This window comes from Pseudomonas sp. PvP009, from assembly GCF_017832995.1.
In the GTDB taxonomy this organism is placed as follows: Bacteria; Pseudomonadota; Gammaproteobacteria; order Pseudomonadales; family Pseudomonadaceae; genus Aquipseudomonas; species Aquipseudomonas syringae.
This window is the reverse complement of record NZ_JAFIBG010000001.1, coordinates 2,857,154-3,087,839: the sequence shown is the minus strand read 5'-3', so window position 1 is coordinate 3,087,839 and position 230,686 is coordinate 2,857,154. Positions and strand designations below refer to the sequence as shown.

General features: G+C 59.2%; 200 protein-coding genes, 2 tRNA genes and 2 pseudogenes (2 of these 204 cut by a window edge). 98 read left to right on the top strand and 106 right to left on the bottom strand.

Annotated features, from left to right (window positions below; translation table 11 throughout):
• The 5 genes in view from JOE29_RS13125 to JOE29_RS13105 are tightly spaced (at most 16 nt apart) and all read right to left on the bottom strand, a layout consistent with a single transcriptional unit that may run on beyond the window.
• Positions 1-860 carry the 5' portion of an FAD/NAD(P)-binding oxidoreductase gene (locus tag JOE29_RS13125; protein ID WP_210079586.1) on the bottom strand. The gene continues 532 nt to the left of window position 1, outside the view, so 860 of the gene's 1,392 nt are visible here — the first part of the coding sequence; its start codon is at positions 858-860; its stop codon lies beyond the left edge, outside the window.
• Complete coding sequence (locus JOE29_RS13120) at positions 857-1,147, bottom strand: (2Fe-2S)-binding protein (protein WP_017278380.1); 291 nt, start codon at positions 1,145-1,147, stop codon at positions 857-859. Before JOE29_RS13120 ends, JOE29_RS13125 begins: the two co-directional genes overlap by 4 nt.
• A gap of 16 nt (positions 1,148-1,163) precedes the next feature.
• Positions 1,164-1,958 (bottom strand): ABC transporter permease, encoded by a 795-nt coding sequence (locus JOE29_RS13115; protein WP_003348289.1) that lies wholly within the window; start codon positions 1,956-1,958, stop codon positions 1,164-1,166.
• Between the two features lie 3 nt (positions 1,959-1,961).
• Positions 1,962-2,834, bottom strand: a complete 873-nt coding sequence (locus tag JOE29_RS13110; protein WP_003317898.1) for an ABC transporter permease — start codon at positions 2,832-2,834, stop codon at positions 1,962-1,964.
• Positions 2,831-3,859, bottom strand: coding sequence for an ABC transporter ATP-binding protein (locus tag JOE29_RS13105; protein WP_210079585.1), 1,029 nt, complete (start codon positions 3,857-3,859; stop codon positions 2,831-2,833). The genes JOE29_RS13110 and JOE29_RS13105 overlap by 4 nt, the downstream gene beginning before the upstream one ends.
• A 241-nt stretch (positions 3,860-4,100) precedes the next feature.
• Between JOE29_RS13105 and JOE29_RS13100 the strand changes: the two genes are divergently transcribed.
• Complete coding sequence (locus JOE29_RS13100; RefSeq protein WP_024961343.1) at positions 4,101-4,940, top strand: IclR family transcriptional regulator; 840 nt, start codon at positions 4,101-4,103, stop codon at positions 4,938-4,940.
• 45 nt (positions 4,941-4,985) lie between these two features.
• Here the strand turns inward: JOE29_RS13100 and JOE29_RS13095 are convergent, their stop codons facing one another.
• The 6 genes from JOE29_RS13095 to JOE29_RS13070 all read right to left on the bottom strand — a co-directional run bounded on the left by JOE29_RS13095 (position 4,986) and on the right by JOE29_RS13070 (position 9,183).
• Positions 4,986-5,948 (bottom strand): class I SAM-dependent methyltransferase, encoded by a 963-nt coding sequence (locus JOE29_RS13095; protein WP_074953594.1) that lies wholly within the window; start codon positions 5,946-5,948, stop codon positions 4,986-4,988.
• 65 nt (positions 5,949-6,013) lie between these two features.
• A complete protein-coding gene (locus JOE29_RS13090) occupies positions 6,014-6,718 on the bottom strand; it encodes a YoaK family protein (RefSeq protein ID WP_058445037.1) in 705 nt (234 codons plus the stop codon).
• Between the two features lie 50 nt (positions 6,719-6,768).
• Positions 6,769-6,996, bottom strand: a complete 228-nt coding sequence (locus JOE29_RS13085; protein WP_003317903.1) for a hypothetical protein — start codon at positions 6,994-6,996, stop codon at positions 6,769-6,771.
• 129 nt (positions 6,997-7,125) lie between these two features.
• Positions 7,126-7,467 carry an FKBP-type peptidyl-prolyl cis-trans isomerase gene (locus JOE29_RS13080; RefSeq protein WP_032661426.1) on the bottom strand — a complete coding sequence of 114 codons (342 nt, stop codon included), beginning with the start codon at positions 7,465-7,467 and terminating at the stop codon, positions 7,126-7,128.
• 153 nt (positions 7,468-7,620) lie between these two features.
• A complete protein-coding gene (locus tag JOE29_RS13075) occupies positions 7,621-7,902 on the bottom strand; it encodes a hypothetical protein (RefSeq protein ID WP_003424123.1) in 282 nt (93 codons plus the stop codon).
• Between the two features lie 351 nt (positions 7,903-8,253).
• Positions 8,254-9,183 (bottom strand): FRG domain-containing protein, encoded by a 930-nt coding sequence (locus tag JOE29_RS13070; protein WP_103364622.1) that lies wholly within the window; start codon positions 9,181-9,183, stop codon positions 8,254-8,256.
• 365 nt (positions 9,184-9,548) lie between these two features.
• Here JOE29_RS13070 and JOE29_RS13065 point away from each other — a divergent pair, with 365 nt between their 5' ends.
• Positions 9,549-10,316, top strand: a complete 768-nt coding sequence (locus JOE29_RS13065) for a hypothetical protein (RefSeq protein WP_210079584.1) — start codon at positions 9,549-9,551, stop codon at positions 10,314-10,316.
• A 320-nt stretch (positions 10,317-10,636) separates the two neighbouring features.
• Positions 10,637-11,467: a metal-binding protein gene (locus JOE29_RS13060; protein ID WP_245226701.1), complete on the top strand. Its 831-nt coding sequence runs from the start codon at positions 10,637-10,639 to the stop codon at positions 11,465-11,467.
• A gap of 131 nt (positions 11,468-11,598) precedes the next feature.
• Here the strand turns inward: JOE29_RS13060 and JOE29_RS13055 are convergent.
• Together JOE29_RS13055 and JOE29_RS13050 are read right to left on the bottom strand one after the other, a co-directional pair.
• Positions 11,599-11,787, bottom strand: a pseudogene (locus JOE29_RS13055) (FKBP-type peptidyl-prolyl cis-trans isomerase); the annotation flags it as partial.
• Between the two features lie 154 nt (positions 11,788-11,941).
• Positions 11,942-12,223 carry a hypothetical protein gene (locus tag JOE29_RS13050; protein ID WP_003424123.1) on the bottom strand — a complete coding sequence of 94 codons (282 nt, stop codon included), beginning with the start codon at positions 12,221-12,223 and terminating at the stop codon, positions 11,942-11,944.
• 647 nt (positions 12,224-12,870) lie between these two features.
• On the opposite strand from JOE29_RS13050, the gene JOE29_RS13045 reads away from it, so the two are divergent.
• Positions 12,871-14,439, top strand: coding sequence for a TerC family protein (locus JOE29_RS13045; protein WP_210079583.1), 1,569 nt, complete (start codon positions 12,871-12,873; stop codon positions 14,437-14,439).
• 70 nt (positions 14,440-14,509) lie between these two features.
• Here JOE29_RS13045 and JOE29_RS13040 read toward each other — a convergent pair whose 3' ends face one another.
• From JOE29_RS13040 to JOE29_RS13015, 7 genes and pseudogenes are all read right to left on the bottom strand, one after another.
• Positions 14,510-15,085: an N-acetyltransferase gene (locus JOE29_RS13040; protein WP_003367325.1), complete on the bottom strand. Its 576-nt coding sequence runs from the start codon at positions 15,083-15,085 to the stop codon at positions 14,510-14,512.
• 56 nt (positions 15,086-15,141) lie between these two features.
• Positions 15,142-15,261, bottom strand: a pseudogene (locus JOE29_RS25475) (permease); the annotation flags it as partial.
• A 287-nt stretch (positions 15,262-15,548) separates the two neighbouring features.
• Positions 15,549-16,565, bottom strand: coding sequence for a hypothetical protein (locus tag JOE29_RS13035; RefSeq protein ID WP_057407027.1), 1,017 nt, complete (start codon positions 16,563-16,565; stop codon positions 15,549-15,551).
• A gap of 121 nt (positions 16,566-16,686) precedes the next feature.
• Positions 16,687-17,565 (bottom strand): putative phage abortive infection protein, encoded by an 879-nt coding sequence (locus JOE29_RS13030; RefSeq protein WP_210079582.1) that lies wholly within the window; start codon positions 17,563-17,565, stop codon positions 16,687-16,689.
• Positions 17,566-17,864: 299 nt separating this feature from the next.
• Positions 17,865-18,323: a metallophosphoesterase family protein gene (locus JOE29_RS13025; RefSeq protein WP_103364624.1), complete on the bottom strand. Its 459-nt coding sequence runs from the start codon at positions 18,321-18,323 to the stop codon at positions 17,865-17,867.
• A gap of 78 nt (positions 18,324-18,401) precedes the next feature.
• Positions 18,402-18,983, bottom strand: a complete 582-nt coding sequence (locus JOE29_RS13020; protein ID WP_103364625.1) for an ATP phosphoribosyltransferase regulatory subunit — start codon at positions 18,981-18,983, stop codon at positions 18,402-18,404.
• A gap of 289 nt (positions 18,984-19,272) precedes the next feature.
• A complete protein-coding gene (locus JOE29_RS13015; protein WP_003409996.1) occupies positions 19,273-19,776 on the bottom strand; it encodes a GNAT family N-acetyltransferase in 504 nt (167 codons plus the stop codon).
• A 139-nt stretch (positions 19,777-19,915) separates the two neighbouring features.
• Here JOE29_RS13015 and JOE29_RS13010 point away from each other — a divergent pair, with 139 nt between their 5' ends.
• From JOE29_RS13010 to JOE29_RS13000, 3 genes are all read left to right on the top strand, one after another.
• Entirely contained in the window at positions 19,916-21,142 is a 1,227-nt protein-coding gene (locus tag JOE29_RS13010) for a DUF2314 domain-containing protein (RefSeq protein WP_210079581.1), read from the top strand.
• An 82-nt stretch (positions 21,143-21,224) separates the two neighbouring features.
• Complete coding sequence (locus tag JOE29_RS13005) at positions 21,225-22,064, top strand: TauD/TfdA family dioxygenase (protein WP_004417939.1); 840 nt, start codon at positions 21,225-21,227, stop codon at positions 22,062-22,064.
• Between the two features lie 92 nt (positions 22,065-22,156).
• On the top strand, positions 22,157-22,408 hold the full coding sequence (locus JOE29_RS13000; RefSeq protein ID WP_003318372.1) for a hypothetical protein: 252 nt from the start codon (positions 22,157-22,159) through the stop codon (positions 22,406-22,408).
• A gap of 7 nt (positions 22,409-22,415) precedes the next feature.
• On the opposite strand, the gene JOE29_RS12995 is transcribed toward JOE29_RS13000, so the two are convergent.
• A complete protein-coding gene (locus JOE29_RS12995; RefSeq protein ID WP_003318374.1) occupies positions 22,416-22,922 on the bottom strand; it encodes a GAF domain-containing protein in 507 nt (168 codons plus the stop codon).
• A 223-nt stretch (positions 22,923-23,145) separates the two neighbouring features.
• Here JOE29_RS12995 and JOE29_RS12990 point away from each other — a divergent pair, with 223 nt between their 5' ends.
• Entirely contained in the window at positions 23,146-25,047 is a 1,902-nt protein-coding gene (locus JOE29_RS12990) for a methyl-accepting chemotaxis protein (RefSeq protein ID WP_024648919.1), read from the top strand.
• A gap of 81 nt (positions 25,048-25,128) precedes the next feature.
• Here JOE29_RS12990 and JOE29_RS12985 read toward each other — a convergent pair whose 3' ends face one another.
• On the bottom strand, positions 25,129-26,034 hold the full coding sequence (locus JOE29_RS12985; protein ID WP_074996830.1) for a LysR family transcriptional regulator: 906 nt from the start codon (positions 26,032-26,034) through the stop codon (positions 25,129-25,131).
• A 103-nt stretch (positions 26,035-26,137) separates the two neighbouring features.
• Here JOE29_RS12985 and JOE29_RS12980 point away from each other — a divergent pair, with 103 nt between their 5' ends.
• Together JOE29_RS12980 and JOE29_RS12975 are read left to right on the top strand one after the other, a co-directional pair.
• Positions 26,138-27,340 carry an aspartate aminotransferase family protein gene (locus JOE29_RS12980; RefSeq protein ID WP_210079580.1) on the top strand — a complete coding sequence of 401 codons (1,203 nt, stop codon included), beginning with the start codon at positions 26,138-26,140 and terminating at the stop codon, positions 27,338-27,340.
• A 124-nt stretch (positions 27,341-27,464) separates the two neighbouring features.
• Positions 27,465-28,010, top strand: coding sequence for a DUF4174 domain-containing protein (locus JOE29_RS12975; protein WP_003318380.1), 546 nt, complete (start codon positions 27,465-27,467; stop codon positions 28,008-28,010).
• Positions 28,011-28,063: 53 nt separating this feature from the next.
• Here the strand turns inward: JOE29_RS12975 and JOE29_RS12970 are convergent, their stop codons facing one another.
• Positions 28,064-28,504: a CBS domain-containing protein gene (locus JOE29_RS12970; protein ID WP_210079579.1), complete on the bottom strand. Its 441-nt coding sequence runs from the start codon at positions 28,502-28,504 to the stop codon at positions 28,064-28,066.
• 223 nt (positions 28,505-28,727) lie between these two features.
• On the opposite strand from JOE29_RS12970, the gene JOE29_RS12965 reads away from it, so the two are divergent.
• Positions 28,728-31,091 (top strand): DNA polymerase II, encoded by a 2,364-nt coding sequence (locus tag JOE29_RS12965; protein WP_210079578.1) that lies wholly within the window; start codon positions 28,728-28,730, stop codon positions 31,089-31,091.
• On the opposite strand, the gene JOE29_RS12960 is transcribed toward JOE29_RS12965, so the two are convergent.
• From JOE29_RS12960 to JOE29_RS12950, 3 genes are all read right to left on the bottom strand, one after another.
• Positions 31,088-31,933 carry an NAD-dependent protein deacetylase gene (locus tag JOE29_RS12960; protein ID WP_210079577.1) on the bottom strand — a complete coding sequence of 282 codons (846 nt, stop codon included), beginning with the start codon at positions 31,931-31,933 and terminating at the stop codon, positions 31,088-31,090. The two genes, JOE29_RS12965 and JOE29_RS12960, sit on opposite strands and share 4 nt — an antisense overlap.
• Positions 31,934-32,152: 219 nt before the next feature.
• Positions 32,153-32,992 (bottom strand): TIGR03915 family putative DNA repair protein, encoded by an 840-nt coding sequence (locus JOE29_RS12955; RefSeq protein WP_003348380.1) that lies wholly within the window; start codon positions 32,990-32,992, stop codon positions 32,153-32,155.
• Positions 32,989-34,209, bottom strand: coding sequence for a putative DNA modification/repair radical SAM protein (locus tag JOE29_RS12950; RefSeq protein WP_003405604.1), 1,221 nt, complete (start codon positions 34,207-34,209; stop codon positions 32,989-32,991). The genes JOE29_RS12955 and JOE29_RS12950 overlap by 4 nt, the downstream gene beginning before the upstream one ends.
• Positions 34,210-34,422: 213 nt before the next feature.
• Between JOE29_RS12950 and JOE29_RS12945 the strand changes: the two genes are divergently transcribed.
• The 4 genes from JOE29_RS12945 to JOE29_RS12930 are packed head-to-tail and all read left to right on the top strand — an operon-like array spanning position 34,423 to position 37,086.
• Positions 34,423-34,569: a hypothetical protein gene (locus JOE29_RS12945; RefSeq protein WP_154219799.1), complete on the top strand. Its 147-nt coding sequence runs from the start codon at positions 34,423-34,425 to the stop codon at positions 34,567-34,569.
• Positions 34,566-35,312, top strand: coding sequence for a zinc ABC transporter ATP-binding protein AztA (gene aztA / locus JOE29_RS12940; protein ID WP_016568024.1), 747 nt, complete (start codon positions 34,566-34,568; stop codon positions 35,310-35,312). The genes JOE29_RS12945 and aztA overlap by 4 nt, the downstream gene beginning before the upstream one ends.
• Positions 35,309-36,178 carry a metal ABC transporter permease gene (locus JOE29_RS12935; RefSeq protein WP_003420917.1) on the top strand — a complete coding sequence of 290 codons (870 nt, stop codon included), beginning with the start codon at positions 35,309-35,311 and terminating at the stop codon, positions 36,176-36,178. Before aztA ends, JOE29_RS12935 begins: the two co-directional genes overlap by 4 nt.
• A gap of 11 nt (positions 36,179-36,189) precedes the next feature.
• Positions 36,190-37,086, top strand: coding sequence for a metal ABC transporter substrate-binding protein (locus JOE29_RS12930; RefSeq protein ID WP_003349192.1), 897 nt, complete (start codon positions 36,190-36,192; stop codon positions 37,084-37,086).
• A gap of 50 nt (positions 37,087-37,136) precedes the next feature.
• On the opposite strand, the gene JOE29_RS12925 is transcribed toward JOE29_RS12930, so the two are convergent.
• On the bottom strand, positions 37,137-38,285 hold the full coding sequence (locus JOE29_RS12925; protein WP_044312912.1) for an aldose epimerase family protein: 1,149 nt from the start codon (positions 38,283-38,285) through the stop codon (positions 37,137-37,139).
• A gap of 279 nt (positions 38,286-38,564) precedes the next feature.
• On the opposite strand from JOE29_RS12925, the gene JOE29_RS12920 reads away from it, so the two are divergent.
• The 4 genes from JOE29_RS12920 (at position 38,565) to araH (ending at position 43,228) form a co-directional block, all read left to right on the top strand.
• Positions 38,565-39,437: an SMP-30/gluconolactonase/LRE family protein gene (locus JOE29_RS12920; RefSeq protein WP_003349187.1), complete on the top strand. Its 873-nt coding sequence runs from the start codon at positions 38,565-38,567 to the stop codon at positions 39,435-39,437.
• A 193-nt stretch (positions 39,438-39,630) separates the two neighbouring features.
• Positions 39,631-40,644: a substrate-binding domain-containing protein gene (locus JOE29_RS12915; RefSeq protein ID WP_004417927.1), complete on the top strand. Its 1,014-nt coding sequence runs from the start codon at positions 39,631-39,633 to the stop codon at positions 40,642-40,644.
• 54 nt (positions 40,645-40,698) lie between these two features.
• Positions 40,699-42,222, top strand: a complete 1,524-nt coding sequence (gene araG / locus JOE29_RS12910; RefSeq protein WP_010411149.1) for an L-arabinose ABC transporter ATP-binding protein AraG — start codon at positions 40,699-40,701, stop codon at positions 42,220-42,222.
• Positions 42,223-42,262: 40 nt separating this feature from the next.
• Complete coding sequence (araH, locus tag JOE29_RS12905; RefSeq protein ID WP_004403886.1) at positions 42,263-43,228, top strand: L-arabinose ABC transporter permease AraH; 966 nt, start codon at positions 42,263-42,265, stop codon at positions 43,226-43,228.
• Between the two features lie 130 nt (positions 43,229-43,358).
• On the opposite strand, the gene JOE29_RS12900 is transcribed toward araH, so the two are convergent.
• A complete protein-coding gene (locus tag JOE29_RS12900; protein ID WP_074996837.1) occupies positions 43,359-44,672 on the bottom strand; it encodes an APC family permease in 1,314 nt (437 codons plus the stop codon).
• A gap of 206 nt (positions 44,673-44,878) precedes the next feature.
• Between JOE29_RS12900 and JOE29_RS12895 the strand changes: the two genes are divergently transcribed.
• The 4 genes from JOE29_RS12895 to JOE29_RS12880 all read left to right on the top strand — a co-directional run bounded on the left by JOE29_RS12895 (position 44,879) and on the right by JOE29_RS12880 (position 47,441).
• On the top strand, positions 44,879-45,121 hold the full coding sequence (locus tag JOE29_RS12895; RefSeq protein ID WP_003349168.1) for a hypothetical protein: 243 nt from the start codon (positions 44,879-44,881) through the stop codon (positions 45,119-45,121).
• 83 nt (positions 45,122-45,204) lie between these two features.
• On the top strand, positions 45,205-46,098 hold the full coding sequence (locus JOE29_RS12890) for a CAP domain-containing protein (protein ID WP_210079576.1): 894 nt from the start codon (positions 45,205-45,207) through the stop codon (positions 46,096-46,098).
• 174 nt (positions 46,099-46,272) lie between these two features.
• Positions 46,273-46,704 (top strand): DNA methylase, encoded by a 432-nt coding sequence (locus JOE29_RS12885; RefSeq protein WP_198701058.1) that lies wholly within the window; start codon positions 46,273-46,275, stop codon positions 46,702-46,704.
• Entirely contained in the window at positions 46,704-47,441 is a 738-nt protein-coding gene (locus tag JOE29_RS12880) for a DUF72 domain-containing protein (RefSeq protein ID WP_180274086.1), read from the top strand. The genes JOE29_RS12885 and JOE29_RS12880 overlap by 1 nt, the downstream gene beginning before the upstream one ends.
• 22 nt (positions 47,442-47,463) lie before the next feature.
• Here JOE29_RS12880 and JOE29_RS12875 read toward each other — a convergent pair whose 3' ends face one another.
• The 4 genes from JOE29_RS12875 to mqo all read right to left on the bottom strand — a co-directional run bounded on the left by JOE29_RS12875 (position 47,464) and on the right by mqo (position 53,260).
• A complete protein-coding gene (locus JOE29_RS12875; protein ID WP_210079575.1) occupies positions 47,464-47,841 on the bottom strand; it encodes a response regulator in 378 nt (125 codons plus the stop codon).
• A complete protein-coding gene (locus tag JOE29_RS12870) occupies positions 47,838-50,822 on the bottom strand; it encodes an ATP-binding protein (RefSeq protein ID WP_210080014.1) in 2,985 nt (994 codons plus the stop codon). Before JOE29_RS12870 ends, JOE29_RS12875 begins: the two co-directional genes overlap by 4 nt.
• Positions 50,823-51,223: 401 nt before the next feature.
• Positions 51,224-51,460 carry a hypothetical protein gene (locus tag JOE29_RS12865; RefSeq protein ID WP_003318404.1) on the bottom strand — a complete coding sequence of 79 codons (237 nt, stop codon included), beginning with the start codon at positions 51,458-51,460 and terminating at the stop codon, positions 51,224-51,226.
• 156 nt (positions 51,461-51,616) lie between these two features.
• Complete coding sequence (gene mqo / locus JOE29_RS12860) at positions 51,617-53,260, bottom strand: malate dehydrogenase (quinone) (protein WP_003420890.1); 1,644 nt, start codon at positions 53,258-53,260, stop codon at positions 51,617-51,619.
• A gap of 890 nt (positions 53,261-54,150) precedes the next feature.
• On the opposite strand from mqo, the gene JOE29_RS12855 reads away from it, so the two are divergent.
• Genes JOE29_RS12855 through JOE29_RS12840 form a run of 4 tightly spaced genes read left to right on the top strand, consistent with a single transcriptional unit; the run spans position 54,151 to position 59,011 of the window.
• A complete protein-coding gene (locus tag JOE29_RS12855; RefSeq protein WP_003420887.1) occupies positions 54,151-54,831 on the top strand; it encodes a (2Fe-2S)-binding protein in 681 nt (226 codons plus the stop codon).
• Positions 54,831-55,814: a xanthine dehydrogenase family protein subunit M gene (locus tag JOE29_RS12850; RefSeq protein ID WP_016568032.1), complete on the top strand. Its 984-nt coding sequence runs from the start codon at positions 54,831-54,833 to the stop codon at positions 55,812-55,814. Before JOE29_RS12855 ends, JOE29_RS12850 begins: the two co-directional genes overlap by 1 nt.
• Before the next feature lie 9 nt (positions 55,815-55,823).
• Positions 55,824-58,040 carry a xanthine dehydrogenase family protein molybdopterin-binding subunit gene (locus JOE29_RS12845; RefSeq protein ID WP_024664208.1) on the top strand — a complete coding sequence of 739 codons (2,217 nt, stop codon included), beginning with the start codon at positions 55,824-55,826 and terminating at the stop codon, positions 58,038-58,040.
• Positions 58,041-58,042: 2 nt separating this feature from the next.
• Positions 58,043-59,011 (top strand): XdhC family protein, encoded by a 969-nt coding sequence (locus JOE29_RS12840; RefSeq protein ID WP_210079574.1) that lies wholly within the window; start codon positions 58,043-58,045, stop codon positions 59,009-59,011.
• On the opposite strand, the gene JOE29_RS12835 is transcribed toward JOE29_RS12840, so the two are convergent.
• Positions 58,992-59,615: a nucleotidyltransferase family protein gene (locus JOE29_RS12835; protein WP_004403863.1), complete on the bottom strand. Its 624-nt coding sequence runs from the start codon at positions 59,613-59,615 to the stop codon at positions 58,992-58,994. The two genes, JOE29_RS12840 and JOE29_RS12835, sit on opposite strands and share 20 nt — an antisense overlap.
• A 140-nt stretch (positions 59,616-59,755) precedes the next feature.
• Between JOE29_RS12835 and JOE29_RS12830 the strand changes: the two genes are divergently transcribed.
• Positions 59,756-60,340, top strand: a complete 585-nt coding sequence (locus JOE29_RS12830; protein WP_044312902.1) for a flavin reductase family protein — start codon at positions 59,756-59,758, stop codon at positions 60,338-60,340.
• Positions 60,341-60,941: 601 nt separating this feature from the next.
• Here JOE29_RS12830 and JOE29_RS12825 read toward each other — a convergent pair.
• On the bottom strand, positions 60,942-62,333 hold the full coding sequence (locus JOE29_RS12825) for an aldehyde dehydrogenase family protein (protein WP_210079573.1): 1,392 nt from the start codon (positions 62,331-62,333) through the stop codon (positions 60,942-60,944).
• 101 nt (positions 62,334-62,434) lie between these two features.
• On the opposite strand from JOE29_RS12825, the gene JOE29_RS12820 reads away from it, so the two are divergent.
• On the top strand, positions 62,435-63,310 hold the full coding sequence (locus tag JOE29_RS12820) for a LysR family transcriptional regulator (RefSeq protein ID WP_003410140.1): 876 nt from the start codon (positions 62,435-62,437) through the stop codon (positions 63,308-63,310).
• Here the strand turns inward: JOE29_RS12820 and JOE29_RS12815 are convergent.
• Positions 63,307-64,401 (bottom strand): tartrate dehydrogenase, encoded by a 1,095-nt coding sequence (locus JOE29_RS12815; RefSeq protein ID WP_210079572.1) that lies wholly within the window; start codon positions 64,399-64,401, stop codon positions 63,307-63,309. The two genes, JOE29_RS12820 and JOE29_RS12815, sit on opposite strands and share 4 nt — an antisense overlap.
• 124 nt (positions 64,402-64,525) lie before the next feature.
• Between JOE29_RS12815 and JOE29_RS12810 the strand changes: the two genes are divergently transcribed.
• On the top strand, positions 64,526-65,440 hold the full coding sequence (locus JOE29_RS12810; RefSeq protein ID WP_017278227.1) for a LysR substrate-binding domain-containing protein: 915 nt from the start codon (positions 64,526-64,528) through the stop codon (positions 65,438-65,440).
• A gap of 16 nt (positions 65,441-65,456) precedes the next feature.
• Here the strand turns inward: JOE29_RS12810 and JOE29_RS12805 are convergent, their stop codons facing one another.
• The 5 genes from JOE29_RS12805 to ribBA form a co-directional block, all read right to left on the bottom strand.
• A complete protein-coding gene (locus tag JOE29_RS12805; RefSeq protein ID WP_044312896.1) occupies positions 65,457-66,611 on the bottom strand; it encodes an ABC transporter ATP-binding protein in 1,155 nt (384 codons plus the stop codon).
• Positions 66,608-67,423 (bottom strand): ABC transporter permease, encoded by an 816-nt coding sequence (locus JOE29_RS12800; RefSeq protein ID WP_003317997.1) that lies wholly within the window; start codon positions 67,421-67,423, stop codon positions 66,608-66,610. The genes JOE29_RS12805 and JOE29_RS12800 overlap by 4 nt, the downstream gene beginning before the upstream one ends.
• 6 nt (positions 67,424-67,429) lie before the next feature.
• Positions 67,430-68,386: an ABC transporter permease gene (locus tag JOE29_RS12795; protein ID WP_017278225.1), complete on the bottom strand. Its 957-nt coding sequence runs from the start codon at positions 68,384-68,386 to the stop codon at positions 67,430-67,432.
• Positions 68,371-69,396 (bottom strand): ABC transporter substrate-binding protein, encoded by a 1,026-nt coding sequence (locus JOE29_RS12790; RefSeq protein WP_003317999.1) that lies wholly within the window; start codon positions 69,394-69,396, stop codon positions 68,371-68,373. The genes JOE29_RS12795 and JOE29_RS12790 overlap by 16 nt, the downstream gene beginning before the upstream one ends.
• A gap of 290 nt (positions 69,397-69,686) precedes the next feature.
• Positions 69,687-70,796, bottom strand: coding sequence for a bifunctional 3,4-dihydroxy-2-butanone-4-phosphate synthase/GTP cyclohydrolase II (gene ribBA / locus JOE29_RS12785; RefSeq protein ID WP_210079571.1), 1,110 nt, complete (start codon positions 70,794-70,796; stop codon positions 69,687-69,689).
• 94 nt (positions 70,797-70,890) lie between these two features.
• On the opposite strand from ribBA, the gene JOE29_RS12780 reads away from it, so the two are divergent.
• Positions 70,891-71,181 carry a DUF1330 domain-containing protein gene (locus JOE29_RS12780; protein ID WP_210079570.1) on the top strand — a complete coding sequence of 97 codons (291 nt, stop codon included), beginning with the start codon at positions 70,891-70,893 and terminating at the stop codon, positions 71,179-71,181.
• Positions 71,182-71,213: 32 nt separating this feature from the next.
• Here JOE29_RS12780 and JOE29_RS12775 read toward each other — a convergent pair whose 3' ends face one another.
• From JOE29_RS12775 to JOE29_RS12750, 6 genes are all read right to left on the bottom strand, one after another.
• Entirely contained in the window at positions 71,214-71,777 is a 564-nt protein-coding gene (locus tag JOE29_RS12775; protein WP_004403846.1) for an NUDIX hydrolase, read from the bottom strand.
• A 1-nt stretch (position 71,778) separates the two neighbouring features.
• Positions 71,779-72,531 carry a GntR family transcriptional regulator gene (locus tag JOE29_RS12770; protein ID WP_032661522.1) on the bottom strand — a complete coding sequence of 251 codons (753 nt, stop codon included), beginning with the start codon at positions 72,529-72,531 and terminating at the stop codon, positions 71,779-71,781.
• 175 nt (positions 72,532-72,706) lie between these two features.
• Positions 72,707-73,192 carry a flavin reductase family protein gene (locus JOE29_RS12765; protein WP_003420850.1) on the bottom strand — a complete coding sequence of 162 codons (486 nt, stop codon included), beginning with the start codon at positions 73,190-73,192 and terminating at the stop codon, positions 72,707-72,709.
• Between the two features lie 13 nt (positions 73,193-73,205).
• The gene (locus JOE29_RS12760) at positions 73,206-74,687 is read right to left on the bottom strand and encodes an aldehyde dehydrogenase (protein WP_210079569.1); all 1,482 of its coding nucleotides are present in this window, start codon (positions 74,685-74,687) and stop codon (positions 73,206-73,208) included.
• The gene (locus tag JOE29_RS12755; protein ID WP_161421253.1) at positions 74,684-75,532 is read right to left on the bottom strand and encodes an alpha/beta fold hydrolase; all 849 of its coding nucleotides are present in this window, start codon (positions 75,530-75,532) and stop codon (positions 74,684-74,686) included. Before JOE29_RS12755 ends, JOE29_RS12760 begins: the two co-directional genes overlap by 4 nt.
• 53 nt (positions 75,533-75,585) lie before the next feature.
• Positions 75,586-76,176, bottom strand: coding sequence for an amino acid synthesis family protein (locus tag JOE29_RS12750; RefSeq protein WP_044312893.1), 591 nt, complete (start codon positions 76,174-76,176; stop codon positions 75,586-75,588).
• A gap of 427 nt (positions 76,177-76,603) precedes the next feature.
• On the opposite strand from JOE29_RS12750, the gene JOE29_RS12745 reads away from it, so the two are divergent.
• Both JOE29_RS12745 and JOE29_RS12740 read left to right on the top strand, forming a co-directional pair.
• Positions 76,604-77,743 (top strand): glutathione-independent formaldehyde dehydrogenase, encoded by a 1,140-nt coding sequence (locus tag JOE29_RS12745; protein ID WP_003318011.1) that lies wholly within the window; start codon positions 76,604-76,606, stop codon positions 77,741-77,743.
• Between the two features lie 112 nt (positions 77,744-77,855).
• Positions 77,856-78,716 (top strand): SDR family oxidoreductase, encoded by an 861-nt coding sequence (locus JOE29_RS12740; protein WP_003318012.1) that lies wholly within the window; start codon positions 77,856-77,858, stop codon positions 78,714-78,716.
• A 107-nt stretch (positions 78,717-78,823) separates the two neighbouring features.
• On the opposite strand, the gene JOE29_RS12735 is transcribed toward JOE29_RS12740, so the two are convergent.
• Positions 78,824-81,595, bottom strand: a complete 2,772-nt coding sequence (locus tag JOE29_RS12735) for an RHS repeat protein (RefSeq protein WP_210079568.1) — start codon at positions 81,593-81,595, stop codon at positions 78,824-78,826.
• Between the two features lie 251 nt (positions 81,596-81,846).
• On the opposite strand from JOE29_RS12735, the gene JOE29_RS12730 reads away from it, so the two are divergent.
• Positions 81,847-83,277 carry an NAD-dependent succinate-semialdehyde dehydrogenase gene (locus JOE29_RS12730; RefSeq protein WP_057407045.1) on the top strand — a complete coding sequence of 477 codons (1,431 nt, stop codon included), beginning with the start codon at positions 81,847-81,849 and terminating at the stop codon, positions 83,275-83,277.
• Positions 83,278-83,347: 70 nt separating this feature from the next.
• On the opposite strand, the gene pbpG is transcribed toward JOE29_RS12730, so the two are convergent.
• The gene (gene pbpG, locus JOE29_RS12725; RefSeq protein ID WP_016568047.1) at positions 83,348-84,289 is read right to left on the bottom strand and encodes a D-alanyl-D-alanine endopeptidase; all 942 of its coding nucleotides are present in this window, start codon (positions 84,287-84,289) and stop codon (positions 83,348-83,350) included.
• Positions 84,290-84,551: 262 nt separating this feature from the next.
• Between pbpG and JOE29_RS12720 the strand changes: the two genes are divergently transcribed.
• Positions 84,552-85,112: a hypothetical protein gene (locus JOE29_RS12720; protein ID WP_210079567.1), complete on the top strand. Its 561-nt coding sequence runs from the start codon at positions 84,552-84,554 to the stop codon at positions 85,110-85,112.
• 96 nt (positions 85,113-85,208) lie between these two features.
• Here the strand turns inward: JOE29_RS12720 and JOE29_RS12715 are convergent, their stop codons facing one another.
• Both JOE29_RS12715 and JOE29_RS12710 read right to left on the bottom strand, forming a co-directional pair.
• A complete protein-coding gene (locus tag JOE29_RS12715) occupies positions 85,209-85,391 on the bottom strand; it encodes a hypothetical protein (protein WP_003416408.1) in 183 nt (60 codons plus the stop codon).
• A gap of 172 nt (positions 85,392-85,563) precedes the next feature.
• Positions 85,564-85,923, bottom strand: coding sequence for a hypothetical protein (locus JOE29_RS12710; protein WP_003318019.1), 360 nt, complete (start codon positions 85,921-85,923; stop codon positions 85,564-85,566).
• Positions 85,924-86,133: 210 nt separating this feature from the next.
• Here JOE29_RS12710 and JOE29_RS12705 point away from each other — a divergent pair, with 210 nt between their 5' ends.
• On the top strand, positions 86,134-86,949 hold the full coding sequence (locus tag JOE29_RS12705; protein WP_044312891.1) for a shikimate 5-dehydrogenase: 816 nt from the start codon (positions 86,134-86,136) through the stop codon (positions 86,947-86,949).
• 22 nt (positions 86,950-86,971) lie between these two features.
• Here the strand turns inward: JOE29_RS12705 and JOE29_RS12700 are convergent, their stop codons facing one another.
• Positions 86,972-87,646 (bottom strand): DUF480 domain-containing protein, encoded by a 675-nt coding sequence (locus JOE29_RS12700; protein ID WP_024648958.1) that lies wholly within the window; start codon positions 87,644-87,646, stop codon positions 86,972-86,974.
• Between the two features lie 154 nt (positions 87,647-87,800).
• Between JOE29_RS12700 and JOE29_RS12695 the strand changes: the two genes are divergently transcribed.
• A complete protein-coding gene (locus JOE29_RS12695; RefSeq protein ID WP_004403812.1) occupies positions 87,801-88,310 on the top strand; it encodes a DUF1993 domain-containing protein in 510 nt (169 codons plus the stop codon).
• A 310-nt stretch (positions 88,311-88,620) separates the two neighbouring features.
• Positions 88,621-89,775: an MFS transporter gene (locus JOE29_RS12690; RefSeq protein WP_003405480.1), complete on the top strand. Its 1,155-nt coding sequence runs from the start codon at positions 88,621-88,623 to the stop codon at positions 89,773-89,775.
• Here JOE29_RS12690 and nhaR read toward each other — a convergent pair.
• A complete protein-coding gene (gene nhaR / locus JOE29_RS12685; RefSeq protein ID WP_057407048.1) occupies positions 89,772-90,674 on the bottom strand; it encodes a transcriptional activator NhaR in 903 nt (300 codons plus the stop codon). The two genes, JOE29_RS12690 and nhaR, sit on opposite strands and share 4 nt — an antisense overlap.
• 131 nt (positions 90,675-90,805) lie before the next feature.
• Between nhaR and JOE29_RS12680 the strand changes: the two genes are divergently transcribed.
• Both JOE29_RS12680 and JOE29_RS12675 read left to right on the top strand, forming a co-directional pair.
• Positions 90,806-91,048 carry a hypothetical protein gene (locus tag JOE29_RS12680; RefSeq protein WP_010411397.1) on the top strand — a complete coding sequence of 81 codons (243 nt, stop codon included), beginning with the start codon at positions 90,806-90,808 and terminating at the stop codon, positions 91,046-91,048.
• Between the two features lie 34 nt (positions 91,049-91,082).
• Positions 91,083-91,841 (top strand): TerC family protein, encoded by a 759-nt coding sequence (locus tag JOE29_RS12675; RefSeq protein ID WP_003347216.1) that lies wholly within the window; start codon positions 91,083-91,085, stop codon positions 91,839-91,841.
• Positions 91,842-91,961: 120 nt separating this feature from the next.
• Here the strand turns inward: JOE29_RS12675 and JOE29_RS12670 are convergent, their stop codons facing one another.
• Positions 91,962-92,144, bottom strand: a complete 183-nt coding sequence (locus JOE29_RS12670) for a hypothetical protein (RefSeq protein ID WP_003318030.1) — start codon at positions 92,142-92,144, stop codon at positions 91,962-91,964.
• Positions 92,145-92,364: 220 nt separating this feature from the next.
• Here JOE29_RS12670 and JOE29_RS12665 point away from each other — a divergent pair, with 220 nt between their 5' ends.
• Entirely contained in the window at positions 92,365-93,060 is a 696-nt protein-coding gene (locus JOE29_RS12665) for a hypothetical protein (RefSeq protein WP_003420810.1), read from the top strand.
• 59 nt (positions 93,061-93,119) lie between these two features.
• Here the strand turns inward: JOE29_RS12665 and JOE29_RS12660 are convergent, their stop codons facing one another.
• A complete protein-coding gene (locus JOE29_RS12660; protein WP_017278217.1) occupies positions 93,120-94,403 on the bottom strand; it encodes an FAD-binding oxidoreductase in 1,284 nt (427 codons plus the stop codon).
• A 183-nt stretch (positions 94,404-94,586) separates the two neighbouring features.
• On the opposite strand from JOE29_RS12660, the gene JOE29_RS12655 reads away from it, so the two are divergent.
• Positions 94,587-94,663 (top strand) — tRNA-Val (locus tag JOE29_RS12655).
• 69 nt (positions 94,664-94,732) lie between these two features.
• On the opposite strand, the gene JOE29_RS12650 is transcribed toward JOE29_RS12655, so the two are convergent.
• Entirely contained in the window at positions 94,733-95,290 is a 558-nt protein-coding gene (locus tag JOE29_RS12650; RefSeq protein WP_044312888.1) for a GNAT family protein, read from the bottom strand.
• 86 nt (positions 95,291-95,376) lie between these two features.
• Positions 95,377-95,601: a hypothetical protein gene (locus JOE29_RS12645; protein ID WP_003318036.1), complete on the bottom strand. Its 225-nt coding sequence runs from the start codon at positions 95,599-95,601 to the stop codon at positions 95,377-95,379.
• Between the two features lie 275 nt (positions 95,602-95,876).
• On the opposite strand from JOE29_RS12645, the gene JOE29_RS12640 reads away from it, so the two are divergent.
• A tRNA-Val gene (locus tag JOE29_RS12640) sits at positions 95,877-95,953 on the top strand.
• Positions 95,954-96,088: 135 nt separating this feature from the next.
• Here the strand turns inward: JOE29_RS12640 and JOE29_RS12635 are convergent.
• From JOE29_RS12635 to JOE29_RS12625, 3 genes are all read right to left on the bottom strand, one after another.
• The gene (locus JOE29_RS12635; RefSeq protein ID WP_198700316.1) at positions 96,089-97,150 is read right to left on the bottom strand and encodes an SDR family oxidoreductase; all 1,062 of its coding nucleotides are present in this window, start codon (positions 97,148-97,150) and stop codon (positions 96,089-96,091) included.
• 89 nt (positions 97,151-97,239) lie between these two features.
• Positions 97,240-97,638, bottom strand: a complete 399-nt coding sequence (locus tag JOE29_RS12630; RefSeq protein ID WP_024959833.1) for an NUDIX hydrolase — start codon at positions 97,636-97,638, stop codon at positions 97,240-97,242.
• 303 nt (positions 97,639-97,941) lie between these two features.
• Positions 97,942-99,018, bottom strand: a complete 1,077-nt coding sequence (locus tag JOE29_RS12625) for an NAD(P)-dependent alcohol dehydrogenase (RefSeq protein ID WP_032662389.1) — start codon at positions 99,016-99,018, stop codon at positions 97,942-97,944.
• 262 nt (positions 99,019-99,280) lie between these two features.
• Here JOE29_RS12625 and JOE29_RS12620 point away from each other — a divergent pair, with 262 nt between their 5' ends.
• Both JOE29_RS12620 and JOE29_RS12615 read left to right on the top strand, forming a co-directional pair.
• A complete protein-coding gene (locus JOE29_RS12620) occupies positions 99,281-102,172 on the top strand; it encodes an EAL domain-containing protein (RefSeq protein ID WP_210079566.1) in 2,892 nt (963 codons plus the stop codon).
• 168 nt (positions 102,173-102,340) lie between these two features.
• Positions 102,341-102,895 (top strand): hypothetical protein, encoded by a 555-nt coding sequence (locus JOE29_RS12615; RefSeq protein ID WP_003420794.1) that lies wholly within the window; start codon positions 102,341-102,343, stop codon positions 102,893-102,895.
• A gap of 211 nt (positions 102,896-103,106) precedes the next feature.
• Here JOE29_RS12615 and JOE29_RS12610 read toward each other — a convergent pair whose 3' ends face one another.
• The 8 genes from JOE29_RS12610 to JOE29_RS12575 form a co-directional block, all read right to left on the bottom strand.
• The gene (locus JOE29_RS12610) at positions 103,107-104,045 is read right to left on the bottom strand and encodes a carbohydrate kinase (protein ID WP_096134713.1); all 939 of its coding nucleotides are present in this window, start codon (positions 104,043-104,045) and stop codon (positions 103,107-103,109) included.
• A 22-nt stretch (positions 104,046-104,067) separates the two neighbouring features.
• Positions 104,068-105,549 carry a xylulokinase gene (gene xylB / locus JOE29_RS12605; RefSeq protein ID WP_210079565.1) on the bottom strand — a complete coding sequence of 494 codons (1,482 nt, stop codon included), beginning with the start codon at positions 105,547-105,549 and terminating at the stop codon, positions 104,068-104,070.
• A gap of 10 nt (positions 105,550-105,559) precedes the next feature.
• A complete protein-coding gene (locus tag JOE29_RS12600) occupies positions 105,560-107,041 on the bottom strand; it encodes a mannitol dehydrogenase family protein (RefSeq protein WP_210079564.1) in 1,482 nt (493 codons plus the stop codon).
• A gap of 17 nt (positions 107,042-107,058) precedes the next feature.
• Positions 107,059-108,165 (bottom strand): sn-glycerol-3-phosphate ABC transporter ATP-binding protein UgpC, encoded by a 1,107-nt coding sequence (ugpC, locus tag JOE29_RS12595; RefSeq protein ID WP_003347189.1) that lies wholly within the window; start codon positions 108,163-108,165, stop codon positions 107,059-107,061.
• A 30-nt stretch (positions 108,166-108,195) separates the two neighbouring features.
• A complete protein-coding gene (locus tag JOE29_RS12590; RefSeq protein WP_003347187.1) occupies positions 108,196-109,029 on the bottom strand; it encodes a carbohydrate ABC transporter permease in 834 nt (277 codons plus the stop codon).
• Between the two features lie 10 nt (positions 109,030-109,039).
• The gene (locus JOE29_RS12585; protein WP_003318051.1) at positions 109,040-109,972 is read right to left on the bottom strand and encodes a sugar ABC transporter permease; all 933 of its coding nucleotides are present in this window, start codon (positions 109,970-109,972) and stop codon (positions 109,040-109,042) included.
• Positions 109,973-110,059: 87 nt separating this feature from the next.
• The gene (locus JOE29_RS12580) at positions 110,060-111,382 is read right to left on the bottom strand and encodes a sugar ABC transporter substrate-binding protein (protein ID WP_016568059.1); all 1,323 of its coding nucleotides are present in this window, start codon (positions 111,380-111,382) and stop codon (positions 110,060-110,062) included.
• Positions 111,383-111,622: 240 nt separating this feature from the next.
• Positions 111,623-112,528 (bottom strand): AraC family transcriptional regulator, encoded by a 906-nt coding sequence (locus JOE29_RS12575; RefSeq protein ID WP_003420778.1) that lies wholly within the window; start codon positions 112,526-112,528, stop codon positions 111,623-111,625.
• 118 nt (positions 112,529-112,646) lie between these two features.
• On the opposite strand from JOE29_RS12575, the gene cobF reads away from it, so the two are divergent.
• A complete protein-coding gene (gene cobF / locus JOE29_RS12570) occupies positions 112,647-113,405 on the top strand; it encodes a precorrin-6A synthase (deacetylating) (RefSeq protein WP_210079563.1) in 759 nt (252 codons plus the stop codon).
• A 169-nt stretch (positions 113,406-113,574) separates the two neighbouring features.
• On the opposite strand, the gene JOE29_RS12565 is transcribed toward cobF, so the two are convergent.
• Both JOE29_RS12565 and JOE29_RS12560 read right to left on the bottom strand, forming a co-directional pair.
• Entirely contained in the window at positions 113,575-114,909 is a 1,335-nt protein-coding gene (locus JOE29_RS12565; protein ID WP_210079562.1) for a glycosyltransferase family 4 protein, read from the bottom strand.
• Positions 114,902-115,273, bottom strand: a complete 372-nt coding sequence (locus JOE29_RS12560; protein ID WP_003318056.1) for a response regulator — start codon at positions 115,271-115,273, stop codon at positions 114,902-114,904. Before JOE29_RS12560 ends, JOE29_RS12565 begins: the two co-directional genes overlap by 8 nt.
• Before the next feature lie 332 nt (positions 115,274-115,605).
• Here JOE29_RS12560 and JOE29_RS12555 point away from each other — a divergent pair, with 332 nt between their 5' ends.
• The 5 genes from JOE29_RS12555 (at position 115,606) to JOE29_RS12535 (ending at position 122,260) form a co-directional block, all read left to right on the top strand.
• Positions 115,606-119,124 carry a response regulator gene (locus JOE29_RS12555; RefSeq protein ID WP_210079561.1) on the top strand — a complete coding sequence of 1,173 codons (3,519 nt, stop codon included), beginning with the start codon at positions 115,606-115,608 and terminating at the stop codon, positions 119,122-119,124.
• Positions 119,125-119,173: 49 nt separating this feature from the next.
• On the top strand, positions 119,174-119,995 hold the full coding sequence (locus JOE29_RS12550) for a CheR family methyltransferase (RefSeq protein WP_003347171.1): 822 nt from the start codon (positions 119,174-119,176) through the stop codon (positions 119,993-119,995).
• Positions 119,992-120,606 carry a chemotaxis protein CheB gene (locus JOE29_RS12545; protein ID WP_004404758.1) on the top strand — a complete coding sequence of 205 codons (615 nt, stop codon included), beginning with the start codon at positions 119,992-119,994 and terminating at the stop codon, positions 120,604-120,606. Before JOE29_RS12550 ends, JOE29_RS12545 begins: the two co-directional genes overlap by 4 nt.
• Positions 120,600-121,781 (top strand): hybrid sensor histidine kinase/response regulator, encoded by a 1,182-nt coding sequence (locus tag JOE29_RS12540; RefSeq protein ID WP_003318061.1) that lies wholly within the window; start codon positions 120,600-120,602, stop codon positions 121,779-121,781. The genes JOE29_RS12545 and JOE29_RS12540 overlap by 7 nt, the downstream gene beginning before the upstream one ends.
• A 101-nt stretch (positions 121,782-121,882) precedes the next feature.
• The gene (locus JOE29_RS12535) at positions 121,883-122,260 is read left to right on the top strand and encodes a response regulator (protein ID WP_003318062.1); all 378 of its coding nucleotides are present in this window, start codon (positions 121,883-121,885) and stop codon (positions 122,258-122,260) included.
• Positions 122,261-122,315: 55 nt separating this feature from the next.
• Here JOE29_RS12535 and JOE29_RS12530 read toward each other — a convergent pair whose 3' ends face one another.
• Positions 122,316-124,346 carry a response regulator gene (locus JOE29_RS12530; RefSeq protein WP_210079560.1) on the bottom strand — a complete coding sequence of 677 codons (2,031 nt, stop codon included), beginning with the start codon at positions 124,344-124,346 and terminating at the stop codon, positions 122,316-122,318.
• On the bottom strand, positions 124,343-125,827 hold the full coding sequence (locus tag JOE29_RS12525; protein ID WP_024650114.1) for an ATPase domain-containing protein: 1,485 nt from the start codon (positions 125,825-125,827) through the stop codon (positions 124,343-124,345). Before JOE29_RS12525 ends, JOE29_RS12530 begins: the two co-directional genes overlap by 4 nt.
• 220 nt (positions 125,828-126,047) lie before the next feature.
• Between JOE29_RS12525 and JOE29_RS12520 the strand changes: the two genes are divergently transcribed.
• Positions 126,048-126,860 (top strand): crotonase/enoyl-CoA hydratase family protein, encoded by an 813-nt coding sequence (locus JOE29_RS12520; protein WP_058446082.1) that lies wholly within the window; start codon positions 126,048-126,050, stop codon positions 126,858-126,860.
• A gap of 39 nt (positions 126,861-126,899) precedes the next feature.
• Complete coding sequence (gene nudC / locus JOE29_RS12515) at positions 126,900-127,736, top strand: NAD(+) diphosphatase (RefSeq protein WP_057406587.1); 837 nt, start codon at positions 126,900-126,902, stop codon at positions 127,734-127,736.
• On the opposite strand, the gene JOE29_RS12510 is transcribed toward nudC, so the two are convergent.
• From JOE29_RS12510 to JOE29_RS12485, 6 genes are all read right to left on the bottom strand, one after another.
• Positions 127,704-128,483, bottom strand: a complete 780-nt coding sequence (locus tag JOE29_RS12510) for a TSUP family transporter (protein ID WP_003318068.1) — start codon at positions 128,481-128,483, stop codon at positions 127,704-127,706. The two genes, nudC and JOE29_RS12510, sit on opposite strands and share 33 nt — an antisense overlap.
• Positions 128,484-128,575: 92 nt before the next feature.
• Positions 128,576-129,724 (bottom strand): Gfo/Idh/MocA family oxidoreductase, encoded by a 1,149-nt coding sequence (locus JOE29_RS12505; protein WP_058446083.1) that lies wholly within the window; start codon positions 129,722-129,724, stop codon positions 128,576-128,578.
• Positions 129,725-129,824: 100 nt separating this feature from the next.
• The gene (locus tag JOE29_RS12500) at positions 129,825-130,592 is read right to left on the bottom strand and encodes an SDR family oxidoreductase (RefSeq protein ID WP_044312875.1); all 768 of its coding nucleotides are present in this window, start codon (positions 130,590-130,592) and stop codon (positions 129,825-129,827) included.
• Between the two features lie 27 nt (positions 130,593-130,619).
• On the bottom strand, positions 130,620-131,687 hold the full coding sequence (locus tag JOE29_RS12495; protein ID WP_004404734.1) for a phosphotransferase family protein: 1,068 nt from the start codon (positions 131,685-131,687) through the stop codon (positions 130,620-130,622).
• 212 nt (positions 131,688-131,899) lie between these two features.
• On the bottom strand, positions 131,900-132,217 hold the full coding sequence (locus tag JOE29_RS12490; protein WP_003348992.1) for an SCP2 sterol-binding domain-containing protein: 318 nt from the start codon (positions 132,215-132,217) through the stop codon (positions 131,900-131,902).
• A gap of 55 nt (positions 132,218-132,272) precedes the next feature.
• A complete protein-coding gene (locus JOE29_RS12485) occupies positions 132,273-132,983 on the bottom strand; it encodes a histidine phosphatase family protein (protein ID WP_044312873.1) in 711 nt (236 codons plus the stop codon).
• Positions 132,984-133,188: 205 nt separating this feature from the next.
• On the opposite strand from JOE29_RS12485, the gene sohB reads away from it, so the two are divergent.
• Positions 133,189-134,211, top strand: a complete 1,023-nt coding sequence (gene sohB, locus JOE29_RS12480) for a protease SohB (RefSeq protein WP_044312872.1) — start codon at positions 133,189-133,191, stop codon at positions 134,209-134,211.
• 161 nt (positions 134,212-134,372) lie between these two features.
• On the opposite strand, the gene JOE29_RS12475 is transcribed toward sohB, so the two are convergent.
• The 3 genes from JOE29_RS12475 to metH form a co-directional block, all read right to left on the bottom strand.
• Positions 134,373-134,867, bottom strand: coding sequence for a DUF934 domain-containing protein (locus tag JOE29_RS12475; protein WP_210079559.1), 495 nt, complete (start codon positions 134,865-134,867; stop codon positions 134,373-134,375).
• Complete coding sequence (locus JOE29_RS12470) at positions 134,851-136,509, bottom strand: nitrite/sulfite reductase (RefSeq protein ID WP_003410272.1); 1,659 nt, start codon at positions 136,507-136,509, stop codon at positions 134,851-134,853. Before JOE29_RS12470 ends, JOE29_RS12475 begins: the two co-directional genes overlap by 17 nt.
• Before the next feature lie 568 nt (positions 136,510-137,077).
• Entirely contained in the window at positions 137,078-140,797 is a 3,720-nt protein-coding gene (gene metH, locus JOE29_RS12465; RefSeq protein WP_210079558.1) for a methionine synthase, read from the bottom strand.
• Positions 140,798-141,134: 337 nt separating this feature from the next.
• On the opposite strand from metH, the gene JOE29_RS12460 reads away from it, so the two are divergent.
• From JOE29_RS12460 to nfuA, 3 genes are all read left to right on the top strand, one after another.
• Positions 141,135-143,267: a fatty acid cis/trans isomerase gene (locus JOE29_RS12460; RefSeq protein WP_210080013.1), complete on the top strand. Its 2,133-nt coding sequence runs from the start codon at positions 141,135-141,137 to the stop codon at positions 143,265-143,267.
• 180 nt (positions 143,268-143,447) lie between these two features.
• Complete coding sequence (locus JOE29_RS12455) at positions 143,448-144,470, top strand: acyltransferase (protein WP_032661608.1); 1,023 nt, start codon at positions 143,448-143,450, stop codon at positions 144,468-144,470.
• 70 nt (positions 144,471-144,540) lie between these two features.
• A complete protein-coding gene (gene nfuA, locus JOE29_RS12450; protein WP_002553665.1) occupies positions 144,541-145,134 on the top strand; it encodes a Fe-S biogenesis protein NfuA in 594 nt (197 codons plus the stop codon).
• Positions 145,135-145,216: 82 nt separating this feature from the next.
• Here nfuA and JOE29_RS12445 read toward each other — a convergent pair whose 3' ends face one another.
• From JOE29_RS12445 to JOE29_RS12430, 4 genes are read right to left on the bottom strand one after another with little or no spacing between them, the layout of a single operon-like run.
• Complete coding sequence (locus JOE29_RS12445; protein WP_210079557.1) at positions 145,217-147,166, bottom strand: acetyl/propionyl/methylcrotonyl-CoA carboxylase subunit alpha; 1,950 nt, start codon at positions 147,164-147,166, stop codon at positions 145,217-145,219.
• Positions 147,163-148,038, bottom strand: a complete 876-nt coding sequence (locus tag JOE29_RS12440; protein WP_103362515.1) for a gamma-carboxygeranoyl-CoA hydratase — start codon at positions 148,036-148,038, stop codon at positions 147,163-147,165. Before JOE29_RS12440 ends, JOE29_RS12445 begins: the two co-directional genes overlap by 4 nt.
• A gap of 14 nt (positions 148,039-148,052) precedes the next feature.
• The gene (locus tag JOE29_RS12435) at positions 148,053-149,660 is read right to left on the bottom strand and encodes a carboxyl transferase domain-containing protein (protein ID WP_044312867.1); all 1,608 of its coding nucleotides are present in this window, start codon (positions 149,658-149,660) and stop codon (positions 148,053-148,055) included.
• A gap of 13 nt (positions 149,661-149,673) precedes the next feature.
• Complete coding sequence (locus JOE29_RS12430) at positions 149,674-150,837, bottom strand: isovaleryl-CoA dehydrogenase (protein ID WP_032661616.1); 1,164 nt, start codon at positions 150,835-150,837, stop codon at positions 149,674-149,676.
• A gap of 243 nt (positions 150,838-151,080) precedes the next feature.
• Between JOE29_RS12430 and JOE29_RS12425 the strand changes: the two genes are divergently transcribed.
• Complete coding sequence (locus JOE29_RS12425) at positions 151,081-151,338, top strand: hypothetical protein (protein WP_032661618.1); 258 nt, start codon at positions 151,081-151,083, stop codon at positions 151,336-151,338.
• Between the two features lie 281 nt (positions 151,339-151,619).
• Here JOE29_RS12425 and JOE29_RS12420 read toward each other — a convergent pair whose 3' ends face one another.
• The 3 genes from JOE29_RS12420 to JOE29_RS12410 form a co-directional block, all read right to left on the bottom strand.
• The gene (locus tag JOE29_RS12420; RefSeq protein WP_032661620.1) at positions 151,620-152,519 is read right to left on the bottom strand and encodes a hydroxymethylglutaryl-CoA lyase; all 900 of its coding nucleotides are present in this window, start codon (positions 152,517-152,519) and stop codon (positions 151,620-151,622) included.
• A gap of 30 nt (positions 152,520-152,549) precedes the next feature.
• Positions 152,550-152,942 carry a MerR family DNA-binding transcriptional regulator gene (locus JOE29_RS12415; protein WP_003410292.1) on the bottom strand — a complete coding sequence of 131 codons (393 nt, stop codon included), beginning with the start codon at positions 152,940-152,942 and terminating at the stop codon, positions 152,550-152,552.
• 165 nt (positions 152,943-153,107) lie between these two features.
• Positions 153,108-154,037: a LysR family transcriptional regulator gene (locus tag JOE29_RS12410; protein ID WP_003345430.1), complete on the bottom strand. Its 930-nt coding sequence runs from the start codon at positions 154,035-154,037 to the stop codon at positions 153,108-153,110.
• A 185-nt stretch (positions 154,038-154,222) separates the two neighbouring features.
• Here JOE29_RS12410 and JOE29_RS12405 point away from each other — a divergent pair, with 185 nt between their 5' ends.
• A complete protein-coding gene (locus tag JOE29_RS12405; protein ID WP_003410294.1) occupies positions 154,223-155,452 on the top strand; it encodes an acyl-CoA dehydrogenase in 1,230 nt (409 codons plus the stop codon).
• An 11-nt stretch (positions 155,453-155,463) separates the two neighbouring features.
• On the opposite strand, the gene JOE29_RS12400 is transcribed toward JOE29_RS12405, so the two are convergent.
• Together JOE29_RS12400 and xthA are read right to left on the bottom strand one after the other, a co-directional pair.
• Positions 155,464-156,807: a phosphate ABC transporter substrate-binding/OmpA family protein gene (locus JOE29_RS12400; RefSeq protein ID WP_210079556.1), complete on the bottom strand. Its 1,344-nt coding sequence runs from the start codon at positions 156,805-156,807 to the stop codon at positions 155,464-155,466.
• Between the two features lie 146 nt (positions 156,808-156,953).
• Positions 156,954-157,766, bottom strand: coding sequence for an exodeoxyribonuclease III (xthA, locus tag JOE29_RS12395; protein WP_003420722.1), 813 nt, complete (start codon positions 157,764-157,766; stop codon positions 156,954-156,956).
• A 192-nt stretch (positions 157,767-157,958) separates the two neighbouring features.
• On the opposite strand from xthA, the gene JOE29_RS12390 reads away from it, so the two are divergent.
• The 11 genes from JOE29_RS12390 (at position 157,959) to JOE29_RS12340 (ending at position 177,993) form a co-directional block, all read left to right on the top strand.
• Positions 157,959-158,630 carry a GNAT family N-acetyltransferase gene (locus tag JOE29_RS12390; RefSeq protein ID WP_003345438.1) on the top strand — a complete coding sequence of 224 codons (672 nt, stop codon included), beginning with the start codon at positions 157,959-157,961 and terminating at the stop codon, positions 158,628-158,630.
• A 59-nt stretch (positions 158,631-158,689) separates the two neighbouring features.
• Positions 158,690-160,414: an autotransporter assembly complex family protein gene (locus JOE29_RS12385; RefSeq protein WP_016568082.1), complete on the top strand. Its 1,725-nt coding sequence runs from the start codon at positions 158,690-158,692 to the stop codon at positions 160,412-160,414.
• Positions 160,411-164,100, top strand: a complete 3,690-nt coding sequence (locus tag JOE29_RS12380; protein ID WP_210079555.1) for a translocation/assembly module TamB domain-containing protein — start codon at positions 160,411-160,413, stop codon at positions 164,098-164,100. Before JOE29_RS12385 ends, JOE29_RS12380 begins: the two co-directional genes overlap by 4 nt.
• Before the next feature lie 119 nt (positions 164,101-164,219).
• Positions 164,220-165,137: a LysR family transcriptional regulator gene (locus JOE29_RS12375; RefSeq protein WP_057406706.1), complete on the top strand. Its 918-nt coding sequence runs from the start codon at positions 164,220-164,222 to the stop codon at positions 165,135-165,137.
• Positions 165,138-165,227: 90 nt separating this feature from the next.
• Positions 165,228-165,728 carry a thiol peroxidase gene (gene tpx / locus JOE29_RS12370; protein ID WP_003317607.1) on the top strand — a complete coding sequence of 167 codons (501 nt, stop codon included), beginning with the start codon at positions 165,228-165,230 and terminating at the stop codon, positions 165,726-165,728.
• A 152-nt stretch (positions 165,729-165,880) separates the two neighbouring features.
• A complete protein-coding gene (locus tag JOE29_RS12365; protein WP_004417845.1) occupies positions 165,881-167,185 on the top strand; it encodes an MdtA/MuxA family multidrug efflux RND transporter periplasmic adaptor subunit in 1,305 nt (434 codons plus the stop codon).
• The gene (locus JOE29_RS12360) at positions 167,182-170,292 is read left to right on the top strand and encodes an MdtB/MuxB family multidrug efflux RND transporter permease subunit (RefSeq protein WP_004417844.1); all 3,111 of its coding nucleotides are present in this window, start codon (positions 167,182-167,184) and stop codon (positions 170,290-170,292) included. The genes JOE29_RS12365 and JOE29_RS12360 overlap by 4 nt, the downstream gene beginning before the upstream one ends.
• Positions 170,289-173,396: an efflux RND transporter permease subunit gene (locus JOE29_RS12355; protein ID WP_004417843.1), complete on the top strand. Its 3,108-nt coding sequence runs from the start codon at positions 170,289-170,291 to the stop codon at positions 173,394-173,396. Before JOE29_RS12360 ends, JOE29_RS12355 begins: the two co-directional genes overlap by 4 nt.
• Positions 173,393-174,856, top strand: a complete 1,464-nt coding sequence (locus tag JOE29_RS12350; protein ID WP_103693616.1) for an efflux transporter outer membrane subunit — start codon at positions 173,393-173,395, stop codon at positions 174,854-174,856. The genes JOE29_RS12355 and JOE29_RS12350 overlap by 4 nt, the downstream gene beginning before the upstream one ends.
• A 168-nt stretch (positions 174,857-175,024) precedes the next feature.
• Positions 175,025-177,136, top strand: a complete 2,112-nt coding sequence (locus JOE29_RS12345; protein ID WP_074996880.1) for a bifunctional diguanylate cyclase/phosphodiesterase — start codon at positions 175,025-175,027, stop codon at positions 177,134-177,136.
• A gap of 110 nt (positions 177,137-177,246) precedes the next feature.
• Complete coding sequence (locus JOE29_RS12340; RefSeq protein ID WP_024693568.1) at positions 177,247-177,993, top strand: SDR family oxidoreductase; 747 nt, start codon at positions 177,247-177,249, stop codon at positions 177,991-177,993.
• A 48-nt stretch (positions 177,994-178,041) separates the two neighbouring features.
• Here JOE29_RS12340 and JOE29_RS12335 read toward each other — a convergent pair whose 3' ends face one another.
• Positions 178,042-178,200 (bottom strand): hypothetical protein, encoded by a 159-nt coding sequence (locus JOE29_RS12335; RefSeq protein ID WP_074954226.1) that lies wholly within the window; start codon positions 178,198-178,200, stop codon positions 178,042-178,044.
• 294 nt (positions 178,201-178,494) lie between these two features.
• On the opposite strand from JOE29_RS12335, the gene JOE29_RS12330 reads away from it, so the two are divergent.
• Genes JOE29_RS12330 through glgB form a run of 3 tightly spaced genes read left to right on the top strand, consistent with a single transcriptional unit; the run spans position 178,495 to position 186,081 of the window.
• A complete protein-coding gene (locus JOE29_RS12330; RefSeq protein ID WP_016568091.1) occupies positions 178,495-180,513 on the top strand; it encodes an alpha-1,4-glucan--maltose-1-phosphate maltosyltransferase in 2,019 nt (672 codons plus the stop codon).
• Between the two features lie 19 nt (positions 180,514-180,532).
• Positions 180,533-183,859, top strand: coding sequence for a maltose alpha-D-glucosyltransferase (treS, locus tag JOE29_RS12325; RefSeq protein WP_057406703.1), 3,327 nt, complete (start codon positions 180,533-180,535; stop codon positions 183,857-183,859).
• Positions 183,856-186,081 carry a 1,4-alpha-glucan branching protein GlgB gene (glgB, locus tag JOE29_RS12320; protein WP_210079554.1) on the top strand — a complete coding sequence of 742 codons (2,226 nt, stop codon included), beginning with the start codon at positions 183,856-183,858 and terminating at the stop codon, positions 186,079-186,081. The genes treS and glgB overlap by 4 nt, the downstream gene beginning before the upstream one ends.
• A gap of 30 nt (positions 186,082-186,111) precedes the next feature.
• Here glgB and JOE29_RS12315 read toward each other — a convergent pair whose 3' ends face one another.
• Together JOE29_RS12315 and JOE29_RS12310 are read right to left on the bottom strand one after the other, a co-directional pair.
• Positions 186,112-188,844, bottom strand: coding sequence for an autotransporter outer membrane beta-barrel domain-containing protein (locus tag JOE29_RS12315; protein WP_210079553.1), 2,733 nt, complete (start codon positions 188,842-188,844; stop codon positions 186,112-186,114).
• 260 nt (positions 188,845-189,104) lie between these two features.
• On the bottom strand, positions 189,105-190,289 hold the full coding sequence (locus JOE29_RS12310; protein ID WP_170963872.1) for an MFS transporter: 1,185 nt from the start codon (positions 190,287-190,289) through the stop codon (positions 189,105-189,107).
• Positions 190,290-190,452: 163 nt separating this feature from the next.
• Here JOE29_RS12310 and JOE29_RS12305 point away from each other — a divergent pair, with 163 nt between their 5' ends.
• Complete coding sequence (locus tag JOE29_RS12305) at positions 190,453-191,586, top strand: lactonase family protein (RefSeq protein WP_210079552.1); 1,134 nt, start codon at positions 190,453-190,455, stop codon at positions 191,584-191,586.
• Positions 191,587-191,649: 63 nt separating this feature from the next.
• On the opposite strand, the gene JOE29_RS12300 is transcribed toward JOE29_RS12305, so the two are convergent.
• The 3 genes from JOE29_RS12300 to JOE29_RS12290 all read right to left on the bottom strand — a co-directional run bounded on the left by JOE29_RS12300 (position 191,650) and on the right by JOE29_RS12290 (position 194,968).
• Complete coding sequence (locus JOE29_RS12300; protein WP_003395611.1) at positions 191,650-193,239, bottom strand: ABC-F family ATPase; 1,590 nt, start codon at positions 193,237-193,239, stop codon at positions 191,650-191,652.
• Positions 193,240-193,612: 373 nt separating this feature from the next.
• Positions 193,613-194,449: a hypothetical protein gene (locus JOE29_RS12295; protein ID WP_058446106.1), complete on the bottom strand. Its 837-nt coding sequence runs from the start codon at positions 194,447-194,449 to the stop codon at positions 193,613-193,615.
• Positions 194,450-194,830: 381 nt separating this feature from the next.
• Positions 194,831-194,968: a hypothetical protein gene (locus JOE29_RS12290; RefSeq protein WP_003369471.1), complete on the bottom strand. Its 138-nt coding sequence runs from the start codon at positions 194,966-194,968 to the stop codon at positions 194,831-194,833.
• A gap of 333 nt (positions 194,969-195,301) precedes the next feature.
• Here JOE29_RS12290 and JOE29_RS12285 point away from each other — a divergent pair, with 333 nt between their 5' ends.
• From JOE29_RS12285 to JOE29_RS12215, 15 genes are all read left to right on the top strand, one after another.
• Positions 195,302-196,003: a DUF3053 domain-containing protein gene (locus JOE29_RS12285; protein WP_003410332.1), complete on the top strand. Its 702-nt coding sequence runs from the start codon at positions 195,302-195,304 to the stop codon at positions 196,001-196,003.
• 109 nt (positions 196,004-196,112) lie between these two features.
• A complete protein-coding gene (locus JOE29_RS12280; RefSeq protein WP_245226697.1) occupies positions 196,113-196,658 on the top strand; it encodes a GNAT family N-acetyltransferase in 546 nt (181 codons plus the stop codon).
• 30 nt (positions 196,659-196,688) lie between these two features.
• Positions 196,689-197,312, top strand: coding sequence for a glutathione S-transferase (locus tag JOE29_RS12275; RefSeq protein WP_057406698.1), 624 nt, complete (start codon positions 196,689-196,691; stop codon positions 197,310-197,312).
• Positions 197,313-197,382: 70 nt separating this feature from the next.
• Positions 197,383-197,808 carry a DUF3830 family protein gene (locus JOE29_RS12270; RefSeq protein ID WP_024648372.1) on the top strand — a complete coding sequence of 142 codons (426 nt, stop codon included), beginning with the start codon at positions 197,383-197,385 and terminating at the stop codon, positions 197,806-197,808.
• A 115-nt stretch (positions 197,809-197,923) separates the two neighbouring features.
• The gene (locus JOE29_RS12265) at positions 197,924-198,367 is read left to right on the top strand and encodes a hemerythrin domain-containing protein (RefSeq protein ID WP_003369485.1); all 444 of its coding nucleotides are present in this window, start codon (positions 197,924-197,926) and stop codon (positions 198,365-198,367) included.
• 48 nt (positions 198,368-198,415) lie between these two features.
• On the top strand, positions 198,416-198,775 hold the full coding sequence (locus JOE29_RS25470; RefSeq protein WP_003395591.1) for a hypothetical protein: 360 nt from the start codon (positions 198,416-198,418) through the stop codon (positions 198,773-198,775).
• A 353-nt stretch (positions 198,776-199,128) separates the two neighbouring features.
• Positions 199,129-199,980, top strand: coding sequence for a transporter substrate-binding domain-containing protein (locus JOE29_RS12255; protein WP_003416527.1), 852 nt, complete (start codon positions 199,129-199,131; stop codon positions 199,978-199,980).
• A gap of 62 nt (positions 199,981-200,042) precedes the next feature.
• Positions 200,043-200,705, top strand: coding sequence for an amino acid ABC transporter permease (locus JOE29_RS12250; protein ID WP_003345502.1), 663 nt, complete (start codon positions 200,043-200,045; stop codon positions 200,703-200,705).
• 9 nt (positions 200,706-200,714) lie between these two features.
• Positions 200,715-201,377, top strand: a complete 663-nt coding sequence (locus JOE29_RS12245) for an amino acid ABC transporter permease (protein WP_044312851.1) — start codon at positions 200,715-200,717, stop codon at positions 201,375-201,377.
• The gene (locus tag JOE29_RS12240) at positions 201,374-202,159 is read left to right on the top strand and encodes an amino acid ABC transporter ATP-binding protein (protein WP_010429566.1); all 786 of its coding nucleotides are present in this window, start codon (positions 201,374-201,376) and stop codon (positions 202,157-202,159) included. The genes JOE29_RS12245 and JOE29_RS12240 overlap by 4 nt, the downstream gene beginning before the upstream one ends.
• Before the next feature lie 40 nt (positions 202,160-202,199).
• Positions 202,200-202,586, top strand: coding sequence for a RidA family protein (locus JOE29_RS12235; protein ID WP_003317642.1), 387 nt, complete (start codon positions 202,200-202,202; stop codon positions 202,584-202,586).
• Between the two features lie 82 nt (positions 202,587-202,668).
• Positions 202,669-203,433 carry an IclR family transcriptional regulator gene (locus JOE29_RS12230; protein WP_003317643.1) on the top strand — a complete coding sequence of 255 codons (765 nt, stop codon included), beginning with the start codon at positions 202,669-202,671 and terminating at the stop codon, positions 203,431-203,433.
• 16 nt (positions 203,434-203,449) lie between these two features.
• Positions 203,450-204,652, top strand: a complete 1,203-nt coding sequence (locus JOE29_RS12225) for an amino acid deaminase (RefSeq protein ID WP_044312849.1) — start codon at positions 203,450-203,452, stop codon at positions 204,650-204,652.
• Positions 204,653-204,678: 26 nt separating this feature from the next.
• Positions 204,679-205,602, top strand: a complete 924-nt coding sequence (locus tag JOE29_RS12220; RefSeq protein ID WP_044312848.1) for a sugar kinase — start codon at positions 204,679-204,681, stop codon at positions 205,600-205,602.
• A 129-nt stretch (positions 205,603-205,731) separates the two neighbouring features.
• A complete protein-coding gene (locus JOE29_RS12215; protein WP_044312847.1) occupies positions 205,732-208,224 on the top strand; it encodes a UvrD-helicase domain-containing protein in 2,493 nt (830 codons plus the stop codon).
• A 10-nt stretch (positions 208,225-208,234) separates the two neighbouring features.
• On the opposite strand, the gene JOE29_RS12210 is transcribed toward JOE29_RS12215, so the two are convergent.
• Entirely contained in the window at positions 208,235-208,501 is a 267-nt protein-coding gene (locus JOE29_RS12210; RefSeq protein ID WP_003319126.1) for a DUF1652 domain-containing protein, read from the bottom strand.
• 390 nt (positions 208,502-208,891) lie between these two features.
• Here JOE29_RS12210 and JOE29_RS12205 point away from each other — a divergent pair, with 390 nt between their 5' ends.
• Positions 208,892-209,971 (top strand): polyamine ABC transporter substrate-binding protein, encoded by a 1,080-nt coding sequence (locus JOE29_RS12205; RefSeq protein WP_210079551.1) that lies wholly within the window; start codon positions 208,892-208,894, stop codon positions 209,969-209,971.
• A gap of 6 nt (positions 209,972-209,977) precedes the next feature.
• Here JOE29_RS12205 and JOE29_RS12200 read toward each other — a convergent pair whose 3' ends face one another.
• The 3 genes from JOE29_RS12200 to JOE29_RS12190 are packed head-to-tail and all read right to left on the bottom strand — an operon-like array spanning position 209,978 to position 212,550.
• On the bottom strand, positions 209,978-210,691 hold the full coding sequence (locus tag JOE29_RS12200) for an ABC transporter ATP-binding protein (protein ID WP_074996890.1): 714 nt from the start codon (positions 210,689-210,691) through the stop codon (positions 209,978-209,980).
• A gap of 3 nt (positions 210,692-210,694) precedes the next feature.
• The gene (locus JOE29_RS12195) at positions 210,695-211,543 is read right to left on the bottom strand and encodes an ABC transporter permease (protein WP_004417815.1); all 849 of its coding nucleotides are present in this window, start codon (positions 211,541-211,543) and stop codon (positions 210,695-210,697) included.
• Positions 211,540-212,550: an aliphatic sulfonate ABC transporter substrate-binding protein gene (locus JOE29_RS12190; RefSeq protein ID WP_044312845.1), complete on the bottom strand. Its 1,011-nt coding sequence runs from the start codon at positions 212,548-212,550 to the stop codon at positions 211,540-211,542. Before JOE29_RS12190 ends, JOE29_RS12195 begins: the two co-directional genes overlap by 4 nt.
• A gap of 477 nt (positions 212,551-213,027) precedes the next feature.
• Between JOE29_RS12190 and JOE29_RS12185 the strand changes: the two genes are divergently transcribed.
• Entirely contained in the window at positions 213,028-213,714 is a 687-nt protein-coding gene (locus JOE29_RS12185; protein ID WP_017279439.1) for a hypothetical protein, read from the top strand.
• A gap of 19 nt (positions 213,715-213,733) precedes the next feature.
• On the opposite strand, the gene JOE29_RS12180 is transcribed toward JOE29_RS12185, so the two are convergent.
• Positions 213,734-214,729 carry an aldo/keto reductase gene (locus JOE29_RS12180; protein WP_024684600.1) on the bottom strand — a complete coding sequence of 332 codons (996 nt, stop codon included), beginning with the start codon at positions 214,727-214,729 and terminating at the stop codon, positions 213,734-213,736.
• Positions 214,730-214,933: 204 nt separating this feature from the next.
• Between JOE29_RS12180 and lexA the strand changes: the two genes are divergently transcribed.
• The 5 genes from lexA to JOE29_RS12155 are packed head-to-tail and all read left to right on the top strand — an operon-like array spanning position 214,934 to position 221,608.
• Positions 214,934-215,551: a transcriptional repressor LexA gene (gene lexA / locus JOE29_RS12175; protein ID WP_004417811.1), complete on the top strand. Its 618-nt coding sequence runs from the start codon at positions 214,934-214,936 to the stop codon at positions 215,549-215,551.
• A complete protein-coding gene (gene imuA, locus JOE29_RS12170; RefSeq protein ID WP_003420666.1) occupies positions 215,551-216,171 on the top strand; it encodes a translesion DNA synthesis-associated protein ImuA in 621 nt (206 codons plus the stop codon). The genes lexA and imuA overlap by 1 nt, the downstream gene beginning before the upstream one ends.
• Before the next feature lie 7 nt (positions 216,172-216,178).
• Complete coding sequence (locus tag JOE29_RS12165; RefSeq protein WP_058446118.1) at positions 216,179-217,609, top strand: DNA polymerase Y family protein; 1,431 nt, start codon at positions 216,179-216,181, stop codon at positions 217,607-217,609.
• Complete coding sequence (locus tag JOE29_RS12160) at positions 217,606-220,701, top strand: error-prone DNA polymerase (RefSeq protein ID WP_058446120.1); 3,096 nt, start codon at positions 217,606-217,608, stop codon at positions 220,699-220,701. Before JOE29_RS12165 ends, JOE29_RS12160 begins: the two co-directional genes overlap by 4 nt.
• Before the next feature lie 55 nt (positions 220,702-220,756).
• Positions 220,757-221,608, top strand: coding sequence for a DUF1989 domain-containing protein (locus JOE29_RS12155; RefSeq protein WP_003346705.1), 852 nt, complete (start codon positions 220,757-220,759; stop codon positions 221,606-221,608).
• A 4-nt stretch (positions 221,609-221,612) separates the two neighbouring features.
• Here JOE29_RS12155 and JOE29_RS12150 read toward each other — a convergent pair whose 3' ends face one another.
• On the bottom strand, positions 221,613-222,542 hold the full coding sequence (locus JOE29_RS12150) for a magnesium transporter CorA family protein (protein WP_003317664.1): 930 nt from the start codon (positions 222,540-222,542) through the stop codon (positions 221,613-221,615).
• 4 nt (positions 222,543-222,546) lie between these two features.
• Complete coding sequence (locus JOE29_RS12145; protein WP_003420659.1) at positions 222,547-224,133, bottom strand: RimK family alpha-L-glutamate ligase; 1,587 nt, start codon at positions 224,131-224,133, stop codon at positions 222,547-222,549.
• A 93-nt stretch (positions 224,134-224,226) separates the two neighbouring features.
• Between JOE29_RS12145 and JOE29_RS12140 the strand changes: the two genes are divergently transcribed.
• Positions 224,227-225,375, top strand: a complete 1,149-nt coding sequence (locus tag JOE29_RS12140; RefSeq protein ID WP_044312841.1) for a GNAT family N-acetyltransferase/peptidase C39 family protein — start codon at positions 224,227-224,229, stop codon at positions 225,373-225,375.
• Positions 225,372-226,274: a polysaccharide deacetylase family protein gene (locus tag JOE29_RS12135; protein WP_024693589.1), complete on the top strand. Its 903-nt coding sequence runs from the start codon at positions 225,372-225,374 to the stop codon at positions 226,272-226,274. Before JOE29_RS12140 ends, JOE29_RS12135 begins: the two co-directional genes overlap by 4 nt.
• A gap of 20 nt (positions 226,275-226,294) precedes the next feature.
• Here the strand turns inward: JOE29_RS12135 and JOE29_RS12130 are convergent, their stop codons facing one another.
• The 4 genes from JOE29_RS12130 to JOE29_RS12115 form a co-directional block, all read right to left on the bottom strand.
• Complete coding sequence (locus JOE29_RS12130) at positions 226,295-227,554, bottom strand: amidohydrolase family protein (protein WP_074996893.1); 1,260 nt, start codon at positions 227,552-227,554, stop codon at positions 226,295-226,297.
• Positions 227,551-228,861 (bottom strand): MFS transporter, encoded by a 1,311-nt coding sequence (locus tag JOE29_RS12125; protein WP_210079550.1) that lies wholly within the window; start codon positions 228,859-228,861, stop codon positions 227,551-227,553. The genes JOE29_RS12130 and JOE29_RS12125 overlap by 4 nt, the downstream gene beginning before the upstream one ends.
• A 188-nt stretch (positions 228,862-229,049) precedes the next feature.
• A complete protein-coding gene (locus JOE29_RS12120; protein WP_058446124.1) occupies positions 229,050-229,961 on the bottom strand; it encodes a LysR substrate-binding domain-containing protein in 912 nt (303 codons plus the stop codon).
• Positions 229,962-229,985: 24 nt separating this feature from the next.
• Positions 229,986-230,686, bottom strand: partial view of a LysR substrate-binding domain-containing protein gene (locus JOE29_RS12115; RefSeq protein ID WP_010433972.1) — the 3' portion only. It continues 205 nt past the right edge of the window; only the last 701 of its 906 coding nucleotides appear in the window; its start codon lies off the right edge, out of view — the gene reads right to left on this strand; the stop codon is at positions 229,986-229,988.

Genomic DNA, 230,686 nt, shown 5'->3' with positions numbered 1-230,686 from the left:
TCGCGGGTCGGCAGCCACGCCCGGTTGAGCGCGCTCCAGGCGAATTCACAGCCCAGCAGGTCGGCCAGTTGCGTCTCGCTGCGCAGCGCATGGGCAAAAGCGACCGCGTCACAGGCCAGGTGGCCCGATTTGCCGTTACGTTGCCATTGAACGCCGTTTACGCGTTTTTCCCCGTCGATGCGTGTCAGCTGCACACCTTGATGCACCGGAATGCCGTGCGCGCTCAGCCACGCGCGGTAGTAGATGCCTTTGGCCAGCGTTGCCGGTTGGCCCAGCAGCGCCGGCAATGCCTTGCATTGCGCCGAAAACGGCGCGCTGTCGAGCACCGCCAGCACTTTTGCGCCAGCCTTGGCGTACTGATAGGCGACCAGATACAGCAACGGGCCGCTGCCACAAAACACCACGCGCTGGCCGATCGCGCAGCCCTGGTATTTGAGCGCGACCTGCGCTGCGCCGAGGCTGTACACGCCGGGCAGGGTCCAGCCGGGCACCGGCAGAATGCGATCCGTGGCACCGGTGGCGACGATCAGGTGGCTGAAATCGACGGTGGCAGCGGTACCGTTTTGCAGGGTATCGAGTTGATGATCTTCGGCATTCCAGACCAGCGTCTGCGGCCGGTAGTCGATCTGCGCTGCCAGCGTGTCGAGCACTTCGTGCACCGCGACCGCCTTGGCACTTTCAAAACCGTAGAGCGCCTTGGCCGAGCGCTGGAAGTTGTCCGGCTGGCGACGGTAGATCTGGCCGCCGCCGCGCAGCCCTTCATCGATCAGGCAGGCGTTGATGCCGTGAGCCAGTAGCGTCTGGGCGGCGCGAATACCGGCCGGTCCTGCGCCGACAATGGCAATGGCCTGATCGCTCATACGCAGCGCCCCGGTTCACGAATCACCGCCTGACCGGCCTCCAGCAGCGTCGAACAGGCACGCACGCGCTGGCCGTCACCCAGCCTTACCCAGCAGTCCTGGCAGGCGCCCATCATGCAGAAACCGGCGCGAGGTTCGGCACTGAAGTCACTGCCGCGCAAGTGGTCGCTGGCGGTCAGTACCGCAGTCAGCAAGGTGTCGCCCAACAGACCGCTGGCCGGTTGGCCGTCAAGGGTAAAAGGCAGAATCGGGCGTTCATGTTCGGCCAGTCGTTTCAGCAATGCCATAACGTCAAAGCTCCGGTTAGTGTTTGCCGACCAGCACGCGATCCAGCCCGTAGACCCTGTCGAGCAGGATCATGGTGGCGGCGGTGAGGGCGATGACCAGCGCCGACACGGCGGCCATCATCGGGTCGATGGATTCGGTGGCGTAGACATACATGCGCACCGGCAGGGTCTGGGTCGCGGGCGAGGTGACGAAGATCGACAGCGTGACTTCATCGAAACTGTTGATGAACGCCAGTAACCAGCCGCCTGCCACGCCGGGCAGGATCATTGGCAGGGTGATCTGCCGAAACAGCGTGAAACGATCGGCCCCCAGAGACTCGGCGGCGTGCTCGGCGCTGCGGTCGATGCCAATTGCCGCTGCCAGTACCAGGCGCAGTACGTAAGGCGTGATGACCAGCACATGGGCGAAGATCAGCCAGGTGAAGCTGCCGTTCACGCCCATCAGCGCAAACAGGCGCAGCATCGCCACCCCCAGTACCAGGTGCGGAATGATGATCGGCGACAGAAACAGGGCATTGAAAAAGTTGCGGCCCGGGAATGTATGGCGAGTGATCGCCAGAGCGGCGGGTACCGCGATCAGGGTGGCCAGCGTCGCCGATACGAACGCCAGGATCAGGCTGTTGTAGAAGGAATCGATAAAGTCGGCGCGCTCGAAAACGGCCTTGAACCAGCGCAGCGAGAAGTGGGTGGTGGGCAGGCTCAGGGTGTTTTCCGGGGTGAACGCCACCAGGCACACCACCACCAGTGGGGCCATCATGAAGATCACCACCAGCGCATGAAACGAGAGGGCCAACGGACCGTTCTTGGACATGGATCATTCCCCCAGAGTTTTTTTGTAACGGCCTTCGATCATGCGGTTCCAGGACAGCATGACCAGCAGGTTGACCAGCAGCAGCGCCACGGCAAGGGTCGCGCCCATCGGCCAGTTCAGCTCCGACAGGTACTGGTCGTAGATCACCGTGGCGACCATCTTCAGACGTCGTCCGCCGAGCAGTCCGGGGATGGCGAATGAGCTGGCGGCCAGACCGAACACGATCAGCGATCCGGACAGCACGCCGGGCATGACCTGCGGCAGCACGATCAGACGCATGACTTTCGCCTGGCTGGCGCCCAGCGACAGCGCGGCCTGTTCGGCTGTGGGGTCGAGCTTCTGCAGCGAGGTCCAGACCGGAATGATCATGAACGGCAACATGACGTGGACCAGCGCAATGACCACGGCAAACGGGGTGTACAGCAGTTTCACCGGGCGTCCGCCCATGAACTGGATGACCTGATTGATCAGACCGTCCGCGCCCAGCAGCAGGCTCCAGCCGAACGCCCGGACCACCACCGAGATCAGCAGCGGCGTGAGAATCAGGATCAGGAAGATCGAGCGCCACGGCGTGCCCATGCGGCTGAGAATGTAGGCTTCGGGGACGCCGATCAGCACGCACAGCAGGGTGACCAGCGCACTGATCCAGAAGGTGCGCAGGAAGATTTCATAGAAATACGAGTCGGTGACCACGGCCATATAGTTGGCCAGCGTGTAGCTGTCGCTTTTCACCCCGACCTGATAGTCGAACACGTTGAACGACAGCACCAGGGTCAGACCCAGCGGCAACACCAGCAAACCGATATACAGCGCCAGCGCCGGAGCTGAAAGCCAGTAGCCGCGGCCGCCCTGACGCATTTCGCTCAGCAGGCTCATGCGCGCACCTCGTCGGCATCCAGCACGCGCAGCAACTCGGTGGGCCAGTCCATGTCGACCGCCGCGCCTTGCTCCAGCGGCGCCTGGCCGTCGTTGCGACGTACTACCGTCACTTCGCCAATGCCGGTCTGGATGCGATACAGCCACTGGCTGCCGAGGAAATAACGGGTGACGATGCGTCCTGACAGTCGTCCGCAGCCAGGTGCCACCAGATCGATCTTCTCGGGACGCAGGCTGAGGGTCAGGCTGCCATCGCCGGGCACCTGACGAATCTGCGGGATGCCGCTGCTGTCCAGATCACCCTGCAACATGTTGGCCTTGCCGACAAAACCCGAAATGAAGCGTGTGCGCGGGTGTTCGTAAAGCTTGTAAGGCTCGTCGATCTGGGTGATACGACCGGCCTGCATCACCACCACTCGATCGCTGATCGACAGTGCTTCTGCCTGATCATGGGTGACCATCAGTGTGGTAATGCCGACTTCGTTCTGAATGCGGCGGATCTCGAACTGCATCTCTTCGCGCAGGTTGGCGTCCAGGTTGGACAGCGGCTCGTCGAGCAGCAGCACTGGCGGCTCGATTACCAGTGCGCGGGCCAGTGCGACCCGCTGGCGCTGACCACCGGACAGCTCGCGCGGGTAGCGCTCGGCATGCTGACCGAGGCGCACCAGTTCCAGCACCCTTGTGACACGCGGGTGCAACTCGGCGGCAGGCACCTTGCGCATCCGCAGGCCGAACGCAACGTTGTCGGCCACGGTCATGTGCGGAAACAGCGCATAGCTTTGAAACACTACGCCGAGGCCTCGGCTGCTGGGTTTCGCGTGGGTGATGTCGCGCCCGTCGAGCACAATGCGCCCGTCACTGACTTCAACGAAACCGGCGATCATTTGCAGGGTGGTGGTTTTGCCGCAGCCGGAAGGGCCGAGCAGTGAAACGAATTCGCCCTTGTCGACGGCCAGGTTGGTGGCAACCACCGCGTCAATGGAGCCGTAGCGTTTGGAGAGTCCTTCGAGCTGCAGAAATGCCATGCCTGCTTCCACCTTTGTGCATGCGCGCCGAAGCACGCGTTTGTCATGGGCAGATGCGAAATGAAGTCATGCAGTTATGTGGACGTTGGTGCTCGCTCTGCGTCGGCTACCGATGATTGTTCAAATCGCCCCTGTGGACTGAGAGTAGGGCGAAGGCTAGGATGGGCTCAACAGAGAATTTCACTGAATAACATTTTTCTTTGGATTAATTCTTTTAGTGGAAATATAAAGAGATATTGCTATGGATAATTCCACTGATCGGAATAGTGAGAAAGCTGAAGTCGGCGTGGGAGCCGTTTCCCGTCTGTTCGCGGTACTGCGCTGCCTGGGCGATTGTGACGAAGGCGGCGAGCGGGTCACGCAACTCGCCCAGCGGGTCGGGTTGTCGCAACCCACCACACACCGCTTGCTGCGCAGCCTGATGGATGAGGGCATGGTCGAGCAGGATCTGCTCAGCAAACGTTACCGGTTGAGCATCGAGTTCTTCGCCCTGGCCGCCAAGGCGGGTAATACCGGCAACCTGCGTGACGTGGTGCGCCCCAGCCTTTTGCGCCTGTCCGCCTCACTGGGTGACTCGCTGTTTCTGCTGGCACGCAGCGGTTTCGACGCGATCTGCCTGGACCGCAGCGAAGGCCCGTACCCGATCCGCACGTTCACCGGCGACATCGGCGGCCGTGTAGCCTTGGGCGTGGGGCAGGGCAGTCTGGCGATTCTTGCGTTTCTGCCTGAGGACGAGCGGGAAACGGTCATTGCCTACAACCTGCCACGGCTCAAGGATTTTCACCTGTACGACGAGGTGTTTCTGCGTTCGGAGGTGGAAAACGTACGACGCCAGGGCTACGCGGGGCGCAACACCGGCGCGCTTCCGGGCATGGCCGGGCTTGCTGTGCCGATCCTGGACCGCAGCGGTCGTGCAGTGGCTGCGCTCAGTGTGGCGACCATCTCCGATCGGCTTGGGCCGGATCGCCTGATGACCGTGGTCGAACTGCTCAAGCGCGAAGCCACGGCCATCAGCGCCAGAATCAACCCGTTCGACCCGTCGCTGCGGCGGCCCAGCCAGGTGTTCGGGCAGGTTGAATAGGCAGCATGCCTGTTCAGTTTCGAAGCGGCTGTCGGTCTTCGCTCGTTACGCCCAGCCGCTGCGGTTCAAGCCTTCTGCCTTGAATACCAGCGCCTTCAGGCCGCCCTCAACGCGAGCGTCGGGGAACTCCGGCGGGTTTTCCAGGCGTTGTTCGAAGCGCAGGCAAGGTGCTTCGATTGCGGTGTGCTGAATCAGAAAGTCCGGTCCCAGTGCGGGATCGTTCATGCACGCCAGCACTGAACCGTTCTCGTCCAGCAACTCCGGCAATCGACGCAGGACACGCTGGTAGTCCTTGTCGAGCATGAAACTGCCTTTCTGGAAGGACGGCGGGTCAATAATGATCAGGTCATAAGGGCCGCAACGGGTGACCTTGGCCCAGGACTTGAACAGGTCATGGCCCAGAAAGGTCACGCGGCTGAGGTCCTGATCATTGAGGCGATGATTCTCGCGACCGCGATTCAACGCAGCACGGGCCATGTCCAGATTCACGACGTGATCGGCACCCCCGGCCAGGGCTGCGACCGAGAAGCCGCAGGTGTAGGCGAACAGATTGAGGATGCGTTTGCCCTTGGCCTGCGCCTGCACCCATTCACGGCCGTAGCGCATGTCCAGAAACAGGCCGCTGTTCTGCTTTTTGCCGAAATCGACTTTGTAGCGCAGGCCGTTTTCGGTGATCACCCATTCATCCACGACCTCGCCGGTCAGCCATTGCGTAGTGCTTTGTGGCAGATAGCGGTGCTGCAGCAGCAGGGTGTGCGCCTGGCTCAGCTGCCACTGGGGCGTGTCGATCAACGCGTGCAACAGCTGCATCAATGCTGCCAGCTCGGATTCAAGAGGTTCCTTGAACACCGAGACCAGCACCACGCCCTGCATCCAGTCGACGGTGATGTGCTCCAGCCCTGGCCACACACGACCACGGCCGTGAAACAGGCGGCGGGTTTCATTCGGGACGTTGTTCAACGCGTCGATCAGGTGCTGTTGCAGAATCGCGAGTGCTTCAGGGGTCATGGCGCAGATCGGTCAGGAAAAGCGGCGTATGGTAAACGTATTTCAGCAGATGGGCATCGCAGGGTTCAGCGTGGCATGTATTGACGTTGCCAGCGGTGCGGGATTTTCAGCGAAACCAGTCCCAGCAACGCCGACAAGCTGCCGCTGATCAACAGGGCATTGAGCCCCAGGCGGTGCTCGAGTAGCGCGCCTATCACGGCCCCGATGAACATGCCGACCCAGGGGACCAGTTGCACGCGCCAGCCGTCCCGGCGTTCCCCCAGCATCCAGCGCCCCAGGCCACGACCGAAACGCGACAGCGCACCGGTCACGTAAGTCAGACCGACCGGCAGCCCGTTGACCTGCTCGACGGCGGCGTTGAGCATGCCCATTGCCAGAATCGCCCAGATCAGCGCGAGCATGTTGCTTTCCAGTGGCCATGCGGCAGCCGCACACAGCAGCGTGGCGATGCCCAGCAGCAAAGGCAGGGCACGCCGCCCGCCAAGACGCGCAACCACTACGCCCAGCGCATTGCCGGCAATGAAAGCCAGGATTGCAAGGGTCAGACGCACCATCACGCTCAGGTCGCCATCACTGATCGCGACGGCAAGCCGGGTGGTGTTGCCACTCATGAACGAAACGAAATCGCCGGTCGCCATGAAGCCAATGGCATCGGTCATGCCGGCCAGAACCGACAGGCTCGCAACCAGCCCCATACCGACCCGGCCACGCCATTTCTGCAGGCTCAGATGCCTTGGGCTGACGCTGGAAGTGGCGGGCTGTGGCAGCATCGAAGGTCCTCTGGACCGAAGAAAGCGCGTCTGAACTTGGGTGCAGCGATTTACAGCGGCTTGGCGCGCACGATCCGCTTGGCCTTGACCTCATCAGCATAGGCTTTGAGCTGGTCGGCATCGCTGTAAAGACGGTTGACCATCTGCAGCACTGCGGTGACATCCACATCGTTCATCTGAGAGGCGAGTTTGAGAATTTCTTCCGCCGTGTTTTCCAGGTTGGTTGCTGTCCCTTTCAGGTGTCGCTTCAGCTCCTGAGTCGACTTATTGAGCGCCATACGTGTTCCTGTGCCAAGACCTTGAATTCCATACCCGGAGCATGGCTTTTTCTGCGATAACAAGCAATCAGGCGTGTGCCTGTGCGTCAGGGTATCGGCCGATTCAGGCTGATCTGCAAGGCAAGCTGCTCAATCGTCGCGGGTCAGCACTTCCAGCAGTTCTATTTCGAACGTCAGGTCGGCACCGGGCTTGATGTGCGCGCCCATGCTTCTGTCGCCGTAGGCCAGGTGGGCGGGGACGAACAATTGACGCTTGCCGCCGACTTTCATGCCCATCAGGCCCTGGTCCCAGCCTTTAATGACGCGACCAGTGCCGATCACGCACTGAAACGGCTTGCCACGCTCGTGGGAGGAATCAAACACAGTCCCGTCTTCAAGGGTTCCGGTGTAATGGGTGGTGATCAGTGCACCCTTTACCGCTGCCTTGCCCTCGCCGGGGTGCAGATCGGTAATCTGTAATTCTTTGCTCATTGCCAAGCTTCCGGTTGCAGCGCGCTCTGTGATTGGCGCGAGCGGGCTTTCTCGCAGAAAAGCCGCTTCATGACAAGCCGCTTCATGACAAACCGGTGGAAACGAAAACGGGGAAAGCTTTCGCTTCCCCCGTTTAGTCGAATCCAGTAACTGTCAGAGATTCTGCGAGCTGACCACCATGGCCTGCGCGATGTTCTCTTTCTGCTCCTGAGTGAAGCCGTCCCATATATTGGTCTTGGCGTAGTAACCCAGGCCCGCCAGGCAATAAAGGCTGAGGGTCAGAACGATGACGATCGAGACAAAGGTCCAGCGGCCTTCGTCATCGTCTTCCCGTGTGAAGCTGCGCGAATAGTTGTCCTCTGCGCTGCGGAAGAACAGCGCGGACGAAAGACGCTTGAGCCACTGGAACAAATGAACAACAACGATGCGCAGCATGGGTAAATCACCTCAAAGGTCAAGAAAACGGGTTGCCGGGATGCCGTCGAGGGCATCGGATGCAAAAGCTGAAAACGAAAAAAGCCCGTCTATGACGGGCTTTCTTTTTATGAATCTGATCAGGCGAGCAGTGAAGGGCGACGTTGAAACGGATCGCGAGAAGCACTGCGCATGCCTGACTTTATGGAAATATTTTAAAAAATATTGGTCAGGTCTTGTAATACTTTGTCATCGTACGAAACATCTATGGGTATTTTAGGATTAACGCCCTTATCTCTAATTATTTCGTTCTCTCTCGATGTTTGCTTTATACCTGCCGGTGATTCAAATTCAGGATAAGTTATTTAGTGCTCAGTGGAAGTCAGGATCATGTTCGTAGCTATCAGCATTGTATTGGTCTATCGCAGACTGAGTGTGCCTGACTCCAATCTCAATATTACCCCAGTCTTTAACCATCTTTGCCACGCCATGAAATCCTGGGAAGAGGGTTGATCCATCAATGCCCATCTTTGAACACAAATCCAGCAAGTCTGGTGCCTCACTCAGTGGGAGTGTCATTTTTATAAGTGGAGCATGGCGATCTGTTATGTTGTAGATTTCTTGAACATCCTCAAGTGCATCAACCGTGTATGTATCGTCTATGTGATCCTTCGCATGGTGAGCAGTGAACAAACCAGACTGAGCCGCCTGATTCTGGCTCGTGCCTCCGGGTGGTCGAATGATCTTCACCGTCTTCCAGAAAGGAGCAGGAGTTGTTTCCAGCGCCCACACGGCGATCTTCGGCATCCCCATAAAGTCAATCTCAAAGCTAGCTGATGCTGCTGCAAAGTAACAGGCGACAAAGCTTCTATCAGTCCAGTCTAGGAGGCGGGTTGGCACTTCGTAGTGTTGAGCTATCGCCATGATTTGGTGCATTTCTTGCTGAGGCCACGGTCCTTTTCCACTCATGAACGAGTGTTGAGCAGTTAGCAGTCTATCTCTAATCTGCTCTGTATATCCGGGCACAATTAATCCCGAACGATCACAACCATCTAAGAATTTCTTCAAAATTTCTAGCTCAAAGCGGACTTGGCCCGAACTTGATTTGTCTAACATTCTTCGAGGGGAATCGTACCCAAATGACCCCTTGCCATTACGGCATACAGAAGGGGTAAGCTTGTATGCGTCGCTTGGCTGGCCCCTGAAGACGTATTTCCCGTTTTTCCAAACTTCATTAAGGGGGGATACATAGTCAAGTAACTGACGTGCAGTCTCAAAGGGTATCTCAGTTGGGCTTGCCATCGTTCCTTCATCCTTATTCTGTTGGTTGTATCCAAGTGTAATGGCCGTTAATGAAGAGTAGCAACACCTAGTAGACAGTCTAGGGGGTTATTAGGTGAGGCTGTCCAGCCTCAATGCCAACGGTAAGCACGCCTGTGGAGCCCTACGGCATTATCCCGCTTAATGCTTGGTCTAGAAAGTTCGAAAAAGCCTAAGCGCCGACAGGCTCTCAGGAGGGGGGACTGGGTTATTTGGAAATTAAGAGTGATTCTCATTTGTGTGGGGGGTTGTTGCTTAATGCCCCTTGCTTGAATCTGGCTTTTGACGCATAAAGCAAAGCTTCCAATGAAATAGACCATTATTTTAGTGAAAAAATTGAGAAACGCATGGGAGCGCTTATGCCGTTCTGGCGGGGTTTTGCGCTGGAAAAGGTCTTCACTCTGGCGACGTTTTGCTCTGATAGAATAGCGTTTTTACTCGTCTGGGAAGAGGCTAAATTGAAAGGGTTTATAGGGAAAGTTTTAGGGGGGGCTGCGGCTGCTATCGGTCTGGTGGTAGCGGGCTTGGTTAACTATGTTATCGAGCACGGAGAGTTGCCTGCTTGGTCTTCGGGTGCCCTTAGCTGGCTATATAGTTTAATAACGCTTGAGGCGCCTTTGGCCTTATGGAAAGTCTTATTGCTTCTTCTAATACCCTCTCTGGGGTTTGGTGCTTTGAGTTATTATTTGGTGCGTAAGTACGATCTACTTGTAGATGATTACAATAAGCAGAATAGAAAGTTTAGTATTGCTGAAGCTGTCAGAGCGAAGTTGGAAAAAGTTTGTGTTGAGTTAGAGTCTGCTAATGCAAAGCTGCTGGATGAAAATAGTGTTTTGAAAGTCCAGAATCAGTCTATACCTAACGAGAAATCTACCCAAGTGGCGCTGACTGAAACACATTTCGACATATTGCTGCTAGTAGCGGACTGTGAGAATACGAGTGTAATACCGACAATCTCAAACCTTTCTGCTCGATCTGACCTTACCAAGGTGGCCCTGACTAGTGCGCTTGACGATCTAAGAGATCTTGCATATGTCTTGCGATTCAATATAGGTCTTGATAAACGGTTCCAATTGACAGCGTCTGGCAGAAAACTTGTTTTGAGTAAGGGGTAGCTATGATAGTGCCATTGTCCTGTGTGCAGGCACTGAACAAAACAGTTCTTACTCGCGTACGGTCTTGCAAGAGCACTTGATAAGCTAACCAAATTTGATAGGCAGACAGGCAACCCTAAAGGGCCACCACTAAAGTGGCCTTTTTTTGTGCCTACCTGATAACTGATCTATCCTCTCCTAGGACGCCTAACAGCCACACCGCCTAGGAAATGAGATCGAGATTATGTAGCACGTTGCATTTCAGGGCTGCTTCGATATCAATGGTATAAAGGCGCTCTCGATTTTCGACTATATTGTGTTCATTTACGTTAGGAGAGGTAATGATGGGGGAATTCAAAAATAGATTGACTCAGCGACGCATGCACACAGAGATTGTCCAAGGCTACTGCTTGATCTGTGGAGTCTATGGAAAGCTCAGTTGGGATCACGTACCTCCACAGGGTAGTATTACAATCACCAAGGTCGAGCAGGTACACCTAACTGAAATAATGGGGGTGGATCCGGTTCCAGTCAGGGGCTTGAAATCGCCTAATGGGAGTAAATTTAAAACTATTTGTAAAGAATGTAACAGTGGTTACTTGGGTGTGAATGATCAAGAAGTGGCAAGGGTTTATAAAGGGATCACTGAACTTGTGAATCATCATTTCACGTATGCCAGTAATCCGCACAACGTTTTTTGGTTTCCGTTTGATGCTGTGAAATTCTGTCGTGCAATGATAGGTCATGTCTTATCCGCCACCACTGTCGATGAGTGTAGAGAGAAACCAATAGCCTCGCCATATTTTACACCGCTCCAAAAGTTTGTGATGGGTGATGATACTGCTATGAAAGATACACACGATATGTATTGTTGGTTCTACCCACATCGCCATCATTTAAGTATTAAGCTTTTTGCGTTCAGAAATCGTGGAAATCAATGCAGTATTAGTTTGCTATCTTTTTTTCCGTTGGCATTTTCTATAACTGAGAAAGGAAAGGGTATTTATCCTTCTGGGGCTTGCAAGGTTGAACTTACAGACGACAGGCTTTTTGTCGATTTATCGTCTGGCCATTTCCCTTATTCAGGTTTCCCTTTTACAGGCTTTTCGGGTGATCAGATGATGGCACTCAATAGTGCACAAGCGATTGTCAGCTATCCGATCAAAGATTGAGCCGTCTCCAAGCAGGGTTTACCAACATCCTGATCACGATACTACGGAGCTTTAACACGCATCGATACAAGCACATGCCACTGGCTTTGCCCAACATAAGTCAAAATTTCCCAGTGTTACTTACAAAGAGCTTGCTCCCAGCCCTTGATGACGCGACCTGTGCCGATCACGCACTGAAACGGCTTGCCACGCTCGTGGGAGGAATCGAACACAGTGCCATCTTCAAGGGTTCCGGTGTAATGCGTGGTGATCAGTGCACCCTTTACCGCTGCCTTGCCCTCGCCGGGGTGCAGATCGGTAATCTGTAATTCTTTGCTCATTGCCAAGCTTCCGGTTGCAGCGCGCTCTGTCATTGGCGCGAGCGGGCTTTCTCGCAGAAAAGCCGCTTCATGACAAGCCGCTTCATGACAAACCGGTGGAAACGAAAACGGGGGAAGCTTTCGCTTCCCCCGTTTAGTCGAACCCCAGTAACTGTCAGAGATTCTGCGAGCTGACCACCATGGCCTGCGCGATGTTCTCTTTCTGCTCCTGAGTGAAGCCGTCCCAGATGTTGGTCTTGGCGTAGTAACCCAGGCCCGCCAGGCAATAAAGGCTGAGGGTCAGAACGATGACGATCGAGACAAAGGTCCAGCGGCCTTCGTCATCGTCTTCCCGTGTGAAGCTGCGCGAATAGTTGTCCTCTGCGCTGCGGAAGAACAGCGCGGACGACAGACGCTTGAGCCACTGGAACAAATGAACAACAACGATGCGCAGCATGGGTAAATCACCTCAAAGGTTAAGAAAACGGGTTGCCCGGTTGCCGTCGAGGGCATCGGATGCAAAAGCTGAAAACGAAAAAAGCCCGTCTATGACGGGCTTTCTTTTTATGATTCTGATCAGGCGAGCAGTGAAGGGCGACGTTGAAAATGATCGCGGGAAGCACTGCGCATGCCTGACGTTATGGAAACATTTTAAAACAAATGGATTGGCGCATCTACCCGCGCCATTCTGTTGTCAGACAACTGGTAGTGCCTGGAGGTGTGACAAAACGTCGCCCTGTGCTTATTTACGGCTCGGCAACGAGCATGCTCTGCGGTCAAGTCTTGTAATACTTTCTCAACGTACGAAACATCTATGGGTATTGTACGATCAGCGCCCGTAATGATTTTCAGGACTGTATGAATACCCTCCAGGAGCCTCCGAGTTGTCCTCCTCCCATCGCTTATGGCTGGCCGGTGATTTCACTGTTACCGAGCAGACCGCTTCATTCGAACGTCTCTCTACTTAACCTCTTGCACTGCATGGATTCCGGCAGACCTTCGCGTCCTGACGCTGCAACGCCATGCCTGACGTTCAGCCATGGTGTCTGGTCTACAGTGACCCATACCAATCCCTGCCATTTTTATTGTGAGGCTGCATAACCCATGGAATGGATCGCTGATCCCACGGCATGGCTTGGCCTGCTGACCCTTATCGTGCTGGAACTGGTGCTGGGCATCGACAACCTGGTGTTCATCGCCATCCTGGCCGACAAGCTGCCCCCTGAACAACGTGACAAGGCGCGCGTCATTGGCCTGTCGCTGGCGTTGATCATGCGCCTTGGCCTGCTGGCGAGCATCTCGTGGATGGTGACGCTGACCGAGCCGTTGTTCGAAATATTCGGCAAGACGTTCTCCGGTCGCGACCTGATCATGCTGTTTGGTGGTGTGTTCCTGCTGTTCAAGGCCACCATGGAACTGCACGAGCGCCTGGAAGGCCATGTCGCCCAGCGCGCCGGTAATGCGGGCTATGCGTTGTTCTGGCCTATCGTTGCGCAGATCGTCGTACTGGACGCCGTGTTCTCGCTGGATGCGGTGATTACCGCCGTCGGCATGGTCGAGCACCTGTCGGTGATGATGATCGCGGTGATCTTCTCCATTGGCCTGATGATGATTGCCAGCAAGCCGCTGACCAAATTCGTCAACAGCCGCCCGACGGTGATCATGCTGTGTCTGGGCTTCCTGATGATGATCGGTTTCAGCCTGACCGCCGAAGGCCTGGGTTTCCATATTCCCAAGGGCTATCTGTATGCGGCCATCGGCTTCTCGATCCTCATCGAAGTGTTCAACCAGATCGCCCGCAAGCGCAGCAAGAAGTCGGCCCATGGCCACCTGCCGCGCCGCGAGCGGGCAGCCCACGCGGTGATGCGCCTGCTGGGCGGTCGCAAGCTGGAGTCTGGTGACGTCGATGAGGAAATCACCGACATGCTGGATGGTGAAAGCAGCGAGCCGGTGTTCGACCGTCGTGAGCGCGTGATGATCAGCGGCGTACTGCAACTGGCAGAGCGGCCGATTCGCACAGTGATGACGCCGAGGGCGGAAGTCGACTGTATCGACCTGAACGACAGTGCCGAGAAGATCCGTCTGAAACTGATGCACTCGTCCTACTCGCGTCTGCCGCTGATTGGCGAGCGCGGTATCGATGAGCCGCTGGGCTTCGTGCACAAGAAAGAGCTGTTCAAGGAGCTGTTGTCCGGCAACGAGCCCGACTTGAAACTGATGTCGCGCAAGGCAATCAACCTGCTGGAAAGCTTCACCATCCTCAATGCCCTGGAGCAGATGCGCAAGGAATCGACGCACATCGCCTTTGTGGTCAACGAGTTTGGTGACTTCATCGGCGTCTTGAGCATGACCGACATTCTCGAGTCCATCGCTGGCCAGCTGCCTGATGCCAGCGAAGTGGAAGGTCCGGATATCGTCAAGCAGGGCGAGGACTTTGTGGTATCGGGAGCCTTGAACCTGAGCCTGATTCGCGAGCGCACCGGCTTCCAGGCCAAGGCGACCGAGGATTATCAGACCCTCGCCGGACTGGTCATGAGCCTGCTCGATCGCCTGCCGTCTACCGGCGACAGCCTCAGCTGGCAGGGCTGGAACCTGCACGTCGTCGGCGTGGAAGAGCGCCGAGTGACTCGGGTGTTGCTGCAGAAGCAGCCCGACATGGGGGCTGGCAAATAAGCACCGAGCTGTAATGCAAAACGGGGCCTGCTCATGGTGAGCAGGCCCCGTCTTCATGTGTGCGTCGCGCTTATTTTCGACGCGGACGCGACACCACGGATTCGATATTCTTGCGGCCAATGAGCTTGGGCTGCGCAGGCTCTTTTGCCACAGGCTCATCAGCCAGCCACTTGAACATCACCAGACAATCCACCAGGCCCAATCGGGCATGACGATAGGCCTTGGGCAACCGCCCGACCGTCTCGAAACCCAGCTTGCTCCACAACCCGACCGCCACCTCATTGCTGGCGACCACCGAATTGAACTGCATCGCCAGGAACCCGCTGTCGCGCGCCAGTTGCTGCGAATGCTCGCACATCAACCGCGCCACACCACGACCCCGCGCCGCGTCCGTCACCATATAGCCACAGTTGCAGACATGATTACCCGGGCCTGCCGCGTTGGCCTTCAGGTAATAACTGCCCAACAGCTGGCCATCTTCCTCCGCAATCAGCGTGTGCAACGGCGCCTTCATCCACAGATCGCGAGCCTGCTCCTGAGTGAGGGCAGGGTCGTAGGCGTAGGTTTCCTGAGCGATGACGACAGCCTGAAAGGTGGGCCAGAAGCGCTCGAAATCTTCCGGTGTCATGGGGCGGATCTGGATCATGGTGAGGCCTTGGTGGGTAGGGCTTGAATTCCGGCGTGTACGTTAGCGTGGGTGTGCTACCACTTCCAGGCTTTTTCGGTGAACTCGGCCTTGGAGGGGAGCACGGTGTGCAGAAAATTCAGGTACTTGTTGAACAGCATCTCTTTTTTGGCACGAGCCTCAAAGGCTAAAGTAATTACTCGGCGAGCCTCAGCTAGATGTGGGGCTGCTGATTGATAAGTGGAATACTGTGCTTGAAGTAGATTGCTTCTGCCCTATCGACTAAAAGCTAGCAACACTTTCATTCTTACATATCGTCCTTGGTAAGCTTGTTTGCCCAAGTGCTAAATTATAATTTCGACTGCTGGCTTGGTTTGCCTAGGTTGAAAGGATCTATTTCTTCAGGCGTGTCGGCAGTTGAGATGCTTTATGTTGTGTGACTTAGCATAAACCCTCAAGTTCTGTTTGGGGGTTTATGGTTAGGCTATCCTTTTGATTTGCTATTTTTAGGAGCAGCTTTAAGGTTGTCGATGAGCGCGGAAAAAGTAGGATTTTCGGCAAGGAGTTTATCTGGATTTGCACGAGAAGCGTAACGCTTTGCCATTTTCCCTTCGCTGTTTGTGAACATTGTCATAGTGTTATCGTAGTCGACCGGAACATAGCTTGAAAGCCAGTCCTCTAATGAGGAGCTCAAGTTTACTAGTTGTACCTCGTAGGATTCAAGATCCCTGATATGTGCTTTTTGGAGCTGGGAGTCTGGTGAAGGCGTAATAATGGCCGCCAGATTTAAATTGTGTTTCTTTGAATTGTACTTCGTTATTAGATACTTTGCTAACGGCGCTACAGATAGTTGTCCGCCCGCTGGGAAAACTTCAAATTCCGCTTTTATATTAAATTTCTTTAGCAGTTCATCAATGGTTTGAGCGTCGCTCGCACTTTCTACTAGGATGATCCAGTCGCTGCGATGTTTTGATGTGGATGCTCTTTTCTTCGATGCTGCTAGTTCTTTTAAGTGAATTTCTAATGCAAAAAAAGGCTGTCCATAATTAGTAGCGTAGCGAAGCTTTACGCGCATAGCCTCTTGCATAGTTATCTTCCCGTCATTGATCAGTGATAAGTCTTTATGACCAAAGAGGATTAGGTTTAAAGCTTTGCCGAACAGTAGAGCATCCACAGCATCTGGGCTATAGTCAGACATGGAGAAAAAAGCTCCAATTGTGCCTATAAGCTTCCCATCCACCTTTCCTTTGAAGGCATATAAACTAGAGGCGGGAATAGGGTCCGCATGCCATTTGGCTTCTAGTAGGAAAAAACGGTCACCCATTGCAAACGAACCATCGATTTCCTCGCCAGTGGGCCGCATGTTTGTTCGAGGTTCCATATCTTCGTCTGAGAGAAACTTATTAAGCACAAGCTCAAAATCTCTGCCTCTCTTCTGAAACCAAGCTTTATCAGCGTTAGGAGGAGGGGTTAACAACGTTTTAAGTTTAGGTGCTTTCATAGAGTTCCTTTGCGGTAACCGCTTTTTGGTTTTTCTGAAATATAAATCATGAGTGGTTTCCGCTGTCCGGTCAGTGGTTCGTTGATTTCAGTTGTTTCTAAGTGGTGTGATTGATTGGTTCTTATATAAAACTAATGGTTGGTAGTAAGCCGGTGTGGCTTTTATGAAGCAGCAAATCTGTAGGTAAGGTTTTTAAAAAATTTGATCTTAGTGTCAGATCTTTCAGGCGTCCGTTGTCGTGAAGGCAAATATGATAAAACATTAGTATTTTTTCGTACTCGGATAATTGGGCGGAAACCATAGAAGTATAAGGCTCTAAAGAGTTGGCGTCCGAGCAAATATAATCTAGAATTACTGTTAGGTTTTCATACCAGTTGTGCAGGTTTTTTCTGGTGGGTTCCCAGAACTCAGCATACATGGATTTGAGTTCGTTCATTTCTTGAAGTGTCTCTCTATCGAACGGCATGCCATTTCCTGAAAACTTCTTTCGATAGTTGGTTTTTAGTCTTGCGTGGAATCGCTCCATGCAATCCGTACCTGTAATTGTCTTCTGTGTTCTGCTCAATACGAGATCTATGGACTGGGTGAGTGAAGAGTGAATTTCCAGCATTTTAAGAAATGTAACTTCAAAGCTCTGTTTTCGAAAAGTCAATACTTGTTCACCCAAAGCGTCGGCTGATCTTTTCATTTCTACCCTTGAGTCCCTTAACTCTGCTTTCTGAATAACTATTGTCAAAAGTAAACCCATAAATGTTAAAAATGTTAGAAATGGATTAGCTACACCTCCAAAAAAATCACCAAAAACACCATGGCTAGGCTCGTCATTTTTATACGTGTATAGTGTTAAAGCTACATCAATCAAAAAAATGATAATTATGACAAGCGAAGCGAAAACAAATATTCGGTACAGGCCTTTAATACCGAGATCATCTGTGGGGTTTACGAAAGACTCAAACAATTGATATGGTTTATTCCGTAATTTAGTCATACTATCATCCATGCTTTCGCCGGGTTTAAATGGCATCACGTTGTAGATTCGGAATTTTGTGCAGAGCGATTTGAAATTAAGGCTCGTTGCTCCAGTTTTCCTGAGCTTATTCCGCACTGATGTGAATCAGGCTTATGACTCACTGTGGATTGATTTTTACCTTTTTATGAAGTGAATTACCACTGTTTATGAAAGGGGGGGGACGTGCACCGTTCAGTTCTGAGTGGCTGCCGCTAACGCCAAGATGATTTCGGTTCGAAAGCTGGAGTCAGCAGGGCCTTTACACTGCCGGGAGCGACGAAGCAGTTCTGTCAGTCGACCAACTGCACCAGACTCGGCTCAATCGCATCCGCGCTCACCTCAAGCAGCGCCAGCGTCACCGGCAGTTTGAAACGCCGCCGCCCGGAGCTGCCAGGGTTCAGATACAGCGTGTCGCCGCGCCAGTCGATGAGGGGTTTGTGTGAATGGCCGGTCACGACCAGTTTCACGCTGTCATCCACTAACGCTGGAACGTCGGCGATGTCGTGGACCAGCAGGACTTGCCAGCCGTCGATGTCGAAGCGCAGGTGATCGGCGATGTGTGTTGCCCAGTCTGCATCCATGTCGTTGTTGCCGCGCACGATGTGCAGCGGGGCGATGGCTGTCAGTTGCTCGACGATGTCCTGGCTGCCGATGTCACCGGCATGGATGATCTGTGCGCAGCCCTGTAGCGCAGCGATGGCTTCAGGACGGAGCAGTCCGTGGGTGTCGGAAATCACACCAACTTTCATACGGGGGCCTCGGGTCGGGGGCAGGGTAGAAGCGCAGTGTAACGCGTTGCGCTTCTACGGCCAGTTACAGGATGCGCGTTATTGGCCGCACCCAAGCGCCAATACCAGCCGTTCCAGCCCGATGCCAAACCCGGCACCCTCTCGATAGGCGCCGCCGCCAACTACTTGCTGCTGCGCGCCCAGGCGTGAACATCGCACCTCGAAGCCGTTGCCTTCCAGGTAGTAGCTCAGGCCCCGTTTCACGGCGGTATTGAGTTCATAGTCCAGGCCCAGCGAATCCAGAAAACCGGTGCAGATGGCCTGGCTGCGCAGCAACGCCTGTTGCGGTGAAGGGCTGAGGATTTCCAGTCCCAGCTGGGTGAATTCGCGGTAGCGTCCGGCTTGCGGGCGCTCGTAGCGATAACAGCGTGCCACGTAGAAAAACAGCGCTTCACGTCGTCCCTCAAGCAGCGCTTCGCTGCGTTCCTGAAACAGCGCCGTGGCTTCGGGTATCAGGCAACAGGCGCGCCCGGCCTTGTCCTCGAAGGCCCACATCTGGCCGATGATTTCGCTGCCGCCGGCTTTTTCGATAAAGGTGTCTTGGCCCCATAAGGCCGGCACTATCGCTTCCTCAGCTCCGGCTTCGATGAAGATAGCTCCGGAAACGATTTTCTGTGTCACGCAGGGTTGCGGCTTCTGTTCCGGTCACGATGCGGGTTCCGCGTAGCATGGTCATGGGTGATGATCTCCAGTTTTTTCAGGCAATAAAAAAGGCGCCATGGGCGCCTTGGTCGGTTTCACTGATGGGTCAGAACGTGGATCTATATCTGGCCAATCGATGAGCACAAGCAACCGCAGCACCTTGAAGCGGGCTGTGGTGGTGATGTCGGTTGCTTTGGGGAAATTGATTCATGGCTGATCCTTGCATGCTTTGACGCATCGCTCAAGTAGCGGTGTTGACGGACACAGTTTATCTGAGCCGCGCCATGCTCAAGGCATCGACGAACAGGCCATCGCGCACCGCGTAGTTGCGCAGCCGGCCCTCTGTTTCGAAACCGAATTTTCGATACAGACCCTGGGCTGCTTCGTTGTCGACATACACGGTCAACTCCACCCGGTGCAGGTTCATCCAGTTGTCTGCGATGTCCAGTGCGGTTGCCAGCAACTTCGAGCCGACGCCTTTGCCCTGCCAGGCCGATGCGACGCCCATACCGATAGCGCCGACATGGCTTTGTCGACTGCGCGAATACTGCTCCAGGCCAATGCTGCCAATCACCTCGTTGCCATGGAGCGCGACCAGTTTCACGTGTCGCTCGGTACTGGCAGCCAGGCGTTTGCGCCAGACTTCGATGGACTGATAAGGCATCTGCAGTACCTGACGGCACACCGCAGGCTCGTTATAGAGTGCAGTGACACCTTCGAGGTGAATGTCGGCCATGCGCTGGATGAGGATTTGCGGGGCAGGGGCGTGCATGTTGATTCTTTCCTTGAATTGCATATCAGGCGTTCGTTCGAGGCACTTTGGCAGCGGATTATCCTCGCCGCAAGCAGCTAATATCGAGATTGGCGCAACAGTGACTCAAGAAGTAATGTATTTAAAACAGCCGAATTGAATGAGGGCCAGCGACACCGCCATTCTGTTCGCACTCATCAAACAAGGAATGACCCTGCCAATGACGGAGCAAAAAATTTACGGTGTTGAAGGCGAGAGCGAGGACTTTCGTGCCGCGGTTGCCAGTGCGCAGCGCACGTTCAGATTCTTCTGGCGCGAGATGTCCTGGGAGCGTCGCCGAATTGTAAAAGCGCTGGACCTGGCTGCCGTAAAGGTGTCCTTCACGACTGACTCAGCCGATCCCGACAGCCCATCGGTTGAGAACATGTGGGTCACGGATGTCGATTTCGACGGCCTGACCCTCTCGGGCGTTCTCATGAATGAGCCTGTGTGGGGGAGTTCGATAAATGCCGGGGACTCTGTGTCGGTTTCCCTGGACCGCTTGAATGACTGGGTCTATGTGTTTGGCGGTCGCGCATTCGGCGGTTTCACTATCGATGCCCTGCGGTCCGGCATGTCTGCGGCCGAGCGTGTCGAGCATGACCAGGCGTGGGGGTTGGACTTTGGTGAGGCGGGGACCGTTATGCTTGTTCCGCCAGCAGAGGGCAAGTCACCGGTCTGCTTCACGCGCGCACTGGACAGTGCATCGGATAAACGTGCCTTGAACAAGCTGGAGCGGCTTGAGCATCCGATGGGACTCAACGCACAGGGTGCCGTGGAAGAGGGCCTTCGGGATGATCCGGGTCTGGCCACTGACTACGACGACTCGGGCTGGCAAATGATCCATCGCGAAACCCTCGCCGGTAATTGCAATTTCGTCGCTACGCTTCTGTACATGGGGGCAGATTCTGCGGCGACCAACAGCAACGGCCATGACGTACTGACGCTTGCGCGTATCGCAGGATGGCCGAGAACCATCGAGCTGTTGGAGGGAGATCGTGCGAACCTTGAAAAGCACGTACAGCGTCGCGGTTTTCCAGCCTGGCCCATTGGGCTGACGATGGCGGTCATCGGGGTGGTCGGCCTTTATTTTGCTGCCTTGAGTCAGTCGACAGGTTCTCTGATTGTCAGAAACGACAGCCTCTTAAGCACTGGGCTTTTCATCGCTCTTGTCTGGTTCCTGGGGCAGGGTCTGATTCTCTGTACGGGCCCCTGGTATTTTCGACTCCGGGAGCGCACGCCGATATGGGGCAAGGCCAGAGCGCTGGATTTGCTGGCAATGCTTATCGGAGTATTGCTCGCTTTCTTCCTGCACGATCACTTGGGTAATTACCTGCATTCCCTTTAAAACGTCCCGCGGCAAAACAGAGCTATTGCTTCCATTTCTTCATAAGTGTACCGTTGTGTTCACTTATGAAGAGGGTTGCACCATGTTAGCCACTTCGCTCGTTCAGCTGTCGCAGGAGCCCATCAAGCCAGGCATTGGCGCGCGTGTTTTCAACGGCAAGCAGGACCTGCTGTCGGGGCGTTTTGCTGGGGAGATCCGGGAACTGCTGGAGCAGCGAGGGGTGCTGGTGTTCCCGCAGATTCATTTTTCCGATGCAGAGCAGATAGCCTTCACTCGCACGCTGGGTGCGTTCTGCCCTGAACCCGGCGATGGGCAGAACATCACCCGGATCAGCCTGGATGTGAAAGAGAATCCGGCAGGCGCGGAGTTTCTCAAAGGTTCGCTCTACTGGCACATAGACGGTACGAGCAGCGATTCACCCATTCTGGCTTCACTGTTGTCCTGCAAGGTGCCGGCCAGCTGGGGAGGCAACACGGGTTTCTGTAACACTTACGCGGCGTATGAGGGGTTATCGAGCGCTGACCGACAACATTACGACAGCCTGCGCGTCATTCATGCCCCATGGGCATCGTTACTCTATTACAATCCGGAGCCTGGCCTTGCGATGCTCGAGGCCATGCAGGCTATCGGCGAGAAGGAGTTGCCGCTGGTCTGGAAGCACCGATCCGGTCGCAAGTCGCTGATTCTGGGCTGCACCGCGCAGCAAGTCGTTGGCCTTAGCCTGGCGCAAAGTGCGCGAATTCTGGTCGGCCTTCGCGAGTGGGCCACGTCCGAGGCGTTCAGTTACAGCCATGCGTGGCAGGTCGGTGATCTGGTGATCTGGGACAACACCGGCACCATGCACCGGGCCGAAGCCTATGACCCCGAGTGCGGGCGAATGATGCACCGCACCAAGTTGCAGGGCGAAGAGCCCTTCGCGTAATGCGACGACCGCGAGAGCCGGGTGACGCCCTGGCTTTTATACTGAGTGGCTCATCATGAGCCGGATCGTTTTGCCGGACTGGAGAAACGAGAATGTGCAGACCCAAAGAACCCATTGCGGGTATTTTTCTATTGTTGGTCCTGGCCGCTGGCGGTTGGGTGGCTCAGGAGCCATTTCCTCATTTCGGAATCGATCTGCCTGTCGAAGCCTTGCTGGACAGCGATCACCCTGCGACACCCGTTCCGCCCCGACATCGCATGCAACTCGACGAAGGCCAGTTCAGCAGCGCTTTGCTTGAGTCGATGCCCTTGTACGCGCTGGCAGAGCCGCCCGGCAGCCCGTGAGCTCGGGTCAGCTACCTTCGTTGATGTTGGCGAAGAAAATGCACCCGATCAATCGGGCGAACAGGGTCAGGGTTTCCGCCAGATCGGGGTCGTCAAACAGCGTCGTTCTGGAGTCCAGAGCGCACAACGCACCATACAGCTGTCCGTCGGGAAGGTAGATCGGCACGCCCGCATAGCTTTCGATGGCGTAGCGCTTCACAACTGGCAGGTTCGCATACCGGCCGTTCGTGCTGATCTGCGGCACGAACAGTGCCTGGGGATTGGTACAAAACTCGTTACAGAGCGTGGTCTCGAGTTCGAACACATCGCCGTCGTCCATACCCAGGTCAGTGGGGTCATAGACAGAACAGGCGATCCAGTCTGCGTCGGTAAATTTGGCGATACCAGCGAAGCGCATGCCTGTCAGGCGAGTGACAAGTCGCAGCACATTGGTCGTGGCCTCGATCTCGGCAATCGCAGCGCGCTCCTCGATGGTCAACAAGCTGCTTTTTGAGGCGATCAATTCCAGACTCATGCACTTCTCCAGAATACCCAAGTGTGGGTAACGGCCCATGCTAACTGACTGGAATGAAAATGCCATCGGGGTTGGTCGCGCCTGGGAGGATTTATTTTCAAGCGAAATATTGACGCCAGTTTTAAAGTTTGAAGCCTCGCTGCCGACATTTGTGGATGTATAGCTAGCTGGCAAGGACAGGCCTCTTGTACTCCACTGATGACCAACGAAAGAGCGACTCCCTGTGATAAACACTCTGCGCAATATTTCTGTCAGGTCCAAGCTTGTGCTCGGGTTTGCTTTGGTCATCGTACTGACGGTGCTGATCGCTCTGACGGGTTGGACAGGCATCACCTCGCTGAGTGAACGAAGCGAGCGTATTTCCGACATCGGCAAGCTGAGCTCGCTCACGCGGGACGTCCGGATAGCCCGATTGGCTTATTCGGTCAACTATGACGCCGAGCGCGCCAGCAACTGGCTGAAAGCTTTCGAAAGTCTCGAAAATCATGTGAAGTACGCGCAGAAGGTGTTCGACTCCCCGTTGAATGTGCCGCTGGTCAATACTGCCGCAGACGCCTTGAAGGATTACCGTATCCACTACGACAACCTCATGCAGGCGACCGCTGCCCGTGAGGCTACCCGTTCGGTGTTTGGCCAGTATGCCGATGCAGGCGCTGACGATTTGCAAAAGCTCAACGCCATTGCCCGATCCGATGACGGCACTCCCGCACAGCGCGACGCCATCGTGCAGGCGATGACGCTGTTCCAGAAAATGCGCTTTGACTTGCGTGGCTACACCTATTCGCTGAAGCCGGAGAACCGTGCCCCAGCGGAAACATCGATGAATACGGTTATCGAATCGTTCAAAAATCTGCAAGGTTTCGATGGCCAGTCGGCGATCATCAAGCATCTTGTGGACTCGGTCATCAGCTATCAGAACACCTTGAATCAGTTCACCGCGGCGCAGGCCAGGATTGATCTGGCTCAGGCAGGCATCACCAAAGACATCGGCATTCTGTTTGAATGTGCTGACAAGCTGTCCGAGAACCAGGTCAACCTGAGAGTGGAAGATGTGAGTCAGGCCAAGATGCTGCTCTCTGTCTGGCTGATTGCAGCGTTGATCATGAGCGCCCTGGCGGCATGGATAATTACCAACCTTATCGTAGGCCCGCTGCGTGACACACTGAAACTGGCAGAGCGTGTCGCTGATGGTGACTTGACGAACAATCAGGTGATCACCCGCAAGGACGAACTGGGCCAGCTGCAGGGCAGCATGATGCGCATGACCGGCAACCTGCGCGAGTTGATTGGTGGCCTGCGCGACGGCGTGACACAAATCGCCAGTGCCGCCGAACAGTTGTCAGCCGTCACCGAGCAGACCAGCGCCGGCGTCAACAGCCAGAAGAGCGAAACCGATCAGGTCGCCACTGCGATGCACGAAATGTCTGCGACCGTTCAGGAAGTTGCACGCAACGCAGAGCAGGCGTCACATGCTGCGGTCAACGCATCGAAAGAAGCTCGCGAAGGCGACGGCGTGGTTTCCAAGGCAGTTGCCCAGATCGAGAAACTCGCGACTGAAGTCACGCACTCCAAGTCCGCGATGGACGAGCTCAAGAACGAAAGCAACAAGATTGGTGGCGTGCTGGATGTCATCAAGGCCGTTGCCGAGCAGACCAATCTGCTCGCCCTCAACGCTGCAATCGAAGCCGCGCGTGCGGGCGAAGCAGGTCGAGGCTTTGCGGTGGTGGCTGACGAAGTGAGAAGCCTGGCCCAGCGCACGCAGACGTCGACCGAAGAGATCGCGGCATTGATCAGCGGTCTGCATACCCGTACAGCGCAGGTGGCAACGATCCTCGACAACAGCCAGGCACTGACTGCAAACAGTGTCGAGCTGACACGCAATGCGGGTGTTTCCATCAATAACATGACTCAGGCAATCTCGACGATCGAGACGATGAACCATCAGATCGCCGCTGCCGCCGAAGAGCAGAGCGCCGTTGCCGAAGAGATCAATCGCAGTGTTCTTAATGTGCGAGACATCTCTGAACAGACGGCTTCCGCCAGTGAAGAGACTGCCGCGTCGAGCGTAGAGCTCGCTCGTCTGGGCGTGCATCTGCAGAGTCTGGTCAGTCGATTCCGCGTCTGACGTTCATTGCCGGTAAACCCCGGCGCGCACCGCACAGGCTGCGCGCCGGAGTCGACCTGCTAACCCTCCGGCGGTAAGCCTTTACCGCCCCCAAAGCCCCGTCGCGTACTCCACAAAACTTCTCAGTTTGGGCAGTCGATAGCGATCCTGTACATACAGCAGGTTTGTCGGTCGTCTGGGCAAATGGTAGTCGGGGAACAACGCAACCAGCCGGCCTTCCTGCAAGTCTCGCTGCACCAGCGCATCCGGAAGCATCACTACGCCCATGCCTGCACGAGCCGCCTGATAAAGACCGGCGGAAGTGTTGGCCACCATCGAACCGCTTACCTCCACCAGCACGTCGCCGTCGGCGCCAGTCATACGCCACTGTGTGCCGGCAGTGCGCCATTCGTCTCCCGCCGGGTAGGCGAACGCCAGGCAGTTATGCTGACGAAGATCCTCTGGATGCGTCGGCGTGCCGTGACGGGCCAGATAGTCCGGTGCGGCGCAGATGGTCAAGGTGTAATCCTGCAGGGCGCGCGCGATCAGCGGTGAGGATTCTGGAATGTTGCCCAGGCGAATGGCGACGTCAAAGCCATTGTCGATCATGTCCAGACGCTGATTGGTCAGCACCAGGTCGAGCTTGACCTCGGGAAAGCGCCGCGAAAATTCGACCAGAGCAGGCGCCAATACTTCCGAACCGAATGTCAGTGGCGCGGTGATGCGCAGTGTACCTGTGGGGTCGCCGTGGGCCTGCTCGGCCAACTGCTCGGACTCGGCCACCAACCCCAGCACTTCCAGACAACGCTCATAATATGCGGTACCGAATTCCGTCAATCGCTGACGGCGTGTGGTGCGCTGCAACAGGCTGACGCCCAGGCGCTCCTCCAGTGCGCGCAAGTGATTGCCGACCATGGTGGTGGAAATCGAACACGCTTGCGCCGCTGCCGTCAGGCTGCCTGCCTCGACCACTTTCACGTACACGCGCATTGCCTGAAACAAATCCATTATCAACCCTGGCTTTAAAATGATTGAAGTATTTCGCTGTTTATCCATCTGGGCTTGTTAACGATACTGCAAAAACCGAAACATACCCAAGGAGCTTCACCTCATGACCGCCACCTGCCTGATGAGCACTTACCAACCTTTGGCCCTGAGTTTCACCCATGGTCTGGGCACACGTCTGTGGGACCAGGGCGGGCGCGAGTACCTGGACGCCGTGGCAGGCGTGGCTGTGACCAACGTGGGGCACTCGCATCCACTGCTGGTAGAGGCGATTCGTGATCAGGCGGGCCTGCTGTTGCACACGTCCAATCTGTACACCATCGACTGGCAGAAGCGCCTTGCGCAGAAACTGACGGCCTTGTCGGGGCTGGACGCGGTGTTTTTCAACAATTCCGGTGCCGAGGCCAACGAGACTGCGCTCAAGCTGGCGCGCCTGCATGGCTGGCACAAATACATCGAACGGCCTCTGGTCGTGGTCATGGAAAACGCCTTTCACGGCCGTACCCTGGGCACGCTATCGGCCAGCGACGGGCCGGCCGTACGCCTGGGTTTCAGTACCTTGCCCGGCGATTACATCAAAGTGCCGTTTGGCGATCTGGCGGCGTTCGACAAGGTTTGCACGACCTATGGGCACCGGATCTCTGCCGTGCTGGTCGAGCCGATTCAGGGCGAGGGCGGCGCGCAGATGGCACCGGCCGGGTATCTCAAGGCCTTGAGAGAGCGTTGCACGCGGCGTGACTGGCTGTTGATGCTCGACGAAATCCAGACCGGGATGGGCCGGACCGGCAAGTGGTTTGCCTTTCAGCATGAGGGTATCGTCCCGGACGTCATGACCCTGGCCAAGGGGCTGGGCAACGGCATACCGATCGGTGCCTGCCTGGCGCGGGGCAGGGCGGCGCAACTGTTCACGCCCGGCAGCCACGGCAGTACCTTCGGCGGCAATCCGCTGGCCTGTCGGGTCGGTTGCACGGTGATCGATATCATCGAACAGCAGGCGCTGGTGGCAAACGCCGCACTGCAAGGCCGGCAGTTGCTGGAAGGGCTGCGCAATACGCTGGGTGCTCACCCGAACGTGCTGGACGTTCGTGGCCAGGGTTTGATGATCGGTATCGAACTGCGCCAGGCGATACCCGAACTCACACGCATTGCAGCCGAGGATCATGGCCTGTTGATCAATGTCACTCGGGGCAAAATCATCCGTCTGTTGCCGCCCCTGGTGCTGGACGCCGCGGAAGTGGCGCAGATTGTCCAAGGCCTGGCGGCGAGCCTCGACAGCGCCTGTGATCGTTCGTTTGTACGCTCGGCCTGACGCAACGGATTAAGGAAAAGGACTACATCGGGCTGTACCGGGATGACCCATATGCGGTAGAACAGACCAGCATCGTGTCGGTCTGTACGCGATGGCTACCCAATGGATTTGAAAGGAGCCCACCATGTTAATCCGGTCCCTGACCCTCGCCACCCTGTTTGTCGCTGCCGGTACAGCGCTTGCCGCTGACAACGACGGCCCTCTGGCACAGGAGCGCGGCAAGTCGCGTCCCTTGATCATCATCGCTCCCAGCACCATAGATCCGGTGCTGGTCAAGCTCAAGAAGTCACTGGATGAGCCTGCCAACCGTGAGGCCTTTGCACAGCGCAATATGGTGTTGTTCACGGTGGTCAACACCATGGGCGAGCGCGACGGCAAAAGCATGGACCCGCAGTCGACCATGGCATTGATCCGTGAGCTTAAGCTCGGGGCGGGGGCGGGGACCAAGGTCATTCTGGTGGGCAAGGACGGCGAGAAAAAGGTCGATAAGACTCTCAAAAATCCGGAATCGCTAGACCCCAAGGAAATCTTCGCCACTATCGATCAGATGCCGATGCGCGAGCAGGAAGCCGCAGCACCTGCTCCCGAGCCGCCAGCCAAACCTGCGCCGGCCGAAAAACCGGGCAAGCCGGTCAAGGGCGGAGCGCCTGGCAAGACGCTGGATGACTGAGTGAACGGCGTGGCGCGCGGCGACAGCGCGCTGCGCCTGATGTGTTGCTCAGTTCATTCGCCGCGAATGTACTGCTCGAGCTGTTGAATGAGGCTGGCCTGTTCTGCAATGGCTTCCTTGACCAGATCACCGATGGACAGCAGGCCCAGCAACTGTCCGTCTTCCACGACCGGCAGGTGGCGCAGGTGGCTGTCGGTCATGATGCCCATGCACGCCTCGACGCTGCGCTGCGAGTCGACAGTGATCACTTTGCTGCTCATGATGTCCCTCACCGGTGTACCCACCGACGAGCGCCCCTTGAGGACCACCTTGCGCGCATAGTCACGTTCGCTGATGACGCCGACCACCACGTTGCCCTCGACCACCGGCAGCGCACCGATGTTCTTATCAGCCATTAACTTGAGTGCCTCGAGCACCATCTGATCCGGTCCGATGGTATGCACTTGCTGGTTCTGCAGGTCTTTCAGTTTCAGTAGCTGGGCGACGGTTTTCATGGGGCTCTCCGTGATCGGGATCTGGATGGCTGTAGTGCATTGCCAGAACCACTACAGAATCATCCAGTGGGCAGAAACGAGCAAGCAGTAAATAAGGATCACTGGAATAGGAGGAATCAATTATCCGCGCCCTCAATGTGCCGTTAATTCGCCTGTCAGGCGCGCCTTTGGCCTCATAGCCAAGTAGAATCATTCGTTTCACCGGGCGGTCGAGGTAACAGCGTTGGATGTACAGCAGGGCTTTATCCTGAGTCGGCACTGGCAAGACACGCCCGCCGGGACCGAGGTCGACTTCTGGTTGGCCACCGATCAGGGCCCGCGCCATATCCGCCTGCCTTGCCAGCCCTCGGTTGCCTTTATTCCCGCCGAGCAGGGCGAGCGAGCCCGATCGTTGTTGCGTAGCGAGCGTGGCGTGGAGCTGCGCCCGCTGGAACTCTGTGATTTCCGTCACCGCCCGGTGCTGGGTGTTTACTGCCAGCAGCACCGCCAGTTGATGAATATCGAAAAGCTGCTGCGCCGGGGCAATGTAGACGTCTACGAAGCGGACATTCGACCGCCAGAACGCTACCTGATGGAGCGCTTTATCACTGCGCCGGTGCAGTTTGGCGGCACGCCGGATGCCGATGGCGTGCTCTGCGACGCGCAGATCAAGCCGGCACCCGATTACCGTCCCAACCTGAAGCTGGTCTCGCTGGATATCGAAACCACGGCCCGCGGCGAGTTGTATTCGATTGCGCTGGAGGGCTGTGGTCAGCGCCAGGTCTACATGCTGGGCCCAGTCAATGGTGGCGACGAGGCGCTGGATTTTCAGCTCGACTATTGCGATACCCGCGCGCAGTTGCTCGAGCGCCTTAACGAGTGGCTGGCGCTGCACGACCCTGACGCGATTATCGGCTGGAACGTTATCCAGTTCGATTTGCGCGTGCTGCATGAGCATGCCCAGCGCCTGCAAGTGCAATTAAGGCTCGGGCGTGGCGGTGAAGCGATGGGCTGGCGTGAGCACGGCAGTCGCAACAACCATTTTTTTGCCGACGTGAGCGGCCGGCTGATCATCGACGGAATCGAGGCGCTGCGCTCGGCGACCTGGAGTTTTCCGTCGTTCAGCCTTGAATACGTCGCGCAGACCCTGCTGGGCGAAGGCAAGGCTATCGACACGCCTTATCAACGCATGGACGAAATCAACCGCATGTTCGCCGAGGACAAGCCGGCGCTGGCACGTTACAACATCAAGGACTGCGAACTGGTTACGCGCATCTTTGCCAAGACCCAATTGCTGACTTTTCTGCTCGAGCGCGCCACGGTCACCGGCCTGCCTGCCGATCGCAGTGGTGGTTCGGTAGCGGCGTTCTGCCATTTGTATATCCCGCTGATGCATCGCCAGGGTTTCGTTGCGCCCAACCTGGGCGAGCGCCTGCCGGAGGCCAGCCCTGGCGGTTTTGTCATGGATTCCCAGCCAGGGCTGTATGAGTCGGTGCTGGTGCTGGACTACAAAAGCCTTTATCCGTCGATCATTCGTACCTTTCTGATTGATCCAGTGGGTTTGATCGAAGGCCTTAGGCATCCTGCGGACAGCGAGTCGGTGCCAGGCTTTCGCGGCGCGCGCTTTTCGCGCACCCGTCACAGCCTGCCAGCCATTGTCGAGCGCGTGTGGCAGGGGCGGGAAGCCGCCAAGCGCGACCAGAATGCGCCCTTGTCCCAGGCGTTGAAAATCATCATGAATGCCTTCTACGGTGTGTTGGGTTCGAGCGGCTGCCGCTTTTTCGATCCGCGCCTGGCTTCATCGATCACCCTGCGCGGGCATGAAATCATGCTCAAGACCCGCGACCTCATTCAGGCGCAGGGCTACACCGTGATCTACGGCGATACCGACTCGACATTCGTCTGGCTGGGTCGCCCTCATGGGCAGGAAGAGGCAGCAAGCATCGGCAAGGCGCTGGTGCAGCAGGTCAACCAGTGGTGGCGCGAGCACTTGCACGCCGAGTACGGTTTGCACAGTGCCCTTGAGCTGCAATACGAAACGCATTTTCGGCGCTTCCTGATGCCCACCGTGCGCGGTGCGGAGGAGGGCAGCAAGAAGCGTTATGCCGGTCTGGTGACCCGTGCTGACGGTTCCGAAGAGATGATCTACAAGGGCCTCGAAACCGTACGCACCGACTGGTCGCCGCTGGCTCAGCGGTTTCAGCAGGAGCTGTACCTGCGGATCTTCAAGCGTCAGCCGTATCAGGATTATGTGCGTGACTACGTGCAGCGCACCCTTTCAGGCGAGCTGGATGACCTGTTGATCTACCGCAAGCGCTTGCGTCGCAAGCTCGATGACTACCAGCGTAACGTGCCGCCCCATGTGCGGGCCGCGCGGCTGGCCGATGAATACAACGACCAGCAGGGCCGACCGCGTCAGTATCAGAGTGGCGGCTGGATCAGCTACGTGATGACCGCCGCCGGGCCGGAGCCGCTGGAAATTCGTCACGCCCCGATTGACTACGATCACTACGTGACTCGTCAATTGCAACCGCTGGCAGATGCCATCCTGCCCTTCGTGGACGACGATTTCAGCACCCTGATTGGTGGGCAGTTAGGGCTGTTCTAGCGCGAAACCAGCTGCTCAGCGAGCCACGGCAATACCTGCTCGCAGGACGCCTCGATTTTCATTTCAAGCAGTTCGTCGGCCCGGGTCTTGCCATGGTTGATGGCGATGACCGGCTTGCCCTGTTCGGCCATGGCCTTGCACAGGCGAAATGCCGACCAGGCCATCAGCGAGGTGCCGACCACCAGCAGACCTTCGGCCTCCTCGACACTCTGCGTAGCCTTGGCAGCGGTCTGCGCGGCGACGTTTTCGCCGAAGAACACGACGTCGGGCTTGAGCTTGTCGCGTTCACAGTGCGGGCAGTTGGGCACCTTGAAGCTGGCCTCGAAAGCCGGGTCGAGCAGGGTGTCGCCGTCCGGTGCCTGTGTTGCGTGGACGCCGATCAGATAAGGGTTTTGCTCCAGCATCTGCTCTTGAATGGCTGCCCGCTCGCTGCGCTGTTGGCAATCCAGACACAGTACCCGGTGCAGACTGCCGTGCAGCTCAATGACGTCCCGACTGCCGGCTTGCGTATGCAGTGCGTCGACGTTCTGGGTGATCAGTCCTGTGATAGTGTCTTTAGCCTGCAGCGCAGCCAGGGCCCGGTGCGCAGCATTGGCCTGTGCCGCGCGTATCCGCGGCCAGCCGAGCATAGCGCGTGCCCAGTAGCGCTGGCGCGCTGCAGGGTTGCCGAGAAATTCCTGATACATCATCGGCTGCTTGCCGCGCCGCACGCCATCCTTGTCGCGGTAGTCCGGAATCCCGGATGCGGTGCTGATGCCTGCGCCGGTCACCACCAGAAACGGTTTGTCGGCCATCGTCTGGCATAGCGTGTCGAGCAGATGTCGGGTTGGGCTGTCGAGCATGTTTGAACCTCGGGTGGCCTGCCTCTTGTGACGGGTCACATTATCATCTGGCGCGCAGGCAGCGTGCGGATGCCACAGCTGTGAGCCGCCGTGGCAGAGGTTGGTTCAATCGCTGGTCCTGGCAGCGGACCGCTACGTCGTCGGTCAGGGCACTGTGCTCCGACGCAAGGGGCGTGTGTCCGTTCAGCGGGCGGGTGAGGAGGGCTCTGTGCCTCGCTCTCAGTCCTTCAGCGCAATCTTCTTGCCGCGTCTGGCGGCGATGTCGCTCGCCTGGCCATCACGCTGCTTGCCGGTGCGGGCTTGGGTGATGAGGGCCGGAATCAGCGGGCCTTCCGGCAGGTTCTTCCAGAATCGCGAAGGGAAGTGGCCTTCCATGACCTTGGGGTTCAGGCGCGCAGGATTGAAGATGTGGCTATAGTAGGTCAGCCACAGTTCGCCATGCGGGTCTTCCACCTGCCTGGCCATGGTCTGCCAGGCTTGCGGGCAGCGTCGCTCATGAATCAGTTGTTGGCCGTCGTAATACACGCCGTCCTGAGGCGTGGCGATCATCCAGCGGTGCTGACCCATGCGGCCGATGAAATGCTCGCTGGCACTGAGCAGAATATCGTGCGCCGGTTCGTGCCAGGCCACGTACTGCGGGCGCATCAGGGCTTCGTCGTCAGCCACGGACGGCAGCGCGACAAACCGCAGGAAGGCATGCAGATGATGGGCCTCGCGCCTTACCGATTTAAGGCGACGATGCAATTCACTGCCGAGCCTGTCACCGGCCATCATCGCCGTGCGATCCCCATGGGTCACGCGCCACAAGACTTCGTACAGCAGGCTCCAGCGCTGATCGCCCCGGTAACGCGAGGCGCTTTCCAGTAGTTGCACCAGCTCCAGCGGAACCCGTGCCTGAAACGGCCCGGCTTCCTTGGGGTAGTCTTCCTCACTGCCAAACAGATCGGCGGCATCCGGCGACTTCCAGCTGACCTGACTGGGGTCGATTTCGTGGCTCAACAGCCAGCGAGCCTGTTGCCGCCAGGTGACGAACAGGTCGTCGCAGTCGAGGCAGATCATCCCCACAGGCCCATTTGCTGAGGCTGAGGCCGGTCGCGCAACTGGTGATGCAGGAACTCGCTGGTGGTTTCCGCATGCGGCGGGTGGTAATCACTGGTAATGATGAACGGCTTGGCCTTGGCCAGTATGCAGCGCATGCGGGTGAGGTCTTCGTAGCGGATGCGCCGCTGTCTGCGCAACTCGACCAGCCGCTGCGTGGTGCGGATGCCAATGCCCGGCACCCTGGCGATCAGTGCCGGGTCGGCCTGGTTCAGGTCCAGCGGGAAAACCTGTCGGTTGCCCAGCGCCCAGGCCAGTTTGGGGTCGATGTCCAGCGCCAGATCACCGGGGCCGTCGAGCAGTTCACCGGCAGTGAAACCATAGCCACGCAGCAGAAAGTCAGCCTGATACAGGCGATGCTCGCGCATCAGGGGCGGTGCCGCGAGCGGAACGCTGTTGGGGCTGTTGGGTATCGGGCTGAACGCAGAATAATAGACCCGGCGCAGCTTGAAGTTGCTGTACAGCGACTGCGCGCTGTGCAGGATAGTGCTGTCGTCGGTGGCATCGGCACCGACAATCATCTGCGTGCTCTGCCCGGCAGGCGCAAAGCGCGGCGAGCGAGGCTCGTTGCGCACCGTTTGCTCGCCGGTGTAGATCGTCTGCATGGCTTGCTTGATCGACGCGACGTCTTTTTCCGGTGCGAGGGTCTGCAGGCTCAGGTCGGTCGGCAGCTCGATATTGACGCTGAGGCGGTCGGCATAACGACCAGCCTTTTCGATCAGCGCAGGATCGGCGTCAGGGATGGTCTTGAGGTGGATGTAGCCGCGAAACTCATGCACCTCGCGCAACAGCCGGGCGACTTCGACCAGTTGCTCCATGGTGTAGTCCGCAGAGCGAATGATCCCGGAACTCAAAAACAGCCCGCTCACGCAATTGCGGCGATAGAAGTCCAGCGTCAGCGTGACCACTTCTTCGGGAGTGAAGCGCGCACGGGGCACATCGCTGGAGCGACGGTTGACACAGTATTGGCAGTCGTAAAGACAGAAGTTGGTCAGCAGAATCTTCAGCAGCGACACGCAACGCCCGTCCGGCGTGTAGCTGTGGCAGATGCCCATGCCATTGGTAGAGCCGAGCCCGGACTTGTCCTGCGAGCTGCGCTTGGGTGCTCCACTGCTGGCGCACGACGCATCGTACTTGGCGGCGTCTGCCAGAATGCTGAGCTTGTCGATAAGCTGCATGAAGTGCCCCTTGACTGTTTGTATATACAGTATAGGGGTGCGTGCAGTGTCACAAGTACCGCACGGCGGAGTTCTGCGAGGCGATGCCGAATCGGATCCGTCCCGGCGTTTATCTGCACGACTGGAAAGCAAGGTGCCAGCATGAACGTTATTTAATAACACTTGCACGTTTGGTATGTAATACTGTAACAAATAGTTGCAGGTTACTTTTACTTGAAAAATCCTTCTGACGCTTCGACAGCAAGCGCTTCGATAGCAGGCTCCGTGCTGGCCCAGGCGGCCTGGAAGCGGGTCCTGTTTTCCCTGGCGATACTGACATTGCTCTGGCTGGCCATTGGCTGGTCGGTGGCAGTTCCATGAGTGCCGCCATCGCTCTGGAAAACCTTACGGTGGCGTACGAACGCCGTCCGGCCGTGCACCACATCAGCGGGCGCTTCGAGGCCGGTAGCCTGACCGCTATCGTCGGGCCTAACGGCGCGGGCAAATCGACGCTGATCAAGGCCATCGCCGGAACCATGAAGCCTGCTCAGGGACGCGTCGACCGCGGGCGCCTGGCAACCCGCACGATTGGTTATCTGCCGCAGGCCGCGGAAATCGATCGCAGCTTTCCACTGAGTGTCGCCGATACCGTTTCGATGGGCGCCTGGCACAGTATCGGTCCGTTCCGCAGTCTGACGCGCAATCATGCGCGTCTGACCGGCGAGGCGCTGATGACCGTCGGCCTTGAGGGGTTTGAAGGGCGTAGCGTGGGCTCGCTGTCATCGGGTCAGTTTCAGCGGGTGCTGTTCGCCCGACTGCTGTTGCAGGACGCTTCGGTGATCCTCCTGGATGAGCCGTTCACCGCCATCGACGCGCGCACCACGCGTGATCTGTTGCAGCTGGTGCGTGCCTGGCACGGGCAGGGGCGCACGGTGATTGCCGTATTGCACGATATCGAACAGGTCCGTCAGCACTTTCCGCAAACCTTGCTGATGGCTCGCGAAGCCATCGCCTGGGGCGAGACAGCGCAAGTGCTCAGCGTTGCCAACCTGCGCAAGGCGCGCAACATGGCTGAGTACTGGAGCCCGGATGCCTTGTTGTGTGATGCCGAGGACGACGCATGATGCTCTATAGCCTGGTGGTTGAGCCGTTTATCGAATTCGGTTTCATGCGTCGCGCGCTGGTGGCGTGTCTGGCTCTGGGCATCGGCTCGGGACCGGTCGGCGTGCTGTTGATGTTGCGGCGCATGAGCCTGGTGGGCGATGCGATGAGCCACGCGGTGCTGCCGGGCGCGGCGGTGGGCTTCATGGTCGCCGGGCTGTCGTTGCCGGCAATGGGGTTCGGCGGCCTGATCGCCGGGCTGGCAGTGGCCTTGCTGTCCGGTCTGGTGAGTCGACTGACCTCGTTACGCGAAGACGCCAGCTTTGCCAGCTTCTATCTGACCTCGCTGGCCGCCGGGGTGCTGATTGTTTCGCTGCACGGCTCCAGCGTCGATCTGCTGCACGTGCTGTTCGGCACCATTCTGGCCATTGATGACACCGCTATTTACATGGTCGGCAGCATTGCCTCCTTCACCCTGATCCTGCTGGCGATCATCTATCGGCCGCTGGTGCTGGAGTGCTTCGATCCGGGCTTTCTGCGCGCGGTCGGCGGACGCGGCTCGCTGTACCACGTTCTGTTTCTGCTGCTGGTGGTGCTCAACCTGGTCGCAGGCTTTCAGGCGCTGGGCACGCTGATGGCGGTGGGCATGATGATGCTGCCGGCAACCGCCGCACGTTTCTGGACCAACTCGCTGAGTGGCCTGATGGTGATTTCGACGCTGCTGGCGACCTTGTCCGGGCTGATCGGGCTGATCGTTTCCTACCACCTAGGCGTCGCCTCGGGGCCGGCCATCGTGCTCACGGCCAGTGCGTTCTACGGCATCTCCCTGTTGTTCGGGCGCACGGGCATCGTGCGTCGGCTGTTCCCCAAACCTCACCTGGCTCACTGAAAAGGTACGTCATGAAACGATTGATGATGTTGAGTTCCCTGGCTGCACTGGCGCTGTCGGCATTCGCCAGCCTCGCCCAGGCCAAACCGCTGGAAGCCGTTGCTTCGTTCACGGTCATTGCCGATATGGTCAGTACGGTAGGCGGTGAACGTGTGCACGTTCGATCGCTGATCGGTCCGAACGGCGATCCTCACGTCTACGAGCCGACACCGAGTGACGCCCAGGCGCTGAAAAACGCCGATCTGGCATTTGTCAGCGGCCTGCATCTGGAGGGCTGGATGGATCGTCTCATCAAGGCTTCAGGCTACAAGGGGCAGCCGGTGGTGCTGTCCGAGGGCATCAAGACGCGCAGCATGGATGAGGACGGCAAACGCATTGTCGACCCGCATGCCTGGAACAGCGCGGCCAATGGCGTGATTTATGTGCGCAACATCGTCGCGGCGCTGAAGAAAGCCGATCCGGAAGGGGCCAGCGTGTATCAGGCCAATGGTGATCGCTACATCGTTGAGTTGCAGCAACTGGATACCTACGCTCGCGATCAGATCCGTTCGATTCCGGCTGCCAGACGCAAGATCCTCACCTCCCATGACGCGTTCGGCTACTTTGGCGATGCCTACGGTGTGACCTTCCTGTCGCCGCTGGGCTTGTCTACCGAGTCTGAGGCGTCGGCCGCCGATGTGTCGAAACTGATCCGTCAGATCAAGACCGAACATGTCAGTGCCTACTTCTTTGAAAACTCCAGCGACCCGCGTCTGGTCAAGCAGATAGCCGAAGCCAGTGGCGCTCAACCAGGGGGTGAACTGTACGTGGAGTCCTTGTCGCCAGCCGACGGCCCGGCGCCAACCTACGCGAAGATGTTCCGTTACAACGTCGATACCCTGACTGCGGCAATGAAGCGCAATCAGTAAGCCTGAAGCTGCCCGGTGCCCTGATTGCGGGCGCCGGGCAGCTCAACGCTTTAGTCGTTGAGGAATTTAAACACAGTGGTCTGGGTGTAGGCCTTGCCAGGATCCAGTCGGGTGCTGGGGAATTTCGGTTGGTTGGGTGCATCGGGGTAGTGCTGCGTTTCCAGGGTAAAGGCACCCCAGTGCGGGTAGACCTTGCCTGCCTTGCCGTGAATGCTGCCATCCAGGAAGTTACCGGTGTACAGCTGCACGCCGGGCTCTGTGGTGAACAGTTGCAGTCTGCGGCCTGATTGCGGATCGCTGACCTCGGCGGCCAGTTTCTTCACGTCACCCCTGGTGTCGAGCACCCAGTTGAAATCAAACCCGCCTTGCTTGGGTTCGGCGTATTTCAGCTGTTGATGGTCATCCTTGATGTGTTTGCCAAACGCGGTGGGCTTGAGGAAGTCCATGGGCGTGCCAGCCACAGCAGGCAGTTCGCCGGTCGGGATCAGCTTGTCGTTGACCGGGGTGTAGTGCGAGGCGTGCAGGGTGGCGACCTGTTTGAGCACATCACCACTGCCAGCGCCGGCCAGGTTGAAATAACTGTGGTTGGTCAGGTTCAGCACCGTCGGTTTGTCGGTGGTGGCGCGGTAGTCGATCTTCAGCTCGTTTTTTTCGTTCAGACTGTAGGTCACTTCGGTCAGCAGGGCCCCTGGAAAACCCATCTCACCGTCCGGCGACAGATAGGTCAGTTTCACGCCGACCGAATCACCGGTCTTGGTTTCTTCTGCCTTCCACAGGCGCTTGTCAAAGCCCTGCGTGCCGCCGTGCAGCGCGTTGGTCTTGTCGTTGAGCGGGACCTGATAGGTTTTGCCATCCAGGCTGAATTTGCCGCCTGCCAGCCGGTTGCCGAAGCGGCCGATGGTCGCGCCGAAATAAACCGTACCGTTGTTCTGGTAGCCCTGCACATCGTCGAAACCCAGGACGATGTCTTCGACCTTTCCGGCCTTGTCAGGCACCAGCAGCGATTGCAGCGTCGCGCCGTAGGTGATGATGCTGGCCTGCACGCCGTGACTGTTGCGCAGGGTGTATTTTTCGACGGCAGAGCCGTCGGGCAGTTGGCCAAACGTGCTGTGTTCGCTGGAGAGTGCCGCGGCCTGTGCGGTCAGGGTGCTGATCATCAAGGACAGTCCAAGGGTGCTGAGGAGCGCATGTTTTTTCATCTGATCTGCCTGCTTTTATTGTTATTGGTAAGACTATTTGATCGGATTCAAGCCGATGCATGGATGTATAGCCTATAAAATGCAGCTTGAAAAATAAATTGTAATACTATTTAGTAGTGCCATCGTCGCTGAAGGCTTGTGACTCACCTTAGCCGATCTGCCGGTTTTTTTGCCATGCAGCCTGACGCCGAGCAATGCAGCGGCGCAGGCAGAGGTTGGACAAGACAGCGACACAAATATCCAAAAGTGCCTTTACAACAATAACAAAGGACATTTTTCATGAACTGGCTGCCCGTTTCCGAGCACCGCTTCAAGCTGGCCGAAGGCTCCTTCTGGGATGCCGAGGAGCAGGCTTTGTACTGGGTCGACATTTCCGGGTTTCTGGTGTGTCGGCTGGTCGCCGGACAGATCCGCCAATGGCGCATGCCCGAGCCGGTCTCTGCCTTTATTCCGACCGAGCAGGGTGATGCACTGGTGACACTGGCCAGCGGCGTCTATCGCCTGGACCTGGAATCGGACAAGACTTCCTTGCTGCCGTTCTGCGTGGCAGACCCCACCCCCGGCAATCGCGCCAACGAGGCCCGGTGCGATGCGCGCGGCCACCTTTGGCTTGGCAGCATGCAGAACAACATCGATGCCGAGGGCGGCGACGTGCCTTTAGTGCGTCGTTCCGGCGGGTTGTTCCGCGTTGAACCTGATGCTCGCGTGACCCGTTTGCTGGACGGGCAGGGCATCGTCAACACCCTGCTATGGAATGAAGAGGGTAGCGTGCTGTACAGCGCCGATACCCTGGACGACGTCATTTATCACTATCCGGTGCTCGCAGACGGTGCTTTGGGGCCACGCCAGGTATGGGCGGCAAAACACGATCGAGGCTCACCCGACGGCTCGGCGATGGATGCCGAAGGGTATGTCTGGAATGCGCGCTGGGGTGGCAATTGCCTGATCCGCTTTGCGCCGGATGGCAGCGTTGACCGGGTTGTCGAGTTACCAGTCAGCCATCCCACCAGTTGTGTATTCGGCGGTCCTGACCTGCAGACGTTGTACGTCACCAGTGCCGCACCTGCCGATGCAAATGGTCGCTTTGACGGCGCGCTGCTGATGGCGCAGGTCGGCGTCAAGGGCACGCCGTGTCAGCGTTTCGCCGGATGAACTGTTGAGAAAAATGTTGCGCCGGCGTCTTTTTTGCGACGCCAGCATGATGCTGGAGGCAAGGGTGACATTAGGTTACATAGCGGTCACTCGTTATATGGTATGACTATTTGATCGGTTCTGGACGCTTCGGCGTTTGCAATCGCCACCTCGCTGGTCGCTGTAGCTATTCAATAAAAATAAGGAGTTAGCTATGTTGAGTCGTCACGGGATTCGTTCCCTGTGCTGTGCCGCCGTCACTACTGCCATTCTGGGCATGAGTGGCATCACATCCGCTGCCGAAGAAGTCAAAATCGGCTTTCTGGTCAAGCAGGCTGAAGAACCCTGGTTCCAGACCGAGTGGCAATTCGCCGAAAAAGCCGGGAAAGAGCTTGGCTTCACCGTCATCAAGATTGCCGTTCCCGATGGCGAGAAGACCCTGTCCGCGATCGACAACCTGGCTGCCAACGGCGTCAAAGGTTTCGTGATCTGCCCACCTGACGTTTCGCTGGGCCCTGCCATCGTCGCCAAGGCCAAGGCTAATGGCATGAAGGTCATGGCCGTGGACGACCGCTTCGTCGATGCGGGGGGTAAACCGATGGAGGATGTGCCATATCTCGGCATGGCGGCTTTCGAAGTTGGCCAGAAGCAGGGCGCCGCCATGGCGACTGAAGCGAAGAATCGCAAATGGGATGAGGGCGACTGGAAGAACACCTACGCGATCATCAACACCTACAGCGAACTCGATACCGGCAAGAAGCGCACTGACGGTTCGGTGGATGCGTTGAAAAAAGCAGGCTTGCCAGCCGACCACATTCTATTTTCTCCGCAAAAGACACTTGATGTTCCTGGAGGCATGGACGCTACCAACTCGGCTCTGCCGAAGCTGCCACGCGAAGCCAAGAACCTCATTATCGGTGGCATGAACGACAACACCGTACTGGGCGGCGTACGTGCCACTTCGGGCGCAGGCTTCGCTGCCGCAAACGTGATAGGGATCGGGATCAATGGCACCGATGCCATCGATGAATTGAAGAAAAAAGAAAGCGGCTTCTTTGGTTCGATGCTTCCTAGCCCTGACAAGGAAGGCTACCGGACGGCCGAATACGTGTTCAATTGGGTCACCAAGGGGGTCGAGCCGCCCAAGTACACCGCTATGGATGACGTGACATTGATCACTCGCGAAAACTTTCAGGCTGAACTGACCAAGATCGGTCTGTGGAAGTGAGCTGAACGAGGGGCCTGATGTTCAGGCCCATCACACGAGCGAGGAGGTTGGTTCATGCAACAGGCTATCGAGCTTCAACCCATAGGCGGTGCCTTGCGTTTCAACGGCATCGGCAAGGTCTTCCCCGGCGTCAAGGCGCTTTCGGATATCAGTTTCGAAGCGCGTCCTGGCAGCGTCCATGCATTAATGGGTGAAAACGGTGCCGGTAAATCCACGCTGCTGAAGGTTCTCGGCGGCTCTTATCAGCCCAGTAGCGGCACCTTGCAGATCGGCGAGCAGAGCTATCAGTTCAAGTCCACCGCCGAGAGCATTGCGGCGGGCGTGGCGGTGATTCACCAGGAACTGCACCTGGTGCCGGAAATGACCGTTGCCGAGAACCTGCTGCTCGGGCACATGCCCAATCGTTTCGGTCTGATCAATCGCGGTGCGATGTATCGCCGCGCCGGCGAGCTGCTCAAAGGGCTGGCTGACGAGATTGATCCGCGCACACGTCTGGGCGACCTCTCGCTGGGCCAGCGGCAACTGGTCGAGATCGCCAAGGCCATGTCGCGCAATGCCCATGTCATTGCCTTCGACGAGCCCACCAGTAGCCTGTCAGCGCGTGAGATTGACCGACTGATGGCAATCATCGTCCGCCTGCGCGACGAGGGCCGAGTGATTCTTTACGTGTCGCACCGTATGGAAGAAATCTTCCGTGTCTGTGACGCGGTGACGGTGTTCAAGGACGGACGCTTCGTCAAGACGTTCGAGCAGATGGCCGATCTCGACCATGACCGACTGGTGACCTGCATGGTCGGTCGCGATATCCAGAACATCTACAACTACCGTCCGCGCCAGCATCAGGGGCCAAGCCTGCGGGTTACCGGTCTGCTGGGGCCGGGCCTTCATGAGCCGGTCACTTTTGCCGTGCAGAAAGGCGAAGTGCTGGGCTTCTTCGGTCTGGTCGGCGCCGGTCGTACCGAGCTGTTTCGCCTGCTCTCGGGGCTTACCCGTAGCTCTGCAGGCACCCTGCAACTGGACGGCAAACCGCTGACACTGAAGTCACCGCGTGATGCCATCGAGGCCGGCATCCTGCTCTGCCCCGAGGACCGCAAGAAGGAAGGCATCGTGCCTTTGTCCAGCGTCGCGGAGAACATCAACATTGGTGCGCGTCCGCGGCATGTGAATCTCGGTTGCCTGATTCAGGGCCGCTGGGAGCGTGACAATGCGCGCAGCCAGATCAAGTCGATGAACGTCAAGACGCCATCGCCCGAGCAGCAGATCATGTACCTCTCGGGCGGTAATCAACAGAAGGCGATTCTTGGCCGCTGGCTGTCGATGCCCATGAAAGTCCTGCTGTTGGACGAGCCGACTCGCGGGATCGACGTCGGGGCCAAGTCCGAGATTTACGAGATCATTCACAACCTGGCCGCGGACGGTATTGCGGTGATTGTGGTCTCCAGCGATCTGATGGAAGTGATGGGTATTTCAGACCGCATTCTGGTGATGAGCGAAGGCACAATCACCGGTGAACTCAATCGCGACGAGGCTGACGAGTCGCGACTCCTGCAATTGGCTCTGCCTCGCACGCGCGGCTGAAAATCGGTCCCTGACCATGAACAATAAAAAAGAGGTGCGTATGTCTACCGAATCCAGCCTGCAGGCTCCCCGTCAGGGCATGAACCTGCGTCGTTTTGCCGATGACTGGGTGATGCTCCTGGCTGCCGTGGGGATCTTCCTGCTGTGTGCCGTGTTCATCGATAACTTCATGTCGCCGCTGAACATGCGCGGCCTGGGCCTGGCGATTTCCACCGTGGGTATCGCTGCCTGCACCATGCTCTTCTGCCTGGCGTCCGGGCACTTCGACCTCTCGGTCGGTTCGGTGCTGGCCTGTTCCGGGGTGATCGCCGGTATCGTCATCCGCGACACCGACAGTGTGTTTCTGGGCGTCTCGGCAGCCCTGGCGCTTGGGCTGGTCGTGGGCCTTATCAACGGCATCGTGATCGCCAAGCTGCGCATCAATGCCCTGATCACGACCCTGGCAACGATGCAGATCGTGCGCGGCCTGGCGTACATTTTCTCCAACGGCAAGGCTGTCGGTGTCTCCAACGAGGATTTCTTCATCTTTGGCAATGGTCAGGTGTACGGCGTGCCAGTACCGATTCTGATCACCATCGCCTGCTTCATATTCTTCGGCTGGTTGCTCAACTACACCACTTACGGGCGCAACACCATGGCCATAGGCGGCAACCAGGAAGCCGCGCTGCTGGCGGGTGTCCACGTGGACCGTACTAAGATCATCATCTTCGCCGTCCACGGGCTGGTTGGTGCATTGGCGGGTGTGGTGCTGGCCTCACGCATGACCTCGGGGCAGCCGATGATCGGACAGGGCTTCGAGCTGACGATCATCTCCGCCTGCGTATTGGGCGGGGTTTCGCTGAGCGGCGGCATCGGCATGATCCGGCATGTGATCGCCGGGGTGCTGATTCTGGCGATTATCGAGAATGCGATGAACCTGAAGAACATCGACACCTTCTATCAGTATGTGATCCGCGGCACGATCCTGTTGCTGGCGGTGATCATCGACCGCATGAAAAGGCGCTAAGTCGTCCGGGCGCTGGTTCTCTTGAACCAGCTCCCGGCTTCATACATGATTCAGTCTGTTACTGCGCTTCATCAACCGCCAAAAGTGTGGCTACTGTGATAGTGCGCTCTTGATTCGTGTTTGACGCGTCTCAGCGTGAATGCGACGCCAGCGCCGAGCTGCTCAGCCGAGTCAGTCCGTAAAGCGCAGCGCCGACCGCCAGCATGATGCCCGCCCGCAGCCAGGTTTCCGGACCTTGCTGAGTGAGCAGCAACAGGCACGAAAGAATGCCCAGCAGCGGGATAACCCAGTGCACCTGAAAGTGCCCGGCTTCGACCTTGTCGCGCTTGAGTACCAGCACGGCGATGTTCACGCTGAGAAACACGAAGAGCAGCAACAGCACGACGGTTTCGGCGAGGATGGTCAGGGTGCTGGTGAAGGACAGGGCAATGGCCACCAGTGTAGTCGCCAGAATCGCCAGGCCCGGCGTGCGCCGCTTGGGCAGCACCGAACCCATCACCGCAGGTAAAAGGCCTTCGCGAGCCATGCCGAAGGTCAGTCGGCTGGCCATGATCATGGTCAACAGCGCGCCGTTGGCTACCGCAATCAGCGCAATGACTGCAAACCACGGCGCAGGTATGCCGAGCCCCGAGGCACTGACCACGTCCATCAGGGGGGCTTGCGAATCTTTCAAATGATCAACGGGCAGGACCATCGCCGCGCCCACGCCAACCAGCATGTACACCGCACCCGCCGCCAGCAGCGCACCGAACAGGGCACGTGGATAGACCCTGCGCACGTCCTTGATCTCTTCGGCAAGATTGGCCGAGGTTTCAAACCCCACGAACGAATAGAACGCCAGCAGCGATGCGCCGAGAATCGCCGTGGCAGGTGAGGCGGTGTCCAGTTCGAACACCCGTTGCGGCACGCCTTGGCCCTGGCTGACGAACCACACGGCTGCAGCGATGACCATCAGCAAACCGCTCAGCTCGATGACCGTCATGACCAGGTTGGCTGAAAGCGATTCCTTGATACCGCGTGCGTTGAGCAGGCCGACGATGACCAGAAATGCCACACAGACCCATTGCGCAGGCCAGTCGAGCAGCGCCTGAAAGTAGTCGCCGGCAAATGCCACGGCCAGCCCGGCAGCACTGGTCACGCCAGCCGCGACCATGGAAAACCCGACCAGAAAGGATAACAACGGTTTACCGAAGGCTTTTTCGGCGTACACCGCGGCACCGCCCGCACGCGGGTATTTGGTCACCAGCTCCGCGTAGGACGCTGCGGTCAACAAGGCAAAGCACAGGGCAATCAGCAAGGGCGCCCAGATGGCTCCGCCGACGCGTCCGGCGATCGTGCCGGCCAATGCGTAGACGCCAGCCCCGAGCACGTCGCCAAGGATGAACAGGGTCAGCATGGGCGCCGTGATTGCCCGGCGCAGCGATGAAGTCTCGGCAGTGGCCATGGTCAAGGATTCCTTTCTCTACAGATGCGGGTATCAACAGCAGAGCGTCGCGCGACAGGTAAATTCAAAACGATGGCGGCTGGCCTGGACCAGCGGCACTGTTTGCCGGCTTGATGCTGAAATGAACGCTGTTGGCAAAAAAGGTGGAGCATTGCGTCGGGGAGGGGTCTCAATGAGACATTTGACGGATCAGCCAAGAGGCGAACATGAGTCATAGCAGCCAGCAACAGTTCAGGTCAGTCTGGGCAACCCTGCAATCGTTACGCAAGCAAGTGGCTGATCTGCAGCTCAGTGAACTCGAGCGTGCAGAGAGCCTGCGCGGTCATCAGACAGTGGACGACAGGGAGGTCATTGAACAATCGTTCGTGGCACTTGAACAGGCTATCGATGATATGGAAGTAACGCTTGCCAGCATTGGTGAGGCCACTGGCGAGATCGGCAAGCTTTGAGCGCATGGCGGGGCGGTACCGTACTCAAGTGTGCAGCGTGAACCATGAGCGCTTTTTCGGGTCTTATTCGGGCTCTGACATGCATGCCACGCCTTTTCCTCTCCGAGTCCGTTCTCATGCCCGCACTGCCCCGTTGTTCCTGGCGTATCTGGTTGTACCTGGTCCCGTTGTTGCCCCTGTACGCGAGCCCTGTCAGTGCCGCCGAAGAGCAGCGACTGGTCCAGGCGATCAACGATTTTCGCGGCCAGCCGCAGCGTTGCGAAGCGCGTATGACAAACATCTCCAGAGCCCTGGCGCTCAATTCCAGCGTGGCATTGCCCATCGGTTTCAGCGGTAATTTACGTGACGCACTCAAGGCATCCGGCTATCAGGCGGTCATTGTGCGGACCTTGCGACTGGCCGGCGCGCAAAGCGCCGATGCAGCGTTCGAGATGCTCAGGAGCCGCTACTGCGGCGCGTTGCTCGACCCGCAATACGCTGACATCGGCATCACTCGGCAGGGGGGTGACTGGCGTGTAGTGCTGGCGAAGCCGTTGATCGACGAGAGCCTTGAAGACGCGCGCTCCGCTGGCCGGGCGCTGCTGGCGCAGGTCAATGCCGCGCGTGCCAAGCCACGTATGTGTGGCAAGCGGCCTTTTCCGTCGGCTCGGCCGTTGAGCTGGAATACCACGCTGGAAACCGCCGCGCAGGAGCACAGCCAGTCGATGGCCAGCGAGAATTACTTTACCCATCGCGGTTTTGATAATGACTCGCCGGCGGACCGCGCGCGTGCTGCCGGTTACGGCGGACGGCAGATCGGTGAAAACATTGCTGCAGGGCAGAGCACGGCCAACAAGGCCATGGCGAGCTGGCTGGCCAGCCCGGGGCATTGCGCCAACCTGATGAACCCGATGTTTACCGAGGTCGGCGCGGCCTATGCGACGGCTACCAACGCTGATTACGGTGTGTACTGGACCATGCTGTTTGGTGCGCCCTGATCGGCAGCCAGCACCGCAGCGACTTGGAACACCTGGCAGTCAATCTGAATACCGTTTGTCGCCCGTTCGACGTTATTTGAAAACCCCTGCTGATGAGGAGCGGTCGGTTGTACCACAAGAGGCGCGCTTGAACGGTGTGTCCGGTGGCAACGTCAGCGAGGTGTAACAGACGTCATGAAACGAACCATTGATGCTGCAGAGCTGAATATCTGTTTCAGCGAGGACCTCGAAAAGGCCTTGTTCAAGTGGTTTGTCGCCAGCTTTCTGATGGGCAAGCGCATTCAGGCCGACATTGCCTGCGAGGCCTATCGCGTTATCGTCGAAAAACACCAGCGCGACACCCCGCGCAAGCTTGCTCACTGCACTCACCGAGAGCTGGTCGCCATGCTCGGGCAGGCTCATTACGTGCGCTACGACGAGTCAACGGCGTATCGATTATCTGCGCTGTGCGCCAAGCTCAATGACGAATACGCGGGCAAGATAGGTCGAATCCGCGAGGTGAGTGAGGACCAGGCGCACTTCGAGAAGCGACTCTGCGAGTTTGCCGGTGTCGGTCCCAAGACCGTTGAAATCTTCATGCGTGAGGCCGGCAAGGCGCTGTATTGATGATGCCGGGACTTTATATCGGCTGTGCAGGCTGGAGCCTGGCGCGTGAGCACTGGCCCGACTTCCCTGACGAAGGCAGCCACTTGCAGCGCTATGCCTCGCGCTTCAACGCGGTCGAGATCAACAGCTCGTTCTATCGTCCACATCGTGCCGAGACCTACGCACGCTGGGCGCAGTCGGTGCCCGCCGGGTTTCGCTTCTCGGTCAAGATGCCGAAACTCATTACCCACGAACTCCGTCTGCGCGAGTGCGAGGCCGTTCTGGCTACGTTCCTTTCTCAATGCACTGCGCTGGGTGACAAGCTGGGCTGTCTGCTGGTCCAGCTCCCGCCCTCTCTGGACTATGCACCACAGATAGCTGACGGGTTTTTCAAAGCATTACGCAATCAGTACGCCGGGAGGGTGGTATTGGAGCCGCGCCATCAATCCTGGCGGCAGGCTCAGGCGCTGCTGATCGAGCATCGCATTGCGCAGGTAGCCGCCGATCCGTCAGTGATCAGCGATGGGCACCTGCCCGGTGGGTGGCAGGGTGCTCACTACTGGCGCCTGCACGGTGCACCGAAAATTTATCACAGCGCCTATACCGTCGAGCATCTGGAAGGCTTGGCCGGGCGAGCGTCGGCGTCTGTAGCGCAGGGAATCGAGACCTGGTGCATCTTTGACAACACGGCCAGCGGAGCCGCTGTCGGTGACGCGCTCGCGCTGCAGGCACTGGTTAAGTGCAATAGGGCTGAGTAACGGGCAAGAGCGGCTGCGGTGTTCAGACCTGAAGCAGCTCATTCAATGCTTCGCTCAGTTGCTCGGCACTGAACGGTTTGGCAACGCAACGTCGGTCGAGCCACGTGTCGGGGATCCCCAGCCGCCCGTACCCGGAACAAAACATGAAGGGTATGCCGCGATCGGCAATGGCGGCGGCTATCGGAAACGAGTTGCCGCCGATAATGTTGATATCCAGGATGGCCAGGTCGTACTCGCCGTTACGTGCATGTTCAATGCCTTCGTTCAGCGTGCTGGCGTGGTAAGCGGTCGCGAAACCCAGATCCTCAAGCAGCATTTCCATCAGCATGGCGAGCATGGTCTCGTCTTCCACCAACAGCACTTTGGGGAGCGAGGTCTGATCGTCCGATTCTGAACTCATAAGTGGCTTTCCGGTTTGTCTGGCCAGGGAATCAGCATTGACCAGATGATCCCTGTACGGGCGAACTGAATGTCGGCCTGGCCTTTGAGTTCTCGCTCTATGCTGCGGCGTATCAAGCGCAAGCCAAAGCCTTTCACAGTGGTTGCGACGACCGGCGGGCCGCCTGTTTCCTTCCATTCGATTTTCAGCGTGGGCGGGGAGGGGGCGGCAGTCAGCGTCGAGGTCACTGTCACCTGACCTGCTGCTGAAGAAAGCGCACCGTGTTGCACTGCATTGGCCATCAGTTCATGGAGCACCATGGAAAGCGTCATTGAAAAGCGCGGCTCCAGGGTCACCGGGTCGCCTTCGAAACTGATCCTGTGTACCCCCGAGTCAACCTCCTGCAGTTGCTCTATCAGGTCGACCAGTTCGGTGGAAATCCATTCTGCACGCGCCAGTGCATCGTGCGCCTGGCTCAGGGCGAACAGGCGCGCACCGAAGCTCTTGTGAAAGGATTCCAGTGACGCAGAGCTGTTGACAGTAAGAGAGGCTATGGCCTGGACGGTTGCCAGGGTGTTTTTTACTCGATGGTTCAGTTCATTCAGCAACCCGGCGCGGGTCAGACGATCTTCCAGTTGCTGGCGTTCCAGTTTGCTGGAAATGGACTGCGCCAGCCGGTGAGTCGTACCGCTCTGCTTTAAAAATGTCGTTTCGCCAACGGTATCCAGCCCCTGATGCATGGGCAGGGTGAAAGAAAATACGCTTCCCGAATCCAGTGAGCTGTCAGCCCACAGACGCCCGCCGTGAGCCGTGACAATGCCCTGGCATATATACAGTCCCAGGCCGTTGCCGCGTGGGTTGCCTTCCTTGACGGACCAGTAGCGCTGGAAAATGAAAGGCAGGTGTTCGACCGGGATGCCGATCCCGTCATCACTCACCCTGAACAGCACCTCGTGCTGATGGGCGACCGCATCGATGTTGATTCTGCCACCTTTCGGGGTGAACTTGATGGCATTACCGACCAGGTTGGAAAGTACCTGAAAGATTCGTTCCGCGTCCGCATCGACCACCAGGCCTTGCGCGGCGGTGCAGTTGAGCTCGATGTTCTTTTCGGTGGTCAGCATCACCAACAGGCTGCAGGCTTCTTCCAGCAGACTGGTGACGCTCAGCGGCAGGCGCGACAGATGATAGCGGCCGGCTTCGATCTGCGCGGTATCGAGCAGGTCTTCCAGCAAGCTGTTCATGCGCGTCGTGGCTTTCTCGATGGTGCCCAGCGCACGGCGGATATTGCGATTTTCGAAGTGCGTGTCGCCCAACGCCCAGCGTTGCATCATGCCGCACTGCATAATGATGATCGACATTGGGTTGCGCAGGTCATGGGAGACCACGGCGACCAGTTCATCACGCAAACGAACCGCCTCCTGCTCGCGCTGCACCTGACGCTCCAGATCGCTTTCCAGAGCAGAGCGACGTATGTCTTCAGCGCCATAGAGATCTGCGCGCGACCACGGCCTGGCAATGCCGGTAACCTCTTGCTCCCAGACATCGAAAGACTGCCTTGGATGCAGACGATGACTCGCGGAACTCTCCGGACGGGTGCTGACGTGATGGGTCGGGTCGCCGCTCCAGTTCATCGTGGAGGTGAGTTGGGCACGAAACCACATGACAGCGTTATCAATCGGCTTGGGTAGCGTGAACGCGATGACGCCGCTGGCGACGTCTCTGTAAACGGCGCTGGCGGCAAGCTCCCTCTGCATGGAGTTGGTGTGGAAAACCCCCAGACCCTGCAAGCCCGTCGCCCGCTGTCTGGTGCGTTGATGCGCCAGGCCGGTGTCGCGTATCCAGGTGTACAGTTCACGCACTTGTTCGATTGCAGGGCAGGTGCCGAACAGATGAACCTGATCGTCAATCAGCACAGCCGCACCGTCTGCCAGGGTCAGCGACATGAGAAGCTCGGGCCGGCTGACCAGTCCGTCGAGCACTTCATGATTGGCGCGACTCATGGCGTCTGCCAGTTGTCCGAGCAGGGCAACTTTCGCTTCCCGCTCGCGCTGCACGTCGGTCGCCACAATGGCGGAAATTTTCACCGACAGTAACTGACCGATCATCGCGCAGGCATCGCGCAGCTCTCTGGACACCCGCAACGGTTCGGGGTGACCGCAGGCAACCAGGCCCCAGAGCTCGCCGCCATCGAGCAACGAGATGCTCATCGAAGAGCGCACGCCCATGTTCTTCAGGTATTCACAATGCACCGGGGACACGCTGCGCAACGTCGAGAAACCCAGGTCGAGCGGTTGCCCTGTTGCCGGACGCAAGGTCGGTATCAGGGGCACGTGAACGTAGGTGGCGTCCGGAATCACACGAATCCAGTTCAGCCGATACAGTTCCCGCGCCTGGGCGGGAATGTCCGAACCGGGGAAGTTCAGGCCGCTATAGCTGGGCAATGGCCCGGTCAGCGCCTGGGCGACGACTTTGCCATGGCCCTCGGGCTCGAACCGGTAAATCATGACCCGGTCGTAGCCGGTAAGCGCCTGAATCTCGTGCACACTGATATCGAACAGCGTTTCCAGCGTTGTGGCGGCCTGCAGGTTGCGCAATACCCGGGCAAGGATTCTGGATTGCCCGTGATCGGTTTCTACGAAGTCCTCCAGTTCGATAATCAGGACATCGTCGATACGCTGCAGCGAGGCGCTGTAGTGGGCGGTTCCGAGCGTCAGTTTTATCGGGTCCAGGTTCGGGGCAGCGGGGTGGCTGTACGCATGGTCGATGAGGGCCGAATGTTCAGGCGACAGCAGCCATGACAGAGGCTTGCCCAGCAACTCGTCAGCGGTCATCCCGAGTGCTGTTGCGCAGTTGGCGCTGACCTGTTCAATGCAAAGGGGAGCGCCCGCAACGCTGAGCAAGACGCCGTGCGGCTGAATCGCGCCAGGAACACGAATCGGCTCTCGGGCACATTCGGCTAGCGCAGCCTCAAGCGCTGCGTCAGGCTTTGCATCCAGCATGTCCTTGATCAATTGCGTGAACTCCACAGGGTGTTTCAGCCGGGAACAGCCAGCCACTGCTTGGTACGACGTGCAGTCGTTCGACGCTAAACGCGATTCAGATGGATTTTTGTCGGCCGCAGCGGGAATTTGGGCGGCCAGCGGCCCGGATGGACAGCGCAAGAAAATGCGAGGTTGCCGCGAAAGTGCGGCGTGGAGACCTGGATGACGCGCTCTGCTGATACAAGCCAGAGATAGAAGGAAGTGGGTCACCATAACAGGTGCCCGTTGGACGCGTAGCTTTAACTGACTATGTCGGGGAGATGCCTGCAAGTTGGCAGGTGTGGGCCTTTGAGGCCCTGCCTGCCATTTTTTAGCGAATTATCGGCAAGTGCTGGGTTGCTACAGGCCCGCTTGGGCAATCAGCCCTGGCCGTTCAACTTGCGCTCGAGCTCACGATTCTTTGCGCGAAGCGTTTCGGCATCCTGCTCTTTTTCCTTGATGGACGTCGGGGTGATGACCTTGTCCACGCCTTCGGTTTCGGGATTTTCCTGCGCAATGTCCTTGCGCACCACATCGACCGGCTTGCCGGACTGGTCTGTGGTTGGCGCGGACTGTTCAGGCGTTTGGCTGGAAGGCTTGTCAGTATGCTTGCTCATTGCAGTTCCTCTCAGTGTGTCGTCCTGGTTGGAGGAACGAACGACGCGAAGAGTTCGACATGTTTTCATGTCGGCAGGGTTTGCCTGCGCAACGGCGGGCAAAAAAAAGCCCCGCCAGACAAGATCTGGCGGGGCTTTGCTCAAGCTGTAAAAGCCTTAGAGCGCCATGTCACTGGCTGGATTGCTTTTCGCTGGCTGAGCAGCAGGTGCAGCAGTTGGAGCATTACCTGTCTTGTTCACCGGCGGTGGTGGAGTCAGTTGCAGGACTTCGGCGGTGTACGCCCATTCCTCGGCAACACGGTCCGGATTGTTGTTCAGCTTGGTGCCGTAGCTAGGCACGATCTGGTGCAGTTTTGCCTGCCATTCCGGAGTCGCTACCTTGTCCTTGAAGACTTTCTCAAGCACGCCCAGCATGATCGGCGCTGCAGTCGAGGCACCTGGCGAAGCACCCAGCAGGCCGGCAATGCTGCCGTCCTTGGAGGCAACGATTTCGGTACCCAGCTTCAGAACGCCGCCTTTCTCTTCGTCACGCTTGATGATCTGTACGCGCTGACCGGCTTGCATCAGGCGCCAGTCTTCTTTCTTGGCGTTCGGGAAGTACTCTTTCAGAGCCGCGAAGCGATCGTCGTCAGACATCATCACCTGACCGGCGAGGTATTCGATCAGCGGGTACTGTTCGATACCGACGCGAGTCATCGGCCACACGTTATGCGTGGTGGTGCTGGTCAGCAGGTCGAAGTAAGAACCGTTTTTCAGGAACTTGGTCGAGAAGGTCGCGAATGGGCCAAACAGGATCACGCGCTTGCCGTCCAGAACACGGGTGTCCAGGTGCGGAACCGACATGGGTGGCGCGCCAGTCGACGCGATACCGTAGGCCTTGCCCATGTGCTGCATGGCCAGGGTCTGGTTGTCAGTGACAAGCCACGAACCGCCGACCGGGAAGCCGCCGTATTCCTTGGCTTCAGGAATACCGGATTCCTGCAGCAGATGCAGAGCTGCACCGCCGGCACCGATGAACAGGAACTTGGTGTCGGTTTCGGTAACGGTGCCGTCTTTCAGGTTCTTGTACTTGACGCGCCAGGTGCCGTCGTCGTTGTGGTTGATGTCTTCGACTTCGCTCGACAACTGCAGATTGAAATTCTGCTTGGCTTTCAGATTGGAGACGAACTGGCGGGTGATCTCGCCGAAGTTGACGTCGGTGCCGATCGGGCTCCAGGTCACGGCCAGCTTCTGCGCCGGGTCACGACCTTCCATCATCAACGGGACCCACTTCTTGATCTGCTCGTGGTCTTCGGAGTACTGCATGCCGCTGAACAGCGGGCTGGCTTGCAATGCTGCGTAACGCTTGCGCAGGAACTGGATGTTGTTGTCGCCCCACACAAAGCTCATGTGCGGTGTGGAGTTGATGAACGAACGCGGGTCTTTCAGAACGCCGGTCTTGACCTGCCAGGACCAGAACTGACGGGAGATCTGGAACGCTTCGTTGATCTCGATGGCCTTGGAGATGTCGACGTTGCCGTTCTTGTCTTCGGGGGTGTAGTTCAGTTCGGCGAGCGCCGAGTGACCGGTACCGGCGTTGTTCCAGCCGTTGGAGCTTTCTTCGGCGACGCCGTCGAGACGCTCGACCATTTCCATCGACCAGCTTGGCTCCAGCTCGTTGAGCCAGACAGCGAGGGTTGCACTCATGATGCCGCCGCCGACGAGCAGTACGTCGACTTTCTTGGTTTCAGCCGCCTGCACGGGCATCAGGCCCATGGAAATGGCCAGACCCAGGAGGGCCGTGTTCACTTTCTTAAACATTCTGTCATCCATCTGATAAACGCCATCCGCCGACTACTCCTGGGGAAACGGCCTGTCACATGCAGCGAAGCCTGCGACAAACACTCGCACCCACGGGGACTAGAGGTGGACATACAAGGCCAATATAATACCGCTCGAGACCTCAATTTATGTCCTGCTGCGCTGACTTCTTATCATCATTGGATTCAGCGTCATGAGTGACATTTGCTCTGTTGGTGTGCTGCGATGCCCGAGGGCCTTGCCCTCTGAGCCACTTGCGAAGACACACCTGGTCAGCCTGTTCACGGAGTCTGAGACGCCGCGTCGGAGCATGGAGGCACGCTTGACGCGCAATTTTATGTACGCGTACTGCGACACACCCTCGGTGGCATACCGGCAAAGACGCGGTATTTTCGCATAATGTGCACCCCGGTTGCGAGGTGCCATCATCAAATTGGCCACGAATGCCTTGATTTAGACACTTCACAGCCTTCCACTGCCTATCTGTATCGGCATTTTCGCCCGGGTCTTTAGCCGTCAGACGGATATGGCCTTCGCTCGATCTGAACGTCTCCCCGAACAGCGCGCTCATCCGGCTCTCGTGCATTCATGAGCCAGGCTCATAACGGCGTGCTGCTTTGCCTGGCTAATCAGCGCTCCCACCTCCTGTTAGGGTCCGTATATGGCTGCCATGCCCGTGGTCGCAATGTTCGGATACAGACGTCCGTCAAACAGTTGGAACTTTAGAAGCGCAGACCAGTTAAACACTTGTAACGGGTGATAGCGTTTTGGCTTTGATTACCCTTGGAAATAAAGGCAGCGCGTCAGTGGGCAGGAGTACGCCCGGGCCGCTGACCACACCATAACGCCCGTCGCTTTACAGCAGTGACGGCTATTACCGAGTGATCCTGATGACCGAACCCAAGAAGCACAAGGAAACTGCTGTCGACAGCAGCGCCGTGCAGCCCTCGCGCCGAAACTTTCTGAAGTTTGGTGCCTCCGGCATTGCTGCGGCCACGCTGTCTACCTGGATCCCGTCCGACGGCCTGCTGCAGGCGGCGCCTCTGGCACCTGCGGCCCCCGTGGTCGAAGACAGTGACGCGCCCGCAGCGGGTGAGCAACGCATCCAGTTGAAGGTCAACGGCCAGGTTCATACCCTGAACGTGCCAGCCAATGCCGTTCTGCTCGACGTGCTGCGTGACCGTCTGCAACTGACGGGCACCAAGAAGGGCTGCGACCACGGCCAGTGCGGCGCTTGCACGCTTCTGGTCAACGGCCTGGCAATCAACTCCTGTCTGTCGATCGCCGTTCAGCATCAGGGCGACAGCATTACCACCATCGAAGGGCTGGCCGAGAACGGCAAGCTGCACCCGGTACAGGAAGCGTTCTGGGAACACGACGCTTACCAATGCGGTTATTGCACCTCCGGACAGATCATGAGCGCAGTTGCGATTCTCAAAGACCCGAACATTGCGTCCGACGACGCCAGCGTCAGAGAGGCCATGAGCGGCAATATCTGCCGTTGCGGTGCCTACAAGAACATTCTGTCTGCCGTGCAATCTGCGCGCTCGAAAATGGGAGGTGCTGCCTGATGCGAACTTTCGACTATGCTCGCGCCGCTTCGCCCGCGCAGGCTTTCAGCACAGCGTCCGGTGAAGGGCAACGCTTTTATCTGGCCGGTGGCACCACACTGCTGGACCTGGTCAAGCTCGACGTGATGCAACCGCAGCAACTGGTGGACATCAACCATCTGGCGTTGAAGCAGGTCGAGTCGCTGCCTGATGGCCGCTTGCGCATCGGAGCGCTGGTCAGCAACACCGACCTGGCCAGCCACCCGCTGGTGCAGCAGCGTTACCCGGTGTTGTCCGAAGCGATTCTTGCCGGTGCTTCGACCCAATTGCGCAACAAGGCGACCACCGCCGGCAATCTTATGCAGCGTGTGCGCTGTCCGTATTTTCGCGATGGTATTTCAGCCTGTAACAAGCGCCAACCGGGCTCCGGTTGTGCAGCCATTGGCGGGATGAACCGTAGTGTGCACGCAGTGCTGGGCACCAGCGAGCATTGCATTGCCACGCATCCGTCAGACATGTGTGTCGGCATGGCGGCGATCGGCGGGCAGGTTACCGTTCAGGGCGCCAATGGCTCGCGGGATATCCCGTTCGCTGACTTTCATTTGCTGCCTGGTGATACGCCAGAGCGCGAACATGCGCTGGCGCCACACGAGCTCATCACCCATGTGACCCTCGACGCGCCGCTGTCAGGCAGCCGCTCGTCTTACCTGAAGCTGCGCGACCGTACTTCTTACCAGTTCGCCCTGGCGTCCAGTGCCGTGATTCTGGTGATGGACGGCAAACGTATTACCGATGCGCGCATTGCACTGGGCGGTGTGGGCACCAAGCCGTGGCGTGCGCTGGACGCCGAGCGTGCGCTGATCGGTCAGCGTGCCGATCTGGACACCTTTGCGCAGGTCGCAGCGCTGGCGATGAAAGGCTCGCGGGCCTATGAACACAACGCCTTCAAGATCCCGCTGGGTCAGCAGGTCATCGTCCGCAACCTTCGTGACCTCACGGCCTAGGAATTTCTCATGAGCGAAAACATCATTGGTGTGCCGCAGCGTCGTATCGACGGCGGCAAGAAAGTCAGTGGTCAGGCGCGCTATGCCGCAGACCATCCGATGGGCAAGATGCTTTACGCCTATGGCGTCTACAGCACCATCGCCAACGGTCGCGTGGTGGCCATAAAGGATCAGCAGGCCAAGGCGATGCCTGGCGTGGTCGATATCTTTCACCACGACAACTTCCCCTCGCTGCACCGTACTCCTAATACCAAACTGAGCTTTGCCAAGATGCTCTCGGCCAGTAAGGCGGACGAGCATCGCCTGCCGTTTGAGGATGACCGCGTCTATTATCCTGGCCAGTTCGTGGCCCTTGTGGTGGCTGAGAGCTTCGAGCAGGCGAGGGCCGCGGCCTATCGCGTGACGGTTGAGTATGACCAGCGTCCGGCGGTCAAGGACCTTGCCGAAGGCATGCGCGTCAATGGCGCCCGCGATGGCGGTGCAGGGCACAATCGCGGCAATCCGGACAGCGCTTTCGAGGGCGCAAAAGTGAAAGTCGATCAGACTTACACCACGCCGGTAGAAGTGCATAACCCGATGGAAATGCACGCCAGCACCGCCTGGTGGCAGGACGGCAAGCTGTTTGTCTATGAAAGCACTCAGGGCGTGGTCAATCACCGCAACCTGCTGGCCAACGTCTTCGACCTTTCCCCCGACCAGGTGGAAGTGCGTGCGCCCTTCATAGGCTCGGGCTTTGGCGGCAAGCTGTGGCCGTGGCCGCATTCGGTCGCGGCGTGCGCCGCTGCCAAAGTCACCGGGCGCCCGGTGCAACTGGTGTTGCCGCGTGCGCAGATGTTCACCACCGTGGGCCACCGTCCGGAAACTCGCCAGCGCCTGCGTCTGGCCACCGATGCGAGCGGCAAGCTGGTGTCGATTCGTCACGAGTCGTTCAACAACACCTCGATGCTCGATGACTACACCGAAAACTGCGGCGGCGTGACCAAAAGCCTGTATGCCTGCGATAACGTGCTGGTCAGCCACAAGATCAGCCCCATCAATCGCGGTACGCCGACCTCCATGCGCGCGCCGGGCGCGGCCCCGGGCCTGTTTGCACTGGAGTCGGCCATTGATGAAATGGCCCTGGCCAGTGGCATGGACCCTCTGGCATTCCGCAAGCTGAACCTCTCTGACAAGGATCAGAGCGCAGGACTGCCGTGGTCCAGTAACCACCTGCCCGAAGCCATCGACAAGGCCGCCGAACGGTTTGGCTGGCACGCGCGCAAGGCCGACGTCGGTTCGATGCGCGAAGGCGATGAAATTATTGGCTACGGCATGGGCGCCTGCAATTGGGAAGCCTATCAAGTGCCTACCGATGCGCGGGTCATTCTGCGTTCCGACGGAACGGCTCTGGCTCAGTGCGGCTTGCAGGACATCGGCACCGGCACCTACACCATCGTCGCGCAGACTGTCAGTCAGTTGACCGGTATCCCCATGGAGCGCGTTGAAGTGGAACTGGGCAGTTCATCGTTCCCGGCAGGCCCGGTGTCTGGCGGCTCATGGGTGACCGCCAGCGTGATGCCGGCAATTGCCGGCGCCACCCGCGAAGCGTTGCAGAAGCTGCGCCAGTACGCCGTCAGCAAGGATGCAGTGTTCGCCGGTCAGGACGCCGAAGCGATCAAGGTCGAGAACGGTCAACTGGTCATGGGTGAGCAACGGGCGAGCTTCGTCGATGTACTGAACGGCCAGCGTTTATCGCGTGCCGAGGGCACTTTTCAAAGCGGCATGCCCGAGGCGGGCAAGTACTCATTCCGCTCGTTCGGTGTGCATTTTGTCGAGGTGCGCTGGGACCCGGGTATTTCCAGCCTGCGCGTCTCGCGGGTGGTCAGCGCCATTGACGTGGGCAAAGTGGTCAACCCGCTGGCGGCACGCAATCAGGTGGAAGGCGCGATTGTGATGGGCATCGGCATGGCCTTGTTCGAGGCCGGTGAATACGATCCGCGCAGCGGCATGCCGGTCAATAACAACTACGCCGAGTACGTAGTACCGGTGCATGCGGATCAACCGGACATCGACGTCTTGCTGCTTGATTATCCGGACTACAACCTGGGTGAATTCGGCGCACGAGGCATCGGCGAGATCGGTGTGACCGGGCTGGCCGCAGCAGTGGCCAATGCGGTGTATCACGCGACGGGCAAACGGGTGCGCAGCCTGCCGATCAGCAAGGAAAAACTGATGGCAGGGTTGTAACGATGAAACAGCTTGATTTGCAGGTTGTACAACAGGCGCGGGGCTGGCTGGCCAGCGGCAAGGCCGTCTGGCTGTGCACGGTTCTTTCCACATTCGGCTCGGCCCCGCGCGGGCCGGGTGCGATGCTGGTGGCGCTGGGCAGCGGCGAGCATCGCGGCTCTCTGTCGGGTGGTTGCGTGGAAGAGGATTTTCTCGAGCGGGTTGCCGTGGGGCAGTTCGAGCCGGTCAATCAGGTGGTTCGCTACGGCGACGGCGGTTTTGCGCCGACGCGGGCCTTGCCGTGCGGCGGTGTGCTGGATGTGCTGATCGAGTTCATCGCGCCAGGGCCTGAAGCCGATGCACATCTGGCGGCCATCGAGCAGGCGCTCGCCGGACGCGAGTTGGTCAGCAGGCAGGTGCAACTGGGCGGCGTGCAGAGATCGATTGGGCCTGCGACGATGGGCGAGTCGCGTGTGCAGGTCGATGGCGAAAGCATCAGTATCCGCATGGGCGCGGTGTATCGCGTGCTGCTCGCCGGTCTGTCGCCGGTGGCAGAGTTCTGCGCCAGTTTTGCCGTTGCCATGGGTTATGAGGTGATCGTCTGTGACCCTCGTGTCGAGGTCACATCGGGGTTTTCAATGCCGGGTGTCGAGGTGCGCGGCGTGCTGCCTGCGGTGTTTATTGCCGGGGGCGGCTGCCACAGTTCGACGGCCGTTCTTGCTCTGACGCATGATCCGAAGCTGGATGATCTGAGCATGCTCGAGGCGGTACGTACCGAGGCCTTCTACATCGGCGCGATGGGCTCGATGCGCACCAGCAGCAAACGTCTGGAGCGTCTGGGGCGCATTGGCGGGCTGGACGCTCAGGTCCTGGACCGGATTCACGCGCCCATCGGCCTGAACCTGGGCAGCAAGACACCTTCCGAGATCGCCATTGCGGTGATGGCTGACATCCTGCGGGTGGCCAACGGTGTCAGTCGTGCCGAAGTGTAAGGTGTTGCCGGCAGGCTTGTGCCAGCGCTGACGGGGTGTCGGCATCGCGCAGGATGCCAGGATCATCGCAATGCAGTAGGTCACACGCCTCGGGGTTGTTGATGATCAGGGCCTTCGCGCCCTGGTCGCCTTCCAGCTTGAGCAGCGCTGGCCAGAACCGGCGGCCGATGATCACCGGATGGCCGCGTTGGCCCTCGTGCATGGGCAGGACAATGCGCTGGGGATCGGCCATTCTGGCCAGGTCATGCAGTGTCTGCGGCTGTATCCAGGGCATGTCAGCAAGAACAATGGCAACCGCATCGGCAGAGGAGTCCATCACTGCCGCAACCGCGCTTGCCAAGCTGTGGCCCATCCCCAGTTCGGCGTTTTCGCTGCGGATGATCGTGACGTTCGAGGCAATCCCCAGCGCATCCGCCTGGTCATCAGGGCGTAATACCACCGCCGTTTTGCCGAATGCATTTTGCGCGTTTTCCAGGCTTGCCGTGAGCAGTGTTCGACCGCTCGGCAGAAGCGCCTGTCGTTTGTCACCAGCAAAGCGCCTGCTGCGGCCCGCTGCAAGGACCAGGGCGAACACTTCGGGGATCTGGCTGTCTATGCTGCTCAATCCGAAACCTTATGAGTGGGTGAAAGGAGAGGGCGCGCGCGGTTTACCCGTCGCACCCTGCAGTTCTGCTGATGCACGCACAATGCCTTATTTCGCTGCCTTGCCGGTAGCGGCACGAATCATGTTTTCGAGGGTTTCAAGTGGACAATCATATTCGTCCTGTCGAGCTGGAAAAAGCCTACCGTTTGCTCAACCACGGGCCGACCGTGCTGGTCTCATCCAGCCACGAGGGCACGCATAATGTCATGGCTGCGGCCTGGGCCTGTGCGCTGGACTTCTCGCCCCCCAAGGTGACGCTGGTCATCGACAAGATGACCAAGACCCGCGAGCTGGTGGAGAAGAGTGGCTACTTTGCCCTGCAGGTGCCCAATCTGGATCAATTGCAGATGACCTTCGACGTCGGCACCCAGAGCAAGGTCTTCACTCCGGACAAGCTGGACAAGGCCAATGTGGATCTGTTCCGCATCGACGGTCACGACTCGCCGCTGGTCGCAGGCTGCTCGGCGTGGCTGATCTGTCAGGTCATTCCCGAGCCGCACAATCAGCAGGCTTACGACCTGTTCATTGGCGAAGTGGTGGGCGCATGGGCTGATACCCGTGTGTTCAAAGACGGGCACTGGGAATTTGAAAAAGCCGATCCGAAATGGCGCAGCCTGCATTACGTCGCGGGTGGGCATTTCTATACGATTGGTGAGCCTGCGGTGGTAGAAACAGGCGACGCGTAATCGCGATGTCTGGCCCTGACGATCTGCGCCTGCCGTAACGGCCTCTTCGTGAGCAAGCTCACTCCCACACAAGCACACTCATCGCTCTCAAAGATGACCCCGTGGGAGCTTGCTCGCGAAGGCGGACTGATTGATCAGCAAATTACTCAGCAGCTGCATCAGTCTCTTCGTGAGCAAGCTCACTCCCACACAAGCACACTCATCGCTCCCACAGATGGCTCCCGTGGGAGCGAGCTTGCTCGCGAAGGGGGATTGATTGATCAGCAAATTACTCAGCGGCTGCATCAGTCTCTTCGTGAGCAAGCTCACTCCCACACAAGCACACTCATCGCTCTCAAAGATGACCCCGTGGGAGCTTGCTCGCGAAGGCGGACTGACTGATCAGCAAATTACTCAGCGGCTGCATCAGTCTCTTCGTGAGCAAGCTCACTCCCACACAAGCACACTCATCGCTCCCACAGATGGCTCCCGTGGGAGCGAGCTTGCTCGCGAAGGGGGACTGACTGATCAGCAAATACTCAGCGGCTACACCTGCTCCTTGGTGAGCAACGCGGATCTCCATACCAGCCAGTCCCGCAAGGGCTTTGTATCTTCTGCACCCTCACTGACGATCCCGCCATACGGTCTGCGCATTGCAGAACTCGCGTACACCGAAGTGCGACAGCTCACGACCAAAGCCGCTTTTCTTCACGCCGCCGAAGCTCACGCGCGGGTCTGAAGCGCTGTAGCCGTTGATGAACACACCGCCGGTTTCCAGTTCCTCGGTCATGCGCTCGGCCTGTTTCAGGTCGCGGGTATAAATCGTCGCGGTCAGGCCGAAGTCGCTGTCATTGGCCAGCTCCAGGGCGTGCTGTGCGTCACGCGCGGTGATGATCGACGCTACAGGGCCGAACAGCTCTTGCCGGAACGAAGTCATCTTATCGGTGACGTCACCGAGCACGGTAGGCTGATAATAATTGCCCTGGCCTTCGGCCTTTTTGCCGCCCAGCAACAGCGTGGCGCCTTCGGCGAGCGTGTCCTGCACTTGGGCATCCAGCTCGTCGCGCAGATCGAAGCGCGCCATGGGGCCAATGTAGGTTTCGCTGGAAAGAGGATCGCCCGTTACCAGTTGACGCGTTTGCTCGACGAACCTGCGGGTGAACTCCTCGACCACGCCTTGCTCGATGATCAGACGCTTGGCCGCTGCACAGACCTGCCCGGTGTTCTGGAAGCGGCCAATCACCGCCGCCTTCACAGCCTGATCCAGGTCCGCGTCATTGAGCACGATGAACGGGTCGGAACCGCCGAGTTCCAGCACGCACTTCTTCAGTGCCGCACCGGCCTGGGCGCCGATGGCCTGGCCAGCACGCACGCTGCCGGTCAGGGTGACGGCTGCGATGCGCGGGTCGGCAATGGCGCTTGAAACGCCTTCCGGGCTCACGTTGATGACTTCGAACACACCCTCCGGGAAGCCGGCACGCTTGAACGCATCGAGCATCAGGTAAGCGCAGCCCATGACATTGGGCGCGTGCTTGAGCACGTACGTATTACCGGCCAGCAGGGTCGGAATCGCACCGCGCAGCACTTGCCAGATCGGGAAATTCCACGGCATTACCGCGAGAATAGGGCCCAGCGGACGGTACTCGATCCGCGCCTTGTCATGCTCGACCTGAGTCGCTTCGGCCACCAGCATCGCCGGGCCTTGCGCCGCGTACCAGTCGCACAGTTGCGCGCATTTCTCGACCTCGCCTCGTGCCTGGGCAACGGGCTTGCCCATTTCCTGGCTGATCATGCGTGCGATGTTGTCGGCGTCATAACGCAGGGCCTGACCCATGGCGACGATCAATTGCGCACGTTGCTGAACCGGTGTGCGCTTCCAGCCGGCAAAACCGGCAGCCGCCCGCGACAGGCTTTGATCCAGCGCGGCGGCGGATTCAAAGGCATAGTGACCGATCTGCTCGCCGTTGGCAGGGTTGATCGAGATTGCATGGGTGTTGCTGGTGACAGTAGTCATTGCGCCATCCTGTTGAGGTGGAAGTGGAACCAGAATATAGGCGTGCAATGCTTTCTAAAACTGAATAATAATGAGCGTAACGTTCATGTTTGGAGAATGATATGGATCTGGTTCAGCTGGAGATCTTCAAAGCGGTGGCTGAACACGGCAGCATCAGCGCCGCGGCGCAGCACATCCACCGGGTGCCCTCGAACCTGACCACGCGCATCAAGCAGCTGGAGCAGGATCTGGGCGTCGACCTGTTCATTCGCGAGAAGCACCGCTTGCGCCTGTCTCCCGCAGGCTGGAATTTTCTCGACTACACGCGACGCATCCTGGATCTGGTGCAGGAAGCGCGCTCCGCCGTTTCCGGGGAGGAGCCACAGGGGCCTTTTGCACTGGGGTCGCTGGAAAGCACGGCTGCGGTCAGGATTCCTGCGCTGCTGGCCGCCTACAATCAGCAGAACGCCAAGGTCGAGCTGGACCTTTCGACAGGCCCGTCCGGAACCATGATCGACGGCGTGCTGGCCGGTCGACTGGTCGCTGCGTTCGTCGACGGGCCGGTGCAGCATCCATCGCTTGACGGCGTGCCGGTCTTCGAAGAGGAAATGGTCATCATCGCGCCGCTCAATCATGCACCGGTCAAGCGCGGGCGTGATGTCAGCGGAGAGAGTATCTATGCGTTTCGTGCCAACTGCTCGTACCGCCATCACTTTGAACGCTGGTTCACCGATGACGCGGCAGTGCCGGGCAAGATCCACGAAATGGAGTCCTACCACGGCATGCTCGCCTGCGTCAGCGCCGGTGCCGGGCTGGCGCTGATGCCGCGCAGCATGCTGGAAAGTATGCCCGGCTGCGCCACGGTCAGTATCTGGCCGCTGTCCGAGAAGTTTCGCTACCTGCACACCTGGCTGATCTGGCGCCGCGGCACGGTGTCACGCAGCCTGACCCGCTTCGTCGAGTTGCTGGAACAGCGCAGCGAGCCAGAAAACGTTTAACGGGCTGCAGAAATCCGCTCGGCAATCGCCGCGCCGACTTGCTGAGTCGAAAGCGTGCCGCCCAGATCCGGCGTGACGTCGCCGTTGGCGATCACTTGCTCGATGGCGGTGATGATTTCGTCATGGGCCGCGGTGAAGCGTTGGTCACCCTGGCCGAGGAATTCGAGCATAAGCGCACCCGACCAGATCATCGCGATCGGGTTGGCGATGTTCTGGCCGAAGATGTCCGGGGCCGAGCCGTGAACCGGTTCGAACAATGACGGGAAGTGACGCTCTGGGTTGAGGTTGGCTGACGGCGCAATGCCGATGGTGCCCGCGCAGGCCGGGCCGAGGTCGCTGAGGATGTCGCCGAACAGGTTGGACGCCACCACCACGTCGAAGCGCTCGGGTTGCAGCACGAAACGGGCGCAGAGAATGTCGATGTGTTGCTTGTCCCAACTGATGCCGGGGTACTGGCCGGCCATCGCTTCGGTGCGTTTGTCCCAGTACGGCATGCTGATGGCCATGCCATTGGATTTGGTCGCCGAAGTAACGTGCTTGCGCTCGCGTTTGCTGGCCATCTCGAAAGCGAATTTGAGAATGCGGTCGACGCCGCGACGGGTGAATACCGATTCCTGCAACACGAATTCGTTTTCGGTGTTTTCGAACATGATCCCGCCCAGCGACGAGTATTCACCTTCGGTGTTTTCCCGGACCACGACAAAGTCGATGTCGCCCGGTTTGCGATTGGCCAGCGGGCAGGGCACGCCGGGAAACAGACGCACCGGGCGAATATTCGCGTACTGGTCGAATTCGCGGCGGAACTTGAGCAGCGAGCCCCACAGCGAGATGTGATCCGGGACCTTTTGCGGCCAGCCGACGGCGCCGAAGAAGATCGAGTCAAAGCCTTTGAGCTGTTCGAACCAGTCGTCCGGCATCATCTTGCCGTGCTTCAGGTAGTAATCGCAGCTGGCCCATTCGAAGTACTCGAACTCCAGGTCCAGCCCGTGCCGTGCGGCAGCGGCCTGCACCACACGTACCCCTTCAGGCAGCACTTCCAGGCCGATGCCGTCACCGGCGATGGCAGCAATACGCAGTTTCTTGTTGTTCATGTCGGCGTTCTCTCTGAATCGATCCATTACGGGTGTGCGATGAATGAGTTGCACAGGCCATCCATGCTATAAGCGCACGATATAAAGATAATCAGCTGATTAATGCACTGAGAAAACACGAATCGTGAATAAATACCCCAGCCTTGATGATTTGAATGTGTTCGTTCATGTGGCCCGGCGCTCGAGCTTCGTCGGGGCTGCGGATGAGCTGGGCATGTCCGCTGCTTATGTCAGCAAGCGTATTCGTTTGCTGGAGCAGGGCATGGGTGTGGTGTTGCTGCACCGCTCGACCCGGCAGGTGTCGATTACCGAGGATGGCGAGCGCGTCTACGAGTGGGCCAGGGGTATGCTCGACTCAGTGCAGCAGATGGGCGAAGAGGTGGCGGCATTGCATGGCGAGCCGAGTGGCTTGTTGCGGGTCGTCAGCAGTCAGGGCTTCGGCCGGCGTTTCGTCGCGCCGGCGTTGTCGGAACTGGCGTCGCGTTATCCGAAGCTGGATATCCGTCTGGACATTCAGGACCGGCTGGTCGATCTGATCGAGGAGGGCGTCGATCTGGATATCCGTGTCGGCAACGAAATCGCCCCGCACCTGCGCGCCAGGCATCTGGCCAGCAACTGGAGGGTTCTGTGCGCGAGCCCCGGCTACCTCAACCTTCACGGCACACCGCTCAATCTTGGCGAACTGGCCAATCACGATTGCCTGGTGATCAAGGAGCGCGACCGGCCATTCGGCATCTGGCACCTCAACGGGCCGCAGGGTGCCGAAACCGTCAAGGTGACCGGCAGCCTGTCTACCAACCACGGCGAAATCGCCCGTCAGTGGTGCCTGGACGGGCGCGGGGTGTTGCTGCGTTCGCTGTGGGATGTGCGCACTGACCTGGCCGAGGGCCGGCTGGTTCAGGTGTTGCCGGATTACCGCCAGGATGCAGACATCTGGGCGGTGCACACCTCGCCGCTGATGAGTTCGGCCAAGGTGCGCGTCACGGTGGAGTTTCTGCGCGACTACCTTGCCCTGCATCCTTCGCCCGTCAACCACTGAGGCACGCCACGCAGCGTCAGTGCGTGCCGGCCGCCTTGTTCAGGTCGCTGTCGGTCCACTCGGTGTAGATGCACGCGTCTGCGGCTGCCCAACGCACGCGCACCGGGTCGCCCGTCTGGAGTGACATGCCGTTCGCGGAAAGCGCCTTGACGGTCATGGCAGTGCCTCCGGCAGTGACCACCGAGCACGTCTGGCTCTCGCCGAGGAAAAGCACTTCAGTGACCGTGGCGTTCACCTCGTTCCAGCCTGCTTCGAGCGGCATGGCGGCTGCCTGGGACACGCTCAGCGCCTGGGCTTTCTCCGGGCGCACCATCAGCAGCACGTCCTGATCAGTCTTCAGCCCTGCGGTCAGGCGAATCGCCAGTGTGCTGCCTTCGAACGTCGCCACGGCATTGCCCTGGGCCTTGAGCCTGAGGAAGTTCGAGTTGCCGAGAAACGAGGCGACGAAGGCATTCGGCGGATCCTGGTACAGGTCATAGCCCGAGCCCAGACCGACGATCTTGCCATGGCTGAAGATGGCGATGCGCTGTGACAGGCGCATGGCTTCTTCCTGGTCATGGGTCACGTAAACGATGGTGATGCCCAGCCGGCGATGCAACTGACGCAGTTCGTCCTGCAGGTCTTCGCGCAGTTTCTTGTCCAGTGCGCCCAGAGGCTCGTCCATCAGCAGGATGCGCGGCTCGTAAACCAGCGCCCGGGCGATGGCGACCCGCTGCTGCTGGCCGCCAGACAGTTGCGACGGGCGACGATGAGCGAAGGCTTCGAGCTGAACCAGCTTGAGCATCGCATCGACTTTCTTCTCGCGCTCGGCCGCAGGCAACTTGCGGATTGCCAGCGGAAAGGCAATGTTGTCGCGTACCGACAGGTGCGGGAACAGCGAGTAGCGCTGGAACACCATGCCGATGTCACGCTTGTGCGGCGGCACATTCACCAGCGATTTGCCGCCCACCAGAATCTCGCCCGAGCTGGGTGTTTCGAAGCCGGCGAGCATCGACAGCGTGGTGCTTTTTCCCGAGCCGCTGGAGCCCAGGAAGGTCAGGAATTCACCGTCCTGGATGTCCAGAGAAATGTCGTCGACAGCGGCGAAATTTCCGTAGTGCTTGTTCAGATTACACAGACTGACCAGTGTGTTCTGGTGCTGATGGGCGGGGTCTTTGATCACGGCACTCATGAAGTACTCCTGGCTTCGTTGCGGCGACGCAGGGTCGCGGCGATGAACATGATCAGCACCGACAGGGCGATCAGCAGCGTTGAGGCGACGGCGATGACCGGCGTCAGGTCTTGACGCAGGGTGGTCCACATTTTCACGGGAAGGGTTTGCAGGGTCGGGCTGGCCATCATCACGCTCAACACCACCTCGTCCCACGACACCAGGAACGCGAACAGCGCACCGGCCATCATGCCCGGCCGGATGCCGGGAAAGGTCACCTTGTAGATGGCCTGCAAGCGTGAAGCGCCGCAGATGACCGCGGCATCCTCGATGGACTGGTCGAACAGCTTCAGCGAATTGATGATCGAGATGATGGTGAACGGCAAGGCAACGATCACATGGCTGACGACGAAGGAAAACAGCGTGCCGGTGTAACCGAGCTTGAGAAACAGCGCGTAGACCGCGACAGCGATGATCACCAGCGGCACGATCATCGGCAGTGTGAAGACGCCGTACAGAAGGTCACGCCCCGGAAACCGGCCACGCACCAGCGCGAACGCAGTGGGCAGGCCCAACGCCACCGAGGCGAAAGTGGTCAGGATCGCGACCTTGAAGCTGGACATGGCCGCGGCCATCCAGTCCGGATTGGAAAAAAACTGCTGATACCATTTCAGCGTCCAGCCGGGCGGCGGAAACACCAGCCACTGCGATGAACCGAACGACAGCAGGACGATGAACAGGATCGGCAGCAACAGGAACAGCGCGATCAGGGCGGTGGTCAGGTACAGGCCCGTACGCAAGCCGGGGCTCATGGCATTGGGTGTCAGGAGCATGGCGGTTTACCTCGCGTTGCTGGCGCCGACCGGTGATTCCGGCTGGAGCTTCAGGTAGAAGTAGAACAGCACCAGCGTGATCAGCACCAGCAACGCAGCGGCGGCACTGGCCAGCCCCCAGTTGAGGAACGATTGCACCTGCTGGACGATGAATTCGGGCAGCATCATGTTCTGCGCGCCGCCGAGCAGCGCCGGGGTGACGTAGTAACCGAGCGACATGACAAATACCATCAGGCCTCCGGAAAACAGCCCCGGACGGCACAGTGGCAGAAACACTCTGAAAAAATTGCTCCACGGGCTGGCCCCGCAGATCGAACCCGCCTGCAGCACCATCGGATCGATGGCCTGCATGGTCGCCTGCAACGGCAGGACGATGAACGGAATCATGATGTAGCTCATGCCGATCACTACACCGGTCAGGTTGTGCACCATTTCCAGCGGTTGATCGATGATGCCCATGGCCATCAAGGCCTTGTTGACGACCCCGGAGGCCTGCAACAGCACCAGCCACGAATAAGTGCGGGCCAGCAAGCTGGTCCACATCGACAACAGCACGATATTCAGAATCCAGCGTCCCCAGCCGCGTGGGACCAGGGTGATCACCCAAGCGAGCGGGAAGCCCAGCAGCAGGCTGAACAGCGTCACCAGGCCCGCTACGGAAAAGGTATTGAGCAGCACCCGCGAATAGGCCGAGTTGGCAAACAGTTGCTCATAGTTGCCAAGGCCCGGCACCGGTTCAAGCACGCCCCGCAGCAGCAGGGCGATCAGCGGGGCGAAGAAGAACAGCCCGAGGAAGATCAGCGCCGGAAGCAGATTGCGGCTGCCGCGCCAGCGCTGCGCGAGGGAAGGGGATGGCAGCATGCCCGGCGCCTTCTGGCTGGCCGCGCCAGCGGTGCTGGAAGCACCCCCGGCCGGCATGGATTGACGAGGAGCAACCGCTGTCATTTTTACTTGACCAGCCATTCGTTCCACCGTGTCGCGATATCAGCGCCATTCTTGGCCCAGTATGCGAAGTCGAGAGTGATTTGATCGGCAACGTGCGCGGTCGGCAGGTTAGGTGCAAGCGTAGAGTCCAGGCGCGCAACGCTCTGGGTATTGACCGGGGCATAGGCACTGAGGTTGGAGAAGTCTGCCTGGCCTTTGGCGCTGGTCGCATTGGCGATGAACTTCATCGCGGCGTCCTTGTTTTTTGCGCCCTTGGGAACGACCAGAAAATCCGCCATGACCAGGTTCTGCTTCCAGCTCACCCCCACCGGGGCGCCATCCTGTTGCAGGGCGTAGACCCGACCGTTCCACATCTGCCCCATCGACACTTCACCGGAGGCCAGCAGTTGCTGGGACTGCGCACCGCCGCCCCACCAGACGATATCCTTCTTGATGGTGTCGAGTTTTTTGAAGGCGCGGTCGAGGTCCAGCGGGTAAAGCTTGTCGGGGGCTACACCATCGGCCAGCAGGGCCAGTTCCAGCACGCCGGGGCTTGGCCACTTGTACAGCGCGCGCTTGCCAGGGTAGGTCTTGGTGTCGAACATCGCGGCCCAGTCACCAGGCGCCTTGCCGCCGACTTTGCTTTCGTTGTAGCCGAGCACGAAGGAGAAGAAGAACGAACCGGCGCCGTGGTCAGTCACGAAGCGTTTGTCGATCTCGTCGCGTTTGATGGTGGTGAAGTCCAGAGGCTCCAGCAGGCCCTCGCTGGCGGCGCGCAGGGCGAAGTCGGCTTCGACATCGACAACGTCCCACTGCACGTTGCCGCTTTCGACCATGGCCTTGAGTTTGCCGTAGTCAGTAGGACCGTCCTGCACGACGGTGATGCCACTGGCCTTGCTGAATGGAGCCGCCCAGGCCTCCTTCTGGAAGTCCTGCGTGGAGCCGCCCCAGCTCACGAAGTTGACGCTCTCGGCGGCAATAGCGGCGACACTCGAGAAAGCCAGCACGCCTGCGGCCAGGACTGCTGTTGCACGTTTGTTCAACACCATTTTTACGCCCTCATTTGTTGTGTTTTGAGCGGGCTTTTCTTGCCCGCGTAATCGGGAGCAGTAGGTCCAATGGGCCTTGAAACCTTGTACGGGTCAGGTGCTGTTATTAGTGCTGTCCCTTGCCGGGCGCGTCTGACCAGATCTTGTATTTATGGAATGTCATATTATGGTATTCCAAACTTTCTGCAAGCGTTTTGCCCTGTCAAAACGCCCTCACGGTGGGTTTTCTGATCAGTGCCTGTGGTTGCAGGCGGCGGATTATCTGGCGCGCGCGCCAGGCGTTTACGTGGTCAGCCGGGAAACGGAATACTTTCAATCACTTCCAGATCGTAGCCGGTCAACCCGGCGTATTTCAGGGGTGGACCAAGGTGGCGCAGCTTGCCGACGCCCAGGTCCTGCAAGATCTGTGCGCCCGTGCCGACCTCGGAATAAATGCGTGATTGCGAGCGGGTGTATTGGCGGAGCGGCTGGGTGAGCTGCGGAATGCGCTCCAGCAGCGCTTGAGACGATTCGTGATTGGCCAGCACCACTACCACACCGTGACCTTCTTGCGCGACACGTTGCAGGGCGGCCCAGAGTGTCCAGTTGGCAGGGCCGTTGTATTCGGCACCCACCAGGTCACGCAGCGGGTCGACAACATGCACGCGCACCAGTGTGGCGGCGTCGCGACGGATGTCGCCCATCACCATGGCCATGTGCACGCCACCTTCGATGCGGTCTTCGTAGCTGAACAGACGGAAGGTGCCGTGCACGGTCGGCAGTTCGCGCTCGCCAATCCTGACGATGGTGTGTTCGGTGCTCAGGCGGTAATGGATCAGGTCGGCGATGGTGCCGATGCGGATGCCGTGCTTTTTGGCGAACACTTCCAGGTCAGGTCTTCTGGCCATGCTGCCGTCATCATTCATGACTTCAACGATGACCGACGCTGGCGTGAAACCGGCCAGGCGGGCCAGGTCGCAGCCCGCTTCGGTATGTCCGGCGCGGGTCAGCACGCCGCCGTCACGCGCGCGCAATGGAAAGATATGCCCTGGCTGCACCAGGTCTTCCGCTACTGCGCGCGGGTTGACGGCAGCCTGAACGGTACGCGCACGATCTGCCGCGCTGATGCCGGTGGTTACCCCCGTGGTGGCTTCGATGGACACTGTGAACGCCGTGGCGAATACGCTGCCGTTGCTGGGCACCATCTGCTCCAGGCCCAGACGCTGGCAGTGTTCGTCGGTCAGCGTCAGGCAGATCAGACCGCGCGCCTCGCGGGCCATGAAACTGATTGCCTGCGGCGAACAGCAATCGGCGGCGAGCAGTAGATCGCCTTCGTTTTCCCGATCCTCATCGTCGACCAGCAACACCATCTTGCCCTGGCGGTAGTCTTCAATGATGTCTTCGATGCGATCGAACGCCATAGTCAGTTTCCCGGTTTTATGGGTGAATGAATCGTGGTATACCATAAGACAGAATATTTCACAGATTGCCTATCAATGAAACAGTGAGATCGCGATGAAAGCCTATTGGATTGCACACGTTGATGTGACCGACTCCCAGCAGTACAGCGAATACACCCAGCGCGCGCACGCGGCTTTCGAGCTGTTTGGTGGCAGGTTCCTTGCGCGCGGCGGGCGTTCCGAGGCGCTCGAAGGGCGTGATACGCCGCAGCGCACGGTGATTATCGAATTTGAATCTTACGAGAAAGCGGTGGCCTGTTATCGGTCGCCCGAGTACCAGCATGCGATGAGCCACAGGCAGGGCGCTTCAAAGGCCGAGATCGTGATCGTCGAGGGGCAGTTTTAAGCGTTCAGTTGCGAGCTGAAAGCTTCAGGCGTTCATCGGATGAAGTGCACTTTGCCGGTGTCGTCGTTACCGATATAAATGCCGTAGACACCCGCCTGACGTTCTTCGATATAGCGCTCCAGTATCTGGCGAATGGCGGGGTAATAGATGCTGTCCCACGGGATGTCTTCGGGGGCGAAGAATCTGTAGTCCAGGGTTTCCGGGCCGAACCGGCCGGTCACCTCCAGCGCGATGGCACGGAACACGATGTAGACTTCGCTGATGCGCGGCACGCTGAAAATAGAGTAGGGCGAAAGGATCTCGGCGCGCACACCGGTTTCTTCCCAGACTTCGCGCAGCGCCGCCTGCTCGGTGGTTTCGCCGCTTTCCATGAAGCCGGCAGGCAGTGTCCAGGTGCCGGGGCGCGGCGGGATGGCGCGCTGGCAGAGCAGGTACTTGCCTTCCTGCTCGATGATGCAACCCGCGATGATCTTCGGGTTGACGTAGTGAATGTACTGACAGCCGCCACAGACAAGTCGCACGTGTGTGTCGCCCGATGGCACACGCTGAGCCAGATCAGCGCTACCGCACTGGGGACAGAAGCGCGGTGTGGCCATTTCAGCGACCTATGCGAGGTTCTTTCAGCGCGACGGGGGCGACGATGTCGCGGACTTTGCTGTCTTCGTCCTGCTTGGATTTGAGGTATTCCAGCGCCACGCACGCGGCGTTGCGTACGTGATCGACCGACGCCTGGTGCGCGGCCAGCGGGTCGCCGCTCTTGATCGCTTCGACCATGAGCTCCATTTCCTTGTTGCTGGCACCGCGGCGGTTTTCCTGGGATACCGAGGTGGCGCGCAGGTAGCTGATGCGCGCCTGCAACTGGCGTAGCTGGGTCGCGGCCACATGGTTGCCCGAGCCTTCCAGCAATACATCGTAGAAACCCTGGACCGAGTCGATCACCTGCTGCAGTTCGCCTTCCTTGAGCGCCTGACGATTTTCCTCCAGGGCCTTTTCAAGTGCACGAATGTCCTTGGGCTTGGCGCGCAGGGTAAACAGCTGAACGATCAGGCCTTCCAGCACGCAACGCAGTTCGTAGATATCGCACGCATCAGCCAGCGTGATGATTGCAACACGCGGGCCTTTGGCATCGGCGAACTCGACCAGACCTTCGGATTCCAGATGGCGCAGTGCTTCGCGCACCGAGGTGCGGCTCACACCGAGGCGGTCACACAGATCACGCTCGACCAGACGATCACCCGGCAACAGCTGAAAGTTCATGATTGCGCTGCGCAGTTTGTCCAGCACGATCTCGCGCAGCGTGACGGGGTTGCGGTTGACCTTGAAGGTGTCGTCGAGAGGCAGGCGTTTCATCGGGTGTGCTCGGAATGGGGCTGTCAAAGTAAAAACGTGACTGGAAATAAAGTCTCGCTCATGTCGGCAACCCGCACACTGCGCGGGCTGCTGCATGGCCCGGACGGATGAACCCGGGTCGCGGCCGAGTTTATCACGCCCATGCCTGCAACCACCAAAACCGCCCTGAGCCACCTCAGACGATGGCTGGCAGTGCACCCATCTTGCCCCGGTGATAGACCATCGGTGTGACCGGTGTCGCCGGCAGGATCAGGTTTTTCACCTGACCGACAATGATCGCGTGATCGCCGCCGTCGTATTCGCGCCACAGCTCACACTCGATAATCGCCGTGGCGTTGCTGAGCAACGGGTTGCCCAGCTCGCTCAACTGCCACTCGATGCCCTTGGTCTTGTCCTTGCCCTTGCTGGCGAAGGCATAGGCTTCTGTCTGTTGATCGGCAGACAGCAGGTGAATCGCGAATTTCTTGCTGTCGCGCAACACCGGGTAAGTGTCCGATTCGTAGTTGGGGCAGAACAGCACCAGTGCCGGGTCGATGGACAGCGCACTGAATGCGCTGGCAGTAATACCGAACAGGTTGCCCTCTGGGTCCAGGGTGGTGACGATGGTCACGCCCGAAGGGAATGACGCCATGACTTCTTTGTAAATACCGGGTTCTATCATCGCAGCGGCCTCTTTAACGCATGACAAATGGATCAGGCATGGGCGCCTGCGAAAGGTTGATCCACACCGTTTTCAGTTCGGTGTAGGCCAGCACGGAGTCTATCCCGCTCTCGCGACCGTAGCCGCTATTTTTGAAACCACCGATAGGCGCCATGGCCGACACGGCTCGATACGTATTCACCCAGATGATACCTGAGCGAATATCCCGCGCCAGACGGTGTGCGCGTCCCAGGTCGCGGGTCCAGATTCCGGCGGCGAGGCCGAACTGGGAGTCGTTGGCGATGGCCAGCGCTTCGGCTTCGTCCTTGAAACGAATCACCGATGCCACCGGGCCGAACACTTCTTCCTGCATGATCTTCATCGAATTGTGATCGCACTCGAACAGCGTAGGTTCATAGAACCAGCCCTTGCTGTCCAGCGTCGGTCGCTTGCCGCCCAGGCGCAGGCGTGCACCTTCGGCCAGCGCGTCGGCCACCAGGCCTTCTACCACAGCCAGTTGCTGGGCAGTGGCCATCGGGCCCATTTCAGTGTCTTCATCCTGCGGATTGCCGATACGAATCCGGCTGGCGCGCTCGGCCAGGCGTTCGACGAACTCGTCGTAGATTTCGTCCTGCACCAGCAGTCGCGAGCCGGAAACACAGCTTTGTCCGGACGCCGCGTAGATGCCGGCGACGGCGCCATTGATGGCGCTGTCCAGGTCGGCGTCGGCGAAGATGATATTGGGTGATTTTCCGCCCAACTCCAGTGACAGTTTGGCAAAGTTCTCCGCGCTGCTGCGCACTACATGACGCGCAGTAGCCGCGCCACCGGTGAAGGCTATCTTGCGCACCAGCGGGTGCCGGGTTAGGGCCGCGCCAGTGGTCGGGCCGTAACCGGTGATGACGTTGACCACGCCAGGCGGAATGCCGGCTTCAAGTGCCAGACGCGCCAGTTCAAGCACGGTGGCGGAGGCGTGTTCCGAAGGCTTGAGGACGATGGTGTTGCCAGCAGCCAGTGCTGGTGCCAGCTTGATGGCGGTCAGGTACAGCGGGCTGTTCCAGGGGATGATCCCGGCCACCACGCCCATCGGTTCGTGCACGGTGTAGGCGAACAGGTCCGGCTTGTCGAGGGGCAGGGTGCCGCCTTCGAGCTTGTCAGCCAGCCCTGCGGTGTAATGAAAGAACTCCGGCAGGTAGCCGACCTGCCCGCGGGTCTCGCGAATCAGTTTGCCGTTGTCGCGGCTTTCCAGCTGCGCCAATTGCTCCTTGTTATCGGCGATCAGGTCGCCCAGCTTGCGCAGCAGCTTGCCGCGTGCCGTGGCCGTCAGGCCGCGCCAGGCCTGCCCCTCGAAGGCCTTCTGGGCGGCCTGAACGGCCCGCTCGACATCGGCTTCGTCAGCATCCGGCAGTTGCGCCCAGGGTTCGGCCAGTGTCGGGTCGAGGCTCTCGAAGGTGTTGCCGGACAGCGCGTCGACCCACTGGCCGTCGATGCACATCTGAAAGCGGGTAAGGCTCATGCAACAATCCCCTTGATCGAATGGTGAGCGGAAGCCGGTTTGTCGAGGCCGATCTTTTCGAAGAAACCGAGCAGCACCTGGTTGACCAGACGTGGCGATTCAACCGGCATCATATGGCGTTGATCGGGCAATATCGCGATGTCGGCACCGGGAATACGCGCGGCCAGTTCGCGGGCCATTTGCGGCGTCGATCCCGGGTCAAGTTCGCCCGTGGCGATCAACGTCGGTGCGCGAATATCGCCCAGATCCTCGGCGCGGTACATATCCTGAGTGGCGAACAGCTTGTACGTGGTCAGGTAACCCTGCGGATCGTTGCTGGCCAGGTTGTGCCGAATGGCCGCAATCTGCGCCGGGCTGGCTGCCTGATATTCACGGCTGAACCAGCGTGAAAGCGCCTCGCCCGCATTGGCGTCCGGGCCATGCTCGGCAGCCTGGCTGGTGCGCGCAATGACGCTGGCACGCTGTTCCGCGCTGCGATTGAATACGCTGTTGAGCACCACCAGCCCCGACAGGTGCTCAGGGAACTCCAGCGCGAACGCACGCGCGACGAGGCCGCCCATCGAAAAGCCGACGACCGCCGCGTGCGGCAGCTGCAAATGCGTCAGCAACTCGTGCAGTTGTTCGGCGTAGCCCGGCAGGCCCGTCTCCGGGTCGGGGCGGGGGCTGGCACCGTGGCCGAGCATGTCATAGGCGATGACCTTGTAATGCGTGGCCAGACCGACGATCTGGCCGCCCCACATTTCCTTGTTCAGGCCCACCCCGTGAATCAACACCACGGGGTGACCTTGGCCGGTAGCCAGATAGCTGGTACCCGCCGGGGTGTGTTCAGCGGTGAGCTGAATCATGGATCGCTCCTGCGCAGAGGTTAAAGATGATCGGGCCACGAGCCCTTCATGAGTTACTGGGCTTTTTCGGCCGCCAGCTCTTCCAGGTCGATATAGCGATTGCCGATTCGCGGGTGCAGGCGTCCGCCATTGGCGGCGCCAAGGACTACAATGATTTCGTCGGCACGCGGCGAATCCTCGATGTGCATTTCCAGGGTGATGTAGTGCGAGCGCAGCCCTTCATCGTCCTTGTGCATCATCGGTATCTGGATCGACGTACCCGGGCCGCCGCGTTTGTTGGTAAAGCTCAGGTAGCTCTTGGCCTTGACGGCATCACGGTAATGATTGCCAAAGCGCAGGGTATGAATCACGGCCGATGCGTGTTCGATTTCGCCTTCCGCACCGACCACGGCAGCCTTGCCGTAGGCTTCGATATTTTGCGCTCCGCCAATCGCATCGGTGAGGCGCTTGACCATCAGCTCGCCCAGTGCGGAGCAGTTGGCGCGAATCTCCGGTTTCAGGTCTTCGACGAAACCACGGCCCAGCCAGGGGTTCTTGATCACCGCCGCCAGTCCGATCATGGTGACCGGCTTGTCAGTGGCCTTGCCGCCCTCGATGAAGGTTTCTTCGGTGTACGTGACGATCTTGCGAATTTCAAAGCTCATGAACGACTCCCGGAGCAGATGTCTTTGTATTTCGTCTGATGGTATACCATAAGATCGTGCATGCAAATCCTTTATTTGCGGCGGCTACCGGGCTTGTCGTTCACCTCATTTTCCTCGATCCATACGCGCGCACAGCTCTAGCTCGCACTCATCAATGACCATTCGTCAGGTGCGAAGGCAATCGCTTTGAACAGGCGTCTTCTGGTTGTGACAGATATACGGTGAGCCCTAGGCTCTGTACGAAAAGTCGGCGAGCGAAGGTCAGGCGAGGCAAAAACAGGCGAGGAACGGCCGGGGTCGCGTTCGACTCTACGTGTTGTAAATGAGCATTCCGAGCCTGTTTTTAACGAAGCATCACCGAGCGCAGCCACTTTTCGTACAGAGCCTAAAAAGCCCCATCGAATTTTTCACCAAGGAGACTCCGAACATGAAAGCCATCGTCTATGGCGGTCCGCGTGACGTCAGTGTCAAAAACGTACCGGATGCGAAGATTCAGAAGCCAACAGATGCTCTTGTCAGAGTGACCTCCACCAATATCTGTGGCTCGGACCTGCACATGTATGAAGGCCGTACGTCTTTCGAGACCGGGCGCATTTTCGGCCATGAGAACCTCGGCCAGGTGATTGAAGTCGGCGCCGGCGTCGACCGCATCAAAGTGGGCGACTGGGTGTGCCTGCCGTTCAATATTGGCTGCGGCTTTTGCGAAAACTGTGAGAAGGGCCTGACCGGTTATTGTCTGACCGCCAACCCTGGCAGCGCGGGTGCGGCTTACGGCTTTGCCGATATGGGCGATCATGAAGGTGGCCAGGCCGAGCTGTTGCGTGTGCCGTATGCCGACTTCAACTGCCTGCTGTTGCCCGAAGATGCCGCCGAGCGTGAAGAAGACTACGTCATGCTCTCGGACATCTTTCCGACCGGTTGGCATGCCACCGAGCTGGCCGGGCTGCTGCCAGGCGAAAGCGTTGCCATCTATGGCGCCGGTCCGGTCGGTCTGATGGCCGCCCACTCGGCAATGATCAAGGGCGCCTCGCAGGTGTTCGTGGTCGACAACCATCCAGATCGTCTGGCACTCGCGGCGAAGATGGGCGCGACGCCGATCAACTCGCTGGAGCAGGGCGCAGTGGATCAGATCCTCAATCTGACCGATGGTAAAGGTACTGACCGAGGCTGTGAGTGCGTCGGTTATCAGTGCTGCGACCGTCACGGTCACGAGGCCAACCACGTCACCATGAACAACCTCGTTGCCTCGACCAAGGCGACGGGTGGAATCGGCGTCGTGGGTGTTTTCGTGCCGCAGGATCCGGGCGCCAAAAGCGACCTCGCGAAGGAAGGCAAGATGGCCTTCGACTTCGGTTCGTTCTGGTTCAAAGGCCAGCAGATCCGCACCGGCCAGGCCAACGTCAAGGCTTACAACCGTCGCCTCGCCGAGCTGATCCACCACGGTCGCGCCAAGCCGTCGCAGATCATTTCCCATCGCCTGAAACTTGAAGAAGGCCCTGACGCCTACAAGCACTTCGACGCGCGTGATGAAGGCTGGACCAAAGTCGTGCTCAAGCCAGGTGCGTGATAAGCGCAGTTGACCAGGCATGGCCTGAGAGCCCTTGTCGTATCCGCCACTGGCGATCGACAAGGGCTTCAGCGCTTCAGTCACAACGTTTTATTCAGCGAGATTTATTCAAATGAACGAAGAATACCCAAAGCCGCCATTTGCCAGTCAGCCACAGGACGTTCCAGGCCTGCAGGGCAAGATGGACCCCTATCCCGATTGCGGTGAAAAGAGCTACAAGGGCTCCGGACGTCTGCAGGGCAAGATCGCGCTGATTACCGGCGCTGACAGCGGCATCGGCCGCGCAGTCGCGATCGCTTTTGCACGTGAAGGCGCGCAGGTCGCGATCTCCTACTTGAACGAGCATGAGGACGCGCAAGAAACCAAGCGCTGGGTCGAAGAGGCGGGTCGCAAATGCCTGCTGTTGCCGGGCGACCTGGCACAGAAGCAGCAATGTGAAGACATCGTGAGCAAGACCGTCGCAGAATTTGGTCGCATCGATGTGCTGGTCAACAACGCTGCGTTCCAGATGACGCATGAAACGCTGGACGAAATCTCCGACGAAGAGTGGGTCAAGACCTTCGATATCAACATCACTGCGATGTTTCGCATCTGCAAGGCTGCGGTTCCGCATATGCCGCGGGGCGGCTCGATCATCAATACCAGTTCGGTGAACTCGGACATGCCCAAGCCGACGCTGCTGGCCTACGCGACCACCAAGGGCGCGATTGCCAACTTCACTGGCGGTCTGGCGCAGTTGCTGGGCGAGAAGGGCATCCGCGTGAACAGCGTTGCCCCCGGCCCGATCTGGACGCCACTGATCCCGGCGACCATGACCGACGAAGATGTGAAAAGCTTCGGTAGCGAGACACCGCTGGGACGCCCGGGGCAGCCGGTGGAAGTTTCGCCGATCTACGTGCTGCTGGCCTCGGACGAAGCCAGTTACATTTCCGGCTCGCGCTATGCAGTGACGGGCGGCAAGCCGATTCTGTAATTACCCCGACAACGCCTTTTTTGTTGAAACGGTGCCCAGACAGGCACCGTTTTTTCAGGCGTCAATGACACTTTGTATCTGCACAAGCGGGTACTGCCATTGATCGTCTAATTTCCAGACTGATTCATCCGTGTCTGCGCATACCGGGCAGGCTGGCCGGTCGCCATGACCAGCGACGAAAGCGTGTCGGCATTCATCTGCAATAATAAAGTCCGGGTCGTCGTGTTGCTCAAGAACTCTTGTTTTCGCTGTGCCGGGGTGTGCGCATTCTCGGTCAACGCCTGCATGGCGACTGTATAGTCGGCAGGATCAAATCGTTTTTCATTGGGGCCATGCTTCGAGATTTTTCTGAATGACTTTCGCAACTCGCCAGACCACGCCTTGACCTGTGCGGTATCCGCTCCGTCGACGAGGAGCTTGTCAGGATCCGTCAGATAATAAAACGCATCCACTGTATTCAGGCGGACATGCGAGGCCTCATGAATAATGGATCGTGCAACTTCCAGCACATCGTAGTTGGCAAGCAGGGAGGCCGACACCCCAATCCGTTCGACCGATTCATCAAACTCGCCTTGAAAATGAGTCGATGCGAGAATGTGCTCGGGTCCATTAAAAAGAAACAGCGTCAAATCAGATTCCGGACTGCCGATGGGCTCAATGAGCTCCTGCATCTGCCGCAACGAATCTTCCACGTCGATACTCGTAGCAGCGCGCGCGCTCGGATCCAGCGCACCGAAGGTTGCGTCGAATGCCTTTTTTACGTCTCGCCTCGGTGAGGCCTTTGACAGCTCGGAACGCGTGAACGTCAATAACGAAACGGCAACATCCCTGGCGTCATACATTTTGGATAGCTGCTCAGGATTGAACTTGGAGAGGTCGTTTGCGACGACAACTGTAATAGGTACATCGTAGGGAGCAGCCCCCTGTTGATCAGCAAACCGCAAAGGCGAATTCCGGACAAAACGATACAGATTCATCCCATCCACTGTGCCCGCCGGATCCGGATTGATCCATCGCTGCAACCACGGCGCGTAATAGCGCAGGCCGTAGTAGTACAGCCCGGTTGCATCGCGTTCCTTGCCGGAATAACGAATGGTTTTATAGCTGGCTTCAACCGTACTGCGTCCTGCCCACCACGAGGTACCACCAAACGGGTAGTAACTTTCCTGGCTGATGATGTGCGCGTTTTTATCCACCTCAAGGGTGCCGGACCCCAGATGATCGGCGAAGCTGTAGCGAACCTGATCGTTTTCAAGTCCTTCGGGTTGACCCGCCTGCCAGTGCAGCACCCGTACCTCGTTGCGCCCGGCCTGGGTGACGATAACGTGCAAAGTCTCGGCTGTGGCGCTGTTGCTGTGCACCTCCAGGCCTGGTAAGTAGCGCACTTCGGCATTGTGGACAACGGCTTTCGCCTTGGTCGTATGGATTTTGCGCAGGCGTTGCCCACTGGCGTCGTAGACATAGCGCTCTTTGTCGTCGTCACCCGCTGCCCGAACCACTGGCCGCACGTGCTGCAACTGATTGCGCGAGTCCCAGCTCATCGCTTGCCCGGCTTGCAACTCATTCAGATTGCCATTGGCGTCGAACGCGGCAGCGATGGCCGCTTCATCCGGCGGTCGATCGTTGATGACCGGCAGGCTGCGATTGCTGGTTTGCGAAGTGACCAGGGTGCGCGAGTGGGACTGGGTGCCCGTGTGGGTCAGTTGCAGCAGATTGCCGCTCGCATCATAGCGGTAGGTTTGCGTGTAATTGGCCAGCTGCGTCGGATCGAGGGGAGTCTGGAAGGATGGAAAAACAGGGCCTTGGTTGATTTTCCTGGCCTCCCTGCCGGTAGCCTGGATCAACTGATAAAGCGTGTCGTATTGATAAGTCGACACCGGCTCAATGCGCTGACCTGCACAACACCGTGTCGGCTGGGCGCGATCATTAATACACAGGACATTGCCCAGCGGGTCGTAGTCATACAGCAGATGTTGCAGCAGTTGGCCATCTGCCCGTGTGCCCTTGAGTTCGATCAGACGGCCATTTGCGGCGTCATGCAACGCCTTGGTCACAACGCCGTTGCCAGCAGTTTCCGAGGTTACGTAGCCTTGAGCGTCGTAATCGATACTGTGAACCAGAACTTGCTCTGTCTGTCCGGGGAGGCTAAGTGAAATGGCCTCAACATGACCTGCCACAGTATGGGCAAAGGTCTGGACGTTACGCTGGGCGTCCGTCTGCGAGATGACATCGCCAAGCGGACTGTGTGCCCAGCGCGTAGTCGCGCCTGGACCTGATTCGAGCAGGGCGTCACGTTCTACCAGCGGTTCTGGCCAGTCGACATTTTCAGGATTGAAGAGAAAATGCCGCGTCTGTTCAAGCACACCACCCGCCAGGGCGAACTCGTCATCCATTCGCGAACCAGCCGGGTCATCATGGCGTATACATTGGCCGCACTGGTTATGGCCCTTGGTATCCGGCCCGCCGTATTGCCGCCGCTCGACGCAGCGTCCGTTTTCAATGATGGCAACGGGTCTGAGCAGGGCGTCATACTGCACGCTCCGCTCAGTCCCACGGCCATCCCAGCCAGCCACGACCGCGCCGCTGTCACCGGCCAACATCAGCCGCCAACCGGCATCGACACTGTCGCTGAGAAGCGCCTGACCACTCAGGGAAAACACAGTAGCAAGATTGACCGCAGCCTGGCTTTCCCAGAGCCTTGCATCCCAGCAGTTGACCGGATGCCCGGCAGCATCATGAGCCACGCGGTTTACAAGTCGTTGCGGCGTATCCGTGGCCTGGTTGCGCCAAAAGTCAATCGCGCGAATCTCCAGACCGTGTGGATTAACGACATTCAGGCGGGGCGTATGATGATGCAGTGCGGCAGACTGTACGTTCATGATCACGTCATCCCTGACTGGTGACTTGAGCCCAGGCTATGTAAGTAAAGTATCGTCGTAAGTGCAGCATAGCGCAGGCCAATGAGACCATCGGCCCTGAACGTCTTGTGAGCTTGTCGACGCGCGTCACGACGCGTCGCAAAATCGACGAGCCGCAGCGCTTGGCATTTTTGCCGATGGCCGGTGCTGATCAGCGAGTCTGATCCATCGGCCACACCGTTCCTTTTCAGCGACTTATGGAGAAATTGTTCATGTATCCAGACGTACAGCTTTATATCGATGGTCAGTGGCGCGCGAGCCGCGACAACCGCACGCTGTCAGTCATCAACCCGGCGACGGGCGAGGCGCTGGGCACTGTGGCGCATGCCGGCATCGCCGACCTTGACGAAGCCCTGGCGGCGGCCGAGCGTGGCTTTGCCACCTGGCGCGCGACCTCGGCTTATGATCGCTACAAGCTGATGCAGAAAGCGGCGAACCTGATTCGCGAGCGTGCAGACAGCATCGCCCGAATCATGACGCAGGAGCAGGGCAAGCCGCTGGCCGAAGCGCGCATGGAAACCCTGTCGGCGGCGGACATCATCGACTGGCTGGCCGAAGAAGGGCGTCGCAGTTATGGCCGTCTCGTGCCATCGCGGGGCGTGTCCATCGAACAGAAAGTCATCAAGGAGCCGGTCGGCCCGGTCGCTGCGTTCACACCCTGGAATTTCCCGATCAACCAGGTGGTGCGCAAGTTGTCCTCGGCATTGGCTGCGGGCTGCTCGATCATCGTCAAGGCCCCGGAAGAAACGCCGGCGTCGCCAGCCGAACTAATTCGCGCCTTCGCCGATGCCGGTGTGCCGGCCGGCGTCATTGGTCTGGTCTACGGTGATCCGGCAGAAATCTCCGGTTACCTGATCCCGCATCCGGTCATCCGCAAGGTCACGTTTACCGGTTCCACGCCGGTCGGCAAGCAATTGGCCGCATTGGCTGGCAAACACATGAAACGGGCGACCATGGAGCTGGGCGGTCATGCACCGGCGCTGGTGTTCGATGATGCGGATATCGACCTCGCCGCTCGCGTGCTGGCCACGGCCAAGTTCCGTAACGCCGGACAGGTCTGCGTGTCGCCCACGCGGATTCTGGTGCAACGCAAGGTGCTCGACGCGTTTACCGAGAAGTTCGTCGGCCTGACCCGCGAAATCAAGGTCGGCAACGGCCTGGAGGCGGGCACTACCATGGGCCCGGTGGCCAATGATCGACGTATTCCTGCGCTGGTCGATCTGATCGATGACGCGGTGCGTGGTGGTGCGACGTTGTCTGCCGGTGGCAAGGCTTTCGAAGGACCTGGCTATTTCTTCGAGCCGACCGTGTTGAGTGGCCTGAAGCCGCACATGCGCATCATGAATGAGGAGCCTTTCGGCCCTGTCGCGCTACTGGTGCCGTTCGACACGCTGGAGGAGGCCATCGCCGAGTCCAACCGCGTGCCGTTCGGGCTGGCATCCTATGCCTTCACCACGTCGATGAAGACTGCCCAGGCGCTGAGCACCTATATCGAAGCGGGCATGCTGTCGATCAACCATCAGGGCATCGGCTTGCCGGAAGTGCCGTTCGGCGGGATCAAGGATTCCGGTTACGGTTCCGAAGGTGGCACTGAGGCCATTGAGGCCTACCTGAATACCAAGCTGGTCACTCAATACAACTGAGTGTTGCTCGACTCAATAAAAACGGTCGCGATGTGCAAGCATCGCGACCGTTTTTCGTTGCTTGCGCCACTCAGTCTCTGGCTTGAATACCGGTCTGTCTCATGACCAGGTTCTTGTCCTTCTTGTACTGCAGGGCCACTTCGGGCGCTGGGCCGCTCTGGCCGGTTTCCATCCACTTGCGTATGCGGCCGGCGTCGGCGAAGTGTGTGTACTTGCCGAACGCATCAAGAATCACCACTGAAACCGGGCGGTTGGCCATGCTGGTCAGCAGCACCAGGCAGTGACCGGCCTGATTGGTAAAGCCGGTCTTGGTCAGCTTGATGTCCCAGTTGTCCTTGCGCACCAGATGATCAGTGTTGCTGAAACCGAGGGTGTAGGTCGGCTTGCGAAAGGTCACGGTCTTCTGCTCGGTGGTGCTCAGCTCACTGAGCAGTGGGTATTTGCGCGCCGCCATCACCAGCTTGGTGAGGTCGCGCGCGGTCGACACGTTGTATACCGACAGGCCGGTAGGTTCGACGTAGGCCGTGTGTTTCATGCCCAGCGCCTTGGCCTTGGCGTTCATCGCCAGGATGAACGCCGGATAGCCGCCCGGATAGCTGTGTGCCAGGCTGGCCGCCGCGCGGTTTTCCGAGGACATCAGGGTGATCAGCAACATGTCCCGACGGTTCATTTCACTGCCGAGTTTGACGCGGGAGAAGACGCCTTTCATTTCCGGGGTCTGGGAAATGTTCACCGGAATGACTTCGTCCATCGGCTGCTTGGCATCCAGCACGACCATCGCGGTCATCAGCTTGGTGACCGAGGCAATCGGCACGATCACATCCGGGTTGCTGGAATACAGCACCTTGTCGGTCTGCAGGTCGATGACCATTGCGCTGCCCGAGGCGAGGTGCAGGTTGGAAGGATCACGGCTCAGGACGGCAGGTTCGTTTGCCAGCGTAGGGGTGGAAAGCACGGGGCCGGTAAGTACAAATAATAGGCCCAAAAGAGACAGACGGATTTTCAAGAGCAAGGCTCACTCGATAAAAGGTGGTAAATGGAAGGGATCGCGTCAAAACGCTGCATTTTATGAGCAGACTTTGCCGTATGTCGATGGGCTGGGGTGGGCGTTTGCGCAATAAATGACGCAATCGGTCGTTCATTAAGTTGCTGTTAAGTCGCTTTCTGCTCTGCAACCTGCCAAAAACCGAATCTCAATTGAATATTCGTGGTGCGCAAGGCCCGCACCGATTAGCATTCCATGCCATTCAGGTCACCGATTCAGGAGTCATGCAATGCTCAAGGGGTTTGTCAGCAAGGATTACGCAGTACTGGTGATCATCGCGTCATTGATCGTCATTCTGCTGCTGGGTGTCGGCTTTACCTCACGTCCAAGCGACTGGGCAGGCTGGATGCAGGCAATCGCGCTGATTGTCGGGCTGATGGCGGCCGTTGCAGTACCGGCCATCCAGCGCAAGCAGGAAGCGCAACTGGCGCACAGGCAGATACGTGACCGGGAAGTGGGCTACGCGCGGCGCATGCAGTACCTGTGCGGCGAGCTGAGCGAACTGCAGGGTCGCATCAGCCTCAACCTGACCCATCTGCGCGCCAGTGACCGGCACAGCCTGAAATACACGTTACAGGATTACCTGCATCGCCTGTTCGAGTCACATAAACAGGATCTTAACGATGACCGCGTGGTGCTGGCTTATGAATTGCGTCAGGTCGCCAATGACCTGATCGATGAACTCGACAGCGGCCGTACCGATCGCGTCGTGTTCATGGCGCTGGAGAAACGCCTGCAGAAACTGACCCATCGCTGTCAGGTCAACGCGGCCATGGCCGAGCGCGGCTGAGTCTGATCACCGGCTTTTTCCGTGGCAAAAAAAAGCCCGCCATCAAAGAGGCGGGCAAGGGATGTGCGGAGCAACGCACGAGGTTTGCAGAAGAAGTCAGCTGTTGAGGGGCTGGCACTGCATTTGCCGGGACAGGGCCTCTGCAACAGGCAATGACGCGAGCGGGCCGCTGACGGGTTCGCCATCCTGAATCAGGTACCAGCAGGCCAGCAGGCCGCGCGCTCTGAGCGGGGCTGGAACTGCGCTACCGACGACGGACATGATGTGTACCTTGGTCATAAGTGCCTCCTCAATCCATGGCGCTACTGTAGAGGGCAGGCGGGCAAGTCAGAAATCGACGCTCTCAATAGTGGTCATTGATAACAACGAGGGTTTGGCGCATTGCATTGGCAGCCCATAGTGTGAGCACAGCAACGAAAAACCCGCCTGAAAAGGCGGGTTTTTTGTTCTGTTACCAGCGGCCGCGTGGCGGGCCGTAGTAATAGCCGGGGCCTGGTGGTGGCCCGTAATAATGATGGTAGTAGCCAGGCGGTGGAGGCGGTGGGTAGCGCTCAACAACCTGATAGACCGGGGCCGGCTGGTAATAGACCGGTGGCGGCGCGTAGTAGACCGGCCGCTGCTGCACATACACTGGCTCGCGCTCGACGTACACCGTTCTGTCGCGACCTGAAGATACCGCCGCCCCGACAACGGCAGCGCCAACGATAGCACCTACCACGGCAGGGCCACCCCAGCCACGGTCAGCATTCGCCTGGCCAGCAAGGGCCAGGGCACCTACAAACAAGGCGATCTTGGGGATTTGACGAATCATGACTGTTCCTCGCTCTCAACCCGTTGTCGCGCGCCTGCATCACTCTCAAGCACTGCCACGGGATAACACTATGACACCGAAATTGTAAGAATCTGCGAAAGTGCTGAGTAAATTTTATGTAAGGTGCGCCGCGTATGTCCTCGCGTTCACTGGCGCGTAGCATACGCTTCTACCGAAGATTCAAGCCATTACCGTCTGGAGGAAACACCGATGCCCGTCACTGCTAACAGGGAGACATTATTGTGCATGTCCATGGCCGCCCGTCCTGGCAACTTTGGTGTGCGTTTCCATAATCATCTTTACCAGCAACTGGGCTTGAACTTCTATTACAAGACCTTCGCCCCCAATGACCTTGCCGCCGCCGTGGCCGGCATACGCTCGCTGGGGATTCGCGGCAGCGCAGTTTCGATGCCCTTCAAGGAGGCCTGTATCGAGCTGGTCGACGAGCTGGACGCCTCGGCCGCCGCTATCCAGTCGATCAATACCATCGTCAACACCGACGGACATCTCAAGGCGTTCAACACCGATTACATCGCCGTCGCTCAACTGATGGAGAGCCATGCGGTGCCGCGCAGCGCTTTTGCCCTGCGCGGAAGCGGGGGGATGGCCAAGGCAGTTGCGTTCGCGCTGCGTGACGCGGGTTTCACCGAGGGTCTGATCGTGGCCCGCAACGAGCAGGCTGGCCGGCGCCTGGCAGAGGCGTGCGGCTTTCGCTGGCAGGCGGAGCTGGGCAGCGCGCGGCCACCGTTGCTGGTCAATGTCACTCCATTAGGAATGCAGGGCGCGCAAGCTGATGAGTTGTCGTTTGACCTGCAAGCCATCGAAGCCGCTGAAACGGTTTTCGATGTGGTGGCTACCCCCGCCGACACGCCGCTGATCCAGGCGGCACGTCGCCTGGGTAAGCGTGTGGTAACTGGTGATGAAGTGGCGGCGATCCAGGCATTGGAGCAGTTTGTGCTCTATACCGGGGTGCGTCCGACCGACGAGCAGTATCAGCAGGCTGCAGCCTTCGCCAGAGCCGGCTAGCCGTCAGGTCGGGCAGGGCACGTTACTCCTCGGCGTGTTCCAGTCTGGCCAGGCGTTCTTCAAGGGCCGCGACCCGTGCCTCCAGCTCATCGATACGCGAGTTGGCCGCCGGGCTTGCCGACTGTCGCTCCGGTGCCTGTTGGCGAGCGGCAAGCAGCTCCTGCAGCGATTCAGGGTCACCGAGCAGATGCATATAACGGTCTTCGCGCTGGCCCGATTGGCGCGGCACGAGCATCGCCAGACCTCTGGCGATCAGGCGTTCTAGCTGGTGGACGACCTGCTCGCTGTCTTCGAAATCGTGCATGCGGTTACTGCGGGTCAGCAACTCGTTGACGGTCTGCGGCCCGCGCAGCAGCAACAGACCCGTGAGTATCACCTGTGCCGGGACCAGCTCGAGCCCCTTGTCGACCCTGTGCTCCCAGCGATCGGCGCGACTGCCCATGACCAGTCGCGTCAGGCCGCGGCCTTCCAGGGCTCGAAGGCTCTGGCCGACCTGACCCTGGGTGAGGTTCATGACCGGGTCACGACTGGTCTTCTGGTTGCAGGCAGTCATCAGTGCATTGAGGGTCAGCGGGTAGGTTTCCGGGTTGGTCGCCTGTTTTTCGATCAGGCAGCCCAGAATGCGCACTTCAGTGCCGTTGAGTTGTAACGCCTCGGCATTCGGGGAGGATTCGGTGGAGGACGATTCGATGGACATGACGCTTCCCTGAGTGATGGCGGTGGATCAGCGTAGGGCGTGGCGGAAATTATTGCCAGTGTCTGCTGCACGGATCTGCAGGGGCGCTGAAAAGTGTCACGGCGTTTGGCGTCATGTAGGTCTATAATTGCGCCTTTCTCAATCAGGATATGTCATGTCTATTTCCCTGTACGCCGCTTCCATTCCTGTCTTTCAGCAAATGCTTAACGCGCTGAGCGACGTTCTGACCAAAGCCGAAGCCTACGCGACCGAGAAGAAAATTCAGCCGCCAGCCTTGCTGCAGGCGCGACTGTACCCGGACATGCTGCCGTTCACCCGTCAGGTGCAGATCGCCGTCGATTTTGCCAAGGGTGCCTCGGCTCGCCTGGCAGGCGTCGAGATCCCGCAATACGATGACACCGAAACCACCTTTGCCGAATTGCAGGCACTGCTTGCCAAGACACTCGCGTTCATCGGCAGCATCACCCCGGATCAGGTCGACGGCAAGGAAGGCATCGAAATCGTCCTGCGTCCCGGCACGGAAAAGGAAAAACGCCTGAACGGTCAGGCTTATCTGCTTAGCTACGCCTTGCCACAGTTCTTCTTTCACGTCACGACTGCCTACGATCTGCTGCGCCATAACGGCGTTGAAATCGGCAAGCGTGATTTCATGGGCAAGTTCTAAACAGTGGAGGGCTGAAGCCTCGTTGATGTTCTCGGCCCTCAACGTTATACACAAAGCCAACTGACTCTCGTGCCAATGCTCCGAGTTGGTATGCATTGGGTGACGCAGAGCGTCACGAAATGCATTACCGCGCGGAGCGTGGGAGCGAGAATTACCGGAGTGTTCCCCCACCCCCCCCTTTTTTCGGGCTCAGTCTCACTAACTGCATGCCAGTGCGGAGCATTGGCGTGACAGTCACCTTCAAGCTATTTAATCCCCCTCCCGCAGGCCGCGCTGTTGCAGCGGGTTCTGTTGTTGTTCTGGAGTATTCATGTTGTTGCCCATCCTTCTGCTGTCAGCTGCCGGGTTTACCGTGCTGACCACAGAATTCGTCATCGTCGGTCTTTTGCCAGCCGTTGCCCGCGACCTGAATGTCACGGTCTCGCAGGCAGGGCTGCTGGTGACGCTGTTTGCGTTCACCGTCGCCGCCTTTGGTCCTTTTCTGACCGCCTATTTTTCGCGCTTCGAGCGCAAGCGCCTGTTTGTCAGCATCCTGGTGCTGTTCGGTTTTGCAAATGTCCTGGCGGCGCTGGCGCCCAATATCGCCGTGATGGGTATCGCCCGGCTGATTCCGGCGTTGGGGTTGCCGGTGTTCTGGGCGCTGGCCAGCGAGACTGCCGTGGACATTGTCGGTCCGCAGTTTGCAGGCCGGGCGATTGCCAGGATCGGTTTCGGTATCGTTTGCGCCACGGTGTTTGGCATTCCCATCGGCACCCTGATCTCCGACGCATTCGGCTGGCGCACGGCCTTTCTGGTGCTGGCCGTTCTGGCGTTTGCCAAGGCACTGTTGCTGACGGTCTATCTGCCGAAGACGCCTGCCAAGTTGAACCCGGTATCAATCCTTAAACAGTTCGGCATCTTGCGCAGCCGGATGATGCAGGGGCACGTGCTGCTCTCGGTGCTGGTGTTCAGTGGCATGTTCACGGCATATACCTACCTGGCGGACATGCTCGAGCGCCTTGCCGGTTTCGACGGCGCTCTGGTGGGCTGGTGCCTGATGGGCTTTGGCGCTGTCGGCTTGCTGGGCAACTCGCTGGGCGGGCGCATGGTCGACCGCCACCCGTTGATTGCCAGCCTGGTGTTTTGCGCCTTCATGGTGGTCGGCATGGTCGCGGTGGTGCCGAGTATCCATTCGGTGGTGGCCTTGCCACTCGCGCTGGCGGTCTGGGGCATCACCCAGGCGGCCTTGTTTCTGGTCAGTCATGTGCGGTTGATCAAGGCCGCGCCGCAGGCACCTGCGTTCGCGGCGTCACTGAACATCGCCGGCGCCAACCTTGGCATAGGCATCGGCGCGATGATTGGCGGCAGGGTCATTGATCACCTGGGGCTGGGCAACGTCGGTTTTGCCGCTGCGGGCATCATCGTGCTGGCGATTGTGCTGGCGCTGTTGTTGATCAAGCGTGATCCGGGGCCGCTCCCTGCTTAGCCTGCATCGGTGAACAGTTGGTTTCGAGCACTTTCGGCAATGGCGACAACGCCGGGGTGCTTGACCTTGCGTTCCACGGTAATGGCATAGAACGATTCGGTCACCGCGTCAGTATGGCCAATCACTTGTACGCCATACTGGTCCTCCACTTCGTCGGCGATCACGCTGGGCGCCACGAACACGCCGCTGCCGGATTTGCCAAACGCCTTCATCAGCGCGCTGTCATCGAATTCACCAATGATGCGCGGCTGAATGCCCTGTTCGGCAAACCAGCGCATCAGTCTGCCTCGAACCACGGTTTCCTGACCTGGAATCAGCAGCGGTGCGCCATGCATGCACTGCGGAAAATCGGTCCCGATACGCTCCACTATTTCACGCGTGGCGAAAAAGCTGACCCCGCATTCTCCCAGTTTCTGGCTATAGCCCTTGATGTCCAGATGCGGCGGCATAGGGCTGTCGGAAATCACCAGGTCGAGACGCTGAATGGCGAGGTCTGCCAGCAGTCGTTCCAGCTTGTCCTCGCGACAGGTGATGCGGATGGGCTCATCCAGCGTCATGGTCGGAGCGATCAGGCGGTAGACAATGGACTTGGGCACAACGTCTGCTACGCCAATGCGCAACAACAATTGCTGTTCATCCGGCTGCGAGCGCAGCAGGTTTTCCAGGTCATTGCCTAGCTGGAACATTTGTTCGGCGTAGGGCAGGGCGAGGCGACCTGCTTCGGTCATTTCCAGTTGCCGCCCGACGCGCTGGAACAGATCGACCCCCAATGACGCCTCCAGCAGGCTGATCTGCCCGCTGACGGTCTGCGGGGTCAGATTCAGCTGTTCACAGGCGCGCACGATGCTGCCGGTCTTGGCCACGACCCAGAAGTAGTGAAGTTGGCGGTAATTGAGCATATTTTCTGCCGATTCGGTAAAACCGAAGTATATGCCTTATAAAATCGAATTTTCCTTATGTTTCAAGATGTCTAGAATCCGCTCCAACGCCGGGCTGAATATGTCGCCTGGCTTCACTGATTGAGGAGCCCATGAACAAAGTCCTTTACGCTGTATTACTGAGCGGTTCACTGCTGGTAGCAGCAGGATGCGATCAGCTAGAGTCCTCCACCAAGCATGTGGTGAACGCCGCCGCTGACAGTGCAAAACAGGTGGTCGATGATACCCACAAAGCCGCGACCCAGGCGCTGGACGAGGCGAGGCAGGAACTTTCGTTACAGGAACCACCACCAAACTCGGCTGAAACCGAAAACACGTCTGATAAAGAAATCTGACTTACAACTATTGGCGCAGGCAGGGCAGTGATCTATGGAATACCTATTGGAACTCGCGACAAGTCCGGCAGCCTGGATCGCGCTGGCGACACTGGTGGTGATGGAAGTCGTACTGGGCATCGATAACCTGATTTTCATCTCGATTCTCACCAACAAGCTGCCTGAGCATCAGCGCGAGAAGGCTCGCAAGCTGGGTATCGGCATGGCGCTGGTGATGCGCCTGGGCCTGCTCAGTACCGTTGCGTACATCGTGCAACTGACAGAGCCGGTTTTCGAGGTATTCGGCCAGGCGTTCTCATGGAAGGACATGATCCTGATCGCCGGTGGCCTGTTCCTGGTCTGGAAGGCAACCACGGAAATTCACCACAGCATGGACGTCAAGACCGAGGAAGAGAAAGCCCTGGGTTCGGTGGTGATGTTGAGCATGAGCGCGGCGATCGTACAGATCCTGATGCTGGACCTGGTGTTCTCCATCGACAGTATCATCACTGCCGTGGGCATGACCGAACACCTGCCGATCATGGTCATCGCGGTCATCTCTGCGGTCGTGGTGATGCTTGTCGCAGCCAACCCGCTGGCGAAATTCATCAACGACAACCCGACGGTGGTCATGCTGGCTCTGGGCTTCCTGATCATGATCGGTATGACGCTGATCGCCGAAGGCTTTGGCGCCCATGTTCCGAAGGGTTACATCTACGCGGCCATGGCCTTCTCGGCAGCCGTTGAAGCCTTGAACATGCTGGTACGCAGGGCAAGACGCAAGAAAGCGGTTAACCAGGTGTCCACGCACTGATAACTGGCGAAGCCGTAAAAAAGGTCGACCTTGGCAACAGGGTCGACCTTTTGCATTCAAGGTGCGGGCAAATACGCTGACGCAGGCAGATCAGCTAAGCGCTGCGCATACCCCTGTAAATCAGCTGGCTGTTACAGCGGGGGCCTTGATGTGTTTTGCAAGTACAGCCGGTTGTACCGCACGCGGTTCGACGCTGCGCGGCTGATGACGGCGACGGGATACACGCATCACCCCCCACAGCATCGCGCTGGCGACGGCAAGCCACGAAGCGATCAGCATCACTATTGTCAATTCCAGGCTCATAAGTGCCTCCACATTCCTGCTTTTTGTTGCGGTCTTGATAACTGACAGTCTAGTACGGGGCATGTTTCGGTTAATTGACCAGTGGCATCGGGCTATGAATTATTTTCGTCACTCTACTGGCCGAGGTGCGACGCGCGGCTATCCCCGGAACCCCGTCGGCTCTATCATCGGTGTTCAGGTCGGGTCGCGGGTTGCCCGACAACAGTTGAAGTGAGTGAACATGCTGTCGGTTTCTTTCTTTACCGGTACTCCCGGTGCGCTGCGTTCATGGCTGATTGCGGCCTTGCTGATGGGCCTTGCCGGTTGTTCGTCAATGGTTACGCCGGAGATGAAACGCCTTCCGGACCGGGTCGAACTGACGTCGATCCCGTTCTTCCGGGGTAATGCCTATCAAAGCGGGCCGATGGTGCTGGCTAGTATGCTGGCCAACCAGCAGGTGCAGACGACGCCTGGTTTGCTCGACAAGCCGTTGCAATTGCCGGGCGCCGAGGACCGGCTCGAGCAGAATATGCAGAAGGTCGCGCGTGAGTACGGTTTCATGGTGTACCCGCTTGATGGCCAGTTGCAGGACCTGCTGACTCAGGTCTCGGCGGGTTATCCGGTCATGCTGCGTTTCGCCCAGGGCTCAGCGCTGTGGAAAGGGCCGCGTTATGCGGTGTTGATCGGCTACAACCGTGTCAAAGAGACCGTGCTGCTCAACGCAGGCATGGATCGTCGTTACTCAATGAGCTTCAGCAGCTTCGCGTCGGCCTGGAAAGACGCGGGCAGTTGGGCGGTGCTGATCCAGTCGCCCCGGCAGTTGCCGGCCAATGTCGATGCGCAGCGCTGGCTGCAGGCGGCCGAAGCGTTATCGACATCAGGACAGGAACAGGCAGCGGGCGAGGCGAAAAGAACGCTGGCACGCGGCGTTAAATGAAATCAACGCGGCAGGAACAAAAACGGCACCGATAAGGTGCCGTTTTACGTTCAGCGAACCTAGAAACCGAGTCGGTCACGCAGGCTGTAATACCACGCGCCCAGCGCAGTCAGCGGGGTGCGCAGCACCTGGCCGCCGGGGAACGGGTAGTGGGGCAGGTCGGCGAACGCATCGAAGCGCTCTGCCTGACCGCGCAGCGCCTCGGCCAGCACCTTGCCGGCCAGGTGTGTGTAGGTCACACCGTGTCCGCTGCAGCCCTGCGAGTAATAGATGTTGTCGCCCAATCGTCCAACCTGGGGCAGGCGAGACAGGGTCAGCAGGAAGTTGCCGGTCCACGCGTAGTCGATCTTCACGTTCTTGAGCTGCGGGAATGCCTTGAGCATTTTCGGCCGGATAATGGCTTCGATATTGGCGGGATCTCTGGCGCCGTATACCACACCGCCGCCGAAGATCAGGCGCTTGTCGGCGCTGAGGCGGTAGTAATCCAGCAGGTAATTACAGTCTTCGACGCAGTAATCCTGCGGCAGAAGTGTCTTGGCCAGTTCATCGTTCAACGGCTCGGTGGTGATGACCTGAGTGCCGCACGGCATCGATTTGGCCGCCAGCTCCGGGACCAGATTGCCCAGGTAAGCATTGCCGGCCACGATAATGAACTTGGCCCGGACCCTGCCTTGCGCCGTATGCACCACAGGGTTTGCCCCGCGCTCGATACGAATCGCCGCTGATTGCTCATAAATGGTGCCACCCAGTGTTTCAACGGCCGCGGCTTCACCCAGTGCGAGGTTAAGTGGATGAATATGCCCGCCGGTCATGTCCAGCAAGCCGCCGATGTATTGATCACAGGCCACGACTTCATTGATTCGGCGCTTGTCCATCAGCTCGAGGCCGGTGTGCCCGTAGCGCTCCCAAAGCCGCTGCTGGGCCTCGAGATGCGCCAGTTGCTTGCTGGTCAGCGCTGCGAATACACCGCCATCTTTCAGGTCGCACTGAATGCCATAACGGGAAACCCGATCGCGAATGATGGACGCGCCTTCGAAGGCCATCTGCCCGAGCAATTGCGCCTGGCGTGGCCCCACGGTTCGCTCGATGACATCGATGTCGCGGCTGTAGCTGTTGACGATCTGCCCGCCATTGCGCCCCGATGCGCCGAAGCCGACTTTCGCCGCTTCCAGTACCGTGACCCGAAATCCGTTTTCCAGCAGGAACAGCGCGCTGGACAAACCTGTGTAACCGGCTCCGATGACACACACGTCAGTTTCGACTTCGCCCTGCAGCACGGGACGTTCCGGGGCGGCATTGGCTGAAGCCGCATAGTAGGACTGCGGGTAGGGCGTGTTTGCCATCCTGAGACTCCGTTTAATATTCTTGACGATGGCGGCAATCGTACCCGAGATACAGAAGCTCTGCCAGCAGCGGGCAAAAAGAGCCGTTGGCTGTTGATTGGCAAAAAACGCTGTATTTCATAGGGTTAGCAAAAAAAACAGATTGACAGGTATTCGCATATCCGTAGAATGCCGACCCACAGCAGGCACGTAGCTCAGTTGGTTAGAGCACCACCTTGACATGGTGGGGGTCGTTGGTTCGAGTCCAATCGCGCCTACCAGACAAAATCCGCTCTGCTGGGCGGTAAAAAAAGGGTCAGCCGAAAGGTTGGCCCTTTTTTATTGTGCTGTCAGGTGCCAATGATCGAGTAGACGCGCGTGTTGCGCAATCCTCCCTGAATGCTCATGCGATCCTGTCTAAGCGTGCCTTCGTACTCAAATCCGACCCGCTCGGCGAGTCTCTGGCTCGCCAGGTTTCTTTCATCCATTGTCAGAAACACGCGATTAGCCATCAAGTTGTCCAGCGCATAGCTGACCAATGCTGCAACGCCCTCACTTATCAGGCCGGCGCCAAGGTATTGAGTTCTGCCCCAATAACCTACTTCAAAGCTTCGCAACTGCCAGTTGGCATTATGCAAGCCGCTGCTTCCTACTAATGCGCCGTTGTTTTTCAGAAAGAGAAGAGCCCTGAGATCCTCATTCAGGAGGAACCGGGCGTAGGCATGGCGGCAGATCAGTTCGGACTGATCGATACCAGGAGTCGGCGTTGCCCAGGCCAACCATTTCTGCAAATGCTCGGCCGATTCGGCAACAGCCTGATTGAACACGATGCCGTCACCTGGCTTTGCAACGCGAATCAACAAACGCTCTGTCTGGATTGCTGCAGGCAGTAGACTGGATTCTGTCATAGACAATGGTCACGATGCGTTGGACTGCCGACAGGCTTTTGACGCCGCCGGCTAGCCAGGAACCCAAAGATCTCATCAGTGGCCTATCAGTACTTCGAGCCCACCTTTGTATCTGCCTTGCATAGTTTCCAGTCCGGCGTCGGGGGCGGGCCCGGGATGTTTTGAATGATAATGACGATCCCGTCACTTCTCAGCCTTGCGTAGCGATTCGTGATAGCGGCCCCGTCTGCGGAGGCAGCGTTGCTTTCATTGTTGCTCTGAACCGAGCCTGAGCCGTTATCAACCACTATTGCGGCTACGTCATCGTCCATGATTTTTCTCCTGCTTAACGTGTAGTTCGACGCCTATGACGCTAGCAAGGTTATTGGGACTGGGTGATGAGTGATACTAGTAAACGTGCTAGGTAAGGTTTCGAAAAGGGCGTGAACACAAAGAGGTCGCTTGATCAGGGCTCTGGAAGGACGGGCGGAATTTCTGATGCTGCGCGATCATTGACACGGGCCTTAAAAAATTCACGTATTCAGAGAGTTACTGCAAAAAAGCGTTTGACAGGCATTCGAATATCCGTAGAATGCCGACCCACAGCAGGCACGTAGCTCAGTTGGTTAGAGCACCACCTTGACATGGTGGGGGTCGTTGGTTCGAGTCCAATCGCGCCTACCAAACAAAATCCGCTCTGCTGGGCGGTAAAAAAAGGGTCAACCGACAGGTTGACCCTTTTTTGTTGTGCTCGCTTTACCCGTAGCCAGTACCAGCTCTCGTGCCAATGCGAGCATTGGCACGAGAGGGCAAGTTGCCTTAGGGAATCAGGCGGTCACGACGCAGCTTTTCAAACACGTCGAAGAACGCATCGTCACTGGCCTGGAACGCCGTGAAGCCCAGTTTGCGGCTCTTCGACATGTCAGTGACAACTTCAATCGGACGGCCCAGGTCGGCATCGCTGTGCCATGGCGAAATCAGGCGGTTGATGTCACTTTCCTTGAGCTGATGCTCGCGAACGATGTCATCCCAGACCGCCTGATCGTTGGCCATCTGCGTTTCCAGCGGGGCTGGCTCGCTGGGGAAATCGGCTGGCTGCAAGCCGAAGTATTCGGCGATCTGTCCCCACATCCAGCTCCAGCGAAACACATCGCCATTGGTGATGTTGAACGCCTGATTGGCCGCTGCAGGTGTGGTTGCTGCCCACAGTTGCTGGCGGGCCAGCTGCCGCGCATCGGTCATGTCGGTCAGGCTGTCCCACTGCACGCGTGAGCCCGGGAACACGAAAGGTCGGCCCGTGGCTTTGCAGATCGAGGCGTAAACGGCCAGGGTCGTCGCCATGTTCATCGCGTTGCCGACGGCAACACCGGTCACGGTGTGCGGGCGATGGACGCTCCAGGTAAAGCCATCCTTCTCGGCGGCAGCGAAGACTTCGTCTTCCTGGGCGTAGTAGAAGTTTTCGATATCCAGGCGCGCCTGCGATTCCCTGAACGGCGTTTGCGGCAGGGTGCCTTTGCCATACGCTTCGAACGGGCCAAGGTAATGCTTGAGGCCGGTCACCAGCGCGACATGCTGAACACTGCCAGCGGGCCGCACAGCGTCCAGCACGTTACGCACCATCGCGGCATTGACGCGGATGTTTTCTGCTTCAGTGGCCTGACGCGACCATGTAGTGATGAAAATGTGGGTGGGCTTCACATCAGCCAGAGCCGCATGCACGGACTCCGGGTTCTGCAGGTCTGCAGCTACCGGGATCACGCCGGGCCGCGCTGACGGGCTACGGGAGAGGGCGGCAACCTGCCAATCGTTTTCCAGTAACAACTGCGTGATTGCGCTGCCGACAATGCCACTTGCGCCAACAACCAGGGCGGTCTGAGTCATAGGGGTCTCCTGAGACGGGGAAGAAAGTAATGAACCGTCTGCTGTCTCAGAACAGCATCAGGCCATACCGTTCAACCCGATTATCCCGATTACCCTGTAACGTGGCTCCGGGTACCGGGACCGCCTTCGGACTCGGTTGCATATGACTTGACGATGGTTTTGGTCGCACTGCTGGCTTTCAAGTCACCAAGTTTTTGCGGCGCAAGCCATTTGCAGGCGGCAATTTCGTTCTGCGGCGATGGCTCGCTGGAGGCTGGGACCTGCGCGGTGAAAACGTAATGGGCCACTTGATCCTTCTCGTACACATCAAGGTACAGAAGATCAAGGTCAGCAAGCCCGGTTTCCTCGCACAGTTCACGCACTGCGGCCTGAAAGGGCGTTTCACCCGCTTCTATCTTGCCACCAGGTAACGCCCAGCGCGATTTCGGTTTGCGCACATAGAGGACCTGGCCGTCACGTTTGCAGATGACTGTCGCGCGTTGTTTCATAATCCGTTGGCCTGTTAAACGTCCGTTGACATGAGTATCTGCAAGGACTGCGTGAACTTGAGACTCAAAGACTGTCAGTAATAGTCACAAAAATGTAATGAATAGTTCATTTTTTAGGGCGGGCCGCTCAGGCCGTAAAGGGAAACGGCCAAAGCGGATCGCGCAGCAGGTGGTGTGCCGATGCCTGCAATCAGAGTCCTGCAACTAGAGTATGGACATCAGTGGGCGATTGGCGGCGATCGGTTCACCGGGGGCGACGTACGGCATGTCAAATCGCAGCCTTCCATGGCTGCCAGGTGCGCATCAGGCAGCGTTCGAGTCGGCAGCCGCTTCCTGCTTGAGGCTGTCCATGTCGATGACGAAGCGATACTTGACGTCGCCCTTGAGCATCCGCTCGTAAGCCTCGTTGATGTCCTGCATGTTGATCTTTTCGATGTCGGAAACGATGCCGTGCTCGGCGCAGAAGTCCAGCATTTCCTGGGTTTCCTGAATGCCGCCGATCAACGAGCCAGCCAGGCTGCGACGCTTGAAGATCAGGTTGAACACCGCAGGCGACGGATGCGGCTCTGCCGGCGCGCCGACCAGTGTCATGGTGCCGTCGCGCTTGAGAAGAGACAGAAAGGCGTCCAGATCATGCGGCGCTGCCACTGTGTTGAGGATAAAGTCCAGACTGTTCGCCTGAGCGGCCATTTGTGCCGCGTCCTTGGATACCACCACTTCGTCGGCGCCCAGACGCAAGCCATCTTCGCGCTTGTTGGGGGAGGTCGTGAACAGCACCACATGGGCACCCATGGCGTGGGCGATCTTGACGCCCATGTGGCCGAGACCGCCAAGCCCGACAATGCCGACTTTCTTGCCCGGGCCGACCTTCCAGTGGCGCAACGGGGAATAGGTGGTGATACCTGCGCACAACAGCGGCGCGACGGCAGCCAGGTTGGCATCATGAGAGATGCGCAGGACGAACTTTTCCTTGACCACGATCTTGTCGGAGTAGCCGCCGAAGGTGTTCTCGCCGCCAAACACCGGGCCATTGTAGGTGCCGGTGAAGCCGCTCTCGCAATATTGCTCGTCGCCCTCGGCGCACGATGCACATTGCTGGCAACTGTCGACCATGCAACCGACGCCAGCCAGGTCGCCGACCTTGAATTGCTTGACGTCGGAGCCGACCGCCGTGACCCGGCCGACGATTTCGTGACCCGGAACAGAAGGATAGAGTGTGTTGTGCCACTCATTGCGCGCAGTATGCAGATCGGAGTGGCACACGCCGCAGTAAAGGATGTCGATCTGAACATCGTCAGCGCCGGGCGAGCGACGTTCGAATTGATGGGGCTTGAGTGTGTCCTGAGCCGATTGCGCTGCGTAGCTGTATGTCTTGACCATTACTGTCACCTGTTCAATGGGGATAAGTGTAACGCCGTACGACAGCATAGCCGAGCCTCGCTCATTGACCTCGCTGTCTGGCGATGCACATGAATCTGACCCATGGGGCAGCCATGTAGTGCCCCGCGTCACACAAGCGTCATCGGTACGCCGAAGGGTCTGCCAAAAAGGTATGAACTTTGCAACAATGCGTTTTTACGCTTGTAATCTTTGGTCATGGTTTAAAGGATGACCGCCGTCGGCTCATGCATCTGGTGTTTCCATGACAGTCTCACTTTTGGCCACGGGCCTCTGCTCAAGCGTAGCTCGCACCTCAATTGCTCCCTGCAGCGCGTTGCCGGCCAACCGCGACCGATTCTCCTGTCAGGCCTCTATCGACGCCCTCATAAGCGTGGCAAGGGAGCAGACAGGAGCCATCGCCTGGGCTGCCTACGCCGCGGGTGAACTGAAATGCCTGCTCGGGCAGGGCGACGACACCGTTGTCTGGCCAGCACACATTGCCGCTGAGGACTTCGAGGCGTATTGCGCTCAATTGCAGCTGCATTGCCGGGTCGCTGGGCAGGGCGAGGGCGTGCTGGGTTGGGTGTTGGCACCGATGGCTGAAAAAGACCATCCCTTGCTGTTGGATCTGGCTGTCAGGCTGGGCTCGCTGTTGCAGACCGCGGCGTTGATCCGCGCGCAGAACACGCAGCGTGTTCTGTATGAAATCAGCCTGCTGGCCAGCACTACGCTGGACCGCAGCGCTTTTCTGCAAGGCATTCATGAGCAACTCGGGACTCTGATCGATGCCGAGAACTTCTACGTTGCGCTGTATGACCGGCAAAGCGGCAAGATCACCTATCCTTATTACATTGACCGATTCGATGACGAGGCAATGGCACACGAGACGTTCGAGTTTATCGACGCTGACCGGATGTCGCTCACCGGGTATGTCTTGAGCAGCGGGCAGCCTTTGTTTCTCGATGCTGCCTGCATCGAACAGGCCAAAGCCGACAACCGGTTTTACAGCGTTGGACGTCTACCCGAGTTCTGGATGGGCGCGCCCTTGAAAAACGCATCGGACGAAGTCTTTGGCATGGTCGCGATGCAGGTTTATGACGTGTCTCGTGTCTACAGTGCCCAGGATCGTGCATTGTTCGCCGTGGTGTCGCGCCACGTGGCCATGGCACTGGACCGGCAGTTGCATCGCACTGATCTGGAGCAGGTAGTGGCTCTGCGCACGCAACAGCTTTCTGCAGCCAACGACGCGTTACGTCAGGAAGTCAGGGACCGCGAGCGCGCCGAGCATCTGCAGAATGCCCTGTTCCAGATTGCCGAGCTTTCCAGTCAGCCCGGTGACATGAACGAGCTTTTTCGCAGCCTGCACATGATCGTCGGCGAGTTGCTGGTGGCGCTCAATTTCTACATCGCGCTTTACGACAGTGCGACGGGCGAAGTGACCTTTCCGTACTACATTGACGAGTTCAAGCCCGCGCCGCCGCGCTCACGGCGCGGGCAGCGGGGGTTTACCGAGTATGTGATAGGCCAGCGGCGACCGTGCCTGATCGATTACGAGGAAGCTCGCAGGCTGGAAGGCCTTGGCGAGATCGAGGTACAGCGACAATCCGGTCGTTGCTCTTCATGGCTGGGCATTCCGCTGTTCGAAGGTGGGCAGGTGCGCGGTGTGCTGGTGGTGCAGAGCTATTCCAAGGATGTCAGCTATACCTTGCGCGATCAGGAGCTGCTGACTTTCGTTTCTCGCCACATCGATACGGCACTGTCCCGGCGCAGCGCGGCAGAAGCGATCCATACCGCCAATGTTCTGCTTGAAGCCAGGGTTCGAGACCGGACCCGTGAGCTGGACCAGGCCAACGCCAGGCTGCAGCACGAAAACTCCCATGACTCACTCACCGGGCTGCCCAATCGCAGCCATCTCCAACATCGTCTGAGGCAGGCATGGCAGGACTTCTGCAGCAATGGCCAGCAAGTGATCGTGATGTTCATCGATCTGGATCGCTTCAAGATGATCAATGACAGCCTGGGTCATCACTGCGGCGACATCCTTCTGGTGCAGGCCGCTGAGCGCCTGCGCAGTTGCATGCGCGAACGGGACCTGCTGGCGCGGCTGGGCGGTGACGAGTTCGCCGTGTTGAGCATCGACACGCCGCTGCAGACCGGGACGGAGATCGCTCAGCGAATACTGACGGCGTTCGAGCAGCCGTTCGTGATCGATTATCACACGGTGTTCTCTTCCTGCAGTATCGGTGTGGTGGGTGCCGACAGTCGCTTCCATCAGGAACCGGCTGACCTGCTGCGCGATGCCGATACCGCCATGTACCGGGTCAAGAACGGAGGGCGGGACAGCTTTGCGGTGTTCAATCAGGCGTTACGCCGCGAGGTGTCTGATCAGGTCGAGCAGGAAGGTGCGCTGCGCACGGCGCTGAAACGTACGGATCAGTTGATTCCCTATTTTCAGCCGGTGATCTGCGTCAATAGCGGAAAGTTGCTGGCGTTCGAGGCGTTGATCCGCTGGCGTATGCCGGATGGGCGGATCGTCGGACCAGAGAGCTTTCTGCCTGCGCTCGAGGGATTGCGCCTGATTGGCCGTCTGGACCTTTATATGCTCAAGCGTGTGATTTCCATCCTGGCGCAACCCGAGAACAGTCATTGGCCACCCGTACATGTGAACTGTTCGAGTTACAGCATCACCCGCCCGGCGTTCGCCGCGGAAGTACTGGCACTGCTTGCCGAGCAGAATGTCGCGCCTGAACGTCTGTGCCTGGAACTCACCGAAGGCGCACTGGTGGCCGATCCCGAGCAGGCACGTCTGTCAATGAAGCTCCTGGCCGAGCAAGGCATGTCGGTCATGCTCGACGATTTCGGCGCAGGCTTCTCTTCGCTCAGCTACGTGCATCAGTACCACTTCAGCGGATTGAAAATCGACAAGTCGTTTATTTTCGGCCTGACCTCCAGTGTGCGTAGCCGCGCTATCGTGCGTGCCATTGTGCGCATGGCCGAATCCCTCGATCTGACCGTGGTGGCCGAAGGCGTCGAAGACCTTGAAACGCTCGAGCTGCTGCGCGAAATCGGCGCCACACAGGCGCAGGGCTACTACTTTTCCGAGCCGTTGCCGATTGAGCTGCTGGAGATCAACACCGGCCTTGCGGCAGGCTGACGCTCGGCCAGTGTTTGCCGCAGACGGCAGGCTGTATCCGTTCTTTGACGCGCTCGATTTGCCTGGTTTTTATTTAAGCTTTTAAAATCAACAGGTTATTGGTTTTCAAGACAGTTGGCACTGGACTTGCTTTTGAACCTGCGCAACAGGTTCATCAGGAGGTGAGAGATGATTATTGGCACGAGTGCGCTTGAGCAGCTTGTTTCCCGGGCTGTTGTCGGGCGCAAGACCGTAGATGAGGTGTCCCAGGACGCCTTCAGCTCGGTCGCTGCCGCTGGCCTGACATCAGGTTCGGCACCGGTTACCGCGCAGACCAGCAGTTCGACATCGCAAGACAGCAAGCAGGAAAACAGCGGTTACAACGAATCCTTTGCACGGATGATGATCAACCTGAAGTCCGCCGGTGATACGTCACTGTCAGAAAAGACGGCTGACCGTGACAACGGTGTCATCGGTTCAGTGGCTGGCAGCACCAGTACCGCTGACACGGCATCGACAGATTCGGTGCAACAGAAATTCATGGACTCTCTGAAGCAGACAGCCGAAGAGAAAGTGCGCGAAAAGCTGACGGGTATTACCCAGAAAGACTATGACGCCATGGCACCTCAGGACCAACTGGCGATTGACCAGAAGGTTCAGGATGCGCTCAAGGACAAGCAGAACGACGTTGCGGATGACATCAACACCCGCATCAGAGGTATCAAGGCCGGTATGGTAGCTTGATGTTTGTTCGGCGACTTTGATGGCCTTTTCGTGAACAAGCGAAGCGTCGCCCGGCTCACTCCCACCTAGGGAATGCTTTCCGATGGAGTTAAGTATCGATACTTTCTCCCTTCAGACATGCATTTAATGGGTGGGAGTGAGCTTGCTCACGAAGACTACCGTCCATACACCGCAGTTGATGCGGGTGTATGGAGGTAGCGTTTAAGCCTTCTCACCCCAATTGATGCCTGTACGGCAAGTCCGGCCCGACCTTTGTGCAGGTCAGCGCGGCCGCGCCGACGGCGAAATTCAGCATCTCGTCCAGTGTTTCCCGTGACAGCGTCGACAAGCCTTGTGGCGTGTCGAGCTGGCGTTCACTGAGGAAGGTCAGCAGCGCGGCCTGAAAAGTATCTCCAGCCCCGACGGTATCGGCGGTGACCACGGTTTTTGCCGGCACCGACCAGGTGCCGTGCTGGCGGGTGAAGACGCTGGCACCTTGTGTGCCGCGAGTGATGATGACCAGTTGCGTACGCTTGCCGAGCCAGCCTTCGGCGATCTTTTGTGGATCGCTGTCCGGGTACAGCAGGTGCAGGTCCTCGTCGCTGACCTTGATCAGGTGCGCATGCTCGGCGAACGCTGCGACCTGGCTGCGCCAGCGCTGAATGTCCGGTGCTGGATTGAGGCGCACATTGGGGTCCAGCGAGATCAGCCGTGTGCCGCTTTCACGGGCTACCAGCGCCAACAGCGTGTCGGCAATCGGCTGGACCACCAGTGAAAACGAGCCGACGTGAATGCCGCTTACCTGCCCGTCGAGTTCCGGCAGGTGTTCCAGGCGCAACTGGCGGTCTGCGCAGCCGTCGCCTCGAAAGCTGTAAGTCGGCGATCCATCGCTGCCCACGGCGACCATGGCCAGCGTGGTGGGCGCGTCGAAGTCGATCAGGTGGTCGGTATTGACCGTTTCCTTTTCCAGCACGGCACGCAGACGGCGACCCAGATAATCGGTGGACAGCCCGGCAAGGAAGCTTGCGTCCACGCCCAAACGGCGCAGGCCAATCGCAACGTTGAACGGAGAGCCGCCGGCAATCGCATCGAACCCCAATCTGTTCAGGGAACCGCTGTCATCCGCGCGGGTGAAAATATCGAACAGTGCTTCGCCACAAACCAGAAACATAAGTGCTCCATGAAAAAACGCTTCAAACCTTGCGCAATTGCGCCTGATAACGCTGATAGACCTGCTGATAGGCGGCCACATTATGCACCACAGGATGCGTCTCACTGCCTTGGTCGAGACTCACGCAGCGTTCGCAGAGTTGCTGCAGGTCCTGAGCCTTGCCGTTGGCGCACGACCAGCACCAGGCCGCTTGAATGGCGGCGCCCAGTGCGGCGGCCTCCGAGTGGTCGGTGCAGATCACCGGTGTGTTCATGATGTCGGCCACGATCTGCCGCCACACTGCACTTTTGGAGCCACCGCCGATCAGACGGATCTTTTCGCTTTTTATGCCGCTGTCGCGCAACAGGTCCAGCCCGTAGCGAAGGCCGAAGGTAGTGCCTTCGACCACCGCACGAGACAGGTTGGCCTGGGTCAGATTGGTGCTGTCCAGCCCGACGATGCTGCCGGTCGCATCGGGCAGGGCGGGCACGCGTTCGCCGTTCAGAAAGGGCAGCATCAGCACGCCTTCGGCACCGATCGGCGCCCGGGCGACTGCCTGATTGAAGCCGGCGATGTCGAGGGCGAACAACTCGCGAATGGCGGTCGTCGCGTTGGTCAGGTTCATCGTGCAGATCAGCGGCAACCAGCCGCCGGAGGATGAGCAGAAAGTCGCGACCGACTCATGCTCGCTGACCCGCGCCTCCTCGGCGTAGGCATACACCGTGCCCGAAGAGCCGAGGCTCATGGTGATCAACCCCGGCTGGATATTGCCTGTGCCGATCGCGCCCATCATGTTGTCGCCGCCGCCACTGGAGACCAGAGCGTCAGGGTTCAGGCCCAGCAGTCTGGCGACTTCAGGGCGCAGTACGCCCACCGATTCGTGGGCTTGCAACAGGTGTGGAAGTGCCTCGCCCAGGCGACCGCTCGGGTCGATGTGCGCGAGCAATGGCAGGTCCCACTCGCGAGTGCGCACGTTGAAATAGCCGGTGCCCGACGCGTCGCCAAACTCGGTGCAGCAGCGGCCGGTCAGCCAATAGTTGAGGTAGTCGTGGGGCAGCAGCACCTTGTCGATCCGCTCGAACAGGTCCGGGTATTGCTCCTTGGTCCATAACAGCTTGGACACGGTATAACCTGGGGCGATAACCAGGCCAAGGCGTTGCAGCGACCCCTGCGCGCCGCCCAGGTAGTCCAGCAGGCGCTGGTTCTCCGGTGCCGACTCGGTGTCACACCACAGCTTGGCCGGGCGCAGTACCTGGCCCTGGGCATCGAGCAGCACCAGGCCATGTTGCTGGCCCGAGACGCCGATGCCCTGAATCTGCTGGCCGGAAATGCCCGCCGCTGCCAGTGCATCGCGGGTCGCCTGTTGCAGCGCGTCCAGCCATTGCTGTACGTCTTGTTCACGGCGGCCATTATGGTCGCTGATCAGGCTGTGCGGCGCCGAGCCTTCGCCCAGTACGGTGCCGCTTTCGGTATCGAGCACCAACACCTTGGTGCCCTGGGTCCCGCAATCGATTCCAAGAAACATGGGAAGTCCCTCAGGCCTTGGCAACCAAAAGTTTTTCCAGTGTGCCACTCACACCCAGTGTGCGCAGATCATCCAGGTTCTGCTCGAAGGCCGCCACGAATGCTTCCGATTGCGGAATGGCCGAGCCAAAGATTTCTTCCACTCCCAACAAGCGCTCAGTAATGAGCGCGTCATCAGCCACCAGCGCCTGACAGAACTCGGCTCGCGGGTCAGGGATTTTGTAGATCGCGCCGTTCTCGTCGACACCTTTCAGGTAGAGCGCCCACGCGGCGACCACCAGTGAAGCGCGCGCAAGGTTGCCTTCGTCCAGAATCAGACGATTGATCGTCGGAATGGTGAACTTGGGAAATTTCGACGATCCGTCCGAACAGACCCGTTCCAGCTGATCGGCAATCGCCTGGTTGGAGAAGCGCTCGATCAGCGTGTCTTTGTAACCTTCCAGGTCGATACCTGGCACCGACGCCAGTTGCGGGGTCACGTCCAGGTCCATGTAGGTGCGGATATAGCTCACGAACAGCGGGTCATTCATGGTTTCGTGTACAAAACGATAACCCTTGAGGAAGCCCAGGTAGGTCAGTGCAAGATGACTGCCGTTGAGCAGTTTGATCTTCATCTCTTCATAGGGCGTCACGTCATCGGTGAACTGCACGCCGACTTTTTCCCACGCCGGGCGACCATTGACGAACTTGTCTTCCAGCACCCACTGCACGAATGGTTCGCAGACCACCGGCCAGGCGTCGTCGATGTGTTTGTCATCCGCCAGTTGCAGCCGGTGGGCTGCGCTGGTCATTGGCGTGATGCGATCCACCATCGCGTTGGGAAAGCTGACGTTTTCCTTGATCCAGTCATGCAGATCGGCATCGCGCAATGTGGCGAATGCCAGCAATGCCTTGCGTGTCACTGCGCCGTTGTGTGGCAGGTTATCGCAGGACATCAGGGTGAAGGCCGGTGTGCCTTGCGCGCGGCGTCGAGCCAGTGCGGCGCAAAGAAAGCCGAATACCGTTTTTGGCTGATCCGGGTTCGCCAGGTCGTGCTGGATCTGCGGCAGATGAGCCATGAACTGACCGTTGCTGTCGTCGATGCAATAACCGCCTTCGGTGATGGTCAGCGAGACGATGCGGATGTCCGGGCTGGCCAGTTTGTCGATCAGCGCCTGCGGGTTGTCGTCGGCCAGCAGCATGCCGCTGATCGAGGCGATGATACGGGTTTGGGTGTCGGGCGTGTCGCCCAGTTCATAGAGCGTGTACAGGTAGTCCTGTTGCGCCAGTGCATCGCGCACGGCCTTGTCTTCAGGACGCAAGCCCACACCGCAGATGCTCCATTCAAAGCCTTCGCCGCTGTTCATCAGCGCATCGGTGTAAAACGCCTGATGCGCCCGGTGAAAGCCGCCGACGCCGATGTGGGCAATGCCCTGGCGAGTGTTGTCGACGGTGTAGGCGGGCAGGGCGATATCGGCGTCCAGTTGGGACAGATTGTTTTTGTTCAGTTTCATGACGGGCTCTCCGGAACTCAGGCTGCGGCGGTCTGCAAGGTTTTGGCAATCACCAGACCTTGAGCGTCGAACAGGTGGCATTGGGCACTGTCGAGATGCAGGTTCAGCGTCTCGCCGTACTGGCTGGCCAGGTCACCACGAATACGCATGGTCAGCGCCTCGCCCGAATGGGTGCGCACGTGACAGTAGGTGTCGCTGCCAAGACGTTCGCTGACGTCGGCAATCACCTGCAGCTGGCAATCGTCGCCCTGGGCAAGGTTCAGGTGTTCCGGGCGGATGCCCAGCGTCACTGCGGCACCGACGCTCTGTCCTGCGCCATTGACCGGCAGGCTGATGCGCGTTCCGGCATCCAGCTCGACTTCGCAGCTGGTGTTGTCCGCCCGGCTGATCCTGCCCTTGAGGAAGCCCATTTTCGGCGTGCCGAGAAAGCCGGCAACGAACAGGTTGGCCGGATGGTGATACAGCTCGAGCGGCGAGCCGACCTGTTCGACCTTGCCGCCATTGAGGACGACAACCTTGTCGGCCAGGGTCATGGCTTCCACCTGATCGTGCGTCACGTAGATCATGGTGGCCTGCAGTTCTTTATGCAGGCGCGACAATTCCAGGCGGGTCTGCACGCGCAGCGCGGCGTCGAGGTTGGACAGCGGCTCGTCGAACAGGAAAATCTTCGGGTTGCGTACGATGGCCCGGCCAATCGCGACACGCTGGCGTTGCCCGCCGGACAGCTGCTTTGGCTTGCGCTCCAACAGCGGCCCGAGCTCCAGAATGCGTGCGGCTTCATCAACCTTCTTCTTGATCTCGGCCTTGTCACCGCCCGCCAGATCCAGTGCAAACGACAGGTTCTTGCCGACGGTCATGTGTGGATACAGCGCATAGGTCTGGAACACCATGGCCAGGTCGCGCTTGGCCGGGGTGACCTGCGTGATGTCACGGCCATCGAGTTCGATGGTTCCCGACGTCACTTCTTCAAGCCCGGCGATCAGCCGCAGCAGGGTGGATTTGCCGCAGCCCGAAGGCCCGACGAAGACCACGAACTCGCGGTCTTTCACATCCAGGTCGATACCCTTGATGATCTGGTGACCGTCAAAGCCTTTTTGCAGATTGCGGATGCTCAGGTTAGCCATGTTGGATTCCTTCTTGTTCTTTGGGCCGGGCTATTTGACAGCGCCGAACGACAGGCCGCGAACCAGTTGTTTCTGACTGATCCAGCCGAAAATCAGAATGGGCGCACACGCCAGGGTCGAGACCGCTGACAGCTTGGCCCAGAACAACCCTTCAGGGCTGGAGTAGGAAGCGATCAAGGCAGTCAACGGCGCTGCAGCGGATGAGGTGAGATTCAGCGACCAGAATGCTTCGTTCCAGCACAGGATCAGCGACAGCAACGCGGTGGAAGCCAGGCCGCCCTTGCAGATCGGCATCAGTACGCGAAAGATCTCCTGGCGGGTGCTGGCCCCGTCCAGCCGCGAGGCCTCGAGGATCTCGCCGGGGATATCCTTGAAGTAGGTGTAAATCATCCAGACCACGATCGGCAGGTTGATCAGCGTATAGATGATGATCAGGGCCAGCCGCGAATCGAGCAGGCCAAAGGTCTTGGCCAGCAGATAGATCGGCATCAGCACGCCCACCGGCGGCAGCATCTTGGTCGAGAGCATCCACAGCAGTGTGCTCTTGGTGCGCTTGGTCTCGAAAAACGCCATGGAATACGCCGCAGGAATCGCGATCAGCATGGCCAGCACCGTGGCGCTGAAGGAAATCAGCACCGAGTTCCAGGCAAAATGAAAGTAATCGCTGCGCTCCTGAATATGCAGGTAGTTTTCCAGCGTCGGGGTGAAGAACAGCTGTGGCGGTGTCGCGAACGCATCGATCTCGGTCTTGAAGCTGGTCAGAACCATCCAGAAGATCGGAAAGAACACCAGCGCAGCGATGATCCAGGACAGGGCCCCGAGCAGCAGGCTTTGCAGACGGCGTGATTGTTTGAGGGTCATCATGGCAAGGTCCTCATGACTTGTCGGTGAGGTTTTTGCCGATCATCCGGATCAGGATGATCGCCGCGATGTTGGCTATGACCACGGCAATCAGCCCGCCCGCCGAGGCCATGCCGACGTCGAACTGCAGCAGCGCCTGGATGTAGATCAGGTAAGCCAGGTTGGTCGAGGCAAAGCCCGGCCCGCCGTTGGTCGTGGTGAAGATTTCGGCAAATACCGAAAGCAGGAAGATCGTTTCGATCATCACCACCACGGCGATCGGACGCGCCAGGTGCGGCAGGGTCAGGTGCCAGAAGATCGCCAGCGGACCGGCGCCGTCCAGCCGCGCTGCTTCCTTCTGCTCCTGGTCGAGTGACTGCATGGCGGTCATCAGGATCAGAATGGCGAAGGGCAGCCATTGCCACGACACGATGATGATGATCGACAGCATCGGGTAATGGGCGAACCAGTCAATCGGTTCGGCGCCGAAGAACTTCCACACCGCCGCAAGTACGCCGGACACCGGATGAAAGATCAGGTTTTTCCAGATCAGCGCGCTGACCGTGGGCATGATGAAGAACGGCGAGATCAACAGCACACGGACGATGCCGCGGCCGAAAAACTCACTGGCCTCCAGCAGTGCCGAAATCAGCACGCCGAGGATCACACTGATCGCCAACACACTGCCGACCAGCAGTAATGTATTGCCGGCACCCGGCAAGAAGCCGCTGTCGGTCACGAAATACTGGAAGTTCTCCAGGCCGACGAATTCGTTTTCGCCGGGGGAGAGCAGGTTGTAGCGGATCAGCGAGAAGTAAATGGTCATGCCCAGCGGCACGATCATCCACACCAGCAGAAGCGCCACGGAAGGACTGACCAGAAACCAGCCCGGCTTGAATCGACGGCTTTTGAGCGGTTGCTGTTCGCCGGACAGGTCCGTGCGTTCAGGGGAGGCTGAGGTATTCATGGGGAGCTCCGAACCGGATTGCACCAGAGTTGTTGCGCAGTTGAGCGGCAGGGCGAAAGCATCGGCTTTCGCCCTGGTGCGTGACGGTTACTTTTTCGGGTAACCCGCTCGTTTCATGTCGCGCGCGGTAGCGGTTTGCGCATTCTGCAAGGCCTGATCCACGGTGGACTGACCTATGAGTGCTGCGGAGAACTGCTGACCGACGCTGGTGCCGATGGCCTGGAACTCGGGAATGGTGACCAGTTGAATGCCGACATAAGGCACGGGTTTGAGGGTTGGCGACTTGGGATCAGCCTTCTTCAACGATTCAAGCGTGATGTTGGCAAACGGTGCAGCCTTTTTGTACTCGTCGGTGTAGGTCGAGGCGCGGGTGCCCGGCGGTACGTTGGACACGCCGTCGGTATCGGCAACCAGTTTGGCGTACTCTTTCGAGGTGGCCCACTGGGTGAACTCGGCAGCGTCCTTGGTGTTCTTGGCGCTGGTCGGGATTGCCAGCGACCACGAGTACAGCCACGACGAGCCCTTGTCGGTCACTTCGTGCGGGGCGTAGGTGAAGCCGACGCTGTCGGCCACTTTGCTCTGCTTCTTGTCGGTCACGAACGAACCGGCCACGCTGGCGTCGACCCAGATGGCGCACTTGCCGCTGTTGAACAGCGCAAGGTTCTCGTTGAAGCCATTGCTGGAGGCGCCCGGCGGGCCGGACTGCTTCATGGTGTTGACGTAGAAGTTCAGCGCGTTCTTCCACTCTGGCTGATCGAACTGTGGCGTCCACTGCTCGTCGAACCAGCGTCCGCCATAGGCGTTGGCCAGCGTGGTGATCAGCGCCATGTTCTCGCCCCAGCCAGCCTTGCCGCGCAGGCAGAGGCCGTACTGTTCCTTGGACTTGTCGGTCAGTTTGCCGGCGAACTCGGCAATCTGGGTCCAGGTAGGGCGCTCGGGCATGGTCAGGCCCGCGGCCTTGAACAGGTCGGTGCGGTAGTAGGTGATCGAGGCTTCAGCATAGAACGGCAGGGCGAACAGTTTGCCGTCTACCGACAGGCCGTCGCGCACGGAAGGGAACACATCGTCCAGCGCGTAACTGGCAGGCAGGTCTTTCATTTCCTGTAACCAGCCTTTCTGACCCCAGAGTGAGGCTTCGTACATGCCGATGGTCAGCACGTCGAACTGGCCGCCCTTGGTGGCGATGTCAGTGGTCAGGCGTTGACGCAGGACGTTCTCTTCCAGCACGACCCAGTTGAGCTTGATATCGGGGTGCTGTTCTTCGAAGGTTTTGGAGAGGCGTTGCATGCGAATCATGTCGCTGTTGTTGACCGTGGCGATGGTCACGGTCCCCGCTGTGGCACTGCCACTGAACACGAAACAGGTGCTGAGGACGGAACTGGCGAGCAGAAGTTTTGCTGAGTTCTTCATTGATCACTCCTCTTCCACGCCCAAAGGACTGTAGAAGGATGGTTATTGTTTTTTTCTCTTCCGGAGGTGAGGAAGATGTGCGCTGATTACACCGGCGTTCGGTCTGAAAGACAAATCCTGCGCCGCACTCTGACTGATACTTTTTTGCACTCGGATGCGAAAAGGCAACAGCGCCGAATCGCCCATAGGGCGGCTTCGGCGCAACTCCAGCGTAGACGATGACGGCGAGGGCGGGGCAAATCAGTACAGGTTTTGTTCGGTCAGACGCTGAACGGCGAGGCGACGGTAGTGCGACGGGGTCATGCCCTTGAGTTGCTGAAAACGCCGATTGAAGTTGGAAATATTGTTGAATCCCGACTCGAAGCACACATCGGTGACCGGTTTGTCGCCGTCGGCGAGCAGTTCGCATGATTTGCTGATGCGCAGCCGATTGACGAACTCCACGAAGCAGCGTCCCGTAGCCTGTTTGAACACCCTGGAAAAATAGGTCGGCTTCATGCCCAGATACTCGGCGACTTCCTCCAGCGGTAGCTCGCGGCCATAGTGGGCGAAGATATAATCCACCGCCCGGTTGGTGCGATCCACGCTGTGCTCGTCCGCCGTATGGGCAACCGCTGTGCCCGACAGCAACTGGTAATCTTCACTGGCGGCGAGCAGTTCGAGCAGGATGAAGAAGTGGCCCAGACGAGTAATGCCTCGCGAGTCGGCGATTTTCTGCATTTGCTTCATCGCCTGACGAATCGTGCGTTTGCAGCGAAATTCGATGCCGTAGCGGGCGCGCTCCAATAACGGCGTCAGGGTCTTGAGTTCGGCAAACACCTGATTGCCGCTTTCCAGCAGCTCATCGGTAAAGTTGACCAGCATGTCGCGCTTGGGCACCACTTCACCGTCGTCGATCTGGCTGATCCAGTTATGCGGCAGGTTGGGGCCGGTGAGAAACAGGCTGGCAGGATTGAAGTTGCCGATGTAATCACCGACAAATACCTTGCCGGAGCTGGCGACGATCAGGTGCAGTTCATATTCCTTGTGGAAATGCCAGCGCACCAGCGGGCAGGGGAAACCATGCTCGCGGTAGATGATCGACAGACCGTTGTGGTCGTCCATCAATTCGTAGGAAGGGTCGGCAATTCTTGTTGTTTTATTCATTGGCGATGTCATGTTCATCCGTTGCCAGAAGAGTAATGTGCCTGATTTTTCAGTTCAATGCCCGGTCATTGGCAAAAATCGCCTACGATCGGGCCTCTGCCTGTGGAGGCGTTGACCGATGAAACAGATCCTGCTGATCGGCATGGGGGCCGGGGATCCCGAGCAGATCACCCTGCAGGCCGTTGCGGCCCTGAACCGTGCAGAGGTGATCTTCATCCTCGACAAGGGCTATGTCGACGATCAGTTGCTGAGGCTGCGCAAAGAGCTCTGTCAGCGCTTTATCACTCATGAACGCTACCGTCTGGTGCAAGTTCAGGATCCTCGGCGTGAAGATGATCCGCAGGCCTACGAGCGCGGCATCGAAGGGTGGCACGAACAGCGCGCGATACTCTTCGAGCGGTTGTTGACTGATGAGCTTGGCGTGGATCAGGTCGGCGCGTTTCTGGTCTGGGGCGACCCGTCGCTCTATGACAGCACGATGCGCATCCTTGATCAGGTTCTGGCGCGGGGTAAGGAGGTATTCGAATATCAGGTGATTCCCGGTATCACCAGCGTCCAGAGCCTGGTCGCGCGACACCGGATCCCGCTCAATCGCATCGGCGAGTCGATTCTTGTCACCACCGGCCGACGCATGGCGACAGCTCCGCTGCAGCAGCCCGGCAACGTCGTGGTGATGCTCGACGCGCACTGCACATTCGAGCGTTATGTGGGGCAGGGGCTGGACATCTATTGGGGCGCGTACCTGGGCACGCCGGACGAGATACTGGTGGCCGGCCGGCTCGATGAGGTCTGCGAGAAGATCAAGCGGCTGCGCAGCGAGGCACGCGAGCGCAAGGGGTGGATCATGGATACCTATTTGCTGCGCAAACCGGCATAGGCTCTGCGGGAAAAGTGGCTGCGCTCGGTGATGCTGCGTTAAAAACAGGCTCGTGCGCGAGTCCGATCGGAATGCTCATTTACAAACCGTAGAGTCGAACGCGACCCCGGCCGTTCCTCGCCTGTTTTTGCCTTGCCTGACCTTCGCTCGCCGACTTTTCTCATTGAGCTTAAGCCGGTTTTTCATCCTTGTTGCGATTCTTCGCTTCGATCCACTGCGCCATGTATTTGGTGCTCTTGTGGTGATGGTGCCGCAGCATGGCGCCGGTGAAGTTCGCCAGGCGATGCTCCGCGAGTTCGTTGCGAAGGGTGTCGATGCGTTCGATCAGGCTCGCACAGTGCTGCCGATGCTGAAAGCGCGCCTGCAGCAACGCCTGACCTGCTTGTTGCGCGTCAAGCCAGAGGTTCTGGTCCTTATAAAGCCTGACCGCAGCGCCCGCGATTTCCGCAGGGTTGTCGGCAATGATGCCGGGCCACGGCAGCCCGCCGCTCATGGCCTCCGCACCCACCGGCGTCGTGACTGACGGCGTTCCGCAGAGCATCGCGTCCATCAGCTTGCCCTTGATGCCGGCGCCGAAGCGCAATGGCGCGAGGCACACCCGCGCATTGGACATGACCTCCAGCGCATCCTCGGCCCAGTGCTTCACATGAAAGCCCTGCGAGGCATTGTGCAGCGCCGATGCCTTGGGTGGCGTATAGGCACCGTAGATGTGCAACTGAGCGTCAGGCAGTTGCTGACGAATCAGCGGCCAGATAGCGGTTTTCATCCACAGCACCGCATCCCAGTTGGGCGCATGGCGGAAGTTGCCGATGCTGAGGAAGTGCGCACGCTCTGCAAAAGGCCGGAAGCTGTCGGGCGCGCCGTCGATCATCAGCGGACACCAGTGCAGCAGCGCGGCGGGCAGGCCGAAAGAGCCGCTCAACAGGGCGATTTCGACATCAGACGTCATCAGGTTGAGGTCGCAGCGATACAACGAAGCGATTTCGCGCTGCGCCAGATCACTGGATGCGATCTGCCGGAAAAGCTGCGGCGCTGAAACGTCGGCGCTGCACGGTCCGGCCTCGGCGCAATCGCTGTTAAGCGAATCTTTCAACAACTGATGGCGTGCGTGGCGCAGGCTCTGAAAATCCGACGTTTCCAGAATGCGTAGTGCGTCGGGACACTGCTGCTCGACGCGCCAGCCGAACTGTTCCTCGATCATGAACTGATCGAAGAGCACGACGTCAGGCTGCAATTCGCTGACAAATACGTCAAAACTGCTGTCGTTGAGCGCGATGTGCACTTCGCGGATGCCCAGACCGCGCAGATCGGCGCGGTGCTCGCCTTCGGTGGCAGGGCTGGCAAAGGTGATCTGCCAGTCCTGCTCCAGAAAGCATTGAATCAATTGCATCATGTGCCCGCTGGCAGCCGAGGAACGCGGCTCTGGCCATACGTAGCCGATGATCAATAAGCGGGTGCTGACAGGCTTTTCAGTGCTGTTGAGGGCAGCGTCGATGTCAGTCAAGGCTGTTTCCAAGAATGCTTTTTACCTTGTCACGCAACTGGTCGATGGAGAACGGCTTGCCGATCGAGTGCATGCCTGGCGGCACGTCGATATTTTCGGAGTAACCGCTGGCGAACAGCACCGGCAATTGCGGGCGAAGTTCGATGACCTTTTTGGCCAGTGCGGTGCCTTTCATGTCAGGCAGTCCCTGGTCAGTCATCAGCAGGTCGATGTGATTGGAATCGTCTGCAACAAAGGTCAGTGCCGACGTAGCGTCCTCGGCTTCCAGTACCCTGTATTCCAGCTCTTCGAGCACGTCGACAATCAGCATGCGCACAATGGCGTCGTCTTCGACCACGAGAATGGTGCGGGCTGTGTCGGGCATGGTTGACTCCTTAAACCTGAATAATGGTGATAGCGCAGACAGTGCGGAATTTTGCGCATCCTTTCCCGTCGACTCAGGGTAACCGAGCGAGGGCCTGTCGGCTGTTGATACAGTCCTTGTATCAGTAAATAAAAACCGGGTGGAAGTTCAATCGAGGCACAAATACCGTAAATCGCGAGGGCGAATCACGGGTTGGCGTCATTAATGAATACAGGCGTGAGCTTATCGCCCATTTATGTGTGAAATTTCAATCCTCTATGTCGGAAATAAGAGTGTTTTTCGTAGGTTTACGGCAAACTCTACGGTTTTGATCCACTCGTCAGGGATATTTCATGAATCGGACGTCTGTTGTCGATGAACAACGCTTTCGAAAATTGCTGGGTCGTAACGTTGGCTTGCCATTGGGTGTCGGTGTACTGAGCGCAGTTTTCTTCATTTTGCTGATCAGTTATCTGCTCACTGCAATACAGTGGGTCGAGCACACTGACCGGGTAATCAACAACACCAACCGCTCAATGAAACTGTCGATAGACATGGAAACCGGCATGCGCGGTTTTCTGCTGACGGGTGATCAGCATTTTCTCGACCCCTATGAGGTCGCCAAGCCGCTGTTGCTCGCCGAGCTGCAGGGGCTGGAGAAACTGGTAGACGACAACCCCACGCAACTGGATCGGTTCAGACGTCTGTCCACGCTGCAGCAGGAGTGGAATGCGTTCGCCCAGGACATGATCACGTTACGGCGCACCAACGGCGATTATCAGACGCCGGTGCTGGCCGGACGTGGCAAACGCATCACCGACCAGATCCGTACCGAATATGATCAGGCCGTGGAGATGGAGCAACAACTTCGACTGAACCGCAATGCTGAAGTCACGCGCAGTACCATTCTTTCCGTCACTCTTTATCTGATATTCGTGGTGATCGTCAGCGCAATTCTTGCTTATATCGGTCGCCGTGATCTGCTCTCGCTGTCGAATACTTACAGCGAAAACCTCAGGCTCCAGGAAGTCAACGCCGAGCGCCTGCAGAAGGTGGCCTGGCTGCGCAATGGTCAGAGCGAGCTGGCCGAGCAGGTCCTGGGGCAACTGACGCTGAACATGCTGGGCCGCAATATCCTCCAGTTCCTGACCCAATACCTGGGCGCGTCGGTGGCGGCGGTTTACATTCGCCAAGACCACGGCGGCCTGACGCGCGCAGCCTCGTATGGCTTCTCCCGCGAACAGGAGCAGCAAGATCAGACCATTCACAGTGATGAAGGCATTGTCGGGCAGGCCGCCCAGCAGGACCGCATCATTACGCTGGATGAACTGCCGGATAATTACTTCAAGGTTGCTTCCGGCCTGGGCGACGGTTCACCGCGCAGCGTGGTGGTGGTGCCAACCAGCAATGACGATCAGGTCAACGGGGTGATCGAACTGGGCTTTTTGCGTGCCCTGACCGAGCGGGACATCGAGTTCCTTGAGCTGGTGGCGGACAACGTCGGCACGTCCATCGAAGCCGCCCGTTATCGCCAGCGTCTGCAGGAGGTGCTGGCCGAGACCCAGCAGCTCAACGAAGAGCTGCAGGTGCAGCAGGAAGAACTGCGCACCGCCAATGAGGAACTGGAGGAGCAGTCGCGCATCCTCAAGGAATCCCAGGCCCATCTGGAGACCCAGCAGGCCGAGCTGGAGCAAACCAACGAGCAGTTGGCCGATCAGAGTCAGGCGCTGGCCGATCAGCGCGATGCGCTGGATCGCAACAACGAAGAACTGAATATCGCCCAGGCCGAGTTGCAGGCGCGGGCGGACGAGCTGCAGCGTGCCAGCAAGTACAAGTCCGAGTTCCTCGCCAACATGTCCCACGAGCTGCGCACGCCGCTCAACAGCTCGCTGATTCTCGCCAAACTGCTGGCCGAGAACCCGGGCGAAAACCTCACCGCCGAACAGGTCAAGTTTGCCGAGTCGATCTATTCGGCGGGTAATGACCTGCTGAACCTGATCAACGACATTCTGGATATTTCCAAGGTCGAGGCCGGCAAGCTGGAAGTGCGCCCGGAAAACAGCAGCGTCCCCCGACTGGTCGAAGGTCTGCGGACGCTCTTCCAGCCGCTGGCCGCCGAGAAGAAACTCGCGTTTACCGTCGACATCCAGGCCGGTGCGCCCACCATGCTGTTCACCGATCGCCAGCGTCTTGAGCAGATCCTCAAGAACCTGCTGTCCAACGCCATCAAGTTCACTGAAGCAGGCTCGGTCAGCATGGTCGTTTCGCGTCAGCCGGGCGCGGGTATCGCCTTCATCGTGCGTGATTCGGGCATCGGTATCGCCGAGGAGCATCAGCAGGGTATTTTCGAAGCGTTCCGTCAGGCAGATGGCACCACCAACCGGCGTTATGGCGGTACCGGATTGGGGCTGTCGATTTCACGAGATCTGGCGGCATTGCTGGGCGGGTCGATCAGTGTGACCAGCGCACCGGGGCAGGGCAGTATTTTCAGCCTGGTGCTGCCGGAGCATTACGTCGAGCAAGACGACCGCGAGCTGGGCAGCGATCTGCCAATCGTGCCAGCGCCTGCTGCGCTGCAGCCGTATGCCCCTGTGCTTCCGGTCATTGCGCAGCCTGTTCCGGCACCCGTGCCGATGGATACGCCGGTGCCGGTATTTGCCGACGACCGCGACAAGGCACCTTTCCAGCGACGCTGCATTCTGGTGATCGAAGACGAGGTGCGATTCGCCCAGATTCTCTACGATCTGGCCCACGAACTGGGCTACGACTGTCTGGTGGCGCATGCTGCCGACGATGGCTTCAATCTGGCATCCCGCTACACGCCGGATGCGATCCTGCTGGACATGCGCCTGCCGGACCATTCGGGCCTGACCGTGCTGCAGCGTCTCAAGGAGCTGGCGCCCACCCGGCACATTCCGGTGCACGTGATCTCGGTCGAAGATCGCCAGGAAGCCGCCTTGCATATGGGCGCGATTGGCTACGCGGTCAAGCCGACCACGCGTGAAGAGCTCAAGGACGTGTTCGCCAAGCTGGAAGCCAAGCTGACGCAGAAGGTCAAACGTATCCTGCTGGTCGAGGATGACGCGCTGCAGCGTGACAGCATCGCGCGCCTGATCGGTGACGATGATATTGAAATCACCGCGGTAGGCTTCGCCCAGGAGGCGCTGGACCTGCTGCGCGATCATGTCTACGACTGCATGATCATCGACCTGAAGCTGCCGGACATGCTCGGCAATGAATTGCTCAAACGCATGTCGATGGAAGACATCTGTGCCTTCCCGCCGGTGATCGTCTATACCGGCCGCAACATGACCCGCGATGAAGAAGCCGAGCTGATGAAGTACTCGCGCTCGATCATCATCAAGGGCGCGCGCTCGCCTGAACGGCTGCTCGATGAGGTCACGCTGTTCCTGCACAAGGTCGAGTCGCAACTGTCCAACGAGCGGCAAAAGATGCTCAAGACCGCGCGTAGCCGTGACAAGGTCTTCGAGGCGCGCAAGATCCTCGTGGTCGATGACGATGTGCGAAACATCTTTGCCCTTACCAGCGCGCTCGAACATAAAGGCGCGGTGGTGGAAATCGCTCGCAATGGCCTGGAGGCGATTGCCAGGCTTAATGAAGTGGAAGACATCGATCTGGTCCTGATGGACGTGATGATGCCTGAAATGGACGGTTTTGAAGCGACCATCGAGATTCGCAAAGACCCGCGCTGGCGCAAGCTGCCGATCATTGCCGTCACGGCCAAGGCCATGAAGGATGATCAGGAGCGTTGCCTGCAGGCGGGCTCTAACGATTACCTGGCCAAACCCATCGATCTGGATCGCCTGTTTTCGCTGATCCGCGTCTGGCTGCCGAAGATGGAGCGTATCTGAATGAGGCTTGAATGGAGGGGCGTCTGCTATGCCAGTCCCGGGCGGTACCATGCCCATTGATCGAAGCATGGATATCGAACTGCGCCTGCTGATCGAAGCGATTTACCTTCAGTACAGCTACGACTTTCGTGACTACTCCGGCGCTTCGGTGAAGCGCCGCGTGATCCATGCGCTGCGTCAGTTCGATTGTGCAACCATCTCCGCCTTGCAGGAGCGTGTGCTCCATGATCCTGCAGCGTTCATGCAGCTGCTGCAGATTCTCACGATTCCGGTCAGTGAGATGTTTCGTGACCCGTCGCACTTTCTGGCCATCCGCAACGAAGTCGTTCCGGTACTGCGCACCTACCCGTCACTCAAGGTATGGATCGCCGGTTGCAGCACGGGCGAAGAGGTCTATTCCACGGCTATTCTGTTGCGCGAGGAGGGGTTGCTGGAGCGGACCATCATCTATGCGACCGATATCAACCCCAGCTCGCTGGAAAAGGCCAAGCAGGGCATCTTCTCCATGGACAATGTGCGGGCATACGCCGAGAACTATCGAAAAGCGGGAGGGCAGCGCGATTTTGCCGAGTACTATACGTCTGCCTACGACTACGCGATCTTCGACAAAACGCTGTGCGAGAACGTCACGTTTGCCGATCACAGTCTGGCCACAGATAGTGTATTCTCCGAAACGCAATTTATTTCTTGTCGTAACGTATTGATTTATTTCAATAAAAAGCTTCAGGATCGAGCGTTCGGGTTGTTTCATGATTCGTTGTGTCATCGTGGCTTTCTGGCGTTGGGCAGCAAGGAAACGCTGGAATTCTCCGCCTACGGTGGCGCTTTCGAGGCGCTGGTGAAACCCGAGCGGATTTACCGGAAGTCATGAAAACCACGTTTGGCGCTGACGCGCCCAGCCACTCTTTGCCGGTAGTGGATGCCATTGTGGTCGGTGCGTCGGCGGGCGGCGTGGAAGCACTGCTGAAGATATTCAGCGGCCTGCGCAAAGGGTTTTCATTGCCTATCCTGATGGTCCTGCATCTGCCCGATGATCGGCATAGCCAGTTGGCCAATGTGTTTCAGAACCGTCTGGCAATTCCGGTCAAGGAAGCCGACGACAAGGAGAGCATCGTGCCCGGCACTTTGTACGTTGCGCCAGCGGGCTATCACGTCTCGGTGGAGTCCGACTTTTCCCTGTCACTGAGTCAGGAGGACAAGGTGTTTTATTCAAGGCCCAGTATCGACATTCTGTTCGGTTCGGCCGCTGATGCCTATGCGCCGCGACTGGCTGGCGTGCTGTTGACCGGTGCCAATAATGACGGCGCGAACGGGTTGCTGCAGATCAAGAAGTACGGTGGTTTCACGGTGATTCAGGACCCCGCGCAGGCCCAGGCGTCTACCATGCCTGAAGCGGGCCTGGCGCTGCACTCGCCCGATTACCTCCTTTCCCTGAACGATATTGGCCGCTTGCTGGTCGAGCTGGAACGAACCGCATGTTAAGTGAAATTCAGGCAAAACTGCTCATCGTCGATGATTTGCCGGAAAACCTGCTGGCGCTCGAAGCGCTGATCAAGCGCGGCGATCGAATCGTCTACAAGGCGCTGTCTGCGGACGAAGCACTCTCACTGCTGCTGCAGCACGAATTCGCCATGGCCATCCTCGACGTTCAAATGCCTGGGATGAATGGCTTCGAGCTGGCCGAGATGATGCGCAGCACGGAAAAGACCAAAAGCATTCCGATCGTCTTCGTCAGCGCTGCCGGGCGCGAGCTGAATTACGCCTTCAAGGGCTATGAAAGCGGTGCCGTGGACTTCCTGCACAAGCCGCTGGATATTCACGCGGTAAAGAGCAAGGTCAATGTGTTCGTCGATCTCTACCGTCAGCGCAAGGCCATGAAAATACAGGTCGAGGAGCTTGAGCGCAGTCGTCAGGAGCAGGAAGCCTTGCTCCAGCGTCTACAGTCGACTCAGGGCGAGCTGGAACACGCGATTCGCATGCGTGATGACTTCATGTCCATCGTCTCCCACGAGGTGCGCACGCCGCTCAACGGCCTGATTCTGGAGACCCAGCTGCGCAAGTTGCATCTGGCCAAGGACAACGCCGCGGCGTTTACCATGGAGAAGCTGCGCGCTATGGTCGATCGCGACGAGCGACAGATCCAGAGTCTTATCCGCCTTATCGAAGACATGCTCGACGTATCGAGGATCCGCACCGGCAAGCTGTCGATCAGGCCGAGTCCGTTCGACCTCAGCGAACTGGTCACGCAACTGCTGGAAAGCTTTGCCGCACAGATCGCTGCCGCCGATTCCAGCATCACCCAGTTTGCCGAACAGCCGGTGATCGGCGTCTGGGACGAATTTCGTATCGAGCAGGTGGTTGCCAACCTGCTCACCAACGCGCTGCGCTACGGTGCGCGAAAGCCGATTGAAGTGCATGTTTACAGCAAGGACAGCGAGGCTTTCATCGAAGTCAGGGATCAAGGTATTGGCATTACGGCCGAAAACCAGAAGCGCATCTTTCAGCAGTTCGAGCGGGTGTCGAGCAATCACGCTGTTGCCGGATTGGGTCTTGGGCTGTTCATTTCCGATCAGATCGTCATGGCGCACGGCGGTCGCATCGAAGTGGAAAGTGAAGAGGGCAAGGGTTCGGTGTTTCGTATCTGCCTGCCTCTGTAAGGTCGCCGCCACCGGCAGTCAAGTTTAATCACAGGTTGGCGCAACCTCCCAAGCGTGCCGTGGTCGTAATGGCAGCTATTTATAAGATCAAAGGCAGTTCAATGAGCGCTGATGCAGAAAACGTCGTACTAATCGTCGAAGACGAGCCCCTGATCCTGATGCTTCTGGCCGATTATCTGTCGGGTGAGGGTTATCGTGTCCTGAAAGCCGAGAACGGCGAGCAGGCTTTCGAGATTCTGGCGACCAAACCCCATCTCGACCTGATGATCACCGATTATCGGCTGCCGGGCGGCGTTTCGGGCGTCCAGATTGCCGAGCCTGCGATCATGCTGCGGCCTGAGTTGAAGGTGATTTTCATCAGCGGTTACCCGGCGGAGATACTCGATTCGGGCAGCCCGATTGCGCTGAAGGCACCCATTCTCGCCAAGCCCTTCACCATGGACACCTTGCATACGCAGATTCAGAAACTGCTGGCTTGATGATGACTGCGCGGGCAACTGGACGAGTCTGTGCTACCTGGAGCCTGAGCATTGCTCAGGCTTCTATCATTTCCCGTACTTTTGAAGTCAGGTGATCGAAGGCAAAGGGCTTGGTGATCAATTGCATCCCTGTGTCCAGAAAGCCTCCTCGTACCGCCGCATGTTCAGCGTAGCCGGTAATGAACAGCACCTTGAGCTCCGGCCGCAGTTGTCTGGCTATTTCCGCCAGCTGCCTGCCGTTCATGCCTGGCAGTCCGACATCGCTGATCAACAGATCGATGCGCTGTCCTGATTCGAGTATCGGCACCGCGTCCGACGCTTCTCCGGCCTCGATGAAGGTGTAGCCCAGCTCACCGAGCACCTCACTGACCAGCGTACGCACGGCCGGGTCGTCTTCGACGATCAACACGGTCTCGCCATTCTCGGCATAAACCGCATTGCTCTGGAAAGTCTGCTCGGCCTCAGACGCAAGCCCCTTAAAGCGCGGCAGAAACAGTTGTACGGTAGTACCGACGCCGACCTCGCTCTTGATCAGGACATGGCCGTGCGATTGCTTGCTGAAGCCGTAAATCATCGAAAGCCCCAGGCCAGTGCCCTGGCCGATGGGTTTGGTGGTGAAGAAGGGGTCGAACGCCCGACTGATGACGGTTTCAGGCATGCCGCAGCCATTGTCACTGACGCTCAGCGCGACATAGTCACCTGGCAGCAGGTTCTCGTAGGCGTTGGTGAACGATCTGTCCAGCTGCTGATTGGAGGTCTCGACCACCAGCGTACCGCCATCAGGCATGGCATCGCGGGCATTGAGTACCAGATTGAGCAGGGCGCTCTCCAACTGGTTGGGGTCGGCTTCTGCGGTCCACAGATCGTGCGCAAGACGCAGTTGCAGGTGAATGCTCTCGTTGACGCTGCGCTGCAGCAGTTCGTCCATGGCATTGACCAGATGGTTCATTTCGACCGGCTTGGAGTCCAGCGACTGACGCCGCGAGAAGGCCAGCAGCCGATGGGTCAGGGCGGCCGCGCGGTTAGCCGATGTGACCCCCAGATCGATCAAGCCATTCAGGTCTTCGATGCGGCCACGCGCCAGCCGGCGTCTTATCAACTCCAGGCTGCCGATAATGCCGGTCAGCATGTTGTTGAAGTCATGGGCAATCCCGCCGGTCAACTGGCCGACCGCTTCCATTTTCTGTGACTGGCGCAGAATCTCCTCTTTGTGACGCAACTGCGAGGTTCGCTCTTCAACCTGTTGTTCGAGCGTTTCGTTGAGGCGGCGCAATTGCGACTCGGCCTGTTTGCGCTCGGTGATGTCAGAGGTCACACCGGCAAGGGAGCCGATCAGGCCGTTCTTGCTGCGAGTGGCCCGGGCGCGTACATCCACCCAATTGAGTGAGCCATCCGGCCAGACATTACGGTATTCGATGATCAAGTCGACACCGGTGTCCAGGCTGCGCTGCAGCGCCGATTGCATCCTCGGTTGGTCTTCGGAGTAGACGGCGGCCAGCCACTCTTCGTAATCAAGCGTGTTCTGCTCGTCGCGACCGTAGTGACTTTTGGTGATGTCCGAACAGGTCAGCTTGAGGTGTTCCGCTTCCAGTACCCATGAGCCCAGCCTGCCAGCCTTCAGGGCGTTCTGCAGGCGGCCCTCACTTTCGTGCAGGTCCTCCATGCGCGCCCGGGCTTCATACTGGCGTCTACGACCACGCACAGCCGTCATTACCAGACTGACCAGCGTGACGGGATGGAAAGGGCGTTCAAGAAAGGTCACGTTGCCTAGCAGAGTGCCCATGCGTGCGGAAGGGTTGTGATCCGGTCCGCCGTGATGGGTCAGCAAGACGATGGGCAGGTCCGACCAGGGTGGCTGACGGCCGAGGAGTTCGAGCAACGGGGTCATGTCGGCGTTGCGCAGTGCCTCGTCGGCGATAATCGCCAGGCCAGCGCCCGCGCTCAGCTCTCTGACCAGCTCGGGCACATCATGGGCTACCGTTGACGGATAGCCCGCTTCGTCGAGAATACGCGAGGCGATCTGGCTGTCCCGCCCGCGTGGGGCGAGAATGATCGCGCGCTCTGACAACAGACCTGGAGTACTCACAGGTCGTCATCCTCCAGCAGCGGTTTCTTGTCGCCCATGTACGACGGCACACCGCGCAGCACGCCCTGAAAGGCCGCCAGCGGTTCGCCGATTTTCAGTCCGCTGGAACTGATGCGGTACTCTCGGATAGTGGATTCGTGAGTGCCGGTACGTTTCTTGATGATCGATATGGCACGGCGTACCTGACCCAGCGCTTCGAAATAGCGCAACAGAATCACGCTGTCGGCAAGGTAGGTAATGTCCACCGGCGAGCGCATGTCGCCCACCAGTCCGTGTTGCGCTACGGTCATGAAGGTCGAGGCGCCCTGGCGGTTGAGGTAGAGCAGCAGCTCGTGCATATGCAGAACCAGCGCGCTTTCTTCCGGCATTGCCGCCTGATAGCCGTTGATACTGTCGATGACGACGGTCTTTATCTGCTTTCTATCGACTGCGCGCCGCACGCGGTGTGCGAATTCACCTGGGGACAGCTCTGCCGCGTCGATCTGTTCGACCACCAGATTGCCGGTTTCCTGCAGCGCACGCAGGTCGATACCCAGTTTGAGCATGCGCTCGAACAGCAGGCCCATTTCCTCGTCGAATATGAACAGGCCGACACGCTCGCCGCGCGCCACCGCCTGTGCGGCAAAAACCAGCGAGATGAGCGATTTCCCGGTCCCGGCCGGACCGAGAATCAGGGTGCTGGAGCCGCCCTCGATGCCGCCGCCCAGCAGATCGTCCAGCTCCTTGATGCCACTGCTCAATTGAGTGCGCGCGTAGTTGGAGCGGTGCTCGGCAGCCACCAGGCGCGGGAAGACTTGAATACCGTTCTCGGCAATGTTGAAGTCATGAAAACCACCGCGGTACTTCTGGCCACGGTATTTGACGATTTTCAAACGTCTGCGCTCGGCGCCGTAAGTAGGTGTCAGTGCTTCGAGGCGGATAACGCCGTGGGCAACGCTGTGCACAGTCTTGTCCAGCGCCTCGGTGGTCAGGTCATCCAGCAGCAGGACCGTCGCGTTATAACGAGTGAAATAATGCTTGATGGCCAGAATCTGGCGCCTGTAGCGCAACGAGCTCTGCGCCAGAAGACGGATTTCCGAGAGGCTGTCGATCACCACACGGGTGGGTTTTACGCGCTCGACCACCTCGAATATCTGCCGCGTCGCCTCACCCAGTTCCAGGTCGGAGGAGTAGAGCAGGCTCTGGTGGTGATCGGCGTCGAGCAGGCTTTCAGGCGGCGTCAGTTCGAAGATATTGATATGTTCGTCGAGCTCCCAGCCGTGCGAGGCTGCACCCGAGCGCAACTCGCTTTCAGTCTCGGACAGGGTGATGTACAGGGATATTTCGCCCGCTGCCGCTCCGGCCTGCAGAAATTGCAGGGCCACAGTTGTCTTGCCGGTTCCGGGCTCTCCCTCAAGAAGAAACACATGACTGCGTGAAAGACCTCCTGCAAGGATGTCGTCCAGGCCTTCAATGCCGGTTGCCGCTTTTGACGTATTCAAGTATCGCCCTCTGATAACCGCACAGGTTTTGTTGCTATTCATTACTGGACCTTAAGGTGATGCTGCCGTTCCCTCTATTTGAGGGGGGCGGCCATATCCAATATAGCTGTGCGGGTGGTTTGCGGGTCCGGCGAATGTCAGTTCAGCCCGGTTACGATGTATCGGGTGCTGTTGTTATAGTCCTGCACCTGAACACCCCAATCTGCCTGAGGATCACGTCGTGACCGATTATCAAAGTTTCCGGGTCGAGCTGGCCGACAGCATTGCTCACGTACAAATCAACCGGCCTGAAAAACTCAACGCAATGAACGAGTCGTTCTGGACGGAGATAATCGACATTTTCGACTGGATAGAGCGCACTGACGAGGTACGCGTCGTGGTACTCAGCGGTGCGGGCAAACACTTTTCGTCAGGCATCGATCTGGCTCTGCTGGCCTCGGTCGCCAGCCAGATGGGCAAGGATGCCGGGCGTAATGCCCGTCTGTTGCGGCGCAAGATCCGCGACATGCAGGCCTCGTTCACTACCGTGGACAATTGCCGAAAACCGGTTCTCGCCGCCATTCAAGGCTATTGCCTGGGCGGCGCCATCGACCTGATTTCCGCGTGTGACATGCGTTATGCGGCGGCCGACGCGCAGTTCGCCATTCGCGAGATCGACATGGGCATGGCCGCCGATGTCGGCACGCTGCAAAGGCTGCCAAGGATCATCGGTGATGGTGTGTTGCGCGAACTGGCCTACACCGGGCGTACCGTCGGCGCTGAAGAGGCGCAACGGATCGGGCTGGTCAATCGCACCTTCGATGACCCGGACGGTCTGTTGCAGGGTGTCCTGGCGGTGGCTCGGGAAATAGCCGGCAAATCGCCCCTCGCCATTGAGGGCACCAAGCAAATGATCAGCTACATGCGTGATCACAGAGTGGAGGACGGTCTCGAACACGTTGCCATCTGGAACGCAGCCATGCTGCAATCACCTGACCTGAAATTGGCGATGGCTGCGCAGATGAGCAAGCAGAAGCCGGTCTTCGATAATTGATACATGACAAAGGCTCGAGTCTGAGCTAAGGAGTTTCCCATGTCGCGCCCGGAGCGTTGGACAACTGCAGTTCTGGATGTCGAGGCCCCTGGCGGTTTGGCTGTGGTTCAGGGGGATCAGGGTTTTTTGCTGGATGCCAATGGGGTGCTGTTCCCCAGAAACTGGCTGGCCGCGCAGGAGCTGCCGATACAGAGCGAGCATGGCATCGGCTATTTCGACGGGGAGCCTGTCTACCTGCTGGTGCTGGAACGCTCGGTTAGCGTCGAGGGTTGCGCCTGGCAGGGCTTGCGTCAGTTCATGCTGGAAGGCGATTTCGCTGTTTTCCAGATGCTCGGCTACGCCGCGCAAGTCAGCACATGGGCCAGAGAACACCGTTTCTGCGGTGCCTGCGGTCGTCCCACCGTGCAGATTCGCGGAGAGCGGGCGATGTTCTGCGAGCACGATAACCTGCGGCTGTACCCGCGTATTTCGCCGAGCATGATCGTGCTGGTTACTCGGGGTGATGAAGTCCTGCTGGCCCGCTCACCGCGTTTCGTCACCGGTATGTACAGCGCACTGGCCGGGTTCGTGGAGCCGGGTGAGTCTGCCGAGGACTGCGTACACCGCGAGGTGATGGAAGAGGTGCAGGTACGCATCAAGAACCTCAAGTACCGGGGCAGCCAGTGCTGGCCGTTCCCGCACTCGATGATGCTCGGGTTCCATGCCGAATACGAAAGCGGCGAAATCGTCCCACAGGCAGAAGAAATCGAAGACGCGCGCTGGTTTCATGTCGATGACCTGCCGCCGTTACCGGCCAATCGGTCAATTGCCCGTTACCTTATCGAGGCGTATCTGGCTGAGCGTTCAGGCGCCCCCGAACCAGTGCTGCCAGGCTAGGCGCACGGTCAGACCCAGCACCACGGTGATGAATACCGGGCGGATGAATTTGGCTCCGCCCTTGATCGCGGTGCCTGCGCCGAAGTAGGCACCAAGCATCACCGCAAGGCCCATGCTCAGGCCGATGATGTAATCCACCTGGCCAGAAAAGATGAACACCGACAATGCCACGGCATTACTGACGAAGTTCATGCTGCGCGCCACGCCGCTGGCCTTGACCAGATCCACCGGGTAGAGCAGCAGGGTACTGACTGTCCAGAAGGCACCGGTACCCGGCCCGGCAACACCGTCGTAGAAACCCAGTCCCAGTCCTTGCGGCAGCTGCCATTTCTTCTTGATCGGCGCATTGCTGTCCAGGGGCGCCTTGGGCGTGCCGCCAAACAACAAGTACAGCCCGCAACCGAACACAATCACCGGCAACATCTGGTTCAGCCATTCGGCTGGCAGGTAATGGGCGATCACCGCGCCCAGCGCAGCACCGACGGCAGTGCCGAGCACTGCATGCAGCCATTGTCTTGGGTCAAACAGCTTGCGACGGTAGAAGGTGAAACTGGCCGTCGCTGAACCAAAGGTCGAGCTGAGCTTGTTGGTGCCCAACACCAGATGCGGCGGCAGGCCGGCGGTCATCAGCGCAGGGGTGGTCAGCAGTCCGCCGCCACCGGCGATGGCATCTATGAATCCCGCTATGAAAGCGACCACGGCAAGAATGGCGAGGGTGGTCAGGTCGACGCTGAGTTCAAAAGGCATGGTGGCAGAGGGCTTATGGCGAGGACGGCAAGGGGGCAGAATGGCTGCCCGAACGTGGCGCATTCTACCCCTTGTACAACGTTTGCAGGAAGTCAGATGTCGGTGAGCGCGACCCAGCGTTGCTCGGCAGCGGCCACGCGAATGGCCGTCGCCAGGCGCTCGATTTGCCACGCTTCCTCGAAGTCCGGGCCACGGCTGCGCTGACCGCATACGGCCTGGATGAGCGCTTGTACTTCGAGCGCCTTGAGCTCGTTGTAGCCCAACTGGTGGCCGGGAGCCGGGCAGAATGCGGCGTAACCCGGTTGTGCAGGGCCTGCCAGCAGACGCTGAAAACCATCGCGCCCGGCTGCGCCTGTACGATAGAGGCGCAGCTCGTTAAGCCGCTCCTGATCGAACGCCAGCGTGCCCTTGGTGCCGCTGATCTCGAAACTCAGGTGGTTTTTGTAGCCGTGTTTGAGCCAACTGCTGCTGAAGGTTCCGCGCGCACCGTTGGCAAAGCGCAGTAGCGCGTGGGTCTGGTCGTCCACTGCAATGGCGCGCATCTGCTGGCTGCCGAGGCTCGCCGGGCGTTCACGGTGTACGGTGCTGGAGTCGGCGCAGACTGCTTCGACGTCGCCCAGCAAATGACGAGCCATCGCCAGCAAATGGCTGCCCAGATCGGCCAGCGCACCGCCCGCATGCGCCGCTTCACAGCGCCATGACCAAGGTGACGCCGGATTACCCATGAAATCCTCGCTGAACTCGCCCTGAAAGCTGACGATCTCGCCCAGCTCGCCGGCTTCGATCATTTCTCTGGCAAGGCCGATCATCGGGTTGTGCTGGTAGTTGTAGCCGACCTGGGTGACGACCCCCGCAGCCTTGGCGCTACGGCGCATTTCATCGGCCTGGGCGAGGCTCACGGCCAGCGGCTTTTCGCAATACACGGCCTTGCCTGCAGCGATGGCGGCCATGGCCATGGGAAAGTGCAGGTGATTGGGGGTGGTAATCGCCACGATCTGCACGTACGGATCATCGATCAACTGCTGCCAGTCAGCGTGGCTGCGGTCGAACCCCCAGGCGCTTGCGCATTGCTCGGCGCGCGCACTGTCGGCGTCCGCCAGCGCGGAGAGCCGTATACGTGCAGGCAGATCAAGCGCGGCGTTGGCGTTGCCGAACGCCAACGCATGGGCGCGGCCCATGAAGCCGGTGCCGATCAGTCCGATACCCAATTGCGCAGGTGATGTGGAAAGGGATTCCCGCATGACATTCTCCAGAAAGGATTGTTGTTATGCGGAAAATATATTCCATATATTTTAATAGTGGAAAATTAATTCAATTTCTTTTTGCCAGTCGCGTGAGCCTTCAGGATAAGAAGCCGCCGTCGACGTTCAGCGCCACACCGGTGGTATAGCTGGAGGCCTCACTGGCAAGGTAAAGCACCGCGCCGGCCATCTCGCTCGGAGCGGCAACGCGTTTCAGTGGGATTTGCGACAGCGCCATGTTGAGGATCGCGTCGTTCTTGACCAGTGCCGATGCGAACTTGGTGTCAGTCAAACCGGGAAGCAGGGCGTTGCAACGGATGCCGAACTCAGCGCACTCCTTGGCAAACACCTTGGTCATGTTGACCACGGCTGCCTTGGTCATTGAATAGACGCCTTGATAGGCGCCCGGCGATATCGCGTTGATGGACGCCACGTTGATGATGCTGCCGCCGCCGTTTTCGCGCATCAGCTTGCCGGCTTCGACGGACATGAAAAAGTAGCCGCGAATGTTGACGTCGATGGTCTTCTGAAAGGCGCCGGGATCGGTGTCCAGCACGTTGCAGAACTGCGGGTTGGTGGCGGCGTTGTTGACCAACACATCCAGGCGCCCGAACTGTTGGCGAATCTGCGCGAATGCACTGCTTATCTGTTCCAGCTCACCGATGTGGCAGGCAATGGCTGTTGCCTTGCCACCCTCGCTGACGATGGCGTCCGCCACCGCCTGGCAACCCTCGAGCCTGCGACTTGAGACGATAACGTGCGCGCCTTGCTGGGCCAGCAGCCGAGCAATGGCTTCACCGATTCCTCGGCTGGCACCTGAAACGAATGCAACCTTGCCATCAAGGTCGAAGAGCTGGGTTCTGGACATGTCATTTCCTTGTCTTGGCGCTGGCGGTCAGAGGCTGGATTTTTCGATCACGCTCAGGCTCATCTGCTCCAGCAACCTGTTCATGTGAATGAATTGGGCAAAGCGTTTGTCCTGAGTCTGGCCGTGAAAAAACCGGTAGTAGATCTGTTGCACGATACCGGCCAGACGGAACAGGCCATAGGTGTAGTAGAAATCGAAATTGTCTATGCGCACGCCAGCGCGCTCGGCGTAATAGTCGACAAATGCCTGACGGGTCAGCATCCCTGGCGCATTGCTCGGCTGGCGGCGCATCAATTGAACCGGGGCTGGATCGTCGGCCTGTACCCAGTAGGCGAGGGTGTTGCCCAGGTCCATGAGCGGATCGCCGAGCGTAGTCAACTCCCAGTCCAGCACGCCGATGATCTGCATCGGGTTGGCCGGGTCGAGGATCACATTGTCGAAACGGTAGTCGTTGTGCACGATGCTCGAGGTGGGCGAGTCGGCAGGCATTTTGTCTACCAGCCAGCGCTTGACCTGCTCCCACGCTGGAGCGTCCGGGGTCAGTGCTTTTTCATAGCGTTCGGACCAGCCGGAAATCTGCCGTTGTACATAGCCTTGCGGCTTGCCGAGGTCACCCAGGCCACAGGCCTGATAATCGACGCGATGCAAGTCCACCATCTTGTCGATAAAGTTTTTGCACAGCTGTTCGGTCTGTGTTGCATCCAGCGCCAGTTCCGACGGCAGGTCAGAGCGCAGGATGATCCCCTTGACGCGCTGCATGACGTAGAACTCCGAGCCGATCAGTGACTCGTCCGTGCAGTGCAGATACGCCTCGGGACAGTAGGGAAAGGCTTCCTTGAGCTGATTGAGAATGCGGTATTCGCGACCCATGTCATGGGCTGAGCGCGCCTTGTGTCCGAAAGGTGGACGACGCAGTACCAGTTCCCGCTCAGGGTACTGAAGCAGATAGGTCAGGTTCGATGCGCCGCCCGGAAACTGACTGATCGTCGGTGTGCCGTGAAGGTCCGGCACGTGCGCCTTCAGGTACGCATCGATCAGGGAGGCGTCCAGTTCTTCGCCGTTGCGAATCTCGGTGGACTGGTCAGTCAGTGCCATACGTATCCCTTGTGTTTATTTTGGTCAGCGCAAACTATTTACTAATCTAATGATCGTCTAATCCACGATCAAGCATATGACCGCTTTATAGGCTAGCGTGTTGCCGGGCAATCAGTGGCTCTGATTGCTTTTTTACAGAAAGGTGCGCGCATAAAAAACCGAAGCCGGCAGGGCTTCGGTTTTCAGGTGGTACAGTCTGCTGCGCGGCAGGTTTATACCGGGAACAGTTCGCTGAGCTTCATGGCCAGCATCATGTCGCCTTCGGCACGCAGCTTGCCACCCATGAACGCCTGCATGCCGTCGGTCTCGCCGCTGACGATGCCCTTGAGGGTCTGGCTGTCCATGACCAGGGTCACGTTGGCGTCCGGGTTTTCGCCTTCCTGCAGTTCGCAGGTGCTGTCCTTGACGATCAGGGCGTAATGCTTGTCTTCGTCGGTGATGTTGAAGCCGAAGACCAGGTCCAGACCGGCAGCAGCAGCTGGGTTGAACTTGTTTTTCATGGTCTGTACAGCGTCTGCTACTGAGGTCATGGGGTGATCCTTTTAGAGTGAGTGCCAGCGTCCGACAGGACGCGATTGGCCGGGCTCAGCGATAGGTGATGAGCTCCGGCGCCTTCAGCAGTTGCAAATGTGTGTAACCGTTGAAGGAAGCCAGGGTCACGTCGTTGCCTTTGAATTTAAGCTGGTGCAACGACGTGTTGACGATGTGCCAGTGAAGCTCCAGCGCCTTTGATGCAGGCATTCCGGTAATAAGATGCAGCAGGGCGGTAATGGTGCCGCCGGAGGTGAATACCGCGATACGCTCATGCGGGCCGGCAGCCTGGAGAATCCGCTTCAGGCCTGCTTCAACGCGCGTCACAAATGCCTGCCAGCTTTGCAGCCCCGGTGTGTCGTGGTTGCCACTCAGCCAGCGCCTGGTAATCAGGTTGAACAGGCGCTGGAACCCTGCAGGATTTGCGGCGGCATCGCGCAGAATATCCAGCGCTTGTGGTTCCTCTTCGAGCATCGCCGGTATCAACGCCCTGATCACACCTTCGGCATCGAATTCATCGAACGCGCTGTCCAGTTGCACATCAGGCGTATCGAGGCCTGCCTCGGTGTACTGGCCCAGCACATGCTGGGCTGTGTCTTTCTGGCGCATGAGCTCGCCGGACACACAGCGATCGAAGCTCAGGCCCAGCTCGGCAAGGTAGGCGCCCAGCACTTGAGACTGACGAATCCCCATGGGCGACAGAACGTCGTAATTCTCTGCACCAAATGAGGCCTGGCCATGTCGTATCAGGTAGATGCTGCCCACGTCCGTTTCTTCTCGGTACGCCGAAGGTCCTCCGAGGTTATGAGGGATGCCGGGGGACTGTCAATGAAAAAACATACGCTCGTTTGAAATCATCGTTTTAATGGTTTGTAACGGGTCATTGGCTGGTGCGCCGCACAGGGCGTCGGTATGCTGCATTCATCACAGCCCTTGATTGGTAAGGGCCTGACACTAATGAGGGATATTCGTGGATTTCGTTGTCGATTACGCAAGTTTTCTGGCCAAGACCGTGACGCTGGTGATCGCCATCATTGTGGTGCTGGTTGCCATTGCGTCCATGCGCGGCAAGGGCCGACGCAAGTCGTCCGGGCAATTGCAGGTCACCCGGCTCAATGACTTCTATAAAGGCCTGCGCGAACGCCTTGAGCAGTCATTGCTGGATAAAGAGCGCCTGAAGACGCTGCGCAAGGAGCAAGGCAAGGCGCTGAAAAAAGAGAAAAAGCAGGGCGAGCCCAAGGCCCGTGTCTACGTGCTGGATTTCGACGGTGACATCAAGGCCTCGGCCACTGAAAGCATGCGTCATGAAATCACCGCGCTGCTGACCCTGGCCACCGACAGGGATGAAGTGGTGCTGCGCCTGGAAAGCGGCGGCGGTATGGTCCACAGCTACGGCTTGGCTTCCTCGCAACTGGCGCGCATCCGTCAGGCGGGCATCCCGCTGACCGTATGCATCGACAAGGTCGCTGCGAGCGGCGGCTATATGATGGCGTGCATCGGCAACAAGATCATCAGCGCACCGTTCGCCATCCTCGGGTCCATTGGCGTGGTGGCACAGCTGCCCAACGTCAATCGCTTGCTGAAAAAGCACGACATCGATTTCGAAGTGCTGACCGCAGGTGAATACAAGCGCACCCTGACCGTGTTTGGCGAAAACACCGAAAAGGGCCGCGAGAAATTCCAGCAGGACCTGGACATCACCCACGACCTGTTCAAGAACTTCGTTGCCAGCTACCGCCCGCAATTGTCCATCGACGAAGTGGCGACCGGCGAGGTATGGCTCGGCATGGCAGCGGTCGACAAACTGCTGGTCGATGAACTCAAGACCAGTGACGAGTACCTGGCTGAGCGGGCCAAGGATGCAGACGTGTTCCACCTGCACTACGTGCAACGCAAGAGCCTGCAAGAGCGCATGGGCATGGCGGCAGCGACCTCAGCGGATCAACTGGCCACCAAGTGGTGGGGACGTTTGACCCAGCAGCGGTTCTGGTAGATGTGAGTGAAAAGCTGACTTGAGCCGAACGCCAATCAACCTGACATCCCAGAACCGCTGTGTGACGCGGAGCGTCACGAACTGCATTCCCACGCGGAGCATGGGAACAATAGTCATCATTTCTCGAGCCGTGCCTTCAGCCAAATCCAAAGGGGCCTGAATCAGCGGCGGCGGAAAAGCGGCAGCGGCTCGTCGGTCGCAGCCTGATAGGTGACCGAGAAGTCCTTAAGACCTTCCAGCGCCTCGTAAGGGTCCTTGTCGGCACGCACTGCAAACGCATCGAAGCCACAGCGGCGCATATAGAACAACTGATCGCGCAACACGTCACCAATGGCACGCAGCTCACCCTTGTAACCATAACGATCACGCAACAGGCGCGCATTCGAGAAGCTGCGACCATCTGTGAAGGCCGGAAAATTCAAAGCGATGACCTGAAAATGGTCGACATCATCGCCGATTTCCTCGGCCTCTTGATCGCTGTCCAGCCACACACCCAGACCGCCATCGCGTGCCTTGAGCGCATGCGCGTGTTCGCGCCACAGCGCCAGCGGAACGATCAGGTCGTCGCAGTTCGACAGGCTGTCAAAGGTCGTGTCCTTGGGCAATAGATGCCAGGTTTCATCGATGACTTCGTTGTTCTTAATGATTCGCTGCATAGACGCGCTCCTTGAAAGGGTCAATGCCAATACGTTGGTAGGTGTCGATGAAACGCTCGTCTTCGGTCCGTTTTTCAACGTAGACGTCGATCAGCTTCTCGATCACGTCAGGCATCGCCTCCTGAGCAAAGGAAGGGCCGAGAATCTTGCCCAGGCTCGCGTCACGGCTGGCGCTGCCGCCAAGCGAGACCTGATAGAACTCTTCACCTTTCTTGTCCACGCCCAGCACGCCGATATGGCCGACATGGTGGTGGCCGCAGGCGTTCATGCAGCCGGAGATATTCAGGTCCAGCTCGCCGATATCGAACAGGTAGTCCAGATCATCGAAACGACGCTGGATGGATTCGGCGATCGGGATCGACTTGGCATTGGCCAGCGAGCAGAAATCACCGCCCGGGCAGCAGATGATGTCGGTCAGAAGGCCAATGTTCGGTGTGGCAAAACCATTGTCGCGCAGCTCGTTCCACAGGGTGAACAGCTCACTCTGCTCGACATCGGCAAGGATGATGTTCTGCTCGTGAGAGGTGCGCAGTTGACCGAAGCTGTAGCGATCGGCCAGGTCGGCGATGGCGTCCAGTTGCTTGTCGGTCACATCGCCAGGAGCGACGCCAGTTGGCTTGAGCGACAGGGTCACGGCAATGTAGCCAGGCTTCTTGTGCGCCAGCACATTGCGTTGACGCCAGCGAGCGAAGCCGGGATGTTGAGCATCCAGCGCTGCCAGTTCGGCGTGCTGATCGCTGAGTGCCTTGTATTGCGGGTCGACGAAGTGCCGGGAAACGCGCTGCACTTCGGCTTCGGTCAGGGTGGTCTGACCGCCACGCAGGTGAGCCATTTCAGCGTCGACCTTGGCGGCGAACACTTCAGGGGTCAGTGCCTTGACCAGAATCTTGATGCGCGCCTTGTACTTGTTGTCGCGACGGCCATAGCGGTTGTAGACCCGCAGGATGGCGTCGAGGTAGCTCAGCAGGTCCTGCCACGGCAGGAACTCATTGATGAAGGCACCGACGACCGGTGTACGGCCAAGGCCGCCGCCCACCAGAACGCGAAAGCCCAGCTCGCCCGCTTCGTTGCGCAATGGCTCGAGGCCGATGTCATGCACTTCGATGGCTGCGCGGTCACTGGTCGAGCCATTGATCGCGATCTTGAACTTGCGCGGCAGGTAAGCGAATTCAGGGTGGAACGTGGTCCATTGACGGACGATCTCGCACCATGGGCGCGGGTCTACCAGTTCGTCCGCCGCCACACCGGCAAACTGGTCGGTGGTGACGTTGCGCAGGCAGTTGCCGCTGGTCTGGATAGCGTGCATCTGCACGGTTGCCAGTTCAGCGAGAATATCAGGGACATCTTCAAGCGCAGGCCAGTTGAACTGTACGTTCTGGCGGGTGCTGATGTGCGCATAGCCTTTATCGTAGTCGCGCGCAATTTTCGCCATCATGCGCGCCTGGCGCGAGGTCAGCTGACCGTAGGGCACGGCGACGCGCAACATTGGCGCGAAGCGCTGAACATAAAGACCGTTTTGCAGGCGCAACGGTCGAAACTCTTCTTCGCTCAGTTCCCCGGCCAGGTAGCGTCGGGTCTGATCCCGGAACTGCTTGACGCGGTCCTCGATGATCTTCTGATCGTAATCGTCGTATACGTACATATAGGTCCTGTTCTCAGGCTTCGTCATGAAGCAGGGCAGTGGCGTCAGTCTGGAAAAAGCCCGCTGCTCGTTGTTTCCTGCTTCATCTGGTCAATTCTGCGCGCACGGCCGCGCACTCCCCGGGGAGCGAAGGCGACGATAGCAGTTTGCAGTTATCGATAAAAGTGATGTTTATATATATGCAAATCACTAAAAGCGATAAGCAAAACGACCCTTGTTCATATCCCTGCTTGCCGTGTGGGCAAGACTCGACTTAACTGAACGTTGACCGATGCCAGACAGGTGTCGGAATACTTCCAGTCATGTGCAATCACCAACAAGACCGACAAGAGGCGATGCGATGAGCAAGCACCCGAAAGTAACCAAGCCAGGCAGATCCGTGGATACCTGGGCCATTTTATTCATTGTCATTCTGGCGGTAGGTGCCGCGATGTTCTGGGCCAGCAGCCGATGACGGGTCGATAAAGGATCTGCCGAAGCTCAACATGGCTTCTGGCGAAGCATCGCCATTTTCATTGAAAGCGATGTTGCCGCCTGATCACTCAGGCGGCAGATAACTGGTCAGACGTTACTCGTCGTAGCCCAGGTTCGGAGCCAGCCAGCGTTCGGTGACGCTCAGGTCCTGTCCCTTGCGGGCGGTGTAGCTTTCGACCTGATCCTTGTCGACCTTACCCACGGCGAAGTACTGCGCCTGAGGATGGGCGAAATACCAGCCGCTGACTGCTGCAGCCGGGAACATCGCGTAGTGCTCGGTCAGGAACACACCGCTCTTGCCTGCGGTGTGTTCGGCGCTGCCCTCCGGCAGCGGATCGAGCAGGGCGAACAGGGTTCCCTTTTCCGTGTGATCGGGGCAAGCCGGATAGCCAGGCGCCGGGCGGATGCCTATGTATTGCTCCTTGATCAGCGCCTCGTTGTCCAGCGCTTCGTCCTTCGCATAACCCCAGTATTCCTTGCGCACTCGCTGGTGCAGCCATTCGGCGCAGGCTTCGGCGAGACGGTCGGCAAGCGCCTTGACCATGATCGAGTTGTAGTCGTCGCCCTTATCCTGATACGCCTTGGCGACTTCCTCGGCACCAATACCGGCAGTGGTGATGAACCCGCCGATGTAGTCGGTCAGGCCACTGTCCTTGGGTGCAACGAAGTCGGCCAGCGAGAAGTTCGGCTTGCCGTCGGGCTTGATGGTCTGCTGGCGCAGGTGATGCAGCCTGGCCAGCGGCTTGCCGTCGTCGCCATAGACTTCCAGATCATCGTCATTGACCTGATTGGCCGGCCAGAAGCCGAATACCGCGCGAGCGCTGATCAGCTTCTCGTCGATCAGCTTGCGCAGCATCTGCGTTGCGTCGGCGTACAGCGCAGTGGCCGCTTCACCGACCACCTCATCGGTGAGGATGCGCGGGTATTTGCCAGCCAGGTCCCAAGAAATGAAGAACGGCGTCCAGTCGATGTACTCGGCCAGCACGTTCAGGTCGATATCCTGCAGCACCCGGGTGCCAGTGAACGTCGGTTGGGCAGGGGTGTAGTTTTCCCAGTCGAACTGCGGCTTTTTAGCCACTGCAGCACCGTAGCTCAGGCGCTCGGTGCGCGCGCTGCGTGCCGAGGTACGTTCACGCACTTCGATGTATTCGAGTCGGGTTTTTTCAATGAAGGCCGGCTTCAGCTCTTTAGACAGTAACTGGGTCGCGACGCCGACTGCTCGGGAAGCATCGGTGACGTAGATCACTGCGTCATTGCTGTATTTGGGCTCGATCTTCACCGCCGTATGCGCCTTGGACGTGGTCGCGCCGCCGATCATCAGCGGCAGGTGGAAGTCCTGGCGCTGCATTTCCCGTGCAACATGCACCATTTCGTCCAGGGACGGCGTGATCAGGCCGGACAGGCCGATGATGTCGCATTTCTCGTCGCGGGCCACTTGCAGGATTTTCTCGGCAGGCACCATCACGCCCAGATCGACGATGTCGTAGCCGTTACAGCCCAGTACCACGCCGACGATGTTCTTGCCGATGTCATGCACGTCGCCCTTGACCGTCGCCATCAGGATCTTGCCCTTGGCTTCGGGCTTGTCGCCCTTTTCCAGCTCGATGAACGGAATCAGGTGCGCCACTGCCTGCTTCATCACGCGCGCGGACTTGACCACCTGGGGCAGGAACATCTTGCCTGCGCCAAACAGGTCGCCGACCACGTTCATGCCCGCCATCAGCGGGCCCTCGATCACTTCGATAGGCCGCGCGAACCCAAGACGCGACTCTTCGGTGTCCTGGACGATGTGCGTGGTGATGCCTTTGACCAGCGCGTGTTCCAGACGCTGATTGACCGGCCAGCTGCGCCATTCTTCGGTTTCGGCTTCCTTGACGCTGCCATCACCCTTGAACTTGTCGGCAATCGCCAGCAACGCATCGGTACCCTCTGGATTGCGGTTGAGCACAACGTCTTCGACACAGTCACGCAGTTCAGCGGGAATCTGGTCGTAGATTTCCAGCTGCCCGGCGTTGACGATGCCCATGCTCAGGCCATTGCGGATCGCATGCAGCAGGAACACCGAGTGGATCGCCTCACGCACCGGGTTGTTGCCGCGGAATGAGAAGGACACGTTGGACACACCACCCGAGGTCAGCGCATACGGCAGCTCGTCTCGGATGTAGGCGCAGGCGTTGATGAAGTCCACGGCGTAGTTGTTGTGCTCTTCGATGCCGGTGGCGATGGCGAAGATGTTCGGGTCGAAGATGATGTCTTCCGGCGGGAAGCCCACTTCGTTGACCAGAATGTCGTAGGAGCGCTTGCAGATTTCCTTCTTGCGCGCCTCGGTATCGGCCTGACCCTGTTCGTCGAAGGCCATGACCACCACGGCCGCGCCGTATCGCTTGCACAGCCGAGCGTGATGAATGAACTGCTCGACGCCTTCCTTCATGCTGATGGAGTTGACGATGCCCTTGCCCTGGATGCACTTGAGGCCGGCCTCGATCACTTCCCATTTCGAAGAGTCGATCATGATCGGTACGCGGGAGATGTCCGGCTCGCCTGCGATCAGGTTGAGGAAGGTCACCATGGCCTTCTTCGAGTCGAGCATCCCTTCGTCCATGTTGATATCGATCACCTGAGCGCCGGCTTCGACCTGCTGCAGGGCGACTTCGAGGGCCTCGGTGTAATTGTCTTCACGGATCAGGCGGGCAAAGCGGGCGGAGCCGGTGATGTTGGTACGCTCGCCGACGTTGACGAACAGCGACTGGCGATCGATGGTGAATGGTTCGAGGCCTGACAGGCGGCAGGCCTTGGGGATGTCCGGAATTTCCCGCGGCGCGTAACCCGAAACCGCCTCGGCAATCGCCTTGATGTGCGCCGGTGTCGTACCGCAGCAGCCGCCGACGATGTTCAGGAAGCCGCTCTGGGCGAATTCTTCGATGATCTTCGCCGTCTGGCTCGGCAGTTCGTCGTATTCGCCAAATGCATTCGGCAAGCCGGCGTTAGGGTGCGCGGACACATGGGTGTTGGCTTTATTGGCCAGCTCTTGCAGGTAAGGGCGCAGCTCGCTGGCGCCCAGTGCGCAGTTCAGGCCGACCGAGATCGGTCTGGCATGGCTGATCGAGTTCCAGAACGCTTCGGTGGTCTGGCCGGACAGGGTGCGTCCCGAGGCATCGGTGATGGTCCCGGAGATCATGATCGGCAACTCGAAGCCCACTTCTTCGAATACACCCTGCACGGCAAAGATCGCTGCCTTGGCATTGAGGGTGTCGAAAATGGTCTCGATGAGGATCAGGTCGGCACCGCCTTCGATCAGCCCCTTGGTCGCTTCGGTGTAGTTCTCGACCAGTTCGTCGAAGGTCACATTACGATAGCCGGGGTTGTTGACGTCCGGCGACAGCGAACAGGTGCGGCTGGTAGGGCCCAGCACGCCGGCCACGAAACGCGGCTTGTCCGGGGTTTCCAGTGTCTTGGCGTCTGCGACCTTGCGCGCCAGGCGTGCGCCTTCGACGTTCAGCTCGTAGACGATCGATTCCATGCCGTAATCGGCCTGGGACACCTGGGTGGCGTTGAATGTGTTGGTTTCAAGGATGTCGGCGCCGGCATCCAGATAAGCCTTCTCAATGGCGCCGATCACATCAGGGCGGGTCAGGATCAACAGGTCGTTGTTGCCTTTGACATCGCTTGGCCAGTCGGCGAAACGTTTGCCGCGATAATCCTGTTCTTCGAGCCTGTAGCTCTGGATCATGGTGCCCATGCCGCCATCAAGGATCAGGATCCTCTGTTTCAGAGCAGTGAGAAAGGCTTGATGGCGGGCGCTGCGGTCAGACATGGGGGCTACCTTGAGAAGGTCGATTCTTTAAAGAACGGGATGATAGCAAACCGGAACGGTTTTGGTGGTGTTGCGCCTTTTGCATGAAAATCATTCATGTTGGAGCGGGTGATGCCCTTGTAGAATCGTGCCATTTTAATATCAGAGCCCATGGCATATGCAGCACCGTTTGTTGGCAAGCGTCGCCTTGCTTTTTATCTGCTGTGCTGTCCAGGCCCAGACTCCTGCACCCCCCGTCACACCGGCATCCCCGGCGATTTCCTATGTAAAGGACATCCAGCCGATCCTCACCGAGAAGTGCGTTGCCTGCCACGCCTGCAATGACGCTCCGTGCCAGCTGAACCTGGGCAGCGGGGAAGGCGTCAGCCGTGGTGCCAGCAAGGTCTCGGTCTATCAGGGCGAACGCAGCGAGGCGGTTGCGCCGACGCGCCTGTTTTATGATGCGCGTGACACCGACGCGTGGCGCGGCAAGGGTTTCTACTCAGTATTGGAAGCTCAGGGCAGCCAGGCGGCATTGATGACGCGCATGCTTGACCTGGGGCGCAGCGCACCCTTGCCAGCCAACAGCAAGATTCCGGATGACATCGCGCTGGGCATCAATCGCGAAAACGTCTGCCCGCTGCCCGGCGAATTCACTGCTTATGCGGCTGCCCACGCGCAGCAGGGCATGCCGCTGGCGGTCGCCGGCCTGACCGATGCCGAATACCAGACCCTGCGGCGCTGGCTGGCCGCCGGTGCGCCGGTCGAGCAGCAGGCCATTACCCCGAGTGTCACCGAGGCGGCGCAGATCAATGCCTGGGAGGCGCAGCTCAACGAACCTGGGGCGAATCAGGCGCTGGTCGGTCGCTGGCTGTTCGAACACCTGTTCCTGGCGCACATCTATTTCGAAGGCGGTGAGGCGGGGCACTTCTTCCAGTGGGTGCGCTCGCGAACTCCAAGCGGTAAACCTGTGGACCTGATCGCGACCCGTCGTCCCGACGACGATCCGGGCAGCGACTTCTATTACCGGCTGATCCCCGTGCAAGGAGTGATCGTTCACAAGACCCACATTACCTACGCCATGAGCCCGCAGAAGCTGGCGCGGGTCAGGCAGCTGTTCTACGGGGCCGACTGGAAAGTCAGCGCATTGCCGGGCTACGGCCCTGGCCATCGTGCCAATCCGTTTCTGACCTTCGAAGCCATCCCGGCAGCGGCGCGTTATCAATTCATGCTCGACAACGCCGAATATTTCGTCCGCACGTTCATTCGCGGGCCGGTCTGTCGCGGGCAGATCGCCACAGACGTGATTCGCGATCAGTTCTGGGTGCTGTTTCAGGACCCGTCCCATGATCGTTACATCACCGATGCGACGTATCGCGGGGAGGCCACGCCATTGCTGGCCATGCCGGGGCAGAACGATGACGTGGGCAGCGTGCTGAGCCTGTGGCTGTCCTACCGCGACCGACGCAATGAGTATGAAGACCTGCGCCGCGACAGTTACGCGAAAATGCCTGCGCCGGGCTGGAGCACGCTGTGGGCAGGCAATGACAATGCCTTGCTGACCGTTTTCCGCCATTTCGACAGTGCGTCGGTCAATAAAGGCCTGATTGGTGACGTGCCGCACTCCATGTGGCTGTTCGATTACCCGTTGCTGGAGCGTACCTATTACCAGCTGGCGGTGAACTTCGACGTCTATGGCAATGTTGCACATCAGGCCCAGACGCGACTGTATTTCGACTTGATCCGCAATGGCGCCGAGATCAACTTCCTGCGCCTGATGCCTGCCGACCTGCGTGAAGACATGCTCAGTGATCTTTATCAGGAGGGCGGCAAAATCAAGATGTGGCTGGATTACCAGAAGATCGACGACGATACGCCGACGGGCATCAAGCTCGATGAAAAGGCCGCGCAGCGTGACTTTGCGTCCAGGCTGATTGAGCGCTTCGGCACATTGAATGCTGCACCTGACCCGATCAACCGCTGCACCGGGGCGTATTGCTCGCGGCCTGGCCTCGACAGCAGCTTCGCTCAGGCAGAACAGGCGCTGAGCCGATTGACGTCGCGTCCTGCGGCGGGTCTGAAGGTCATCGATCAGTTGCCGGAAGCGAGCATGCTGCGGATTGAGGGCAGCAATGGCAAGCGCGTGATCTACAGCATGCTGCGCAACCGCGCGCACAGTAATGTCGCGTTTCTGCTGGGCGAGTCGTACCGCTATATTCCGGGCCTGGACACGTTGACTGTTTACCCGGGCGTGCTCAGCAGTTACCCGAATTTCATCTTCAATATTCCGGTCGCACAGGTGCCGGCCTTTGTCGATGCCATGCAGCAGAGCACGGATCAGGCGAGTTTCGAGCAGATCGTCCAGCGTTGGGGCATCCGTCGTACTCATCCGCTGTTCTGGAGCTACTTCCACGATCTGAATCGCTACGTTCAGGAAACTGAACCGCGCGAAGCGGGTGTGCTGGACATGAATCGCTACGAGAACCTCTGAAAAACGGGGGCTTCACGCCGCAGGCCCTTGTGCAACATGGCCTGCGGCCATCTTTACTTCCTGAACGAAATGTATCTTGCGCGATCTTTTTTTCAAAAAGGTGGTCCGAAATGGTGCGCGTCATAGGCCGGTTTATTCAGCGGCCCATGATTGAAAGTCAGGAAGTAGAGGTTTTTCGTGATGTTGATTTCAGTTCAGGCCCTACGGGCGTTCGCAGCGTGGGTCGTGGTGTGTCATCACTTCATGCAGATTTTTTTCGATTTCAAGGCCAGCGGCCCGGTAGGGCAGTTCTTTGTGTCAAAGGGCGCGGTCGGCGTCGATATCTTCTTCGTCATCAGCGGTCTGGTGATCTTTTTGTCTACGCAGAACAGCGACATGCCGGCACGGCGCTTCATTCTGCATCGCCTGATTCGCATCGTTCCGGCCTATTGGCTATACACCGCCGCCATGGCGTTGTTGCTGCTGATGGCAGCGCCGATGCTCCCGCACCAAGTCATCGGCTGGCAGAATTTTCTCTTGTCACTGGTGTTCATTCCTTCCGAAAACCCCGGTGGTTACGGTCTCTACCCGACGCTCAACGTTGGCTGGACGCTGAACTACGAGATGTTCTTCTACCTGCTGTTTTCGATGGTATTCCTCTTCAAGCAGCGCCACCGGCCGTTGATCATTGCCGCAGCGCTGTTTGCGGTCAGTGAGGTGCTGGCTCGCGCCGGGCTGATCAGCCGCTTCTACGGCAACGACATCATTTACGAATTCCTGCTGGGGATCGGTATCGGCATCCTCTATCGCAGGGGCTTGATCAAACAGGCGCTATGGCTGCCGCTGGCAGGCATTGCGGTGGGGCTGTATGCAATTAATAACCTGACCAACGAGCAGCGCCTGCTCAACTGGGGCCTGCCGAGTGCCTTGATCGTGTTGTCGTGCATCTCGCTGGAACCGTATTTCCAAGGCAATCGCCTGCTCAAGGTGCTGGGTGACTGCTCGTATTCGGTGTACCTGCTGCACGTTCTGGTGCTGTACGGTGGCTTGCTGATGGCGCAGCGCTTTGGTCTCAATCCCTATGTGGTCTTCGCCTTCTGCGTGCCGATCATCGCCATCGGTGCCTGGGTCAGTTATGAGTGGGTCGAGAAGGGCCTCTACCGCCGGATGAAAGCCTGGCTGGATGCGCGCAGGGCGGTCAGTCAGGCGCAAGCATTAACCTGACAAAAATACTGGGACTTTGTGTGAAGCGGCCGATTGGCGTAAACTGCACGCACGTCTGCGAGGAATTTTCATGACCGCTATCACTATTACCGATGCCGCCCACGATTATCTGGCCGATCTGCTGGAAAAGCAGAATACCCCGGGCATAGGCATCCGCGTATTTATCACCCAGCCCGGCACTCAGTACGCCGAAACCTGCATTGCCTACTGCAAGCCGGGTGAAGAGAAACCGGAAGACAAAGCCATCGGCCTGAAGAGCTTCACGGCCTGGATCGACGGCTTCAGCGAGGCCTTTCTGGACGATGCAGTGGTCGACTACGCCACCGACCGGATGGGCGGCCAGCTGACCATCAAGGCACCGAACGCCAAAGTGCCGATGGTTAATGCCGACAGCCCGATCAACGAGCGCATCAATTACTACCTGCAAACCGAGATCAATCCTGGCCTCGCTAGCCATGGCGGTCAGGTCACGCTGATCGATGTGGTCGAGGAAGAGGCGAAGAACATCGCCGTCCTGCAGTTCGGTGGCGGTTGCCAGGGCTGTGGTCAGGCAGATGTCACGCTGAAGGAAGGTATCGAGCGCACGCTGCTTGAGCGTATTCCCGAGTTGTCGGGCGTTCGCGATGTTACCGACCATACGCAGAAAGAAAACGCCTACTACTAAGCGTCTCTTCGCTGCACAGAAATTGCTGCACGAAAACGCCCTGACTGTTCAGGGCGTTTTCATGTGCGGCGGTTGACGAGCGTCAGTCCAGCTCCACCAGTATCGCGCCTTCGTTGACCATCTCGCCCTCGTGGCAGTAAAGCGCGGTAATCACCCCGGCGCTGGCGGCGCGGATGCTGTGTTCCATCTTCATGGCTTCAAGCACCACCAGTTGTGCGCCAGGCTCGACAGCCTGCCCCACTTCAACCAGTACCCGTACGATGCTGCCGTTCATCGGTGCTGTCAGGCCTCCATGCTGACCTTCACCGACGTCTACCTGGGCGATGGCGTCCAGGCGCGTGACGGTATGCACCTCGCCTTGCCATTCGAGATACAGCGTACTGCCGCGTCGTATCGCCAGGTGTCGTTGGCGCACACCGTTGTGCTCGACCTGCAGATGCTCGCCACTCAGAGTGAATAACGACGGGCTGCTGTTGCGCAGGCAGGTGTTGCGGGTCTGACCGTTGCAGCTCAGTCGCAGATCCGTCTGCGCAGGCAGACCGGCGCGAAAGCCGCTGCTGACTGCCCAGGGCGAATATGGATCGGCTTGATCGATGCGTGCCGGCTCGCTCTGGCTGAAGGCCTCGGCGGCGGCCTGCCAGAATGTCTCGTCCGGCTCGTCGGTTTGCGGCAGCAGTTGCGTCTGATGGCGGGGAATGAAGCCGGTATCAAGCTGCGCGGCGGCGAACGCTGGATGCGCGATGATTCTGCGCAGGAAGGCCAGGTTGGTCCTGACTCCGCCCACCGCAAATTCATCGAGCATGGTCAGCAGGCGCAGACGGGCCTGCTCGCGGTCTTCACCCCAGGCAATCAGCTTGCCGAGCATCGGGTCGTAGAAGGGCGAAATGCTGTCGCCCTCGGCAACGCCGCTGTCCACCCGCCTGCCGGGGCCGGGCGCAGGCTCTCTGTAGAGCTCCAGCGTGCCGGTGGCCGGGAGAAAGTCGTTGGCCGGGTCTTCGGCGTACAGACGGACTTCGATGGCATGGCCGGTCAGGGGCACCTGCTCCTGGGTGATGGGCAGCGATTCGCCTCTGGCGACACGGATCTGCCATTCCACCAGGTCCAGCCCGGTGATGTACTCGGTGACCGGGTGCTCTACCTGCAGACGGGTATTCATTTCCATGAAGAAAAACTCGCCGCGTGCGTCCAGCAGGAACTCCACCGTACCCGCACCCACGTAGCCGATGGCCTGTGCGGCTTTCACTGCTGCTTCGCCCATGGCTTTGCGCAATGAAGCCGTCAGGCCGGGCGCCGGTGCTTCCTCGACGACCTTCTGGTGTCGGCGCTGAATGGAGCAATCGCGCTCATTGAGGTACAGGCAGTGGCCATGCCGGTCGGCAAACACCTGGATTTCGACGTGGCGCGGGGTGAGCACGTATTTCTCCACCAGCATTCTCGCGTCGCCGAACGAGGACAGCGCCTCGCGTTGCGCTGAAGCTAGCGCTTCGGCCAGCTCGCCAGTGTGCTCGACCACTTTCATGCCTTTGCCGCCGCCGCCCGCGGTGGCTTTCAACAGCACCGGGTAGCCGATGCGCTCGGCCGCGGCACGGAACGTCTCGATGTCCTGTGCTTCACCGTGATAGCCAGGCACCAAAGGCACGCCTGCCTGCTCCATCAAGGCCTTGGCGGCGGATTTGCTGCCCATGGCATCGATGGCCGAGGCGGGTGGACCGAGGAAAATCAGCCCGGCGTTTTCGATGGCACGCGCAAAATCGGCATTTTCAGACAGAAATCCGTAGCCGGGATGGATCGCGTGCGCGCCACTCGCCCTGGCGGCTTCGATAAGCCTGTCGATCGCCAGATAACTGTCTGCGGCCTTGCTGCCGCCAAGGTCCACGCAGAGATCGGCCTCGCGGCTATGGCGTGCGTCACGGTCGATGGCGCTGTGCACGGCGACCGTGGTAAGGCCCATGTTTTTCGCCGTGCGCATGATGCGGCAGGCAATCTCGCCGCGGTTGGCAATCAACAGCGTGGTCAGCTCGGGCGTGCTCATGATTGCAAGTCCTTCTGCGGTTCGTGCCGGGCTGCCGAGACTGTTGTAACGGGATCGCCAGGCGGCTGATCCTTGACGGGCTGCCAGCCGGGCGTGCGTTTCTGCAGAAAGGCGCGCAGGCCTTCCTGCCCTTCGGCACTGGTACGGATGCGCGCGATGGCGCTTTCGCAGTAGCGGCGTAGCGAAGGGGTCAGCTCGCCGTTGCCGACCTCGCGCAACAGTTCCTTGCTGACGCGCATGGCTTGCGGGCTGTTGAGCAGCAGGTTGTCGACCCAGAGCTGCGTTTGGTCTTGCAGCTCTGCAGCGGGGTAGCACTCGGCGACCAGACCGATCTGCTGCGCCCGCTGGCCATCGAAGCGCTCGGCCGTCAGGGTGTAGCGTCGCGTGGCGCGTTCGCCGATGGCCTTTACCACGAATGGGCTGATGACCGCTGGCGCCAGGCCGATGCGCACTTCTGACAGGCAGAACTGCGCATCCTCCGCTGCAATGGCCATGTCACAGCAACTGATCAGGCCCAACGCCCCGCCGAATGCTGCGCCCTGTACCACAGCGAGCGTCGGGATTTTCAGCCTGGCGAGGCCGTACATCAGTTCCGCCAGTTCGCGGGCGTCGTCCAGATTGGTGTTGTAATCCAGGTCTGCTGCCTGCTGCATCCACGCAAGGTCAGCGCCGGCACTGAAATGCCGGCCACGGCCGCGCAACAGCAGAAAGCGCAGGCTGGCATCGCCTTGTACCTGGTCCAGCGCGATAATCAGCTCGCGGATCATCTGCGCGTTGAAGGCGTTGTTCTTGTCCGGTCGATTCAGCCACAGCGTGGCAAAGCCACGTGGGTCGTTGATCAGCTCTATGGTTGCGAATGAGGTCGAAGTCATGATCATTTCCCGGCTCACATTCGGAACAGGCCGAAGGTGGTAGGTTCGATGGGCGCGTTGAGCGAGGCGGAGAGGGCAAGCGCGAGAATGTCGCGGGTTTGTGCCGGGTCGATGACCCCGTCGTCCCACAGGCGTGCGCTGGAGTAGTAAGGATGGCCCTGATGCTCGTACTGATCGAGAATCGGCTGTTTCAGTTCGGCCTGCTGTTCGGCGCTGAACGCCTGACCAGCACGTTCGGCCTGTTCGCACTTGACCTGCACCAGCACGCCGGCTGCCTGTTCGCCGCCCATCACGCCGATCCGCGCGTTGGGCCACATCCATAGAAAGCGCGGATCGTAAGCGCGGCCACACATGCCGTAATTCCCCGCGCCAAAACTACCGCCGATAATCACCGTGAATTTTGGCACCCTGGCGCAGGCCACGGCGGTCACCAGCTTGGCACCATGCTTGGCGATGCCGCCCGCTTCATACTTCTGGCCGACCATGAAGCCGGTGATGTTCTGCAGGAACAGCAAGGGGATGCCTCTCTGGCAGGCCAGCTCGATGAAGTGCGCGCCTTTCTGTGCCGCTTCTGCGAACAGGATGCCGTTGTTGGCGAGGATCGCGATCGGGTAGCCATGCAGACGCGCGAAGCCACAGACCAGCGTGGTGCCGAACAGGGCCTTGAATTCGTCGAGTACCGAGCCATCCACCAGTCGCGCGATGATTTCCCTCACGTCGAATGGCTGTTTCGTGTCGGCGGGGATGATGCCGTACAGGTCATCGCCGGGGTACAGCGGTGCAATGGGCGCGACGGTGTTCAGTTGACCCTGCTTGCGCCAGTTCAGATTGGCGATGCTGCGGCGCGCCAGTGCGAGCGCGTGATCGTCGTTGTCGGCATAGTGGTCGGCCACGCCGGACGTGCGGCAGTGCACATCGGCACCGCCCAGTTCTTCGGCGCTGACCACTTCGCCGGTTGCGGCTTTGACCAGCGGCGGGCCGGCCAGAAAGATCGTGGCCTGCTGGCGCACCATGATCGCCTCGTCGGCCATGGCGGGTACGTACGCGCCACCTGCGGTACAGGAGCCCATGACCACCGCGATCTGGGCGATTCCTTGCGCGCTCATGTTGGCCTGGTTGAAGAAGATCCGCCCGAAATGTTCGCGGTCCGGAAACACCTCATCCTGGCGGGGCAGGTTGGCGCCGCCGGAATCCACCAGATAGATGCATGGCAGGCGGTTCTGCTGGGCGATCGTCTGCGCGCGCAAATGCTTCTTTACGGTCAGCGGGTAATAGGAGCCGCCTTTGACCGTGGCATCGTTGGCGATGATCATGCATTCGACGCCCTCGACCCGGCCGATTCCGGCGATCACGCCAGCGGCAGGTACCTCTTCGCCGTATACCTCATGCGCAGCCAGTTGGCCGATTTCCAGAAACGGTGAACCGGTGTCCAGCAAACGGTTGATACGCTCGCGCGGCAGCAACTTGCCGCGTGAGGTGTGGCGCTCCTGGGCTTTGGGGCCGCCCCCTTGCTGGACGTTGCTCAACAGCGTGCGCAGTGCTTCGACCTGCTTGAGCAGGGCGTCGCGATTGAGGGTGAATTCAGGCGAGCGGGTGTTGATTCGGGTTTGCAGGATGGTCATGGTGGCTCCCCAATCAACGGGTTTCGTTGAACAGTTCGCGACCGATGAGCATGCGCCGAATTTCACTGGTGCCTGCGCCGATCTCGTAGAGTTTGGCATCGCGCAATAGTCGGCCCGCCGGGAACTCGTTGATGTAGCCATTGCCGCCCAGAATTTGGATGGTCTCCAGCGCCATCTGCGTGGCGCGCTCGGCGCTGTACAGGATTACCCCCGCAGCATCCTTGCGAGTGGTCTCGCCGCGGTCACAGGCCTGGGCGACCGCGTACAGGTAGGCCCGGCTGGCATTGAGCTGGGTGTACATGTCTGCGACCTTGCCCTGAATCAGCTGAAACTCGCCGATACTCTGGCCGAACTGCTTGCGGTCGTGAATGTAGGGCACCACCACGTCCATGCACGCCTGCATGATCCCGGTCGGTCCGCCAGAGAGCACCACGCGCTCGTAATCGAGGCCGCTCATCAGCACTCTGACCCCGCCATCAAGCACGCCCAGCAGGTTCTCCTCGGGCACCTCGACATCATCGAAAAACAGTTCGCAGGTGTTGGAGCCGCGCATGCCCAGCTTGTCGAACTTGCTGCCGCGCGAGAAGCCTTTCCAGTCGCGTTCGACGATAAACGCACTGATTCCGTGGGCTGCCTTTTCCAGATCGGTCTTGGCGTAGATCACGTAGGTGTCGGCATCCGGCCCGTTGGTGATCCAGGTCTTGCTGCCGTTGAGCACATAGTGATCACCGCGCTTGTCGGCGCGCAGTTTCATCGACACCACGTCCGAGCCTGCATTGGGTTCGCTCATGGCCAGCGCGCCAACGTGTTCGCCGCTGATCAGCTTGGGCAGGTAACGGGCCTTTTGTGCCGGGCTGCCATTGCGGTTGATCTGGTTAACGCAGAGGTTGGAATGCGCACCATAGGACAGCGCCACCGATGCCGATCCACGGCTTATTTCTTCCATGGCTACGACGTGCGCCAGATAACCCAGGCCCGCGCCACCGTATTCTTCGCTGACAGTAATCCCCAGTACGCCCATTTCACCGAACTTGCGCCACATGTCGGCGGGGAACAGGTTGTCCTTGTCGATTTGCGCTGCGCGCGGGGCAAGCTCTGCGGCGACGAAGGACTGCAACTGATCGCGCAGCATGTCAATGGTTTCGCCCAGGGCGAAGTTCAGGCTGGGGTAACTCATGGGGCATTCCTTTTTTGTTCTTGAGTGGCGCTTTGTTCATGGACGGCGCGTCTTTCTGGAAGCGGCTATAGCACCTATCTGCTATGACCTTTACGTTAACGTAAACCTGTAGGGTTTTGCTGTCAACGCCGATGCCTATGCGAACGACGGCTGATCAAGCTGTATTTTTCAGTGCAGAGGAAAGAGGGCGGAACGCCGGAACGCCGGAAAGCACGAAGGGGAGCCTGGGCTCCCCTTCAAGGTATGTTGCTACGCTCTTTTTTGTTGTTCGGGAGGCCTGTTGTTGTTTTTGGCGACCTGACCCTTCACATCTTTTTTGAGCGATCCACATGCGGGATCAAGAGCAAACGTATTTTTTTGAGCGCTGATGACACTTTCATCGTAGTGATCCAACCAGTTAGGCAGCTGCCTCAGGGCAGTTTTGTTGTTCTCTGTCTGGCTGCGAACAACTTGCGAAGCAAGCGATTCAGAAAAGCTATCCACTTCAAAAAAATCTGTTAGCTACGCCTCTGTCCGTGTTGTTCTTGTTATGTCAGAGCCGGTAAGTGTTGTTTTTATTGGGTTGCTGCGTGTTTTTATTTTTGTTGTACAAGGGATATAGCAGGACCCGTGCCAGATTTTCAAAACCCCTGTAATACGGGGGATGAGCTTGTTTTTTCGGCATCGGGCCGTTTTATTCAGCGGCCGAGTGTTTCCGTGTTACCCGTTTGTCTCTGCTCGACGCGGGGCACAGTAACACTCTGTGGCAAGTTGTCGCACCCTGTTACCGACAGGTGACAGTGCTACGCAGACAGTCTGGCCTTGGCCACGCGAGAGCCATTGCTGCGTTGCAGCACGTCGCAGATGCGCTGGCCCGCCGCGATGACCTGGTCCAGATCGACCCCGGTTTCGATACCCAGCCCCTGCAACATGTACAGCACGTCTTCAGTGGCAACATTGCCGCTGGCCCCCTTGGCGTAAGGGCAGCCACCGAGGCCGGCCACGGAGCTGTCGAACACCTGGATGCCTTCCTCCAGGCTTGCATAAATGTTTACCAACGCCTGGCCGTAGGTGTCGTGGAAGTGGCCGGCCAGCTTGCCGCGCGGTATATGTGCAGCCACGGCATTGAGCAGCGCCCGTGTGGCGCCCGGCGTTCCGGTTCCGATGGTGTCGCCCAAGGAAATTTCATAGCAGCCCATCGCGTGCAGTTGGTTGGCGACCGTGGCGACCTGTTCGGGCGAAACGGTGCCCTCGTAAGGGCAGCCCAACACGCACGACACATACCCTCGAACCCTCACGCCATGCATGCGTGCTGCTTCCATGACAGGCGCGAAGCGTTCCAGGCTTTCGCTGATCGAGCAGTTGAGGTTGCGTTGCGAGAACCCTTCGGTCGCCGCTGCGAACACCGCGACTTCTCTGACCCCGGCAGCCAATGCGTCTTCGAAGCCGCGCAGATTCGGCGCCAGAGCCGAATAGATAACGCCTTCACGGCGCTGGATCCGTTCGAACACCTGCGCGGAGCCCGCCATCTGCGGCACCCATTTGGCCGAGACAAAGCTGCCGACTTCGATGTGGCTCAGCCCGGCTGCCGTCAGGTCATCCACCAGGCGCACCTTGGCGTCGACACTGATGGGTTGTGCTTCATTCTGCAGGCCGTCACGCGGGCCGACTTCGACGAGATTCACCTTTTGCGGGAGGGACATGGCGGCGCCTTTGTGGTGAGTGCGAATGGGTCAGAGTGGGGCAGCAGCGGTCTTATCGAGTGCGGCTCGGCAGCGCTCTTCGGCGGTGTCCAGCTCCAGCTGCATCTGGCGTATGTCCAGCAACTGCTGTTCCAATTGATCACGGCGTTCGGCGATCTTGCCCAGCATGGTCTGCAACTGCTTCTGATTGCCGCCGGCAGGGTCATACAACGAGATCAGTTCCTTGCACTCTGCCAGGGAAAAACCGATGCGTTTGCCTCGCAGGATCAGTTTCAGGGTGACCTTGTCACGCGCCGTATAGATACGTTCCAGGCCCTTGCGTTCAGGGCTGAGCATGCCTTGCTCTTCGTAAAAGCGTATGGCGCGGGTGGTGATGTCCAGCTCGCGGGCGAGTTCGGAAATGCTGTAGGTGTGACTGCTCATGGCGTGGCTCGGCGAGGGTTGCAGCCGCAAAGCTAAGGGCTGCTTTACGTTTACGTCAAGCAGCAGTGGCGATGCCAGAGCTTGAGCGGTCGCCAACCTTTGCTTCGAAAAAACATTAAGTTAATAACTTAACTTATTAATAATCAATAAGTTGAGTTAAATATTTCATGCATTTTCGAGGTTTTGTTCCTGCGCCACAACCCGCTGTGAAAGTTCGATGATCTGTTCACGCATCCAGCGGTTGGCCGGGTCCTGGTCGGTGCTTTCATGCCAGTACAGATGGGTCTCGACCGACGGAACGTCGCTGACTGGCAGGTAGACATAGTGCAAGTCATTACGACGGGCGAAGCGTTCGGGCACGGTCATGACCATGTCGGTTTGCTGCAGCACCTGGGTTGCCATCATGTAGTGTTGCGAGCGCAAAGCGATCCTGCGCTGGATGCCCATCTTGCCGAGCGCCAGATCCACATGGCCCAACCCGCTGCGGCGGCTTGAGATATGGATATGTGACTGGCTCAGGTAATCGTCTAGGGTCAGCGCGGCCTTGTTCGCCAATGGATGCCCCTTGCGCATGCCACACACATAGCGGTCCTCCATCAGCTTCACGTGGCGCACCTGCGGGTCAGTGTTGAGCGGTGCGTCCACAGCGAAGTCGAGGCGTCCTGCGGCCAATTCCTTGGTAGTTTCCCGGCGCTTGGACAGAAAGCTTTCGATGGTCACTGCAGGTGCCAGACGCCGCAGTCGCTGGAACAGCGCCGGCAGAATCACTGCCTCGGTCAGGTCGGTCATGCTGATGCGGTAATTCTTGTTGGCCTGCAGCGGGTTGAAGATGCGACTTTCCTGCACCGATACCCTGAGCAACGAAAGCGCGTTGCGCACCGGGCCGATGATGTTTTGCGCCATCGGTGTCGGCACCATGCCCTGTGCCGTGCGCACGAACAGCGGGTCGTTGAAGGTCTCGCGCAGCCGCGCCAGTGCGTTGGAGACCGCAGGCTGGGTAATGCCGACAATCTGTCCGGCGCGGGTCAGGTTGGCTTCGGTGTAGATGGCGTCGAAGACAATGAAAAGGTTGAGATCGACCTTGTTCAGGTTCATTGATGGGGCGCCTCGTGCCGTTATTGTGATTGATTGTTTAGAGGGGTGGTAATGCCGCAAGGGTGACGGATCATATATCGGTTATGAATGTTTATACACGCTGGGAATAGATTAGATAAATGTGCAGCGTTTCTCTAGCATCGCGTTCATGACTTCGACAACCTGATCGACACGGTGGCGACCCCATGGATTTTGCGTACTCCCCGAAGGTGCAGGCCCTGCGTGAACGCGTCACAGCGTTCATGGATGCCTACGTTTATCCGGCCGAGCCGGTTTTCGAGCGGCAAGTGGCCGAAGGGGATCGCTGGCAGCCCACGGCAATCGTGGAAGAGCTCAAGGCCCGGGCCAAGTCCGAAGGATTGTGGAATCTGTTTCTGCCCGACTCCGGACTGGGCGCCGGCCTGAGCAATCTGGAATATGCGCCGCTGGCGGAAATCATGGGTCGCTCATTGCTCGGTCCGGAGCCCTTCAATTGCTCGGCGCCTGACACTGGCAACATGGAGGTACTGGTCCGCTATGCCAGCGAGGAACAGAAAGCCCGCTGGCTCGAACCGCTGCTGCGTGGTGAGATTCGCTCTGCCTTTGCCATGACCGAGCCCGACGTAGCCTCGTCGGACGCCACTAATATGGCCGCGCGCGCCGAGCGTGACGGTGACCAGTGGGTCATCAACGGTCGCAAGTGGTGGACCTCCGGTGCCTGCGACCCGCGCTGCAAAATCCTTATATTCATGGGCCTGAGCAGTCCTGAGGGGCCGCGCCATCAGCAGCATTCGATGATTCTGGTACCGGTCGATACGCCCGGCGTGAAGATCGTGCGGCCACTGCCGGTGTTCGGCTATGACGATGCGCCCCATGGTCACGCCGAAGTGCTGTTCGAAAACGTCAGGGTCCCGTTCGAAAACGTGCTGCTCGGTGAGGGGCGGGGGTTTGAAATCGCACAGGGAAGGCTCGGGCCGGGACGCATTCACCACTGCATGCGCTCGATCGGCATGGCGGAGCGGGCGCTGGAGCTGATGTGCAGACGTTCCATTGACCGCGTCGCGTTCGGCAAGCCGTTGGCCAGGCTGGGCGGCAATATCGACCTGATCGCCGACTCCCGCATGGAAATCGACATGGCACGCCTGCTGACCCTGAAGGCGGCCTACATGATGGATACCGTGGGCAACAAGGTCGCCAGAAGCGAGATCGCGCAGATCAAGGTGGTCGCGCCCAATGTGGCGCTGAAGGTCATTGATCGGGCGATCCAGATGCACGGCGCCGCCGGGATTTCCAGTGATTTTCCGCTGGCTTACATGTACGCCATGCAGCGTACGTTGCGTCTGGCTGACGGCCCGGATGAAGTGCATCGCGCTGCCGTCGGCAAGTATGAGTTAGGCAAATATATGCCGGCAGGTACCACGCGCAGCAGCTCCTAGCTACCGGTCGATCACTGTACCCACACTTCAACTCGACGGTTCTTGATCCGGCCGTCGTCGATTTCATTGGTGGCCACCGGCATTTCGTCACCCAGGCCAACGATATCGCGGAACGTCACGCCACTTTTCAGCAGTTCCCGGCGCACGGCCATGGCACGCAGCCTGGAGAGCAGGGCAGCACGCTCCGGGTCGCTCTTGGCGTCGCCGAAGCCGACCAGCGTTACGTGCTGATCCAGTTTGCCGCTGGTTTTCAGATAATCCGCGACCCGCTTGAGGTCCTGCTGCGCCTTGTTGTCCAGGCGCGCGCTGCCTTGGGCAAAGCGGAAGTTGACTGACAGGCGCTCGGCCTTGCGTGCCAGTGCCTGGTAATCGGCGGGCATCTGCGCGGTAGGCTGCACCTTGAGCACCTGCACCGTCTGCGCGACAAAGCCGCTTTGCGCGACGATAGCCTGGCCCTCGGCACTCTGCGCGAAGCGGACCAATGCTTGCGCCCAACGCTGAGGGGTGGATGTGGGCACATAAAAGTACAGCCGTCGCGACAACGGATAGTCTTCGGTGGCAATCAGGCTGACGGTCGGCAGCATGGGCCTGGAATCGCCGTCGGCGATGGCCACCGCCTTGGCGCGGCGTATGGAAGGCAGGCCAGTGAAGCCGATGCCATTGATGTCCTTGCTGACTTCGTCAGAGAGCTGTTCGCTGGACTCGAATCGCGCAGCGCTGCCGAGCAGGGTCTTGCCGTATTTGGTCAGTACCAGGTCCTTGAACGTCTCGTAGGTACCGGACTTTTCATCGCGCACATAGAGATGGATGGTGCCTGGGTTGCCACCGACCTCACTCCAGTTTCTGACTTCGCCACTGAAAATGCGTGCCAGTTGAAGGGTATCCAGCTGTCTCAGCGGATTGCCCGGATGCACGATCACCGCAACGCCGTCGATGGCAATGGTTTGCTCGCTGGCCGCGCTTTTCAGGTCCCCCAGACTGGTCAGGTCTTTGGCCTCTTGATCCTTGATCGGTCGAGAGGAGGCCGCGATATCTGCGTTACCTGCTTTCAGCGCGGTAAAACCGGTGCCTGAACCATGCGCAGCGATTTCGACACTGACAGGTTGTCCGGTGGCCGTAGTCCCAACGACGCGCTGTTCATTAAGAGTGTTGCAGGGAAGGATCTGTACCGACTGCAGACCTTGCTGGCGCATCAATCCTTCGACCAGCGCAGGCCCCAGTTGCGCATTGATGGTGTTGGAGCCTTGAATGCGCAAGGCCGGTATATCGCCGGCGGGCAACGGCAGCGCGGCTTGCGCGAAAGCGGGCAGGGTGGCGCTCGACAGAATGAACGCCGTAAGCAAAGCGCGCAGCATCGGCGTCACCATGAATCACGGGAGGGTGCCGGGAGAATAAGTCAGAGAGATTGCCGGAATATGACAATTTCAGGGACTGTGCGTGTTTCAGCGCGACCCAATCCTTATTAAAGAAGGATCGCGCAAGAGGGGCCAGTAGGGGGCAATCAGCTCAGTTCCAGCCAGATCGGCGCGTGGTCGGACGGCTTTTCCATTGCGCGCAAATCGTAATCCACACCCGCTTCCTTGATGCGTGGCTGCAAACCGGTAGAGGTCATGATCAGATCGATGCGCAGGCCGCGTTTGGGCTCGTCTTCAAAGCCACGGCTGCGGTAGTCGAACCAGCTGAAGCGGTCAACGACCTCCGGGTACAGGTGACGAAAGCTGTCCACCAGGCCCCAGTTTTTCAAGCGCTCCATCCACTCCCGCTCTTCAGGCAGAAAGCTGCACTTGCCGGTTTTCAGCCAGCGTTTGGCGTTGTCGGCGCCGATGCCGATATCGCAGTCCTGCGGAGAAATATTCACGTCGCCCATGACGATCAGCGGTTGGTCGTTGCGAAATTGCCCCTCGAGCAGCGTTTGCAGGTTTTCGTAAAAGCGCTGTTTGGCGGGGAATTTGGTCGGGTGATCACGGCTCTCGCCCTGTGGAAAGTAGCCATTCATGATGGTCACCGGCTGGCCATTGCTGTCGGCGTAAGTGCCCCAGATGAAACGCTTCTGGGATTCTTCGTCGTCCCCCTCGAAGCCCTTGTGCAGGGCCAGCGGCGCATTGCGCGACAGCAGCGCGACACCGTAATGGCCTTTCTGGCCGTGGAAGTGAACGTGGTAGCCCAGCGCTTCGACTTCCGCCTGGGGGAATTGCTCGTCCGAAACCTTGGTTTCCTGAAGACCGATCACGTCAGGCTGATGTTTGTCGATCAGCGCCGCCAACTGATGCGGTCGAGCGCGCAGACCATTGATGTTGAACGAGACGATTTTCATAAAACAGCGGTCCTGAGCAAAAACAAACAGCGATGCTAGCCGACCTGTGGTTTCAGGACCAGTGCCGCGTCGGAAGCACAGGCCATGGCGTGTCTGGATAAATCGTTGGAACTGTTATCAATGGCCATCACTCGAAAGCCTGCTTGCCAAAACCGCTGCGCCAGACGCAGTTCCGTTAACACGAGGCCCTTTATGTCCCTACCTGCTGCCATCACGGGTGAAATTCGCCAACTCGACAGTGGTTATTCCCGTGAAACCCGCTCCTTGCTGTTCAGGGCCTACCGCCACGATCCGACATTTGCCTATCTGTTCAACGCCGAGCGTGAGGGCTATGAGCAACGCGTGTTGGCGACCATTCGCCAATTGGTCAAACAACACTTTCTGCAAAACCAGCCCGCGCTGGGCCTGTTCCTGCAGGACCGCCTGGTCGGCGTAGCGCTGATTGCGCCGCCGCAGCGTCGTCTGGGTGTCACCGAAAGCTGGGCCTGGCGCCTGCGCATGGTGATGGACACAGGTCTGGGTTGCACCCAGCGTTATCTGGCGTATTACAACGCAGTTCTTGCCTGCGTACCGTCGGAAACCGTGCATGTGCTGCCGTTAATCGGCCTTGATCCGGAGTTTCAGGGGCAGAAGCTCGGTCAGGACCTGAGCGAGCAGCTGCTGGCCGCGTTGCACGACTGGTGCGCAGTGGATGAACACTCCCAGGGCATCGTGGTAGACACCGGCAATCCGCGTTATCTGGAGTTCTATAAGCGACAGGGCTACGAAGAGATCGGTGAAATTGCTGTAGGGCCTGTCCGAGAGCATGTATTTTTTCATCCCAACCCTCAGGTATCACTGCCGGTCCCTGACGTAATGGCCTGAATATCCGACAATTCGTGGGCTTCCAGTGCAGCCTGTCGATCGTGGTAGCATCTACGCCCATGAAGCTCTTCAGACTATTCAGCAGCGTGTTCCTGATGACCATGAGTGCGGCCGCGCTTGCCCAGGCCCGCCTCGATGTCAGGATCAAGCCTGCCAATCCGCAACTCAAGGCCAACGTCGAAGGGTATGTCGGTGATCTGGGCGAGCGTGATGCCCAGGCATTGCGCAACTTCAGCCTTGGCGCCGAGCAGCAGGCGGAAAAAGCCGCTCAGGCGCTGGGTTATTATCAGGCGCAGATCGACAGTGAAATCAAGGATGGAGAGCAGCCCAGCCTGGTGATCAATATCCAGCCGGGCGAACCCATTCATCTGCGCAACGTGGTGATTCGGGTCGAAGGGCCGGCGGCAGCGATGAAGGCCTTTCGTGTGCCCAGCAGCGACGCCCTGAAAACCGGCGCGGTGTTGAATCACGGCAATTATGAAGACGCCAAGCGCCTGATCCAGAATCAGGCCTCGCGCTACGGATTTTTCAGTGGACACTTCACCAGCCAGCGTCTGGCCATCGATCCGCGGGCCGGTGTGGCCGATATCGAACTGGTTTATGAAAGCGGACCGCGCTACACGCTCGGCAAGGTCATGTTCAGTGGCGACGCGCCATTTGATGACGATCTGCTCAAACGCATGGTGCCGTTCAAGGAAAACACGCCTTACGACTCCCAACTGATTGCCGAACTGACCCAGGCTATGCAGGGCAGCGGCTATTTCGAGGGCGTACGGGTCGATGCGGCGCCCACCGCAGCGCAAAACCAGGTCATTCCGGTGACCGTCCAGCTCGAAACCCGCAAACCTCGCACCATGGGGTTGGGGCTGGGCTATTCGACCGATGTCGGCCCGCGAGGCAAAGCCAACTGGACCCGGCACTGGGCCAACCCGCAGGGCCATAGCTATGGCTTCGAATCCGAGATCTCCGCGCCACGGCAAAATGTCGGTCTGTGGTACGACGTGCCCCTCGACCCGCCGCTGACCGACAAATTGCGCTACGCCGGCGGGTATCAGTATGAAGAGATCGCCGGAACCGACAGCCTCAGCAAGTTGCTGACTGCCGGCCCCGAATGGCACAGCAAGCTGCCCAGCGGTTGGGAGCGGGTCATATCCCTGAAGTGGCAGCGTGAAGAATACCGCCTGGGCGACGACGCCGGCCTCAGCACGTTGCTGATGCCCGGTATCAGTTACTCGTACCTGCGCAGTGACAACCGTATCGACCCGCACCAGGGTTACCGCCTGCAATTCGACACGCAGGTGGCCAAGGAGGGCATGTTGTCTGACGCCAACCTGGTGCATGCCAATGTGCTGCTCAAAGGGCTGACGACCGTCGCGCAAAATCACCGCTTTCTCGGTCGTGTGCAGTTTGGCGGCAACCTCACCGACGGTTACACCTCGATACCACCATCGCTGCGCTTTTTTGCCGGCGGTGATCAAAGCGTGCGCGGCTATGACTATCAGAAGCTGTCACCGACCAATTCCGACGGCGACCGCATCGGTGGGCGATACATGTTTGCCGGCAGCGTCGAATACCAATATTCCATTGCTGATAAATGGCGCCTGGCGACCTTCATCGATCAGGGCAACTCGTTCAACAGCCTGGACAAGCCAGACCTGAAAACCGGGGTTGGTTTCGGCGTGCGCTGGGTATCTCCAGTGGGCCCTCTGCGTCTCGATCTGGCCCACGCGCTGGACGATGAAGGCGGAATCCGTCTGCACTTTTCGATGGGGCCGGAGCTTTGAACAAGGCGAACATCACCCGCGGCGCCAAGATCGTCGGGCTGGGACTTGTTGCATTACTGCTGCTGGTGGTCATCAGTGTCGCGCTGCTGCTGGGCACCCACACGGGCAGTCAGTGGGCCTTGGCTCGGGTGCCCGGTGTACAGCTGGAAAACTTTCAGGGACGACTGGGCGGCCAGTGGAGCGCTGAGCGCCTCGTGTGGCAGCAGGGCGCGGATCGCGTCGAGGTTCAATCCATCGATTTCGCCTGGACGCCTGCCTGCCTGTTGAATATGACGTTATGCATCGACCGTCTGCATGCGCAGCAGGTGCTGATGCATTTCCCGCCGAGCGATACGCCCGCCAGCGACGGCCCGATCCAGTTACCGACGCTCAGGTTACCGCTGGCGCTGCAACTGGGTGATATACAGCTGGGCGGTGTGCAACTGGATGGCGTCGAACAGTTGCGCGATCTTAAGCTGGCAGCGCACTGGACCGCAGAAGGCTTGAAGATCGACAGTGCGCACCTGCAACGTGATGCGCTGGTGCTGGACCTCAGTGGCCTGCTGAAACCCGAGGGCGACTGGCCACTCAGCGTTCAAGGTCAACTGCAACTTCCGCCACAGGATGGCCAGCCCTGGACGCTGGCGCTGGATATTCAGGGCGACCTGCTGAAGACGCTGCAGCTCAAGGCGGACAGCAGCGGTTATCTGCCGGGTTTGCTGACCGGCGAGTTGCAGCCCCTGGCCGAGCACCTTCCGGCACGCATCAAGCTGACTGCCGAGCACTTCAAACCCAGAGTTGCATTGCCTGATACGGTGCAGCTGGAGCAGTTACTGCTGACGGCCGAGGGCAATCTTGACTCGGGCTATCTGATAGATGGCAGCGCCAGCCTGCCCGCAGAAAAAGGCCCGGTTGCGTTGTCATTGAAAGGAAATGTGGATGCCAACGGCGCAACCATCGCCGCACTCGATCTGGCCGCCGATGATCAGCAGCGTCTGGCCATCAACGGCAAGATGAACTGGCAGAGCGGTTTTTCTGCGGATGCAAGCATCGACTGGCTGGATTTCCCCTGGCAACGCCTGTATCCACTGGCGGCAGAGCCTCAGGTGGCATTGCATGCCTTCAAGGGTGATATTTCCTATACCGATGGCAATTACCTCGGCAATTTCAACGCCAGCCTCAAAGGGCCTGCCGGTGCATTCAACCTGGTCAGCCCGTTCAGCGGCAACCTGCAAGAGATCCATCTGCCGCAACTGGAACTGGTCGCCGGGCAGGGCAAGGCCAGTGGTTTCCTGAACCTGCAATTCGCTGACGGCATCGGCTGGGATACAGCCCTGGACCTGAGTGCGCTGGACCCTTCATTCTGGGTTGCCGAACTGCCCGGCACTCTGGCAGGCCCGTTGCGCAGCAAAGGTAAGATGCGCAATGAGCAGCTTGACCTCAGCGCCGACCTCGATTTGAAAGGGCGTCTGCGTGGTCAGCCGGCGCTGCTGCAAGCCAAGGCTGACGGCCGTGATCAGCAATGGAATGTCAGCAGCTTGAGCATCCGCCTCGGGGATAACCGTATTCAAGGTACGGGTAGTCTGCAGGAGCGTCTCAAAGGGCAACTGGACCTTGATCTGCCGCGTCTGGCCCAGCTTTGGCCACGCTTGCAGGGGCAAGTCAAAGGCCGGCTGGATCTGGCCGGAACGCTGCAGGCGCCTCAGGGGCAATTGGCCTTGCAGGGCAGCCAGCTCGCCTTGCAAGACAATCGTCTGCAAACCCTGACGCTCAACGCCAGACTGGATCAGGCGCAGCGCGCGGACATCAGCCTCAAAGGTGCCGGTATTCAGGCTGGCGATACCCAGTTGGGCACCTTGCTGGTGGACGGTCAGGGTACGCTCAAAAACCAGCAACTGAAACTGGACCTGCAAGGACCATTGCTCAAGCTGGCCATCGGCCTTGACGGTGGTCTGGACAAGGGTGATTGGCGAGGCCGACTGGCCAGCGGTACGGTGCAAAGCGGCGGGCAGAACTGGCGTTTGCAGCAGCCGGCGAAGATCGAGCGTCTGGCCGATGGCCGCCTCAACTTCGGTGCGCATTGTTGGTTGTCCGGGGCCGCCAGCCTGTGTGGCGGTGATCAGCGCCTGATGCCGGAACCCCATCTGCGTTATCAGCTCAAGAATTTCCCGCTGGACAGCCTGGCGCAATGGATGCCCAAGGATTTTGCCTGGAAGGGCGCGCTGAATGCAGATGTGCAGCTCGACATCCCGGCAGCCGGCCCCAGCGGCAAGGTCATGATCGACGCCGGAGGTGGGACGCTGCGGGTCCGCAACAACAATCAGTGGCTGGACTTCCCTTATCAGACGCTGAAACTGGCCACCACGCTGGCGCCCAAGCGCATCGACACGCGTCTGGACTTCGACGGCGGCAAGCTGGGAAGGCTGCTGCTCAACGCGCAGATCGACCCGCTGGCCAAGGACAAAACCCTGGCGGGTGACTTCAACCTCTCGGGGCTGGATATCTCGGTGGCACGTCCTTTCGCGCCGATGGTGCAGAAACTCAATGGACGTCTGAATGGCAATGGCCGGTTGTCAGGCTCGTTGCTGGCGCCACTGGTCAACGGCAACGTGACGCTGGAAGGCGGTGAAGTGGCGGGCGCAGAGCTGCCCATGGAGCTGCACGACCTCAAGGTCCAGGCGTTGATTGCCGGAGAAAGCGTACAGCTCAACGGCGGTTGGAAAAGTGGCAGCACCGGGCAGGGCAGCCTGGGTGGTCAGGTGGCCTGGGGGCAGAGCCTGAACGTCGATGTGAGCCTCAAGGGCTCGCGCCTGCCGATCAATGTCGAACCCTATGCGGCGGTAGAGGCTGCGCCTGACCTGAAAATCTCCATGCAGGGAGAGCGACTGGCCATCTCCGGCAAGGTGCTGGTGCCCAAGGGCGCGATTACGATACGCGAGTTGCCGCCTTCTACTGTGAAGCTCTCCGGCGACACGGTGATCGTTGGACAGCAGACCGAGCAGGGCGCTCCGCCGCTGGCTGTGGCGATGGACATCAATGTGGACGTCGGCCAGGAAAAGCTCAGCTTCAGCGGGTTCGGGCTCACCGCCAATCTGGTCGGGCATGTGCACATCGGTGACAACCTGGACACCCGTGGCGAACTGAACCTGAACGATGGTCGTTATCGTGCCTACGGGCAGCGGCTGACCATTCGCAAGGCGCGCTTGCTGTTTGCCGGCCCGGTCGACCAGCCATATCTGGACATCGAGGCGATTCGGCAGACCGACGACGTGATTGCCGGTATCCGTCTGACCGGCAGTGCCGAGCAGCCTACCACCGAGGTGTTCTCCGAACCTGCGATGAGCCAGGAGCAGGCGCTCTCCTATCTGGTCATGGGCAGACCGCTCAGTACTTCCGGCGAAGACAACAACATGGTTGCTCAGGCCGCGCTGGCGCTGGGTGTAGCAGGCAGCTCGTCGACCACCGGCAAGCTCGCGGATAATCTGGGTATCAAGGACTTCGAGCTGGACACCTCGGGAACCGGCGACAAGACCAACGTGGTTGCCAGCGGCAAGATCACCGACAAGCTCAGCCTGCGCTATGGCGTAGGCGTGTTTGAACCGGCCAATACCATCGCCTTGCGCTATCTGCTCAGCAAGCGTGTGTACCTGGAGGCCGCGAGCGGTGTTGCCAGCTCACTGGATATTTTTTATAAAAGGGACTTCTAGGCGAGGGCCGGCGGCGGTAATGGCATGGTCTGGCGTCCAGCCGCCTGGTCTTTCCCGGACGTCCCTCTTGCACCTGCAAGTCCCTTCACACCTCATCTACCTTCAGGTTGCCGGCCATCATGGATCGATTCAACGCCATGCGCGTATTCACCCGTATCGTCGAACTGGGCGGTTTCGCCAGAGCGGCCGAGAGTCTGCACATGCCGCGTGCCTCGGTGACGGTACTGATCAAGCAGTTGGAAGCGCACCTGGGCGTACAGCTTTTGCAACGGACGACACGTCAGGTCAGCGCCACCCCGGACGGCAAGGCCTATTACCAGCGCTGCGTCAGCCTGTTGGCCGATCTGGACGATGCCGAGGCATCGTTCTCGGCGACCGGGGCCGAGCCCAAGGGGCTGTTGCGTGTCGATCTGCCGGTCAGTCTGGGCCGTATGATCATCATCCCGGCGTTGCCTGAATTCAGCCGGCGCTATCCGCAGATCCGTCTGGAGATCGGCATGAGTGACAGGCCGGTGGATCTGATCCGCGAAGGCGTGGACTGCGTGTTGCGTGCCGGCGCGGCACTGGATGAAACACTGGTGGCCAGGCCACTGGGCAGTCTGACCCAGATTACCTGCGCCAGTCGTGAGTATCTGGAGCAGCACGGCACGCCACTGAACTTGCAGGAGCTCGTGCAACATCAAGTAATCGAATATTTTTCGACCAGCACTGGCAAGCGTTATGGGCTGGAGTTCATGGCCGATGGCATGGGCGTTGAACATGCATCGGCCTGCTCGATCGCTGTCAACAGTGCCGATGGCTATGTCGCGGCGTGCGAAGCCGGGTTCGGCCTGATTCAGGTGCCGCGCTACCATGTCGCCGCGCAATTGCGCAGCGGTGTACTGGTGGAAGTATTGCGATTGCACCGTCCGCCGCCGCTGCCACTGACGGCGCTTTACCCCCCGCATCGACAGTTATCACGACGGGTCAGGGTATTCGTTGATTGGCTGGTGGAATTGTGTGCCCACACAGATATTAGGGACAGACTGGTTTCCTGAAAAAAATTCAGAATTATCCCATATAGGCCGCGGCACACTTTCGTGTTTAACTTCCGGCTCTTTCATCCATTTTGAAAAGGAACGTGTTTCATGGCTCAAGTGACCCTCAAAGGCAGCCCCGTTCAGGTCAGTGGCAACCTGCCTGAAGTCGGTAGCAAGGCACACGATTTCACGCTGGTTGGCGCAGGCCTTGCGGATAAAACCCTGGCTTCCTTCGCCGGCAAGCGCAAGGTATTGAACATCTTCCCTAGCGTCGATACGCCGACCTGTGCCACTTCGGTACGTAAATTCAACACCCAGGCCAATGACCTGAGCAACGCCGTGGTTCTGTGCATCTCGGCTGACCTGCCGTTCGCCCAGGCCCGGTTCTGCGGCTCCGAAGGGCTGGAGAATGTCCAGAACCTGTCCTCGTTCCGCAGTGCTGATTTTGCTCAGAATTATGGTGTTGCCGTTGCAGACGGCCCGCTCGCGGGTCTGACTGCGCGCGCCGTGGTAGTGCTGGACGAAAACGACAAAGTGCTGCACAGCGAACTGGTTGCCGAGATCGGTAGCGAGCCCAACTATGACGCTGCATTGGCTGTGCTGAAGTAACTTTCCGCAACCTGTCGACGGCCTGAATCCGCTCAGGCCGTTTTTTTGTTTGTGCTTCATACGTTTATCCAAAGTAAGCGCTTGGTAAAGGCGCTTTGCTTGTAACGTAACTGTGCTTATTGTTCAGCCTTCTGAACAAACCCCCACCTGTAATGGTTGATTTATTCATGCAATCGTCTGGCTCCCGTAAATCCCGTCGCTGGTTGATCAGTTTGTTGGTCCTGTTGGTTATTGTCGCCTTGTGCTGGTGGTTCTGGCCTGCGTCCACTTCCGGCAAGGGGGCCGATAGCAACAAGAAGCCTGCAACGAGCGGGATGGCACGTCCTGGCTTTGGCGGATCGGCTGTCGCGGTTCCGGTGCGTGTGGCCCCGGCTACCGAAGGTGATTTTCCGATCTACTACAAAGCGCTTGGCACCGTGACGGCGATGAACACCATCAATGTGCGCAGCCGCGTGGCAGGGGAGCTGGTGAAGATTTATTTCCAGGAAGGGCAGATGGTGAAGGCGGGTGATCTGCTGGCTGAAATCGATCCGCGCAGCTATCAGGTGGCGTTGCAGCAGGCCGAAGGTACGCTGGCCACCAACCAGGCGCTGCTCAAGAACGCTCAGCTCGACGTGCAGCGTTACCGAGGCTTGTTTGCCGAGGACAGCATCGCCAAGCAGACCCTCGACACTGCCGAGTCGCTGGTCAATCAATACAAGGGCACGATCAAGACCAATCAGGCTGCCGTGGCTGACGCAAAACTCAGCCTGGACTTCAGTCGCATCCGTGCCCCGATTGCCGGGCGTGTCGGCCTCAAACAGCTGGACGTGGGCAATCTGGTTGCCGCAAATGATACGACAGCACTGGTGGTGATTACCCAGACTCAGCCTATTTCCGTGGCGTTCACGCTGCCTGAAAAAGACCTGTCGAAAGTCATTTCCCGCTACCGCACCGGCGACAAGCTACCCGTTGAAGCCTGGGACCGTGGCGATACGAAGATGCAGGCTACAGGCGTACTGGCCAGTCTCGACAACCAGATCGACGTGGCCACCGGCACACTGAAGTTCAAGGCGCGTTTCGATAACAGCGACGAGGTCCTGTTTCCCAATCAGTTTGTCAACGTGCGGCTGCGCGCCGACACGCTGAAAAAAGTCACGCTCGTGCCGACCGCGGCCGTGCAGTTCGGCACCGACGGGACCTTTGTCTATGTGCTGGACGGTGACAAGAAGGTCAAGCTCAAGCTGCTCAAGACCGGCCCGAGCGACGAGACATCCACGGTGATCACCGAAGGTCTGGCGGCCGGCGAGCGGGTGGTGCTTGAAGGCACCGACCGTCTGCGCGACGGTGCCGAAGTCGAAGTCGTCAACGACAGCAAGGAAGTGCCGGCTGGCCCGGCTCAGAAGCTGCAAGGCAAGCCTGACAGCAAAACCGACAAGTCGGCGGCGCTCGGCAAGGTGGAAAAACCAAACGTATGAACATGTCGCGCCTGTTCATCCTGCGTCCGGTTGCCACCACACTGAGTATGTTGGCAATCGTCCTGGCGGGTCTGATCGCCTATACCTTGCTACCGGTTTCGGCGTTGCCCCAGGTCGACTATCCGACCATTCGGGTGATGACCCTGTACCCAGGTGCCAGCCCGCAGGTGATGACCAGCTCCGTGACTGCGCCTCTGGAACGTCAATTCGGACAGATGCCCGGCCTGACCCAGATGGCCTCGACCAGCTCGGGCGGTGCGTCAGTCATTACGTTGCGCTTCAGCCTTGAAATCAATATGGATGTGGCCGAGCAGCAGGTGCAGGCGGCGATCAACGCGGCCACCAACCTGCTGCCAACCGACCTGCCAGCGCCTCCGGTCTACAACAAGGTCAACCCGGCCGACACACCGGTTCTGACCTTGGCGATCACCTCGAAAACCATGTTGTTGCCCAAGCTCAATGATCTGGTCGATACGCGCATGGCGCAGAAGATCTCGCAGATCAGCGGCGTGGGCATGGTCAGCATTGCCGGCGGGCAGCGGCAGGCGGTCCGGATCAAGGTCAACCCGGAGGCGCTGGCCGCCAACAGCCTAAACCTGTCCGACGTGCGTACCCTGATCAGCGCCTCCAACGTCAACCAGCCGAAGGGCAACTTCGACGGGCCGACCCGGGTGTCGATGCTGGATGCCAACGATCAGCTGAAGTCTCCGGAGGAGTACGCCAACCTGATTCTGGCCTACAAGGATGGCGCACCTTTGCGCCTGAAGGATGTCGCCGAAATCGTCGATGGTGCCGAAAACGAGCGGCTCGCGGCCTGGGCCAATCGGAGTCAGGCAGTACTACTGAACATTCAGCGTCAGCCGGGTGCCAACGTCATCGAGGTGGTCGACCGGATCAAGGCGTTGTTGCCGTCGATCACCGAAAACCTTCCGGCCGGCCTCGACGTCGTGGTCCTGACGGACCGCACGCAGACGATCCGCGCGTCGGTGACCGATGTTCAGCACGAATTGCTGATCGCGATCATCCTGGTGGTGCTGGTCACGTTCCTGTTCCTGCGTCGTTTCAGCGCGACGATCATTCCCTCGATTGCCGTTCCACTGTCACTGGTAGGCACGTTCGGCGTGATGTACCTGGCAGGCTTTTCGGTCAACAACCTGACGCTGATGGCCATGACCATCGCGACCGGTTTCGTTGTCGATGACGCCATCGTCATGCTGGAAAACATCTCCCGGCATATCGAAGAGGGCGAAACGCCCTTGCAGGCCGCCCTCAAGGGCGCGAAGCAGATCGGTTTCACCCTCATTTCCCTGACACTGTCACTGATTGCGGTATTGATCCCGCTGTTGTTCATGGCCGACGTGGTAGGGCGGCTGTTCCGCGAGTTCGCGATAACCCTGGCGGTCGCGATATTGATATCGCTGGTGGTCTCGCTGACCCTGACGCCGATGATGTGCGCGCGCTTGCTAAAGCGCGAGCCCAAGGAAGAAGAGCAGAGCCGCTTTTACCGGGCCAGCGGTGCCTGGATCGACTGGCTGATCGACATCTACGCGGGCAGACTGCGCTGGGTGCTCAAGCATCAGCCACTGACCCTGCTGGTTGCCTTGGCCACCCTGGCACTGACGGTGCTGCTGTACATCGTCGTACCCAAAGGCTTCTTCCCGGTGCAGGACACCGGAGTGATCCAGGGCATTTCGGAAGCGCCACAGTCGGTCTCGTTCGCAGCGATGAGCCAGCGTCAGCAGGCACTTGCCGACATCATTCTCAAGGACCCGGCGGTGGTCAGTCTGTCGTCCTACATCGGTGTCGACGGTGACAACGCCACGCTGAACAGCGGGCGTCTGCTGATCAACCTCAAGCCTCACGGAGCGCGCGACCTGACCGCGTCCGAGGTGATCCAGCGCCTGCAGCCCGAGGTCGACAAGCTGTCGGATATTCGTCTGTTCATGCAGCCAGTGCAGGACCTGACCATTGAAGACCGGGTCAGTCGTACCCAGTATCAATTCAGCATGTCGTCGCCTGACGCCGAACTGCTGACGTTGTGGAGCGAAAAGCTGGTAGACGCGCTCGGCAAGCGGCCCGAACTGAGGGATGTGGCCAGCGACCTGCAGGACAAAGGTTTGCAGGTGTACCTGAACATCGATCGTGATGCGGCCAGCCGGGTCGGGGTCACGGTTGCGAACATCACCGATGCGCTGTACGACGCCTTCGGTCAGCGCCAGATATCCACCATCTATACGCAGGCCAGCCAGTACCGCGTGGTGCTGCAGGCTGCCTCGGGCAGCGAGCTCGGTCCGGCGGCGCTGGAGCAGATCCACGTCAAGACCACCGATGGTGCTCAGGTGAAGCTGTCCAGCCTGGCGCGTGTCGAGCAGCGCCAGGCTCAGTTGGCCATCGCGCACCTTGGGCAGTTTCCGGCGGTGATGATGTCGTTCAACCTGGCGCCCGACATCGCCCTGGGCAAGGCGGTGAAGGTGATCGAGGAGGTCGAGCAGGAGATCGGCATGCCGATTGGCGTGCAGACCCAGTTTCAGGGCGCAGCCGAAGCGTTTCAGGCGTCATTGTCCAGCACGCTGCTGCTGATTCTGGCGGCAGTGGTCACCATGTATATCGTGCTGGGCGTGCTCTATGAGAGCTACATTCACCCGATCACCATCCTCTCGACCCTGCCGTCGGCAGCGGTGGGGGCCTTGCTGGCTCTGCTGATCAGCGGCAACGATCTGGGGATGATTGCGATCATCGGCATCATTCTATTGATCGGTATCGTCAAGAAGAACGCGATCATGATGATCGACTTCGCGCTCGACGCTGAGCGCAACCGCGGTGTTGCGCCCGAGCAGGCGATCTACGACGCGGCGCTGTTGCGCTTCCGGCCGATTCTCATGACCACCCTGGCAGCGTTGTTCGGCGCCATCCCGCTGATGCTCGCCAGTGGTTCCGGCGCCGAATTGCGGCAACCACTTGGGCTGGTGATGGTCGGCGGGCTGTTGCTCAGCCAAGTCCTGACACTGTTCACCACGCCGGTCATCTACCTGTATTTCGACCGCCTTGGCCGTCGCTGGAGTCGCAAGCCTGCCGATCCGGACCGACTGGAACGGGCTGACGCATGAATCTCTCAGCGCCATTCATCAGCCGCCCCGTCGCGACCGTTCTGCTGAGCCTGGCGATCATGCTGCTCGGCGCGGTGAGCTTTCGCTTGTTGCCGGTGGCACCGTTGCCAAATATGGATTTCCCGGTGATCGTGGTCTCGGCCAGTCTCGCCGGTGCCAGCCCTGAGGTGATGGCGTCCACGGTGGCAACGCCGCTGGAGCGGTCGCTGGGCAGCATTGCCGGCATCAACACCATGACCAGCAATTCAAGCCAGGGCACGACACGGATCATTCTGCAGTTCGACCTTGATCGCGACATCAACGGCGCTGCCCGGGAAGTGCAGGCGGCGATCAATGCCTCACGCAACCTGCTGCCCAGCGGGATGCGCAGCATGCCGACCTACAAGAAGGTCAACCCGTCCCAGGCGCCGATCATGGTCTTGTCGATGACCTCGACAGTGCTGGAAAAGGGCCAGCTTTACGACCTGGCGTCCACCATCCTGTCGCAGAGCCTGTCACAGGTTTCCGGGGTCGGCGAAGTGCAGATCGGCGGCAGCTCGCTGCCTGCTGTGCGTATCGAACTGGAGCCGCAGATGCTCTCCCAGTACGGTGTATCGCTCGACGACGTGCGTACTGCGATCACCAGCACCAACGTAAGACGGCCGAAGGGCTTTGTGGAGGACGACCAGCATAACTGGCAGGTGCAGGCCAACGACCAGCTGGAAACCGCCGAGGATTATGCGCCGCTGATCATTCGCTACAAGGACGGAGCGACGTTGCGCCTGAAGGACGTGGCGAAAGTCAGCGACGCCGTGGAAGACCGTTACAACAGCGGGTTCTACAACAATGACCGTGCCGTGCTGCTGGTCGTCAACCGCCAGGCGGGGGCCAACATCATTGAAACCGTGGCGCAGATCAAGGCGCAGTTGCCTGCGCTGCGAGCGGTGCTGCCGGCCAGTGTCAGCCTCAATATCGCGATGGACCGCTCGCCGGTGATCAAGGCGACGCTGCATGAAGCCGAAATGACCCTGCTGATTGCCGTCGTGCTGGTGGTGATGGTGGTGTTCCTCTTTCTCGGCAGTTTTCGCGCCTCGCTGATCCCCACCCTGGCGGTTCCGGTATCGCTGGTCGGCACCTTTGCGATCATGCACCTGTTCGGTTTCTCGCTGAACAACCTGTCACTGATGGCGTTGATCCTCGCCACCGGTCTGGTGGTGGACGACGCCATCGTCGTGCTGGAAAACATATCCCGGCATATTCACAACGGCCTCGACCCCATGAAAGCGGCTTTTCTGGGTGCCAAGGAGGTGGGGTTCACCTTGCTGTCGATGAACGTCTCGCTGGTCGCGGTGTTCATTTCCATCCTGTTCATGGGCGGTCTGGTCGAAAGTCTGTTTCGCGAGTTTTCCATCACCTTGTCGGTGGCGATCATCGTCTCGCTGATCGTGTCCCTGACCCTGACGCCGATGTTGTGCGCGCGCTGGTTGAAGCCGCGCGAAGCCCATGGGGAAAACGCCTTTCAGCGCTGGAGCGAGCGGGTCAACGATCGAATGGTGGCAGGCTACGACCGCTCGCTGGGCTGGGTGATGCGGCATCGACGGCTGACGCTGCTCAGTCTGCTGGTCACCGTGGTGGTCAATATCGCGCTGTATGTGGTGGTGCCCAAGACCTTTCTGCCGCAACAGGACACCGGGCAACTGATGGGTTTCGTACGCGGTGACGACGGCCTTTCGTTTTCGGTCATGCAGCCGAAAATGGAGACTTTCCGCCTGTCGATTCTCGCTGACCCTGCGGTGGAAAGCGTTGCCGGTTTTATCGGTGGCAGCGGTGGCACCAATAACGCCTTCATGATCGTGCGCCTCAAGCCGATTTCCGAGCGCAAGCTGTCTGCCGAGAAAGTGGTCGAGCGCCTGCGCAAGAACATGCCGCATGTGCCGGGCGGCAGGCTGTTCCTGGCCCCGGATCAGGACCTGCAACTGGGCGGCGGTCGCGAGCAGACCAGTTCGCAGTATCAATACATCGTGCAGAGCGCTGACCTGGGCAGCCTGCGTCTGTGGTACCCGAAGATCGTCGCAGCGCTCAAGTCGGTACCCGAGCTGACCGCCATCGACGCACGGGAAGGGCGCGGAGCACAGCAGGTGACCCTGGTGGTCAACCGTGACACGGCCAAGCGGCTGGGTATCGATATGAACATGGTCACGGCGGTGCTAAACAACGCTTACAGCCAGCGCCAGGTATCGACCATCTATGACAGCCTCAACCAGTACAAGGTGGTGATGGAGGTCAATCCAAAATACGCCCAGGACCCGGTGACGCTGGAGCAGGTCCAGGTCATTACCGCAGACGGGCAGCGTGTACCGCTGTCGAGCATCGCCCATTACGAGCGCAGTCTGGCCAACGACCGGGTATCGCATGACGGTCAGTTCGCGGCCGAAAACATTTCCTTCGATCTGGCCGAAGGCGCCAGCCTCGACAAGGCCACCGTGGCGATAGAGCGGGCGATTGCCGCCATCGGTCTGCCATCCGACATCATTTCCAAGATGGCCGGGACCGCCAACGCCTTCGCTTCCACGCAGAAGAGTCAGCCGTGGATGATCCTCGGTGCGTTGCTGGCGGTGTACCTGGTGCTGGGAATCCTCTATGAAAGCTACATTCATCCGCTGACGATCCTCTCGACGCTTCCGTCCGCAGGGGTTGGCGCATTGCTGACGATCTACGTGCTGGGCAGCGAGTTCAGTCTGATCTCCCTGTTGGGCCTGTTCCTGCTGATTGGTGTGGTCAAGAAAAACGCGATCATGATGATCGACCTTGCCCTGCATCTGGAGCGCGAACAGGGAATGACGCCGCAAGAGTCAATCCGTAGCGCCTGCCTGCAGCGCCTGCGGCCCATTCTGATGACTACGATGGCCGCCATCCTGGGGGCCTTGCCATTGCTGCTGAGCACCGCCGAAGGCGCGGAAATGCGCAAGCCGCTGGGCTTGACCATCATCGGCGGCCTGATCTTCAGCCAGGTCCTGACCCTCTATACCACCCCTGTGGTTTACCTTTATCTCGACCGTCTGCGCCATCGTTACAACAAATGGCGTGGCGTGCGTACCGATGCTGCTCTGGAAACTCCGCTATGACCGAACGCCTGGTATTCACCTCCCGCCCGACAGGGCTGATTCGTCCATTCGCGCTGGGGCTTTGCGTCGTGCTGCTCAGCGCCTGCGCTGTGGGTCCGGATTACCAGAAGCCGTCCATGGCCGCACCCGCGCAGTTCAAGGCTGCGCAGGGCTGGCGTACGGCGACGCCGAGTGACGGGATGGCCAAAGGTGCGTGGTGGGAGGTGTACAAGGACCCGCAACTGAACGCGCTGGTCGAGCGCCTGAACACGTCCAACCAGACCGTCGCCCAGTACGATGCGCAGTATCGACAGGCACAGACACTGGTGCGCAGCTCCAGGGCTGCCTTCCTGCCTACGCTTGACCTGACAACCGGCAAAACCCGCTCGGGGCAGGGCACAGGCACGTCGAATAGCGGCACGAGTGCCTCCGGGATTCGCAACAGTTACAACGCGCAGCTGGGCGTCAGCTGGGAGGCCGACGTCTGGGGCAAGCTGCGTCGCGGGCTGGAGGCGGACACCGCCAATGCTCAGGCAAGTCTTGCCGACCTGGCGGCGATGCGCCTGAGTCTGCAATCGGAGCTGGTACAGAATTACCTGCAATTGCGCGTGATCGATGAACAGAAACGCCTGCTGGAATCCACGGTGGATGCCTACCAGCGCTCCCTGACCCTGACGCAGAACCAGTACCGCGCCGGTATTTCCGGAAGTGACGCTGTCGCGCAGGCGCAGACGCAGTTGAAAAGCACCCAGGCCGACCTGATCGATCTGGCCTGGCAGCGTGCGCAGTATGAGAATGCCATCGCCGTACTGATGGGGATGGCGCCGGCAGACTTCAATCTGCCCGCCACCACCTCGATTCCGCAGTTGCCGCAGATTCCGCCAGGCCTGCCTTCGCAGTTGCTTGAACGCCGCCCTGACATTGCCGCCGCCGAGCGCTCGGTGATGGGTGCCAATGCCAACATTGGCGTGGCCAAGGCCGCTTACTATCCGGATTTCACGTTGAGCATGAGCGGCGGTTACAGCAGCAGTACCTTTGCCAACTGGATCAGCCTGCCTAACCGCTTCTGGTCGGTGGGCCCGCAACTGGCGCTGACCCTGTTCGACGGTGGCAGGCGCTCGGCCGAAGTCGATCGTACCGAAGCCGTGTATGACCAGACTGTCGCCCAGTACCGGCAGACCGTGCTGAACGGTTTTCAGGAGGTCGAGAACTATCTGGTTCAGCTCAAGGTATACGAGCAGGAAGCTGCGGTACGCCAGGAAGCGCTGGTCTCGGCTCGTGATTCGCTGCGCCTGACCAACAATCAATACAAGGCCGGGCTGATTGGTTACCTGGACGTCGTCAATGTTCAGGCCACCGCATTGAGCAACGAGCGCAGTGTGCTCAGCGTGCTGCAAAGCAGGTTGATTGCCAGCGTTCAATTGATCGCCGCACTGGGCGGAGGCTGGAATGCCGAGACAGGTTTGACGCTCCAGGAATGAGTATTTCGGGTTCAAAAAGCAGTTTTCCAGTGAACTGTTCGCATTAATCGAAAAAATAATAGCTACTCGCCATCTTTTCGACCGGCTGCCGCGACATTTGGCCGCTAATGCGTACAATCACCCGCACAAGATCGGCATGGACGCGCTCATTGGTTTCCAGGTGCGTTTATGTTGATTGGCAGCTACATCCCTTCACTCGTCGTTATCTCGATTCTCGTCGCTATTCTTGCCGCGTATACGGCCCTCGATCTGGTGGGCCGCATCGTTTCGGCCAGGGGCCGTGCTGTCCACTTATGGACTGCGGGCGGCGCTATCGCGATGGGCGTTGGCACCTGGTCGACACATTTCATCGGTATGCTGGCGTTCGTATTGCCCATCGACCTGGGCTACGACGTGCCACTGGTGCTGCTTTCGCTGTTGATCGCCATCGGCTTTTCAGGGTTCGCCCTGTGGCTCGCCACCCAGCCAAGATTGCCCGCGCTGCAACTGAGCCTGGGTGCGGTGTTGCTGGGGCTTGGCATCAGCGCCATGCACTACACCGGCATGGCTGCAATGCGCATGCAGCCTGGCATTCAATATACGCCGTGGCTGTTCGTGCTTTCTGTGGTCATTGCTATCGCTGCGTCTGCGGCAGCATTGCGCATAGCCTTCCATCTTCGCCAGCAGCGCCCCAGGGTCTACCTGCTACGCGCCTCGGCGGCGCTGTTGCTGGGGCTGGCTGTCATCGGCATGCATTACACCGGCATGGCCGCTGCGAATTTTGCCGATGGCAGCTTTTGCGGTGCGCTGCCGCAAGGGCTGAGCAGTAACGGGCTGGACCGAATCGTACTGGTCGCCAGCCTGTCGATTCTGGGAATTGCACTGTTCAGCTGTATTCTCGACTCCCATCTGGAAACACGTACCGCCGTGCTGGCCGATTCCCTGACGGAGGCCAATCTGGAACTGACCCACCTGGCCCTGCACGACAACCTGACCGGCTTGCCAAACCGGGCGCTGTTGACGGAACGCATTGATCGGGCCATGAAAAGGGCAGTTGAGACGGGTGGTTGCTTTGCGCTGATGTTCATGGACCTCGATGGCTTCAAGCCGGTCAATGATGCGTTCGGCCACCATATCGGCGACTTGCTGTTGCGGCAGGTCGCTTTGCGTCTTCGCAACAGTCTGCATCGACGCGATACGCTGGCCAGGGTCGGCGGCGACGAGTTTGTCCTGCTGGTGGAGCTTCAACATGTTGAAGATGCATTGGCCGTAGCAAGACGACAGGTCAGCGAAGTCGGCACGCCGTTCAACATTGGCGAACATCAGTTGCAGATATCTCTGAGCATCGGCATCTGCATGTACCCGGGCAACGGCAGCACCCAGCATGAGCTTCTGATCAATGCCGACGCGGCCATGTACCACACCAAGGCTGCCGGCAAGAACGGCTACAGCTTTTTCGATGCGTCGATGAACAGCAACGCCCGCAATCAGCTGCAGATGTCGCAGGATTTGCACAGGGCGATCAAACATCGGCAGTTCTGTATCTATTACCAGCCCAAGTTCGACGCCGTGACCGGGCTGCCCGTAGGCGCAGAAGCGTTGCTGCGCTGGAACCACCCGGAACAGGGTGTTCTGGGGCCGGACCTGTTCATTTCCATGGCGGAGAAAACCGGCCTGATCATTCAGATCGGCGAGTGGGTACTGGATGAAGCCTGTCGGCAAATGCGTGAGTGGTACACCCAGGGTTACTCGCACTGGCGTATTGCAGTCAACCTTTCAGCCTTGCAGTTCTGTCATTCCGGTCTGGTCACGGCAGTGGCGGACACGCTGGCCCGGCATCAGTTGCCGGCTAACTGCCTGACTCTGGAAATCACCGAGACCACTGCCATGCACGATGCGGATGCCAGCCTGGCGGTGTTGAGAAGGCTTTCGGAGATGGGCGTGGACCTGTCGATCGATGATTTTGGCACCGGTTACTCCAGTCTGATGTACCTGAAACGACTACCCGCCAATGAAATCAAGATTGATCGGGGCTTCGTCCGTGACCTGGAACATGACACCGACGACGCCGCCATCGTCTCGGCCATCGTCGCGGTAGGGCAGGCGTTGAATCTGCGAATAGTCGCCGAAGGCGTTGAAACCGCTGTTCAGCAGCGCTTCCTGACTCACTTGGGGTGTCACTCGCTGCAAGGCTTCCTGCTGGGTTATCCGTTGCCGGCCCAGCAGTTTCTCGAAGAAATCCGCGCCGCCGAAGCGAAAGCTGCAGTGGATGCGTCCGATGCCGGGCAAGCGGCTTTCTGAAGCGCGCAGATGGCGCTTGACGGTAAAGGCTGTCACGATCCGAACCGGCTGGTTAACCTGCGAAGGTTGACTGGGTCCTGATGTCGGCCTTTGAAAAAACGAGACACTCCATGGAAAAAGTCCTCATTATCACCGGTGGTTCGCGCGGGATCGGCGCTGCCACAGCGCGTCTGGCTGCCTCACAGGGTTATCGGATCTGCATCAACTACCTGTCGGATCATACCGCTGCCGAAAAGACCGCAGGCCAGGTGAGAGCGATGGGCGCCAAGGCGATCACCGTGCAGGCCGACGTCAGCAATGAGGACGAGATCATGCGGCTGTTTGCCAGGGTCGACTCCGAACTCGGTCGTGTCACCCATTTGGTCAATAACGCGGGCACCCTGGCGCAGGCTTCGAGAGTCGAGGACATGTCGGAGTTTCGCCTGTTGAAGATGATGATGAACAACGTCGTTGGCCCGATGCTGTGCAGCAAACACGCTTTGCTACGCATGTTGCCGGCGCACGGAGGGCACGGCGGCAGCATCGTCAACGTATCGTCGCTCGCCGCACGTCTGGGCTCGGCAGGCGAATACGTCGACTATGCGGCATCGAAAGGTGCGCTGGACACCTTTACCATCGGGCTGTCCAAGGAAGTCGCGGCGGAAAACGTGCGCGTCAATGCGGTACGTCCGGGTTTCATCTTCACCGACTTTCACGCCTTGAGCGGCGATCCGTTTCGCGTCAGCAAGCTTGAGGGTGCTTTGCCCATGGGCCGTGGCGGTACGGCCGAGGAAGTGGCCGAAGCCATTCTCTGGTTGCTGTCGGACAATGCGTCCTACGCCACGGGAACGTTCATCGATGTGGCGGGAGGGCGCTGAAGGCGTCCATGGTCGGGCAGACGCCTTCAGATCCCGCTTACTGAGTCGTCACACCGTAACCGGTGGCGCATTGGCGGGCGGGTCGCCGACTGGCTTCTCATTGGGTGGCGGTGTGGATGGCGGCGGCTCCTGTTCGGGCACTGGCTTGGGCAGGGCGGGGTCATCGATGTTTGGATCGGGTACTTCTACCGGGTTGGGTAAGGTCATGGTTGCTGCCTCCTTGTCGACCCTGTTTACGACCGCCCGGCGTGGCCGATGATTCAATTGATTTACTTCCCGCCACAGTCGCCCCGTTGATCCGCTCGATGACTGCTTTATCTCTGCGCACGACCAGCAAACATCCTCAAAACCTTTGAACTTTACCCTCGTTGACCGCTCGGAACCTAGGCAGCGGAAATAGACGAGTCGCCAGCACAGTGCGATCGTACGCTGCCATACCGTCAATTTTTCCATTGCATGGAATGCACAGGAGCGTCCCTGGGGCGTGAGGAGTGATGCTCGATGAATGAACAGCCATACGGTCCGGATTCCCTGGCCACCGATGTCCCGCAAGCAACCCTTCCGCTATCACTGACCCAGGCGCTGCAATTACCCCGCATCGTGATTGAAGACACGTTGCCGGTGATCGACGGTGGTCTGTTCGCGGCCAAGGCGATCATCGGGCAACCGGTTACCGTGACCAGCAAGGTCTATGCCGATGGGCACGACAAGATGGCGGTCAATATCCGCTGGCGTGCTGCCGATGAAGAACATTGGCACAGCGCGCCAATGCGCGAGCTGGGCAATGACAGCTGGGTCGGTGAATTCACCCCGACCTCGGTCAGCCGCCATGTGTTTCGCCTGGAAGCCTGGATTGATCAGTTCGGCAGCTATCGTTATGAGCTGGAGAAGAAGTTCGGCGCCGGCGTTCCTGTCGATCTGGAGCTGGAAGAGGGCCGCATTCATCTGGTGCACGCCGCCGAGCGCAGCCAGAACGAGCAGCGTCAGCAGATCGAAAGCCTGCTGGGCCAGCTTGAACAGGGCGATAAAGACGAGAAAGTCGCGCTGCTGTTGCACAGCGAAACCGCCAGCCTGATGAAGCTGGCCGACAATCAGGCCTTCCTCAGCCGCAGCGTCGAGTTCCCGCTGGACGTCGAGCGTGAGCTGGCACAGTTTGCCAGCTGGTACGAGCTGTTTCCCCGTTCGATGACCGACGATCCGGCGCGCCACGGTACGTTCAACGATGTGCATTCGCGTCTGCCGACCATTCGCGACATGGGCTTTGACGTGCTGTATTTTCCGCCGATTCATCCTATCGGCCGCGCCCACCGCAAGGGCCCGAACAACTCCCTGACCGCAGGCCCCGATGATCCGGGCAGCCCTTATGCAATCGGCAGCGAGGATGGGGGCCATGAAGCCATTCACCCACAGCTGGGCAGTCGTGAAGATTTCCGTAACCTTGTGAAAGCTGCAGCCGACCATGGCCTGGAAATCGCGCTGGATTTCGCCATCCAGTGTTCCCAGGATCACCCGTGGCTCAAGCAGCATCCGGGCTGGTTCTCGTGGCGTCCGGACGGCACGATCCGTTATGCGGAAAACCCGCCGAAAAAGTATCAGGACATCGTCAACGTCGACTTCTACGCGCCAGACGCCATCCCCGGCCTGTGGACGGAGTTGCGCGACATCGTTCTGGGCTGGGTCAACGAAGGCGTGAAAATCTTCCGCGTCGACAACCCGCACACCAAACCGCTGCCGTTCTGGCAGTGGATGATCGGCGAAGTGCGCAGTCAGCACCCTGAGGTAATGTTCCTGGCCGAAGCCTTTACCAAGCCGGCAATGATGGCGCGGCTGGGCAAGGTCGGTTACAGCCAGAGTTACACCTATTTCACCTGGCGCAACACCAAGGCGGAACTGTCCGAGTATTTCACCCAGCTCAATGAAGTCCCTTGGCGCGACTGTTATCGTCCGAATTTCTTTGTCAACACGCCTGACATCAACCCGCGCTTCCTGCACGAGTCCGGGCGTCCCGGCTTTCTGATCCGGGCGGCACTGGCCACTATGGGGTCCGGGCTGTGGGGTATGTATTCGGGGTTCGAACTCTGCGAAGCGGCACCGATTCCCGGCAAGGAAGAGTATCTGGACTCGGAGAAGTACGAGATTCGGGTTCGCGATTACGCGGCACCGGGCAACATCATTGCCGAAATCGCTCAACTCAACCGCATTCGTCGGCAGAACCCTGCGCTGCAAACGCACCTGGGTCTGAAGCTGTACAACGCGTGGAACGACAACATCCTGTATTTCGGCAAGCGTTCGGCGGACGGCAGCAACTTCATTCTGGTTGCCATCAACCTCGACCCATACAACGCACAGGAAGCGGATTTCGAGTTGCCGCTGTGGGAAATGGGCCTGCCAGATGACGCCGCTACGTCGGGTGAAGACCTGATGACCGGTCACCGCTGGACCTGGTACGGCAAGTACCAGCACACGCGTCTCGATCCAGCTCAACCGTTTGGAATCTGGCGTATCCAGGCCGCGCAATAACACTCCCGAGGAGTCAATAATGGCCAAAAAGCCCGGTGACGCGACATTTATCAAAGACCCGCTCTGGTACAAGGATGCGGTGATTTATCAGGTTCACGTGAAATCGTTCTTTGATTCCAATAACGACGGAATCGGCGATTTCGCAGGCTTGATCGAAAAGCTCGACTACATTGCTGCGCTGGGCGTCAACACCATCTGGTTGTTGCCGTTCTATCCGTCGCCGCGCCGGGACGATGGCTACGACATTTCCGAATACCGCGACGTGCACAGCGACTACGGCACCATGGCCGACGCCAAGCGTTTCATCGCCCAGGCACACAAGCGCGGCCTGCGAGTGATCAGCGAGCTGGTTATCAACCACACTTCCGACCAGCATCCGTGGTTTCAGAAGGCCCGCAATGCCAAGCCCGGTTCCAAGGCGCGGGATTTCTATGTGTGGTCGGACACTGATCAGAAGTATGACGGTACGCGGATCATCTTTCTCGATACCGAAACGTCCAACTGGACCTGGGACCCGGTTGCCGGCCAGTACTTCTGGCACCGTTTCTACTCCCACCAGCCGGACCTGAATTTCGACAATCCGCACGTGCTGGATGCGGTTCTGGAAGTCATGCGCTTCTGGCTGGATCTGGGCATCGACGGTTTGCGTCTGGATGCCATCCCGTACCTCATCGAGCGGGACGGTACCAACAACGAGAACCTGCCGGAAACCCATCAGGTGCTCAAGCGCATTCGTGCCGAGATCGACGCGAACTACCCGGACCGGATGCTGCTGGCCGAGGCCAATCAATGGCCGGAAGACACCCAGCTGTATTTTGGCGACAGCAAAGGCCCGGATGGCGATGAATGTCATATGGCTTTTCACTTTCCATTGATGCCACGCATGTACATGGCGCTGGCCCAGGAAGATCGTTTTCCGATCACCGATATTTTGCGGCAGACGCCGGAAATCCCGGAAAACTGCCAATGGGCGATTTTCCTGCGCAACCACGATGAGCTGACCCTGGAAATGGTCACCGATCGTGAGCGTGACTATTTGTGGAATTACTACGCGGCCGACCGCCGCGCACGGATCAACCTGGGCATCCGTCGGCGGCTGGCGCCATTGGTGGATCGCGATCGTCGCAGGGTCGAGCTGCTCAACAGCATGCTGTTGTCGATGCCCGGCACACCGACGCTGTATTACGGCGACGAGATCGGCATGGGCGATAACATCTACCTGGGCGACCGGGACGGTGTGCGCACGCCCATGCAGTGGTCCATCGACCGCAACGGCGGTTTTTCGCGCGCCGATCCGGCCAGTCTGGTGTTGCCACCGATCATGGACCCGATGTATGGCTTTCAGTCGGTCAACGTCGAAATCCAGGAACGTGACCCGCATTCGCTGCTCAACTGGAACCGGCGCATGCTCGCCGTGCGCAAACAGCAGAAGGCCTTCGGGCGTGGCACGCTGAAAATGCTCTCGCCGTCGAACCGCCGCATTCTTGCTTATACCCGCGAATACACAGCACCTGACGGACACAGTGAAGTGGTGTTGTGTGTCGCCAACGTTTCCAGCGCCGCCCAGGCTGCAGAGCTTGAGTTGTCTGCGTATGCAGGCACGGTGCCGGTGGAAATGCTCGGCGGCAGCGCATTCCCGCCTATCGGCCAGTTAAGCTACCTGCTGACGCTGCCGCCGTACGGCTTTTACTGGTTTTTACTGGCTTCGGAGAATCAAATGCCCAGTTGGCACGTTGAACCCGCGCAGAGCATGCCGGACTTCCCGACTCTGGTGCTCAAGAAGCGTCTGGAAGAGTTGCTCGAAGAGCCACTGCGCAGCACCATGGAAAAGACTTCGCTGGCGGTTTACCTGCCTAAACGGCGCTGGTTCGCGGGCAAGGACAAGGCAATCGAGAAGGTCAGCATTGCCTACGCCGTGCGCTTCGGCGATGAAGCGCATCCGGTACTGCTCAGCGAGATAGAAGTCACTGCCGGCGGGCAGACCGATCGCTATCAACTGCCGTTCGGCTTGCTGGCCGAAGACGATATCAGCAGTGCATTGCCGCAGCAGCTGGCACTGGCCCGAGTACGTCGCAACCGCGATGTCGGGTTGATCACGGATGCATTCACCCTGGAAACCTTCATCCGTGCCGTGATTCAGGGCATGCAGTCGGATACGGTCATACCCTGTGCCGACGGCGAGTTGCGTTTCGAGCAAAGCTCACAGCTGGCGCCCCTCGGCCTGAACGCCGAGTCGGAAGTGCGCTACCTGTCTGCCGAGCAATCGAACAGTTCGGTAGTGGTGGGCAGCAGCCTGGTGCTCAAGCTGATTCGCAAAGTCAGCGCCGGGACACATCCCGAGCTGGAAATGGGCGCGTTCCTTACCCAGGCCGGCTTCAAGAACATTTCACCGCTGCTGGGCTCTCTGGTACGCGTCGGCAATGACGGTCAGCCCAATCTACTGATGATCGCCCAAGGGTATTTGAGCAATCAGGGCGATGCGTGGGAGTGGACCCAGAACAATCTCGAGCGTGCGGTACGCGACGAGCTGGCACATGGTGTTTCCGGCCAGGAACAGCATTACAACGCATTGCTCGAACTCGCGGACTTCTCGCGCAGTCTTGGTCAGCGCCTGGGTGAGATGCATCAGATCCTCGCGTCGCCCACTGACAATGCGGATTTTGCCGTTGAGGTCACCAGCAGCCAGGACAGTAAGGCCTCCGGGGCCAGCATCAACGCTCAGCTCGAGCGCGCCTTGCAATTGCTGGAACAGCGCATGGGCGAACTGGAGAAGGACGATCAGCAACTGGTCAAGGACTTGCTCGCGCAGCGCAAGCAGATCCGTCAGCGCGTCGAAGGCCTGGCCAAGCGCTCCGCCGGTGGCCTACGCATTCGTGTGCATGGCGATCTGCATCTGGGGCAAGTGCTGGTGGTCAAAGGTGATGCCTACCTGATCGATTTCGAGGGTGAGCCGGCCCGCGCACTTGAAGAGCGCCGTGCCAAGCACAGCCCGTTCAAGGATGTCAGCGGTGTCCTGCGCTCCTTCGACTACGCTGCGGCGATGGCTGTACGCAGTGCGCAAAGCGTCGACACGTCGCCCGAGGCGGCCGATGCGCGCAAACGTGTGGCCGATACCTACCTGGCGCAAGCGCGGGAAACCTTTATCGAGGGTTATCGCTCGGCGACCACCGGCATTGCCCATGCCTGGAAAGATGCGAAGGGGGAGGACGCTGCACTCGAGCTGTTCACCCTTGAAAAAGCTGCTTATGAAGTGATCTACGAAGCCGAGAACCGTCCAGCCTGGCTGGCCGTTCCCTTGCAAGGCTTGCGTGGACTGCTGCAATCGTCTGATGGAGAGTCAATATGAATGCGCCTGATAAAGCCGGCACGCGCCACCGCGCGATTCCCGCTGCTGTGGACCTCGACGCGCTGATCCGTGCTGAACACCGTGACCCGTTCTCTATCCTCGGCCCGCATGGCGATGGCGGCAGCGGGCAGTACGTCCGCGCCTATCTGCCCGCAGCCTTGAGTGTCCGCCTGCTGGCCAGGGATGACGGTCGCGAACTGGGCGAGATGGAAATGAGCGAAGTGCCGGGGTTTTTCGTCGGCCACCTCGAGCATCCGCAGCCTTACCTGCTGAAAATCAACTGGGCCGGCGGTGAACAGATCACCGAGGACCCCTACAGCTTTGGCCCGCTGCTGGGCGAGATGGACCTCTACCTGTTTGCCGAGGGTAATCATCGCGACCTGAGCAGCTGTCTGGGCGCGCAGGTCACCAGCGTCGATGGCGTGGACGGTGTGCGTTTTGCGGTCTGGGCGCCCAATGCGCGTCGTGTTTCGGTGGTTGGCAGCTTCAACAGTTGGGATGGCCGTCGCCATCCGATGCGCATGCGCCACCCGACCGGGGTATGGGAGATTTTCGTCCCGCGTCTGCAGCCCGGTGAGGTCTACAAGTACGAGATTCTCGGTGCTCACGGGATTCTGCCGCTGAAAAGCGACCCGATGGCCCTGGCCACCACACTACCGCCTGATACCGCGTCGAAGATCTCTGCGCCGTTGCAGTTCGAGTGGAGTGACCATGAGTGGCTGCAATCAAGGGCAGACCGTCACGAAGTCACTGCACCGTTATCAATCTACGAGTTGCACGCCGGCTCCTGGCAAATGGAGCAGGTCGACGACAATCAATGGCGGCAGTACAACTGGCGTGAACTGGCTGATCGACTGATTCCTTACGTCAAGGAACTTGGCTTCACGCACATCGAGCTGATGCCGATCATGGAGCACCCGTTCGGTGGTTCATGGGGCTATCAACTGCTGGCCCAGTTCGCGCCCACTGCCCGTTACGGTTCGCCGGAAGATTTCGCCTTCTTCGTCGACGCCTGTCACCGCGCTGAAATCGGCGTCATTCTTGACTGGGTTCCGGCGCATTTCCCGACCGATACTCATGGTCTGGCGCAGTTCGACGGTACTTGCCTGTACGAGTACGCCGACCCCAAGGAGGGCTTCCATCAGGACTGGAACACCCTGATCTACAACCTGGGACGCACCGAGGTTCATGGCTTCATGCTGGCCTCGGCACTGCACTGGCTCAAGCATTACCACATCGACGGTCTGCGCGTGGATGCGGTGGCGTCGATGCTGTACCGCGACTATTCGCGTAATGCAGGCGAATGGGTGACGAATCGCTTCGGCGGCCGCGAAAACCTCGAGGCCATCGACTTCCTGCGTCATTTGAACGACGTGGTTGCACTGGAAGCCCCTGGGACCATGGTGATTGCCGAAGAGTCGACCGCCTGGCCGGGTGTCAGCGAGCCGACCCAGCAGGGTGGGCTTGGCTTCAATTACAAGTGGAACATGGGCTGGATGCATGACTCGCTGCATTACATGGAAGAGGACCCGATCAACCGTGGGCATCACCATGGCATGCTGACCTTCAGCCTGGTGTATGCGTGGTCCGAGCGTTTTGTACTGCCTATTTCCCACGACGAAGTGGTACACGGCAAACATTCGCTGATCGACAAGATGCCGGGTGACCGCTGGCAGAAATTCGCCAACCTGCGCGCCTATCTGTCATTCATGTGGACGCACCCCGGCAAGAAGCTGCTGTTCATGGGCTGCGAATTCGGCCAATGGCGCGAGTGGAATCACGACAGGGAGCTGGACTGGTACTTGATGCAATATGCCGAGCACGTGGGCGTGAAGAACCTGGTCGGCGATCTGAACCGCCTCTATCGAGAGGAAAAAGCGCTTCACGAGCGCGATGCAGACCCTGCCGGCTTCCAGTGGCTGGTCGGCGATGACAGTGCCAACAGCGTGTTTGCGTACCTGCGCTGGAGTTACGACGGCGAGCCGCTGCTGGTGGTCGCCAACATGACTCCAGTGCCGCGCATGGACTACCGCCTTGGCGCACCGATGCGAGGTGCCTGGACGGAGTTGCTGAACAGTGACGCGGAAACCTATGCAGGCTCCAACTTTGGCAATGGTGGCGAGGTCATGACTGAAGCCGAGCCGGCGCATGGGATGGAGGATTCGCTGGTGCTGAATCTGCCACCACTCGCGGTGCTCATCCTCAAACCGAAGAAAGACTGACCAAGTCGCGTCCCCGCGCTGACGGTCGCGTTACCACACCAGCCTGAACCCCAGGCTGGTGTTCACTCCCTCCGCTCCATGCTCGCCCAGATCGCCCAGGTAATCAGCGCTCCAGTGCAGGCTGGCGTTGCTGCTCAATGTCGCTACCATCCCTGCGCCAATACTGCCCGTCGTTGACCGATGCGCGGTTCTTATCTGCTCTGCGTGATCGAAGGTCAGCGTGTCATGGCCGTCTTTGGTGTGCCAGAGGTTGGCGCGCAGATAAGGCTCTATCGGTACGCTGCTCACTTGATAGTGTCCCTTGAAACGCACGCCGATGCGCCCTGTGGTGTAAGCCTGACTGTCGAACCCGAGATGGGCAATGCCGTCATCCTGATCCTGCAGGTCTACGCGTTGGTAGATGATCTGTAACTGGGGCTCTGCAACCCAGCGCTGTGACAGCGGCAGCGGATAACCTGTCTCGACAGACAGGCTCATGACGTGGCCTTCAGTGTCGACACCGATGCCCCTGACAGAGCGGCTGCGGCCATCCAGGCGTGTGCGCATCGCCACTGCGTCGACGTATCCGCCATTCGGTGTGGTCAGCGTCCAGTAGGCGCCCAGGCTCTCGCCCTGCAGTTTCAGATGCCCTGTCCGGTAGTCGCTGAAACCTTCTGCAAAGCCCTTCACCTTGCCGTCCAGACGGTTATGCGCGACGAACAGGCCGACGCGCTGAGTCTGCCCGCTGTCCTGTTGCCAAACATACAGGTCATGGCCTATCTGATAACCCTTGAATGAAGCGTCCAGGCCAGGGCTCACGTCTCCCGACCAGCGTTGCCTGAAGTCGCTGCCGAACACGCGCGCCCAACCCGCTGGCGTCGTGCCGTTTTGCGTTAGCAGGGCTTGATCCCCCTGACGTTCATGAAAGGTGCCCAGTGAGCTCAGGGCCAGGATCGCAGCGGCGGGAGCCACCACGGAGTAGTTGGCGACCTCGGGCCGGTACAGCGCGATGGGCGCGGCTCCGCGAACGGGTTCAGGCAGTGGCGGGGTTCCTATCGCGGGGACTGGCAGCGTGACAGCTGGCGTGACAGGGGGTGGGCTGTTCGGCTCGGGCTCGGGTGCAGGGTTTGGGGGAGGGTCAGGTACAGGTTGTGGTGTGGGTGCAGGTTCGGGAGCAGGCTCAGGCTGAGGTGTAGGTGTAGGTGTAGGCTCGGGAACAGGAACAGGAACAGGAACAGGAACAGGAACAGGTGTTGGCAGTGGAGTCGGCTGCGCAGGTTCTGGGGTGGGCTCGGCAGGAGCAGGAGCAGGAGCTGGCGTTGGCGGGGCAATCACCGCGGAGCGCAGGAACCAGCTGTTCTCAGAGCCGGCAGTCGCGCCGCCCTTGAACAGGTAATACTGATAAGCACCTGCAGACAGCGGGTTTTGCAACGAAAAGGCACTGCTTTCGCTGGTTGCTCCGTTGATGGCTTGTACCACTTCGATGCCATTGCCGCGGGTCAGGGCGCCCAGCCCACCCGAGTTGCTGACGATCATGCGGGTAGAACCGCTGATTCGACCCTGTGCCACGACCAGTCGGTCGCTGGCGGATGCATCATCGCCCAGTGCCGATAGCAACAGCAGTCGCCCGTTCTGGCCGGTGTAATTGCCGGTCACCGTCAATATGCCAGTGAGCGAACGGCCTGCATCGCTGACGTCCAGCGTTCCGGCATTCTCTAGTGAGGCAAGGGAACCGGCGCTGAACGGCGCAATGCTGCCCGAGGTCGAGGTCAGCGTACTGGCGGAATCGATGTTCAGAACGCCGGTGTCACTCACGCTGTCGCCGAGTACCAGCGTGCCGGCCAGATTCAGCTGCGAGCCGTTGCTCACGTTGACCGTTTCCCAGTTGGCATAGCGACCCGGCTGTGATGATACGGTGTTATCGAAGGTCAACAGGTCGTTGCCCGGGCCGCCGTCGAGCAGCGGGTTGGCGCTCAGGTAGTATTCGCTCAGGTTGTAAAGGCGCGCCGTATCATTGCCATCGGCCATCAACACGTTGCTGCGTGCGTAACCGCCGTTCAGCCAGTTGAAATTGTCATTGCCAACGCTGGTGCGAACTTCGCCACGAATCTCGCCGCCACTGAGGGTGACCAGGTCGTCACCGCCACTGACGCTGACATTGCCGCCAACAATGCCGCCCGACAAGGTAATCGTGTCCCGGCCAAAGCCGGTGACCAGATTATTGATGATGGTGCCACCGGACATCTCGAATACATTGTTGTCCAGCTTCATGTCCACGCGACCGATGCTGCCACCGGTCATCACTGCAACGTCGCCATCCTCGAACGCGCGGGTGAGGGTGCCGCCGGTCATGAGGAAGGTATCCCGCCCATCACCCTGGGCCAGAGCGCCCAGCGTGCCGCCGCTCATGACAAAGTCGTCGGGATCATCGCCTTGGTTCAGATCGCCGCTGACCTCACCCGCAGAGAGGGTGAAGCGGTCAATCCCCGCCCCTTGGATTACGTTGCCCAGAATGCGCCCCGACTGCATGTCCACGCTGTCCATTCCCGGACCGAACAGGACATTGCCGGACACGGTGCCCGTTCCGCCCAGCGGGAAGATCAGCACGTGGTCGCCGCTGAGCGCGCTAAACGGCCCGCTGCCACCGCCGTCACAGACCTGAGTACCCGAAGATGGCAAGGAGGAAAGGCTGCAGGCGCCTTCGGCCCAGGAAGGGATAATTGCCAGTATCACCACCGGCAGCACGTTGCAGGTCTGATAAAAATGGACACAACGGATTTTCATGACAGCACTCCCGTCCAGGCTGGCAGCAGGGAGGCAATCGAGAGGAATCGAGGCGCCAGACTGCTACGCAAAGCGGCGTCTCACCCAAGTGCGCGACGAACACTTTGCAAGCCTGTTTCGAGGCTCGCACTATCAAGTCAAGAAGTCGTTGCTGAATGCGTCAAGAAGTTGACCGACCAACGGCTGGATTTAAGCTTTATCTACTAACTATTGGAACTACAAGCGAAAATCTTATGCCGCAAAGGTACTGTTGCGGCCGATCATTGCGCTTGAGCGGCGCGCCGCGACAACCAGATTGTCAGGGCCAGCGCGCACACCGATAGCAGGGCTGCATAGAAAAATATCCAGTCATAGCCCTGGCCCAAGGCAATTGCGCCCATTGCCGGCCCTGCGATTGCCAGTGCCAGGTCGAAGAACACTGCGTAGGCGCTCAGGCCGGCGCCGCGGCTAGGGGTGGGCACGCTCTTGATCGCTTCTACGCCGAGCGCCGGGTAGACCAGCGACAGCCCCACGCCGGTCAGTCCGGCCCCTGCAAGGGCGACGCCGCTGCTCGGAGAAAGCCAGAGCATCAACAGCCCACAGATTTCTACCGCCATGCACAGGATGGCCGCGTTATAGCCGCCCAGCCGATTGATCGCGCCGATGAACAGCAGGCGGGCGAGGATAAAGCACACACCGAACATGCTCAGGCAATAGGCCGCGCCTTCCCAGCCACGATCCAGGTAGAACAGGGTGATGAAGGTGGTCAGCGTGCCATAGCCGATCGACGATAGGGTCAGCCCCAGACCGTAGGGTGCGATCCGGCCAAACACCGACCAGTAGGGCAGGCGCTCACCGACAATGATGGGCACCGACGGCTTGTCGCGAATCAGCCTCAGTGCCAGCCCGGCCATTACCATCATGGCAATACCCAAGCTGTTGAAGCCAATGCCATCGATGACCACTACGCCCAGCGGTGCACCAATGGCGATCGCTCCATAGGACGCGATGCCATTCCACGAGATTGAGCGTGCAGTGTGCTCCGGGCCGATTTTGCCGATGCACCAACTGATGGTGCCAACCCCGATAAGCCCCTGAGCGACGCCAAGGAACAGCCGCGCGACGATGAGAATTGACAGGCTCAGAGTGGCAAAGTCGTGCAGCAGTGTGGCCAGCAAGGTCATGCTGCCACTGATGACGATGCCCCAGAGCCCGAACACGATAGAGCGCTTGCTGCCCAGGGTATCTGTGGCACGGCCGGCGAAAGGTCGGCTGAGCAGGGTGGCGAGGTACTGCGAGGCGATGGCCAGACCGGCAATCAGCGGGCTGAAACCCAACTGGTCATGAACATAGCCGGGTAATACCGCGATAGGCAGGCCGATGCACAGGAAGGCGATGAACGTGTAGAAAACGATGGAGACGATCTGCAGGGTGATCGTCATGGGTCCGGGGTGTGCGGCAGGCATTGGGCTCTTCGCTGGCGGGCGGTGGGAGTGCCTCATCATGGCGTGCGTCTTGGATAAATGAAAGCAGGCTAACGGTATTATGCGGCTGCTTATCAGACAGTTGCCGTTGTGAGGATATGGTCATAGGATGACTGATCACATCACAATAATAAAAAGGTTCGTCATGAAAAATATTCTGTTGCTGGCCGCTGCAGTCGGTTGTTCATTAGGCCTGAGTGCCCAGGCGACCACCTTCGCTTACATTTCCAGCCCCACCGATGGGCTGATTTCTCAATACCGTCTGGATGAAAAGAGCGGGGCGCTCAGCCTGGTCGAGCAAACCAGAGCGGGTGATCAGGTCAATCCAATGGCCATCACGCCTGATGGCAAAGCGTTATTTGCGGCGTTGCGCGCCAAGCCGTATCAAGTGCTGAGTTTCAGCATCGAGCCTGGCACCGGACACCTCAAACCGCTGAGCCAGGCGCCGCTGGCCGAGAGTCTGGCGTACCTGTCTACCGATCGTAGCGGACGCTTTCTGTTTGGTGCGTCATATGGCGCCGACTTGCTCAGCGTCCAGCCCATCGATGCGCAGCACCGCCCGAGCGACAGCATTCAGACTTACAAGACCGGCATGCACGCACATTCGGTGCGCACCGATCCGAGCAACCGGTTTGTGTACGCCGGTAACCTGGGAGTCGATCGTGTGCTGCAATACCGCCTGGAGCCCAAGGATGGCAAGCTTGTCCCCATCGGCGAGGGCTATGTCGCCGTTCCCGAGAATACCGGCCCGCGCCACCTGGCCTTTTCGTCCGACGGCAAGTTTCTGTATGTCGTCGGCGAAATGAGTGGCACCGTCACGGCCTTCGCGATCAATCAGAAAGCCGGTGCGTTGAAGCAGACCAGTCAGGCAGACGGTATTCCCAAACGCTTGAACCTGGCGCCGGGACAGGCTCGCGATGCGCGCAACAACGATCTCAAGGATGACCCTACGCCACGCATCTGGGCTGCGGATATTCGTATCGCGCCGAACGGCAAATGGCTGTTCATCAGTGAGCGCACCAGCAGCAGCGTGTCGGTGTTCAAGGTTGAGCCCACCAATGGCAAGGTGGCGTTCGTTGAAAATTACCCCGTTCAGGAAAAGCAGCCGCGCAACATCGCTGTTTCACCCAATGGGCGCTGGTTGCTGGTGAGTGGCGAGAAAAGCGACAAGGTGGGCAGTTACGCCATAGGCGAGAAGGGTGCCTTGCAACGGGTCAGCGAAGCGCCCTCGGGCAAGGGTGCGCTGTGGATTGAAATGCTCAGCCAGCCAAGCGAATAGGCGCGTTGAAACTAAAAAGCCCTGTCATATGACAGGGCTTTTTACTATTGCGGGCTGACAGGCTTAGAACGTAACGCCCTGGCTACGCAGGTAGTCGTCATAGGTGCCGCTGAAATCGACCACGCCACTTGGGCTGAGTTCGATGATGCGGGTTGCCAGCGAGGACACGAACTCGCGGTCGTGACTGACGAAAATCAGGGTGCCTGGATAGTTTTCCAGCGCCAGGTTCAGCGACTCGATGGATTCCATGTCCAGGTGGTTGGTCGGTTCGTCCATCACCAGCACGTTGGGCTTTTGCAGGATCAGCTTGCCGAACAGCATGCGGCCCTGTTCACCACCGGAAATCACCTTCACCGACTTGAGGATCTCGTCGTTGGAGAACAGCATGCGGCCCAGGGTGCCACGTACCAGTTGCTCGCCGCCTTGAGTCCACTGACCCATCCAGTCGAACAGGGTGGAGTCATCCTCGAAATCGTGAGCATGGTCCTGAGCGTAATAGCCGATTTCCGCTGCGTCGGTCCACTTGACCGTGCCTGCGTCTGGTTGCAACTCGTTGACCAGAGTGCGCAGCAGAGTGGTCTTGCCGATGCCGTTCGGGCCGATGATGGCCACACGCTCGCCGGCTTCGACCTGGAAGCTGAAGTCCTTGAACAGGGTCTTGCCGTCGAAGCCTTTGGCCATGCGATCGACGATGACCGCCTGACGGTGCAGCTTTTTGGTCTGCTCGAAACGAATGAAAGGGCTGACACGGCTGGAGGGCTTGACCTCGGCCAGCTGGATCTTGTCGATCGCCTTGGCTCGGGACGTGGCCTGCTTGGCTTTCGAGGCGTTGGCCGAGAAGCGGCTGACGAACGATTGCAGTTCGGAAATCTGCGCTTTCTTCTTGGCGTTGTCGGACAGCAACTGCTCGCGGGACTGGGTCGCCACGGTCATGTACTCGTCATAGTTGCCCGGGAACAGGCGCAACTCGCCGTAATCCAGGTCGGCCATGTGCGTGCACACGCTGTTCAGGAAGTGACGGTCGTGGGAGATGATGATCATCAGGCTGTTACGCTGGGTCAGGATGTTTTCCAGCCAGCGAATGGTGTTGATGTCCAGGTGGTTGGTCGGTTCGTCGAGCAGCAGCACTTCCGGATCGGAGAACAGTGCCTGTGCCAGCAGAACGCGCAGCTTCCAGCCCGGCGAGACTTCGCTCATCGGACCGTTGTGCTGTTCGATGCCGATACCCAGACCCAACAGCAGTTCACCGGCGCGGGATTCGGCGGTGTAGCCGTCCATTTCGGCAAACTCGGTTTCCAGCTCGGCAACGGCCATGCCGTCGTCTTCACTCATTTCCGGCAGCGAATAGATGCGGTCGCGCTCGGCCTTGACCTTCCACAGCTCTTCGTGACCCATGATCACGGTGTCGAGCACCGTGAACTCTTCATAGGCGAACTGATCCTGGCGCAGTTTACCCAGACGCACGTTCGGCTCCAGCATCACCTGCCCACCCGAAGGCTCGAGGTCGCCACCGAGGATTTTCATGAACGTGGACTTGCCGCAGCCGTTCGCGCCAATCAGGCCGTAACGGTTACCAGCGCCAAACTTGACCGAGACATTCTCGAACAAGGGTTTGGGGCCGAACTGCATCGTGATGTTAGCTGTGGAGATCAATTACTTTACCTATCAATAACGTGGGCAATAACCGGGGGAGCGCTGGCGTCAGCGGGTGTGGTGCTCAGGACCCCACCGAAGCAGTTCAGTCCGCTCCGTCCGAGCATGAGCTGACCCAACGGGCATACGTCTACAGCAACGACAGCCTGCCACGACTGCGTTGCCGGGATATGAATGTGGGGGTTCACGCCAGACATTGGCGCGCATTGTCGCATAGGTCGGGCGGCAGTGACATGGTGGGCGGCAGGGGATTGCCGAGTTTAACGGGTCGGGGCAGGGTTGGCGCCTGCTTCAGCGCCCTTCGCTGCATGCAACTGCGGACGCCCAAGACAAGCAGGCTGCGTTGCTGTCAGCACTCTGTGACAGCTGAATACTATCGTTGAAGTGCGCAACTGACTTTATGGCGAACTTCATCAAGGCTCAACTTGGGAATGACTTCGTGCGGCACACGCGAGCTGTCGGAGACATTGAATACCTGGAAGTCGCTCCCCACGACCTGTTTCGACATCAGCTCAAGTGATGGAAGAATTCTGGACTCGTAATGCTGGTCCAGACCGCAAGGTGAGCAATTGTCGCTGGAGGATTCATAGAATCGGCCCACGGACTGATTCATATCGAAACCGACCAGAAAGACGTTGTCGAAACCAAGGTGATAAGACAGTTGCAGCGCCAGATACATGACAGTTCGGGCGTCGAAAAAACCAAATTCCAGATCCTTGCTGAAACCGATATCCCGGCTTCTGCTACTCCATAACGAGAGTTTTCTGACCAGTGCATCCTCCCGCGAGCACAGTGCCGCCACCCTCGACACTCTGGGCGATTTCTTCAGGGCATAAGCGCGTCCGGAAGGTCTGGGAATATCGCCGCGAAACTGATCTTCCCAGAGGCCGACATTTTCGCTGGAGCGCATGGCGGCGGCGAACAGCTCAGGCTGCTGCTTGGGAAAATCCCTGTCGGAGCAGACGTAGAACAACGGCTTTATGTTCGTGCCTGCGAACATCGAGAAGGCGCCGTTCATGGTAATCATGGGGATGTGCGAGAACTCTTCGATCGGGAAGTCCTTTGCTGATTTCCCAGAGCCAATCAGGAAAACCGGCCCTTTTTTAGTGCCCTTGCATTGGCTGAAATCAAGCACACGCGTCGGTGCAGGCGTGTGCTCGTGAACAGCATTGCGTACGTAGCGCGTCGAATTAATTGATTGACTAGTCATGACAACCTTGTAAGCACTAGTGGCAAATTAGTTAGGGCGTTGTGCGCGCAACATTATCGGCTGGTGGCCATTAATTCAATATCAAAGTGTTTCAAAAGAGTATCACACTGGAAACAACTGGCTACATAGCAAGGGCGCTGATTACCGAAATGCGCTATTCACTGGAGGGTTTTCGGATGTAAGGTTGGATGGCTGATATTGATTTAATATTTATTGGCCACTACTTGATGGCAATTCAATGTGCGAGCGGAAAGACGAGCTCCAAATAGCTGTCAGGATGATAGATTTGCGCGTGGCCAAGTTGGACGAAGGCGGTCATATGAGGTTTTTCTGCAAGGCCCGGTGATGACCAGGCCCGCCATTTCTGGTGCGTGTTGACGGTTAGTCGGATTTCCTTTCCTGCTTCTTCCTCCTGAACCAGCTTCCCAGCGCGTGGAAAGGGTGAATGAACATCGCAATCGCTCCAAGCAGAAAGACGATGGAGACAAGGATCAGACCCAGCCCTTCGTGTGCAAACATAGTGATTGACTCCTGTTGTCACTTTGTCGGTCCGTTGAAGAGTAGCGGCTGAAACGTTTCATCTCATGAAGAAATGTTAAGGAACTTTCTTGGAGCGTCTTTCAGGCAGGGCCTTGTTCCGGTCGGACCCATGCACGGTTTGGCGCAGACGCCCGGTTTTGCTGCGCCAAACCAGTGGGTTTTAGTGCTGGCTTTGCCAAGGTATGGCATTGCGACAAGTATCTTCAGTGCCGTCGCGGAACTAGATGAGGCGATGACGAGACTATAAGCACGCTCGCGTTCAGCAGGCGTGGCCTGTGAATGTGCATTCTTATGATCCCGGAGGTTACTGACATGAAGTCCCTTTTCCGTCCAGCTTTGCTGCTGGCTGTCGCTTTACCCCTGTTCCTGGCTGGCTGCGGAGACAAGGAGCCCGAGCAGCGCACTGCGTTCACTCAGTTCCTGCAAACCCGAATTGTCGACAAGCCGGGCGTACATGTGCCCAAGCTGACGGATGAGGAGAAGAAAACCTTTGGTGACTACACCTCGCACTATGCGGTCATCTCCGACTTCGGCGCAGGCATGGACTCTGCTGTACAGCCGCTCGCCGGCTTGATGCAGAAAGGCTCTTTTCATTCGGTCAGCGATGTCATTCAACGACGCGCTGACTTGGCTGCTGTGCAGACGGGCCTTGATGAAGTGGGCGAAAAGCTGACCATCGAGCAGGGCAAGGCAGACGCCGCCCGCGCGAAACTCAAGCAGCCGGAAGACCTCAAGGTGGTTTACGACAAGGCCTACGACCGAACTGTCAGCGTACCCGCCAACACCTTCCGCGAAGTGCTGCCGCAGATAAAGGGCACCTTTTCCAGTGGCCTGAAGGTTGCCGATTATGTGGACGCGCACAAATCGCAGATCGATATCTCGGGTTCGACGATCACCGTCAAGGATCCTGTGGTCCAGACCGAGCTCAACAAACTGCTGCAAGAGCTGAACGAGCAGGGCAAGAACGCTCAACAAGCCCAGTCCAAGCTGCAATCGCTGATGACCGGCCGCTGATATCGAGCTGCTGCGTCTGAAGTGACGGCCCGGCCCTGCTGCCGGGCCGGTCCTTGTGTCAGGTATGATTCGGCCATCTGTCTGCCTGATGCCGGGAATCAACCGCCTGATGACTAACCCCTCTTCAATGACCATTACCCTGCGTGATGCTTCCTCTGCGGATGCGTTGTGCCTTGCGGCGCTCGGTATGCAGGTTTTTCTCGACACCTACGCAACGCAGGGCATTCGACAGTCCATCGCCCGCGAGGCGCTGGAAGCTTTCTCGCCTGCGAACTTCGCACAACAGCTCATCGAGCCGACAACGTTCATCGTCGTTGCCGAGTTGCAAGGGCATTTGATCGGCTTTGCTCAAGTCGCGTTGCGCACCGACCACGCAATGCTCGGTGTGTCGAACACCGCCGAGTTGCAACGTCTCTATGTGCAGGAGCGTTTCACCGGGCGTGGAGCGGGGCGGCTGTTACTTGATGCTGCCGAGCAGCGTGCAACAATCCGTCACGCCTCGCTATTATGGGCGACGGTCTGGGTTGGCAATCCTCGCGCTTTGGCGTTCTACCCTCGCCAAGGCTATGCATGGAAAGGTACGCCGCACTATGTGTTTCAGGGCGAAACACATGAGAATCACCTGTTTGCCAAACCGCTGATGACTACTGACTGACACGACGTTGCTGTGCAACAAGGACGCTGAATGCTGCGCATACTGGGCAAGACCTCCTCGATCAATGTACGAAAAGTACTCTGGACGTGTGAGGAGCTGAAGATACCCTTCACTCAGGAAGATTGGGGGTCAGGCTTCAAACCTGCCAACACCGAGGCGTTTGTCGCGCTCAACCCGAATGCCATGGTGCCGGTTATCGTTGATGATGACTTCGTGCTTTGGGAGTCCAACAGCATCATTCGCTATCTGTCCAACCGTTATGCTGGCGACCCTGTTTATCCGCGGGATCCATGTGCCAGGGCGCAGACCGATCAGTGGATTGACTGGCAAGGCTCGGATCTGAACCGATCATGGAGTTATGCCTTCATGGCACTGGTACGGCGCTCGACCGAGCACCAGGACCCTGCCGCCATAGCCGCTTCCTGTGCCCAGTGGGCCAGGCACATGCAGATACTCGACAGGCAACTGGAAAAGACCGGCACCTATGTCTGCGGCGAGCGTTTTACCCTGGCGGACATCCCCATCGGTCTTTCAGTCAATCGCTGGTTCGAGACGCCTCTCGAGCATCCCGACCTGCCCGCCGTCAATGCGTATTACGAACGCCTGAGCCACCGTTCCGGCTACCTTCTGTACGGGCGCAACGGAACTCCGTGACGGTTTGTCGGGCTCGCGTTTATCCTTGGGCATCATAGTGAGTCTTGTTGCCTGTTAAGGAGTCGTCGAAGTGACCACCATCAAAATTACCGCGGGCGGATATGAGTTTCTCGCCGAAGCCCATCCGGATGCGCCGCAAACGGTGGAAGCGTTTCTCAAGCTGCTGCCTTATCGGCAGAAATTCATCCATGTGCGCTGGAGCGGCGAGGGTTGCTGGGTGCCGCTGGATGATTATCAACTGAAGCTGGATGACACATTGATCGGCTTCGAGAACGCAACCAGCCATCCTTCGGTGGGCGACATTCTTTTCTACCCGGGCGGTTACAGCGAAACCGAGATTATCCTTGCCTACGGCTCGTGCTGTTTCGCCAGCAAGATGGGGCAGTTGGCGGGCAACCATTTTCTGACCATTACCCAGGGTAAGGAAAACCTGCGCAAACTGGGCGTGAAGACACTGTGGGAAGGCGCTCAGGACGTGGTTTTCGAACTGGCTTGAGTCTGCCGCTATTGCGCGATAGGCATTTGCCAGTATTTGTTGGAACTGCTGATCTTCGCCAGGGGTCTAGTCCACGATGCTTCCAGCTCCCGGAAGCCGACCTGGAGACATGACCTTGAATATTTTCGAAGCCCTGCGCGAAAGCCATGATCGTCAACGCAGCTACGCTGATGCCCTGATCCAGACCAGCGGCGACAGCGCCGAACGCGAGAAGGCCTACAAACAGCTCAAGGAAGAACTGCAGGCCCACGAAACGGCCGAAGAACGGTTTTTCTATATCCCTCTGATGGCCCACGACAATGGCGTGGACCTGAGCCGTCACGCCATTTCCGAGCATCACGAGATGGACGAGATGATGGAAGAGCTCGATGAAACCGAAATGTCCAGTCCAGCCTGGCTGGCCACTGCGAAAAAGCTGTCGGAAAAAGTGCACCACCACCTGAAGGAAGAAGAGCAGAAGTTCTTCCAGATGGCGGGCAAACTGCTCGACGAAAAGCAGAAACAGAGTCTGGCCGGCGAATACGTGAAGGAATACGAAGAGCAATTGGCTGAAGGCTGATAGCGCTGTGCAGTGCTAGAATCGGCTTTTTATCAGCGAAGGCATGACATGAAGTTTCTGTTTCTGACAAGCGCGGCGGTGATTGCGGCAACCGTATTGACCGGGTGTGCAGCGCCTTCCAGTTCTGCACGTGCCGCAGGACCCTACAAGGTCCTGTCGAGCGCCAAGCAGGATGCTGCCGTTGCCCAGTGCATTCAGGTGACCTGGCAGAACGAAGCCATGTTTGGCACGTCTACTGACGTGTTCCTGCATGACCTGTCCGGTGGCGGCTTCACCGTGTTTACCACAGAATCGACCTACTTCGCCGACGTGCGCGGCAAAGGCCCGACCACAGCCGTTGAATTCTATGCCCCGCAAGGCGATGCTCAGGCCGCGTTGCGCTCTGCGGCCATTGCTACCTGTCTTTGAGTCTTTTCCCCACTCGACACCTCTTGTTCCCACGCCAGCGTGGGAACGCCGTTCTGGACGCTCTTAGTGCCCGTGCTTCTGGCTGATTTACGTCGATACTCCACGCCCGATAACAGCGCATGCGCACAAGAGTGGGGCCGTACCACTCAAATGTGACAATCGGTAGCGTTACCTGCGGGCTTCGTCCCCGCTTTCCCGCTTCAAGCCCAAATTCCAGTCTGTTGATTTGTTTCGACTTTTTTATGGGGTGTCCTCCGTACGCCCTCTATGGCACACTTTCTGCTATCTATTCCGTTGTTACATACCTATATCCGCTATAGCGGAATAATGAATACTTCGGCGGAGTTTAAGTCATGCATCGCGGACCTTCCTTTGTGAAAGCTTGTGCCTTTGTTCTTTCAGCCTCATTCATGCTGGCCAATACGGTGCAGGCAGCCGAAGGCAGCAAGCTGGATGCAGTATTGAAACGTGGCAATCTGGTGGTAGGGACGGGCAGTACCAATGCTCCGTGGCACTTCCAGGGCGCAGACGGCAAGTTGCAGGGCTTCGATATCGACATTGGCAGAATCATTGCCAAGGGCCTGTTCAATGATCCGAGCAAGGTGGAGTTTGTCGTGCAGTCCTCGGATGCACGTATTCCCAACCTGCTGACCGACAAGGTCGACATCAGCTGCCAGTTCATCACCGTGACCGCCAGTCGTGCACAGCAGGTGGCATTCACCCTGCCGTACTACCGCGAGGGTGTGGCGCTGCTGTTGCCTGCCAATAGCAAGTACAAGGAAATCGATGACCTGAAGGCAGCAGGTGACGATGTGACCGTGGCCGTACTGCAAAACGTGTATGCCGAGGAACTGGTGCATCAGGCACTGCCCAAGGCCAAGGTCGATCAGTACGACAGCGTCGACCTGATGTACCAGGCGATCAACTCCGGGCGTGCCGATACAGCGGCCACCGATCAGTCTTCGGTTAAGTACCTGATGGTGCAGAACCCTGGCCGCTACCGTTCGCCTGCCTTTGCCTGGAGCCCGCAAACCTATGCCTGCGCGGTCAAGCGTGGCGATCAGGACTGGCTGAACTTCGTCAACACCGCGTTGCATGAAGCCATGACGGGTGTCGAGTTCCCGGCTTACGCGGCGTCTTTCAAGCAATGGTTCGGTGTCGATCTGCCGGTGCCTGCAATCGGTTTTCCGATGGAATACAAATAAGTCCACTCTGACCTTCAGCGGCAGGGCGGGCCCTCGGCTTTCCCTGCCAGGTACGGGCAAGCATGAATTACCAATTGAATTTTGATGCTGTATGGCGCGACTTCCCCAGTCTTCTGGCGGGGTTGGGCCTTGGCCTGGAACTGGCCCTGATCTCGATCGCGATTGGCTGTGTGATCGGGCTGGCTAACGCATTTGCGCTGCTGTCACGTTACAAGGCGTTGCGTATCGTCGCGTCGATCTACGTGACCGTGGTGCGCAACACGCCGATTCTGGTGTTGATCCTGCTGATCTATTTCGCGTTGCCCGGGCTGGGTATTCGACTCGACAAGCTGGCGTCATTCATCGTCACCTTGTCGCTGTACGCCGGTGCCTATCTGACCGAAGTGTTCCGTGCCGGGCTGCTGAGCATCCACAAGGGACAGCGCGAAGCGGGGCTGGCGATCGGTCTGGGCGAATGGCAGGTGCGGGCCTACATCATCGTGCCGGTCATGCTGCGCAACGTATTGCCGGCACTCTCCAACAACTTCATTTCGCTGTTCAAGGACACCTCGCTGGCGGCCGCCATTGCCGTGCCGGAGCTGACCTATTACGCGCGCAAGATCAACGTCGAAAGCTATCGGGTGATCGAAACCTGGCTGGTGACCACAGCACTTTATGTGGTGGCCTGCTACGTGATCGCTCTGCTTTTGCGCACCCTCGAACAACGTCTGGCGATTCGCCGCTAGGAGGCTGTCATGTATCAACCCCCTGGCTGGCTGCAGGAATTGTGGAATGCGCGGGAAGTACTATGGTCAGGCTTTCTGACCAGTATCCAGTGCTCGGCGCTGGCGATTTGCGCAGGTACGCTGATCGGCATGCTGGCCGGTCTGGTGCTGACCTACGGCGGTTTTTTCGCCCGCTTGCCGATTCGGCTCTATGTGGATCTGATTCGCGGGACTCCAGTGTTCGTGCTGGTGCTGGCGGTCTTTTACATGGTGCCGGCGCTGGGTTGGCAGATCAGCGCGTTTCAGGCCGGCGCAATAGGCCTGACGCTGTTTTGCGGCTCTCACGTTTCGGAAATCGTGCGTGGCGCCCTGCAGGCCATTCCCCGTGGCCAACTGGAAGCCGGCAAGGCCATCGGTCTGCGTTTCAATCAGTCGCTGCGCTACGTGTTGCTGCCTCAGGCCATGCGCCAGATCCTGCCGACCTGGGTCAACTCCTCGACCGAGATCGTCAAGGCGTCGACGCTGCTTTCGGTGATCGGCGTGGCTGAACTGCTGCTCAGCACCCAACAGGTGATTGCGCGCACGTTCATGACCCTGGAGTTCTACCTGTTTGCAGGTTTCCTGTTCTTTCTCATCAACTACGCCATCGAGCTTCTTGGGCGGCAAATCGAAAAACGGGTGGCATTGCCATGACACAGACTCATAACCCCGGCCCGGCGTTGCTCAGCATCGAAGGCCTGCATAAATCCTACGGCCCGGTGGAAGTGCTCAAGGGTGTCGATCTGCGCATGCAGAAAGGCAATGTCGTGACCCTGATCGGTTCCAGCGGCTCGGGCAAGACCACCTTGCTGCGCTGCGTCAACCTGCTGGAAGAGTTTCAGGGCGGGCATATCCGTCTTGAAGGGCAGGACATCGGTTACAGCAACGTAGACGGCAAGCGCACCCGCCATCCGGAGCGTCTGATCGCGCAACACCGGGCAATGACCGGCATGGCCTTCCAGCAATTCAACTTGTTTCCGCACCTCAGCGCCTTGCAGAACGTCACCCTGGGCTTGCTCAAGGTCAAGAAGATGCCCAAGGATCAGGCCGTTGCGCTGGCCGAAAAGTGGCTGGACCGGGTCGGCCTGCTGGAGCGGCGCAATCACTTCCCCGGTCAGTTGTCCGGCGGGCAACAGCAGCGTGTGGCAATTGCCCGCGCCATTGCCATGAACCCCAGCCTGATGTTGTTTGACGAAGTCACTTCGGCACTCGATCCGGAACTGGTGGGCGAAGTGCTGAGCGTCATCAAGGACCTGGCCGAGGAGGGCATGACCATGCTGCTGGTGACGCACGAAATGCGTTTCGCCTACGAAGTGTCGGACCAGATCGTGTTCATGAATCAGGGCCGCATCGAAGAGCAGGGGCCACCCAAGGCCTTGTTCGAACAGCCGAAGTCGGCGCGCTTGAGCGAGTTTCTCAAGAACATCCGTTTTTAAACCTTCATTACGTTTAATGCTTCAAGACAAGGAAAAACTCATGACTATTACCCGTTATGGCGCTGGCAGCACAGCAGGAGGCGGCCAGCCACGCCCATTCGCTCGCGCAGTCGAGGCTGACGGCTGGTTGCACGTTTCCGGCCAGGTACCTGCGCAGGATGGCGAGATCATCGTCGGCGGCATCGTCGAGCAGACGCATCAGACCATGCGCAACCTGATCGCAATTCTTGAGGAGGCCGGTTATGCGCTCAAGGATGTGATCCGGGTCGGCGTATGGCTGGAGGACCCACGGGACTTCTGGAGTTTCAACAAAGTGTTCGGAGAGTACTTCACCCCCGAGCATGCACCGGCACGCGCTTGCGTTCAGGCAAGCATGATGGTCGACTGCAAGGTCGAAATCGACTGTATTGCCTACAAACGCAAGTAGCAGAGCTGCAGCTACATGTTGCAAGCCACAAGCCCGATCACCTGAGGCTTTTGGCTTGCCGCTTTCCCAAGGAATGAGCCTCATGACCGAAGACACGATCAAGCGCCGGGCACGTGGACTGGACCGGGCGTTCGATATCCTGGATTTTCTCAAGGAAAAGGCCAGGCCCATGCGCCCCAATGAGATTGCCAGCGGGATCGGCAGCCCCAAATCGACGGTTTACGAGCTGGTGGCATCGCTGCTGGAACGGCGGATTCTGGAGACAGTGGGCAAGGACGGGCATGTCTATCTTGGCCGTCAGTTGTATTTCCTGGGGCAGGCACACTTGCGGCACTTCGATTTCACTCGCGAGGCCGAAGCCTGCCTGTGCGAGATCGTCAGCCAGACGCGGGAAACTGCGCAGATGTGCCTGCTCAATGGCCGGAAATACACCGTGGCGCTGATGAAGGAGGGTGAGCGTCATTTCAGGATTTCTTCGGACATCGGCGAAAACGCGCCCATCCCATGGACGGCGTCCGGGCGTCTTTTGCTCAGCCACTTGAGCGATCAGCAAATCATCGACCTGATCGACCCCGACGATTTCATTCTGCCAGGTGGCGAACGTCTGCCGCTGGAGACCTTTCTTCGGGAAATCCGCAAAGCCGGCGAGGAGGGATTCTTTTCCTTCAATAGCGTGGCTGACACCTTCACCCATTGCTTCGCCGCCCCCGTGAATAACGAACACGGTCAGTGCATCGCCACGCTGTGCATCGTCGCGCCGCGTGCCGACGCCAAGACCCACTACGACGACTACCGGCGGGTGCTGATCGACAGCGCCAATGGCCTGGCTCGGCGTATCAATGAATAAACGCAGGAGATTACCGATGAGCACCGCCGTAATGGACAAGGGTACTGCGCAGCCGGGTGACAGCCTGGTCAGTGATGTCAGCCTGCCCGCTCTGGTGATTCACAATCAGGCGCTGCAACACAATATTCGCTGGATGCAGCAGTTTGTCAGCGACAGCGGTGCAGAACTGGCACCGCACGGCAAGACCAGCATGGTGCCCGCGCTGTTTCGCCGGCAACTGGACGCGGGCGCATGGGGCATGACCCTCGCCACGGCAGTCCAGACGCAGGCCGCTTATGCGCATGGCGTGCGCCGGGTGCTGATGGCCAACCAGTTGGTCGGTGCGCCGAACATGGCAATCGTTGCCGACATGCTGGCTGACCCCATGTTCGAGTTTCACTGCATGGTCGACCATCCGGACAATGTCGCCGCGCTGGGCGAGTTTTTCGCTGCGCGTGGCCTGCGTTTGAACGTGATGATCGAATACGGCGTACCCGGCGGGCGCTGCGGCTGCCGTAGCGAAGAGCAGGTGCTGGCGCTGGCCGACGCTGTTCTGGCTCAACCGGCGCTGGCATTGACAGGCATCGAGGGGTACGAGGGCGTGATCCATGGCGATCACGCCATCCAAGGCATCAAGGCCTTTGCCGCATCGCTGGTGCGCCTGGCTGTCGACCTGCAGGACAAGGGCGCCTTCGCTCTGGATCGCCCGATCGTCACTGCGTCCGGCTCGGCCTGGTATGACCTGATCGCCGAAGCATTCGACGCCCAGGCTGTTCGCGAGCGCTTCCTCAGCGTGCTGCGACCCGGCAGCTATGTGGTGCATGACCACGGCATCTACAAGGACGCGCAGTGTTGCGTGCTGGATCGGCGCGCCGAATTGAGCGAAGCGCTGCGCCCGGCCCTGGAAGTCTGGGCGCATGTGCAATCCATGCCGGAACCGGGCTTTGCAGTGATTGCCATGGGCAAGCGCGACGTGGCCTACGACGCCGGGTTGCCCAACCCGCTGCTGCGTTACAAGCCAGGCGTGCAATCGGCTGGCGACGATGTGAGCGCCTGCAAGGTGACGGCCGTCATGGACCAGCACGCATTCATGACTGTCGCACCCGGATGCGAGTTGAAGGTCGGCGATATCATTTCCTTCGGTACCTCGCACCCGTGTCTGACGTTCGACAAGTGGCGTTCAGGTTGCCTGGTGGATAATGACCTTCGGGTGATAGAACCTTTCAGTACGTATTTCTAGATAAGTATTTGCAGGAGTATCGTCACATGAGCCTTCCACGGGTCGCCCTGATCGGCGAATGCATGATCGAACTGCAACAGCATGCCGATGGCAGTCTGCGCCAGAGCTTCGGCGGCGACACGCTCAATACGGCGGTCTACCTTTCCCGATTGCTGGGCGAGCGAGCCAAGGTCGACTACGTTACGGCACTGGGTGACGACAGCTTCAGCGATGCGATGTGCCGGATCTGGGCGGACGAGGGCATCGGTCTGGGCAAGGTGCAGCGCCTGCCCGGACGCTTGCCGGGACTCTACTGTATCCAGACCGACGCCAATGGTGAGCGGCGCTTTCTCTACTGGCGCAACGAAGCTGCCGTGCGGGACTGCTTCATGACCCCGGCGGCCGAGCCTATCCTGGCAGCGCTGGCCAGCTATGACGTGCTGTATTTCAGTGGCATCACCCTGGCAGTGCTTGGCGAGCAGGGGCGTGCCAAACTGCTGGAGGCATTGGCGCGTGCGCGTCAGCGCGGAGTCAGGGTCGCCTTCGACAATAACTATCGTCCGCGGCTGTGGGCCAGTGTCGAGCAGGCCCGCGAAGCCTACCTTGCGTGTCTGCAGCATGTAGACCTGGCCTTGCTGACCGAAGACGACGAGCAGGCACTGTATGGCTATGCCGACAGCGAACAACTGCTGGCCGCCTATCGTGGGCGCGGCATCGGTGAAATCGTCGTCAAACGTGGCGCGCAGAGCTGTCTCGTTGAAGCCGGCGGCGAACGTTTCGAAATCGCAGCGCAGAAGGTCGAGCGTGTGGTCGATACCACGGCTGCGGGTGATTCCTTCAGTGCCGGCTATCTCGCGGCCCGGCTCACGGGTGACCACCCGCTGCAGGCGGCGGAAGCAGGGCATCGCCTGGCCAGTATCGTGATCCAGCATCCAGGCGCGCTGGTACCCAAGTCGGTCATGCCAGTCTGATGGCACTTGCCAAGGAACATGCAGTTGATCGGCTAACACACTGACAGACAAGCATTTCGCTGGAACCTGCGCGAAAATCCGGCCACCATAGGCGACCTTTTCGCCTGCGAGCCCACCACCGGAGTCTGCGTGCCTGACGACCTGCCTTCTGCGCTTCCTCATGACCTGGATGTCGACCTTGTACCGCCCCGGCAATTGCCGTTTTTTCGACGCCTGTTGGCGCGGCTGATGGGGCGCAGTCTTACCGGACTGCGCTCGCAGCACGCGCCCTCATGGTCGCAGGGGCATGCCGACGGTTATCTGAACGGCCACATCGAAGGCGTGCGTGAAGGCTATGAAGAGGGTTACCTGGATGGCCAGGAGTCGGGCCGTCAGGTGCTGGTCATCAACGATACCCGGCCCGCCCGGCATCGTGGCCCCAAGGTCGACGATCATTTGTTCGACGACTGGCGGCTGGCGCTTACGCCTGAGCTGAAAAAGCGCATCAAGGCCGACGTCGCCGAAAAACTCCCCGCACATGCCCAGCCCAGCGCGGCGCAGTGGAAGATGATTTTCAGCGATACGCCGTCTACCTACGTGATTGCCGGGGCAGGCGCGGGCAAGTCCACGTCGCTGGTCCTGCGGATTCTGCTGCTGCATCACTACCTGGGCTTCGAACTGAACGCCATGACGGTGGTGACCTTTACCCGTGAGTCGCGCAAGGACTTCATCAGCAAACTGATCGACGTCATGGCCCTGTGGGGGCATGTGCTGGAGCAAAAGCAGGCGCGCGAGCTGGTACGCACCTTCCATTCGCGCATTCTGCCGCTGGTGCGCAGCCTGCCGGGGTTTGAGCAACTGCGCGCGTTCGAGAACCTGAGCAGCCAGTCGTCCGGGCTGGAAGAGGTGGACAGCAACCCCTTCGACTTGCGTATCAACGATGCGCAGCGCCAGCAACTCAATCTCTGCTATCGCGATCTGTACGCCGGTAACGAGCGTTTTCGCGAAGTCATGGCGCCGCTGTATCGCCATGCCCTGCAGCTCAAGGAGCTGGACCGCGATCACCCTGATGTGCAGAAACGGGTCGCGGTGACCGAGCTGTCCTCGAAACGCGATGAAGAGTGGTGCGATACCGTTGAAGACTTGTGGATCCGCGCTGGGGCCTGGCCTATAAAGGGCATTGAGCCCATGCGCCAAGCTGTTGAAATAAATGGTTTTCCGTTTTCGTTTCACGGCTATATCGCCGAGCTGGATGCCTGGGTCGTGCTGGGTCTGGACGCCAGTGAGGACCAGCAACTCAAGCGGCCGGGCGCCAAATTGCCGGTGTGGGCAGAAGGCGTCATAAAGCGCACCCTGTTTCAAGCTTTCTGCAGTAAGCCATTGATATGGATGGATAACTACCAGTCGGCTAGCGAGGTTTTGCAATCGCTGGCAGGGGAAGCCGCCGCGGGGCCCGGATTCGACTACCGGGTCAAGGGCGAGCTCGGTGCGGCACCCTTGCTGGACTGTTTTGTCACGGCTGCCAGCTTTATCGAGAACCTAGGGCTGGATGTGCCGAGCGCCGTGTCCGAGATGAGTTTTGCCAGCGATGACCCGGACCGTTTCTTCTTCGAAGCGCTCAGTCTGTTCTGGAAAGCCTTCGAAACGCACCTGCTGGCTCAATCGCCGCCGATCATGACCTACAACCGCATGTTTGCCTTGTTCGGCGAAACGTCTCCCGAGAACCTCAAGCACGTCAGTGACCCGATGCTCAGACCTCTCGCGCATTTGATGATCGACGAGTTCCAGGATGTCTCGCCGCAGATCGTTTCATGGTTACGCGCCAGCCTGCGCGAAATCAGGCGTCGTGGTCCGGCGTTGCACACGGGCCGCATCGCTCAGCATTCATCGCTGCTGTGTGTCGGTGACGATTGGCAGTCGATCTACGGCTGGCGCGGCAGCTCGCCGAAGTACTTCATGGAGTTCGCAAAGGAGTTTTCCTCCCCGGCGACTACCAGGGTCATGCTCAGTGACAACTTCCGCAGTCATCAGCACATCATCGACGCCGCCGAGCACATCGTCCGTGCGGCCCCGGCTATACCTGGCAAGAAGGCCCGCGCCAGTAGCACGCTCCAGGAGCTGCTGCCGGTCAAAGTACTGGATCGCGATGAGGACGAGCTTGCCGAGCGGGTCGCCGAGCATTACCACGATGGCGACTCGATCCTGCTGCTGTACCGCAAGAGCAGCGAGAAGGCGCGCTTCTCGGCGCGTCTGCAGGCATTGATTGACGCCGATTCGGCAAATGGCGCGCAGAATCGCCGTATCAGAACGCTGACCTACCACAGTTCCAAGGGCTTGCAGGCGGATGCCGTATTTTTGCTGGGCGATTGTCAGCATCTGACCGTCTCGCCCTACAAGAATCAGGTTTACCGGTTGGCAGGGCTGGGTGATGCGAGTGATCTTCAGCCATTCGATACCGCACAGAAGGATGAAGTCTTGCGTCTGGCCTATGTCGCCATTACTCGCTCGGCACGGCACTGTTATTGGTATATCGATGAAAGCGCCAGTTCAGGAGACGCAGTTCAGATGCCCAAAGCGTCAGACCGGATTGCCCGCGACAAGCCTTTCTTCGAAGACCTGCGCAACAAGGCTCGTGTCGGCTGAGGCGTTCATGTCAGATAAAACCGGCGATCTGTCGTTGCGTATGAGTGCCGAATAACTCCAGCTCATCCTCGATGGCTTCGATGATGCGCTCCACGTCTGCGGCATTCATCACCGTAGAACAGGGCAGGCCGGCAATGGCGACCACGGTTTCACCGCTGGCACGGTCGAAAAGTCGCGCAATCATGCTCCCTGGCGCATCCATCGAGGCTTCAAAGCCAACGGGGTGGAAGTGCCAGCGCATCAGTTGGCAGGCATTGGGGAATGTGACTTTAGTCATGACGATGGCCCACCTGAATCAATCGAGCACTTCCTTTGCTCCAATGGGTAGGCAGACAGCCAGAATGCGTCCGGTAAAGCCGTGATGACGAGACGATGACCAGCGGTGCGCATCATCGGTCGGTCAAGTTGCTTTCCAGCAGGATCGCTGAGCGGTCTGACGAACACTGAAAATAGCATTTGCCAGCACCGTTCTGGAAAAATTTTTTATGACGCAGCACAAAAAAATCAATTATATGACCGGTGTCATTAGAAGGTATTAATGGGCACGCTCCATGCATTTGCCGAGCCGCTGCCGCAAGTCCTTTCAATGGAATGAATTTGCCGTGACGAAGATGGTTTTCGTGCCGGGTCTGGGGCAAGCTGTCGCTATTGACCCGAGGAACCGCACATGCTGAGAAACTCCCTTGCCGCACTGATGTTGCTGGCCTCGACCAGTCACGCGGCGGAGACGGTCAATATCTACAACTGGACGGACTATATAGCGCCGGACACCCTGAAGAATTTCGAAGTCGCCACCGGCTTCAAGACCACTTACGAAACCTTTGAAACCAATGAGGCGCTGAACGCAAAGCTGCTGGCTGGCCACTCCGGTCACGATGTGGTTTTTCCGTCCATTCATTTCATGGGCCGACAAATAGAGGGTGGGTTGCTCAAAACCCTCGATAAGCGTCAGTTGCCCAACTGGAAAAATCTCAACCCGGTCCTGCTCAAGGCGCTGGAGGGCAGTGATCCCGGTAATCAGCATGGTTTCCCTTATCTGTGGGGCAGTACCGGCATCGGCTATGACTCAACCAAGGTCAAGGCCATCCTCGGCAAGGATGCACCGCTCGATTCCTGGGATCTGGTGCTCAAGCCGGAAAACATGAAAAAGCTCGCCCAATGCGGTGTGGTATTTCTCGACAGCGCGCCGGCTCTGCTGCCGATCACCTTGAATTACCTTGGCTTGCCGCCACACAGCGAAGTGCCTGACGACTACCGCCAGGCAAAGGCGGTACTGGACAGCGTGCGGCCGTACATACGCAATTTCAGTTCTGCCGATTACATCGCCGACCTCGCGAAGGGCAGAATTTGTGTCGCGGTGGGCTATTCCGGGGATATTTCCCAGGCTCAGGAGCAGGCGCAGAAAGAAGGCAATGGCTTCACCATCGATTATGTCGTTCCGAAGGAGGGCGCGCCCATGTGGTTCGATATGGCCGCCATCCCGGCTGACGTCACCGATACCAAGGGTGCCTACGCGTTCCTGAATTACCTGCTGCGCCCCGAAGTGATCGCCAATATCACCAATACCGTGCATTACGCCAATGGCAATGAAAAGGCAGACGCGCTTATCGGCCCAGGCCTGTGGACCGATACCACGGTGTACCCGGACGCCGATATGTTGAGCCGCCTGTTCGTGATGTCTCAGGTCCCCGAAACTATCGATACGTTGCGCGAGAAGCTCTGGGACACATTCAGGGCCGACAAGTAACGCTGTTCAGATGACATGGGCCTGCTGCAGTTCGGTCAGCGCCTGAGCTTTCAAGCGGGCCAGCAGCGGATCGCGACGATCCCTCGGCGTCTGCAGCCCGACCGGCAATTGGTGGGTGATTGTGCCGGGACGGCTGCCCATCACCAGCACGCGGTCGCTCAGGTACAACGCCTCGTCGACATCATGAGTCACCAGCAACAGGGTGATGGCGTGGCGCGCGGCCAGTTGCAGCAGCAGGTCCTGAAGCTTCATCCGGGTAAACGCATCGACTGCGCTGAACGGCTCATCCAGCAGCAACACCGCCGGGTGCGAGTACAGGCCGCGCGCGATAGCCACGCGCTGCGCCATGCCCCCTGACAGCGCTTTGGGCAAGGCGTCGGCAAAACCGGAAAGGCCCACTTCTTCGATCAATTGGCCGACCCAGTGGCGGTCGTAGCGGTCATCGTCACTGAAACCGATATTCTGTGCGACGGTCAGCCAGGGCATCAGGCGCGGCTCTTGAAACACGAACGCCACTTCGCCCTGAATACGCTGCACCGAACCACGAAAATCCTGCTCCAGTCCGGCGACAATCCTCAACAGCGTGCTTTTGCCGCAGCCGCTGGGGCCCAGCAGGCTGACGATTTCACCTGACTGCAGCGACAGATCGATGCCGTGCAGCACGGTATTGCCCGCGAACGCCTTGTGCTCGACGCGTATATCCATCAGTGATTCCGGCATGTATCAACCCTCACGGCTTTGCCCGTTGAATGTATCGCGCCAGGCCAGGAAGCGTTTTTCCAGGCTTGCCAGCAGGCCGTCGCTGAGTTTGCCCAGGGTCGCCAGAACGATGATGGCCGCCAGCACGATGTCCGGGCGCGAGGTTTCGCGCCCGTCACTGAGCAGGTAGCCCAGGCCTTTGGTGGCCGCGATCAGCTCGGCGGCCACCAGAAACATCCACGACAGGCTCATGCCGCTGCGCAAACCGGTAAACAGGCCGGGCAGGGCGGCGGGCAGAAGAATGCGCCGGGTCAGGCGATAGCGGCTCAAACCATACATCTGGCCGACTTCCACCAGCTTTCGGTCAATGCCTCGAATCGCGGCCACGCCGTTTAGATAGACCGGAAAGAACGCACCAATGGCAATCAGCACGATTTTCGATGTCTCGCCAATGCCCAGCCATAGCAGCAGAAGCGGCACCCACGCCAGACTCGGAATGGAGCGAAGGCCGGCGAATGTCGGCTCCAGATACGCCTCTGCCTCACGACTGAGCCCCACCCACGCGGCAAACACCAGGGCCAGGCTCGCGCCGATCGCAAACCCGCTGAGCACACGCAACAGACTGGCACTGATGTGTTTCCACAACGCACCGTCCGCCAGGTCGCGCAGAGTCAGCACGATCTCGCTGGGTGCTGGCATCTGATAGGCAGGCAGCCAACCGATGCGGACGATCATTTCCAGCAGGACGATGATCACTGCCGGTACTACCAGACCCTTGAGTGGTGTTCTGTAGCGCTGCCAAAGCGTTCGTTTGGCCTTGTCCGGCACTGTTGCCTGCGCTGAGGCAGGCAACGACTTGTTGCGGCTGGTCATGGAGTGGCGATCACGGCTTTGGAGAACTCAGGCGTGATCAGTTGATCGATGACCTGCCCGACATTGACGCCCTTGCGCACCAGGTCCTCCGCGACCAGAATCGGCGCTGCGGCCTTGGACGCCTCGACGTCTTGCGCGCTCAGTTGCGGGTTGCTCAGGTCTGTGCGGGTCAATTGCAGCCTGGCGACTTCCAGCGGCAGGCCCGACTCGGTCGCCAGCAGCCTGGCCAGCTCATCAGGGTTTTTCACTGCCCATTCTCGAGCCTGTTCATAAGCGCTCAATACTGTCCTGATCGCCTGTGGATGTTCCTTGGCGTAGGTTTCCGTGACGCTCAGTACGCCATAGCTGTTGAAGTCCTTGTTGCGGTAAAGCAGGCGCGAGCCGGACTGTATTTCACTGGCCGCCATGTGCGGGTCAAGCCCTGCCCAGGCATCTACGTCACCCTTCTCGAGGGCTGTACGCCCATCGGGATGCTGCAAGTGCAGCAGCTCGACATCATCCTTTTTCAGCCCGGCCTTCTGCAGCGCGCGCAAGGTGAACAGATAAGGGTCGGTGCCTTTGGTGGCGGCTATTTTCTTGCCTTTGAGCTCGGCAACCGATTGCAGGGGAGAATCCTTGCGCACCACCAGCGCCGTCCATTCTGCCCGGCTGTAGACATACACCGACTTGATCGGGCTGCCGTTGGCCCGGGCCAGCACGGCAGACAGGCTGGCCGATGAAGCAAAGTCGACGCTGCCACTGTTCAGGTACTCCAGCGAGCGGTTGCTGCCCTGGCTCAACACCCACGTGACTTTCGCCTCCGGCAGGGCTTTCTCCAGCCAGCCAAAATGCTTGAGCGCCAGGCTGACCGGCGAATAGTAGGCGTAGTCCAGACGGATTTCGGCAGGCGCGGTCTCGGCGGCCTCAACTGCACCGTTGAGGCTCAACGCCAATACACAGGTGCTCGCCATCCAGCGAATCAGCGCGCGGGGAGACAGCGACCGAAAAGAAACGGGGGGTTGTGGCATAGTGGCATCCAGGTCAGGAAAACTAGAGCCGCAGCGACCGGTTGGTATATTCCAAAACAGGCAGTTCGCAGGGCGTGAAATTCAGAAAAGGAATATTGCACGCTCTATGCCAAACACCAGAGTGCTTGAATTCAAGGGTTTTACGCGGCTTTCCGGCGTCCGTGATGTTGATCTGACAACGGTCTGTTGAATGGCTGTTGCCAGGCAAACAGTCAGGTCTGATGACTCCTCTTTCGACGATTTTTTGACATTTTCTCTGTTTGTCAGACGATTTTTTTTGCCGACATTGCAACAGAATCGTTTTTTGACACTCTTAATCGTCCACATTCTTAATTTCGAAACATGTGCGCATTAAGATTCGCGCGTGACCCTTTTTGACTGATCCGCAGAAAATTCCAGGGCGAGCTGCATAAGCCTGCGTATTCGCACCAGCCAGATGGCTGTCCCCTTTCAAATGCGCACCGGACTCAGAAAATAATGAATATGCCGAAAATGCCTTCCTTCACCCGACTTCAGCACCGGCTCGCGTGGTGCTTCTTCCCCTCCGTGCTGGTGGCTTCTGCCCTGGTCTTGTTCACCATGGGCAAAGGCGTCCATGCAGAACCCAAGAATGGTACCCAGACACTGGTATTCCTTCGTCACGCCGAAAAGCCGGCCATGGGGCTGGGTCAACTGAACTGCCAGGGGCTCAACCGGGCGATAGAATTGTCGGAAGTCCTGCCCAGAGAATTCGGCAAGGCTGATTTCATTTTCGCTGCCAACCCGAGCCGACATGTGGAAGAGGGTGAGGGCGACCAGTCCTACAGCTACGTTCGTCCGCTGATGACGGTAGGCCCCAGCGCAATCAAACTGGGTCTGCCCGTCAACCTCGACTTCGGTGCCAACGACACCGCAGACCTGGCCGATGAACTGATGCAGGACAAGTACCACAACGCAGTCATCTACACCGCCTGGTCGCACGGCTACCTGCCGGAGCTGATCAACAAGGTTGCTGAAGAGGCGTCCGGCAAGAGCATCAATCTGCTGGATGACTGGACAAACGACGATTTCGACTCAGTGGTTGTCGTCACCCTGAAATGGGTCGATGGTAAAGCCACGCTCGATTACAAGAATCAAAAGCAGGGCCTCGACAACGGCACCCAGACCTGCCCTGAAGCGACCTGATGTCGAACCGCAACGGTTTTCAGCCGTTGAGCGACTTCATCGACGCCGCGTTATAACGCTCCCCGGATGCCGACCCCTGGGCCGGGAAAATCGCTTCCAGTTGGGCAAGGTCATCAGTACTCAGCGTCAATGAAGCTGCGGCCACGTTGCTTTCCAGGTACTTGCGCTGCTTGGTGCCGGGGATCGGAATGATGTCCTCGCCCTGAGCGAGCACCCAGGCCAGCGCCAGTTGTGATGCGCTGATGCCCCTGGCCGTAGCCAGTGTTTTTACCTTCTCGACCAATTGCAGATTGCGATTGAAGTTTTCGCCCTGAAACCGTGGGGTGAAGCGACGATAGTCATCGGCCGCGAAATCGTCCGGGGTACGCAATTCACCGGTCAGAAACCCCCGGCCGAGCGGGCTATACGCCACGAAGGCAATACCCAGGCGACGGCAGGTGGCAAGTACGCCATCCTGTTCCGGATCGCGTGACCAGAGTGAGTACTCGCTCTGCACAGCCGCAAGCGGGTGCACCGCGTGTGCCTTTTCGATGGTCGCTGCACTGGCTTCGCAAATACCTATGTGGCGTACCTTGCCAGCCTTGACCAGTTCAGCCATGGCGCCAATGGTGTCCTCGATGGGCACCTTGGGGTCGACGCGGTGCTGATAATAGAGATCAAGGTAATCGGTGTTCAGCCGCTTCAGACTGGCGTCGATGGACTGGCGAATGTACGCCGGGCTGCCATTGACGCCACGTGCATGCGGGTCGTCGCCACGCACGATGCCGAACTTGCTGGCCAGGTAGATACCTTCACGCTTGCCCTCGAGGGCACGGCCAAGCAAGGCTTCGTTGGTGTACGGGCCGTACATGTCCGCCGTATCGAAAAAAGTGACACCCAGCTCCAGCGCGCGGTGCAAGGTGGCGATGGATTCCTTTTCGTCGATGCCGGTGGTGTAGAAGTCCGACATTCCCATGCAGCCCAGCCCGAGGGCCGAAACCTGCGGACCGAGTTGACCCAATTGGCGCGTGATCACAATGAGTGCTCCTGATCGTTGAAAGAGCGGTCGAGTTTCGCCTCTTTGCCTGGCTCAATAAACCGGGTGTTTCTTATTTCACTGTTGTTGAAATCCAAACAATGTCGCCTATAGCGGTGTTCATCGCCTGTCGTGGGGCATGCAACACCGCGCCTCTTGAATCCGACAAAGCGCGCTAGTCACAAAACACCGAATGGAGTACAAATGTACTCCATGAGCACATTATCTCCTAGACGCAGCGCTATCCTTACCTTCATCCGCGATCGCATCGCGCAGCAGGGGCAATCACCGAGCCTGGCGGAAATTTCCGAGGCTTTCGGTTTTGCTTCGCGCAGCGTGGCGCGCAAACACATTGTGGCCCTCACTGAAGCCGGGCTGATCGAAGTCGTCCCTCATCAGGCACGGGGTATTCGCCTGCTGAACACTGAGCCACGGCCCGAATTGCTGGAAATTCCGGTACTGGGGCGCGTGGCGGCGGGCGTACCGATCGGACCTGATCTCGATATACACACCACGCTGCACCTGGACCGCAGCACCTTTACCCGTGTGCCGGATTACCTGCTGCGTGTGCAGGGCGACTCGATGATCGAGGACGGTATTCTCGATGGCGATCTGGTCGGCGTGCACCGTAACCCGCAGGCCAGTGACGGGCAGATCGTGGTTGCCCGTCTGGACGGCGAGGTGACCATCAAACGCCTGCAACGCCGCGCCGATCAGATACGCCTGTTGCCGCGCAACCCGGCCTACGAACCGATCATCGTCACGCCCGATCAGGACTTCGCCATCGAAGGCGTATTCTGCGGGCTGGTGCGTCGCGAATGATGGGCGCGGTGGTCAGCCTGGATGCCTTGCTGGATGAACGCAGGGTCTGGAAAGGGCGTCAGCAGAGCGCGCCACAGGTCAGCCCGCAGCCCAGTGGCCACGTGTTGCTGGACGCTGCGTTGCCCACCGGCGGCTGGCCTGCTGCGGCCCTGACTGAAATCCTCATTCCGGCCAATGGCAGTGGCGAACTGCGCCTGCTATGGCCGAGCCTGGCGCGGCTCTCCGCGATCGCCGAGCGCATTGTGCTGGTCGCACCGCCTTATATTCCGTACCCACAGGCCTGGCTGGCCGCCGGCGTCGATCTGCGTCAGTTGGTGGTGATCGAGGCGAGTCCCCGTGATGCGTTGTGGGCCGCCGAGCAATGCCTGCGTTCCGGTAGCTGTGGTGCGGTCGTGTGCTGGCCCGGCATGGTCGATGACCGTGCACTGCGACGCTTGCAGGTGGCTGCCGAAACCGGGCAGACCCTGGCCTTTGCCTGTCGCCCGCAGCAGGCCGCCGCCAACCCTTCACCTGCGGCCCTGCGCATAGCGCTCGATACCCGTCCCGCACAGTTACGGGTGCTCAAATGCCGAGGCGGACTTGCGCCGCCTTTCCCCATTCCGTTCCCGACCGACGCTTGAGGTTCTTATGCTCTGGGCCTGTGTCTTGCTGCCGCAACTGGCGCTGGACGGCGTCATGCGTCGTCACGGCAACCCCGATGAACCGCTGGCGCTGATCAGCGGCAGCGCTCAACGACGCGTGTTGCAGAGCGTCAATCCGGCTGCGCGTGCGTTGGGCCTGAAAGCCGGGCAGTCGCTGACCGCAGCACAGGCGCTGGTGCCGAACTTCACCACGATCGAGCATGACCCGGCCGATATCGAGCGTTTGCAGCAACTGCTCGCGGCCTGGGCCTACGGTTTCAGTTCCAATGTCAGCCTCAAGTACCCGAGGGTGCTGCTGATGGAAATCGAATCCAGCCTCAAGCTGTTCGGCCCCTGGCCGGTGTTCGAGGCGCGTTTGCGTGAAGAGCTGACCACGCAGGGTTTTCGCCATCGCATCGTGGTCGCGCCCAACCCGATAGCCGCGCGAATGCTGGCCAACATGCATGACGGGCTGAGCATCGACTGTCCGCATGAATTGCGTCGCCGTCTGGAGCAGATGCCACTGGAACGCATCGGGCTGAGCCGCGAAACCGCTACCGCCCTGACACGCATGGGGCTGCGTAGTGTGCGGCAGGTGCTGGCGCTGCCCCGCGATACGCTGGCACGGCGGTTTCCGGCCAGCGTGCTGCAGCACCTCGACACCTTGCTCGGCGAGCGCCCCGTGGCGCTGGAGTGCTACACGCCGCCGGACTTTTTCGATGTACGCATCGAGCTGAATTTCGATGTCGAGTCCCATCAGGCCCTGTTGTTTCCGCTCAAGCGGCTGATCGCCGATCTGGTCTTGTTCCTGGCCGGACGCGACAGCGGCGTGCAGCGATTTTCCCTGCACCTCGAGCATGTGCCAGGGCCGGAGACCGTCGTGCCGGAGACTGTCGTACCAGTCGGGCTGCTGAGCGCCGAGCGCGATGCGTCGATGCTCTTCGAACTGGCCCGCGGCAGGCTGGAGCAGGTGCTGGTAGCGTCGCCGGTACGTGCCGTGCGCCTGCTGGCGCAAGACTTGCCGGATTTCGTCCCGGCGCACCGTCAGTTGTTCGATGAGCGCGTGCAGCAGACCTTGCCCTGGGAGCAATTGCGCGAGCGTTTGCGGGCGCGTCTGGGCGACGAGTCGGTCAATGGCTTGCGCGCCCAGGCCGATTATCGTCCCGAATGTGCCTGGCAAGCGCACAGCAGCAGCAAACCCGTCCTGCCGGCCAGAGGCTTCACGCGTCCGGGCTGGCTGCTGCGCGAGCCTCAGCCACTGCCGGTACAGGCGACCCGCATCGTGGCCGGGCCCGAACGAATCGAGTCGGGGTGGTGGGACGGCGGCGATGTGCGCCGCGACTATTACCTGGTCGAAACCGCCAGTGGCCAACGCGCCTGGGCGTATCGCGCGGTTGGCGAGCCGGGTGAGTTGCTGCTGCATGGCTGGTTCGCATGACCAGCGAATACGCCGAGCTGCATTGCCTGTCCAACTTCAGCTTTCAGCGGGGCGCCTCGAGCGCACGCGAACTGTTTGAACGGGCGGTGCGCCATGGCTACAAGGCGCTGGCAATCACCGACGAGTGCACCCTGGCCGGCATCGTACGCGCCTGGCAGGCGTCAAAAAGCACCGGTCTGCCGTTGATCGTCGGCAGCGAAATGCACATCGAAAACGGCCCGAAAGTCGTCTTGCTGGTGGAAAACCAGACAGGCTATGAGGCGCTGTGCAAATTGATCACGGTCGCGCGCCGCAGGGCCAAAAAAGGCGAATACCGCGTGTTGCGCGAAGACTTCGAGCCTGCGCCGGACGGGCTGCTGGCCCTCTGGCTGCCGGACCTCGACGGGGATGCTCAAGCCTGTCTGGCCGACGGGCGCTGGTTGCGTGAGCGATTTACCGAGCGCCTGTGGCTGGGTGTCGGGCTGCACCGTGGCCCGGATGACGAGCAGCGGCTGGCCGACCTGCTGGCGTTGGCACAATCGCTGGGTATTCCGGCAGTGGCCAGTGGCGATGTGCACATGCATGCGCGTGGCCGGCGTGCCCTGCAGGACACCATGACTGCCATCCGCCACCACACCACAGTGGCCGAGGCAGGTCATCTGCTGTTTGCCAATGGCGAGCGCCACTTGCGGCCACTGGATGCGCTCAGCGAGCATTACCCGGACTGGCTGCTCGCCGAGTCGGTGCGTATTGCCCGGCGTTGCACGTTCGACCTGGGCGATTTGAAATACGAATACCCGCATGAGCTGGTCCCCAAGGGCCAGACCTCTACGTCCTGGCTACGTGAACTGACCGAGCGCGGTGTTCGCAGGCGCTGGCCGGGCGGGCTGACACCGGCCACCCGTGCGCAGGTCGAGAAGGAACTGGCGCTGATCGCGGAAAAGAAGTTCGACAGCTACTTTCTGACCGTGCATGACATCGTCGAGTTTGCCCGCAGCCAGCACATACTTTGCCAGGGACGCGGCTCGGCGGCCAACTCGGCAGTGTGTTATGCGCTGGGGATCACCGAACTGAACCCGGAACAGAGCAACCTGCTGTTCGAGCGCTTCATCTCCAGAGAGCGCAACGAGCCACCGGACATCGACGTGGATTTCGAGCATGACCGCCGCGAAGAAGTCATTCAGTACATCTTTCGGCGCTATGGCCGGGGCAGGGCAGCGCTGACGGCCGTAGCCAGCACTTATCACGGTTCCGGCGCGATGCGTGACGTGGCCAAGGTGCTGGGCTTGCCGCCAGACCAGATCAATGCCCTGGCCGAAGCCTTCAGTCGCTGGAGCGATTCGTTGCCGTCGCCTGAACGTTTGCGCGAATACGGCTTCGATGCCGACACGCCGATCCTCAAGCGCGTGCTGGCGCTGACCGGCGAACTGATCGGTTTTCCCCGGCACCTGTCGCAACACCCGGGGGGATTCGTGATTTCCGAACACCCGCTTGAAACGCTAGTGCCGGTCGAGAACGCCGCAATGGCCGACCGCACCATCATCCAGTGGGACAAGGACGACCTGGACCTGGTCGGCCTGCTGAAAGTCGACATTCTTGCACTGGGCATGCTCAGTGCCTTGCGCCGCACGTTCGATCTGGTGCATTTGCACCGTGGCCAACGATGGACCCTGGCAAGTCTTCCGGGCGACGACCGGGAAACCTACGAAATGATCAGCCGGGCCGACACCGTTGGCGTGTTTCAGATCGAGTCGCGGGCGCAGATGGCCATGCTGCCGCGTCTCAGACCGGAAAAATTCTACGACCTGGTCATCGAAGTCGCCATTGTCCGGCCAGGGCCAATCCAGGGCGATATGGTTCACCCGTACCTGCGGCGGCGCAATGGCGAAGAGGCAGTCACCTATCCGCCCAAGCTTGAATCCGTATTCAAGCGCACCCTGGGTGTGCCGCTGTTCCAGGAACAGGTCATGGAAGTGGCCATTCTGGCCGCCGACTACACGCCGGGCGAAGCGGACGAGCTGCGTCGCGCGATGGCCGCGTGGAAACGTCATGGCGGCCTCGAGCCGCATCGCGAGCGGCTGCGCACGGGCATGCTGAAAAACGACTATGAAGCGGACTTTGCCGACCGGATCTTCGAACAGATCAAGGGCTTTGGCAGTTATGGTTTTCCCGAATCCCATGCCGCCAGTTTCGCCTTGCTGACCTACGCCAGTTGCTGGCTCAAGTGCCATGAACCGGCAGCGTTCACCTGCGCACTGATCAACAGCTGGCCGATGGGGTTCTATAGCCCGGATCAGCTGTTGCAGGACGCACGCCGCCATCACATTGAAATTCGCCCGGTGGATGTGCGTTACAGCGACTGGGATTGCTCGCTGGAGCCGCTCGATCATCCTGACCGCACGCGCAATCTGGCGATTCGTCTCGGGCTGCGCATGGTCCGCAGCTTTCGTGAGGAAGATGCCTTGCGTATCGAAGCCGCGCGCGCGAAACGGCCTTTTGTCGATGCCACGGACCTGACGTTGCGCGCCGAGCTGGACTCGCGCGCCGCCGAAGCGCTGGCGGATTCCGGTGCCTTGCGCGGCCTGATCGGCCATCGGCACCGGGCGCGCTGGGAAGTCGCCGGAGTTGAGGCCCAGCGCCCGCTGTTCGACGACCTGCCCAGCGAAGAAACCCAGGTGATCTTGCCACTGCCGACTGTGGCCGAAGACCTGGTGGCCGACTACACAATGCTGGGCACCACCCTGGGCCCACACCCGCTGGCCTTGCTGCGCCGGCAACTGGCTGCCAAGCGCTTTCGCAGCTCACAAGACTTGTTAAGCCTGGAAAACGATCGGACCCTCAGCGTGGCGGGGCTGGTCATTGGTCGTCAACGACCGGGCACTGCGAGTGGCGTGACCTTCGTCACCCTTGAAGATGAGTTCGGCATGGTCAACGTCGTAGTCTGGCGCGACCTGGCCGAGCGTCAGCGCAAGGTGCTGGTGGGCTCGCAATTGCTGCAGGTGTTCGGGCGACTGGAATCGAAAAGCGGTGTGCGGCACCTGATTGCCCAGCGCCTGTACGACCTGACGCCGCTGCTCACCGGACTGGATGTGCGCAGCCGGGACTTCCAGTAATCGGGCCTGCAATTTGCAGTATCAATCGGTACATCCTGCCACCGAGAAGCCCAGTATGTACAAAGACTATCCAGCCGCTTACCAGGTCAGCAAAGGCGCGGCGCTGCAAGTCGACACTGCCTTTTATGAGCGCATCCGCACGAATGCGCAGCAACGCACCCTCGTCGAACAGTTTGAAGTACCGATTCGTACCGGGCGGGCCTGGAAGGTCAAGGCCGGTCAGGTGTTTCGGGTCACCACACCGGTGGGCCCGCAAGTCGGCGATTTCAATGTCTGGAACGCCAACGACCCCCGCGAGCGCCTGTGGGCTGCGCGCACGCGGCAGTTGCAGGGTGCGCATGTCAGCACCCATGACCGGTTGTGGTCGAACCTGCCGTTTTTGCGGCCAATGGTAACCATCACCGATGACAGTCTGGCCAGTTACGGAACCGACGAGCACGGCGGCCGCCTGCATGACCTGCTCGGCACGCGTTGCGATCCCTACGTCAACAAGATGCTGACCGGCGAAGACTTTCACCATCACTGCCATTCCAACCTGACCCGCGCAGTGCTGCCGCACGGGCTGACCGAGTTCGATGTGCACGATGTGCTGAACATCTTTCAGTGCACCGGTCTGAACCATGACGACCTGTATTTCATGAAAGCCTGCCCCGCGCAGAAGGGCGACTATCTGGAGTTTTTTGCGGAAATCGACCTGCTGTGCGCCTTGTCGACCTGTCCGGGTGGCGACCTGTCACTGCCGATGTGGGGGCCTGATGCGCAGGACCCGTTGAGCGTCTGCCGGCCGCTGGGCGTCGAGATCTATGACCTCGACGCGTCGCTGCTGGACGGCTGGCAGTCTCCCGAGCGAGCGGCCTATAACGGCCTGCATGGTCTGCAGATCGCCAAGGCCGATTGGGAGCGATAACTGCTCAGGCCGCGCGCGCCATTCTGCGCAGTCCCCAGACCATCACCGCCCCCATCCCGAGCATGGCCAGCAGCAGTGCCGGGTAAGACACCCACCAGTGCAGCGGGGCGGTCATCATGCTGAATTCCGACATGCCGCCGATCCCGGCAATCAGGTTCAACGGCAGAAACACGACATTGATCAAGGTCAGTTTGCGCAGCAGGGTGTTGGTGCTGTTATTGACCAGATTGCCACGCGCATCCATCAGACCGGCGAACACCGTGGAATAGATCTCCGCCTGTTTGTAGCACTGGTCGTTCTCGATAATCATGTCGTCGATCAGCGCCAGGCTGTCGGCGGCGTATTGCCTGCCTTGCGCATGATTGCGCAGACGCGTCAGGACCGCACCGTTGCTGTGGATGGCGTTGATGTAATACACCAGACTTTCGCTGAGGTTGAACATTTGCAGCAGATGGCGGTTTTCCAGGGAAGAGTTGAATTTCTGCTGCAATTCCCGGGCGACCATCTTGATGACTTTCAAGTGACCCAGATAGTGATGAATGTTGTTGAACAGCAGTTCCAGAAGGATATCCAGCGGCTGGTTCAACGGGCGGTGAGCCCCCAGCGCGCTCAAAGGTTGCTCGTCATCACAGATCAGCACCAACTGGTCCCGGCTCAGCAGCACGCCAAAGGACGAAACGTCGAACGAGAAGCTGTCCTTGCCCGAATAGTTCTCGGGACGTTTCCAGATGACGAACAACGCATCAGGGTGAAACTCGATGCGCGAAATTTCGTCCGGGTCGAGTGCCGAGGCAACAGCGTGCTCATCAAGGTGGAATCGCTCCAGCAATAATCTGCGTTCCCCGGCATCAGGTTTGCTGAACCACAGCACCTGGGCCTTTTGCGGATCACATGCCAGCAACTGGTTGTTGTCGAGTTTCAGGCCCTGAATCATCGTTTCACCATGCCTGACCGAGGCGCTTGAGCTCCAGACGGCGGACGAACTCTTCCAGCACCAGGCTGTACAGATCATCCTGCAGATAAGCGTCTTCGATGCCGGCATCCAGGTTCGGATTATCGTTGACCTCGATCACCACCACTTGATCGCCTGACTGTTTCAAGTCCACGCCATACAAGCCGTCACCAATCAGGTTGGCGGTCTTGAGCGCCAGTTCGACCACGGCGCGCGGCGCTTCGTGCACCGCCAGCGTGCGGCATTCGCCAATCACTTCGGCACCGATCGCCTTGTGGTTGTAGATCTGCCAATGCCCCTTGGACATGAAGTACTGGCAGGCGAATATCGGTTTGCGATTGAGAATGCCGATGCGCCAGTCGTACTCGGTGTAGAAAAACTCCTGAGCCAGCAGCAATACCGAGTGCTCGAACAGCTGGGTCGTTGCCGTGTGCATTTCCTCGGGCGTGCTGACCTTGATCACACCTCTGGAAAAGCAGCCATCGGGGATCTTCAATACCAGCGGGAAGCCCAGGCGTGTGGCCACGTGCTGCAGTTCTTCCGGGCGGTCCTTGTAGAGAATTTCCGTTCGCGGCATGCCCAGATCATGGCTTTTGAGCAGGTCGGTCAGGTACACCTTGTTGGTGCAGCGCAGGATCGAGGTAGAGTCGTCCATGACCACCAGCCCCTCGCTTTCGGCCTTCTTGGCAAAGCGATAGGTGTGGTTGTCGACGCTGGTGGTTTCGCGAATCAGCAGCGCGTCGTACTCGGCCAGCCGGGCGTAGTCTTTCTTTTCAATCAGCTCGACATCGATGCCCAGACGCTGACCGACGCGGATGAAATTGGCCAGCGCCTCAGGGTTGGACGGCGGCAGCTGTTCCTGTGGGTCATGCAGAATCGCCAGGTCGTAGCGGGCCATGCGCCGGGAACTGGGCTGGCGCCAGACGTTGCGGCTGAAGCCTTCCAGCGCCGTGGCGAACTCATCCTGCTGATCTTCGCGCAAACGCGGCAGAGCGCCGGCCTTGATACCCGCAATATGCCAATTGTCGCGCTTGCGAAACTCCACCATCAGGATCGGGCAGGGGAAGACTTCAAACAACTGACGGGCAAGATCCTTCAACGGCTCAAGTGTGGTCTGGCCAAAGTACAGTGTCAGGGTAAACCCTTCGGTGTCGTCATAAGGGTGATCCTCAAGTGCGGTCTCCAGCAACTTGTCCAGGTCATCGAGGGCCAGGCCGTAGAGTGACTTGCGGGTCAACTCGCTGATGGTCTTTACCGAGGGAATGACATTGTGCTGGCGCGCTTCGGCCAGCAGGGAACAGTAATAACCGTGGCCCAGGTATTTGTAGCTGCGGCACAGGTTGATGACTTGCACACGCCTGCCTGCCGTGGCTTTCAGCGGTTTTTCCAGGTAGTCCTGGGCGCTGATCAGGTCTTCGCTGGGAAAGTACGATGCCCAGTCTTCGAGCCGTTCGACAATAATCACCAGTTGCCTCTGCGCTGCAAAGAGTGTTGTGGGGTCTGCACGTCGGGTTGTTGCTGAAAGCGCAAGTTGCGCAGATACTTCGTTCATCTTCACCTGTGCCGCTGACATGTGTAATCGATCCGATGGGAAACAAGTCCTTTCTATTAAGCATGTGCTTTTTGAAATGTCCCGTTTCGTTACACAACTTTTACGGCGGTGCAGATGGACTTTATATTTCGATATGCAGTTGAAACCGATGTCGACGACTTGCTGCTTCTGGAGAACCAGTGTTTTGACGGCGACCGTCTGACCGCGCGCAGCTTTCACTGGATGATCCGCCGCGCCAATGCCAGCCTGATCGTCGCCGAGCAGGCCGGACAGCTCACCGGCTATGCGCTGGTGCTGTTTCATCGGGGCACCTCATTGGGGCGCTTGTATTCGCTGGCGATTGCCGATGCAGCGCGGGGCAAGGGACTGGGCAGACAGTTGTTGCAACGTGCCGAGCAGCAGGCCGTGGGCCGCGACTGCGCTTACCTGCGCCTTGAGGTGCGCCCCGATAACGGCGCTGCCATCGCGCTTTACGAGCGCAGCGGTTATCGGCGTTTCGCTCAGGTCGACGACTACTACCAGGACCATGCCCCGGCCTTGCGCTACGAAAAACGCATCGTTGAACACGCCAGGCTGGACAGTCGCTCAGTGCCTTACTACCAGCAGACCCTGGAGTTCACCTGTGGCCCGGCCTGTCTGCTGATGGCCATGAAAGCCCTGCAACCTGCGCGCTCGATGGGCCGTGGCGAAGAATTGCAGATCTGGCGCGAGGCGACCACGGTGTTCATGACCTCCGGCCACGGCGGTTGCAGCCCTCAGGGGCTTGCGCTGGCGGCTCTTCAACGGGGCTTCGCGGTGAAGCTGCTGGTATCGGTTTCGGGCCCTTTGTTTCTGGGCGGTGTGCGCAGTGACAACAAGAAACAGGTGATTCGCCTGGTTCACGAGCAATTCTGTGATGCGCTGCAAACCGCAGGAGTGCAGACACTGCCCAATCGCTCGTTGAATCTGCCAGGCCTGCTGGCCGACGGCGGCAAGCCGCTGGTGCTGATCAGCAGTTACCGCCTGACCCGTTCCAAGGCACCGCACTGGGTGATGGTTACCGATTGCGACAGCGATTTTGTCTACCTGCACGATCCCGATATTGATCACAGCCTGCATCGGCAGGCCATCGACTGCCAGCATATGCCGGTAAGCCATGCCGACTTCAATCGCATGAGTTGTTTCGGTGCCGATAAACTTCGGGCGGCAGTGATTGTGTTTGCCGCGCCTGTGGATGATCATTCGTGCGCTTCAGCAGACCGGCCACAGGATTCCCTACCGTGATTAAGTTCGTGCTCAAGGCCTTTTGCGTACTGGCCATCGCTGCAAGCCTGTCGGCCTGCATCAGCGCGCCGATCCCCCTGACCGCGAAAACCGCCGCGCAGCTGCAGCAACAGCCACCGGTTCGATTTCTGCTGACCTTTGACGATGGTCCGAGTGCTTCGACGTTCTACAACCCCAGCATCACCGTGCTCGACAGCCTGGCCGACAATCCGCTGCAGCCAGGCATCAAGGCGGTGTTCTTCGTGCAGACCGGCGCAACCGGTGCGGGTAACAGTGATCAGGGCCGGGCGATCATGCATCGTCAACATGAAGAAGGGCACCTGCTGGGCTTTCACACCGCCACGCCGCACCACACCAACCACCGTTCGCTGAGCGATGAGGAACTGGAGCAATCCCTGACCCAGGGCTGCGCGATCATTGCCTCGATCACCGGAGTGCCGACCACCTTGCTGCGTCCGCCGTTCTGGAACTACGACAAACGCACGTTCAGCGCCTATCAGCGCCACCATCTGCAGGTACTGCTCACTGACCTGAGTGCCAATGACGGTAAGATCTGGGGCTATAACTTCAGCCTGCGCCGCCGTTCCAACATGGTCAGCCAGCTCTCGCAGGTGCGCGAGCGCATTGCCGCCGGCGAGCTGCCTGCGGTGGATGGCGTGATTCCGGTGGTGGTGACCTTCCATGACCTGAACCGCTACACCGCGCGGCATGCGCGGGAGTACCTGCAGATTCTGGTCGACAGTGCCGGGCAGACCGGCGTGCGGCTCGCCGACAAGCCGTTCTATGACGACAGCGCGCAGTTGCAGCGCGCGGCACTGGCCCGCACGGTCAAGGCGGCGGGAGAGCCTGTCAGCTTGCCCGGTGCGTGGAGCTGGATCTGGGACCACAACGCGCACTGACGACACGCACTGACCAGGCGTCAGACCAGGGTGTTCTTGCGCACATGACCGCCCTGAACAATCATCGCCAGGTGCTCGCCCTGACCGACCAGGCAACTGATATCGCTCAGCGGGTCGCCATCCACCACCAGCAGATCGGCTATCGCACCGGCGGCGATGCAGCCCAGTTCGCCTTCACGCTGAAGGATCTGCGCCGCCACACTTGTCGCACTGCGCAGCGCTGCCAGATTACCCAGCAGTTCTGCGCGAATCTTCAATTCATGAGTCTGGTACTCATGCATTTCCCCCAGCAAATCCGAGCCATAGCCCATCGGAACGCCCGCTTCGGCGAACAGTAACAGGGCATTGCGCCCGGCCTGGCGCACATCCTCGATCTTCGCGACCGAGTCAGCCGGCAGCCCAAAGCGTTCGCCATATTCGGCGAGCATTTCGTAAGTGACTTGGGTAGGTACCGCGAATGCGCCTTTCTCAGCCATCAGCCGCGCGGTGTCGGCATCGACCAGATTGCCATGTTCGATGGTCCTGACGCCGCATTCGATGGCACGGCGAATCGCCCGAGCGGTGTAGGCGTGGGCCATGACGTAGGTGTTCGCCGCGGCGGCCTCATCGACGATGGCGCGAATTTCAGCTTCGCTGTATTGGGTGTTGGCAATCGGGTCGGTTGGCGAGGACACACCGCCCGAGGCCATGATCTTGATCTGGTTGGCGCCTTGCTGCAGCTCTTCGCGTACTGCCAGACGCACGTTGTCGACGCCATCCACCACGCGGGCGATGGCCCCGGCGCGGAAGCAGCAGGAGCAGGGCTCGTTGAGCAGCAGTTCGCCACGTGCGCGCATGTCGCCATGGCCACCGGTCTGCGACAGTGCCTTGCCCGATGCGAAGATGCGCGGGCCGGGAATCAGCCCCATCTGAATCGAACGGGCCAACGCCCAGTCAGCACCCCCGGCATCGCGCACGGTGGTAAAACCACGGTCGAGCATCGCCGCCAGAATCGGCAAGGCGCGGTACATGATGATTGCGTTGGGTTGCAGGGCGTTCATGCCCAGGTTGGCGTTGGAAGCCAGCACGTGCACATGGCAGTCGATCAGGCCGGGCATCAGTGTTCTGCCACCCAGATCGATGACCTGAGCGCCCGCCGGGGCCGGTTCACCCTCGGCGCGCACCGCGACAATGCGCTCACCCTCAATCACGACCTCCTGGCCTAAAATCAATTGTCCTTGTTGCACGTCCAGCAGGCGGCCGTTGCGCAGGATCAGGTGTGTGGCTTCAGTGGTACTCATTGGTAAGCTCCAGACAAGGGTTGGTGTGCCGCGGGCGCACGGTCGTGATAAAGCAGTGCGCCAATACCGCTGACGATGGCGGCGAACATGATGTAGAAGGCCGGCGCCAGGTTGCTGCCGGTCGAGGCAATCAGCCAGGTGATGGTGAAGGTGGCAAAACCGCCGAAGATCGTGACGGCGAAGTTGTAGGCCACCGAAAGCCCGGTGGACAGCACGTGGGTTGGCAGCAATTCACCGAAGGCTGCGAGGATCGAGCCGATGTAACCGGAAATCAGCAGACCGAGCACCAGCTCGAAGATCAACAGTGAAAACAGCCCCGGCATCTGGTTGATGAACAGAAACATCGGGTAGGCGCAGAGGAAGATGGCAATGGCCGAGCCCAGCAGCCAGGGGCGATGCCCGCTGCGGTCGGCCATAGCGCCGACAATCGGTGTGGCGACGATCAGTACCGCGCCGCCCATCATGCCAGCGCTGAAGCCCATCCATGACGGCAGGCTGAGCACGCGCTGGGCGTAGGAGGGGATATAAAACAGGATGGCATAGGTGCAGACGGTCCACAGCACGACCAGCGAAAAGCTGATCAGGGTCTGTCGCGGGTAGGTCTTGATCACTTCGCGCAGCGGCGATTCGACCGGTTTTGCAGCCTTGTAGGCAGGTGTCTCGTCAACCCGGCTGCGAATATAGAAACCGACCGGTCCGATCAGCGTGCCGATAAGAAACGGCACCCTCCAGCCCCAGCTTTCGAGCTGTGCCTGGGTCAGGTAACTGGACAGCGCCGCGCCCAGCGCGGAACCCAGTAGCACCGCGACGCCGATGCTGGCCTGAATCCAGCTGGAATAGAAGGCTTTTTTGCCCTCAGGCGCATGCTCGGTCAGAAACGCCGTGGCGCTGCCCATCTCGCCACCGGCAGAGAACCCTTGCAGCAGCCGCGCCAGGACAATCAGCAGCGGTGCCAGATAGCCGATCTGCGCAAAGCTGGGTGTCAGCCCGATGATCAGCGTACCCAGCGCCATCAGCAGGATGGTCAGCGACAATGCCGCCTTGCGCCCGCGCTTGTCGCTGTAGATGCCCAGCACAATGCCGCCCACCGGACGCATGAAAAAGCCCACCCCGAAGGTCGCCAGCGCCAGCAGGTAAGAAGTCAGTTCGCTGCCGGTGGGGAAGAACACCTTGGCGATGATCACCGAGAAGAAGCTGTAGACCGTGAAGTCGAACCATTCAAGGCCAGTGCCGATGACAGTGGCGACCACCGCGCGGCGTGCCTTTTGTTCATGGGTGCGTGAAGCAGAGGATTGTAATGTGCTCACTGGATAAGCTCCTGCATGCGATACACGCAGGGAAGCCCCCTGCATCGGCTGCATTGATTGAGGGGCAGGGTCGGTACGAGTGCGGCTGAGTCAGGTCTTTTTGCCCGTTTCAGTCGAGAGTAGGCGCTGGGCCGATTTTAAGAAAACGCTTATTACGCAGATTTGCATGCGCCAAACGCATGCAGGTTTCACAGCGGTGGAGCCACTGTGGCGAGTTCGTCTGCCAGCCATTTCTCGAAGGCGCGTGCGGCACGCCGAGGCGTCTTGCCGCTGGGTGTCAGCAGATAATAGCCGCCTACCGCGCCGACGCTTTTGCGGCAGGCGGGCACCAGCGCGCCGGACTGCACGTGGCGGTCGATCATCGGCTGCCAGCCGAGCACGATGCCATGCCCGGCGACGGCCAGGTCGACCAGCACAGGATACAGATTGACAGTCATGCGCTTACGGATCAGCGAGGCATCGACACCCTGGCGGCCGAACCAGTCGCCCCATGACAACCATTGACGCTGGCCGTCTTCGAGCATCAGCAGGCAATGATCCAGCAGTTGCGCGGGCTCCAGCAGGCGCCCGCCCAGATAATCGGGCGAGCAGTAGGCGTTGACCGATTCGGCGAACAGCAGGCGGCTGTCGAGACCCACCGGTGAGACTTCGCGCAGAAAATACAGCGCCAGATCGAATTCGGCGCGAATCAGCGAATCCAGCCCGTCGACCACGCGCAGGCGGATATCCACGGCCGGGAAGGCGTCGCGATAACGTCCCAGCAAAGGCCCCAGCCACAAGGCTGCTACGCCGCTGGAGCATGCCAGAGTCAGTTGCTGATCGCCGCTGTGAGTGATCACCTGAGCGGTAGCCTCGGCGCACAGGGTCAGTACGCGCTGGATCTGCTCGGCATAAATCTGCCCGGCGACCGTCAAATGAATGCGCTTGTGTTCGCGACGAAACAGCGCGCGACCGAGAAATTCCTCCAGTTGCGCGACCTGACGGCTGATCGCGCTCTGGGTCAGGTTCAGTTCGGTGGCGGCACGCGTGAAGCTGCCATGCCGGACGGCAGCTTCGAAAGCGATCAGGTTCGGCAGCGGCGGAAGGGGCTCGATACGCACAGTGGCTCCTGTTGCGGGCAGGTTTTACAAAGGGTCGGGAAACGGCGTCGACAGCAGCCAGTCCCTGAACACGCACAGCGATGGCAGGTTCTGAAAACGCGTGGCGTAAGCCAGGTAATAATTGCGTCCGCTGTCCAGAGGCTCGAACAGGGTGACCAGTTCGCCGCTGTGGATTTCGTCCTGCACCAGAATGCGCGGGACCAGTGCGATACCGATGCCGGCCGCGACGGCCTGGATCAGGTGCGAGGTCAGTTCGAAGCTCGGACCGGGGCGCATGATGTGGTGGTCCAGCCGATTACTGTCGAACCAGTCCGACCAGGCATTGGGCCGCGACACCACGCTCAGCAACGAATGCTGGGCCACCTGTGCCGGGGTCATCGACTGGTAGCCGGCAAGGGCAGCCGGGCTGGCAATGACCACCAGTTTTTCACTGACCAGCGGATGTGCGATGTAACCGGGCCAGTTGCCGTTGCCGGCACAGATGATCGCGTTCATTTCGCTGGCGGCGGGCGTCAGGTCGGCATGCACGATGCGTGAATGGATGTGCACCACATAGCCCGGATGGCGGGTGTAAAAGTCATTCATGCGTGGCAGCAGCCACTTCGAGCCGAAGGTCGGCAGTACGGCCAGATGCAGTGTGCCGCCTTCGGCCTTGTGCGCGATGGTTTGCAGGGTTGCACTGCGGATGCGGCCCAGTGCGGCAGCCAGCTCATGCTGATACAGCG

Bases quoted from the DNA above. Each gene is read 5' to 3' on its own strand.
- JOE29_RS13120 (WP_017278380.1), bottom strand. From the start codon at position 1,147: ATGGCATTGCTGAAACGACTGGCCGAACATGAACGCCCGATTCTGCCT.
- JOE29_RS13115 (WP_003348289.1), bottom strand. From the start codon at position 1,958: ATGTCCAAGAACGGTCCGTTGGCCCTCTCGTTTCATGCGCTGGTGGTG.
- JOE29_RS13110 (WP_003317898.1), bottom strand. From the start codon at position 2,834: ATGAGCCTGCTGAGCGAAATGCGTCAGGGCGGCCGCGGCTACTGGCTT.
- JOE29_RS13105 (WP_210079585.1), bottom strand. From the start codon at position 3,859: ATGGCATTTCTGCAGCTCGAAGGACTCTCCAAACGCTACGGCTCCATT.
- JOE29_RS13100 (WP_024961343.1), top strand. From the start codon at position 4,101: ATGGATAATTCCACTGATCGGAATAGTGAGAAAGCTGAAGTCGGCGTG.
- JOE29_RS13095 (WP_074953594.1), bottom strand. From the start codon at position 5,948: ATGACCCCTGAAGCACTCGCGATTCTGCAACAGCACCTGATCGACGCG.
- JOE29_RS13090 (WP_058445037.1), bottom strand. From the start codon at position 6,718: ATGCTGCCACAGCCCGCCACTTCCAGCGTCAGCCCAAGGCATCTGAGC.
- JOE29_RS13085 (WP_003317903.1), bottom strand. From the start codon at position 6,996: ATGGCGCTCAATAAGTCGACTCAGGAGCTGAAGCGACACCTGAAAGGG.
- JOE29_RS13080 (WP_032661426.1), bottom strand. From the start codon at position 7,467: ATGAGCAAAGAATTACAGATTACCGATCTGCACCCCGGCGAGGGCAAG.
- JOE29_RS13075 (WP_003424123.1), bottom strand. From the start codon at position 7,902: ATGCTGCGCATCGTTGTTGTTCATTTGTTCCAGTGGCTCAAGCGTCTT.
- JOE29_RS13070 (WP_103364622.1), bottom strand. From the start codon at position 9,183: ATGGCAAGCCCAACTGAGATACCCTTTGAGACTGCACGTCAGTTACTT.
- JOE29_RS13065 (WP_210079584.1), top strand. From the start codon at position 9,549: ATGGGAGCGCTTATGCCGTTCTGGCGGGGTTTTGCGCTGGAAAAGGTC.
- JOE29_RS13060 (WP_245226701.1), top strand. From the start codon at position 10,637: ATGATGGGGGAATTCAAAAATAGATTGACTCAGCGACGCATGCACACA.
- JOE29_RS13050 (WP_003424123.1), bottom strand. From the start codon at position 12,223: ATGCTGCGCATCGTTGTTGTTCATTTGTTCCAGTGGCTCAAGCGTCTG.
- JOE29_RS13045 (WP_210079583.1), top strand. From the start codon at position 12,871: ATGGAATGGATCGCTGATCCCACGGCATGGCTTGGCCTGCTGACCCTT.
- JOE29_RS13040 (WP_003367325.1), bottom strand. From the start codon at position 15,085: ATGATCCAGATCCGCCCCATGACACCGGAAGATTTCGAGCGCTTCTGG.
- JOE29_RS13035 (WP_057407027.1), bottom strand. From the start codon at position 16,565: ATGAAAGCACCTAAACTTAAAACGTTGTTAACCCCTCCTCCTAACGCT.
- JOE29_RS13030 (WP_210079582.1), bottom strand. From the start codon at position 17,565: ATGGATGATAGTATGACTAAATTACGGAATAAACCATATCAATTGTTT.
- JOE29_RS13025 (WP_103364624.1), bottom strand. From the start codon at position 18,323: ATGAAAGTTGGTGTGATTTCCGACACCCACGGACTGCTCCGTCCTGAA.
- JOE29_RS13015 (WP_003409996.1), bottom strand. From the start codon at position 19,776: ATGCACGCCCCTGCCCCGCAAATCCTCATCCAGCGCATGGCCGACATT.
- JOE29_RS13010 (WP_210079581.1), top strand. From the start codon at position 19,916: ATGAGGGCCAGCGACACCGCCATTCTGTTCGCACTCATCAAACAAGGA.
- JOE29_RS13005 (WP_004417939.1), top strand. From the start codon at position 21,225: ATGTTAGCCACTTCGCTCGTTCAGCTGTCGCAGGAGCCCATCAAGCCA.
- JOE29_RS13000 (WP_003318372.1), top strand. From the start codon at position 22,157: ATGTGCAGACCCAAAGAACCCATTGCGGGTATTTTTCTATTGTTGGTC.
- JOE29_RS12995 (WP_003318374.1), bottom strand. From the start codon at position 22,922: ATGAGTCTGGAATTGATCGCCTCAAAAAGCAGCTTGTTGACCATCGAG.
- JOE29_RS12985 (WP_074996830.1), bottom strand. From the start codon at position 26,034: ATGGATTTGTTTCAGGCAATGCGCGTGTACGTGAAAGTGGTCGAGGCA.
- JOE29_RS12980 (WP_210079580.1), top strand. From the start codon at position 26,138: ATGACCGCCACCTGCCTGATGAGCACTTACCAACCTTTGGCCCTGAGT.
- JOE29_RS12975 (WP_003318380.1), top strand. From the start codon at position 27,465: ATGTTAATCCGGTCCCTGACCCTCGCCACCCTGTTTGTCGCTGCCGGT.
- JOE29_RS12970 (WP_210079579.1), bottom strand. From the start codon at position 28,504: ATGAAAACCGTCGCCCAGCTACTGAAACTGAAAGACCTGCAGAACCAG.
- JOE29_RS12960 (WP_210079577.1), bottom strand. From the start codon at position 31,933: ATGCTCGACAGCCCAACCCGACATCTGCTCGACACGCTATGCCAGACG.
- JOE29_RS12955 (WP_003348380.1), bottom strand. From the start codon at position 32,992: ATGATCTGCCTCGACTGCGACGACCTGTTCGTCACCTGGCGGCAACAG.
- JOE29_RS12950 (WP_003405604.1), bottom strand. From the start codon at position 34,209: ATGCAGCTTATCGACAAGCTCAGCATTCTGGCAGACGCCGCCAAGTAC.
- aztA (WP_016568024.1), top strand. From the start codon at position 34,566: ATGAGTGCCGCCATCGCTCTGGAAAACCTTACGGTGGCGTACGAACGC.
- JOE29_RS12935 (WP_003420917.1), top strand. From the start codon at position 35,309: ATGATGCTCTATAGCCTGGTGGTTGAGCCGTTTATCGAATTCGGTTTC.
- JOE29_RS12930 (WP_003349192.1), top strand. From the start codon at position 36,190: ATGAAACGATTGATGATGTTGAGTTCCCTGGCTGCACTGGCGCTGTCG.
- JOE29_RS12925 (WP_044312912.1), bottom strand. From the start codon at position 38,285: ATGAAAAAACATGCGCTCCTCAGCACCCTTGGACTGTCCTTGATGATC.
- JOE29_RS12920 (WP_003349187.1), top strand. From the start codon at position 38,565: ATGAACTGGCTGCCCGTTTCCGAGCACCGCTTCAAGCTGGCCGAAGGC.
- JOE29_RS12915 (WP_004417927.1), top strand. From the start codon at position 39,631: ATGTTGAGTCGTCACGGGATTCGTTCCCTGTGCTGTGCCGCCGTCACT.
- araG (WP_010411149.1), top strand. From the start codon at position 40,699: ATGCAACAGGCTATCGAGCTTCAACCCATAGGCGGTGCCTTGCGTTTC.
- araH (WP_004403886.1), top strand. From the start codon at position 42,263: ATGTCTACCGAATCCAGCCTGCAGGCTCCCCGTCAGGGCATGAACCTG.
- JOE29_RS12900 (WP_074996837.1), bottom strand. From the start codon at position 44,672: ATGGCCACTGCCGAGACTTCATCGCTGCGCCGGGCAATCACGGCGCCC.
- JOE29_RS12895 (WP_003349168.1), top strand. From the start codon at position 44,879: ATGAGTCATAGCAGCCAGCAACAGTTCAGGTCAGTCTGGGCAACCCTG.
- JOE29_RS12890 (WP_210079576.1), top strand. From the start codon at position 45,205: ATGCCACGCCTTTTCCTCTCCGAGTCCGTTCTCATGCCCGCACTGCCC.
- JOE29_RS12885 (WP_198701058.1), top strand. From the start codon at position 46,273: ATGAAACGAACCATTGATGCTGCAGAGCTGAATATCTGTTTCAGCGAG.
- JOE29_RS12880 (WP_180274086.1), top strand. From the start codon at position 46,704: ATGATGCCGGGACTTTATATCGGCTGTGCAGGCTGGAGCCTGGCGCGT.
- JOE29_RS12875 (WP_210079575.1), bottom strand. From the start codon at position 47,841: ATGAGTTCAGAATCGGACGATCAGACCTCGCTCCCCAAAGTGCTGTTG.
- JOE29_RS12870 (WP_210080014.1), bottom strand. From the start codon at position 50,822: ATGCTGGATGCAAAGCCTGACGCAGCGCTTGAGGCTGCGCTAGCCGAA.
- JOE29_RS12865 (WP_003318404.1), bottom strand. From the start codon at position 51,460: ATGAGCAAGCATACTGACAAGCCTTCCAGCCAAACGCCTGAACAGTCC.
- mqo (WP_003420890.1), bottom strand. From the start codon at position 53,260: ATGTTTAAGAAAGTGAACACGGCCCTCCTGGGTCTGGCCATTTCCATG.
- JOE29_RS12855 (WP_003420887.1), top strand. From the start codon at position 54,151: ATGACCGAACCCAAGAAGCACAAGGAAACTGCTGTCGACAGCAGCGCC.
- JOE29_RS12850 (WP_016568032.1), top strand. From the start codon at position 54,831: ATGCGAACTTTCGACTATGCTCGCGCCGCTTCGCCCGCGCAGGCTTTC.
- JOE29_RS12845 (WP_024664208.1), top strand. From the start codon at position 55,824: ATGAGCGAAAACATCATTGGTGTGCCGCAGCGTCGTATCGACGGCGGC.
- JOE29_RS12840 (WP_210079574.1), top strand. From the start codon at position 58,043: ATGAAACAGCTTGATTTGCAGGTTGTACAACAGGCGCGGGGCTGGCTG.
- JOE29_RS12825 (WP_210079573.1), bottom strand. From the start codon at position 62,333: ATGACTACTGTCACCAGCAACACCCATGCAATCTCGATCAACCCTGCC.
- JOE29_RS12820 (WP_003410140.1), top strand. From the start codon at position 62,435: ATGGATCTGGTTCAGCTGGAGATCTTCAAAGCGGTGGCTGAACACGGC.
- JOE29_RS12815 (WP_210079572.1), bottom strand. From the start codon at position 64,401: ATGAACAACAAGAAACTGCGTATTGCTGCCATCGCCGGTGACGGCATC.
- JOE29_RS12805 (WP_044312896.1), bottom strand. From the start codon at position 66,611: ATGAGTGCCGTGATCAAAGACCCCGCCCATCAGCACCAGAACACACTG.
- JOE29_RS12800 (WP_003317997.1), bottom strand. From the start codon at position 67,423: ATGCTCCTGACACCCAATGCCATGAGCCCCGGCTTGCGTACGGGCCTG.
- JOE29_RS12795 (WP_017278225.1), bottom strand. From the start codon at position 68,386: ATGGCTGGTCAAGTAAAAATGACAGCGGTTGCTCCTCGTCAATCCATG.
- JOE29_RS12790 (WP_003317999.1), bottom strand. From the start codon at position 69,396: ATGGTGTTGAACAAACGTGCAACAGCAGTCCTGGCCGCAGGCGTGCTG.
- ribBA (WP_210079571.1), bottom strand. From the start codon at position 70,796: ATGGCGTTCGATCGCATCGAAGACATCATTGAAGACTACCGCCAGGGC.
- JOE29_RS12780 (WP_210079570.1), top strand. From the start codon at position 70,891: ATGAAAGCCTATTGGATTGCACACGTTGATGTGACCGACTCCCAGCAG.
- JOE29_RS12775 (WP_004403846.1), bottom strand. From the start codon at position 71,777: ATGGCCACACCGCGCTTCTGTCCCCAGTGCGGTAGCGCTGATCTGGCT.
- JOE29_RS12770 (WP_032661522.1), bottom strand. From the start codon at position 72,531: ATGAAACGCCTGCCTCTCGACGACACCTTCAAGGTCAACCGCAACCCC.
- JOE29_RS12765 (WP_003420850.1), bottom strand. From the start codon at position 73,192: ATGATAGAACCCGGTATTTACAAAGAAGTCATGGCGTCATTCCCTTCG.
- JOE29_RS12760 (WP_210079569.1), bottom strand. From the start codon at position 74,687: ATGAGCCTTACCCGCTTTCAGATGTGCATCGACGGCCAGTGGGTCGAC.
- JOE29_RS12755 (WP_161421253.1), bottom strand. From the start codon at position 75,532: ATGATTCAGCTCACCGCTGAACACACCCCGGCGGGTACCAGCTATCTG.
- JOE29_RS12750 (WP_044312893.1), bottom strand. From the start codon at position 76,176: ATGAGCTTTGAAATTCGCAAGATCGTCACGTACACCGAAGAAACCTTC.
- JOE29_RS12745 (WP_003318011.1), top strand. From the start codon at position 76,604: ATGAAAGCCATCGTCTATGGCGGTCCGCGTGACGTCAGTGTCAAAAAC.
- JOE29_RS12740 (WP_003318012.1), top strand. From the start codon at position 77,856: ATGAACGAAGAATACCCAAAGCCGCCATTTGCCAGTCAGCCACAGGAC.
- JOE29_RS12735 (WP_210079568.1), bottom strand. From the start codon at position 81,595: ATGAACGTACAGTCTGCCGCACTGCATCATCATACGCCCCGCCTGAAT.
- JOE29_RS12730 (WP_057407045.1), top strand. From the start codon at position 81,847: ATGTATCCAGACGTACAGCTTTATATCGATGGTCAGTGGCGCGCGAGC.
- JOE29_RS12720 (WP_210079567.1), top strand. From the start codon at position 84,552: ATGCTCAAGGGGTTTGTCAGCAAGGATTACGCAGTACTGGTGATCATC.
- JOE29_RS12715 (WP_003416408.1), bottom strand. From the start codon at position 85,391: ATGACCAAGGTACACATCATGTCCGTCGTCGGTAGCGCAGTTCCAGCC.
- JOE29_RS12710 (WP_003318019.1), bottom strand. From the start codon at position 85,923: ATGATTCGTCAAATCCCCAAGATCGCCTTGTTTGTAGGTGCCCTGGCC.
- JOE29_RS12705 (WP_044312891.1), top strand. From the start codon at position 86,134: ATGCCCGTCACTGCTAACAGGGAGACATTATTGTGCATGTCCATGGCC.
- JOE29_RS12700 (WP_024648958.1), bottom strand. From the start codon at position 87,646: ATGTCCATCGAATCGTCCTCCACCGAATCCTCCCCGAATGCCGAGGCG.
- JOE29_RS12695 (WP_004403812.1), top strand. From the start codon at position 87,801: ATGTCTATTTCCCTGTACGCCGCTTCCATTCCTGTCTTTCAGCAAATG.
- JOE29_RS12690 (WP_003405480.1), top strand. From the start codon at position 88,621: ATGTTGTTGCCCATCCTTCTGCTGTCAGCTGCCGGGTTTACCGTGCTG.
- nhaR (WP_057407048.1), bottom strand. From the start codon at position 90,674: ATGCTCAATTACCGCCAACTTCACTACTTCTGGGTCGTGGCCAAGACC.
- JOE29_RS12680 (WP_010411397.1), top strand. From the start codon at position 90,806: ATGAACAAAGTCCTTTACGCTGTATTACTGAGCGGTTCACTGCTGGTA.
- JOE29_RS12675 (WP_003347216.1), top strand. From the start codon at position 91,083: ATGGAATACCTATTGGAACTCGCGACAAGTCCGGCAGCCTGGATCGCG.
- JOE29_RS12670 (WP_003318030.1), bottom strand. From the start codon at position 92,144: ATGAGCCTGGAATTGACAATAGTGATGCTGATCGCTTCGTGGCTTGCC.
- JOE29_RS12665 (WP_003420810.1), top strand. From the start codon at position 92,365: ATGCTGTCGGTTTCTTTCTTTACCGGTACTCCCGGTGCGCTGCGTTCA.
- JOE29_RS12660 (WP_017278217.1), bottom strand. From the start codon at position 94,403: ATGGCAAACACGCCCTACCCGCAGTCCTACTATGCGGCTTCAGCCAAT.
- JOE29_RS12650 (WP_044312888.1), bottom strand. From the start codon at position 95,290: ATGACAGAATCCAGTCTACTGCCTGCAGCAATCCAGACAGAGCGTTTG.
- JOE29_RS12645 (WP_003318036.1), bottom strand. From the start codon at position 95,601: ATGGACGATGACGTAGCCGCAATAGTGGTTGATAACGGCTCAGGCTCG.
- JOE29_RS12635 (WP_198700316.1), bottom strand. From the start codon at position 97,150: ATGACTCAGACCGCCCTGGTTGTTGGCGCAAGTGGCATTGTCGGCAGC.
- JOE29_RS12630 (WP_024959833.1), bottom strand. From the start codon at position 97,638: ATGAAACAACGCGCGACAGTCATCTGCAAACGTGACGGCCAGGTCCTC.
- JOE29_RS12625 (WP_032662389.1), bottom strand. From the start codon at position 99,018: ATGGTCAAGACATACAGCTACGCAGCGCAATCGGCTCAGGACACACTC.
- JOE29_RS12620 (WP_210079566.1), top strand. From the start codon at position 99,281: ATGACAGTCTCACTTTTGGCCACGGGCCTCTGCTCAAGCGTAGCTCGC.
- JOE29_RS12615 (WP_003420794.1), top strand. From the start codon at position 102,341: ATGATTATTGGCACGAGTGCGCTTGAGCAGCTTGTTTCCCGGGCTGTT.
- JOE29_RS12610 (WP_096134713.1), bottom strand. From the start codon at position 104,045: ATGTTTCTGGTTTGTGGCGAAGCACTGTTCGATATTTTCACCCGCGCG.
- xylB (WP_210079565.1), bottom strand. From the start codon at position 105,549: ATGTTTCTTGGAATCGATTGCGGGACCCAGGGCACCAAGGTGTTGGTG.
- JOE29_RS12600 (WP_210079564.1), bottom strand. From the start codon at position 107,041: ATGAAACTGAACAAAAACAATCTGTCCCAACTGGACGCCGATATCGCC.
- ugpC (WP_003347189.1), bottom strand. From the start codon at position 108,165: ATGGCTAACCTGAGCATCCGCAATCTGCAAAAAGGCTTTGACGGTCAC.
- JOE29_RS12590 (WP_003347187.1), bottom strand. From the start codon at position 109,029: ATGATGACCCTCAAACAATCACGCCGTCTGCAAAGCCTGCTGCTCGGG.
- JOE29_RS12585 (WP_003318051.1), bottom strand. From the start codon at position 109,972: ATGAATACCTCAGCCTCCCCTGAACGCACGGACCTGTCCGGCGAACAG.
- JOE29_RS12580 (WP_016568059.1), bottom strand. From the start codon at position 111,382: ATGAAGAACTCAGCAAAACTTCTGCTCGCCAGTTCCGTCCTCAGCACC.
- JOE29_RS12575 (WP_003420778.1), bottom strand. From the start codon at position 112,528: ATGAATAAAACAACAAGAATTGCCGACCCTTCCTACGAATTGATGGAC.
- cobF (WP_210079563.1), top strand. From the start codon at position 112,647: ATGAAACAGATCCTGCTGATCGGCATGGGGGCCGGGGATCCCGAGCAG.
- JOE29_RS12560 (WP_003318056.1), bottom strand. From the start codon at position 115,273: ATGCCCGACACAGCCCGCACCATTCTCGTGGTCGAAGACGACGCCATT.
- JOE29_RS12555 (WP_210079561.1), top strand. From the start codon at position 115,606: ATGAATCGGACGTCTGTTGTCGATGAACAACGCTTTCGAAAATTGCTG.
- JOE29_RS12550 (WP_003347171.1), top strand. From the start codon at position 119,174: ATGCCCATTGATCGAAGCATGGATATCGAACTGCGCCTGCTGATCGAA.
- JOE29_RS12545 (WP_004404758.1), top strand. From the start codon at position 119,992: ATGAAAACCACGTTTGGCGCTGACGCGCCCAGCCACTCTTTGCCGGTA.
- JOE29_RS12540 (WP_003318061.1), top strand. From the start codon at position 120,600: ATGTTAAGTGAAATTCAGGCAAAACTGCTCATCGTCGATGATTTGCCG.
- JOE29_RS12535 (WP_003318062.1), top strand. From the start codon at position 121,883: ATGAGCGCTGATGCAGAAAACGTCGTACTAATCGTCGAAGACGAGCCC.
- nudC (WP_057406587.1), top strand. From the start codon at position 126,900: ATGTCGCGCCCGGAGCGTTGGACAACTGCAGTTCTGGATGTCGAGGCC.
- JOE29_RS12510 (WP_003318068.1), bottom strand. From the start codon at position 128,483: ATGCCTTTTGAACTCAGCGTCGACCTGACCACCCTCGCCATTCTTGCC.
- JOE29_RS12505 (WP_058446083.1), bottom strand. From the start codon at position 129,724: ATGCGGGAATCCCTTTCCACATCACCTGCGCAATTGGGTATCGGACTG.
- JOE29_RS12500 (WP_044312875.1), bottom strand. From the start codon at position 130,592: ATGTCCAGAACCCAGCTCTTCGACCTTGATGGCAAGGTTGCATTCGTT.
- JOE29_RS12495 (WP_004404734.1), bottom strand. From the start codon at position 131,687: ATGGCACTGACTGACCAGTCCACCGAGATTCGCAACGGCGAAGAACTG.
- JOE29_RS12490 (WP_003348992.1), bottom strand. From the start codon at position 132,217: ATGACCTCAGTAGCAGACGCTGTACAGACCATGAAAAACAAGTTCAAC.
- JOE29_RS12475 (WP_210079559.1), bottom strand. From the start codon at position 134,867: ATGCAGCGAATCATTAAGAACAACGAAGTCATCGATGAAACCTGGCAT.
- JOE29_RS12470 (WP_003410272.1), bottom strand. From the start codon at position 136,509: ATGTACGTATACGACGATTACGATCAGAAGATCATCGAGGACCGCGTC.
- metH (WP_210079558.1), bottom strand. From the start codon at position 140,797: ATGTCTGACCGCAGCGCCCGCCATCAAGCCTTTCTCACTGCTCTGAAA.
- JOE29_RS12455 (WP_032661608.1), top strand. From the start codon at position 143,448: ATGTTGATTTCAGTTCAGGCCCTACGGGCGTTCGCAGCGTGGGTCGTG.
- nfuA (WP_002553665.1), top strand. From the start codon at position 144,541: ATGACCGCTATCACTATTACCGATGCCGCCCACGATTATCTGGCCGAT.
- JOE29_RS12445 (WP_210079557.1), bottom strand. From the start codon at position 147,166: ATGAGCACGCCCGAGCTGACCACGCTGTTGATTGCCAACCGCGGCGAG.
- JOE29_RS12440 (WP_103362515.1), bottom strand. From the start codon at position 148,038: ATGACTTCGACCTCATTCGCAACCATAGAGCTGATCAACGACCCACGT.
- JOE29_RS12435 (WP_044312867.1), bottom strand. From the start codon at position 149,660: ATGACCATCCTGCAAACCCGAATCAACACCCGCTCGCCTGAATTCACC.
- JOE29_RS12430 (WP_032661616.1), bottom strand. From the start codon at position 150,837: ATGAGTTACCCCAGCCTGAACTTCGCCCTGGGCGAAACCATTGACATG.
- JOE29_RS12425 (WP_032661618.1), top strand. From the start codon at position 151,081: ATGTTGCTACGCTCTTTTTTGTTGTTCGGGAGGCCTGTTGTTGTTTTT.
- JOE29_RS12420 (WP_032661620.1), bottom strand. From the start codon at position 152,519: ATGTCCCTCCCGCAAAAGGTGAATCTCGTCGAAGTCGGCCCGCGTGAC.
- JOE29_RS12415 (WP_003410292.1), bottom strand. From the start codon at position 152,942: ATGAGCAGTCACACCTACAGCATTTCCGAACTCGCCCGCGAGCTGGAC.
- JOE29_RS12410 (WP_003345430.1), bottom strand. From the start codon at position 154,037: ATGAACCTGAACAAGGTCGATCTCAACCTTTTCATTGTCTTCGACGCC.
- JOE29_RS12405 (WP_003410294.1), top strand. From the start codon at position 154,223: ATGGATTTTGCGTACTCCCCGAAGGTGCAGGCCCTGCGTGAACGCGTC.
- JOE29_RS12400 (WP_210079556.1), bottom strand. From the start codon at position 156,807: ATGCTGCGCGCTTTGCTTACGGCGTTCATTCTGTCGAGCGCCACCCTG.
- xthA (WP_003420722.1), bottom strand. From the start codon at position 157,766: ATGAAAATCGTCTCGTTCAACATCAATGGTCTGCGCGCTCGACCGCAT.
- JOE29_RS12390 (WP_003345438.1), top strand. From the start codon at position 157,959: ATGTCCCTACCTGCTGCCATCACGGGTGAAATTCGCCAACTCGACAGT.
- JOE29_RS12385 (WP_016568082.1), top strand. From the start codon at position 158,690: ATGAAGCTCTTCAGACTATTCAGCAGCGTGTTCCTGATGACCATGAGT.
- JOE29_RS12375 (WP_057406706.1), top strand. From the start codon at position 164,220: ATGGATCGATTCAACGCCATGCGCGTATTCACCCGTATCGTCGAACTG.
- tpx (WP_003317607.1), top strand. From the start codon at position 165,228: ATGGCTCAAGTGACCCTCAAAGGCAGCCCCGTTCAGGTCAGTGGCAAC.
- JOE29_RS12365 (WP_004417845.1), top strand. From the start codon at position 165,881: ATGGTTGATTTATTCATGCAATCGTCTGGCTCCCGTAAATCCCGTCGC.
- JOE29_RS12360 (WP_004417844.1), top strand. From the start codon at position 167,182: ATGAACATGTCGCGCCTGTTCATCCTGCGTCCGGTTGCCACCACACTG.
- JOE29_RS12355 (WP_004417843.1), top strand. From the start codon at position 170,289: ATGAATCTCTCAGCGCCATTCATCAGCCGCCCCGTCGCGACCGTTCTG.
- JOE29_RS12350 (WP_103693616.1), top strand. From the start codon at position 173,393: ATGACCGAACGCCTGGTATTCACCTCCCGCCCGACAGGGCTGATTCGT.
- JOE29_RS12345 (WP_074996880.1), top strand. From the start codon at position 175,025: ATGTTGATTGGCAGCTACATCCCTTCACTCGTCGTTATCTCGATTCTC.
- JOE29_RS12340 (WP_024693568.1), top strand. From the start codon at position 177,247: ATGGAAAAAGTCCTCATTATCACCGGTGGTTCGCGCGGGATCGGCGCT.
- JOE29_RS12335 (WP_074954226.1), bottom strand. From the start codon at position 178,200: ATGACCTTACCCAACCCGGTAGAAGTACCCGATCCAAACATCGATGAC.
- JOE29_RS12330 (WP_016568091.1), top strand. From the start codon at position 178,495: ATGAATGAACAGCCATACGGTCCGGATTCCCTGGCCACCGATGTCCCG.
- treS (WP_057406703.1), top strand. From the start codon at position 180,533: ATGGCCAAAAAGCCCGGTGACGCGACATTTATCAAAGACCCGCTCTGG.
- glgB (WP_210079554.1), top strand. From the start codon at position 183,856: ATGAATGCGCCTGATAAAGCCGGCACGCGCCACCGCGCGATTCCCGCT.
- JOE29_RS12315 (WP_210079553.1), bottom strand. From the start codon at position 188,844: ATGAAAATCCGTTGTGTCCATTTTTATCAGACCTGCAACGTGCTGCCG.
- JOE29_RS12310 (WP_170963872.1), bottom strand. From the start codon at position 190,289: ATGCCTGCCGCACACCCCGGACCCATGACGATCACCCTGCAGATCGTC.
- JOE29_RS12305 (WP_210079552.1), top strand. From the start codon at position 190,453: ATGAAAAATATTCTGTTGCTGGCCGCTGCAGTCGGTTGTTCATTAGGC.
- JOE29_RS12295 (WP_058446106.1), bottom strand. From the start codon at position 194,449: ATGACTAGTCAATCAATTAATTCGACGCGCTACGTACGCAATGCTGTT.
- JOE29_RS12290 (WP_003369471.1), bottom strand. From the start codon at position 194,968: ATGTTTGCACACGAAGGGCTGGGTCTGATCCTTGTCTCCATCGTCTTT.
- JOE29_RS12285 (WP_003410332.1), top strand. From the start codon at position 195,302: ATGAAGTCCCTTTTCCGTCCAGCTTTGCTGCTGGCTGTCGCTTTACCC.
- JOE29_RS12280 (WP_245226697.1), top strand. From the start codon at position 196,113: ATGACTAACCCCTCTTCAATGACCATTACCCTGCGTGATGCTTCCTCT.
- JOE29_RS12275 (WP_057406698.1), top strand. From the start codon at position 196,689: ATGCTGCGCATACTGGGCAAGACCTCCTCGATCAATGTACGAAAAGTA.
- JOE29_RS25470 (WP_003395591.1), top strand. From the start codon at position 198,416: ATGAAGTTTCTGTTTCTGACAAGCGCGGCGGTGATTGCGGCAACCGTA.
- JOE29_RS12255 (WP_003416527.1), top strand. From the start codon at position 199,129: ATGCATCGCGGACCTTCCTTTGTGAAAGCTTGTGCCTTTGTTCTTTCA.
- JOE29_RS12250 (WP_003345502.1), top strand. From the start codon at position 200,043: ATGAATTACCAATTGAATTTTGATGCTGTATGGCGCGACTTCCCCAGT.
- JOE29_RS12245 (WP_044312851.1), top strand. From the start codon at position 200,715: ATGTATCAACCCCCTGGCTGGCTGCAGGAATTGTGGAATGCGCGGGAA.
- JOE29_RS12240 (WP_010429566.1), top strand. From the start codon at position 201,374: ATGACACAGACTCATAACCCCGGCCCGGCGTTGCTCAGCATCGAAGGC.
- JOE29_RS12235 (WP_003317642.1), top strand. From the start codon at position 202,200: ATGACTATTACCCGTTATGGCGCTGGCAGCACAGCAGGAGGCGGCCAG.
- JOE29_RS12230 (WP_003317643.1), top strand. From the start codon at position 202,669: ATGACCGAAGACACGATCAAGCGCCGGGCACGTGGACTGGACCGGGCG.
- JOE29_RS12225 (WP_044312849.1), top strand. From the start codon at position 203,450: ATGAGCACCGCCGTAATGGACAAGGGTACTGCGCAGCCGGGTGACAGC.
- JOE29_RS12220 (WP_044312848.1), top strand. From the start codon at position 204,679: ATGAGCCTTCCACGGGTCGCCCTGATCGGCGAATGCATGATCGAACTG.
- JOE29_RS12210 (WP_003319126.1), bottom strand. From the start codon at position 208,501: ATGACTAAAGTCACATTCCCCAATGCCTGCCAACTGATGCGCTGGCAC.
- JOE29_RS12205 (WP_210079551.1), top strand. From the start codon at position 208,892: ATGCTGAGAAACTCCCTTGCCGCACTGATGTTGCTGGCCTCGACCAGT.
- JOE29_RS12200 (WP_074996890.1), bottom strand. From the start codon at position 210,691: ATGCCGGAATCACTGATGGATATACGCGTCGAGCACAAGGCGTTCGCG.
- JOE29_RS12195 (WP_004417815.1), bottom strand. From the start codon at position 211,543: ATGACCAGCCGCAACAAGTCGTTGCCTGCCTCAGCGCAGGCAACAGTG.
- JOE29_RS12190 (WP_044312845.1), bottom strand. From the start codon at position 212,550: ATGCCACAACCCCCCGTTTCTTTTCGGTCGCTGTCTCCCCGCGCGCTG.
- JOE29_RS12185 (WP_017279439.1), top strand. From the start codon at position 213,028: ATGAATATGCCGAAAATGCCTTCCTTCACCCGACTTCAGCACCGGCTC.
- lexA (WP_004417811.1), top strand. From the start codon at position 214,934: ATGTACTCCATGAGCACATTATCTCCTAGACGCAGCGCTATCCTTACC.
- imuA (WP_003420666.1), top strand. From the start codon at position 215,551: ATGGGCGCGGTGGTCAGCCTGGATGCCTTGCTGGATGAACGCAGGGTC.
- JOE29_RS12165 (WP_058446118.1), top strand. From the start codon at position 216,179: ATGCTCTGGGCCTGTGTCTTGCTGCCGCAACTGGCGCTGGACGGCGTC.
- JOE29_RS12160 (WP_058446120.1), top strand. From the start codon at position 217,606: ATGACCAGCGAATACGCCGAGCTGCATTGCCTGTCCAACTTCAGCTTT.
- JOE29_RS12155 (WP_003346705.1), top strand. From the start codon at position 220,757: ATGTACAAAGACTATCCAGCCGCTTACCAGGTCAGCAAAGGCGCGGCG.
- JOE29_RS12150 (WP_003317664.1), bottom strand. From the start codon at position 222,542: ATGATTCAGGGCCTGAAACTCGACAACAACCAGTTGCTGGCATGTGAT.
- JOE29_RS12145 (WP_003420659.1), bottom strand. From the start codon at position 224,133: ATGTCAGCGGCACAGGTGAAGATGAACGAAGTATCTGCGCAACTTGCG.
- JOE29_RS12140 (WP_044312841.1), top strand. From the start codon at position 224,227: ATGGACTTTATATTTCGATATGCAGTTGAAACCGATGTCGACGACTTG.
- JOE29_RS12130 (WP_074996893.1), bottom strand. From the start codon at position 227,554: ATGAGTACCACTGAAGCCACACACCTGATCCTGCGCAACGGCCGCCTG.